187 protein-coding genes, 1 tRNA gene, 3 rRNA genes and 3 pseudogenes (2 of these 194 only partly in view) are annotated in these 230,686 nt (G+C 41.0%); 62 read left to right on the top strand and 132 right to left on the bottom strand.

What is annotated here, in order from left to right; translation table 11 throughout:
- The 5 genes in view from argH to argC are tightly spaced (at most 57 nt apart) and all read right to left on the bottom strand, a layout consistent with a single transcriptional unit that may run on beyond the window.
- A protein-coding gene (gene argH, locus PVK79_RS03830; protein WP_182735353.1) for an argininosuccinate lyase crosses the window boundary here: on the bottom strand, window positions 1–1,310 show its 5' portion. The gene continues 556 nt to the left of window position 1, outside the view; the window shows 1,310 of its 1,866 coding nt (coding positions 1–1,310); the start codon lies at window positions 1,308–1,310; its stop codon lies off the left edge, out of view.
- 57 nt (window positions 1,311–1,367) lie between these two features.
- Window positions 1,368–2,570 carry an argininosuccinate synthase gene (locus PVK79_RS03825; protein WP_182735354.1) on the bottom strand — a complete coding sequence of 401 codons (1,203 nt, stop codon included), beginning with the start codon at window positions 2,568–2,570 and terminating at the stop codon, window positions 1,368–1,370.
- 10 nt (window positions 2,571–2,580) lie between these two features.
- Window positions 2,581–3,501, bottom strand: a complete 921-nt coding sequence (locus PVK79_RS03820) for an ornithine carbamoyltransferase (RefSeq protein ID WP_145235120.1) — start codon at window positions 3,499–3,501, stop codon at window positions 2,581–2,583.
- A gap of 7 nt (window positions 3,502–3,508) precedes the next feature.
- Complete coding sequence (gene argB, locus PVK79_RS03815) at window positions 3,509–4,270, bottom strand: acetylglutamate kinase (protein ID WP_257325334.1); 762 nt, start codon at window positions 4,268–4,270, stop codon at window positions 3,509–3,511.
- 6 nt (window positions 4,271–4,276) lie between these two features.
- A complete protein-coding gene (argC, locus tag PVK79_RS03810) occupies window positions 4,277–5,281 on the bottom strand; it encodes an N-acetyl-gamma-glutamyl-phosphate reductase (protein WP_257325333.1) in 1,005 nt (334 codons plus the stop codon).
- Window positions 5,282–5,495: 214 nt separating this feature from the next.
- Here argC and argE point away from each other — a divergent pair, with 214 nt between their 5' ends.
- Window positions 5,496–6,644, top strand: a complete 1,149-nt coding sequence (gene argE, locus PVK79_RS03805) for an acetylornithine deacetylase (protein WP_257325332.1) — start codon at window positions 5,496–5,498, stop codon at window positions 6,642–6,644.
- Window positions 6,645–6,704: 60 nt separating this feature from the next.
- Here the strand turns inward: argE and panP are convergent, their stop codons facing one another.
- Window positions 6,705–8,333 (bottom strand): pyridoxal-dependent aspartate 1-decarboxylase PanP, encoded by a 1,629-nt coding sequence (panP, locus tag PVK79_RS03800; RefSeq protein ID WP_257325331.1) that lies wholly within the window; start codon window positions 8,331–8,333, stop codon window positions 6,705–6,707.
- Between the two features lie 273 nt (window positions 8,334–8,606).
- On the opposite strand from panP, the gene PVK79_RS03795 reads away from it, so the two are divergent.
- Window positions 8,607–10,490, top strand: coding sequence for a bifunctional diguanylate cyclase/phosphodiesterase (locus PVK79_RS03795; RefSeq protein WP_145235110.1), 1,884 nt, complete (start codon window positions 8,607–8,609; stop codon window positions 10,488–10,490).
- A gap of 55 nt (window positions 10,491–10,545) precedes the next feature.
- Here PVK79_RS03795 and trmB read toward each other — a convergent pair whose 3' ends face one another.
- From trmB to mpl, 5 genes are read right to left on the bottom strand one after another with little or no spacing between them, the layout of a single operon-like run.
- Complete coding sequence (gene trmB, locus PVK79_RS03790) at window positions 10,546–11,226, bottom strand: tRNA (guanine(46)-N(7))-methyltransferase TrmB (protein WP_145235108.1); 681 nt, start codon at window positions 11,224–11,226, stop codon at window positions 10,546–10,548.
- Window positions 11,226–11,993: an ABC transporter permease gene (locus tag PVK79_RS03785; protein ID WP_145235106.1), complete on the bottom strand. Its 768-nt coding sequence runs from the start codon at window positions 11,991–11,993 to the stop codon at window positions 11,226–11,228. Before PVK79_RS03785 ends, trmB begins: the two co-directional genes overlap by 1 nt.
- The gene (locus PVK79_RS03780) at window positions 11,994–12,926 is read right to left on the bottom strand and encodes an ABC transporter ATP-binding protein (RefSeq protein WP_145235104.1); all 933 of its coding nucleotides are present in this window, start codon (window positions 12,924–12,926) and stop codon (window positions 11,994–11,996) included.
- Window positions 12,923–13,546 carry a flavin prenyltransferase UbiX gene (locus PVK79_RS03775; protein WP_145235103.1) on the bottom strand — a complete coding sequence of 208 codons (624 nt, stop codon included), beginning with the start codon at window positions 13,544–13,546 and terminating at the stop codon, window positions 12,923–12,925. The genes PVK79_RS03780 and PVK79_RS03775 overlap by 4 nt, the downstream gene beginning before the upstream one ends.
- 12 nt (window positions 13,547–13,558) lie before the next feature.
- Entirely contained in the window at window positions 13,559–14,914 is a 1,356-nt protein-coding gene (mpl, locus tag PVK79_RS03770; protein WP_145235101.1) for a UDP-N-acetylmuramate:L-alanyl-gamma-D-glutamyl-meso-diaminopimelate ligase, read from the bottom strand.
- 590 nt (window positions 14,915–15,504) lie between these two features.
- Between mpl and PVK79_RS03765 the strand changes: the two genes are divergently transcribed.
- On the top strand, window positions 15,505–18,417 hold the full coding sequence (locus tag PVK79_RS03765; RefSeq protein ID WP_257325330.1) for a TonB-dependent receptor domain-containing protein: 2,913 nt from the start codon (window positions 15,505–15,507) through the stop codon (window positions 18,415–18,417).
- 80 nt (window positions 18,418–18,497) lie between these two features.
- Here PVK79_RS03765 and PVK79_RS03760 read toward each other — a convergent pair whose 3' ends face one another.
- From PVK79_RS03760 to folB, 3 genes are read right to left on the bottom strand one after another with little or no spacing between them, the layout of a single operon-like run.
- Complete coding sequence (locus tag PVK79_RS03760; RefSeq protein WP_257325329.1) at window positions 18,498–19,298, bottom strand: undecaprenyl-diphosphate phosphatase; 801 nt, start codon at window positions 19,296–19,298, stop codon at window positions 18,498–18,500.
- Entirely contained in the window at window positions 19,295–19,783 is a 489-nt protein-coding gene (gene folK, locus PVK79_RS03755) for a 2-amino-4-hydroxy-6-hydroxymethyldihydropteridine diphosphokinase (RefSeq protein ID WP_145235095.1), read from the bottom strand. The genes PVK79_RS03760 and folK overlap by 4 nt, the downstream gene beginning before the upstream one ends.
- A gap of 1 nt (window position 19,784) precedes the next feature.
- Window positions 19,785–20,141 (bottom strand): dihydroneopterin aldolase, encoded by a 357-nt coding sequence (gene folB, locus PVK79_RS03750; RefSeq protein WP_257325328.1) that lies wholly within the window; start codon window positions 20,139–20,141, stop codon window positions 19,785–19,787.
- Window positions 20,142–20,410: 269 nt separating this feature from the next.
- Between folB and plsY the strand changes: the two genes are divergently transcribed.
- The gene (gene plsY / locus PVK79_RS03745; RefSeq protein ID WP_145235091.1) at window positions 20,411–21,025 is read left to right on the top strand and encodes a glycerol-3-phosphate 1-O-acyltransferase PlsY; all 615 of its coding nucleotides are present in this window, start codon (window positions 20,411–20,413) and stop codon (window positions 21,023–21,025) included.
- A 2-nt stretch (window positions 21,026–21,027) separates the two neighbouring features.
- On the opposite strand, the gene tsaD is transcribed toward plsY, so the two are convergent.
- The 3 genes from tsaD to PVK79_RS03730 all read right to left on the bottom strand — a co-directional run bounded on the left by tsaD (window position 21,028) and on the right by PVK79_RS03730 (window position 23,053).
- Window positions 21,028–22,041, bottom strand: coding sequence for a tRNA (adenosine(37)-N6)-threonylcarbamoyltransferase complex transferase subunit TsaD (tsaD, locus tag PVK79_RS03740; protein WP_145235089.1), 1,014 nt, complete (start codon window positions 22,039–22,041; stop codon window positions 21,028–21,030).
- A gap of 72 nt (window positions 22,042–22,113) precedes the next feature.
- Window positions 22,114–22,704 carry a YjaG family protein gene (locus PVK79_RS03735; RefSeq protein ID WP_145235087.1) on the bottom strand — a complete coding sequence of 197 codons (591 nt, stop codon included), beginning with the start codon at window positions 22,702–22,704 and terminating at the stop codon, window positions 22,114–22,116.
- Window positions 22,697–23,053, bottom strand: a complete 357-nt coding sequence (locus PVK79_RS03730; protein ID WP_145235085.1) for a putative signal transducing protein — start codon at window positions 23,051–23,053, stop codon at window positions 22,697–22,699. Before PVK79_RS03730 ends, PVK79_RS03735 begins: the two co-directional genes overlap by 8 nt.
- Before the next feature lie 76 nt (window positions 23,054–23,129).
- Between PVK79_RS03730 and PVK79_RS03725 the strand changes: the two genes are divergently transcribed.
- From PVK79_RS03725 to PVK79_RS03710, 4 genes are all read left to right on the top strand, one after another.
- Window positions 23,130–23,537: a DUF2721 domain-containing protein gene (locus PVK79_RS03725; RefSeq protein WP_257325327.1), complete on the top strand. Its 408-nt coding sequence runs from the start codon at window positions 23,130–23,132 to the stop codon at window positions 23,535–23,537.
- A 50-nt stretch (window positions 23,538–23,587) separates the two neighbouring features.
- A complete protein-coding gene (locus PVK79_RS03720; RefSeq protein ID WP_257325326.1) occupies window positions 23,588–25,111 on the top strand; it encodes a response regulator in 1,524 nt (507 codons plus the stop codon).
- A gap of 120 nt (window positions 25,112–25,231) precedes the next feature.
- Window positions 25,232–26,119, top strand: coding sequence for a LysR family transcriptional regulator (locus PVK79_RS03715; protein ID WP_257325325.1), 888 nt, complete (start codon window positions 25,232–25,234; stop codon window positions 26,117–26,119).
- Between the two features lie 118 nt (window positions 26,120–26,237).
- On the top strand, window positions 26,238–26,858 hold the full coding sequence (locus PVK79_RS03710) for a 2OG-Fe(II) oxygenase (RefSeq protein WP_257325324.1): 621 nt from the start codon (window positions 26,238–26,240) through the stop codon (window positions 26,856–26,858).
- A 2-nt stretch (window positions 26,859–26,860) separates the two neighbouring features.
- On the opposite strand, the gene ubiA is transcribed toward PVK79_RS03710, so the two are convergent.
- Both ubiA and PVK79_RS03700 read right to left on the bottom strand, forming a co-directional pair.
- On the bottom strand, window positions 26,861–27,739 hold the full coding sequence (ubiA, locus tag PVK79_RS03705) for a 4-hydroxybenzoate octaprenyltransferase (RefSeq protein ID WP_145235074.1): 879 nt from the start codon (window positions 27,737–27,739) through the stop codon (window positions 26,861–26,863).
- Entirely contained in the window at window positions 27,736–28,281 is a 546-nt protein-coding gene (locus PVK79_RS03700) for a chorismate--pyruvate lyase family protein (RefSeq protein ID WP_182731748.1), read from the bottom strand. The genes ubiA and PVK79_RS03700 overlap by 4 nt, the downstream gene beginning before the upstream one ends.
- Before the next feature lie 154 nt (window positions 28,282–28,435).
- On the opposite strand from PVK79_RS03700, the gene PVK79_RS03695 reads away from it, so the two are divergent.
- Complete coding sequence (locus PVK79_RS03695) at window positions 28,436–28,843, top strand: flagellar basal body-associated protein FliL (RefSeq protein WP_145235070.1); 408 nt, start codon at window positions 28,436–28,438, stop codon at window positions 28,841–28,843.
- Window positions 28,844–28,864: 21 nt separating this feature from the next.
- On the opposite strand, the gene glpG is transcribed toward PVK79_RS03695, so the two are convergent.
- From glpG to PVK79_RS03665, 6 genes are all read right to left on the bottom strand, one after another.
- Entirely contained in the window at window positions 28,865–29,686 is an 822-nt protein-coding gene (gene glpG, locus PVK79_RS03690; RefSeq protein WP_182731773.1) for a rhomboid family intramembrane serine protease GlpG, read from the bottom strand.
- Window positions 29,683–30,000 (bottom strand): thiosulfate sulfurtransferase GlpE, encoded by a 318-nt coding sequence (glpE, locus tag PVK79_RS03685; protein ID WP_145235068.1) that lies wholly within the window; start codon window positions 29,998–30,000, stop codon window positions 29,683–29,685. The genes glpG and glpE overlap by 4 nt, the downstream gene beginning before the upstream one ends.
- Window positions 30,001–30,066: 66 nt before the next feature.
- The gene (gene tdh / locus PVK79_RS03680; protein ID WP_182718390.1) at window positions 30,067–31,092 is read right to left on the bottom strand and encodes an L-threonine 3-dehydrogenase; all 1,026 of its coding nucleotides are present in this window, start codon (window positions 31,090–31,092) and stop codon (window positions 30,067–30,069) included.
- Between the two features lie 54 nt (window positions 31,093–31,146).
- Window positions 31,147–32,343, bottom strand: a complete 1,197-nt coding sequence (locus PVK79_RS03675) for a glycine C-acetyltransferase (protein ID WP_145235063.1) — start codon at window positions 32,341–32,343, stop codon at window positions 31,147–31,149.
- A gap of 154 nt (window positions 32,344–32,497) precedes the next feature.
- Window positions 32,498–33,052 carry a D-glycero-beta-D-manno-heptose 1,7-bisphosphate 7-phosphatase gene (gene gmhB / locus PVK79_RS03670; protein ID WP_257325323.1) on the bottom strand — a complete coding sequence of 185 codons (555 nt, stop codon included), beginning with the start codon at window positions 33,050–33,052 and terminating at the stop codon, window positions 32,498–32,500.
- Complete coding sequence (locus PVK79_RS03665; RefSeq protein WP_182778808.1) at window positions 33,049–34,107, bottom strand: glycosyltransferase family 9 protein; 1,059 nt, start codon at window positions 34,105–34,107, stop codon at window positions 33,049–33,051. The genes gmhB and PVK79_RS03665 overlap by 4 nt, the downstream gene beginning before the upstream one ends.
- A gap of 128 nt (window positions 34,108–34,235) precedes the next feature.
- On the opposite strand from PVK79_RS03665, the gene PVK79_RS03660 reads away from it, so the two are divergent.
- Entirely contained in the window at window positions 34,236–34,958 is a 723-nt protein-coding gene (locus PVK79_RS03660) for a 3-deoxy-D-manno-octulosonic acid kinase (protein ID WP_257325322.1), read from the top strand.
- A gap of 3 nt (window positions 34,959–34,961) precedes the next feature.
- Here the strand turns inward: PVK79_RS03660 and hldE are convergent, their stop codons facing one another.
- The 3 genes from hldE to PVK79_RS03645 are packed head-to-tail and all read right to left on the bottom strand — an operon-like array spanning window position 34,962 to window position 38,515.
- Window positions 34,962–36,401: a bifunctional D-glycero-beta-D-manno-heptose-7-phosphate kinase/D-glycero-beta-D-manno-heptose 1-phosphate adenylyltransferase HldE gene (hldE, locus tag PVK79_RS03655; protein WP_145235054.1), complete on the bottom strand. Its 1,440-nt coding sequence runs from the start codon at window positions 36,399–36,401 to the stop codon at window positions 34,962–34,964.
- The gene (locus PVK79_RS03650) at window positions 36,401–36,991 is read right to left on the bottom strand and encodes a D-sedoheptulose-7-phosphate isomerase (RefSeq protein ID WP_257325321.1); all 591 of its coding nucleotides are present in this window, start codon (window positions 36,989–36,991) and stop codon (window positions 36,401–36,403) included. The genes hldE and PVK79_RS03650 overlap by 1 nt, the downstream gene beginning before the upstream one ends.
- 33 nt (window positions 36,992–37,024) lie before the next feature.
- Entirely contained in the window at window positions 37,025–38,515 is a 1,491-nt protein-coding gene (locus PVK79_RS03645; RefSeq protein WP_257325320.1) for a capsule assembly Wzi family protein, read from the bottom strand.
- Window positions 38,516–38,668: 153 nt separating this feature from the next.
- Between PVK79_RS03645 and waaA the strand changes: the two genes are divergently transcribed.
- Both waaA and PVK79_RS03635 read left to right on the top strand, forming a co-directional pair.
- The gene (gene waaA, locus PVK79_RS03640; protein WP_257325319.1) at window positions 38,669–39,967 is read left to right on the top strand and encodes a lipid IV(A) 3-deoxy-D-manno-octulosonic acid transferase; all 1,299 of its coding nucleotides are present in this window, start codon (window positions 38,669–38,671) and stop codon (window positions 39,965–39,967) included.
- Complete coding sequence (locus PVK79_RS03635) at window positions 39,960–40,523, top strand: DUF1415 domain-containing protein (RefSeq protein ID WP_149981406.1); 564 nt, start codon at window positions 39,960–39,962, stop codon at window positions 40,521–40,523. The genes waaA and PVK79_RS03635 overlap by 8 nt, the downstream gene beginning before the upstream one ends.
- A gap of 27 nt (window positions 40,524–40,550) precedes the next feature.
- Here PVK79_RS03635 and PVK79_RS03630 read toward each other — a convergent pair whose 3' ends face one another.
- From PVK79_RS03630 to purL, 4 genes are all read right to left on the bottom strand, one after another.
- A complete protein-coding gene (locus tag PVK79_RS03630; RefSeq protein WP_149981407.1) occupies window positions 40,551–40,886 on the bottom strand; it encodes a YdbL family probable chaperone protein in 336 nt (111 codons plus the stop codon).
- 9 nt (window positions 40,887–40,895) lie between these two features.
- The gene (locus tag PVK79_RS03625) at window positions 40,896–41,078 is read right to left on the bottom strand and encodes a YnbE family lipoprotein (RefSeq protein WP_149981408.1); all 183 of its coding nucleotides are present in this window, start codon (window positions 41,076–41,078) and stop codon (window positions 40,896–40,898) included.
- Window positions 41,071–43,524 (bottom strand): intermembrane phospholipid transport YdbH family protein, encoded by a 2,454-nt coding sequence (locus PVK79_RS03620; protein ID WP_257325318.1) that lies wholly within the window; start codon window positions 43,522–43,524, stop codon window positions 41,071–41,073. The genes PVK79_RS03625 and PVK79_RS03620 overlap by 8 nt, the downstream gene beginning before the upstream one ends.
- Window positions 43,525–43,717: 193 nt before the next feature.
- Window positions 43,718–47,602 (bottom strand): phosphoribosylformylglycinamidine synthase, encoded by a 3,885-nt coding sequence (gene purL, locus PVK79_RS03615; protein WP_182735855.1) that lies wholly within the window; start codon window positions 47,600–47,602, stop codon window positions 43,718–43,720.
- Window positions 47,603–47,855: 253 nt separating this feature from the next.
- On the opposite strand from purL, the gene mltF reads away from it, so the two are divergent.
- Together mltF and PVK79_RS03605 are read left to right on the top strand one after the other, a co-directional pair.
- Window positions 47,856–49,325, top strand: a complete 1,470-nt coding sequence (mltF, locus tag PVK79_RS03610) for a membrane-bound lytic murein transglycosylase MltF (protein ID WP_257325317.1) — start codon at window positions 47,856–47,858, stop codon at window positions 49,323–49,325.
- A gap of 183 nt (window positions 49,326–49,508) precedes the next feature.
- Window positions 49,509–49,676 carry a hypothetical protein gene (locus PVK79_RS03605; RefSeq protein ID WP_182779422.1) on the top strand — a complete coding sequence of 56 codons (168 nt, stop codon included), beginning with the start codon at window positions 49,509–49,511 and terminating at the stop codon, window positions 49,674–49,676.
- Here the strand turns inward: PVK79_RS03605 and tadA are convergent.
- Window positions 49,673–50,176, bottom strand: coding sequence for a tRNA adenosine(34) deaminase TadA (tadA, locus tag PVK79_RS03600; RefSeq protein WP_145235034.1), 504 nt, complete (start codon window positions 50,174–50,176; stop codon window positions 49,673–49,675). The genes PVK79_RS03605 and tadA overlap by 4 nt on opposite strands.
- A 179-nt stretch (window positions 50,177–50,355) precedes the next feature.
- Between tadA and PVK79_RS03595 the strand changes: the two genes are divergently transcribed.
- Complete coding sequence (locus PVK79_RS03595) at window positions 50,356–51,660, top strand: inosine/guanosine kinase (protein ID WP_145235032.1); 1,305 nt, start codon at window positions 50,356–50,358, stop codon at window positions 51,658–51,660.
- Window positions 51,661–51,680: 20 nt separating this feature from the next.
- Here the strand turns inward: PVK79_RS03595 and glsB are convergent, their stop codons facing one another.
- From glsB to PVK79_RS03575, 4 genes are all read right to left on the bottom strand, one after another.
- On the bottom strand, window positions 51,681–52,604 hold the full coding sequence (glsB, locus tag PVK79_RS03590; protein ID WP_257325316.1) for a glutaminase B: 924 nt from the start codon (window positions 52,602–52,604) through the stop codon (window positions 51,681–51,683).
- 915 nt (window positions 52,605–53,519) lie between these two features.
- Window positions 53,520–53,634, bottom strand: a 5S ribosomal RNA gene (gene rrf / locus PVK79_RS03585).
- A 134-nt stretch (window positions 53,635–53,768) separates the two neighbouring features.
- Window positions 53,769–56,655, bottom strand: a 23S ribosomal RNA gene (locus tag PVK79_RS03580).
- Between the two features lie 297 nt (window positions 56,656–56,952).
- Window positions 56,953–58,494 (bottom strand): 16S ribosomal RNA (locus PVK79_RS03575).
- The 16S, 23S and 5S rRNA genes sit together here, the layout of an rRNA operon.
- A gap of 725 nt (window positions 58,495–59,219) precedes the next feature.
- On the opposite strand from PVK79_RS03575, the gene PVK79_RS03570 reads away from it, so the two are divergent.
- From PVK79_RS03570 to arsJ, 3 genes are all read left to right on the top strand, one after another.
- Window positions 59,220–59,993: a metalloregulator ArsR/SmtB family transcription factor gene (locus PVK79_RS03570; protein ID WP_274804051.1), complete on the top strand. Its 774-nt coding sequence runs from the start codon at window positions 59,220–59,222 to the stop codon at window positions 59,991–59,993.
- Window positions 59,994–60,092: 99 nt separating this feature from the next.
- On the top strand, window positions 60,093–61,103 hold the full coding sequence (locus PVK79_RS03565; RefSeq protein WP_257325314.1) for an ArsJ-associated glyceraldehyde-3-phosphate dehydrogenase: 1,011 nt from the start codon (window positions 60,093–60,095) through the stop codon (window positions 61,101–61,103).
- Window positions 61,104–61,109: 6 nt separating this feature from the next.
- On the top strand, window positions 61,110–62,339 hold the full coding sequence (gene arsJ, locus PVK79_RS03560) for an organoarsenical effux MFS transporter ArsJ (RefSeq protein WP_257325313.1): 1,230 nt from the start codon (window positions 61,110–61,112) through the stop codon (window positions 62,337–62,339).
- Here the strand turns inward: arsJ and PVK79_RS03555 are convergent.
- Entirely contained in the window at window positions 62,333–63,100 is a 768-nt protein-coding gene (locus tag PVK79_RS03555) for an EAL domain-containing protein (RefSeq protein ID WP_182732028.1), read from the bottom strand. The two genes, arsJ and PVK79_RS03555, sit on opposite strands and share 7 nt — an antisense overlap.
- A 307-nt stretch (window positions 63,101–63,407) precedes the next feature.
- Entirely contained in the window at window positions 63,408–63,851 is a 444-nt protein-coding gene (gene tnpA / locus PVK79_RS03550) for an IS200/IS605 family transposase (RefSeq protein ID WP_182700879.1), read from the bottom strand.
- Between the two features lie 151 nt (window positions 63,852–64,002).
- Between tnpA (PVK79_RS03550) and PVK79_RS03545 the strand changes: the two genes are divergently transcribed.
- Window positions 64,003–64,440, top strand: a complete 438-nt coding sequence (locus PVK79_RS03545; RefSeq protein WP_182735831.1) for a hypothetical protein — start codon at window positions 64,003–64,005, stop codon at window positions 64,438–64,440.
- 71 nt (window positions 64,441–64,511) lie between these two features.
- Here the strand turns inward: PVK79_RS03545 and PVK79_RS03540 are convergent.
- The 6 genes from PVK79_RS03540 to PVK79_RS03515 all read right to left on the bottom strand — a co-directional run bounded on the left by PVK79_RS03540 (window position 64,512) and on the right by PVK79_RS03515 (window position 69,883).
- Window positions 64,512–64,588: transfer RNA gene (locus PVK79_RS03540), tRNA-Ile, on the bottom strand.
- A gap of 282 nt (window positions 64,589–64,870) precedes the next feature.
- Window positions 64,871–65,221: a low molecular weight protein tyrosine phosphatase family protein gene (locus PVK79_RS03535; protein WP_182779363.1), complete on the bottom strand. Its 351-nt coding sequence runs from the start codon at window positions 65,219–65,221 to the stop codon at window positions 64,871–64,873.
- Complete coding sequence (gene prfH / locus PVK79_RS03530) at window positions 65,221–65,877, bottom strand: peptide chain release factor H (RefSeq protein ID WP_182797544.1); 657 nt, start codon at window positions 65,875–65,877, stop codon at window positions 65,221–65,223. The genes PVK79_RS03535 and prfH overlap by 1 nt, the downstream gene beginning before the upstream one ends.
- Before the next feature lie 2 nt (window positions 65,878–65,879).
- Window positions 65,880–67,064, bottom strand: a complete 1,185-nt coding sequence (locus PVK79_RS03525) for an RNA ligase RtcB family protein (RefSeq protein ID WP_182797543.1) — start codon at window positions 67,062–67,064, stop codon at window positions 65,880–65,882.
- A gap of 612 nt (window positions 67,065–67,676) precedes the next feature.
- The gene (locus tag PVK79_RS03520; protein WP_257325312.1) at window positions 67,677–68,327 is read right to left on the bottom strand and encodes a hypothetical protein; all 651 of its coding nucleotides are present in this window, start codon (window positions 68,325–68,327) and stop codon (window positions 67,677–67,679) included.
- A gap of 371 nt (window positions 68,328–68,698) precedes the next feature.
- On the bottom strand, window positions 68,699–69,883 hold the full coding sequence (locus PVK79_RS03515) for a BaiN/RdsA family NAD(P)/FAD-dependent oxidoreductase (RefSeq protein WP_182732052.1): 1,185 nt from the start codon (window positions 69,881–69,883) through the stop codon (window positions 68,699–68,701).
- Window positions 69,884–70,207: 324 nt separating this feature from the next.
- Here PVK79_RS03515 and PVK79_RS03510 point away from each other — a divergent pair, with 324 nt between their 5' ends.
- Complete coding sequence (locus PVK79_RS03510; protein ID WP_257325311.1) at window positions 70,208–72,334, top strand: S8 family peptidase; 2,127 nt, start codon at window positions 70,208–70,210, stop codon at window positions 72,332–72,334.
- A 108-nt stretch (window positions 72,335–72,442) separates the two neighbouring features.
- Here PVK79_RS03510 and PVK79_RS03505 read toward each other — a convergent pair whose 3' ends face one another.
- The 5 genes from PVK79_RS03505 to prlC form a co-directional block, all read right to left on the bottom strand.
- On the bottom strand, window positions 72,443–72,916 hold the full coding sequence (locus PVK79_RS03505; RefSeq protein WP_145238704.1) for a peroxiredoxin: 474 nt from the start codon (window positions 72,914–72,916) through the stop codon (window positions 72,443–72,445).
- 105 nt (window positions 72,917–73,021) lie between these two features.
- On the bottom strand, window positions 73,022–74,947 hold the full coding sequence (locus tag PVK79_RS03500) for a methyl-accepting chemotaxis protein (protein ID WP_257325310.1): 1,926 nt from the start codon (window positions 74,945–74,947) through the stop codon (window positions 73,022–73,024).
- Window positions 74,948–75,068: 121 nt separating this feature from the next.
- On the bottom strand, window positions 75,069–75,824 hold the full coding sequence (locus PVK79_RS03495) for a class I SAM-dependent methyltransferase (RefSeq protein ID WP_145238699.1): 756 nt from the start codon (window positions 75,822–75,824) through the stop codon (window positions 75,069–75,071).
- 57 nt (window positions 75,825–75,881) lie between these two features.
- On the bottom strand, window positions 75,882–77,063 hold the full coding sequence (locus PVK79_RS03490) for a response regulator (RefSeq protein WP_182759952.1): 1,182 nt from the start codon (window positions 77,061–77,063) through the stop codon (window positions 75,882–75,884).
- A gap of 126 nt (window positions 77,064–77,189) precedes the next feature.
- Window positions 77,190–79,241, bottom strand: coding sequence for an oligopeptidase A (gene prlC / locus PVK79_RS03485; protein WP_145238693.1), 2,052 nt, complete (start codon window positions 79,239–79,241; stop codon window positions 77,190–77,192).
- Between the two features lie 131 nt (window positions 79,242–79,372).
- Here prlC and gorA point away from each other — a divergent pair, with 131 nt between their 5' ends.
- Window positions 79,373–80,734, top strand: a complete 1,362-nt coding sequence (gorA, locus tag PVK79_RS03480; protein ID WP_149982657.1) for a glutathione-disulfide reductase — start codon at window positions 79,373–79,375, stop codon at window positions 80,732–80,734.
- Between the two features lie 278 nt (window positions 80,735–81,012).
- Window positions 81,013–81,840 (top strand): mechanosensitive ion channel family protein, encoded by an 828-nt coding sequence (locus PVK79_RS03475; protein ID WP_149982654.1) that lies wholly within the window; start codon window positions 81,013–81,015, stop codon window positions 81,838–81,840.
- 93 nt (window positions 81,841–81,933) lie between these two features.
- Here the strand turns inward: PVK79_RS03475 and tldD are convergent, their stop codons facing one another.
- The 9 genes from tldD to PVK79_RS03430 all read right to left on the bottom strand — a co-directional run bounded on the left by tldD (window position 81,934) and on the right by PVK79_RS03430 (window position 94,602).
- Window positions 81,934–83,373 (bottom strand): metalloprotease TldD, encoded by a 1,440-nt coding sequence (gene tldD / locus PVK79_RS03470; RefSeq protein ID WP_149982653.1) that lies wholly within the window; start codon window positions 83,371–83,373, stop codon window positions 81,934–81,936.
- Complete coding sequence (locus PVK79_RS03465; protein ID WP_182759987.1) at window positions 83,370–84,179, bottom strand: carbon-nitrogen hydrolase family protein; 810 nt, start codon at window positions 84,177–84,179, stop codon at window positions 83,370–83,372. The genes tldD and PVK79_RS03465 overlap by 4 nt, the downstream gene beginning before the upstream one ends.
- 20 nt (window positions 84,180–84,199) lie before the next feature.
- Entirely contained in the window at window positions 84,200–88,045 is a 3,846-nt protein-coding gene (locus tag PVK79_RS03460; protein ID WP_257325309.1) for a YhdP family protein, read from the bottom strand.
- Window positions 88,045–89,517 (bottom strand): ribonuclease G, encoded by a 1,473-nt coding sequence (gene rng / locus PVK79_RS03455; protein ID WP_149982651.1) that lies wholly within the window; start codon window positions 89,515–89,517, stop codon window positions 88,045–88,047. Before rng ends, PVK79_RS03460 begins: the two co-directional genes overlap by 1 nt.
- Before the next feature lies 1 nt (window position 89,518).
- The gene (locus PVK79_RS03450; RefSeq protein WP_149982650.1) at window positions 89,519–90,088 is read right to left on the bottom strand and encodes a Maf family protein; all 570 of its coding nucleotides are present in this window, start codon (window positions 90,086–90,088) and stop codon (window positions 89,519–89,521) included.
- Window positions 90,088–90,567 carry a rod shape-determining protein MreD gene (gene mreD / locus PVK79_RS03445; RefSeq protein ID WP_145238590.1) on the bottom strand — a complete coding sequence of 160 codons (480 nt, stop codon included), beginning with the start codon at window positions 90,565–90,567 and terminating at the stop codon, window positions 90,088–90,090. The genes PVK79_RS03450 and mreD overlap by 1 nt, the downstream gene beginning before the upstream one ends.
- Window positions 90,560–91,402: a rod shape-determining protein MreC gene (mreC, locus tag PVK79_RS03440; protein WP_182717725.1), complete on the bottom strand. Its 843-nt coding sequence runs from the start codon at window positions 91,400–91,402 to the stop codon at window positions 90,560–90,562. The genes mreD and mreC overlap by 8 nt, the downstream gene beginning before the upstream one ends.
- Window positions 91,402–92,445: a rod shape-determining protein gene (locus PVK79_RS03435; protein ID WP_145238587.1), complete on the bottom strand. Its 1,044-nt coding sequence runs from the start codon at window positions 92,443–92,445 to the stop codon at window positions 91,402–91,404. Before PVK79_RS03435 ends, mreC begins: the two co-directional genes overlap by 1 nt.
- A 138-nt stretch (window positions 92,446–92,583) precedes the next feature.
- Complete coding sequence (locus PVK79_RS03430) at window positions 92,584–94,602, bottom strand: SUMF1/EgtB/PvdO family nonheme iron enzyme (RefSeq protein ID WP_145238584.1); 2,019 nt, start codon at window positions 94,600–94,602, stop codon at window positions 92,584–92,586.
- A 280-nt stretch (window positions 94,603–94,882) separates the two neighbouring features.
- Here PVK79_RS03430 and PVK79_RS03425 point away from each other — a divergent pair, with 280 nt between their 5' ends.
- Window positions 94,883–95,737, top strand: coding sequence for a 1-aminocyclopropane-1-carboxylate deaminase/D-cysteine desulfhydrase (locus PVK79_RS03425; protein WP_182779148.1), 855 nt, complete (start codon window positions 94,883–94,885; stop codon window positions 95,735–95,737).
- On the opposite strand, the gene PVK79_RS03420 is transcribed toward PVK79_RS03425, so the two are convergent.
- Together PVK79_RS03420 and tnpA (PVK79_RS03415) are read right to left on the bottom strand one after the other, a co-directional pair.
- Complete coding sequence (locus tag PVK79_RS03420) at window positions 95,734–97,533, bottom strand: EAL domain-containing protein (RefSeq protein ID WP_257325308.1); 1,800 nt, start codon at window positions 97,531–97,533, stop codon at window positions 95,734–95,736. The genes PVK79_RS03425 and PVK79_RS03420 overlap by 4 nt on opposite strands.
- 314 nt (window positions 97,534–97,847) lie before the next feature.
- Window positions 97,848–98,282, bottom strand: coding sequence for an IS200/IS605 family transposase (tnpA, locus tag PVK79_RS03415; protein ID WP_257325307.1), 435 nt, complete (start codon window positions 98,280–98,282; stop codon window positions 97,848–97,850).
- Between the two features lie 532 nt (window positions 98,283–98,814).
- Here tnpA (PVK79_RS03415) and PVK79_RS03405 point away from each other — a divergent pair.
- Window positions 98,815–99,974, top strand: a pseudogene (locus PVK79_RS03405) (IS3 family transposase).
- 59 nt (window positions 99,975–100,033) lie between these two features.
- Here PVK79_RS03405 and PVK79_RS03400 read toward each other — a convergent pair.
- The 3 genes and pseudogenes from PVK79_RS03400 to PVK79_RS03390 form a co-directional block, all read right to left on the bottom strand.
- Window positions 100,034–100,432 (bottom strand): annotated as a pseudogene (locus PVK79_RS03400) (IS30 family transposase); the annotation flags it as partial.
- Window positions 100,417–100,707 carry a helix-turn-helix domain-containing protein gene (locus PVK79_RS03395; RefSeq protein WP_257325306.1) on the bottom strand — a complete coding sequence of 97 codons (291 nt, stop codon included), beginning with the start codon at window positions 100,705–100,707 and terminating at the stop codon, window positions 100,417–100,419. The gene PVK79_RS03395 and the pseudogene PVK79_RS03400, both read right to left, overlap by 16 nt.
- A gap of 214 nt (window positions 100,708–100,921) precedes the next feature.
- Window positions 100,922–101,485 carry a BON domain-containing protein gene (locus PVK79_RS03390; protein ID WP_145236725.1) on the bottom strand — a complete coding sequence of 188 codons (564 nt, stop codon included), beginning with the start codon at window positions 101,483–101,485 and terminating at the stop codon, window positions 100,922–100,924.
- A 343-nt stretch (window positions 101,486–101,828) separates the two neighbouring features.
- Between PVK79_RS03390 and PVK79_RS03385 the strand changes: the two genes are divergently transcribed.
- Window positions 101,829–102,485: a LiaF domain-containing protein gene (locus PVK79_RS03385; RefSeq protein ID WP_145236722.1), complete on the top strand. Its 657-nt coding sequence runs from the start codon at window positions 101,829–101,831 to the stop codon at window positions 102,483–102,485.
- Window positions 102,486–102,659: 174 nt separating this feature from the next.
- Here PVK79_RS03385 and PVK79_RS03380 read toward each other — a convergent pair whose 3' ends face one another.
- Both PVK79_RS03380 and pmbA read right to left on the bottom strand, forming a co-directional pair.
- Complete coding sequence (locus PVK79_RS03380) at window positions 102,660–103,076, bottom strand: VOC family protein (protein ID WP_149980586.1); 417 nt, start codon at window positions 103,074–103,076, stop codon at window positions 102,660–102,662.
- 214 nt (window positions 103,077–103,290) lie between these two features.
- A complete protein-coding gene (gene pmbA / locus PVK79_RS03375; protein ID WP_257325305.1) occupies window positions 103,291–104,640 on the bottom strand; it encodes a metalloprotease PmbA in 1,350 nt (449 codons plus the stop codon).
- A 408-nt stretch (window positions 104,641–105,048) separates the two neighbouring features.
- Here pmbA and yjgA point away from each other — a divergent pair, with 408 nt between their 5' ends.
- Window positions 105,049–105,576 (top strand): ribosome biogenesis factor YjgA, encoded by a 528-nt coding sequence (yjgA, locus tag PVK79_RS03370; RefSeq protein ID WP_182732384.1) that lies wholly within the window; start codon window positions 105,049–105,051, stop codon window positions 105,574–105,576.
- A 794-nt stretch (window positions 105,577–106,370) separates the two neighbouring features.
- Here yjgA and PVK79_RS03365 read toward each other — a convergent pair.
- The 13 genes and pseudogenes from PVK79_RS03365 to PVK79_RS03305 all read right to left on the bottom strand — a co-directional run bounded on the left by PVK79_RS03365 (window position 106,371) and on the right by PVK79_RS03305 (window position 125,351).
- Window positions 106,371–107,741 (bottom strand): Gfo/Idh/MocA family protein, encoded by a 1,371-nt coding sequence (locus PVK79_RS03365; RefSeq protein ID WP_257325304.1) that lies wholly within the window; start codon window positions 107,739–107,741, stop codon window positions 106,371–106,373.
- Window positions 107,742–108,162: 421 nt separating this feature from the next.
- The gene (locus PVK79_RS03360; RefSeq protein ID WP_149980682.1) at window positions 108,163–109,236 is read right to left on the bottom strand and encodes a phosphotransferase enzyme family protein; all 1,074 of its coding nucleotides are present in this window, start codon (window positions 109,234–109,236) and stop codon (window positions 108,163–108,165) included.
- A 49-nt stretch (window positions 109,237–109,285) separates the two neighbouring features.
- Window positions 109,286–110,161, bottom strand: a complete 876-nt coding sequence (locus tag PVK79_RS03355) for an NTP transferase domain-containing protein (RefSeq protein ID WP_257325303.1) — start codon at window positions 110,159–110,161, stop codon at window positions 109,286–109,288.
- A gap of 1,172 nt (window positions 110,162–111,333) precedes the next feature.
- Window positions 111,334–113,403 carry a M13 family metallopeptidase gene (locus tag PVK79_RS03350; RefSeq protein ID WP_257325302.1) on the bottom strand — a complete coding sequence of 690 codons (2,070 nt, stop codon included), beginning with the start codon at window positions 113,401–113,403 and terminating at the stop codon, window positions 111,334–111,336.
- Between the two features lie 237 nt (window positions 113,404–113,640).
- Window positions 113,641–115,188, bottom strand: coding sequence for a methyl-accepting chemotaxis protein (locus PVK79_RS03345; protein ID WP_257325301.1), 1,548 nt, complete (start codon window positions 115,186–115,188; stop codon window positions 113,641–113,643).
- A 343-nt stretch (window positions 115,189–115,531) separates the two neighbouring features.
- Complete coding sequence (locus PVK79_RS03340; RefSeq protein ID WP_257325300.1) at window positions 115,532–115,987, bottom strand: REP-associated tyrosine transposase; 456 nt, start codon at window positions 115,985–115,987, stop codon at window positions 115,532–115,534.
- 128 nt (window positions 115,988–116,115) lie between these two features.
- Entirely contained in the window at window positions 116,116–116,511 is a 396-nt protein-coding gene (gene mutT / locus PVK79_RS03335) for an 8-oxo-dGTP diphosphatase MutT (RefSeq protein ID WP_149980579.1), read from the bottom strand.
- 328 nt (window positions 116,512–116,839) lie between these two features.
- Window positions 116,840–119,548: a preprotein translocase subunit SecA gene (gene secA, locus PVK79_RS03330; RefSeq protein ID WP_182732376.1), complete on the bottom strand. Its 2,709-nt coding sequence runs from the start codon at window positions 119,546–119,548 to the stop codon at window positions 116,840–116,842.
- A gap of 512 nt (window positions 119,549–120,060) precedes the next feature.
- On the bottom strand, window positions 120,061–120,540 hold the full coding sequence (locus PVK79_RS03325; protein WP_257325299.1) for a DUF721 domain-containing protein: 480 nt from the start codon (window positions 120,538–120,540) through the stop codon (window positions 120,061–120,063).
- Between the two features lie 126 nt (window positions 120,541–120,666).
- Window positions 120,667–121,733 (bottom strand): IS3 family transposase gene (locus tag PVK79_RS03320; protein ID WP_257325298.1). Its coding sequence is split into 2 segments (ribosomal slippage): window positions 120,667–121,481 and window positions 121,481–121,733, totalling 1,068 coding nucleotides; the frame shifts between segments, so codons are not numbered across the junction.
- Between the two features lie 109 nt (window positions 121,734–121,842).
- A pseudogene (locus PVK79_RS03315) lies at window positions 121,843–122,939 on the bottom strand (ISAs1 family transposase).
- A gap of 298 nt (window positions 122,940–123,237) precedes the next feature.
- Entirely contained in the window at window positions 123,238–123,963 is a 726-nt protein-coding gene (gene ssb / locus PVK79_RS03310) for a single-stranded DNA-binding protein (protein WP_257325297.1), read from the bottom strand.
- 20 nt (window positions 123,964–123,983) lie between these two features.
- Complete coding sequence (locus tag PVK79_RS03305) at window positions 123,984–125,351, bottom strand: MFS transporter (protein ID WP_145238569.1); 1,368 nt, start codon at window positions 125,349–125,351, stop codon at window positions 123,984–123,986.
- Window positions 125,352–125,515: 164 nt separating this feature from the next.
- On the opposite strand from PVK79_RS03305, the gene uvrA reads away from it, so the two are divergent.
- Together uvrA and PVK79_RS03295 are read left to right on the top strand one after the other, a co-directional pair.
- Complete coding sequence (uvrA, locus tag PVK79_RS03300) at window positions 125,516–128,341, top strand: excinuclease ABC subunit UvrA (protein WP_182735081.1); 2,826 nt, start codon at window positions 125,516–125,518, stop codon at window positions 128,339–128,341.
- A 30-nt stretch (window positions 128,342–128,371) separates the two neighbouring features.
- Window positions 128,372–129,430 carry a hypothetical protein gene (locus tag PVK79_RS03295; protein ID WP_257325296.1) on the top strand — a complete coding sequence of 353 codons (1,059 nt, stop codon included), beginning with the start codon at window positions 128,372–128,374 and terminating at the stop codon, window positions 129,428–129,430.
- Window positions 129,431–129,589: 159 nt separating this feature from the next.
- Here PVK79_RS03295 and PVK79_RS03290 read toward each other — a convergent pair whose 3' ends face one another.
- The 5 genes from PVK79_RS03290 to rpe all read right to left on the bottom strand — a co-directional run bounded on the left by PVK79_RS03290 (window position 129,590) and on the right by rpe (window position 133,564).
- Window positions 129,590–130,036, bottom strand: a complete 447-nt coding sequence (locus tag PVK79_RS03290; RefSeq protein ID WP_257325295.1) for a DUF6326 family protein — start codon at window positions 130,034–130,036, stop codon at window positions 129,590–129,592.
- A gap of 374 nt (window positions 130,037–130,410) precedes the next feature.
- Window positions 130,411–130,776: a hypothetical protein gene (locus PVK79_RS03285; RefSeq protein ID WP_257325294.1), complete on the bottom strand. Its 366-nt coding sequence runs from the start codon at window positions 130,774–130,776 to the stop codon at window positions 130,411–130,413.
- Window positions 130,777–131,160: 384 nt separating this feature from the next.
- Window positions 131,161–132,165, bottom strand: a complete 1,005-nt coding sequence (trpS, locus tag PVK79_RS03280) for a tryptophan--tRNA ligase (RefSeq protein ID WP_145238557.1) — start codon at window positions 132,163–132,165, stop codon at window positions 131,161–131,163.
- A 50-nt stretch (window positions 132,166–132,215) separates the two neighbouring features.
- The gene (locus PVK79_RS03275; protein ID WP_182735077.1) at window positions 132,216–132,881 is read right to left on the bottom strand and encodes an HAD-IA family hydrolase; all 666 of its coding nucleotides are present in this window, start codon (window positions 132,879–132,881) and stop codon (window positions 132,216–132,218) included.
- Window positions 132,881–133,564: a ribulose-phosphate 3-epimerase gene (gene rpe / locus PVK79_RS03270; RefSeq protein WP_182717700.1), complete on the bottom strand. Its 684-nt coding sequence runs from the start codon at window positions 133,562–133,564 to the stop codon at window positions 132,881–132,883. Before rpe ends, PVK79_RS03275 begins: the two co-directional genes overlap by 1 nt.
- 284 nt (window positions 133,565–133,848) lie before the next feature.
- Here rpe and PVK79_RS03265 point away from each other — a divergent pair, with 284 nt between their 5' ends.
- Together PVK79_RS03265 and PVK79_RS03260 are read left to right on the top strand one after the other, a co-directional pair.
- Window positions 133,849–134,142 (top strand): hypothetical protein, encoded by a 294-nt coding sequence (locus PVK79_RS03265; protein ID WP_145238548.1) that lies wholly within the window; start codon window positions 133,849–133,851, stop codon window positions 134,140–134,142.
- Between the two features lie 4 nt (window positions 134,143–134,146).
- Window positions 134,147–134,332, top strand: a complete 186-nt coding sequence (locus PVK79_RS03260) for a DUF2970 domain-containing protein (RefSeq protein ID WP_145238545.1) — start codon at window positions 134,147–134,149, stop codon at window positions 134,330–134,332.
- On the opposite strand, the gene PVK79_RS03255 is transcribed toward PVK79_RS03260, so the two are convergent.
- From PVK79_RS03255 to PVK79_RS03215, 9 genes are all read right to left on the bottom strand, one after another.
- Window positions 134,295–135,146, bottom strand: coding sequence for a Dam family site-specific DNA-(adenine-N6)-methyltransferase (locus PVK79_RS03255; RefSeq protein WP_257325293.1), 852 nt, complete (start codon window positions 135,144–135,146; stop codon window positions 134,295–134,297). The two genes, PVK79_RS03260 and PVK79_RS03255, sit on opposite strands and share 38 nt — an antisense overlap.
- Window positions 135,147–135,199: 53 nt before the next feature.
- A complete protein-coding gene (locus PVK79_RS03250; protein WP_182757925.1) occupies window positions 135,200–136,540 on the bottom strand; it encodes an AAA family ATPase in 1,341 nt (446 codons plus the stop codon).
- On the bottom strand, window positions 136,540–137,610 hold the full coding sequence (gene aroB, locus PVK79_RS03245) for a 3-dehydroquinate synthase (protein ID WP_257325292.1): 1,071 nt from the start codon (window positions 137,608–137,610) through the stop codon (window positions 136,540–136,542). Before aroB ends, PVK79_RS03250 begins: the two co-directional genes overlap by 1 nt.
- Before the next feature lie 25 nt (window positions 137,611–137,635).
- The gene (aroK, locus tag PVK79_RS03240; RefSeq protein ID WP_008466255.1) at window positions 137,636–138,154 is read right to left on the bottom strand and encodes a shikimate kinase AroK; all 519 of its coding nucleotides are present in this window, start codon (window positions 138,152–138,154) and stop codon (window positions 137,636–137,638) included.
- Between the two features lie 184 nt (window positions 138,155–138,338).
- Window positions 138,339–140,423: a type IV pilus secretin PilQ gene (locus PVK79_RS03235; RefSeq protein ID WP_257325291.1), complete on the bottom strand. Its 2,085-nt coding sequence runs from the start codon at window positions 140,421–140,423 to the stop codon at window positions 138,339–138,341.
- Complete coding sequence (locus PVK79_RS03230) at window positions 140,410–140,946, bottom strand: pilus assembly protein PilP (protein WP_149982632.1); 537 nt, start codon at window positions 140,944–140,946, stop codon at window positions 140,410–140,412. Before PVK79_RS03230 ends, PVK79_RS03235 begins: the two co-directional genes overlap by 14 nt.
- Entirely contained in the window at window positions 140,943–141,563 is a 621-nt protein-coding gene (locus PVK79_RS03225) for a type IV pilus inner membrane component PilO (RefSeq protein WP_257325290.1), read from the bottom strand. The genes PVK79_RS03230 and PVK79_RS03225 overlap by 4 nt, the downstream gene beginning before the upstream one ends.
- Window positions 141,563–142,126 carry a PilN domain-containing protein gene (locus PVK79_RS03220; protein ID WP_257325289.1) on the bottom strand — a complete coding sequence of 188 codons (564 nt, stop codon included), beginning with the start codon at window positions 142,124–142,126 and terminating at the stop codon, window positions 141,563–141,565. Before PVK79_RS03220 ends, PVK79_RS03225 begins: the two co-directional genes overlap by 1 nt.
- On the bottom strand, window positions 142,114–143,193 hold the full coding sequence (locus PVK79_RS03215) for a pilus assembly protein PilM (protein ID WP_145238520.1): 1,080 nt from the start codon (window positions 143,191–143,193) through the stop codon (window positions 142,114–142,116). The genes PVK79_RS03220 and PVK79_RS03215 overlap by 13 nt, the downstream gene beginning before the upstream one ends.
- 132 nt (window positions 143,194–143,325) lie before the next feature.
- On the opposite strand from PVK79_RS03215, the gene PVK79_RS03210 reads away from it, so the two are divergent.
- Window positions 143,326–145,821 (top strand): penicillin-binding protein 1A, encoded by a 2,496-nt coding sequence (locus PVK79_RS03210; RefSeq protein WP_182757924.1) that lies wholly within the window; start codon window positions 143,326–143,328, stop codon window positions 145,819–145,821.
- 81 nt (window positions 145,822–145,902) lie between these two features.
- On the opposite strand, the gene metL is transcribed toward PVK79_RS03210, so the two are convergent.
- Both metL and metB read right to left on the bottom strand, forming a co-directional pair.
- Window positions 145,903–148,248, bottom strand: a complete 2,346-nt coding sequence (metL, locus tag PVK79_RS03205; protein ID WP_257325288.1) for a bifunctional aspartate kinase/homoserine dehydrogenase II — start codon at window positions 148,246–148,248, stop codon at window positions 145,903–145,905.
- Between the two features lie 6 nt (window positions 148,249–148,254).
- A complete protein-coding gene (gene metB, locus PVK79_RS03200; protein ID WP_145238511.1) occupies window positions 148,255–149,517 on the bottom strand; it encodes a cystathionine gamma-synthase in 1,263 nt (420 codons plus the stop codon).
- A 235-nt stretch (window positions 149,518–149,752) separates the two neighbouring features.
- On the opposite strand from metB, the gene metJ reads away from it, so the two are divergent.
- On the top strand, window positions 149,753–150,073 hold the full coding sequence (gene metJ / locus PVK79_RS03195) for a met regulon transcriptional regulator MetJ (RefSeq protein ID WP_016709540.1): 321 nt from the start codon (window positions 149,753–149,755) through the stop codon (window positions 150,071–150,073).
- Between the two features lie 109 nt (window positions 150,074–150,182).
- On the opposite strand, the gene PVK79_RS03190 is transcribed toward metJ, so the two are convergent.
- Window positions 150,183–151,424 (bottom strand): malic enzyme-like NAD(P)-binding protein, encoded by a 1,242-nt coding sequence (locus PVK79_RS03190; protein ID WP_145238508.1) that lies wholly within the window; start codon window positions 151,422–151,424, stop codon window positions 150,183–150,185.
- Window positions 151,425–152,002: 578 nt separating this feature from the next.
- The gene (rpmE, locus tag PVK79_RS03185) at window positions 152,003–152,215 is read right to left on the bottom strand and encodes a 50S ribosomal protein L31 (protein WP_145238505.1); all 213 of its coding nucleotides are present in this window, start codon (window positions 152,213–152,215) and stop codon (window positions 152,003–152,005) included.
- Window positions 152,216–152,448: 233 nt separating this feature from the next.
- On the opposite strand from rpmE, the gene priA reads away from it, so the two are divergent.
- The 5 genes from priA (at window position 152,449) to PVK79_RS03160 (ending at window position 157,576) form a co-directional block, all read left to right on the top strand.
- Entirely contained in the window at window positions 152,449–154,635 is a 2,187-nt protein-coding gene (priA, locus tag PVK79_RS03180) for a primosomal protein N' (RefSeq protein WP_149982625.1), read from the top strand.
- A gap of 21 nt (window positions 154,636–154,656) precedes the next feature.
- Window positions 154,657–155,187 (top strand): SPOR domain-containing protein, encoded by a 531-nt coding sequence (locus tag PVK79_RS03175; RefSeq protein WP_149982624.1) that lies wholly within the window; start codon window positions 154,657–154,659, stop codon window positions 155,185–155,187.
- Between the two features lie 80 nt (window positions 155,188–155,267).
- A complete protein-coding gene (hslV, locus tag PVK79_RS03170) occupies window positions 155,268–155,786 on the top strand; it encodes an ATP-dependent protease subunit HslV (RefSeq protein WP_145238496.1) in 519 nt (172 codons plus the stop codon).
- An 11-nt stretch (window positions 155,787–155,797) separates the two neighbouring features.
- Complete coding sequence (gene hslU / locus PVK79_RS03165; protein ID WP_182717691.1) at window positions 155,798–157,126, top strand: ATP-dependent protease ATPase subunit HslU; 1,329 nt, start codon at window positions 155,798–155,800, stop codon at window positions 157,124–157,126.
- 75 nt (window positions 157,127–157,201) lie between these two features.
- Window positions 157,202–157,576 carry a gamma-butyrobetaine hydroxylase family protein gene (locus PVK79_RS03160; protein ID WP_257325287.1) on the top strand — a complete coding sequence of 125 codons (375 nt, stop codon included), beginning with the start codon at window positions 157,202–157,204 and terminating at the stop codon, window positions 157,574–157,576.
- A gap of 378 nt (window positions 157,577–157,954) precedes the next feature.
- On the opposite strand, the gene PVK79_RS03155 is transcribed toward PVK79_RS03160, so the two are convergent.
- From PVK79_RS03155 to PVK79_RS03125, 7 genes are all read right to left on the bottom strand, one after another.
- The gene (locus PVK79_RS03155; protein ID WP_257325286.1) at window positions 157,955–158,524 is read right to left on the bottom strand and encodes a hypothetical protein; all 570 of its coding nucleotides are present in this window, start codon (window positions 158,522–158,524) and stop codon (window positions 157,955–157,957) included.
- A 431-nt stretch (window positions 158,525–158,955) separates the two neighbouring features.
- Entirely contained in the window at window positions 158,956–159,648 is a 693-nt protein-coding gene (locus PVK79_RS03150) for a hypothetical protein (RefSeq protein WP_257325285.1), read from the bottom strand.
- A gap of 144 nt (window positions 159,649–159,792) precedes the next feature.
- A complete protein-coding gene (locus PVK79_RS03145; RefSeq protein WP_257325284.1) occupies window positions 159,793–160,182 on the bottom strand; it encodes a hypothetical protein in 390 nt (129 codons plus the stop codon).
- 267 nt (window positions 160,183–160,449) lie between these two features.
- A complete protein-coding gene (locus PVK79_RS03140; RefSeq protein WP_257325283.1) occupies window positions 160,450–161,031 on the bottom strand; it encodes a hypothetical protein in 582 nt (193 codons plus the stop codon).
- A 302-nt stretch (window positions 161,032–161,333) separates the two neighbouring features.
- A complete protein-coding gene (locus tag PVK79_RS03135; protein WP_257325282.1) occupies window positions 161,334–163,214 on the bottom strand; it encodes a methyl-accepting chemotaxis protein in 1,881 nt (626 codons plus the stop codon).
- Between the two features lie 116 nt (window positions 163,215–163,330).
- On the bottom strand, window positions 163,331–164,359 hold the full coding sequence (locus PVK79_RS03130) for an MJ1255/VC2487 family glycosyltransferase (RefSeq protein ID WP_257325281.1): 1,029 nt from the start codon (window positions 164,357–164,359) through the stop codon (window positions 163,331–163,333).
- Window positions 164,356–164,895 carry a phosphatase PAP2 family protein gene (locus PVK79_RS03125; RefSeq protein WP_257325280.1) on the bottom strand — a complete coding sequence of 180 codons (540 nt, stop codon included), beginning with the start codon at window positions 164,893–164,895 and terminating at the stop codon, window positions 164,356–164,358. The genes PVK79_RS03130 and PVK79_RS03125 overlap by 4 nt, the downstream gene beginning before the upstream one ends.
- A gap of 218 nt (window positions 164,896–165,113) precedes the next feature.
- On the opposite strand from PVK79_RS03125, the gene rraA reads away from it, so the two are divergent.
- Both rraA and PVK79_RS03115 read left to right on the top strand, forming a co-directional pair.
- Window positions 165,114–165,611 carry a ribonuclease E activity regulator RraA gene (rraA, locus tag PVK79_RS03120; RefSeq protein ID WP_145238473.1) on the top strand — a complete coding sequence of 166 codons (498 nt, stop codon included), beginning with the start codon at window positions 165,114–165,116 and terminating at the stop codon, window positions 165,609–165,611.
- Between the two features lie 3 nt (window positions 165,612–165,614).
- A complete protein-coding gene (locus tag PVK79_RS03115) occupies window positions 165,615–166,661 on the top strand; it encodes a formimidoylglutamase (protein ID WP_257325279.1) in 1,047 nt (348 codons plus the stop codon).
- A gap of 7 nt (window positions 166,662–166,668) precedes the next feature.
- On the opposite strand, the gene PVK79_RS03110 is transcribed toward PVK79_RS03115, so the two are convergent.
- Both PVK79_RS03110 and hutI read right to left on the bottom strand, forming a co-directional pair.
- On the bottom strand, window positions 166,669–168,324 hold the full coding sequence (locus tag PVK79_RS03110; protein WP_182731700.1) for a GGDEF domain-containing phosphodiesterase: 1,656 nt from the start codon (window positions 168,322–168,324) through the stop codon (window positions 166,669–166,671).
- A gap of 130 nt (window positions 168,325–168,454) precedes the next feature.
- Window positions 168,455–169,702, bottom strand: a complete 1,248-nt coding sequence (gene hutI / locus PVK79_RS03105) for an imidazolonepropionase (RefSeq protein WP_182731683.1) — start codon at window positions 169,700–169,702, stop codon at window positions 168,455–168,457.
- A gap of 109 nt (window positions 169,703–169,811) precedes the next feature.
- On the opposite strand from hutI, the gene hutC reads away from it, so the two are divergent.
- From hutC to hutH, 3 genes are all read left to right on the top strand, one after another.
- Window positions 169,812–170,519: a histidine utilization transcriptional repressor HutC gene (hutC, locus tag PVK79_RS03100; protein WP_145238461.1), complete on the top strand. Its 708-nt coding sequence runs from the start codon at window positions 169,812–169,814 to the stop codon at window positions 170,517–170,519.
- Window positions 170,520–170,621: 102 nt separating this feature from the next.
- On the top strand, window positions 170,622–172,295 hold the full coding sequence (gene hutU, locus PVK79_RS03095; RefSeq protein WP_145238458.1) for a urocanate hydratase: 1,674 nt from the start codon (window positions 170,622–170,624) through the stop codon (window positions 172,293–172,295).
- A gap of 2 nt (window positions 172,296–172,297) precedes the next feature.
- The gene (hutH, locus tag PVK79_RS03090; protein ID WP_145238455.1) at window positions 172,298–173,830 is read left to right on the top strand and encodes a histidine ammonia-lyase; all 1,533 of its coding nucleotides are present in this window, start codon (window positions 172,298–172,300) and stop codon (window positions 173,828–173,830) included.
- Here hutH and PVK79_RS03085 read toward each other — a convergent pair.
- Window positions 173,827–174,600 (bottom strand): Rossmann-fold NAD(P)-binding domain-containing protein, encoded by a 774-nt coding sequence (locus tag PVK79_RS03085; protein ID WP_257325278.1) that lies wholly within the window; start codon window positions 174,598–174,600, stop codon window positions 173,827–173,829. The two genes, hutH and PVK79_RS03085, sit on opposite strands and share 4 nt — an antisense overlap.
- Before the next feature lie 126 nt (window positions 174,601–174,726).
- Between PVK79_RS03085 and PVK79_RS03080 the strand changes: the two genes are divergently transcribed.
- Together PVK79_RS03080 and hemN are read left to right on the top strand one after the other, a co-directional pair.
- Window positions 174,727–176,757, top strand: coding sequence for a methyl-accepting chemotaxis protein (locus PVK79_RS03080; RefSeq protein ID WP_145238449.1), 2,031 nt, complete (start codon window positions 174,727–174,729; stop codon window positions 176,755–176,757).
- A 110-nt stretch (window positions 176,758–176,867) separates the two neighbouring features.
- Window positions 176,868–178,241, top strand: a complete 1,374-nt coding sequence (gene hemN / locus PVK79_RS03075) for an oxygen-independent coproporphyrinogen III oxidase (RefSeq protein ID WP_257325277.1) — start codon at window positions 176,868–176,870, stop codon at window positions 178,239–178,241.
- A 61-nt stretch (window positions 178,242–178,302) separates the two neighbouring features.
- Here hemN and PVK79_RS03070 read toward each other — a convergent pair whose 3' ends face one another.
- The 3 genes from PVK79_RS03070 to PVK79_RS03060 all read right to left on the bottom strand — a co-directional run bounded on the left by PVK79_RS03070 (window position 178,303) and on the right by PVK79_RS03060 (window position 180,788).
- On the bottom strand, window positions 178,303–178,815 hold the full coding sequence (locus PVK79_RS03070) for a DUF2489 domain-containing protein (RefSeq protein ID WP_220493612.1): 513 nt from the start codon (window positions 178,813–178,815) through the stop codon (window positions 178,303–178,305).
- Window positions 178,815–179,399 carry a Der GTPase-activating protein YihI gene (gene yihI, locus PVK79_RS03065; RefSeq protein ID WP_145238440.1) on the bottom strand — a complete coding sequence of 195 codons (585 nt, stop codon included), beginning with the start codon at window positions 179,397–179,399 and terminating at the stop codon, window positions 178,815–178,817. Before yihI ends, PVK79_RS03070 begins: the two co-directional genes overlap by 1 nt.
- A 756-nt stretch (window positions 179,400–180,155) precedes the next feature.
- Window positions 180,156–180,788 (bottom strand): c-type cytochrome, encoded by a 633-nt coding sequence (locus tag PVK79_RS03060; protein WP_182735060.1) that lies wholly within the window; start codon window positions 180,786–180,788, stop codon window positions 180,156–180,158.
- Window positions 180,789–181,083: 295 nt separating this feature from the next.
- Here PVK79_RS03060 and yihA point away from each other — a divergent pair, with 295 nt between their 5' ends.
- Entirely contained in the window at window positions 181,084–181,746 is a 663-nt protein-coding gene (yihA, locus tag PVK79_RS03055) for a ribosome biogenesis GTP-binding protein YihA/YsxC (protein ID WP_145238434.1), read from the top strand.
- On the opposite strand, the gene PVK79_RS03050 is transcribed toward yihA, so the two are convergent.
- Window positions 181,747–182,268 carry a DUF1285 domain-containing protein gene (locus PVK79_RS03050; protein ID WP_145238431.1) on the bottom strand — a complete coding sequence of 174 codons (522 nt, stop codon included), beginning with the start codon at window positions 182,266–182,268 and terminating at the stop codon, window positions 181,747–181,749. It lies immediately after the preceding gene.
- A complete protein-coding gene (locus PVK79_RS03045; RefSeq protein ID WP_145238428.1) occupies window positions 182,268–182,855 on the bottom strand; it encodes a YceI family protein in 588 nt (195 codons plus the stop codon). Before PVK79_RS03045 ends, PVK79_RS03050 begins: the two co-directional genes overlap by 1 nt.
- Before the next feature lie 438 nt (window positions 182,856–183,293).
- Between PVK79_RS03045 and PVK79_RS03040 the strand changes: the two genes are divergently transcribed.
- Both PVK79_RS03040 and PVK79_RS03035 read left to right on the top strand, forming a co-directional pair.
- The gene (locus PVK79_RS03040) at window positions 183,294–184,214 is read left to right on the top strand and encodes a lipase family alpha/beta hydrolase (RefSeq protein WP_257325276.1); all 921 of its coding nucleotides are present in this window, start codon (window positions 183,294–183,296) and stop codon (window positions 184,212–184,214) included.
- A 3-nt stretch (window positions 184,215–184,217) separates the two neighbouring features.
- Window positions 184,218–185,027 (top strand): lipase chaperone, encoded by an 810-nt coding sequence (locus PVK79_RS03035; protein WP_257325275.1) that lies wholly within the window; start codon window positions 184,218–184,220, stop codon window positions 185,025–185,027.
- A gap of 136 nt (window positions 185,028–185,163) precedes the next feature.
- On the opposite strand, the gene polA is transcribed toward PVK79_RS03035, so the two are convergent.
- Entirely contained in the window at window positions 185,164–187,899 is a 2,736-nt protein-coding gene (polA, locus tag PVK79_RS03030; protein WP_182759970.1) for a DNA polymerase I, read from the bottom strand.
- A gap of 567 nt (window positions 187,900–188,466) precedes the next feature.
- On the opposite strand from polA, the gene elbB reads away from it, so the two are divergent.
- The 3 genes from elbB to PVK79_RS03015 all read left to right on the top strand — a co-directional run bounded on the left by elbB (window position 188,467) and on the right by PVK79_RS03015 (window position 192,468).
- Complete coding sequence (gene elbB / locus PVK79_RS03025) at window positions 188,467–189,117, top strand: isoprenoid biosynthesis glyoxalase ElbB (RefSeq protein ID WP_257325274.1); 651 nt, start codon at window positions 188,467–188,469, stop codon at window positions 189,115–189,117.
- 191 nt (window positions 189,118–189,308) lie between these two features.
- Complete coding sequence (locus PVK79_RS03020) at window positions 189,309–189,701, top strand: c-type cytochrome (protein ID WP_145238413.1); 393 nt, start codon at window positions 189,309–189,311, stop codon at window positions 189,699–189,701.
- Window positions 189,702–189,894: 193 nt separating this feature from the next.
- On the top strand, window positions 189,895–192,468 hold the full coding sequence (locus PVK79_RS03015) for a diguanylate cyclase domain-containing protein (protein ID WP_392352781.1): 2,574 nt from the start codon (window positions 189,895–189,897) through the stop codon (window positions 192,466–192,468).
- Window positions 192,469–192,515: 47 nt separating this feature from the next.
- Here PVK79_RS03015 and rep read toward each other — a convergent pair whose 3' ends face one another.
- The gene (gene rep / locus PVK79_RS03010; RefSeq protein ID WP_145238754.1) at window positions 192,516–194,534 is read right to left on the bottom strand and encodes a DNA helicase Rep; all 2,019 of its coding nucleotides are present in this window, start codon (window positions 194,532–194,534) and stop codon (window positions 192,516–192,518) included.
- Window positions 194,535–194,647: 113 nt separating this feature from the next.
- Here rep and ubiK point away from each other — a divergent pair, with 113 nt between their 5' ends.
- From ubiK to PVK79_RS02990, 4 genes are all read left to right on the top strand, one after another.
- On the top strand, window positions 194,648–194,920 hold the full coding sequence (gene ubiK / locus PVK79_RS03005; protein ID WP_145238407.1) for a ubiquinone biosynthesis accessory factor UbiK: 273 nt from the start codon (window positions 194,648–194,650) through the stop codon (window positions 194,918–194,920).
- Between the two features lie 112 nt (window positions 194,921–195,032).
- On the top strand, window positions 195,033–195,239 hold the full coding sequence (locus PVK79_RS03000) for a ParD-like family protein (protein WP_149982600.1): 207 nt from the start codon (window positions 195,033–195,035) through the stop codon (window positions 195,237–195,239).
- On the top strand, window positions 195,232–196,017 hold the full coding sequence (gene map, locus PVK79_RS02995; protein ID WP_182758652.1) for a type I methionyl aminopeptidase: 786 nt from the start codon (window positions 195,232–195,234) through the stop codon (window positions 196,015–196,017). Before PVK79_RS03000 ends, map begins: the two co-directional genes overlap by 8 nt.
- Window positions 196,018–196,031: 14 nt before the next feature.
- The gene (locus PVK79_RS02990) at window positions 196,032–196,829 is read left to right on the top strand and encodes a helix-turn-helix domain-containing protein (RefSeq protein ID WP_182758653.1); all 798 of its coding nucleotides are present in this window, start codon (window positions 196,032–196,034) and stop codon (window positions 196,827–196,829) included.
- Window positions 196,830–196,938: 109 nt separating this feature from the next.
- Here the strand turns inward: PVK79_RS02990 and can are convergent, their stop codons facing one another.
- The 7 genes from can to ilvG all read right to left on the bottom strand — a co-directional run bounded on the left by can (window position 196,939) and on the right by ilvG (window position 205,461).
- On the bottom strand, window positions 196,939–197,598 hold the full coding sequence (gene can, locus PVK79_RS02985) for a carbonate dehydratase (protein WP_145238393.1): 660 nt from the start codon (window positions 197,596–197,598) through the stop codon (window positions 196,939–196,941).
- Window positions 197,598–198,791 (bottom strand): methyltransferase, encoded by a 1,194-nt coding sequence (locus tag PVK79_RS02980; protein ID WP_182819916.1) that lies wholly within the window; start codon window positions 198,789–198,791, stop codon window positions 197,598–197,600. The genes can and PVK79_RS02980 overlap by 1 nt, the downstream gene beginning before the upstream one ends.
- A gap of 32 nt (window positions 198,792–198,823) precedes the next feature.
- Entirely contained in the window at window positions 198,824–199,858 is a 1,035-nt protein-coding gene (locus PVK79_RS02975; RefSeq protein WP_425607889.1) for an ABC transporter substrate-binding protein, read from the bottom strand.
- Window positions 199,859–200,047: 189 nt separating this feature from the next.
- Window positions 200,048–201,598: a threonine ammonia-lyase, biosynthetic gene (ilvA, locus tag PVK79_RS02970; protein WP_182717671.1), complete on the bottom strand. Its 1,551-nt coding sequence runs from the start codon at window positions 201,596–201,598 to the stop codon at window positions 200,048–200,050.
- A gap of 2 nt (window positions 201,599–201,600) precedes the next feature.
- Entirely contained in the window at window positions 201,601–203,457 is a 1,857-nt protein-coding gene (ilvD, locus tag PVK79_RS02965) for a dihydroxy-acid dehydratase (protein ID WP_145238380.1), read from the bottom strand.
- Between the two features lie 115 nt (window positions 203,458–203,572).
- A complete protein-coding gene (gene ilvM / locus PVK79_RS02960) occupies window positions 203,573–203,815 on the bottom strand; it encodes an acetolactate synthase 2 small subunit (RefSeq protein WP_145238377.1) in 243 nt (80 codons plus the stop codon).
- The gene (ilvG, locus tag PVK79_RS02955; RefSeq protein ID WP_182819917.1) at window positions 203,812–205,461 is read right to left on the bottom strand and encodes an acetolactate synthase 2 catalytic subunit; all 1,650 of its coding nucleotides are present in this window, start codon (window positions 205,459–205,461) and stop codon (window positions 203,812–203,814) included. The genes ilvM and ilvG overlap by 4 nt, the downstream gene beginning before the upstream one ends.
- A 567-nt stretch (window positions 205,462–206,028) precedes the next feature.
- On the opposite strand from ilvG, the gene PVK79_RS02950 reads away from it, so the two are divergent.
- The 7 genes from PVK79_RS02950 (at window position 206,029) to PVK79_RS02920 (ending at window position 215,357) form a co-directional block, all read left to right on the top strand.
- The gene (locus PVK79_RS02950) at window positions 206,029–207,696 is read left to right on the top strand and encodes a phosphoethanolamine transferase (RefSeq protein ID WP_257325273.1); all 1,668 of its coding nucleotides are present in this window, start codon (window positions 206,029–206,031) and stop codon (window positions 207,694–207,696) included.
- The gene (locus tag PVK79_RS02945) at window positions 207,689–208,063 is read left to right on the top strand and encodes a diacylglycerol kinase (RefSeq protein WP_145238368.1); all 375 of its coding nucleotides are present in this window, start codon (window positions 207,689–207,691) and stop codon (window positions 208,061–208,063) included. Before PVK79_RS02950 ends, PVK79_RS02945 begins: the two co-directional genes overlap by 8 nt.
- Window positions 208,054–210,018, top strand: a complete 1,965-nt coding sequence (locus PVK79_RS02940; RefSeq protein WP_257325272.1) for an LTA synthase family protein — start codon at window positions 208,054–208,056, stop codon at window positions 210,016–210,018. Before PVK79_RS02945 ends, PVK79_RS02940 begins: the two co-directional genes overlap by 10 nt.
- 56 nt (window positions 210,019–210,074) lie before the next feature.
- The gene (locus tag PVK79_RS02935; RefSeq protein WP_182717666.1) at window positions 210,075–210,749 is read left to right on the top strand and encodes a response regulator transcription factor; all 675 of its coding nucleotides are present in this window, start codon (window positions 210,075–210,077) and stop codon (window positions 210,747–210,749) included.
- Window positions 210,730–212,178 (top strand): sensor histidine kinase, encoded by a 1,449-nt coding sequence (locus tag PVK79_RS02930; protein ID WP_257325271.1) that lies wholly within the window; start codon window positions 210,730–210,732, stop codon window positions 212,176–212,178. Before PVK79_RS02935 ends, PVK79_RS02930 begins: the two co-directional genes overlap by 20 nt.
- Before the next feature lie 46 nt (window positions 212,179–212,224).
- Complete coding sequence (locus PVK79_RS02925; protein WP_145238356.1) at window positions 212,225–213,103, top strand: TraB/GumN family protein; 879 nt, start codon at window positions 212,225–212,227, stop codon at window positions 213,101–213,103.
- Window positions 213,104–213,449: 346 nt separating this feature from the next.
- Entirely contained in the window at window positions 213,450–215,357 is a 1,908-nt protein-coding gene (locus tag PVK79_RS02920) for a transcriptional regulator (RefSeq protein ID WP_257325270.1), read from the top strand.
- 117 nt (window positions 215,358–215,474) lie between these two features.
- On the opposite strand, the gene PVK79_RS02915 is transcribed toward PVK79_RS02920, so the two are convergent.
- The 4 genes from PVK79_RS02915 to modF all read right to left on the bottom strand — a co-directional run bounded on the left by PVK79_RS02915 (window position 215,475) and on the right by modF (window position 220,194).
- Window positions 215,475–217,157, bottom strand: coding sequence for an SUMF1/EgtB/PvdO family nonheme iron enzyme (locus PVK79_RS02915; protein WP_257325269.1), 1,683 nt, complete (start codon window positions 217,155–217,157; stop codon window positions 215,475–215,477).
- Between the two features lie 616 nt (window positions 217,158–217,773).
- A complete protein-coding gene (locus PVK79_RS02910) occupies window positions 217,774–217,950 on the bottom strand; it encodes a hypothetical protein (protein WP_257325268.1) in 177 nt (58 codons plus the stop codon).
- A gap of 131 nt (window positions 217,951–218,081) precedes the next feature.
- Window positions 218,082–218,456 (bottom strand): hypothetical protein, encoded by a 375-nt coding sequence (locus PVK79_RS02905; protein ID WP_257325267.1) that lies wholly within the window; start codon window positions 218,454–218,456, stop codon window positions 218,082–218,084.
- A 295-nt stretch (window positions 218,457–218,751) separates the two neighbouring features.
- Entirely contained in the window at window positions 218,752–220,194 is a 1,443-nt protein-coding gene (gene modF / locus PVK79_RS02900) for a molybdate ABC transporter ATP-binding protein ModF (RefSeq protein ID WP_257325266.1), read from the bottom strand.
- Window positions 220,195–220,339: 145 nt separating this feature from the next.
- Here modF and PVK79_RS02895 point away from each other — a divergent pair, with 145 nt between their 5' ends.
- Entirely contained in the window at window positions 220,340–220,957 is a 618-nt protein-coding gene (locus PVK79_RS02895; RefSeq protein ID WP_182731671.1) for a hypothetical protein, read from the top strand.
- Window positions 220,958–220,962: 5 nt separating this feature from the next.
- Here the strand turns inward: PVK79_RS02895 and PVK79_RS02890 are convergent, their stop codons facing one another.
- From PVK79_RS02890 to PVK79_RS02860, 7 genes are all read right to left on the bottom strand, one after another.
- On the bottom strand, window positions 220,963–222,690 hold the full coding sequence (locus PVK79_RS02890) for a response regulator (RefSeq protein ID WP_257325265.1): 1,728 nt from the start codon (window positions 222,688–222,690) through the stop codon (window positions 220,963–220,965).
- 123 nt (window positions 222,691–222,813) lie between these two features.
- Window positions 222,814–225,147 (bottom strand): fatty acid cis/trans isomerase, encoded by a 2,334-nt coding sequence (locus PVK79_RS02885; protein WP_257325264.1) that lies wholly within the window; start codon window positions 225,145–225,147, stop codon window positions 222,814–222,816.
- A gap of 4 nt (window positions 225,148–225,151) precedes the next feature.
- Window positions 225,152–225,514, bottom strand: coding sequence for a hypothetical protein (locus PVK79_RS02880; RefSeq protein ID WP_182731668.1), 363 nt, complete (start codon window positions 225,512–225,514; stop codon window positions 225,152–225,154).
- A gap of 127 nt (window positions 225,515–225,641) precedes the next feature.
- Complete coding sequence (locus tag PVK79_RS02875) at window positions 225,642–226,307, bottom strand: SDR family oxidoreductase (protein ID WP_257325263.1); 666 nt, start codon at window positions 226,305–226,307, stop codon at window positions 225,642–225,644.
- A gap of 273 nt (window positions 226,308–226,580) precedes the next feature.
- Window positions 226,581–227,291, bottom strand: coding sequence for a hypothetical protein (locus PVK79_RS02870; RefSeq protein ID WP_182778778.1), 711 nt, complete (start codon window positions 227,289–227,291; stop codon window positions 226,581–226,583).
- Between the two features lie 120 nt (window positions 227,292–227,411).
- Window positions 227,412–229,202 (bottom strand): alkaline phosphatase, encoded by a 1,791-nt coding sequence (locus PVK79_RS02865; RefSeq protein ID WP_182778779.1) that lies wholly within the window; start codon window positions 229,200–229,202, stop codon window positions 227,412–227,414.
- An 11-nt stretch (window positions 229,203–229,213) separates the two neighbouring features.
- Window positions 229,214–230,686, bottom strand: partial view of an alkaline phosphatase gene (locus tag PVK79_RS02860; protein WP_182778780.1) — the 3' portion only. It continues 117 nt past the right edge of the window; only the last 1,473 of its 1,590 coding nucleotides appear in the window; the start codon falls outside the window, past its right edge; it ends in the stop codon at window positions 229,214–229,216.

The following is a 230,686-nucleotide window of genomic DNA, read 5'->3' as shown; positions in this document are numbered from 1 at the left end:
AGTGCTTGGCGCGCTTTTATACATGCGTCTATCTCTAGTACAGCATATACGTCCTGTGCAAAAATACTATGCACCGATTGGAATTGCTCTAAACTTAAATCTTCTAAGTTATTCCCTTGTGCGATAGCCATTTGTACCAACACACCAACAATATGATGACCTTCCCTAAAAGGGATCCCTTTGGCGACTAAATAGTCAGCAAGCTCTGTCGCATTTGAATGCCCGCCCTTAGCAGCGGCTAAAGTACGATCGCCATTTACTTTTATACCTTTGATACACGCTTGCGCCATATGAATACAAGCTAGCCACGTTGGCATGGCATCAAATAAGCCTTCTTTATCTTCTTGCATATCTTTATTATAGGCAAGTGGCAGTGCTTTTAACGTCATCATCATGGCACTAAAGGCACCAAATACACGCCCTGTTTTACCGCGAATAAGCTCTAGCGCATCGGGGTTCTTCTTTTGTGGCATCAATGATGAGCCTGAAGTAACATTATCTGCTAACTCAATGAAACCCGCTTCACCCGAATTATAAAAGATCAAATCTTCTGACATACGCGATAAATGGATCATAGAGATTGATGCACAGCTTAATAGCTCAACCACAAAGTCACGATCTGATACGGCATCTAAACTATTTTTAGTCGCAGCGGTAAAACCTAACCCCACGGCAAGTGCTTGCCGATCAATTGGGTACGCAGTACCGGCAAGTGCCCCACTGCCCAAAGGGCAAAAATTCATTCGCGCTTTAGCATCTGCTAAACGGCTTTCATCACGTTCGATCATTTCCACGTAAGCCATACACCAATGACTAAACAACAATGGCTGAGCACGTTGTAAATGGGTATAACCAGGTAAGATAGTGCCCAGCTCACGTTCAGCTAAAGCGATAAACTCACCTTTTAACTGACCAAGCGCCGTAAGTATGTGAGCGGCGGTATCACGACACCATAAACGAAAGTCAGTAGCGACCTGATCGTTACGACTACGTCCGGTATGTAATTTTTTAGCTAAGTCACCCACTTTTTCGATCAATGCAGCTTCAACATGTGAGTGAATATCTTCAGCTCCTGACGTTGCCACAGCTTGTGGATCAGCTTTTACTTCGTCGAGTAATTCATATAACGCAGCAACTAACTTTTTGTGTTCATCACTACTTAATACGTCAACCTGCTTAAGGGCACCTGCCCACGCTACAGAGCCAACTATATCCTGCTCTGCGAGTTGATAATCGAAGGGAAGTGAGTCGTTAAATTGTTTAAACGCCTCATCTGGACCCGTAGAAAAACGTCCGCCCCATAATGCCATGAAATCTCTCCAAACCCTGAAATTGCCCCGCCTTATTGTTACGGGGCTGTAGTAAAATTACTTCTTCGCTAGTGCTGAAATTCTGCTTGAAAGCGAGAATAAACGAATAAAGCCTTCAGCATGCGATTGGTCGTAAACATCATCTGCACCAAACGTAGCAAAATCTTCGCTGTATAAGCTATTAGGTGATTTTTTCTGAACCGCTGTTACTTGGCCTTTATAAAGCTTAAGAATAACTTCACCAGTAGCCACAGTTGATAACGCTTCTGCGCCCGCTAAGATTGAATCTTTAAGTGGTGTAAACCAACGACCGTCATATACTAAATGTGAAAACTCGCCGCCCAGTACTTCTTTCCATTTGCGGCTTGCTTTATCAAGTACTAACTCATCAATCGCTTGTAATGCCGCCATGATCACTGTGCCACCAGGGGTTTCATAACAACCACGGGATTTCATGCCCACTAAACGGTTTTCAACGATATCAACCCGACCAACACCATGTGGGGATGCAATATCATTAAGTTTAACTAGACAATCATACGGTTTAAGCTGCTCGCCATTGACAGCAACAACTTCACCTTCAACCACGTTTAAGGTAACAAATTCAGGCTCATTGGGTGCTTGCTCTGGTGAGTTAGTCCAAGTCCACACTTGCTCACTTGGTTGGCACCACGGATCTTCAAGCTCGCCACCTTCATGAGAAATATGCCATGCGTTTGCATCACGGCTGTAGATTTTAGTTGCCGATGCAGAACATGGAATATTACGCTCTGCCAAGTAATCAAGTAATGACTCACGGCTTGATAAGTCCCACTCACGCCATGGCGCAATAACTTGAAGATCAGGCGCAAGGGCCGCAAAACAAGATTCAAAGCGCACTTGGTCATTACCTTTACCAGTACAACCATGAGAAAGTGCATCAGCACCTACTTTACGAGCAATCTCAACTTGCGCTTTAGCGATAATAGGACGTGCCATTGACGTACCTAATAAATAAGTACCTTCGTAAATTGAACCGGTTTTTAACGTTGGGTAAATATAATCACTTACCATTTCGTCTTTTAAGTCAACTACATAACATTCAGACGCACCAGATGCGATCGCTTTTGCTTCAACGCCTTCAAGTTCTTCAGCACCTTGACCTACATCGGCAACAAACGCGATAACTTCACAACCGTAGTTTTCTTTTAACCATGGCACGATGGCTGACGTATCTAAACCACCAGAATAGGCTAATACAACTTTTTTAATAGAACTCATTGGTGATACCTTACACAAAATTTGGATTTAATAATGAAACAAGCAATGCGTTTTGCGCATGCATACGGTTTTCTGCTTGTTGTATAATTTTTGACGCCGGACCATCCATTACCTCAGAAGTAATTTCAAATTCACGGTGTGCTGGCTGGCAATGCAGTACAGTGTCAGCCCCAGTCTGTTTAAGCAACGCCGCATTTAATTGATACGGCATGTACTTTTCTTTTACTTGTTCAAGTGGCGTATCATCGCCCATTGATACCCATGTATCGGCATACACTGCGTTAGCGCCTACAGCCGCTTCAACACGATCACTCACCATCACTGATGCACCATTCATTGCGGCAATTTGCTCAGCCTGCTTTAAAATTTGCGAGTCTGGTGAACTACCTTTAGGGCATACGGCAACAAAATCTGTGCCTAAAGTAGCCGCAAGTAACATCAGTGAATGCGTTACGTTGTTGCCTTCACCTAAATAAGCTAATTTTAGCTGGCTTACATCGCCATATACTTCTTGCAGTGTTAGAAAGTCAGCAAGTGCTTGGCATGGATGATATAAATCGCACAGACTGTTGACCACAGGTACGCTTGAAAATTCAGCAAGTGTGGTTAATGTTTTATGCTGATATACCCGCGCCACAATACCGTCAGCCCAACTGGCAATGTTCAATGCAAAGTCTTTTACTGATTCACGTGCGCCCATGGCGCCATTTTGTGAATCAAGATACACCGCATGTCCACCTAACTTATTAATACCTATATCAAATGATAAACGCGTACGTAAGCTTGGTTTTTCAAATAAAGTAACCACCGATTTGCCAGCCAGTGCTTGACTAAAATCAGCGGGGTTTGCTTTAATTTTTTGCGCTAAGTTAAGTAATTTAAGTGCGCCTTGTTGGTCTAACTCTAGACCCGATAAAAAATGATTAAACATATAAAACCTATGGTGTAATTTTTGTTCCGACGTGCTCCCCCGCGAGTAGAGCAATTAAGTTTTCTGGCTTTTGCCAGCTCGAAATGTAAACGCCACGTCGTAAGTGCTGGGCAGCAAGAAGGCTGGTCTTTACTTTGACCTCCATCCCACCCAAAATTACTCCTTCTGCAATTAAAGTATTGATCTGGTTTGTGTCAAGTTGATGTAACGGCTGTTTATTTGCATCAAGTACAGCTTCTACATCAGTCATAAAAATAATTTCCGCATTAAGCTCTTTAGCTATTGCCGCCGCCGCTTCATCAGCGTTTACGTTATACCAAAGGCCATCTTCACCAAAGCCGATAGAGCTGACCAGAGGTAAACGACCAAGTTTTAATAACTCCGGTATCACACTTTGCACACCGCCGTCACAATTACCAACTTGACCAAGCGCTTTGAGTTTTTGTGACGAAATAACGCCCGCTTCGTATAAACTAAGCCCGACGGGTTTATGACCTGCGATAATTGCTTGGCTCATTAATTGTTTATTAGCACACCCAGCAAGCGCGCCAACAATATAAGGCATTTGCTCTTTTGGACTGATGCGTAAACCTTGATGTTTCGCACTAGCAAAACCAGCCTCAATCAACCAATTATCAACTAGTGAACCGCCACCATGAACGATGACAAATTGTGCTTGAGTTTGCGATGCAAGCGCCTCAAATAACGCTTTAGCCGCGTCTTCTGTATTGAGTACTGCACCACCGAGTTTAATGACCCATGTTTGCATTACTAACTACCCTTTTAAACCTGTACTATGGACAATACCCATGGCTAAATTAATGCACTGCAATGCTTGCCCTGCAGCACCTTTTAATAAGTTATCAATAGCTGCCATCACAATTAGCTGCGTACCTTGCTGCTGCCATGCAATATCAACGTAAGGCTGCTTTGCAACTCCTTTAATTGATGGCATTTTATTACCAAGCAATCTGATCAGTGGCTCATCAGCAAGCACTTGATAAGCTTGTGTAACTTGCTCTGGTGTAACTCCAGGTTTCAATTGCACATAAATAGTTTCTAAAATACCGCGTGGAAAATTACCTAAATGCGGCGTAAATAGCACCTTGTGACCTAAATGCTGCTCAATCTCAGGACTGTGTCTATGATTAAACAATCCATAAGGTGCTAACGACACTTCACAAAAATGCGTGGCTACACTAGCTTTACGCCCCGCACCGGTTACACCCGATACAGCATTAATAATAATGGTTTGCTCGGCTAATAAGCCGGCTTGTTGCAAAGGTTTTAACGCATTCAGCGCTGCTGTTGGATAGCAACCAGCCACAGCGACTAAATGCGCTTTAGCGATTGCTTCACTATTCCATTCAGCCAATCCGTAAGCCGCTTCACTTAGTAATTCCGTATGTTGATGCTCAAAACCATAATAAGTTTGATAATCTTCATTACTGCTTAAACGGTAGCCACCCGATAAATCAAATACTTTTTTGCCCATGCTTAAAAAACGTGGCGCTAAGTCAACACTCACTTTATGATCAGTACACAAACATACAAAATCGGCCGACTTTTCAATATCGTTATAGGCGCTCTCACTAAGAGGCAATAAAGGAGAATCAAGCAAACCTAAATGCTCAGGATACAAGTCACTTAATAATTTACCCTTATCTAAGCTTTGCTCAGATACATAGCAACCAGCTAAGTTTAATTGCGGGTGTTTTACTACCAAACTTGCTAATTCTGCGCCGCTATAGCCACTTGCGCCAATAATCACTACTTTCATTCGTTACTCTTTTTGGTTTTTTGTTACTACATTTATATTCAAATCGGGTTTAACAGTGCATAAAACACTATTTTATGAATGAAATCTGGTTATCGTCGTTTTATATTCATTGCGTCGCTTTAATATATTTATGCTTAAAAAGTGAATTGATATTCATCATAAATACTTTTATATTGTTATGCAATTAGATTGAATACTTATTTTGGATTTTTTTATGTCATTACCGTCTTTTTTATCTATGTATCAGCAATTGATTGCTGCACCTTCAATTAGTGCCATGGATGAGTCATTGTCTATGAGCAATAAAGGGGTGATTGATTTATTAGCTACTTGGTGTACAAGTCTTGGATTTGAATGTGAAATTACTGAGTTGTCGGGCCCTAAAGGTCGTTTTAACTTACTCGCAAAACGTGGCCAGGGAGATGGTGGTTTAATGCTTGCCGGTCATACCGATACAGTCCCATTTGATGATAGTCGTTGGAACTATAATCCGTTTAAATTAAGTGAAGATAACAATAAATTATATGGTTTAGGTAGTATTGATATGAAAGGGTTTTTCGCTTTTGTATTGCAAGCAATCAGTGAACTAGATGAGAATATTCAAACACAGCCAATTTTGATTCTAGCTACTGCCGACGAAGAAACCACCATGGCCGGTGCACAGCAAGTTTGTCAGCATAAAAACTTAAAGCCAGCTCGGTGTATTATTGGTGAACCTACTGATATGACACCTGTTTTCACACATAAAGGACATATGAGCAGCGCGATTCGCGTAGTCGGTCGTTCCGGACATAGCTCTGATCCTGAACGTGGTTTAAATGCCATTGAAGTGATGCATAAAGTTATTGCAAAACTGTTAACTTTAAAAGAGCAATTAAAGAATAAATATGCAGTTGAGCATTTTATTATTCCTTACCCTACTTTAAATCTAGGACACATTCATGGTGGCGATAATGCAAATCGCATATGTGGCTGCTGTGAAATGCATATTGATATGCGCCCTTTACCGGGTCTAAGTGTGCAAGAACTGCAAATGATGCTGTTAAAAATAGCTACAGAGATCAATAACCAATATCCAGATTCAGTCAGTGTGATGGATATGCACGAGCCAATCCCCGCTTTTACCGGCAGTACTGATTCGGCATTAGTTAAACTGGCAGAAAAAATATCAGGAGAGCAAGCAGTTGCAGTGAACTACTGTACTGAAGCGCCATTTATTCAACAATTGGGTTGTGAAACGATTGTGATGGGACCGGGTTCAATTAATCAGGCTCACCAACCCGATGAATTTTTGGCGATGGAAAAAATTAAACCATCTCAACATATTATCACTGAAATGATCAGAACATCGTGTTTTAGCTAACAAAGAAAGTGCTGCTTGCGTTATCCCCACGCAACCTGGGAATAACGCAACTGTTACTGCTCAGTCCATGTATTTCTTAAGATATTTCTTAAATACAGGATCTGTTTTAGCCAGCTCTTTTTGCTCAGCAAGTATATCTTTTAAAATACTCTCTGATGTCAGCGGATTTGCAAGTACGACTCGAAATACCACTGTAGGTTGATGATCATACTGCGCGGGAGTTAAACGGGTACGGGACACAAATGAACGACCGGCTTCACGTTGGCGTTTTTGCATACTGGCAGTAAAACGATTTAACGAGGCAAAGATATCCAAACGCGTTTGTTCATCTGCTTGAGCTATTTTTTGTTTTATCTGTTTTGGCACATAACGGTATGTCAGTAAACATAACTCAGGTTCTGAGATCAGCTCAAAGTCGTCATCTGCTTTCACTAAATCAGCAAAGTAACGGGCTTTTTCAATTCCTTTATCTATTAAGATTTCGTAGCCTTTACGGCCAATAACGCGTAAGCAAGCATGCACTAACATCGCCATACCAGGACGACTACCTTCAAGCGTATGACTACCTAAATCTTTTGATCCTTTACGTAAAATATATTCTGCATGATGTTCTATAGCATCCGTAGCTGTAGGATCTTTAAATAGCACTAACCCAGCGCCCATTGGCACATACATTTGTTTATGAGCATCGATGGTAATTGAATCTGCTCGCTCAATGCCTTTTAGTAACGAGCGGTATGTACTAGAAAGCAGCGTAGCTCCTCCCCATGCTGCATCTACATGAAAATGGCAGTTGAGTTCAGCGCTTAAATCAGCCATAGCATCAAGAGGATCAATATTACCGGTTTCAGTCGTGCCGGCTACCCCAACAATCGCCATCACTTTTATACCTTGCGCTGCTAGCTCATGGGCTTTGGCGCGCATTGCATCAACATCAACCTTATTGTTATCTGCAGTTTTAATGGCAATAAAGTTATCACGGCCAATGCCAAGTAAATCAGCTGATTTTCCTAGCGAGTAATGGCCACGTTCGGAAATAAGTACTGCAAGGCCTTTATATCCATAATGCAACATTGCACGGATCAAACCTTGTGAACCAATCCCTTTAAATTCGCCGTCCGCTTTCAGTAAGCGATTACGAGCAATCCACAATGCGGTAATATTCGCGATTGTGCCACCCGAACAAAAAGCACCTAGCGACGTTTTCGCACTGTGCATCCATTTGCTATAAAAACTGTCATCTTGCCCGTATGCCAAATGATGCATCATACCAAGCACTTGGCGCTCAAGCGGAGTAAATGCTTTGGAAGTTTCTATTTTTACTAAGTTTTGATTAAGGCCAACCATCAACTTAGAAAGTGGCAATACAAAATGCGGTAATGCTGACGTCATGTGCCCAATAAAGCTTGGCGCAGCGGTATGCACTGAATGAGCGACAAGTTGCTCCATAATATCTTGCGCATAAGCAGATACAAAAGTCGGATCTTCTGGGATCGCTGCCGATTGAAAATCTTTTTCAATCTCATGCAATGGCTTTTCAATTGCCGCTATGTTCTCATTCAAAAAACCTGCTAAATTGCTCGAGATCTCAAGTTCGATTTTACTCAAAGTTGAGTCTGGTGCTTCAGGCACAGTAAATATACGCATCAGAGTTTCTTTAGAGGCGACGGCACAACGCTTTTGATCCATCTTTATACCCAGTGAATGTAGCTTTGTTTAGCTGAAGATCCATATCAATGAACTCCATCGCTAATAACGCCAAAACTACAATGATTCTATGAAATGCGTTAACTTTACTGTAATAGAGTAGAAATGTCTCGTATAAAGCCACAAAAGTAGCCAATTGCATGACAAATTAATGATAAGTTGATTAATATTTATCATTAATTTGGCTAACTATATTTTTATAGGCGATACAGCCTTTTTTTGTATAATAGAAGGGCTAATAAATCAAGGAAGAGCATGATAAATACAAATTTACGGACAAATTGGATAATCGCGGGTTTCATACTGTTTTTTATCAGTTTATTAAGCTACATCTATTACACCTACAACAGCACCCGTAACGATATTATGCACAGCGTCGATACTCGATTACTCAATGCGGCATTAAGTGTCAAGCATATACTTGGTGATGACTATCATCAAAAAATCAATGCAGGCCAATATATATCATCAACCGAATACCAACAAAAAAGTCGGCAACTTTCAGAGTTTGCTAATGCGTTAAATATCGCTTATGTGTACGCCATGATATTAAAAGACGGTAATGTACATTTTAGTGCATCGAGTTACACTCAAAACGATCAAAATACCGGTAGAATCACCCAATTACTCGATCTTTACCCTGAAGCAACTGCCGCTAATATTGGCGCATTTTATTCAACAGAGCCGGTGTTTGAAATATCAAAAGATCAATGGGGACATTTTAAAACAATTTTTGTCCCTTTCGTTGATGCCAATGGAGTCACCTACTTAACAGGGGCCGATATCACCATATACGATCTCAATCAGCGATTAGCGCAAAGTGTATCTAAAGCTGCGGGCATGGCCATTTTTTTCTTTTTTATTGCTCTGTTGGTAGCCGGTATTTATGTGTATTTATTGAAACGTGCAATTTCAACCGATACCAGTAGTGGCTTTGCCAATCATATTGCACTTGAATATTATATTAAAAACTCCCCTAATCATCATCTGCAACTTGCTGTTATTTGGGTAAATGAAGTTGAAGATATAAGCAGTTTTTATGGTACTGAAGTAGGCGACCGCGTTATGAAAAACTTGTTGCAACACTTCAAAAAGCGCCGCCCTGCGGGTAGTCAGATGTTTCGTCTAACGACCAACAAAATAGTCCTCATCGCTCCTTTGGGTAAAGATAATGCAGGTTTTCTCGAGGTGATCCAAGCCTATAATTGCAGTACCCCATTACTTACCGACCCTTTTATATACATCACCTTGTGCGCAGGCATCGCCAGTGGCAATAAATCAATGTTACTTGAAAATGCCCATATTGCCGCATTACAAGCCAAGCAGGGACGCCACACTGTGGTCAATTACTCCAGCGCACTACATGATGTAAAAAACCAATATCAGTATAATGTAGCAATGGCAAAAGAAGTACGTGAAGCATTTGAGAACAACAGAATTGTGCCTTATTTTCAGGCAATTTATGATAATGAAACGAATGCCATTATTCAGTATGAATGTTTGGCTAGAATGATCACCTGCCATGGTGAAATTCTTAAACCAGAATCGTTCTTAGATGTCGTTAATCGCTCTCGCATGGATGGCATGCTCACCCGCACTATGCTCACACAATGCTTTGCACGATTTAGAAAAACCAGTACGTGCTGGAGCATCAATATTACAGCCCAAGATATGCTTGATCCAAGCCTTGCTGAATTTTTGGAAAACGAATTTAAACGCTATCCACTACCGAGTAATATTACCTTAGAACTATTGGAAACCGAAGCTATCGCAAATTTTTCTGAAGTAAAAGCATTTATAACCATGGTTAAAAATCGTGGTATACGGGTAATAATTGATGATTTTGGTACAGGTTATTCGAATATCTCTAATGTACTAAAATTAGAAGTAGATGGTATTAAGCTTGATGGTAGTTTGATCAGACAGATCATTCACGATAAAGACATTTATCTATATGTTGAGCATATTGCCAACTTTGCAAAGCAACTCAACTTACAGCTAATTGCTGAGCATGTAGAGAGTAAACCTATCGCCAACGCGCTTAAAAAAGCAAATGTGACGCTAATGCAAGGCAATTACTTTGCCGAGCCTGTGCCACATATTACTGCAAATAAAAATCAACCGTATCCAATCTCTTAACCTGAACTCAGGTTAAGAGATAAACGAAAACATTAACTTATAAAACACTTAATTTTTATTTCGAGCCAGCATTTAAATTAATCACTAAACGGTGACTTTGTTGACCACTTGCCCAATATTTACGTTCAAATGGCGTAACTGCCAGGTCATTTTGATAAAGTTCGACTGTGCAGTCGTGTCCGGTGAGCTTCAGTGCTTGAGCAAACTCTTTAACATAAATATCCCAATTGCTGCGAACTTCTAACAGCCCACCTAATTTAACGATAAATGGAAAAATAGCAGCGCCATGCCAGCGACGTTGAATATGCTTCGCTTTTGGCCACGGATTTGGATACAGCAAATAATGATGTGTGGGTTGCCAATTAGCCGCCACTGCGAGTCGCCAAAAGTCATTTAAATCGGCTTGCACTAAAATGTACTGACCTGAATCGGTTTGTTTATATTCAATATCATGCTTATCCAAACGATGCGATGACTTATCAATTCCTATAACTAACGCATCAGGGTGGCGTTTAGCTAAATTAGCCGTGCTTTCACCTACCCCACAACACGAATCTAAAATAATGGGCCCATTAAAAGCCTGCACTTTTTCATTTACTTGATCAAACGCCGTTTGCGTATGAGCTGCAATGGGTTTTTTAAACTGGGCAGTTAAATGCTTGTTAACTATATCATCCAGCTTTTCATGTAAGCCTTGTTGATTCGATACAATACTTCGTGAATTTGCATCACTCATTAGTGTCTTAACCCCACACCTTTTTTAATTAACGTTAAAGCTAATATAAATAAGGCTGTAATAAATAATAACAACACGCCAAATGCGACAGTTAAATCAACATCCGACACGCCTAAGAAACCATACCTAAAGGCATTAACCATATAAATAATTGGATTAACCTGCGATACGCCTTGCCAAAACTCTGGCAATAAAGTGATTGAGTAAAACACACCACCTAGATAGGTCAATGGCGTTAAAATAAAGGTCGGAATTATACTGATATCGTCAAAGCTATTAGCATAAATAGCATTGATCAAACCGCCTAAAGCAAATACCGCAGAAGTTAAAATTACTGTCGCGATGATCACAAAAATATTATGGATTTGAATATCAACAAATAATAACGACACACACGTAACAATTAATCCTACCAGCATGCCACGGGTCATGCCGCCACCCATATAGCCAAGCACAATAATATAATTAGGCACTGGTGCAACTAACAGCTCTTCAATGCTTTTTTGAAACTTGGTTGAATAAAAGCTTGATGCCACATTAGAATACGAATTAGTGATCACCGACATCATGATAAGACCCGGTACAATAAACTCCATATAACTAAAGCCCCCCATATCACCAATACGAGAGCCTATAAGATTACCGAAAATCACAAAGTACAAACTCATAGTGATTGCCGGTGGCACGAGTGTTTGTACCCAGATACGCAAAAATCGAATGCACTCTTTAAACCATAAACTCTTTAAGGCTACGCCATATTTAAACATCTACTTGCCCCGCCCTTGCTCTAGTAAACCTACAAACAACTCTTCTAATCGATTAGCTTTATTACGCATGCTAAGCACGGTATTGCCCTGCTCGGTTAATGCTGTAAATACTGCATTCAAGCCCTGTGACTTGGCTACTTCAACCTCAATAGTATGATCATCAGCCATAGTAAACTTATAACCATCAAGCGTAACGGTAACTGGCTGGACAGGCTGTTTTAAATCAAGAATAAAGGTTTCTTTATCTAGTTTGGCAAGCAGTGCTTTAATGGTGGTGTTTTCAACGATAATGCCGGAATCAATAATCGCGATATTTTTACACAGCAGTTCGGCTTCTTCTAAGTAATGGGTGGTGAGAATAATCGTCACCCCCTGCTCATTAATTTGTCTTAAAAAATCCCACATCGAACGGCGTAATTCAATATCAACACCGGCGGTTGGCTCATCTAAAATTAGCAGTTTTGGTTCATGCATTAACGCGCGAGCAATCATTAAACGACGTTTCATACCGCCTGATAGTGTTCGTGCTTGTTTGTCTTTCTTTTCAAGTAAGCCTAATTGCGCTAAATATTTATCCGCTCGTTGATGCGCCACCTTACGGGGAACTCCGTAATAACCCGCTTGATTTACCAGTATTTGCGTCAACGTTTCAAACTGGCTAAAGTTAAACTCTTGTGGCACTAAGCCTAGTTGTGATTTAGCGGCTTCTAAATCTGAATCTATGTTGTGACCAAACACCTCTACTAAGCCTTTGGTTTTATTGACCAATGATGAGATTACCCCAATGGTAGTTGACTTACCCGCGCCATTTGGGCCTAACAAGGCAAAAAAATCACCTTCATATACTTTTAGATCAACGCCTTTAACGGCTTCAACACCATTTTTATATACCTTGGTCAGGCCTTCAATATTCAAAGCCAATGCTTTACTCATGATTTACCCTCCCCATAACCCCAACGTTTAGTTAGTGTGTGTGCAATATTTAAATGATCTAAAATACGTGCAACCATAAAATCAACTAAGTCATTAATAGTTTGCGGTTGATGATAAAACCCTGGTGCAGCTGGCATAATTGTTACCCCGAGCTTTGCGAGCTTTAGCATGTTTTCTAAATGGATTTCACTAAATGGCGTTTCTCGTGGCACTAAAATTAACTGACCACGCTCTTTAATCACGACATCAGCGGCGCGCTCTAATAAATTATCAGAGGCCCCCATCGCTATTGCAGAGACAGAGCCTGCACTACACGGGCACACGACCATTTTTTTCGGCGCTGCAGAGCCAGATGCCACAGGGCTAAACCAGTTATCTTTACCAAATACTTGTAACTGTCCTGGCTGTGCTTTAAATAAGCTACTTAATTGTTCGGTGGCTTTATCTTCATTGGCTGATAATTTAATGTTTGATTCAGTATCTAGCACTACACGCGCCGCGCTTGAGATCAATACATACACGCGAAACTGCTGCGCGAGCAATACTTCAAGTAATCGTAAGCCATATGGCGCGCCTGACGCACCACTAAAGGCCAGCGTTATGGTTTCTTTATATTGCACTGTCGCTCCGGTTTATTGCTGGATAAATTTATGCTGCAAAGCTGTTATCAATGTGTCGTGGAGGCCATTAAAGCCACCATTACTCATGATTAAAATATGTTGCTGCGGTTGCGCTTGGGAGACTACTTGTTCAACGATCTCATCTGTATTACTCAAGCATAACATACCAGCCTGTTTGGCCTGCTCACTTAATGACCAGGTTAAATTATCTGGCTCGAATAAATACACATCATCAGCATCAGCTAATGACGCCAATAACGTATGTTGATGTACACCCATTTTCATAGTGTTTGAGCGCGGCTCTAATATCGCAATAATTTTTTCATTGCCTACTTTTGCACGCAACCCAGCAAGCGTTGTAGTGATAGCTGTTGGGTGATGAGCAAAGTCGTCATACACTTTAATATTGGCAATATCGGCTTTTAGCTCCATCCTACGTTTAGGACTAATAAATTCCCCTAACCCTGCAATGCTATGTTCAATTGCAATCCCGACATGGCGCGCGGCAGCAATAGCCATAATAGCGTTTTTAACATTGTGCTCACCAAACGCTTGCCATTTTACTGAGCCTTGGTATTCATCATTGAGTAACACTGCAAATTCACTGCCATCGGCATTAATCAGCTCATATCCCCAATCAGCGCCCAGTGTTTCACTTTCGCTCCAACAACCTTGGTTAATCACATCTTGCACAGCATCGTCTTGTTGTGGCCAAATAACTTTGCCGCTACTTGGTAGTGTACGCATCAAATGATGAAATTGTTTTTTAATAGCGTTTAAATCTTCAAAAATATCAGCATGATCAAACTCAAGATTGTTTAAAATCAGTGTGCGCGGTAAGTAATGAACAAACTTACTGCGTTTATCAAAAAATGCAGTGTCGTATTCATCAGCTTCAATAACAAAAAATGGCGTTTCGCCAACCCGTGCCGACAAACCAAAATTTTGCACGATACCACCGATCAAGAATCCTGGCTTTAAACCCGCAAATTCTAAAATCCATGCCAGCATACTTGCAGTGGTGGTTTTACCATGAGTTCCAGCAACCGCCAGTACCCAGGAGTTTTGTAATAAATTATGCTTTAACCATTCAGGGCCGGAAGTATACGCTAAGCCCTTGTCCAATACATATTCAACACATGGGTTACCACGACTCATTGCATTGCCAATAATCACCATATCTGGTGCAGGTTCTAACTGAGAGACATCGTAGCCTTGGGTTAATTTAATACCAAGCTCTTCAAGTTGCGTGCTCATTGGCGGATATACGTTTAGATCAGAGCCCGTGACTGTATGACCTAGCGACTTAGCTATCGCTGCAATGCCACCCATAAAGGTGCCGCAAATGCCTAAAATATGAATATGCATATTATTCCTTTGCCGCTAAACATAGCTTACGCAGCGCTAAAAAATAGATAATAGATGAGGTGCCATAATGCCAAAAATAGCGTTCAGTTACCATTGCCATCTAACACAACACTTGTGCTAAATGACAACGAATAAGTATATAAGTTAAATAGTTCCCTTACTTATGCCTAACCGCTCAAGTATTGCGCGACACTTTTTAAACAAAATTAACTTCAAAGATCATTTTACAAACAAAATAATTAATAGTTAATTGCAAAATGGTTAATGATCAAGATAACTCAATGTTATGAAAATACTAAAAACAAAAAAACGTAAAGCTATGAATACAAACAATATAATTTGAAATCAAGACGATACCAATAAATACCCATAATAAAAACAAAAAACACTTTTTAGCAACAAAAGACATATTTACCCCACAAAAGACTCTATTTGGGTACTGTGATAAAACATCGCACTAAATTACATTTGGTTACATTGAAAGGCATATATTTAACCTCAAAGTTAATATGGCTAACAATGTAAGTCCTTTGTGAATTCCATCAAGTTAAATTACCCACAGGGTAAACCTTGTCGAAATTAAAGGTGTTATGTTGAAAAAATTAAATCTTATTACAGCTGCAATTAATGCAGTATTAATTACTGGTACTGTTGGTGCTGCCAATGCATTTGCACAAGAAGCAACTGACGTAAAACCTGTCGAGCGCATTCAAGTAACAGGTTCGAAAATAAAGCGATTTAACCTTACTTCACCGACACCAGTTACGGTGATCAGTGGCGTTGAGATGGAAAATGCCGGCATTACTAACGTTAATGATTTATTAGCTGAGCTACCGCAAGCAACGGTTGGCCTATCTCCGGAAACCACTACTAGCTTTATTTATGCATCAGGATTAAACACCACCGATTTACGTGGTTTAGGGTCTGAGCGCACACTGGTATTAGTAAATGGTCGCCGCTTTGTCGCAGGTTCAGTAGGCAGCACTGCGGTAGATTTAAATAATATTCCAACAACTCTGATCGAACGAGTAGAAATCGCCACAGGCGGTGCAGCAGCAGTATATGGTGCCGACGCTGTAGCAGGTGTCGTAAACATCATCACAAAAAAATCATTTGATGGCATTGAAATTGATGCATCTACGATTCGTCCAGAACAAAGCGGTGGCGAGCAAAACTTTTTCTCTATCACCGGTGGTATGGAAGGTGACAAGCTATCGTTTGTAACGTCTCTTAACTACTCAAAAACAGATAGCTATAACAAGTTAAGTCGTGATTTTTACCGTAATCCTGTAACTTCATACGCAAACCCAGCCAATAAATCTGGTACCGATGGTATTCCTGAGCGCGTTATATTAGGTAAGCAAAGTACCCTTGGCTATTACTCTGAAGGCGGTGACTTTTTCAGTAAAACAGGTTCGTTAACTGACGATCATTACAACAACCATCACTGGGCATTTGATAATAGCGGTAACGTACAAGCATTTGATTATGGTCTAGGTCGCGTAGAAAACTCTGGCGTGCCTAACGCATCAGCTAATAACCGTTATTACGCAGATGCTAATAACCCAGGTAATGGTGTTTTTAGTCATGGTTACAAAAGCTACTTTCAAACTCCATTAGAGCGCGCTATTTTATCAACGTATGGTACATACGAAATTAATGACGACCATGCTGCAACATTTGATTTTACTTGGTCTGACTCAAAAGCAACGGCTGAAAGCTCGCCAGCTTTCTTTGCTCACACGATTCGTCGTGATAATGCCTTTATCCGCGATGATATGGCTAAGATTATGGATGCTAACGGGTTAGATAAAGTTACTTTGCGCCAAGCTAACGAAAATCTATGGGGTGATCGCGCCTATCAACAAGATCGTTCGGTGATCCGTGCATCTCTTGGTTTTGAAGGCATTTTAAACGATGACTGGGGCTACAGCACCTATGTGCAGTATGGCCGTATCGAACAAGATACCTTATGGCGCGGTGAAGTATTAGAGCAAAATTTAGTCAATGCGATAGATGCTGTAGAACTTAATGGCCAAATCGTGTGTGCAGTTCGTGATGCCGATGGTAATGTCACAGGTGAACGTGAAGGGTGTGTTGCTTTTAACCCTATGGGCGCACAAAGTGCTTCTCAAGCACAGCTTAATTATATAGCAACAAATGCTACGCGTAATGCCAAACAAGACCAGCTAGTTGTTGCTGCAACATTTGATGGTTTATTATTTGAATTACCAGCAGGTGCTGTCGCTGCCGCATTTACCGTTGAACATCGCCGAGAAAGCGCCGAGACTCATCCTGATCACGCAATGCAAAATGGCCTTATTTTTGGGAACTCAAGCTTGCCAATGAAAGGTGATATCGATGTAAATGAATTCTCAACAGAGATCTCAGTGCCATTGCTTGTAGATCATTTTTTAGCAACTGACTTAACCTTTGAAACTGCGTACCGCTATATGGATTACTCGGTTACTGGTGGTGATGATGCGTGGAAATTATCATTAAACTGGGGCGTTACAGACGAAGTACGTGTGCGTTTAAATCGTTCAAAATCAGTACGTGCACCAAGCCTAAGTGACTTATTTACGCCAAGCTCACAAACGTTTAATTCAGGCCGTAAAGACCCATGTCGTGCTGATGAAATTACCAGCTCAGGTAGCGAATATAAAGCAAATGTAATCGCTAACTGTCAAGCGGACGGTTTAGCTGAAGGTTGGATGCCAACTGCCGATTGGCAAGCCGCTGGTAGCCTGCCAGGTTTTGTACAAGGTAACCAAGCACTAAAAAACGAAACATCAAACGATTACACTATTGGCTTGATCTACACTCCTGAATTTATTGAAGGCTTAGATTTAACTCTTGATTACTGGTCATTTGAAATTGAAGGTGCGATTCAATACTTTGGACGTGATAGCGTAGAACTATGTTATGAGTCATCATCGCTAGACAACCCATTTTGCTCAAACTTCGTACGAAATAAAGAAACGGGCGACATCATTAACTATTATGAGCGTCCAATTAATGCTTCTATCATCGCCAAAAAAGGCCTAGATATTGAAACTGCTTACCGCACAGAATTAGGGTATGGTGATTTAGCAATTAAACTTACTGCAACTTACCTAGAAGAAGACAGTGAAAACCCAACCGGTCGTACGGCAGATTTCCGCTCAAATGTAGGTGAAATGGCAGATCCTCGCTGGAAAGGTCGCTTTAACGCAATCTACTCACATGATGATTCAAGTTACATTTTAACGGCTAATTACCGCCATAGTAGTGTAGAAAGTAATGAATGGAACATTGAAGATAATAACTACAATGATATCCCGTCTTACACAACGTTCGATTTTATGTACAAAACTTATCTATTAGATGAATTACAAGTACGTATTGGTGTAAACAATATCCTAGACCGTGCACCACCTCGTAATCCATTCACTTATGATAATGGTGAGTTCTTTGACGTTAAAGGTCGTCGCTTATCGATGGGTGCAAAATACACTTTCTAATTGAAGGGTATATTGGCTTATAAAAAACGCCTTAGCTCATTGAGCTAAGGCGTTTTTATTTATCTTTAATAAACGCAGTGCTACATCATCAAAAATACAATTAAACCTACGCCCAATAATAATCGATAGATAACAAATGGCATCATCCCCATACGTTCAATTATTTTTAAGAACAGGAAAATACACGCATACGCAGAGATAAACGATAAACCTGCACCTAAAATTAACGTTGTCCAATCAACTACATGATCCCCTAATGCCAGCTCAATGGTGTAATACAAGCCCATCATTGAGATCACTGGAATTGCGAGTAAAAATGAAAAACGCGCAGCGCTTTGTTTATTCATCCCCAGCATTAAACCGGCGGTCATAGTAATACCCGAGCGTGATGTACCTGGGATCATCGCCATCGCTTGCGCCATGCCGATCATCAGTGCTGATTTCCAAGTTAATTGATAAATTGTTTTAGTTTGCTTACCTTTTACGTCGGCATACCAAAGTAATAAACCAAACAAAATGGTAGTGATTGCAATTACCCACGCACTGCGTAAATAGAGCTCGATTAAGTCTTTAAAAATTAAACCCAGTACAGCGGCTGGTATTGTGCCTAAAATAATCCACCAGCCAAGTTTACTGTCATCTGTTGCACCTTGTGCACCAAATGATTTAAACCATGCAGCAAGTATTTCGACAACTTCTTTTCTGAAGTAAATTATTACGGCAATCAGCGTGCCTACATGCACAGCAACATCGAAGGCAAGGCCTTGATCTTGCCAGCCAAGAATTTGTGAAGGGAGAATGAGATGAGCTGAGCTTGAAATAGGTAAAAACTCAGTTAATCCCTGGATCAGGGCTAAAACAATAATTTCGATAATACTCATGGGTTAGTAAACTCCACCTTCCATAGTTTTTGCTTAGGGTTGTTGTAAGTATTCCACAACTGGGCAATTGTTTGCTTTGCTGTAGGATGATAAAAATCGGGGGCTATTTCTGCCAATGGCTGCAGGACAAAGGCATTTTTGGTGATTTCATCACGGGGTAACTGTGCAGGAGAATCACACACTACATCATCGTAAAACAGTAAATCTAGATCGAGTGTACGCGGGCTAAATTTTTTATCGTTATTTGTACGACCATTCTCTCGTTCAATCTGTTTGAGTAACTGACATAACTGGGGAAGCGGTATCTGTGTTTGTGCACCAATGACTGAGTTGTAAAAGTTATTACCTGCAAAGCCAACTGCTTCGCTTTCAAAGACACTGGAATGCTCGAATTCTACAAGGTGTGCTTTTAGGGCGATTAACGCTTGGCGGATATAATGTTCTTTATCAACATTAGAGCCAAGGCTAATATAAATTTGCGCCATCTTAACGTGCCTTGAGTCGGGTAATTTCAACACCTACAGTGCGTGCTTGCGCGACGGCTGCGGGTTTACTAACTCGAATGGTAACTTGTATTGTAGCAAACTCGGTTAAAATGATAGCCGCTAGTTGCTCTACTAAGGTCTCCAATAACTCAACAGGCTTTGCTGTCGTGTGCGCGATTACTCTCTCACTTACCTTTGCGTAATCAAGTGCTAAGGCAATGTCATCGGTTTTTGCTGCGGGTTTAATATCACACAGCATCTCGATATCAAAATACAAACTCTGTTTAGTTTCTTTTTCAAAATCGTACACGCCTATGATAGTGTCAACATGTAGTTGCGATATAAAAACCTTATCCATAACTGCTCCAACTGGCAAAAACTTAAAACTCATTGACTTGAGTCTACATCGGCTATAATTTGCATTTATAGCCTTTATACACTTTAACTGTGTTTTATTATGTAAAAATTACCCATACAATAGCCTATAGGTACATCATGTAAAAATTACCCATATGATATAAGCGTATAGATACATTATGTATCTGCTATTTGAACCACGAAAAGTAAGAATGCAATTTTTGCGGCCAATGATAGCCGAAAAACTGCGATTAAAAAATAAGGAAGCGCGTGATAGCCGTTTTAATGTTAGTTTTAGCCTATTTACTCGGGTCGATTTCATCAGCCATTCTAGTGTCTCGGCTATTTAAACTACCCGATCCTCGCAGCAATGGCTCAAACAACCCTGGCGCAACTAATGTTTATCGTCTTGGTGGGGCTGTTCCAGCCTGCTTAGTCTTAGTGTTTGATATTCTCAAAGGGACTATTCCTGTCTGGGGCGCTTATTTTTTACAACTTGAACCACTAATGCTGGGATTGATAGGGGTTGCTGCGTGTTTAGGACATATGTTTCCGGTATTCTTTCACTTTAAAGGCGGTAAAGCAGTTGCAACTGCATTTGGAACATTGCTACCCATTGGCTTGTTGTTAGGCGGGTTATTAATTTCAACCTGGGTGGCTGTTGTTGCTATTACACGCTATTCGTCACTTGGGGCATTAGTTGCCGTTTCTTTAGCGCCATTATACACTTGGTGGATCAAACCGCTTTATACCTTACCAGTAACATTTTTAACTATTTTGATTATCTTTCGCCACCACGCCAATATTAAACGTTTATTTAGTGGCAAAGAACCTAAAATTGGTGACAAAAAAACGCCACCAACTAAAGATGATAACAATACTTAAATTTAAATAGCCTCTAAACTATCTATCGGCCAACGTGGTTTCGTTTTCATATCAAGGCTGGCAAACTGCCCAGCCTTTAAGCGCTGCATACCCGCATAGGCGATCATGGCACCATTGTCAGTACAAAACTCTGTGCGCGGATAATAAACCTGTCCTTTCATGCCTTGCATTACACGCTCTAGTTGCGCACGTAGCTGTATATTGGCGCTTACACCACCGGCAATTACTAAGCGATTTATACCCGTTTGCTTTAAAGCACGCTTACATTTAATAACTAATGTATCAATAACTGCGGTTTGAAACGCATGAGCGATATCGGCTTTGGTTTGCTGATCATCGTCATTATTACGAATAGTAATTGCAGCCGCCGTTTTCAAGCCGCTAAAACTAAAGTCAAGGCCCGGTTTATCTGTCATTGGTCGTGGGAAAATAAAGCGCTTAGGAACACCTTGCTCAGCAAGTTTAGCTAACCGTGGCCCACCAGGGTAATCTAAACCAAGTAACTTAGCTGTTTTATCAAATGCTTCGCCTGCAGCATCATCTACCGATTCACCCAATACTTCATACTGACCAATCCCAGCGACTTTAACCATCATGGTGTGTCCACCTGATACGAGTAAAGCAATAAACGGAAATTCAGGCACGTTTTCTTCAAGCATTGGCGCCAGTAGATGGCCCTCCATATGATGAACAGCCACTGCTGGAATATTCCACCCATAGGCAAGTGAGCGTCCAATTGAAGTACCCACTAATAATGCTCCCACCAGTCCTGGGCCTGCAGTGTAAGCAATACCATCGATATCTTCAGGTCCGCAACCGGCCTGTGCAAAAGCAGCATCGATTAATGGCAAGGTTTTACGAACATGATCTCGAGATGCAAGTTCAGGCACTACACCGCCATAATCTGCATGCACTTTTACTTGGCTATAGAGTTGATGAGCAAGTAGACCTTGTTCATCATCATAGATTGCAATTCCCGTTTCATCACACGACGATTCAATGCCTAAAATTCGCACTGCAGTTTTCTCCCATGCCCTTTGGCACTTTTAAATTCTTAAAATAAATCTCTTAATCAGAGTTTTGGTTACTTAAAGTGTAATACCAATGTTTGTTTGTCCATCAGCGATAGCATGTTGCTTTAACGCTTTCACATTTTCAGCTGTTACTCTGCCCATCTGCTCAACAAAATCAATTAACTCGCCTAACACTTCAATTTCGTATTGCATTAACGGATGTTCACGTACCGCTGTATTATCAGCCAGCTCACCTTCAACCGTTAATTGATATTCAATAAAACGCGCAACAGTCGCCTGAGAGATTTTACTAATGCTGATAAATTCTTGCTCATCTTTGGCAATTAAACCATGCATTAAACCTAATAAGGCAGTGGCGGCATCTATAGCAGGATAAGTACCGAACATATCAAAATCAGCGAGTTCTGGAACATTAGGCTCTATTTTCTCAATTTGCTTTTCAAGGCTTATTTTACTTTTCGGCAGTAAGATTTTTTCCCAACACAAATTAAGTGCACTGCGTAAAATAGCTTCGTCACCAAATCCTGTTGCTTCACTAAATAAACCATAATTAGGTAGCATGCGTTCAATTAATGCTGCTGCCAGTACCGCTTGCTGCAAATAGTTAAGCTCTCTTATACGCTGAAAATTATTCGCTTTAGTCATTATTTGGTGTCCTACAAGACCAACAAATTTCAAATGTTGGCCCATTATGCTCATTACAGTTGGGGCATACCCAATCAGGAGCGGATTGTTGTACTTGAGTGTAGTTTACCAATATTTGCCGCGCCTGGCGCTCTTTAATCACAAAAACCTGCACTCTCACTTGAGTTTGATCTAAAGGTATTTCGCCAGCAGCTCCTTGCAAGGACTCACCAAGTAACTGGCACTCAATATTGCTGTTAAGTAATAACCCTTTGACAATGTTTGCCTCTACCGCATTTGCAGCGCAATAGATTGTTAACCATTGAAATGGTGTTTGCTCTGTATTGTTGTTATTTATTCTATTTTGCAATGACAACCTCTTTTACTTTGCGATTAAATTCCCCTAAGCTACTCTAAGCGAAGTAATTGTTATATAGGAAATAATCATGACCCTCACAACACCTGGACTGCTGTTCCCTGCAATCTCTTTGTTGTTATTAGCATATACCAACCGGTTTTTAGTGCTAGCACAATTAATTCGTGAACTTAACGCCCGCGAAGGAGAGACTATTCGACCATTAGTCGTTGCGCAAATAACTAACTTGAGAAAACGCATTAAACTCATTAGAACCATGCAAGTCTATGGCGTTGCATCTTTTTTAATGTGTACACTTTCAATGTTTGCATTATTTATCGAGTTTAAAACCACTGGCGTAATTTTATTTGGTATTAGCTTAGCCAGCCTTGCGCTATCGTTGTTAACCTCTTTATATGAAATACATATTTCATGTGACGCAATTGAAATTGAACTTAAAAACATTGAAAAAAAACCACTGAGCAACAAGGCAGACTAAAAAACAAGCACTATACTATTTAGGAGAATGATAAAACTAAAGGTGTAAATGTGAACGACTTTTTATTTTCAGAAAATGCCATTGAAGAGTCAGAAACTCAGTCACCACAGGCGTTTTGGAATATTCTCGTGGTCGATGATGAAGATGATATTCACCAAGTCACTAAGCTTGTGTTATCAGGATTTACTTTTGAAGATAAAGCCTTATGTTTGCACCATGCTTACTCAGCGCAAGCCGCAAAAGAATTATTACAACAAGATCTCGATTTTTCGGTTGGCCTAATTGATGTAGTCATGGAAACTAGCCATGCGGGTTTAGACCTAATAAAATTTATCCGTGATGATATCAATAACCACGACATCCGCCTTATTCTTCGAACAGGTCAACCTGGCGAAGCCCCTGAAGAAGCTGTGATACGTGAATACGACATTAACGATTACAAAAATAAAACTGAGCTGACGGCAATAAAAATGAAAACATTATTGTATTCAGCTCTGCGTTCACATCGTGATATTCAAATTATTGAGCGTCATAGAAAAGGTCTTGAAAAAATAATCAACGCTTCTAGCTCATTTTTAAAATGCGATAGTGTCCATGAATTTGCATCAACAATTTTATCCCATGTAACCAATGTTATGGGCTTAGATGATACTGAAATGTATTGTGCAGCAGCTGTTAACCAACAAACATCCCCAGCCACTGATTTTAAGCTACTGGCAGCCTCTGGTGTTGAGCCTGAACCTAATGCCAATATGATCCCTGAAGATGTAAAGCAATTATTTGTTGAGGCACACAATCGCAAATCATCCCAAAAAACCATGCATGACTACATTGGCTATTTTCCAACTCAGGCAGGCCTCGAAACAATGCTGTATGTACGTAAAGGTTCGTTATTAGGAACCACCGATTATCAACTTTTGGAGTTTTTTGCCAACAATATTGCTCTGGCTTACGATAACCTGAAATTACGCGAAATGATGAAGGATTCGCAAAAAGAGCTATCGTATATTCTCGGTGAAGCCGTTGAAAAACGTTCAAAAGAAACCGGTTCACATGTTAAAAGAGTTGCGCACTATAGTGAACTGTTAGGTAAGTTATATGGCTTAAATAACTTTGAGTGTGAAGTGATAAAACTCGCCTCACCCTTACACGATATTGGAAAAATAAGTATTCCAGATCATATTCTCAATAAACCCGGTAAGCTGAATGATCAAGAGTGGGCCATTATGCAAACTCACGCCGAAGTTGGTTATGATATTCTGAAGAGTTCGAATAATGAAATCTTAAAGTGTGGTTCAATCATTGCGTATACACATCATGAAAAATGGGACGGCTCTGGCTACCCAAATCAACTTGCAGGTAAAGATATTCATATTGTTGGCCGTATTACAGCTCTAGCGGATGTTTTTGATGCCCTTGGCAGTGATCGTTGCTACAAAAAAGCTTGGCCACTTGAAGAGGTGCTCGATTTGCTCAAGAAGCAGAGTGGCAAACAGTTTGAACCGAAACTTGTGGACATATTTCTTAACAATTTAGCACTTTTTTTGGAGATAAAAGAGCGTTACCCTAACTGATAATTGTAAAAATTATGTAAAATACACTTTTCAAATTGGGTACAATGGATTACTATCCATTAAATTAATATCAATTATGTTCGCCAGTAGTGCGGCTTACTTATACAAAGGACTATAAAAGTGAGATTTGAACAATTAGAGCAATTTGTGGCTTTAGGTCAGCTACGACATTTTCGCCAAGCGGCCGAAACAACCAAAATTAGCACCTCAGCATTAACTCGCAGCATTCAAACCTTAGAGGACGAAGTTGGCTATGAATTAGTCAAACGTTCGACTCGCTCAGTGAAACTAACAACTGAAGGTGAGCTGTTTTTAGAGTACGCACAAGACACTTTACGCAAGCTAGAAGAAACTAAAAAGCGTTTATTCCAATCAATTAATGGCTGTGCCAATGAGAAATTGGTAATTGGCTATACCAATCATGCAAGTGCAATAGTGCCTATTTCATGTGGCCAATTTCTAGCACAATACCCTCATGTAAAAATTGAAATGCAACTACAAGAACAAAGTGAGTTGGTGCGTAAGCTACAGTTAGGTGAAATTGATATTAGCGTTTGTTCGCAAGCAGTTAATAGTATTGGCAATGACATACACTTACCTGATCAACTTATTTTATTCGTTGCAAAAAGTCATCCTCTTGCGAATAAGAACAATCTTTGCAAACAAGATTTAAATGATTACCCTATGTATAGTTGTTTTTCACAATCAAAACAAATTCAAACTATGTTGAATGAGGCTGTCGATAGCTTAAACAAGACCAGCAGTATAAAAGTTGGCAGTATTGAGCAAGTAATGGACGGGTTGTGTAAATCAAACCATGTTGCAATTAGCAGTATTGAACATGCAAGTTCGGTCGCAGAGAATAATAATCTGCTCCAGTTAAAAACCAATAAGAACTTAGCTCATGAGCAATTGATTGTACAAACCAGCCAGCAAGTTACTGCTGACGACCCAATAAACCAGCTCCTGTCATTAATAGAAAAGACAGCGTTATCAATTAATTCTTAAGTAACAGCATGAAAACCAAGCCTAAAGCAGAACTCAGGCTTGGTTTCTAAATCTTCAGTAGTACCTTTGCATCATTTTAAGCTAAACTACGCGCCTTCCCTGCTATATAGTACAATTAATGAGCCTTAACCTGATCCCTGGACGTTATTTAACTGACATAGAAACTCATGGCTACGCCGTGATCGAAAATATGTTTGCTGAAACACTGACTAACGCGTTGATAGAAGATTGTTATCGTATCAACCCCAATTTCAAATCAGCAGGTATTGGCCGTCAGCAGGATTTACAAATAGACAAGAGCATACGCACCGACAAGACCTTTTGGTTTGATGGTAGTAGCCAAGCTCAAATTGATTATCAAAATACGCTAGAAGATATTAGAGTAAACTTGAATCGTTATTTCTTTTTGGGTTTATTTGATTATGAGTGTCACTATGCGAAATACCAGCATGGCGACTTTTATAAAAAGCATTACGACGCATTTAAAGGGCGTTCGAACCGTGTATTTACTACTGTATTTTACTTAAATACAGTGCAATCTGGTGGTGAGTTAGTGATTTACAAACCTAAAAGTAAAGACGTTGAAATCACTATTCAGCCCAAAGCTGGCACGTTCGTGATGTTTGAAAGCGAACGCTTTATGCATGAAGTACTGCCGACAATTGATAATCGCTATTCAGTTGCGGGTTGGTTTAGGAAAAACACTTCAATCAGTGGCGTTATTGATCCACCTCGCTAACACTATAGATTAAATGGCAAGGACGCCACTAAGCCAATAAAAACGACCATACCGACATAATGATTATTTAAAAAAGCTTTAAAACAATGCTCTCTATTACGACTATGAATTAGAAATTGTTGGTAAACCAAAAAGCCACATGCCACACATAGACCAAGCCAATACGGCATTGCTAATTGACTCGTATAACCAATTAAAGCCAACAAACCTATAAATACACCATTTAGCGCAAAAATAATGATTCGATCGGCACTACCAAACAATATCGCTGTAGACTTTACGCCAATTTTCAAATCATCATCTCTGTCTACCATGGCATACATAGTATCGTAGGCCGTAGTCCACGCAATATTAGCGATAAATAACAACCAGCCAAGCAGTGGGATAGTACCTGTTGCAGCCATAAAAGCCATCGGAATAGCCCAACCAAAAGCTGCACCTAGCACTATTTGCGGTAGATTAGTGTAACGTTTCATAAATGGGTAGCTAAATGCCAATAGCAATGCCCCGACTGACAATAATATGGTTTGCCAACTGAGTAACAACACCAGTATGAAAGCAATTATGATAAGCAACAAAAATAAGCTTAATGCTTCGCCACTACTCACCAAGCCAGAAGCTAAGGGTCTTTGTGCTGTGCGTTTTACCGCGCCGTCAATTTTACGATCTGCGTAATCATTAATAACACAACCTGCGCTGCGCATAACAAATACACCAAAGCTAAATACCACAAAATTAAGTAGGCTTGGCATACCATCACTTGCAAGCCACAATGCCCAATATGTAGGCCACAATAGCAATAAAGTACCGATAGGCTTATCGGTGCGCATTAACTGCTTATAATACGGTATATGAGCAATGTGCAAGGCGGCAAATTTCATAGATATAGATAAGCCTCTGGTAAAAATATTTCAGCTACTAAAAAACGGCTTTGCGCCAACGAAAAAATACTGCGACGCCCCCACAAGGGTTTTACAACTACAGAGTATTGGCTAACAAGTTGCTGTACTGGGTGCTGACAATCAAAACGCGCTATTTCAATTTCGGTACGTTTTAAGTCCGGATGTTGAAAAATAACATCACCTAAAGGCCGATTACCCAGTGCCAATAATTGCTGTTGTTGCATATCATCGGTGGCAGGCAGCCAGCTTTGTGCGTATACCATAGGGATGCCATCACAAAGCAACAAAACCTCACGATTAATACCAATACGTTGTGAACAATCTAATAATTGTTGTTGTGAAATACTCAATTCAAACTCTTTCTCACTAAGCACTTTTACAGAGAATTCACCACACTGTGTTTTTAATTTAGCCGTCAGTGAGTTGGGCTCAAGTAGCCAGTCTTGCTCGTTACAAGACAAAGAATTGATTGATGTACCTAACTGCCAATCCGCAGTTACAGAAACAGGAAATGTGATCACGATAACTCTATTTAATAATAACCCTTTAAATGATACCACTGCCCGCGTCGGGGAAAAAGTGATGATTAATGAATATAATAGCTGCATCAGCCTGTATCTTAGCCATTATTACGTATAGACTAATAACAATTAATTACAGGGCTCTCTACTGAATATGAAAAAAACGCTTTACGCTGGCATATTAATTAGCACTTTCTTTATTAGCTTGTTTAGCAGCTTTGCAAGCAAAGCTGAATCAACTGTGGGCTACTTTGGTTTCGAACCCGATATCATTACCAACTATATTGGTCAGAGTAATAAAAAGTTAGGTTATGTGCGTATTACTGTAGATTTAATGCTCAGTGATATGTCAAACATTGCTATTGTTGAGCATCACACCCCGTTACTTAGAGATGCATTGGTAGAAATTTTATCAAAAGAGCCTGAAGAAAAAATTAAATCACTCACCGGCCGTGAAGAGATCAGAAAGCGTTGTGCCGAAAAACTCAAAACCCTGTTAAAACAAGAAACAGGGCAAGAGATCATTCGCGAAGTATTATTTACTAAATATTTATATCACTAAGTACTTATATAACTGAGTATCTTAAGCTGTTTTTTTAGTAAACAATTGAGCGGTAAACGCGTAAGCCATACCGCTTAATAGCCCACCTAAGTGCGCCCAGTTAGCCATACTTACAAACAACATGTCAGCAAAGCCTAGTACCAGCCAAATCAGCATAAAACCAATAATACCATTAGTTACTAAAGCCGGTTGTTGCGGGTTCAATGCCCGATGGATCCAACAAAACCCAAGTAAACCATAAACAACGCCACTTAAGCCGCCAAAGTTAGGGCCAACCATAATAAACTCAGCCCAATTACTAAATAGCGCGGTCACTAAAAAAAGACCTACTAAAGTACTTTTACCACTGAGCTTTTCAATACCATCGCCTAGCATGATCCACCACATAATATTAAACACTAAGTGCACAGCAGTAAAATGCACAATTGCAGGTGTAAGCCAAGTTAATGGTTGATCGGGTTTAAACTGTAATACGCTATAAATTGACTCAAAGCCACCGAGTAAGAAGGCAATGTAAATACCTACACATAATAAAGTGACCGTTTGGTTTAACCAGCTCAATGATTTAAAGCGTGCTTTTAAATTTAATTCTTGGCCTTGATAGCTCAACGGTGACTGCGTACTTCCTACTTGCCAAGATGCCTCTTGATAACGGGCATGATTGGGGTTTTCTACAAACGCTTGCCATAATGGCTGAGCTTGATGGAAATGCTCTGGGGCAACACAAATAATTACCGTTTTTCCATCTTGCGATCGAAGCTCGCCCTGTAAGCCTTGGCTTTTTATATAATCAATAAAGCCTTGTGCTGCACGTGGATTATTTATACTACCCAGTTCGATCATCGTTCCACTTGCTCCGGCAATTGGGTTTCCCACTGGGTAAAACCACCATCCATACTGTATACATCTTCAAAGCCTTGCTCAGCTAAGTAGCTGGCTGCGCCTTGTGAGCTCATACCATGATAACAAACAATAATAATTGGCTGATCAAACTCTTTGTTCATCATAAATTCGCCAATATTGGCATTTGATAAATGCTCTGAACCCGGAATATGCCCTGCTTGATACGAATTAGGATCGCGAATATCAGCAATCACGACATCATCTTTATTAAGTAGTGCTTGAGTTTCGGTAATTGAAATATGCTTAAATGCCATAGTACTCTCTTATAATTACAAAAAAGGCGACAAATGCCGCCTTTAATTCTCTTAACAAGTGGATAATTAATCCCAGTTAAGAATTACTTTCCCCGATTGGCCTGAAATCATCATATCAAAGCCAGCTTGGAAGTCATCTATTGAATATTGATGAGTGATGATTGGGTTTAGATCGAGCCCTGACTGAATAAGACTGGCCATTTTGTACCAGGTCTCAAACATTTCACGGCCATAAATCCCTTTGATCACTAAGCCTTTAAAAATCACTTGGTTCCAATCAACCGCCATATCAGATGGTGGAATACCTAGCATGGCAATTTTACCACCGTGATTCATGTTATTTAACATGCTATTAAATGCAACCGGTACGCCTGACATTTCTAGACCAATATCAAAGCCTTCTGTCATACCAAGCTCTTTAATAATATCTTCAAGCTTTTCATTAGCCACATTAACTGCACGCGTTGCGCCCATTTTACGCGCAAGGTCTAATCGGTATTCATTGACATCGGTGATCACTACATGACGTGCGCCAACATGTTTTGCAACTGCAGCAGCCATAATACCAATTGGGCCTGCACCTGTGATCAAGACATCTTCACCCACTAAATCGAATGACAGTGCTGTGTGTACTGCATTACCGAATGGGTCAAAAATAGAAGCTAACTCATCACTGATATTGTCTGGAATTTTAAATGCATTAAACGCTGGGATCACTAAATACTCGGCAAAAGCCCCCTCGCGGTTAACACCTACACCAGTGGTGTTACGGCATAAATGAACACGCCCAGCGCGACAGTTACGACAATGGCCACAGGTAATATGCCCTTCGCCCGATACTCGGTCACCAACACTAAAACCGCGAACTTCTTGACCCATATCAACCACTTCACCGACATATTCATGACCTACTACCATAGGCGTAGGAATGGTGTTTTGCGCCCACTCATCCCACTTATAAATATGTACGTCAGTACCACAAATAGCGGTTTTACGAATTTTGATTAATAAATCGTTATGCCCAACTTCAGGTTTTGGCGCATCCGTCATCCAAATACCTGGTTCTGCTTTTAATTTAGATAATGCTTTCATGAATCACACTCAATAAAAAAACCGCTGCGAAGGCAACGGTTTAAAATAAATTAATTAGATAATGCCCATTTCTTTACCAATACGGGTAAAGGCGTCAATTGCGGTATCTAATTGCTCAATGCTGTGCGCAGCAGAAATTTGTGTTCGAATACGCGCTTGGCCTTTTGGCACCACTGGAAATGAAAAACCAGTGACGTAAATGCCTTCAGCTAATAACTTATCAGCCATTGCAGACGCAACTTTAGCATCACCTAACATTACTGGAATAATCGCGTGATCTTTACCCGCACAGGTAAATCCAGCCGCTTCCATTTGCTCACGGAAGTATTTAGCGTTTGACCATAACTTAGCACGCAATTCACTGCCGTTTTCGAGCATTTCTAATACTTTGATTGATGCTGTAACGATTGAAGGCGCTAATGAGTTTGAGAATAAATATGGGCGAGAGCGCTGGCGTAACCATTCAACTATTTCTTTTTTACCTGATGTATAACCACCCGATGCACCGCCAAGCGCCTTACCTAAAGTGCCGGTAATAATATCAACACGGTCTAGCACGTTGCAGTACTCAGGTGTGCCTTTGCCGTTTTCACCGACAAAGCCAACGGCATGAGAGTCATCAACCATAACAAGTGCATTGTATTTATCAGCAAGGTCACAGACCGCTTCAAGATTACAAATAACCCCATCCATTGAGAACACACCATCGGTGGCGATTAATTTTGTTTTTGCACCCGCTTCATCGGCAGCAATCAATTGCTTTTCAAGATCTGCCATATCATTATTTGCATAACGGAAGCGCTTTGCTTTACATAAACGAACGCCATCAATGATAGAAGCATGATTTAACGAATCAGAGATAATCGCATCATCAGCGCCTAAAATTGTTTCAAATAAACCGGTATTGGCATCAAAACATGATGAATATAAAATCGTGTCTTCAGTTTCTAAAAATTCACTGATCTTCTTCTCTAATGTTTTATGAATGTCTTGTGTACCACAAATAAAGCGTACTGACGCAACACCAAAGCCATGGTCATTTAAGCCGTTTTGTGCAGCCTGGATCAGCTCAGGGCTATTCGCTAAACCTAAGTAATTATTTGCACAGAAGTTAATAACTTTATCACCAGAAGCAACTTGAATTTGTGCTTGCTGCTGCGAAGTAATAATACGCTCATTTTTATATAAGCCTTCGGCTTTTACATCTTCAATTTGCTGCTGAAGCTGAGTAAAAAACGCAGATGCTCTCATCTGTAATCTCCAAATTATTGAACGGGGTGAGCGTACTTAAGTTAACACGGCTCATCTTTGTGGCTATTGTAAAAGTTTAGTCAAACAAATGCACTGTTTGTAGTTCATCGCAGAAATAAGGAACTGACAACTTATGCTGCCAGTTTACATTGAGCTATAGCAGTATTGAGGGTAAGTCTGCTAACGAATCACAAACATGATCTGCCGAGTCGATGGCTACCGCATCAAACTCCTGCCCGGATCGTACAAGCACCCGAGTGCCAATAACCGCTTTACTTGCCGCTTGCATGTCGCTTAGTTTGTCTCCAACCATAATGCTGCCAGCTGGATTGATATGATGATCAGCGATGCCTTGCAGTAACATGCCCGGAGCTGGTTTACGACAATCACACTCTTCGAGGTATTCGGGTAATGCTTTTTTCGGGTGGTGTGGGCAAAAGTAAACATCTGTCACCTTTACTTGATGCGCAGCAAATTGGGCTATCATCCACTGTGTTAGAGCGTGAAAATCCGCCTCTGAATAGTAACCACGGCCAATACCAGATTGATTAGTCACTATGATCAGTTTATAGCCTGCATCAGCAAACGCCTTACATGCAGTAAATACGCCTGGCACAAATTCAAATTTATCCGACTCATAAACATAACCATGATCGATATTAACCACGCCATCACGGTCTAAAAATAAGGCTTTATTGATATTGCTCATAATTGCTCTTTCTCAACCACAAGGTCAAACATCAAAGCTACTTCATCAACACTTATTTGGCTCATTAGATCACTGCCTTTAACCCGTGTACCCCAAGGTAATTGCTCAGCGGTTTTACCAGTTTGCTTGAGTAAGTTTTGGTGATACACCTCAACCACGTAATTTTGATATAAATAGGGTCCAGTGCGTTTCGGGTTTGAGTGGGCATATAAACCAATAACGGGAGTGCCTACGGTGACGGCCATATGAGCAGGGCCTGTATCAGGTGCTAATACCAATGCAGCTCGTTTAAGTACGCAAAGCAACTCTTTGAGTTTGGTTTTACCCACTAAATTAAGGATTGGCGTTGTAGTGGCTGCAATAATGTCATCACTGAGCGTCACTTCAAGCTCTGTCGGGCCACCCGTGATCACCACATGAAACCCTTGCTTGTAGGCATGTTCTGCAAGCTTAGCATAGCGTTCAGCCAGCCAATTGCGTTCTTTTTTACTGGCAGCTGGAGAAATCACAAAAATTCGCCCCTCTAATCGCTCCGTACCAAGTAATTCATCAGCATTACTTTGATCATGTTCGCTGACTGGCATTTGCCAGTTTGGTTGATAATCAGGTACGCCTATCGCCTGCGCAAAGCCTTTAAAGCCTTCTAACACATGAGCCTGCTGCTGTGGTGCAATGCGCTGGTTAATAAACAAGCTATGCAATTCTTTTGAGCGCGCCCAATCAAAACCAATTTTAACTTTTGCAGGAATACAACGCGCCACTAAGTTAGCTCGAAGTGCCACTTGCATATGCAGCAACACATCAAACTTACGCCCTTTAAATTGTTGTTTTAATTGCTGATAGGCTGCTTTGCCTTGTTTTTTATCAAACACCACCAGCTCAACACCGGGTAAATCAGCTAGTAACATGGCTTCAATTTTGCCGACCACCCAGGTAACTTTTGCATTGGGGTGCGCTTTTTGAATTGCCTGCACTGCAGATACGCCATGGCAAACATCACCAATTGCTGAGAGTCTTAAAATACAAATATCTGAATAGGTGGTTAAGTCAGTCACAGGTGTCCTTTGCTTTATGCTGGATAATTATCATGATCTTAAATTAACCACCCACTATTGCAAGCACTTATGCTCGGCTTTAAAACAGGTTAAGATAGCACTATCACCTGCAATAAAATAAGTACGCCATGTTTAACCAGCAAACCATCAATGAACACATTATTTTAAGCGATCCTGAGCATAGTGCCGAAATTAGCTTAAATTGGTTTGATAATGAATATTGGCAGCAGCAAGGAAAAATTGTCGGCGCCAAAAAAGGTCGCGCAACTGCATGGTTTTTCTGCCATAACGGGCTAACAGCAGTGCTCAGGCATTATTGGCGTGGCGGTTTAGTGGGTAAAGTGCTAAGTGATCAATATGTGTTTTTTGGACTGGAAAAAACCCGTGTTTACCAAGAGTTTTCATTAATGATGAAACTGTGCGAATTAGGTCTAAATGTACCAAAGCCGATTGCAGCTAAAATATCGCAAGCTGGCTTAATTTACCGTGGCGATATAATTACTCAAGCTGTTGCAGGCGCACAAAGTGTGCTTGATATATTAAAACAACGTCCCTTTAGCGCACAAGAGTTAATTAAAGTAGCACACACGATTGCGGATTTTCATAATCATGGGGTGTATCACGCTGATTTGAATATTAACAACATTCTATTTGATGAAACGGGCGAGATATACATTATTGACTTTGACCGCGGTGAACTAAAACTCCCCGCCAGTAATTGGCAACAAGCTAATATGACCCGCCTTGCTCGTTCGTTTCATAAAGAGCAAGGCCGAAATAAAGTAATGCATTGGCAAACTACAGACTGGCAGCAGTTACACACAGCATACCAGTCCACTCTTAAAATATAGCCGTTAAGCCTTTATTTTACTGATCACTTTTGACGTAGAGCAGCCATTTAAAAACTCAAGTACTTCAACTTTTCCGCCATGGCGAAGTACATGATCAGCGCCTGCAATTTGTTCAACAGTGTAATCTCCACCCTTTACTAAGATATCAGGACTGATCAGCTCAATTAATTTAGCGGGTGTATCGTTTTCTTCAACTGCACCAAATGGAATTACCCAATCAACTGATGCCAAAGCGCTCAGCACCATAGCACGCTCATCAAGCGGGTTAATAGGGCGCTCAGGACCTTTTAAACGCGTTATTGATTCATCATTATTTAAACCGACGACTAGACGATCTCCACGTGCTTTGGCTTGTGCTAAGTAACGCACATGCCCCGCATGTAAAATGTCAAAACAACCATTGGTGAATACGATAGTTTCACCATTTTGCTTTGCAAACTCAATATGCTGAAGCACATCATCAAATGGGGTTTGATAATGCTCGCCGGTTTTTTGTAAGTATTGACCTAACTTACGACTTAACTCTTCAGGCGATACCGTAGCTGCCCCTAATTTACTCACTGCAATTCCAGCCGCAAGGTTAGCAATTTCCACAGCATCTTTAGGCTGCATTCCTGCACCTAACATCACCGCCAGAGTTGCAATAACAGTATCACCAGCGCCAGTAACATCACTGACTTCAAGCTGTTGCGCTGCAAAATCGTGTTTTTCATCGGCACTAATAAGTGACATACCTTGCTCTGAGCGAGTCAATAGCATGGCCGCGATCCCTGCATTGCTGATCAGTGCTCGAGCACTGTCTGCTAAATGCTGTTCCGAATCTGTTTTACCACCGGCAAGCTTGAATTCATTCAAGTTAGGAGTAATAAAATCAGCACCGCGATATAAGTTTAAGTCTGAGGATTTAGGATCAATTAGAACTGTTTTTCCAGCACCTTTAGCAAGTTTTATCATTTGCTGGATCAAGCTTAATGAGCCTTTGTTATAATCTGAGAACAAGACAAAGTCGTACTCATCTAATACTAATTCCAGACGGTTTAAAAGTAGTTGACTGTGTTGCTCAGTAAACATCTCTTCTAAGTCAAGTCTAACGACTTGTTGATGACGGCTAATCACACGCATTTTTGAAATAGTTGGCAAATCACAAACACTGACTAATTGTGAATCTATACGTTCATCAGCAAGAATTCGCTCTAATATTTGGCCGCTTTCATCTTCACCAATTAAACCCAACAAGCCAACTTTACCATCTAAACGGGCAATATTTTTTGCCACGTTTGCGGCGCCACCGGCTTTATCTTCAAATTTACTTACTTTCACTATAGGCACAGGTGCTTCTGGCGATATGCGCCCTGAATCACCATGCCAATAACGGTCAAGCATCACATCCCCAACCACTAATATTTTAGCGTTAGACAGTTTTTTTAATAACGCTAAATCCATTAACTCTGCCCCGCTACAACCATATCAATGGCTTCACATAACCAATGACCAATAAACATATGTGCTTCTTGAATACGTGCGGTTTCGTCATCTTTAATAATAATGGATAATTTAGCGATATCTTTTACTTTACCGCCATCGCGGCCTGTAAATGCAACTGTATAAGCACCTATTTCATTTGCAGCAGCTAGCGCTAAATTAATATTAGTGCTAGTACCAGAGGTAGTTAAACCAATCACTAAATCCTCAGGCTTACATAACGCAAGAACCTGACGCTCAAAAACTGTGTCAAAGTGATAGTCATTACTATGCGCAGTTAAGATGGAAGTGTCGGTTGTTAGCGCCATAGATGCTAATGGGCCACGTTCTAATTTGTAGCGTACGACGAACTCTGCTGCTAAATGCTGAGCATCTGCTGCGCTGCCACCATTACCAAACCAAACTACTTTTCCACCAGCTTGCAAAGTACTGTGGCAAACTTCAAGCAATTGCATTACTTGAGGGTGATATGTTTCCATCGTTTCAAACAATACTTGGTGACGGGTTAAACTTTCAAGGTAGCTGCTCGCTACAGAATCAATATTAGACATGGGTAATCCTCTCAAAATTAGTCTGACTAGCTACTACCAAAAAAGTGCCACTGACAACCACGTATAGTTATCACCAAATACATCTTCGCCGTAAGTTAAAGTTGTTTCAATATTATATTCATGCCACTTTCGGTTATTACTGATTTGTAATTCAATGGCTTTTTCGTAATCTGCCGTAGTTTGACCAAACTCATTTAAATAGTTACTTTTATTTTCAATGCTGGTTACTTTTGCACGCCACATAGAACTAAAATTTTCATTATAAACAATCTCAACGGAATGAACCTGAGTCGGTGGCGCATCAGCATATACTTTTAAAGGCCCTTCGGCATGCTCGTTTAAATACCGCTGGTCTGCTGCAAAGTGACCGGTACTGAACCCGTCTTTAGTATTACCATACGTTGGGTAAACTTGATTTACGTACCATAAACTATGCATATTGGTATATTCATATCTCAACGACAATTCTTGTGTTAATTGCGGTAAGAATAAGCCTACATTTGCAACCGTGTTGCCAAACTGGTAATTTTTATGATTTTTAGTATCTTCGCCACCGTATTCAAAATAAAACTCGGTGGGCATACCCCAATCAAAATTAATACTACTGGTAATCGTGACATATTGATCACCCAGCTCATTATCACGCCCACCTTCAACCATACCTGCATTATCATTGCCGGCAGGATCAAAAAATGCTTTAACTACATCGCTAAAGCCAACATCGCGAGGCCCACCACCAAATTGCATCATACGATTAATGCCGATTTTCCAACCCTCTACAGGCTCTAAACTAATATGTGTGCCAGCTAAACGAGGTGTGCCATCATGTAATTCATTTTGATATAATATGCCTTTTTCAACATGCTCAAGCTCAGAATAGTAAAGCTCAAAATCAAAGTTCCACCAATTATGAGCTGGTGCCACCATCCCTAATGAAATAGATGGCGAGGTACGGGCATTAGTAGAAACAATCTGAGCTGATTGTTTGAACGGCGAAAACCAATGCTCTTTGTAACCAATATTTAACTGCAAGTCATCGCCAGCAAAGCTGACAAAACTATTATAATTAATAAATTTATTTTGCTTCGCGCGATAATCGACACCTACTTGCATCAAGGTATAGTCATTAGGACGCCAAATACCCTCAAAGAATACTTGCCCCCACTCATCAGAGCTCAAACCACGTTGATTGGCAAGTTTGGTTGCATTGCTGCCATCAGCACGCACCTTAACACCTACTCGAGTAATATTATCGCTGCCTTGATAAGGCTTAATTTTAGCACGTATTGCCGCGACTAAACTTGGCTGTGCATTTTGCAATTTAGTAAGTGCCGCTTCAACTTCCTTTAGGCGATAAGGCTTTGTCATCGGTGTGCCTGACGTCAATGCAAATAACGTATCGAGTTGATGATCAAGCTGTGCATCCATGCCAATTGGTAAGTAAGCAGTTGGTGTTGCAAGTGAAGGCAATGCGCAACTCATAAAACTGGTTAATACCACGACTTTTATCAATTTGAATTTCATAACGACTATATTTTTCATTAAGGGACGCAAATATTACCAAATTAGCCGTAACTAAACACCCAAAACTCTCTATTCTAACGCTTTTTAACAATTTCGCATTTTGCTTAAAGTGTATCCGCGTTATCATTAGTGTTTATAATTCGAGGCTGAAAAATGGCACGCTTTTTTTATTCACTGATTCTTTATTTGCTAAGTCCTCTCATAACCTTTTATTTATATATACTTAGAGGTAAAAAGAACGCTGGTTATCGCGCGCACTTTGCGGAACGATTTGGCTTCATTACGATAAAAAATACCTCGCAAGAAAGTACAGTATTAAAAGATAATCTAATAGTGATCCACTGCGCTTCAGTTGGTGAAGTACTTGCTGCAACGCCTTTGCTTAAAGAGCTACAATACCAACAGCCAAGTTATTCATTTATGATAACCTGTAACACCCCTACAGGCCGTGAACAAATACATAATAATTTTAAAGACTCGGTACAGTGCGCCTATTTACCTATTGATTACCCTTGTGCTATAGCGCGCTTTTTAAAGCATGTTAAACCCACTTTAATGTGTATTTTAGAAACCGAACTTTGGCCTAATCTTATGGCGCAGTGCAAACAACAGAATATTCCTGTACTAGTACTCAATGCGCGGCTTTCAGCAAAATCACAACAGGGTTATCAAAAAGTAGCGCCATTAACTAAGGTTATAATGCAATCAATTACCGCTTTAGCTAGTCATAATCATGAAGACGCTAAACGCTTTATTGAGCTTGGCCTCAATGAGCAAAAAGTGCATATTACTGGCTCAATTAAATTTGATATAAAGCCAACTAGCGATCAGTTAGACAAAGTCGACACCCTAAAAAGCCAATACAATAATCAGCGCTTTATCTGGGTTGCCGGCTCCACGCACCCTATTGAGCATGAGCTGATATTAGCTGCTCATCAGCAGCTGCTAAAACAGATTCCAGATGCACTGCTAGTTATTGCGCCGCGCCACCCAGAACAATTTGATAAGGTCGCAACATTGCTTGAAGACTCACCATTGAGCTTTAGCCGCCGCAGTAAAAATAACTATCAAAGCGAACAAGTACTCCTTGCTGATACTTTAGGTGAATTGCAATGTTTATATGGTATGGCCAACATCAGTTATATTGGCGGCAGTTTAATTGCACGTGGCGGGCATAACCCTCTCGAGTCAGCGGCATTTTCTGTCGGTGTTTTAACAGGCCCGCATACCTATAATTTCAACCATGTTTACCCTGAACTGATTGCATCAGGTGGGTGTATACAAGTAAGCGATACAAAGATGTTAGCGGAGCAACTATACGAGCTTCATCAGCAACCAGCGTTTTGCCAGCAGCTAGGTCTACAGGCAGCACACTGTGTTGCTAATAACCAAGGTGCCATCGCGAAAACGATCACCATCATTAACAAATTTTTAGAGCCACACAATGACTGAACAAACAAAACTAACCTTACCAGAACAACAAACCCGCTTATGGGTAGCTAATGTCATTGTTAAATATAACTTTTGCCCCTTTGCCCGTAAAGAAGTTGAAAATAATTGCATACATTATCAAACTAGCCAAGCAACCAGCATTGATGATGCTGTGATGGAGATGATCGAACAATGTATTGAACTTGATCAACAACCGGCTCGAGAGACTACATTATTGATGTTTGAACAAGGCTTTACTGACTTTGAGGAATTTTTAGATTTAGTGGATTTAGCCAATGCGCTATTAGTTGCCCAAGGCTTTGAAGGTAAATATCAAATAGCCAACTTTCATCCTGACTATGTGTTTGCCGATAGTGATGACAATGATGCAGCAAACTACACTAACCGCGCGCCTTTTCCTACCTTACATTTAATTCGTGAGGCTAGTATGAGTGCAGCACTTGATGATTATAATGAACCTGAATCAATTCCAGATCACAACATCAATTTAGCTCGCCGAAAAGGCATCGACTTTTGGCAACAATTACTTGCTGGATGTAAAAAGCCGAGTGCTTAATCACTCAGCTTTTAGTAAAAAGGAATGTTACTTTTTAACCCATTCTCCGTTCACTTCAACAAAGTGACCCGATTGGGTTTTTTCAATCGTTTTAGCAGCTGCCAGCGCTTCTACTTGAGAAAGCGACAAGTTGTTCTTTTTAGCGAGCTTTAAATATTGTGCTTTACGTTTAGCATTAATTTCATCGACAACCACTTTTGCCTCTGCATTTTGCACCACAAGGCCTAAATAACCAGAGCTGTCCTCACCCACTAGCCCTTGATTTTTTGCATCATCTAACGAAATGGCCCAAGCCGAAAACGACAAACACACCGCACTTAATAAAGTGACAATGCTTAGTTTTTTATTTTTTACTATATTCATACTTGCTCCTTAAAATAATTCGCTGTCATCACTAAATAAACTGTCGAGTTCTCTATCAACTTTTACGCGGATTTCATGATCGACCTTAACATTTAAGTTAATTGTAATAGGTTCCTTAGCGGCTACCTCAACACGATGCGTACATGCACTGAGTAATCCCAATGCGGTTAATATTACTAACCATTTAGTCATTATTACTTCCTTTTGTTGAATACTCTTGTTCAACTTTTTGCGTAATTTCATCACTTAAGCGCAGTGCTCGTAATAGTGTGAACACGTTCTCTTCATGATTATAGTTAAAATTAACTTGCTGTGCTTGCTGTTGATTATACCCTTGCAAATTAACGCCTAAGGTCATCCAGCCGTCAGGTTTTAAGTTAACACTACTTTTAATACTCTGAATATCTAAATTTTCAAGCAAGCCAAGTATAGGTCCTAACTCTTGTTGTTGAGCCTTTACCGAATTAAAAGCTGCATTATCAGTGATAAGTAATTTAGCAGCACCTTGATTAACAAGCTGCCCACCTTTAACCTCAATACCCGCTTTTGTAAAATAAACAGGCAAGTGTCCAGCTACATTTCCCGTTAAGCTAATACCCGATTTAGCATCAAGGGTAATGACCTTGCTAGCATCTATATTGTCAAATGTAACTAATGCTTGTTGCGGCTCTTCTGTAAGGCGATATTTATCCAGCAAAAAATGCCCTCCCATAACCTTCCCTGTAAGCTCCGTAACAGCAAGTTCATTTGCCCGTACTTGCCAAAACCCTGTTAGCTGCTTCACCACAGCACCAGCTCGTAATTCATTTAGTTCAAATGTAGAAGGCACAACATTAAGCTGCCCTGAATCATAACGACCTATAAATTGAGTATTAAAATGCTTAGCAAGGTAATCTGTGTATAAACCACTTACACCGACTACCTGTAAAGAGAGATCGGCCTGTTGCAGATTAATATCACCAGCAATACGGCCACTGACTTTACCATCTGTTAAGGTTGCAAGCGGCACAAATTGATGAAGCAGTGGGTTAAGCTTAGTAACTAACTGCTCTGAAATTATCACCTCAAATGGATGAGCTGTGCTTGTTATATTATGCATTGCTACAAGCTCTATCCCTTCTACATATATATGATGAGATGCTTGCAAGGCACGACTTTGTAAACCTGTTGAGCTTATGCGAATGTCGTTAAGTCGTAACTCTTCGGTTTGTAGCTTGGCTAACTTTGTTTCACTGGTTAAATCAAAAAACAATTCCCCTGCTGACAAACTTCCTGCAGCAGTTAGCTGATTCGTCAGCTGAGATAGTTTAATACTCCCCATATTAATAGTATCAATCTGGCTCGATAAGCTAGCGGTTAAGTATTGATTACTTTGTAGCTTCGCCTTAAAAGTTGCTTGGTAATTATCAATGCCAATATCATGCACTTTTAATTGCCCCAGCGCTAATTGTGCTGACAATTCGAGAGCAGGCTGTGCAGCCAATATGCTATTTATTGAAAAATGCCCTTGTGCACTAATATGCTGCGCATCAACATCGATAAAATCAGGCAGCGTAGCTACTTTTAACTGATAGTTACCATCAATATCACTGCTAACAACACTCGCGGCTATATCTAATAATGCAATATCATCACTCGAAAACGACAACGCGAATTGTGCCAATAGGGTTTCTAAAGGATTCTTTATATCAACCGCTAACTGTTTAACATTCATGAGCAGTTGTGATCCTGCCTGCAATGTTAGCTGATCTAATGTCAATTGAGTGTCTTGCACAATGATCTTACTAGGTAAAACTAATCGCCAATTTAACGGTATTTGCCGAGTAACAAATTGCTGCTGCGCATCATCATCGATAACACCACCCAAACTTTGTAAACACTCATTTTTGCCATTGAGTGTTGTTGCTAATTGCTGAGCATCTAGGGTTAATGTTTTTGAATTTAAGTTATAGTGACTACTGACTTTGCCACTACTTTTAATTGTCATCGAGCAGGTATTAATGGCGTAAGTGAAATCAGCACCTAGCTGAGTGTCTATATCGAGTGCAATACCATCAAAAACGAACCTATGTTGGCTAGTTAAATTAAGTCCTGCAATCGAGTTTACAGTCGCGGCCTTAAATGTAGAAAGTAGTCGCTCATCAAGCTCAATATTTCCTGCCAGCTTGGTATTTTTAACGTCAACCTCAGCTTTTACATCACCAGTAACAACAAACTCATTTAACATCGGCTCATTTATGCTGATAATAAGTGGCTTTTTTAATTGAGACTGAGTGATCACTAAACGTTTTAGGTGTAACAACGGGCGAGCTTGCGGTAGCGCCAAAGCAAGCTTTTTAGGCTCAGTCGAAGAATCATGGTTTACCAGTATTAAATTTGCACGGTTAACCGTGATGTTTTGAGTATTGGCCGTAATATCAGCTAATTCAAGCAACTGCCCTTGATAGCCAATACATGCTCGCTGTACATGGAGATCCAGATTGGTTGTTAACGACCAATCCAAACAATGCAGTTCAACTCCAGCTTGATGCAGTGGAGGAGCAACAAAATGCAAAGTGATCGGCATGCGAAAAATATAGCCAAGTGAAAGTACACTTAGCACTAGAATTAATAACCCCCAACCTACACGCTTAAACATATTATCCTTAAAATACCTTTGACCTTTGACCTTTGACCTTTGACCTTTGACCTTTGACCTTTGACCTTTGACCTTTGACCTTTGACCTTTGACCTTTGACCTTTGACCTTTGACCAGCATAAACAAAAAAGGCTGCACAGTGCAGCCTTTTATTCTAGTACTAGATAATGAATCTAGTGTGTATAAATATAGTTTAACCTACATTTTTACGTGCATTGCGGAACATACGCATCCATGGGCTATCTTCGCGCCACTCATCTGGGTGCCACGAGTTAGCAACCGCACGGAATACACGTTCAGGGTGAGGCATCATTACAGTAGCACGGCCATCAGCTGAAGTAATACCTGTGATACCTTCTGGCGAGCCGTTCGGGTTAGCAGGATATTGTGTCGTAGGGTTACCGTAGTTATCAACAAACTTAACCGCTACAGTACCTGACTCAAGCGCTGCTTTCACTGCTGCATCATTAGCAAACTCAGCATGACCTTCACCGTGAGACACAGCGATAGGCATACGAGAGCCCGCCATACCGTTGAAGAATACCGAAGGATTCTCTTGCACTTCAACTAAGCTAAAACGTGCTTCAAAACGCTCAGATTTATTCGTCACAAAGCGTGGCCAATGTTCAGTGCCAGGGATCAACTCTTTTAATGTTGATAACATCTGACAACCGTTACACACACCTAAACTAAATGAGTCTTGGCGCTCAAAGAAGCTTTGGAACTGCTCACGTGCCATATCATTAAATAAGATTGATTTAGCCCAACCTTCACCAGCACCTAACACGTCACCGTAAGAGAAGCCGCCACATGCCACTAAGCCTTTAAACTCTTCCAGACTTAAACGCCCTTCAAGAATATCGCTCATGTGTACATCAACTGCCGCAAAACCAGCACGGTTAAATGCAGCTGCCATTTCTAAATGCGAGTTAACACCTTGCTCTCGTAAGATAGCCATTTTAGGCTTAGCGCCTGTCGCAATATACGGTGCTGCCACATCTTCATTTAAATCGAAGTTTAGTTTAACGTTAAGACCAGGATCTTTAACATCAAACTTGGCATCAAATTCTTGCTTAGCACAATCAGGATTATCACGACGTGCTTGCATTTGGTAGGTGGTTTCTGCCCAAATAGTACGTAATTCAGTACGCGTGTTACTAAGTACAGGGTTACCAGCGCGGTTAAATACCACACTGTCGTCACTGTTAAGTGTGCCAATTTCATGGCTGATTGCAGCAATGCCATGTTCAGCAAATACTGCGTTCACGACCTCTAAATCACTGTTAGCAACTTGGATTACCGCTCCGAGCTCTTCATTATAAAGTGCTTCAATGTCAGAACCTGTTAAACCATCTAAATCAACAGTCACACCAGTATGACCCGCAAATGCCATTTCAGCCACTGTGGTAAATAAACCACCGTCTGAACGGTCATGATAAGCAAGTAACTTATTATCAGCGACTAACGCTTGCATTGCATTGTAGAAGCCTTTTAGTAATTCAGGGCTATCTACATCTGGCGTTACATCACCTAATTGCTTATAAACTTGCGCTAAACTTGATGCACCTAGTCGGTTTTTACCAGCACCTAAGTCAACCAAGATAAGTGAGGTTTCACCTTTATCTGTACGTAGCTGCGGAGTAACCGTTTTACGTACATCGTCAACACGACCAAACGCGGTGATAATAAGTGATAATGGTGCTGTTACTGACTTCTGCTCGCCATTCTCATCCCACTGGGTTTTCATCGACATAGAGTCTTTACCCACAGGAATGGTTAAACCAAGCGCAGGACAAAGCTCTTCACCCACCGCTTTAACTGCTTCGTAAAGACCCGCATCTTCGCCAGGGTGACCAGCTGCTGCCATCCAGTTAGCAGACAACTTAATGTTTTCAAGCGGTCCAATGTTAGCACAAGCAATATTGGTTAATGATTCAGCTACGGCCAAACGTGCTGATGCACCGTAATTAAGCAATGCTGCAGGTGTACGCTCACCAAGAGACATTGCCTCACCATGGTAAGTGTCATACGTTGCTGCAGTTACGGCACAGTTAGCAACTGGCACCTGCCAAGGACCAACCATTTGGTCACGAGCAACTAGCCCTGTTACTGAGCGGTCACCAATGGTGATCAAGAACGTCTTTTCAGCAATCGCAGGTAAACGTAATAAACGTGTTGCCGCTTCACTTACGTCAATATTTGCAGTATCCAGCGCTTTACCAATAACTTGTTGAGATTGCGCTTCACGGTGCATTTTAGGTGCTTTGCCTAATAACACATCCAGTGGTAAATCAACGGGGTTGTTACCAAAATGGCTATCTGCAACGGTTAAATGACGCTCTTCAGTCGCTTCACCTATTACAGCATATTGCGCACGTTCACGCTTACAAATGGCTTCAAAACGGTCAAAATCTTCAACCGCGACAGCAAGTACATAACGCTCTTGAGACTCGTTACACCAGATCTCATGCGGTGCCATGCCCGGCTCATCATTCGGAATATCGCGCAGTTGGAATTTGCCCCCACGACCACCGTCATTAACAAGCTCAGGGAATGCATTTGATAAACCGCCCGCGCCCACATCGTGAATAAACGCGATTGGGTTAGCATCACCTAACTGCCAGCATTTATCGATGACTTCTTGACAACGACGTTCCATTTCTGGGTTTTCACGTTGTACTGACGCAAAATCTAAATCTTCATTTGATTGGCCTGACGCCATTGATGAAGCAGCGCCGCCACCTAAACCAATGTTCATCGCTGGGCCACCTAACGCAATCAACTTAGCGCCAACAGGAATTTCACCTTTTTGTACATGGTCAGTACGAATATTACCTAAACCACCTGCAAGCATAATTGGCTTGTGGTAACCACGCACCTCAAGGCCATTATGACTGGTTACTTGCTCTTCATAAGTGCGGAAGTAACCGACTAAGTTTGGACGACCAAACTCATTATTAAACGCAGCGCCACCCAATGGGCCCTCAGTCATAATATCTAATGCTGTAACGATACGAGCAGGCTTACCAAAATCAGTTTCCCACGGTTGCTCGTAACCAGGAATACGTAAGTTTGATACAGTAAAGCCAACTAAACCTGCTTTTGGCTTAGAGCCACGGCCTGTTGCACCTTCATCACGAATTTCACCACCAGAACCGGTAGCAGCACCAGAAAAAGGTGCAATCGCAGTTGGGTGGTTATGGGTTTCAACTTTCATCAAGATTTCAATGTTCTCTTGATGATATGCATATTCACCTTCAGCATTTGGGAAGAAACGACCCGCTTTCGAACCTTTCATTACTGCGGCGTTATCTTTATAAGCAGATAATACGTTTTCAGGGTTTAGCTCGTAGGTATTTTTAATCATTTTGAATAGCGATTTAGGCTGAACTACACCATCGATGGTCCAATCTGCATTAAAAATTTTATGACGACAATGCTCTGAGTTTGCTTGTGCAAACATAAATAATTCAATGTCGTTCGGGTTACGCCCTAACTTTTGGAAGTTTTCTACCAAGTAATCAATTTCGTCATCAGCAAGGGCAAAACCTTGCTCAACGTTTGCAGTTGCTAGCGCTTCACGGCCGCCGGCTAAAATGTCAACTGATGACATTTGACTCGGTGCATCAGTACGGAATAACGTCGCAGCGTCGTCCATTGCGCTGTGCGTTGCTTCGGTCATGCGGTCATGTAATAAGGCTGCAACTTGATTTAATTGCTCAGCGTTTAAGTCACCTTCAACATAATAAGCGATGCCGCGCTCAACACGGTGTACTTGAGTTAAGCCACAATTATGTGCAATATCCGTCGCTTTTGAAGCCCATGGCGAGATTGTGCCAGGACGAGGCGTTACTAACACCAAAGTGCCTGCAGGTGTATGTTCGGCAATCGTTGGACCATAGGTAAGTAACTTCTCAAGCTTAGTTTGCTCATCACTTGACAGCTGTGCGGTTAGATCTGCAAAGTGTGCATACTCAGCGTATACATTAGTGACTGGAAGTTGCGCCTGTTGGCAACGGGCTAAAATTTTCTGAACTCTAAAATCGGAAAGTGCTGGTGCACCACGAAGGATCAACATAGGTATTTTCATCCGGGGTTAGGGATTGAACGATATTTTAGGCGGGTATTATATACTCAAGTAACTCGGAAATACAGGTTAAGCAGGGAATTAAAATTGCGGCAAGAGCGCTATAAGTTAGCATCGTTTATTACTAATAATGCCTAGTGGCAGATGAAATATCAAACACAGTAAAGTCAACTATGACAAATCGCCAAGTGACGTCATCGCAAAGTTTTGATATAAGGGTGTAATAGCATTCAAGGGGCACAGTATGTTTAAACAAAAGCTAATAACAATCATTACGTTAGTAATGCTTTTGTGTGCCTGCGATATGCAACAGCAGCAATCTCAACTTAGCCAAATAAAAACTCAAAACAAAATCAGAGTGGGTACGTTAGCTGGAGCAAGTAATTATTATCAAGCAGTGCAAGGTGAACAAGGATTTGAATATGAGTTAGCCCAAGAGTTTGCAGATCACCTTGGGGTTGAACTGGAGATGGTGCCATTTTTTAACTTATCCGACATGTTTTCACGCTTAGATAGCGGCGATTTAGACTTAATAGCCTCTGGTTTAACGTACAATAAAGTACGCGCCCAAGATTACCGTTTTGGCCCAACCTATCGCACAATTAGCCAAAAACTGGTTTATAAACAAGGTAGAGTAAGACCTCGTGATTTTGATGATCTAACCGATAACCTGACAGTACTTGCCAAAAGTAGCCATTCATTGGCACTGCAACAAATTAAACAAACTCACCCCAATTTAAATTGGCGCGAAACAGAAGATCTCGACGAAGAAGAGCTATTACAAGCAGTGATCGATGGTGAAATTGATTACACTCTTGCCGACTCACATACCCTATCGTTGTTTCGTCGCTATCACCCTAATCTTAGTATTGGTTTTTCTGTTACTCGTAACGATCCCATTGCTTGGCTGCTGCGCAAAGACGGCGACGATTCGTTATATGCGTTAATGGTGCCGTTTTTTGGTGAAGTAAAACAAAGTAATCAGCTTTATGTACTTGAAGAAAAATATTTTGGCCATGTCCGCCAATTTAACTACGTTAATACCCTTGCCTATATTGAAGCAATTAAAGAAACACTGCCAAAATATCAACCTTGGTTTGAGCAATATGCAGGCAGCCTAGATTGGCGATTACTTGCAGCTTTAAGTTATCAAGAATCAATGTGGAATCCGCGAGCAAAATCCCCCACAGGAGTTCGTGGTATTATGATGCTCACTCGTGATACTGCAAAGCAGGTCGGCGTAACTAATCGTCTTGCTCCTGAGCAAAATATCAAAGGCGGCGCAGAATATTTGACGAAGCTAGAAAAACGAATTCCCGACCGCGTTCCTCAGCCAGATCGTACTTGGCTAGCTTTAGCATCCTATAATATTGGTTGGGGTCACGTGAACGATGCTCGTATTATTACCGAGCAGCAAGGTGCTAGCCCTGATAAATGGGCTGATGTGAAAAAACGCTTACCGCTATTAATCAAAAAACGTTACTACCGTAAAACCAAGTATGGCTATTCGCGCGGTGACGTTGCAGTCAAGTATGTGGATAATATTCGTCGTTACTACGATGCACTAGTTTGGTTAGATGAAAATGACGCGATCAGCACACCGACTACTGAACCCGATGATGCTGAACAAATAGATCAACCTACTACCCAAGCTGCTGAGATTAAAAATCCAAAGCCTGCCACTACAAACCACGGTCTCCCCAACAAAAGATGACAGTATCGATGAGCAAGCACCGCAAAAAAAAGATAACGGCGAACAATAAAAATAACTTTAAATGCGATAGGTACGCGCAAACTAAAATATCTATTTACTTGTCATCAAATGATCACTAATGTGTAGTATCAAGTATATAATTAACTTATATCTTTTCTCACTCTCACATTTTCAGGAGAAACCATGCTGAAACGTCGGCGTACACATTCGTTCAAACGAAATGTTATTTATTCATCATCTACCCGTCGCAGAATAATGCTGCGTAATTTACATAGAAAAGTAATTTGGCGTCGCAGAATGTTTGCAATGCAACAAATGGCAGAGTTAAACATTGCAGCACCTGCAGGTTAAGCCTTCAGGTCACGCAAAGCTTTCTTTGCAGCTTTTATTTCTTGACGGCGGCGTTTAAAAAAATCAGAAATAGTTTGCCCACATAACTCACCTAGTATTCCGGCCTCAACTTCAACCTGATGATTTAATCTAGGATCTTGTAATAGATTCATAATAGAGCCTGCTGATCCTGTTTTTTCATCCGCAGCACCAAACACTAAACGTTTGATACGACTGTGTACTAGCAACCCGGCGCACATAGAGCATGGCTCCAACGTGACGTATAAAGTACAATCAATCAAGCGGTAATTATTAACGACCTTGCCACCTTCGCGTATCGCAATCATCTCTGCATGAGCAGAAGGATCGTTATCGGTAATCGAACGATTGTAGCCAGCTGCAATCAACTGATTATCTTTGACCAGTACAGCACCGACAGGAATTTCATTCAACTGCTCCGCTTTTTTTGCATACTCTAGAGCTTGCGCCATCCAATATTGATCGTTCAATTGTTCACTCATTGACTTAATCTTTAACTAATTATTGTTTAATTATACTCACTTAGGCCATTAAAACGCTAAATATACTGATTAGTGATAAAAATAAAACAAATTAAAACAGCTTTAACATGGCTCACCCCGTGCGATTTACGATATAATCTCTCGCTTTTTTTATTTAGCTCACAACACACGGGTAGCAAATGAAATTTCCTGGACGCCGCAGGCATAAACATTATTTTCCAGTGGAAGCCAAAGATCCACTTACTAATCAACTCAACGCCAGTGATAAGTTGCAACGCAGCTACATCACAGGGATAGATCAAATCGTAGTTGATATAGAAGCTAAAGTCGATCAAGCTTTCCTTGACGAATTTCAACTGCGCCGAGGTATGTCGCAAGTTATTGATAGTGATATAACCAATGCATTATATGACCGCTTAAAACTCAACGATATGATCGATTATGAGTTTGCAGGCGGTACTATCGGCAACACTATGCACAACTACTCAGTATTAGCGGATGACCGCTCTGTACTACTGGGTGTGATGAGTGAAAACATTAAAATTGGTAGCTACGCTTATCGCTTTTTATGTAACACCTCAAGTCGTGTCGATCTCGACTACTTACAACCGGTAGATGGTCCGATCGGTCGCTGCTTTACACTCATTGACGATACTGGTGAACGTACTTTTGCCATCAGCGCAGGGCTGATGAACCACCTACGACCTGAATCAATCGATCAGGAGTTAATAGAGAACTCATCGGCATTAGTGATCAGTGCTTACTTAATGCGTACGCAAGGTTCTGAGACGATGACAGAAGCAACAATGCAAGCTGTCAAATATGCCAATGATGCTGGCATCCCTGTCGTACTCACTCTTGGTACTAAGTTTTTAATCGAGCAAGACCCTACTTGGTGGGCTAGTTTTGTTGAAAAACATGTTGATATTTTAGCAATGAATGAGGAAGAAGGGCTGGCAATAACTGGCTTTGAAGACCCTCTACTTGCAGCTGATAAAGCACTTGATTGGGTAGATTTAGTTATCTGTACCGCAGGTGAAAAAGGCTTGTTTATGGCAGGCTACATCGATGAGCAATTTAAACGAGAAACAGAATACCCATTGCTGCCTGGCGCAATACCAGATTTCAATCGTTATGAGTTTTCGCGCGCTATGCGCAAAGTTGACTGTCAGCAGCCAATTCGTGCATACAGCCATACAGCGCCATTTATGGGTGGTCCAGACTCTATTAAGAACACCAATGGTGCAGGAGATTGTGCATTAGCGGCGGTACTACATGACTTATCGGCAAATGTTTACCATAAGCTCAATGTTGGTAATTCAGCTAAACACCAGCAACCGGCAATGACCTACTCATCATTAGCACAAATTAGTAAGTATGCTAACCGTGCCAGTTTTGAGGTGTTAGTACAGCATTCACCGCGCTTATCTCGTGGTTTACCTGAGCGTGAAGACTGCCTCGAACAGGTTTATTGGGAGCAGTAACAACTCCCAATACATATTAGTTAAAAAATAGAGATATCAAGTTTTTTAGATAGCAGCTCAAGGGCTGCTATTCCTGCCACCGAGTTGCCAAATGAATTTAACCCAGGCGACCATACTGCCACTGTAAACTTATTCGGTAACACCGCTAATATAGTGCCCGATACTCCTGATTTACCCGGCATACCAACCCTATAACCAAAATCGCCCGCCGCATCATAGAGGCCGCTGGTAAATAATAATGAGTTGAGCTGTTTGTTTTGCAGACTTGAAAGTACGCGTCTATTAGACACGTTATCTATCCCTTTATTGGCCAGAAAGTTATATGCTTTAGCCAATTCGACACAATTGAGCTCTATTGCACAAAAATTAAAATATGCCCATAACACATCATCAACTTCGTTTTTAAAGTTACCAAAGGACTTCATTAAATGCCCCATTGCAGCATTACGATGACGAAATTCATACTCAGAATTAGCGACCTTCTTATCAATCACTATGCCCTTATTTCCAGACAATAACCTAAATGTTTCTAACATTGAATGCATAGGTGCAGACAAGCGGCTATATAACGCATCACAGGTAACGATAGCACCGGCATTTATGAAAGGGTTACGCGGTATACCCTTTTCAAACTCAAGCTGAGTCAAAGAGTTAAACGCAGTACCTGACGGCTCTTTGCCGACTCGTTGCCATAATTCATTACCATAGCGCTGCAGCGCTAACGTTAACGTCATTACTTTAGAAACAGATTGAATTGTAAAGCGTTGCGAGCAATCGCCTGCGCAAAATGTCTGGCCATCAGTCGTATATATAGCAATAGAAAATTGGTTAGCATCAACCTCAGCCAATGCTGGAATATAATCCGCCACTTTACCTTGTGATAACAGTGGTTGCACCTCAGCGGTAATTTCATTTAAGACTTTTTGATAATCAGAGGTAGGCAAGGTAACCCTCATTGGCATTGAAAACAGAAATAAAATTCTACCATATTAGAAGAAAAGCAGACTGACTTTATTACTCAAATAATACCTAATAAAACACGCTTACAGTCACTTATTAATAATGCTGATTTGCCTTTTACTTACAAAGAGTGCGAGCTTGCCTATCACTTATAGAGGGCGCTAGTTTTCAAGATTAGAAAATGACAGTACACGCATGTCAAAGGTTAACGCTGACGGCTCGAAGCCAATAGCTTTCCTGCAGACGTAAAAAAGCCCGACTATTGCTAGTCGGGCTTTCTCAATTTAGATCCTGTCAATGTCGTGGTGCCCACAGCGGTAGAGAGTCACATAACAAATGTATAGAGTAGGCTTTAGGCTCTTATTCTTTTTTACCTAAAACCTATTGCCTTTCACCTCGAACCTTCTTTTTACTTTATGCCAGACGTAAAAAAGCCCGACTATTTCTAGTCGGGCTTTCTCAATTTGGAGCTTGGCGATGTCGTAGTGCCCACAACGGTAGAGAGCCACATAGCAAATGCGACACTATCTTTGTGTCGGGGCGGCCTTGTGCGGGGCTCGCCTTCGAGCTGTGTATAGGAATACACATGCCGTAGAGCATAGGATTGCAAGAGCGGTCACTACTGAGTTCGGCATGGGGTCTTGGCTTGGTGTTTTAACTTTGTTCCAGACGTAAAAAAGCCGCTTCATTTCTGAAGCGGCTTTCTCAATTTAGATCCTGGCAATGTCATAGTGCCCACAGCGGTAGAGAGCCACATAGCAAATGTATAGAGTCGGCATTAGGCCCTGATCAACTCTCTTCCTTTATCCTATTCCCTTTTACCTTTCACCTGCATTTTTACTTTCCTACAGACAACAAAAAACCCGTCACATCGCTGTAACGGGTTTCTCTTATTTGGAGCCTGGTAATGTCCTACTTTCACATAGCAAATGCTACACTATCATCGGCGCTGTTTCGTTTCACTACTGAGTTCGGCATGGGGTCAGGTGGGTCCAAAACGCTATTGTCACCAAGCAAATTTGGTGTAAGTTCGATTTAATCGAGCTTACTAAAATTTGGAATTCTGATAATAAAGAGTATCGTAAATCTACTTTAGTCTATTAACTTCTTGCGCTATCAACTATCACATAAAACGCGTTTGGCGTTGTATGGTTAAGCCTCACGGGTAATTAGTACAAGTTAGCTTAACATATCACTATGCTTCCACATCTTGCCTATCAACGTTGTAGTCTTCAACGGCCCTTCAGAGACTTTAAAAGTCTAGTGAGAACTCATCTCGAGGCCTGCTTCGCGCTTAGATGCTTTCAGCGCTTATCAGTTCCGAACGTAGCTACCGGGCAATGCCATTGGCATGACAACCCGAACACCAGCGGTTCGTTCACTCCGGTCCTCTCGTACTAGGAGCAACCCCTCTCAATTCTCAAACGCCCACGGCAGATAGGGACCGAACTGTCTCACGACGTTCTAAACCCAGCTCGCGTACCACTTTAAATGGCGAACAGCCATACCCTTGGGACCGACTTCAGCCCCAGGATGTGATGAGCCGACATCGAGGTGCCAAACACCGCCGTCGATATGAACTCTTGGGCGGTATCAGCCTGTTATCCCCGGAGTACCTTTTATCCGTTGAGCGATGGCCCTTCCATTCAGAACCACCGGATCACTATGACCTACTTTCGTACCTGCTCGACGTGTCTGTCTCGCAGTTAAGCTGGCTTCTACCATTACACTAACCGTACGATGTCCGACCGTACTTAGCCAACCTTCGTGCTCCTCCGTTACTCTTTGGGAGGAGACCGCCCCAGTCAAACTACCCACCAGGCACTGTCCGTAACCCCGATTCAGGGGCCAACGTTAGAACATCAAAACTACAAGGGTGGTATTTCAAGGACGACTCCAACAAAACTAGCGTCTCATCTTCTAAGTCTCCCACCTATCCTACACATGTAGGTTCAATGTTCAGTGCCAAGCTGTAGTAAAGGTTCACGGGGTCTTTCCGTCTAGCCGCGGGTACACAGCATCTTCACTGCGATTTCAATTTCACTGAGTCTCGGGTGGAGACAGCGTGGCCATGGTTACACCATTCGTGCAGGTCGGAACTTACCCGACAAGGAATTTCGCTACCTTAGGACCGTTATAGTTACGGCCGCCGTTTACCGGGGCTTCGATCAAGAGCTTCTCCGAAGATAACCCCATCAATTAACCTTCCGGCACCGGGCAGGTGTCACACCGTATACGTCATCTTGCGATTTTGCACAGTGCTGTGTTTTTAATAAACAGTCCCAGCCACCTGGTCACTGCGGCTCCAATCAGCTTAGAGAGCAAGTCTCATCACCAATCGGAGCGTACCTTCTCCCGAAGTTACGGTACGATTTTGCCTAGTTCCTTCACCCGAGTTCTCTCAAGCGCCTTAGTATTCTCTACCTGACCACCTGTGTCGGTTTGGGGTACGATTCGGTATAATCTGAAGCTTAGAGGCTTTTCCTGGAAGTATGGCATCAGCAACTTCATCACCTTAGTGACTCGTCTCGTGTCTCAGCCTAACAGCAACCCGGATTTACCTAAGTCGCTAGCCTACTCACTTTCACATGGACTACCAACGCCATGCTTGCTTAGCCTGCTCCGTCCCCCCATCGCAATTATACCAAGTACGGAAATATTAATCCGTTTCCCATCGACTACGCCTTTCGGCCTCGCCTTAGGGGTCGACTTACCCTACCCTGATTAACATGGGATAGGAACCCTTGGTCTTCCGGCGTGCGGGTTTTTCACCCGCATTATCGTTACTCATGTCAGCATTCGCACTTCTGATACGTCCAGCATACCTCCCGGTACACCTTCAACCGCTTACAGAACGCTCCCCTACCACTCAGAATGAATTCTGAATCCGCAGCTTCGGTGCATAGTTTAGCCCCGTTACATCTTCCGCGCAGACCGACTCGACCAGTGAGCTATTACGCTTTCTTTAAAGGATGGCTGCTTCTAAGCCAACCTCCTGGCTGTCTGGGCCTTTCCACATCGTTTCCCACTTAACTATGACTTTGGGACCTTAGCTGGCGGTCTGGGTTGTTTCCCTCTTCACGACGGACGTTAGCACCCGCCGTGTGTCTCCCGGATATTACTTTACGGTATTCGGAGTTTGCAAAGGGTTGGTAAGTCGGGATGACCCCCTAGCCTTAACAGTGCTCTACCCCCGTAAGTATTCGTCCGAGGCTCTACCTAAATAGATTTCGGGGAGAACCAGCTATCTCCCGGTTTGATTAGCCTTTCACTCCTAGCCACAGGTCATCCCCTAACTTTTCAACGTTAGTGGGTTCGGTCCTCCAGTTGATGTTACTCAACCTTCAACCTGCCCATGGCTAGATCACCGGGTTTCGGGTCTATACCTTGCAACTAGTCGCCCAGTTAAGACTCGGTTTCCCTACGGCTACCCTATTCGGTTAACCTCGCTACAAAATATAAGTCGCTGACCCATTATACAAAAGGTACGCAGTCACCCAACAAGTGGGCTCCTACTGCTTGTACGTACACGGTTTCAGGTTCTATTTCACTCCCCTCACAGGGGTTCTTTTCGCCTTTCCCTCACGGTACTGGTTCACTATCGGTCAGTTGGGAGTATTTAGCCTTAGATGATGGTCCACCTATATTCAGTCAAAGTTTCACGTGCTCCGACCTACTCGATTTCACTTAAAAGGGATTTTCATGTACGGGACTATCACCCTGTATCGTGGCACTTTCCAGAGCCTTCCATTAACACCAATTAAGCTTAAGGGCTGTTCCGATTTCGCTCGCCGCTACTTTCGGAATCTCGGTTGATTTCTTTTCCTACGGGTACTTAGATGTTTCAGTTCTCCGCGTTCGCCTCGTTAACCTATGTATTCAGTTAACGATACCTGCAAGCAGGTGGGTTTCCCCATTCGGAAATCCTAGTCTCAAGTGCTTTTTACTAGCTTGACTAGGCTTATCGCAAGTTAATACGTCCTTCATCGCCTCCAACTGCCAAGGCATCCACCGTGTACGCTTAGTCACTTAACCATACAACCCAAACGGGTCTTTGTTTCGTGACAGTTTAACTTCGCCAGAAGTTAATATTGAATACTAAAGTAGATACCAATCAACAAACGTAAACGTTCATTAAATGGCACTGAATGATACTGCTATCATTCTTTTTTACTTTTTGAAAACTCTGTACAAATAACAATGTTATTCATACGAATTTTATTATCAGCTTTTCCAAATTTTTAAAGAGCATATTAATTAGTTAACCCAGAGGGTAAAACTAACTAACAATCATCTGTGTGGACACTACGAACAAATAAGTTCTAAATCGTATAAGGAGGTGATCCAGCCCCAGGTTCCCCTAGGGCTACCTTGTTACGACTTCACCCCAGTCATGAATCACTCCGTGGTAAACGTCCTCCCGAGGGTTAGACTATCTACTTCTGGAGCAACCCACTCCCATGGTGTGACGGGCGGTGTGTACAAGGCCCGGGAACGTATTCACCGCGTCATTCTGATACGCGATTACTAGCGATTCCGACTTCATGGAGTCGAGTTGCAGACTCCAATCCGGACTACGACGCACTTTAAGTGATTCGCTTACTCTCGCGAGTTCGCAGCACTCTGTATGCGCCATTGTAGCACGTGTGTAGCCCTACACGTAAGGGCCATGATGACTTGACGTCGTCCCCACCTTCCTCCGGTTTATCACCGGCAGTCTCCTTAGAGTTCTCAGCATTACCTGCTAGCAACTAAGGATAGGGGTTGCGCTCGTTGCGGGACTTAACCCAACATCTCACAACACGAGCTGACGACAGCCATGCAGCACCTGTATCAGAGTTCCCGAAGGCACCAAACTATCTCTAGTAAGTTCTCTGTATGTCAAGTGTAGGTAAGGTTCTTCGCGTTGCATCGAATTAAACCACATGCTCCACCGCTTGTGCGGGCCCCCGTCAATTCATTTGAGTTTTAACCTTGCGGCCGTACTCCCCAGGCGGTCTACTTAATGCGTTAGCTTTGAAAAACAGAACCGAGGCTCCGAGCTTCTAGTAGACATCGTTTACGGCGTGGACTACCAGGGTATCTAATCCTGTTTGCTCCCCACGCTTTCGTACATGAGCGTCAGTGTTGACCCAGGTGGCTGCCTTCGCCATCGGTATTCCTTCAGATCTCTACGCATTTCACCGCTACACCTGAAATTCTACCACCCTCTATCACACTCTAGTTTGCCAGTTCGAAATGCAGTTCCCAGGTTGAGCCCGGGGCTTTCACATCTCGCTTAACAAACCGCCTGCGTACGCTTTACGCCCAGTAATTCCGATTAACGCTCGCACCCTCCGTATTACCGCGGCTGCTGGCACGGAGTTAGCCGGTGCTTCTTCTGTAAGTAACGTCACAGATAGCCTCTATTAAAGACTACCCTTTCCTCCTTACTGAAAGTGCTTTACAACCCGAAGGCCTTCTTCACACACGCGGCATGGCTGCATCAGGCTTGCGCCCATTGTGCAATATTCCCCACTGCTGCCTCCCGTAGGAGTCTGGGCCGTGTCTCAGTCCCAGTGTGGCTGATCATCCTCTCAAACCAGCTAGGGATCGTTGCCTTGGTAAGCCATTACCTTACCAACTAGCTAATCCCACTTGGGCTAATCTTTTGGCGTGAGGCCCGAAGGTCCCCCACTTTGGTCCGTAGACATTATGCGGTATTAGCAGTCGTTTCCAACTGTTGTCCCCCACCAAAAGGCATATTCCCAAGCATTACTCACCCGTCCGCCGCTCGTCAGCAAAGTAGCAAGCTACTCTCTGTTACCGCTCGACTTGCATGTGTTAGGCCTGCCGCCAGCGTTCAATCTGAGCCATGATCAAACTCTTCAATTAAAAGTTTTTTGTCTTTCGACAGCTCAATGAATTCTGAATTTATTTAATATCTTTCGATATTGAATTGACTGTGCCGAAGCAACTTATAAATAAGTTACTTCTGTTGGTCACTCAGTTTCAATTGAGACTCTAAATTTTTTGCCTTGCTTAGCTATCTAAAAGAAAGTTAAGCTTGGCTGTTAGAACTCAATCTGTACGAGTGCCCACACAGATGATTGCTTTATATTGTTAAAGAACGTTGCGGTTAAAGTTAAACTTTATCTCGCTAGGGCTGCGCATATTACGCTTTCCTATTTTTTTGTCAACACTTAATTTTAAACTTTATTAAAAATCTAAACTCAAGTTTTACTCGACTAACTGATTAACTCTTGCCTCGCTAAGCGTTGCTGTCTGCCGTCTCAGTGGGGTCGCATTATAGGGCGCGGCGAATTTTACGCAAGCGTTTTTTAAAGAAAACTATAAAAAACATGCCTTACGCTTGCTTTTTAGCCAAGATGCTTAAAAACACATCTAAAAAATAGATAATCGCTATTGTTCAATCCTTCTAAAATAGGGTTTCACATTCATATACGTTGATATTAATAACACTAGTATTGTATATATGAAATTTCATATATACACTTAATGGATATTGTCAGTCAGAATATTTAATTTACATGTCCCAAAGTAATAGCTCAAAGCAAAGTGTGCTCTTTCTGTGCACTGAGAATTCAGCCCGTTCACAAATGGCAGAAGTATTACTGAGAAATAAAGCGGGAGAGATTTTTGATGTTTATAGTGCTGGGATCGCTCCTAAAGATATTGATCCTAGAACAATTAATTGTTTGCAAAAGTTTAACTTGCCGATAACTGAGCTCAGCGCAAAACATATAGCTGAGTTTACAGATAAGACTTTTGATTATGTTATTACGCTATGTGAAAGAGCAAACAATAAATGCAGAGCTTATAAAGGCGCACTGTTGCAACTTGCGTGGGATATTGCAGATCCAAAAGTAATGGTAGGTTTAGAGCCCTTTGTCGCAACCCTCTATGAACTTGATAAACGACTGGATATGTTTATTGACGTACACGGTAATATTAATAACCTGCAATCACATCAGTGTGTGCCACTATGTAGTAGTACCATCTCAGATCAAGATAACGAGTTATCGATAGATCCAAGCATATTTTATAAATGCTTAACTGATCAGATCCGATTAAAAACTTTAATGTTAACCAACTACTATGGCGAGTTATGTGTTTGCGAATTAATGGTAGCACTGCAAGAGCAAAGCCAACCAAAGGTATCGCGTAACTTAGCCGTATTAAAGAAAGCCGGCATCATTACAGATAGAAAGCACGGACAATGGGTGTTTTACCAAATTAATCCAAGATTGCCACAATGGAGCAAGACGATTATTAGTACAACCACTGAAAGTAATCTCCATCTGATCATCAACAGCCTTAAGCGATTATCGACTATGCATAAACGACCTAATAAAGTGAGCTTTTGCAGTTAACGATAACTTTAATAAACACAGCACAATTTAACATTGGCTAACGTAATGAAGCGCTAGCTTTACCGCACTTACAACCCAACAATTAATCAGGATGTAATTATGACAGTAAAAGTAGGTATAAATGGTTTTGGCCGTATGGGCCGATTATCAATGCGCGCAGCATTTGATTGGCATGATATAGAAATTGTCCATATTAACGATCCAGGCGGTAATGCTGAAACATTCGCTCATTTAATGACGTTTGATTCAGTACACGGTAAATGGCATCACGAAGCAAGTCATACTGAAGATACTATTATGATTAATGGTAAAACAATTGCTTTTACGCAAAACACTAAAACAGAACAGACTGATTGGTCTAACTGTGATGTCGTTATTGAAGCGTCGGGTAAAATTAAAACCAAGGCACTACTGCAAGCTTACCTAGATCAAGGTGTAAAACGCGTTGTTGTTACAGCACCAGTAAAAGAAGAGGGTATTTTAAATGTAGTAATAGGTGTAAACGACCACCTTTATAATAAAGAGATTTACCCAATCATTACCGCTGCATCATGCACAACTAACTGCTTAGCACCAGTAGTAAAAGTTATTCATGAAAAGATTGGTATCAAGCATGGCTCAATCACCACCATTCATGACATAACCAACACCCAAACAATTATTGATGCGCCGCATAAAGACTTACGCCGTGCACGTTCATGCGGCACAAGTTTGATCCCCACTACAACTGGTTCAGCTACTGCAATAACGCATATATTTCCAGAGTTAAAAGGTAAACTAAATGGCCATGCTATTCGCGTTCCGCTAACTAACGCATCAATTACTGACTGTGTATTTGAACTTGAGCGCGGTACCACCGTTGCTGAAGTAAATAAATTACTTAAGGATGCTGCTGAAAATGAACTAAAAGGCATTATGGGCTACGAAGAACGCCCACTGGTATCTATTGACTACAAAACCGATCCTCGTTCCAGCATCATTGATGCGCTATCAACCATGGTGATCAACGACACTCAAGTAAAACTTTATGTGTGGTACGACAATGAATGGGGCTACGCGAACCGAACTGCGGAACTGGTACGTAAAGTTGGTCTAGCTGACAAGGAATAATTAACCGTGGATCGATTCACAGCACTCTCCCCACAAATAAAACAATATTTGATCATTACCGGTAATTACTGGGCATTTACTTTAACTGATGGCGCATTGCGGATGCTCGTGGTGCTGTATTTTTATCAATTAGGTTACAGCCCACTTAGTATTGCTATGTTGTTTTTGTTTTATGAAATTTTTGGTGTGATCACCAATTTAGTGGGCGGATGGCTGGGAGCTCGATTCGGCCTGAATAAAACCATGAACATTGGCTTAGCATTACAAATTGTGTCTTTGGCAATGCTTATGGCACCTGTAGATACACTCACCGTAATTTATGTGATGGCTGCGCAGGCGCTTTCAGGGATCGCAAAAGATCTGAATAAAATGAGCGCCAAAAGCGCTATTAAGTTACTAGTACCAAAAGACGCGCAAGGCCAGCTTTTCAAATGGGTGGCTATTTTAACGGGTTCTAAAAATGCGTTAAAAGGTGTTGGCTTCTTTTTAGGTGGCGTACTGCTGACTTTGCTAGAATTTCATGGCGCAATACTAATCATGATCTGCATGCTCACTATGGTTTGGCTATTTAGTTTATTCGCATTAAAAGAAGATTTAGGCAAAGCTAAAAATAAAGCCAAATTTAGTGAGCTATTCTCTAAGAGCAAAGCAATTAATGTACTTTCTGCGGCACGACTATTTTTGTTTGCCGCCAGAGATGTTTGGTTTGTTGTGGCGCTACCGGTATTTTTGGCGGCTACATTTGCTTGGGATCACTGGTGGGTTGGCGGCTTTATGGCATGCTGGATTATTGGTTATGGCATAGTGCAGTCTTTTGCGCCTTATATTACAAACATAATGAGTACAGGAAAAAAATCAGTTCAGGTGCCCTGTGGCCGTAGCGCTTTTTTATGGGCCAGTTACTTAACAGCTATACCGGCCATTATTGCCTTAGCTCTGCATTTTGACTTTTATATACAAGCATCCGTTATTATCGGTTTACTGATATTTGGTGCGGTGTTTGCGATTAACTCATCATTGCATAGCTATTTAATTGTAAGCCTTGCTGATAGTGATGGCGTGTCACTTGATGTGGGCTTTTACTATATGGCAAATGCCATGGGCAGATTATTAGGCACAGTGCTTTCGGGCTGGGTATATCAACAACACGGGCTAGAAGCTTGCTTGTGGATCTCAAGCTGCTTTATTGCCCTAGCAGCATTGTTATCGCTCGCGTTACCAAAGAGTAATCAATAGTCATTAAAATCAATCGTTGGTAAACTCTCAAAACCTGGTTTTGCAAATAAATAGCCTTGCATTAATTCTATGCCCGCTGCTTTTAGCCAAGTATATTCCTGAAGAGTCTCTATCCCTTCAGCTAGCGGAGTGATATTTAGATCACGAAACATATTTAAGCTATGGGTCACAATTGCTTGGCGTACTTTATCTGAATCTATATTGCGAATAAGCTCCATATCTAACTTAATAATATCAGTCTGAAAATCGGCTAATAAATTAAGTCCTGAATAACCAGATCCAAAATCATCCGTGGCTGTTGTAAAACCTAACGACTGGTAATACTCAACCACTCGCTTTATATGAGCACTATCTTCTATTTTCTCAACTTCAGTAAACTCAAACATAATACGTTGAGTAGGAAAATTATATTTTTTAGCGGCTTCTAATGTAGTACGAATACAGCGTTCTGGCTTATAAATAGCATTAGGTAAGAAATTAATGCTTAACATCGAATCAACGCCTAGTTTTGCGGCTAATGCAATTGCCTTAATGCGACATAGCTGGTCAAAAGTATAACGATTAGCATCATTCACTTTAGAAATAACTGAATACGCAGATTCATTATTTAAACCACGAACAAGTGCCTCATAACCAAAAATAGAGTTAGTTTGGCAATTTATAATTGGTTGAAATGCCATTGTAAAATCAAAACCAAGGCTTTCTTCATCCGTGCAATTGCTACACAACACCCTATCGCATTCCATTGATTTATCATTCACTAATTAAACCTCCCCAATCTTTTATCTTAAGGTTAGTTGTTATTTTACAACACCGCAATCAATCTTACAGAATTACAGCAAGGAGTAATTCTTCGAGAACTTTTAAAACAAACAGCTTGTTTGTCAACAGCTAAACTGATGAGAATATTTTTTACAAAAAAGTATCCAAAATATTGAGGCAAATTATCACACCTTTAAGGAAATAGCATTAAATGCCATTAACATAACCTTTAATTAGTAATAATAAACATCCCCGGGGCAAGCCCTTCTGCTAACGCAGAACTCACTTCGTGAGCGGGGTATTTGGTTAGAACATAGCTAACTGATGATCCGAATGGAGTTGGTCATAATTATTTCCTTGGTTTTTCACATACTTTCTTATCATTGATTCGTCACCATGTTTTCCTACCGTACTTGCAAAATAACCATCTGACCAAAACTCTCCACCCCATAACTGCTTTTTAACATGAGGGCACTTTTTAAAAACCTCTCTTGCCGTTAAACTTTTAATCATCGTTACCAACTTTGTAATGCTGTAGGTTGGTACTGACTGAACTAAAAAATGAATATGATCTTCATCCGTCCCAATTTCTAAAAATTTGATTTCGTAACGTTTTTCTATTTCAACACAAATTTCTGTGATTGCCCTATCAACTCCCACATCAAGAACTGCTCTTCTATATTTTGCAGGGAAAACTAAGTGATAAAGTAAAACTGTCACATTGTGGCTTTTATGTATAAATTCGCTCATTACTCAATACTACGCCGCAAACGGCGGGGAATAAACCCGAAGAGATTTAATCTTAAAAATACAGACCCTATTTTTGGAACGAAAAGTGCATAAAAATATTTATTCAGACCTGAACTAAAATCAGTCAATTTTTTATCACGTAGAGGACTTTATGAAGTTGAATGCTTTTCATCCACAAATACAAATTGAATCACATAATATAAAGCAAAATAATTTAAATACACAATCGACTACAAGCAACGTAGATGTAAAGTCTCAGAATGATAAAACAAGCACTTCTGAAAACAGAAATATTGCGAACACTGACAGTAAAGAAGATGATGAAACCAAACAGCCTGAGGAAACTTCGCAGGAACAAACTCTAAAGAACATAGATCAACTACAGAATAAAATAAAAACGGTAAAAAATGACGAAACATTATCTAAAACACAGCAACAACAGCAATTAACGGAGCTAAATAAGCAATTAGATGATGAATTAAGTTTTATACAGTTAACGGTTAGAAAAAATGTCTCAACCTTAGTCAATAGCTTATTTACATCTGCAGGTAATACAAGTTCAGGATTGTTATTTAATAACAAAGCGTAAATATCGTATTGATAAAACGAACAACTGAGTAATTTTGTTTATTAGGTGTTTACTTAGGAAGCTTGTAAAAATGGTGGCCCCTCCCAGACTCGAACTGGGGACCTAACGATTATGAGTCGTGTGCTCTAACCAACTGAGCTAAGGGGCCATTTTGTATTAGCTTATGTTTTTAAAAAACAAAGCTAAATTTTTGAAGCGTTTAACCACCTAAGCGACTAAAGCGGGTTGCAGTATAAAAAGTTTTTACTGGCTTGTCACTAGCAAAAACCTTTATTTTAACAATCAATAAGCTAACTGCTTAAATAGTAGTCGCAAAAAGCTTTTATTGGTGACTAAAGCCATTCACACGAGTACTTGTATCATGTAGGAACGACTTTAGTCGCGAATGTTTTATCTTGTTCGTACCGATTCACAAACAAGATAAAAAACGCTACGCTAAAGTTAGTGCTAAATAGCTGCCAACGCTTTGTTTTATAATACTTACTAACTCGTTATCCATATATTGGTATTCATCAGCAATATCTAATACTTGAATATCTTTATACGTTAATAAATGTCCAAATTGCGCTTTAAGTCTATTTTTGTGTTTTTGCTCCATAACAAATATGACATCAGCCCATTGCATCATTTTGGCATTCACTGTTCTCTTTGCATTAGGGCTGGTGCCTGCTGAGCTAACAGCGAGCTCTGGGTGATTTCTCCATACTTGCTCAGCCGTTGAGCTTCGCCACTGATTGCGACTACAAATGAAAAGTACATTTGTCTCTTTATGTTCCTTCATTAATTATGTACTCCTTTATTAACTGAGCAGTCACGGTTTAAAACAAACTTTTCACCAGTGAATGTTTTTACAGGGTTACCACGCTCAACTTCCCAGTGCTGCTGCCAACGTGCTGTTTCTTGCTGAGTCATTTTATCCAACGCTACTTGCTCTAGTTTTTGAAACAACAACACACTTGCTAAACGCTTATTGGCATGTTGACTGCGCTCACTCTCAACACGTACCGAAGTCCCCGTTGCTGTGTGAGTTGCTCTTACCGCTGAATCAGTAGTATTAACATGTTGACCGCCAGCGCCAGACGCGCGGCATGTTTGAAAAGTTACGCCTTTATCAAGCTTACTTTCATCAATATCGAACAGTTGCCCGCTAAAAAACCAGTTTTTACGTTTATGCTTAAGCCGATACTGACTTTGACACACCCACAACATAGTACCTTGCCATGACTGAGCCAATTGCTTAGCCGCGCTATCGGCTGTTGAATCAAGTTGCAATAAAACCGACTTTAAACAGCCTCGTTCGGTTGCGCTAATAGCCTCAACAATCTCGAGTTCTATGCCTTGTGCGAGGCATTGCTTTTTAATCATTTTTAACGCTAAACTTACAGCTTTACAGCACTCAATAGGTCCTTGCCCTGCTGATAATTGCAGTAATATCATGATCAACAACCTCCATTTGTTTTGAAGGTTAAAACTGGCCGTAACTTAGCGACCACTTCTATTAACCCTGCATCAACCATATCACTTATAACCGTTTCGCACTTTTTGTATGCTTGTGGGGCTTCGTCGTATAGCAATTCTTTATTACCACAAATAACTCTGCTGCCTAACGCTGTACGGTATAAATCTTCGCGCTTATATTTATGACCTAATCGGCCATGGCATTCACCGCGCTGCCATTTTCGCCCCGCGCCGTGTGCAAGCGAAAATAAACTGGTATTGATACTTTCCTGCACTGTTAGATCATTACCACTTAACTCTGTAAATACAGGTTTTACAAGATAACTGTAATCGCCACGAGAGCCTGGGATCACTACATAGCCTTTATCACTCGGTGTAGCACCTTTTCTGTGTAACCAGCCATCACAACCGTCAATGTTTTTAGCCGATACTAAATTATGGTTAATATCTAAGGTACACTCACCATTTGCTCGTATAGCCTCTAAAAACCGCTTAGCGATCAGCTCACGATTAAGTTCAGCAAAGCGCACCGCTTCATCATGCTTGCTCATGTAATCTTTAAAATCAGCATCACCTTCACATAAGCCATCGTGATTATGACCCGCTATATGTTCAACCAATATTGATTGCCCTAACCCACGCGAGCCTGAATGAACCAATAATTGAAGATGCTTTTTACTTAGCCCTAACTCATCTAAGGCACTTTGATTGTATATCTCATCAATAGCTTGAAACTCAGCAAAATGATTACCTCCACCAATGGTACCCAAGGCACTATCATAACCCTTGGTAGTAATATTTTTTGCCGCTTTGTTACTTTCTATGATTGAGAACCAACTTTCATCAAGTGGCAGCTCAATATGTGTAAATTTTTTGGCAAGTTTATCTAGATTTACTTTTGCTACTTTGGCTGTGGTTTGCCACAGCGCCATACCACAGCCAATATCGTTACCCACTAATGCAGGGTAAATTTTGTTGGTAGTGAAAAATGCAGCCCCGATAGGATACCCTCTACCTGGGTGTAAATCAGGCATGCCCGCAACGCGTTGCATACCATTTAGCTCTGATGTTTTGATCAGTTGCTGTATCGCCAGCCCCTCAATCCACGTATCAGCAGACGCAATAAGGCTAACTTTATCAGTTATTTTTTGGACGGATTTGCCCATAATACCAATTCCTTTTTCTTTGTTAGAAAAATAGGATTAAAACGAAATACGAATTGGCAGGTCTGGATCTATTTTGAAATCAAACGAAAGGAACGCGTTTAAACGCAATGCTTACCTAAATGTACTTAATATATAAAAGCGTGTTTAAGTAACAAGTTTCTTATCGGATAAGACCTGCAAAGGATGTTGATGTAATTGTCATAGTATTTTCTCCTTCACAGTTAGTTGATGAATCCAACACTTAGGGTAAGTGCTGAACAATTGAACGAGCGCATGTTAATCAGTTTTTGAACATAAAGCAAACAAAAATTATGGCGTGTTTTATGTGCTTCTATATTTTATATATATGTTGTTACACGAGTATTTGCCCGAAGTAGGTATTTTAACTTACATACATGTTCTGTAAAACGAAGTGATTGAACAAGAAAACAAGGATAAAAGTAACCATTAACTAGTTAGTAGGAAATTTTGCGATTAACTCAGGTACTATGTTGAGGTAAGGGTATAAGTTCTTCTTTGAGCTGAATTGGTTAACTCCATGTTTGTCAAAATAGCTGTCTTAACAAAATTTGTGCCAGCTCTTTTTTATTTCTAATAACTTCCACACCGTAGTCACTTTTTATCTAACCATTTGTTCATAGCTTGATCGTAGGCGTCGGTTACTTTTGTTTTAGCACAAGTGGTGCCTACTAAGTAACTATCTGGTAGGTCACTTTTTGGCATTACACCAGCTCCTATCGATACCTTTTTAAAGCAGTTATCTCCGAGGCGATAGATAGTTAATTGCATGCTTTGCTTTTCAACTTTTAATGGGTCTATGCTGGTTTGCTGGTGCTCCTTTGGCACTGTAATACGCTGTGGTTGTGCTAAAACTTGTGACGTTGGAGGTGTTGATCGGAATGTATTTTGCTGTTGCTTTAGTATGCTCTTTAAACCTAATTTAAGGTCTATTTTTTTATAGCTGTTAGAGTCTGTTTGCGCCTTGGGCGTTACAGGCTTTATTGTTTTTTTAATTTTTACAATCGTATTTGCAGCAGGAATAATTGGTTTTTCAAGCTTTTTCAACAGCGTGGCTTCGTCGTGCTGGTTGCTCTTCTTTTCTATTGTAGGCAATGACTTAGGCAACGCCATACTAACCATGTATGCTTTAATTGGGGGAGTGTCTGTCACTATTAATTTTGGGGTTTTAACACTCATTAATATTGAAAAAATTATCCCGTGGAGCAGTAATGAAATAATAAAAGGCCAGCGCCACGTTGTCACAATATTTGTTCCCTAAACAATAAGTGTTCCCTATAACACTAATTTAATATGACCACATAGACGCTGCAAAGTTCCAAATATGAACATTTTGTTATTATTTGACTTGGCATTAAAAAATATTCAAACACTTGTTTTAAAATGACTTTCATATTTTTTATGTTTGCTTCAACTCAAGATACGTCTTTAGACGAAGTAGCTAATTGGAAGTAGGTTAGAACTGATGAGGTTCTTTTTTGATTTGCAAAAGAACACAAAATAGGTGTAATAAGAATTGTGTAACTGCTCATTATCTATAACCTTAAATCAGCTAGAGAAATGAGCATGTTGTAGCATATCTCACTACGGGCAAACTTTATTGTCTCTACAAAAAGCTAACAATACTGCCCTGCTGCGAAGCCGCAGCTCCAAGCATATTGGAAGTTATAGCCTCCTAGCCAACCGGTTACGTCGGTTACTTCACCAATAAAGTACAGCCCTTGGGCTTTTTTCGCTTCAAAGGTTTTTGAACTAAGTTCGTCGGTGTCTATACCGCCTAGAGTTACTTCCGCTGTGCGGTAACCTTCGGTGCCGTTGGGTTTAATTTGCCAGTTATGAATGTAATTAGCTAGATCGTCAATTTGGCTATGGGTGAGCTGATTTACATTGCAATCTGGAATAGCTTTACTCTCATGCAGTATTTCAATAAAGCGTTTTGGCAAAATAGTCGCTAGGCTATTTTTTAATGATTTTTGTGCTTGGGTTTCTCGCCATGTTGCTAATTGCTCTGTTAAATCAAGCTCTGGTAACAGGTTTATAGTCACTGCTTGCCCTGCTCGCCAAAATGAGCTGATTTGTAATATAGCGGGGCCTGATAAACCACGGTGAGTAAATAGGATGTTTTCTTTAAAACTTGTGCCGTCTTCACTGCTGACGATACATGGCACGCTAATACCCGATAACCCTTCAAAGCGGTCCTTATCATGTTGGTGCAAGGTAAATGGTACAAGTGCTGCCATGGTCGGTAATACTTTTAAGCCAAATTGCTCAGCAATTTTATACCCTATTGGTGTTGCGCCTAGTTTTGGCATGGTTAAGCCACCAGCGGCAACAACGAGTGACTCACAGCTGTATGACTGTTGTTCTGTGATCACGAGATAGCCAGTAGCGGTTTTTTCAACGCTAAGCACTTCGTTACGCAGCGCAACATTAACACCCGCCCACTCGCACTCAGTTAGCAAAATATCAACGATATCTTGTGCGCTATTGTCGCAAAATAACTGCCCAAGGGTTTTATGGTGATACGCCAAACCGTGTCTGTCCACCAGCTCAATAAAATCATGCTGGGTATAACGGCTTAAACACGATTTTACAAAGTGTGGATTACCACATAAATAGTTTTCAGGGCTGGCGTTTTCATTGGTGAAGTTACAACGTCCGCCGCCGCTGATGAGAATTTTACGACCAGGCTTTTTGCCCATATCAAGCACTGTAACACTGCGGCCACGGTATCCTGCTTGTGCTGCACACATTAAACCTGCGGCTCCGGCACCGATCACTATTACATCTACTTGGGTCATTTGTTCATCTCATGAGGAAATTTTTGCAATTGTAGCAAATTTAAAAGTACAAACTGAGCGGTATTTCACTATTTTATTATTAACAACAAAGTGTGAAAAAATAAATGTTCACCTCACCAGTCTACAAATTAATTAATACTTTATAACCACTACAACGACATAATAAAAGTCATAAAATCGTATTTAGCCATATAAACATCCCGATATAACTAAAATAGAGACATTAATAATAAAACGTTATTTTAACTATTTTAACAGATCATTTACTTTTGTTCCCCTTCACGACAATTCATCGTGAAGCTTAATAACAATCTAGGGATAATTATGACAACAAGAAAAATATTTAAAAAATGCGCTGTAGCGCTTACTGTGAGCGCGATATTTGCAGCGACATCAAGCATGGCAAATCCTAGCGAAGCAATAACACCATCTATTGCTGACATAACAACAAAACTACAAAGCCAAGATCCTCTCGGTACACGCTTTATCATCAAGTATAAAAATAATAGTAATGATATGGCAACATTTTCGATTGCTGATACTAGCCCACAAATGATGAATAAAAAGGCCCAAGGCTTTGTTAAAAACTTTACCAGTAAAAAAGGAAAAGTTAAGGCGCAATATATCCGTGCAATGGCATTGGACAATCATCATGTTATGCGTGCAAATAAAAAACTAAGCGCTGACGAAGCCCAACAATATATGCAAGAAGTAATGGCTTCAGGCAATGTTGAATACATTGAAATCGACCAGATGTTAAAACCATTTGCAACTCCTAACGACCCTCGTTATGACGACCAATGGCATTACTATGAGCAAGCTGGCGGGTTAAACCTTCCAACTGCATGGGATACCGCAACAGGTAGCGGTGTAACAGTGGCAGTATTAGATACTGGTTATCGTCCACACATTGATCTTAATGCCAATATTTTACCTGGCTACGATATGATTTCGGATACATTTGTCGCGAATGACGGCGGCGCACGCGATAGTGATGCACGCGATCCAGGTGATGCAGTTTCTGCCGGTGAGTGTGGTAATAATAACAGTGCACAAGGTTCAAGCTGGCACGGAACCCATGTTGCAGGTACTGTTGCAGCCGTTACGAATAATGGCGAAGGTGTTGCTGGTGTTGCTTATGATGCTAAAGTTGTTCCGGTACGCGTACTTGGTAAATGTGGTGGTTTAACATCTGATATTGCCGACGGTATTATTTGGGCATCTGGCGGTTCGGTATCTGGCGTACCTGCTAATGCTAACCCTGCTGATGTCATCAATATGAGTTTAGGTGGCAGCGGCTCTTGTAGCTCAACAACACAAAACGCGATTAACCAAGCACGTAATAACGGCACTGTAATTGTCATTGCCGCAGGTAATGATAACGACAATGCTAACAACTATAACCCTGGTAACTGTAATGGCGTAGTAAATGTTGCATCGGTTGGTCGTAATGGTGGGCGAGCTTACTACTCAAACTATGGTACATCTATCGATGTTGCAGCACCTGGTGGTGCGCAAAGCTTTGCTAATGATTCAGAAGGTGTTTTATCTACACATAACTCAGGTTCATCAAGCCCTTCTAGTGACAGCTATCATTACTCACAAGGTACATCGATGGCAGCACCTCATGTTGCTGGTGTTGCTGCTCTTATTAAACAAGCAAAGCCAACTGCAACGCCTGATGAAATTGAAAGCATATTAAAATCAAGCACTCGCTCATTCCCTGCCACATGCAATAACTGTGGTACTGGTATTGTTGACGCTGCAGCCGCAGTTGCTGCTGCAAGCGGTGGTACTACACCACCCGTTGGCGGCAATGAGTTACTTGATGGCCAAGCTCAAACGGGCCTAAGTGGCGCTGCGAGTAGTGATACTTTTTATACAATGACTGTACCAAGTGGCGCAACTAATGTAACTTTCACCATGAGTGGCGGAACGGGTGATGCAGATTTATATGTACGCTCAGGTAGTAAACCCACTACATCAACTTATGATTGTCGTCCGTATAAAGGGGGTAACAGCGAAGAGTGCTCTATAGATAGCCCAACTGCTGGTACATATCATGTGATGGTACGTGGTTACTCGGCTTACTCAGGCGTGAGTTTAGTTGGTAATTTAACAACCTCTGGTAACACAGGTAATCCACAAGCAGGTGGTGGAACTGTATCTGATATTTCAGCTAATGCAGGGCAATGGAAACATTATACCCTTGATGTTCCAGCAGGAATGGCAAGCTTTACCGTAACAACGTCTGGTGGCTCAGGTGATGCAGATTTATTTGTTAAGTTTGGCAGCCAACCAACAGGCTCTAGCTATGATTGCCGTCCATATAAAAACGGCAACGCAGAGACATGTACGTTTAACAATCCTCAAGCAGGGATTTGGCACATGAGTGTGAATGCTTATAAAACCTTTGCCGGTTTAACGCTTGACGCACAATACCAGCCTTAATTAGCAATAAGGCATAGGGTTTGTATTAAACCCTATGCCTATAAATGCTATTTGCCAGTTCCCTGGGTAACTTTGGCCGAATGAAAGTTCGGCTTTTTTAGCTCTTTTTTAAAGCTTTTCAAGTACCGCTTCTGCGCGACTTACTGCAAACTCTTTATCTTGTTCAACAAATAAACCTGTGACTTGCTGATCTTCAACAATCATTGCATAACGCGTTGAGCGTACACCACCAAATGCAGCAGTGTCTTTATCTAAACCAAGTGCTTTGGTAAAGCTAGCATCGCCATCGGCAAGCATCTCGATTGCTTGAGCATTATGTTGCTCACCCCATGCTTTCATTACAAACGCATCGTTTACTGATACACAGTAAATAGCGTCAACGCCTTTGGCTTTAATTTTATCTGCTAGAGTAATAAATTCAGGTAAATGTGCATTTGAACACGTAGGTGTAAACGCGCCTGGCACTGCAAATAACACCACTTTTTTACCTGCAAAAAGTGTTTCATTGGTAAGTGTTTGCATACCGTCGTCAGTAAGCTGTGTAAGACTAACGGCTGGTAATGTTTGACCTTGAGAAATCATGATATTTCCTTTTAAAGTGATGGGTTTTGAACAACACCAAAATAGCACAAAAGCGCAACCAACCCTAACATCGAGTTGCGAGTAATTGTGCCTTTGAAAGCAAAGTTACAATCCTAAACTACTGCGAATAGTATGCATTTGCTGCTGTAAACGCTGATGAATATCAGCCACTAATAAACTGGATTCACTCACCTGCCCTTTCATACTTTGCATTGACTGGCTGAAGTTCTCTAACAATGAGTTTTGCTGCTTTGCCAACTCCATGGCATCAAAAGCGACTTTATTAGCATCCTGTGCATTATGAGCTACCCCTTCGGAGTTTCGTTTCAGCTCTTGGGCATTATCGGTTTGCAATTGAGCATCATCAGCTAATGCTGATATTTGCGTTGACACCATAGTTGAGTTTTCACTCAATAGATTGAGCTGGTTATGAATATCACTCAGCGAACCTTGTGTTTGCCGAGCTAACTTGCGCACTTCATCTGCAACCACAGCAAAACCACGGCCATGTTCACCTGCGCGCGCTGATTCGATCGCAGCATTGAGTGCCAGCAAATTAGTTTGATCTGCAATATTGCGGATCACTTCAATAACTTTCCCTACATCTTGTACACCACTGAGTAACTCTTGCAGGCTATGTAAACCTTGCTCCACCCGCTGTTGTGTATTTGAGCTAGCACTGAGCATGTTTTGGGCAAACCCTAAACTTTGCTCCATTGCTGAAAACGTATGCTTGGCGTTATCTGCCACTTTGCCGTTTATATCGTTTACTTGCTCACCAATATGTTGAATATCAGCCAATAATTCTTGATTTTGTTCAACTTGATGATGACTGGCATCTGTTTGCTGACTTATCGTATGTAGATGCTCGCTCATTTCTTGCATAAAATCGTTAATCACCTTGAGCATTTGTGCACGCTCTTCAGCCTCTAACCGTTGACGCTCAATTAACTGGTTAAAGTAACTAGCTATTTCACCAACTTCTGTTTTTGAGTTACTACTTTCAATATTTTTTAATTCGTTACTTTCGATTAAAAATGCAAAGCCATCACGTAATTGACGAAGCGGGGTTAATACTTGATTTCGCTGTACAAAGTAAACACCAACAGCCAATACAACCAACATGCCAATGGCAATACAAAACACTACAAATACTCGCTGCTTTAACGTACCTTGCTGAATTTTAAGTTGCTGCTCAGCATTTATCACCGTGTCAGAAAGTGTACTGATCTGTTTGCGCAGAGCCTGTATGCCTGTTTGACGCTGCTGAGCTTGTGCAATGGTGTTCTCTAAATCACGTGGGTAGCGGTTCGGCCAGCTTCTTAGCTCAGCCTTAATTTCACCTGCTAAATCTTCGGCTTCTTCATCTATAAACAAACTATCTTCATCAACTTCACTCATAACGCCCAAGTTTTCAAGCTCGTCAATCTGCTTTGCTAAACGGTTTAAGTTAGCAATACTTTGTTGTAAGTTGGTTTGTGTGTCTTGATCAAAACTAAGCATTAGCTGATAAGTAAACAACGACAAATTTGTCACTTCGCGGTAGTAATCACTGGCAAGCTGATAATAAGCCTGAGCGTTAGTATTTTGTTGCCCTGCTTTGTTAGCATAACCAATTAAAGAAGAAGCTGAGCCCGCCATTTGCCTAAGTGCATTATCAAGTAATGCTGTTTCATTACCTGACAGTTTACCTAAAGCACGATACTTACCTTTTATATCAGTATCGAGTTGGCTTAATTGCAGATCTAACTGTTGTTTTAAATCAATTGGTAAAATAGCAAGTTGGGTGCCTTTTACTTGGCTAATTAAATCCGACGCTTTCCCTAAATACTGACTATCGCCCTGTGCTAAGTAATCTTCTAGTAAGCCTTTTAAATCAACGAGTATTTTATTTTTTAATTGATTATAAGATTGGTCTTGTTGTTCGAGTTTAACTAAGGTTTGACTTGCCCAGTACAAGGTTCCGCCTAACAGCAGGCTAGCCAATGCCAGCAAAATAGCCAGCAACCGAGTGAATGATGACACGCGCATGAAATTAAATTCCTTTGGGTAACTGCGCGTACACTATTAACTATTTATGACAGTTTAATGAAAATCGATATGAAACTCTTATAACTTTATGGGAACAAAAATAAAAAATACGAATAAAGCCTCACACCATGGCGGCTTTGACATACACATCAAAGCGATTCTTTTTGGTTTTAATCTGCATGCTAGGCGTCTGATTATTTAAAAATGGTGCGTAATCAGGCCGCTTAACAACCACTCGCTTACTAGCCAGTGGGTAGGCAAATGCGAGTAAGTCATCAGCATCATTATCTGCGCCAACCAAGTCTTGAAACACCCGCATTTCTTTTTTAACCAGTGCTGACTTTTCACGGTGTGGAAACATTGGATCCAAATAAACTACATCTGGCATACTTTCGCATTGCGCGAGTAAGGTATGACTTGAGCCAAACACTAGGCTCATGTTTTGCTTCATCCACGGACCAATTTCATTATCGCTATAAGCACGTTGCAAACCATCATAAAGTAATGCTGCAACAACCGGATGGCGCTCATGTAAAATCACTTTACAACCCAGTGATGCTAACACAAAACCATCACGGCCAAGCCCTGCGGTCGCATCGAGCACAACCGGCGTTGCCCCTTTATTTAAACCCACCGCTTTAGCAATTGATTGCCCTTTACCGCCACCGAATTTACGCCGATGAGCAACAGCCCCAGTTACAAAGTCAACGCTAATAGCGCCAAGTTTTGGTTCATCGGTTTTTCGTAAGCTTAAGCCTTGATCATCATAATGAAGTGAAAAGCCTTCGCTTTGTGCCGCCCACTCAGCGAGCCCAAAACGCAGCTCAATTTCATTAAGATAAGGACGTACTTCTTTAAAAGGACACTGTATAACCAAAATAAACTCCGACCATGAATAGCTTGCGAAGTATATCAATTGCTTAACGCTATAGCACTAAAATAGCTCAATATCAGTTTGCGAAGTAACGTCTTGAGAGTGCTCTGACGCGGCTGTGTTGCTCAAGCTTTCTATCAATTCGCTGCGCGATTCAATAATGTGATTGAGCTGATGCTTAATAAAAGCCAAGTCATCATTCAAGATAGTTAACTGTAATTGTGTTTGCTCTAATTGCTCAACCTGCAATGCCAACGCTTGGTTCGCAGCAAAAGCGGGATCTTGCTGCATAAGTGCACGTAATTCAGATAATTGAGTTGTCAATTTAGCTACGGCTTCTTCACGCGCCTCGCTACTGACAAATAATTGCGAAGAAAGCTCATTGAAAGCATTACCAACCGCATGCGCTTGGGCTAGCGCCATTTCCTTTACTTCCATATCTTGAATTTTGGCATTGGTCACCTCCAAAATATGCGGGAATAAATCTTTATAGCGACCATACAGCACAACATCATCTAAAGGCATATTTTTAATTAAAATAGACACTTTAGGATAATTAACAATAGTACGACTACTAAAATCAACAAAGCGATTAGAGTAACGGTGCTTTTCTAATAACTCTTGCTCTAACGGACAAACACCACCGTCATCAGTACACACAACTCCTACATCTTGATACCAAAATGCCACAACCACATCGAGATTCAGCGGTCGGAAGAATTCAAAAAAATAGGCCGATAATGATTGCACATCATGGGCGTGATAGGTTTGCCCAACATAACGCATTATGCGCCCCATATCGCCGGAGTCAGTCATGGCGATTTCAGCAGTGCTCTGCGCGCGCGCAACATCATTTTTTAACTTAATAGAATGCTGACGATATTGATACAACACCCGAATACGCGCCATTAATTCTTCTGCATTAAAGGGCTTTACAATGTAATCGGCAGCACCGGCATTATAACCTTTAACACGTTCTGGTAATTCGCTTTTACCCGACAAAAACATCACTGGGGTATCTTTGGTTTGCTCATTACTTTTCAGCTCACGACACACTTCGTAGCCTGTTTTACCCGGCATTTCAACATCCAATAAAATAATGTCAGGGCTATATTTATAAGCTTGCCTTAAACCTTCTTCGCCATTTTTAGCATGAATTAACTGACAAAACCCCGCTAATGATTCCTCTATTACACGATGAACATATTTATCATCATCAATCGCCAGTACCAGTTTTGTCATGCCCAATTCCTTTTTATTAATTACTTAAAAAAGCATAGTACGGAGCCCTGATTTTGCGACAATTTATTACTCTAAATAGTAAAAAAGCGCCAAACGGCGCTTTTCAAGATTAAATATACGTAGTGCTTAAGCTGCAATACCACTGTGGCGCAATAGTGCATCGACACTTGGCTCACGACCACGGAAGTTTTTAAACAACTCCATTGGCTCTTCACTGCCGCCTTTTTCTAAAATATGCTGCATAAAGGCTTGCCCAGTTTCTGGGTTAAAAATACCTTCTTCTTCAAATTTGGAAAACGCATCAGCTGAGAGCACTTCGGCCCATTTATACGAATAATAACCTGCGCTATAACCACCAGCAAAGATATGGCTAAAACCATGTTGAAAACGGTTAAACTCTGGTGCTTTAACAACTGATGTATGGCTACGTACTTCATCTAAACGCGCTTGAATTTGGCATTCTTCACCCGCTTGATAATCGTTGTGAATTCTAAAATCAAATAACGAGAACTCGATTTGACGCAGCATTTGCATGCCTGAGTTATAGTTTTTAGCTGCTAGTAGTTTATCCAATAACTCTTTAGGCAATGACTCGCCCGTTTCATAGTGACCTGAAATAAAGTTAAGTGCTTCTTCTTCATAACACCAGTTTTCTAAAAACTGACTTGGCAGCTCAACGGCATCCCATGCAACACCATTAATACCCGCAACTGGCGCGGCATCAACTTGGGTTAGCATATGGTGAATACCATGGCCAAACTCATGGAATAAAGTGGTGACTTCATTATGAGTAAACAGTGCAGGCTTATCGCCTACCGCTTTATTAAAGTTACACACTAAATACGCTACAGGCGTTTGTAACTCGCCATTGGCGCGTACTTTGCGACCCATGCAGTCATCCATCCACGCGCCACCGCGTTTGTGATCACGCGCGTATAAATCAAGATAAAAACGGCCACGCAGGGTATTGCTACTGTCGTAAATTTCAAAAAAGCGTACATCTTTATGGTAACTATCAATGTCTTTTAACTCTTTAACACTAATACCAAATAAACGATTTACTGTTTCAAACAAGCCGCTTAGTACTTTATCTGCGGGGAAATACGGGCGCAGTACTTCGTCTGATATTGCGTATTTCTCTTGCTTAAGCTTTTCACCGTAATAACCATAATCCCACGCAGCGAGTTGCTCAATGCCATGTTTTTCTTTGGCGTAAGCTTGCAGCTCAGCGAGCTCTTGCTCAGCTTGTGGTTTAGATTTAGCGGCTAAGTCTTCTAAAAATGAGAATACTTGCTCTGGCGTTTCAGCCATTTTAGTGGCTAATGATTTTTCAGCATAACTGGCAAAACCTAATAGTTGCGCAATTTCATGACGCAGCGCGAGTTCTTCACTCATGATCTCAGAGTTATCAAACTGACCAGCGTGTGGGCCTTGATCAGATGCGCGTGTTGCAAATGCCGTATACGTCTCTTCGCGTAATTCACGGTTATCAGCATAAGTCATGATCGGTAAGTAAGACGGGAAATCAAGGGTAAATACCCAGCCGTCCAATTCTTTGCTTGCTGCTGTATCTGCCGCTAACGCTAACGCCGACTCAGGTAAACCTGCGAGTTCGCTTTCATCAGTAATGTGCTTTTGCCAAGCCAATGTGGCATCCATCACGTTATTGCCAAATTTAGCCGCAAGTTCTGATAAACGTGCGCTGATCTCGCCGTAGCGCTTTTGCTGCTCAGGCGCCAAGGCGATGCCCGATAATTCAAAGCTACGCAATGCATTAGTAATAGTTTTTTGTTCAGCCGTACTTAACGTTTTAAACTCATCGCTGTTGTGCAGTGCGTTGTAGGCTTCATACAACCCTTGGTGTTGACCAACAAAGGTTGAATACTCTGAGATAAGTGGTAAACATTGTTCGTACGCTTCACGTAATTCATCGCTATTAACTACGGAGTTCATATGCGATACCGGAGAAAACATTCGCGATAATTTATCGTCAACTTCTTCAAGAGGTAACACTAAGTCCTGCCAAGTGAATGATTTATTAGCCAGCACTTCGTCTATTTTAGCGCGGCATTCGCTAATACCCGCTTTTAGCGCCGGCACAACATGCTCTGGCTTAATTTTTGAAAACGGTGGTAAGCCTTCAAGGCCTATTAGTGGGTTATTTTGTAAATCGCTCATGTTAGCTCTCAAATCGTTTCGAATATGATTTTTAAGTTGGGGCGTACGTCTCGAAATACAAGGGGCTTTTAACGGGTCTGCCATGTGTTATTATCAGAGAAATACGTTTTATATAAACTTGAGGACTAAAGATGGCTCAGCATTTTGATTACATTGCGATTGGCGGCGGCAGCGGCGGGATAGCGTCAGCTAACCGTGCAGCAATGCGTGGCGCGAAAGTGGCACTAATTGAAGCAAAACATATGGGTGGAACCTGTGTAAATGTAGGTTGTGTACCAAAAAAAGTAATGTGGCATGGCGCTCAAGTTGCTGAAGCAATTAACTTATACGCCCCTGATTACGGCTTTAATGTTGAAGTAAAAGAATTCAACTGGAGTAAACTAGTAGAAAGCCGTGAAGCCTATATTGGCCGCATTCATAAAGGTTACGATAATGGCCTTGCTAAAAACGGCGTAACAGTTATTAAAGGCTTCGCTAAATTTGTTGACAGTAAAACAATCGAAGTAGACGGCGAGCACTACACCGCCGATCATATTTTAGTGGCCGTAGGCGGTCGCCCTAGCATTCCAAATATCCCAGGTGCTGAACACGGCATCGATTCAAATGGCTTTTTTGAGCTGAATGAACAACCAAAACGCGTTGCAGTTGTTGGTGCCGGTTATATCGCGGTAGAGATTGCCGGTGTACTACATAGCCTAGGTACAGAAACCCATTTATTTGTTCGTAAAAATAAACCATTGCGCACCTTTGACCCATACATCATCGACACCCTTGTTGATATTATGGCCAAAGAAGGCCCGACGCTGCATACCGAATGCTCACCAAAAGAAGTAGTTAAAGAAAGCGATGGCAGCTTAACTATCCACTTTGAAAATGGCTACAGTCAAAATGTTGATCAAGTCATTTGGGCCATTGGCCGTACACCGACGACTGATAAGATTAACCTAGTCGCAGCGGGTGTTGAAGTAAACGAAGGCGGTTACGTTAAGGTAGACGAGTACCAAAATACCACGGCTAAAAATGTTTATGCTGTGGGTGATATCATCGAAGGCGGTATAGAGCTTACCCCTGTTGCAGTAAAAGCAGGCCGTACTTTATCAGAGCGTTTGTTCAATAAAGACCTGCCAGATGATTTAAAAATGGATTACAGCTTAGTTCCTACCGTGGTATTTAGCCACCCGCCAATTGGTACCATTGGTTTAACTGAGCAAGAAGCAATTTCGCAGTACGGCAACGAGAACGTAAAAGTGTATAAATCAAGCTTTGCTGCTATGTACACTGCGGTTACTCAGCATCGCCAAGCATGTAACATGATGCTAGTGTGCGCAGGCCCTGACGAGAAAGTTGTAGGCTTACACGGCTTAGGTTTTGCTGTTGATGAAATGATCCAAGGCTTTGCAGTAGCTATGAAAATGGGCGCAACCAAAGCAGATTTTGATGCCGTTGTTGCACTGCACCCAACTGGCTCAGAAGAGTTTGTTACTATGCGCTAGCTAAAGGCTCAAGGCTCAAGGCTCAAGGCTCAAGGCTCAAGGCTCAAGGCTCAAGGCTCAAGGCTCAAGGCTCAAGGCTCAAGGCTCAAGGCTCAAGGCTCAAGGCTCAAAAAGATAAAAACTTGCAGTTAACGCTGCAAGGTTTTTTTTATCGCTGTATCCCTTCTCAATTGATCGCCCTAGCCCCTTTATTACTGTTCTACCGTGGTTAAATCTGCAAAATTTAGTTAGTATGGTCGCGTGTTATTTTTTATTAACGCTCCATCAATTAGGAATTTATGAACAAAGATTTACTGCTCCATCCGGTACTTATTTCACTAGCAATGATCACTATTGCGTTTACTCTTAAGGCGCTGGTTGACAGATTTGCGCGCCATAAAGCAGAAAAAAAAGAAAAAGATATTCGCTATATTTCGCACAATATTAAGCACTCTATTAACCTAGCAACGGTGCTATTACTGCTATTTGTATGGTCTACTGAAATCCAGAATTTTGCGCTGTCGATCGCGGCATTTGCAGTGGCTATTGTATTTGCGACCAGAGAGTTTATTCAATGTATAATTGGCTTTTTCTATTTAGTCACTACCCGTCCGTTTCGGGTTGGCGACTGGGTGCAGGTTGGTGAATATTATGGTGAAATAGCAGAAACTGATTGGATCAAAACCACCATGCATGAAATTGACATGCACACCTATCAGTTTTCTCGCAAAACTATTTATATTCCGAATAATAAACTGATCACTAACCCGATTAAAAACTTAAACTTTGTAAAACGTTTTACCACTCATCACTTTAGTATTGTGCGTAAAGAAAGTTTTAATCCGTATCCAATTTACGAAACTCTAACCACGAAAGCGAAGCAATATTGTGAAGAGTTTCAAGATGTAGCTGGTCGTTATAATTCGATTATCGAAAGAAAATTAGATGCAAAAATTTCTGGCCCTGAGCCTGAAATACACTTTAGTACCACAGAGTTGGGCGAGTTTAAAGCCAGCTTTACGCTATTTTGCCCAACTGACAAGGCGCTAGAAATAGAGCATAAGCTAACCGCTTTTTTTATGGAGCTTTGGTATAACGAAGCTGCAAAAAGTGAGTTAAAAAACTAAGTTTAAGCACTTAGTTATCAATCAATAAAGAAAAAGCTTAGCTCCATCAGGGGCTAAGCTTTTTTCTTTACAGCTCAATAGCAGTTACAAAAATTAAGCGGTGCCACCCACTGTTAAGTTATCTATTTTCAAGCTTGGCTGGCCAACGCCAACAGGGACGCTTTGACCGTCTTTACCGCACACACCCACACCTTTATCCAGCGCAAGATCGTTACCAACCATAGATATTTGCTGCATAACTTCAGGGCCGTTACCAATTAATGTGGCGCCTTTGATTGGCCGAGTAATTTTGCCGTTTTCAATTAAGTAGGCTTCTGAGGCACTAAATACAAACTTGCCTGAAGTGATATCTACTTGGCCGCCACCAAAGTTTGGGGCGAAGATACCTTTTTTAACTGTGCTAATAATATCGGCTTGGCTGTGCTCGCCGCCTAACATATAAGTATTGGTCATACGCGGCATAGGTAAATGCGCGTATGACTCACGGCGCGCATTACCAGTTGGGTTAACGCCCATCAAACGCGCATTCATTTTATCTTGCATGTAGCCTTTTAAAATACCGTTTTCGATAAGTACGTTGTACGCTGCAGGCGTACCTTCGTCATCCACATTAAGTGAACCACGGCGATCGGCAATGGTGCCGTCATCAACTACAGTACACAGCTCTGATGCGACTTTTTGGCCCACTTTACCGCTAAATGCCGAGGCTCCTTTACGGTTAAAGTCGCCTTCTAGGCCATGACCTACGGCTTCATGCAGTAAGACTCCTGGCCAACCTGCGCCAAGTACCACTTCCATCGTGCCCGCTGGAGCGTCAATAGCTTCAAGGTTTACTTTTGCTTGGCGTACGGCTTCTTCTGCGTATTCCATCCAACGGGGTTTACCATCCACCAGTTCTTTAAAGTAACCATAATCTAAACGTGCGCCACCACCTGCGCCACCGCGTTCACGGCGGCCGTCTTTTTCAAGTAATACCGAGCAATTTAAACGGATCAATGGGCGGATATCGGTGGCAAATGTACCATCGCTGGCCGCAATCAATACTTCTTCATACACCGCAGACATAGAACTAATAACTTGCTCTGCGTCAGGAGCAAGCTCACGAATATAATTTTCAAGCTCACGTAATAAATTTACTTTGTCGGTATCACTCATGCTTTGAATCGGCTGCAGTGGTGCAAACTGCTGTTTTGCTGCTACATCACTAAATACCTGAATGGCTTTACTTTCACCTGCTTCGGCAATACTGCGCGCAGCGGTTGCGGCTTTGTTAAGTGCTTCTAAATTAATTGCATCAGAGTACGAAAAACCGGTTTTTTCGCCACTAACTGCGCGTACGCCGACGCCGCGTTCAACGTTGTACGATCCTTCTTTTACTAAGCCATCTTCAAGCACCCATGATTCATGGTGGCTAGATTGAAAGTAAAGATCCGCGTAATCAACTTTATGCTGATGAATAAAACCAAGCGTTTTTTCGAGTTCTTCTCGATTTAGCTGGCTGTCGTGTAATAAATGCTGTTCAACCGTGTTCATAATAAATGCTCTCTAAATCGTTGGTGAGATTGCACTGGCATATCTCGACGAATGGCGTGTAAGCGGTTTAGATCTGGCTGACAACCAATAAACCCAATGCCATTTGCAAGCTCGCTGAGGACGTCGCCCCAAGGAGAAATAATAATACTGTGGCCGTATGTCGCGCGACCATTTTCGTGTTGCCCTACTTGCGCAGCAGCAATCACATAACTTTGCGTCTCTATCGCTCTGGCCGTTAATAACGGTTGCCAATGAGCTGCACCTGTTATGGTAGTAAATGCGCTAGGCACTAAAATAACCTCTGCCCCGGCTCGTTGCAAAGCACTAAATAAGCCACTAAAGCGTAGATCATAACATACTGTAAGACCTATTTTACCAAACGGTGAATCGACCACCACAATGTCACTGCCCGCTTCGGTGAAGTTAGACTCGCGATACGCACCAGTCCCATCAGCAACATCAACGTCAAATAAATGCATTTTATTGTACTGGGCCAGCACTTCACCTTGCTCATTGAACAGCAAAGACGCTGCAAAATATTTGTCATGCTCTGTGGCAATCGGCACAGTACCTGCAGCTAGCCAAATATCATGTTGGCGACATAACTCACTTAATTGTTGTTGATAAACATCACTTTGCTTTGCTACAACAAGTGTTTCATGACCGCTATTAGCAAACACTAAGAAGCTTTCAGGTAAACACACCAGTAACGGCCGAGTTGCAGGAAGCGTGGTTAACTGTTGCCTAAGTTGATTCATGTTGCCATCAGCACACAGCCCGGAGCACATTTGTAGAGCGACTATCATAGCTTGCATCGTTTAAGGCCTTATTGGGTGACTGTAACAGCGGCATCTTTGAGTATTAACTCACTGGAGGCGGCGGCTTGAGGTTGGTTTTGTGCAGCTTGCGGAAGAGTCACTTCACGACTTTTACGATCTACTTCTTTCACTACAGGATCAGTCATGCTGCCAGTCACTTTAAAATTAATCTCAGAAATAACGCGCGCAGAGTGGAGTACTTTATCTATCGCCAATGCTGCAAGCCCAGTTACCGGATTGACCATCCACGCGACAATCACCGGAATACTTGAGGTCACTTGTGGTGCAACCGCTAAATCGTAATCAATTTCCATGGTATTGAGGTTAGTATGGCCTTTAACCGTCAGATCAGCAGGCACTCCATCCATTTTCGTATCTTGCGTGTAAGCGATGCCTTTATCTACCTGCATGGTACCTTGCAGACTGTTATAAAAAAAACCTTTCGAAAATACATCTCTAAAATCGAGTTTTAACTTACGCACTAATGAATCCAGGCTCAGCAACGAAAATACCCGTGCGCCGCCATCGCTTACCTCAGCTAAATGCCCTTCGCCTAAACGCCAATCTAAATTACCGTTGAGGCTGGCAATATCAAATAAATAAGGCGCATCTTGCCACGCAAGCGTAAATTTAATATCTGCGGGTGAATCTTTAACTGTGGTGGTTATATCAAATTCATCAAATAGTTCACCGATGTCATCACTTTGCATATTACCGCTAAATTGACTTATGCCATCTTGCCAATGCCCTTTAGCACGTAACACATGCTCGCCTTTATCAACCACCAGCTCAGATATGGTGAGCTTATGACCATCGCCATAAAGCGATGCGCTGACTTTATCTAATTGATAGCTTGCCACTTTACAATCAGCACACTCAAATTCAATGGCCGGTATGTCACTCAACCAAGTGTAATCTTGAGGTGTTTCAGATGGCGGTAATTCGTCTGTTGTTGGGGTAAAGTTAACACGTAAATAATCACTGGCAATATGAATCGGCCGACTTGATTTATCTAGCGGAATAAGTACTTGCGAGCGTAATTCTTTGGCGTTTAGCCGTAAGCTCATGTCACTTGGGGTCGGCGCTAAACGCATTTCAAAATCATTAAATGCAATATCACCAATGGTTAATTGCTGAATGTTACCCACCACTTCTTTTAATGGCGGTAGTACGCTCTGCTCAGCTGATTCTATTTGACTGATGGTGATGATCTGCTGGATCAAGCCAAGCCAAGGTAATAGATCTGTTTGCTCTAAATCAATTGCAACACTTAAGTCTTGCTGGTTTAAACCCAGATCATGCTCGCCTAAAATAAACTGTGCATTGGTTAGTTTGCCAACGTTATTCGCTAAGATGCCATTAAAATATAAGTTGTTATTAATATTAGCGGTGATCAAATTAGAAATATTATCACCTTGAATAACAGCCGTTAGCGGCCATACTTGATCGGTACTTTTAGTGTACGGTGCGGGCAGCTCACTACTGAGCCCTTCGAGTTGTGAGCTGACATTAGCGCGATAATCAAAGCCGTCCGTTAAAAAGTTTAGAGCAAGATTAATAGCCACTTCACTTTCACCATGCAAGTAACCTTTTAGTAAGTCTTGACCATGAGAAATTAACGTATCAGCATTTAACTGTACTTTTATATCAACGTCAGCACGATAGTTTGGGCCAATATTTTTACCATTAAAGTTAACTTTCAGCGGCATTCCTAACCAACTTGCGTTAGCATTTTCTAAAGTGATCTGATCATCATTAAAATAGAGCTGACCTGTAACACCTTCAAGCTGAAGCCCAGGTTGTGCTAAATACACTGGCAGATCTTTTAAATTAACCATGCCTTTAGCTGTTACATCTAACTCATTTAAATCAACAAGTAGCTCAATATCAGCGCTGGCAGCGCCGTTACCTTGGATCACCTCAAATACATTTGCTAGTGGCTCAGCAATTGGCGTTGCTTTAAAAAACGGCAGTAATGTTTCCATCTCAGCACGTTTATTAATTTTTACGCTCAGTAAATCTGCGTTCATTAGATCTGCAATACTGACATGCACGGCATCATCGATCGCTAAGTTAACAAGCCGCCCATGCTCAGAGTAAATATCCATACGCTGATTTTCAAAATGTAATTTTGCACTCGCTTGAGTTACTGCAGGCCAATCAGGGGCAAATTGATAATTGGCGTTATCTACCTGCGCTAATACTTCAAACTGTCCTGAATTATCGGCAAACGGAAAGCCCGTTAACGGCCCAGAAAACAGCACTTGTGTTTGCGTAAGTTCACCACCTTTAATAGCCCCAGTTAAGTAATCAACTAAATTTTTAGTCATCACAGGGCGTGGGAAATAATGGCTGGCAACACTGGCATCTGGTGCAAATGCTTCTGCATATAAATCAAGCCGAGGCTGTTCGTCTAAGCTAAGCTTCATTTCGGCTGCAACAGTGACCTCATCATTATCAAGCCACATATTATCACTGCTGATCTGCCAACCTTGCTCACTATTGGCTAAATCAATTTGCATATTCAGTTGGTTATATTTGATTGGCTGGCTAAAAGTATCAGCGGTAAGTAACTCGCTATTTTCGCCAAACAGATTAATACGACCACGATCTTGATTTAACAAACCATCGACAAGTAAGCCCTGCACACCGGGCACACCTTGCTCTGCAAGCCAGCCCAATTGCTGGGCTTCAAACCATAATTGCCATTGCTGTGTTGATGTAAATTGCACATAAGCGCGCTTAACTTGACCACTGGGTTGACGACTTAACAGCGGCTCTAATTCAGCAAAATCACTTAACTGGGCTAACCTTGTAACCAAATCAAAATCGAGTTCTTGCAACCAAATTTGTTGTTGCTTGTTATCCAGCTGTGCTTCAAATTGAAAGTCAGGCCAATGCTGTTGATCGTTTGAGAGCCGCACCCCTGAACTTTTTAACCGCCAACCTTGCTGCCAAGGGTAAAGGCTAAAACCCCCTTCACTTAAACTAAATTGATGACTTTTTGTATCTTGCTGCCAATTAATAAAGCTTGGCAACCATTTAACTGTGACATCTTTGATCAGGCCTTTTTCAATACTCAACCATGATTCTAAGTTAATGTCAGAATTGAGCTGCTCTTTACTAGTATTAATATACTGAGCCAGCCATTTCGACACATCAACATTATTTGCTTGCACATAAATATCACCCAGCATGGTTTCTAGCGTCGATCCGGTTAATGCCAAGCGAGCATCAAATGTACCCACTGAAATCCCGGGCAATGCTAAAGTACCACTAGCTAAGTGTTGTTCGTATTGATTTTGCCAAACGATGTCTTCAAGCATCACCCGACGCTCTTTGCCATCTGCCAATATAAAATTAAGACTACTATTTTCAACCGCAAAATGACCGGTTTTACCTAAGAATAAGCCTTCAATCAGCTCTTTTTGTTCAAAGGTTACCTCACTGCTGTTTGACTGCAACATAGTCGGCATATCAACATCAGCATGGAAACCGTTGATCACAAAGTAGTTAGATTTTAACTGTCGTGTTTTGATGGTTTCCCAGACGTTTAATTCAAGGCTAGCTTTAGCGATAGTCAGTGCGATGGGTGAGCTTTTATTATCTTCAAAGGTGATATCTTCCAAGACAATAGAAGGGCCTTGGCCATGCCAGCTGGCAGAAATAGCCCCAATTGATAAATTAACCGCAAACTTATCATATAGGTAACTTTCAAGGTCACCTTTATAGTCATTGGCATACGGCAGGGTATATTTTAAAACCGAAACAACAACGGCAAGCAGTACCAGCGTTATGGCGAACACTTGCCATAACTTACGGATACAAAAAAAACAGACCGTCTTTGCTTTCATTACATCATAACCACATCAAACTGCTCTTGACTGTAGAGGCTTTCGGTTTGAATGCTCACTTGCTTACCAATAAATAACTCTAGTTCTGCAAGATTATGATACTCGTCATTAAGTAATGCCTCACTTACCGCGGGAGCTGCATAAACCATAAATTTATCAGCCGCGTAAGCACGGTTTACTCGAACAATTTCACGCAGTATTTCATAGCATACGGTTTCAACGGTTTTTTGTGAACCGCGCCCAGAGCAGGCCGGACATACATCACATAAAATATGTTCAAGACTTTCTCGAGTACGTTTGCGGGTCATTTCCACTAAGCCTAATGCCGATAAACCATTAATATTTGATTTAACGCGATCTTTACCCAGTGCAGACTCAAGTGAATGCAATACCCTGCGCTTATGCTCTTCGCTAACCATGTCAATAAAGTCAATAATGATAATACCGCCCAAGTTACGCAACCTAAGCTGACGGGCAATCGCAGAAGTAGCTTCTACGTTGGTGTTAAAAATAGTTTCTTCGAGATTTCGATGGCCAACAAAGGCACCGGTATTAACATCGACCGTGGTCATCGCTTCGGTTTGGTCGATAATTAAATAGCCACCTGACTTTAACGTCACTTTACGATGTAAGGCTTTTTGTATTTCACTTTCAACATCAAACAAATCAAAAATTGGTCGCTCGCCTGGGTAATACTCTAAAGCATCGGAAAGGATTGGTACAAACTCTGCGGTAAAGCTTTTTAGCTCTTCATAGGTTAACTTTGAGTCAACCCGAATACGCTCCATATCTTCCCCTACGTAATCTCGTAGAGTTCGAAATGCTAAGGTTAAATCTTCATGCAAAATACTTTCTTTGCTGGTTTTTTTACGTTTAGTGACGATTTTTTTCCATAGTTTTTTTAAAAACTCGGCATCGTGACGCAACTCAGCTTCGCTGGCACCTTCAGCTGCAGTACGAACTATAAAGCTGCCGTCTTCATCGCCATACTCACCTACAATGCTTTTCAATCGCGCGCGTTCTTCTTCGGTTTCTATACGCTGACTCACACCAACATGGGTGGCATCTGGCATAAACACTAAATAACGAGAAGGGATGGTGATGTCAGTTGTTAAACGTGCGCCTTTAGTACCCAGTGGATCTTTTACCACTTGCACCATAATGTATTGACCTTGGCGCACTAACTCGCGAATATCTTGTACTTTTTTGATTGGTTGCTCGTCAACACCTTCAACAATAGAGGCGCTATTTACAATATCAGACGCGTGTAAAAAAGCTGCTTTATCTAAACCAATATCAACAAACGCAGCTTGCATACCCGGTAACACTCGGCTTATTTTACCTAAATAAATATTACCGACGATACCTAAATTGCCAATACGTTCTAGTTGAATTTCTTGTAATACACCGTTTTCAATCAGGGCAACACGGCTTTCACTCGGGGTGACGTTGATCAGTAATTCTATACTCATGTTACCTACTTAGGAATTCGCTTAATAATTTTTCGCATTCATATAAAGGTAAGCCTACTACCGCAAAATAGCTACCGGAAATATTAGTAACAAAGCGCCCACCGAGTCCTTGTATGCCATAGCCACCGGCTTTGTCTTGTGGTTCACCAGTTTGCCAATATGCTGCTAATTCTTGTTCTGAGAGTGTTTTAAAACTCACTTGCGTGGTTACTACACAACTCATGACCTTGTGTTCAGTGGCAAATGCAATTGCCGTTAACACTTGATGACTGCGCCCAGATAAACGTTTTAGGGTTGCCATAAAGTCAGCTTTATCGCGGGGTTTACCAAGTGACTGATTATCTATGACCACCACGGTATCACTGCCGAGTACTGGGCGATCTGTGTATCCCATAGCAACACCAGTTTGGGCTTTTAGACGCGCTAAACGCTCAACAAGTTCAAGGGGTGTTTCGTCTGCTAGCTGGCTTTCATCAGCATCGACACTAAATTGTGAAAATTCGATACCAAGTTGAGTGAGCAATTCTTTGCGCCGGGGAGAAGCTGACGCTAGATAAATGGCGGTTTGCATTATCTGATCCTGAAATGACGGCGATATTTACGTAGCAATAAGAAAATCCAAGGCCAACTTAACATGCCAGTCACGACTGGCCATAAATACTGCGGGTTGAAATAAACGTCCATTAAAAAGTGATTAAGCCAAAATTGCATTAAGTGATATAGGGTTAAAAATAAGCCCACGAGTATCGCTTGCTGCCAAATTGAAAAATTACGAATTTTTTGAAAGTTACTTGCGGTTACAAAAATACAAATTGAGTAAGTGAGTGAATTAATTCCCAGCGGTGACCCTGTGGCTAAATCAATCAGCAAGCCAACTACCCAAGCCGTACCAATATTTAATCGATGTGGAACAGCTAAAGACCAGTACATTAATACTAATAACACCCAGTCAGGGCGAAAGGGTTCAAACGAAAAAGGCAATGGCATCAAAGCCATGATCAACGCAAAGAAAATACTCACGGTGATCAATAAGAAGTAACGACTATTCATTGCTGATAGTTTCCTGCTGATTACGCCATAAGATCACTAATAAGCGAATACGATCTAACTGAGCTATCGGCTCGGCGTATACTTGAGCAAACGGGCGGCCCTCATCGCGATTAATTTCAGTTACCACAGCAACCGGGTAGCCCTCAGGAAAAGTGCCTCCAAGTCCTGATGTCACTAGCACATCGCCAATTCGTACATCTAAACTATGGGGTACATGAGAGAGTTTAACTAAATTAATTTTACCAATCCCTTCAACCACGGTACGCACATCATTACGTAAAATACGTACTGGTGTGGCATGGGTTGTGTCGGTCATCAGTAACACCCGAGAAGTCGTTGAGCCTACTTTGGTAAGTTGTCCGACGACCCCCATTTCATCAATCACCGCTTGGCCTTCACTGATGCCATCTATCGTGCCACGATTGATCACCACTTGATGGCTATAAGGATTTGAATGAACAGAGAGAACTTGAGCAATAATTTTACGATTTGACTGCTTAGCAGAAGAACCAAGTAACGCGCGTAGCTTTTGATTTTCTTTGTTTAAGAATTGATATTGCTGAAGCTGTTCGCTTTGCAGTAATTGTTTTTTCTTGAGGGCTTCGTTTTCAGTTAATAATTGATCGCGCGTGTGTAAGCTTTTAGCCCCGAGGCTAAATACTTCATAAGGTAAATTGGCTAAATACAATAACGGACTAACTAAGGTGTTTAAACTAGTGCGTACTGTGGTGCCACCTTGCGTATAACGATCGCCTACGATCAACACGATACTCAAAAGCACTGCGACAAAAAGTCGCAGCTGCAAAGAAATGGCACGCCCGAACATTAACTTCATTAGTCGTAACTAAATACATCACCACCATGCATATCAATCATCTCAAGTGCCTTACCGCCGCCACGCGCAACGCACGTTAATGGATCATCAGCAACCACAACAGGAATGCCGGTCTCTTCCATTAATAAACGGTCTAAATCTTTAAGTAATGCACCACCACCTGTTAATACCATGCCTTTGGCTGATATATCTGACGCCAGCTCTGGTGGCGATTGCTCAAGGGCAACCATTACCGCACTAACAATCCCCATTAATGGCTCTTGCAAGGCTTCTAATATTTCATGTGAATTAAGCGTAAATGAACGCGGAACACCTTCGGCAAGGTTACGGCCACGTACTTCAATCTCAATTGGCTCATCTGTTTTAAACGCAGAACCAATTTGATGTTTAATGTTTTCAGCCGTTGCTTCACCAATTAAACTACCAAAATTACGACGTACATAGTTGATAATTGCTTCATCAAACTTATCCCCACCAATACGAACAGATGATGAGTACACCACGCCGTTTAGTGAAATAATTGCAACCTCAGTGGTACCACCGCCGATATCTACAACCATTGAACCTGTTGCTTCTGATACCGGTAAACCTGCACCGATTGCCGCAGCCATTGGCTCTTCAATTAAATAAACTTCACGCGCACCTGCGCCCATAGCCGATTCACGAATTGCGCGTTTTTCTACTTGCGTAGCACCGCACGGTACGCAAATAAGCACACGCGGACTTGGACGTAAAAAGTTATTGTTATGCACTTGTTTAATAAAGTGTTGTAACATTTTTTCAGTTACATAAAAATCAGCAATTACACCGTCTTTCATTGGCCGAATGGCTTTGATATTACCAGGCGTTCGACCAAGCATTTGCTTTGCTTCAGTCCCTACTGAGGCTACACTTTTAGGTCCACCAGCGCGTTCTTGACGGATCGCAACTACTGATGGTTCATTAAGGACAATGCCTTCGTCTTTAACATAAATAAGGGTGTTGGCTGTACCCAAGTCGATCGATAGATCGTTTGAAAAAATACCACGGAGCTTTTTAAACATGAGGCTGGATGACCTTTGAAAAATATTCTTATATTAGCTTATGCAACTTTACCATGCTGAATCAGTTCGGCAATAAAAGTGCAGCTACCTTTGTTAATTGGGTAAAAAAGGAAGCTATGCTTCCTTTTTAAATTAATTTTATCGTTCGCGTACTAGACGAAAACCAATATAGTTTGCACGAAAATCTGGCGCTAAAATCAAACGAGTTGAAGCACGAGCTAAGCTAGGCGCGAAATTCCACGCACCACCACGGACAGTAACATCCGCTTGTTCAGCTGACTTATGAGTCCATTCCCATACATTTCCTACTGTGTCGTAGAGACCAAACGCATTAGGTGCAAACGAGCCTGTTGGCGATGCACTTTTATTTGACCACTCACTACCACACCAACCACAATTGGCTAAATTTTTACCTATCTCATTCCCCCACGGGTATTCAGTTTTAGTACCAGCGCGTGCTGCATACTCCCACTCAACCTCATTAGGTAAACGATATTGTTGACCTGTTTGACCAGACAACCAATCAGCGTATGCTTTCGCATCGTTGTAGGTTAAGCACACTGCTGGAAAATCACTGCCTTGCTCAAAACCTGGATTACGCCAATTTAAATTTGCTTCCCAGACCGGTTCGCCATTTAAATAATAAGCACAGCCACGATTACGCTCAGCTTCAGTTTTATAGTTAGTGTTGCTGACGAACTTTTGATAAGCACCGACTGTCACTTCTTTATTTTGCATCGCAAATGAGTTTGCAATGGTTTTTTCAACAACTGGACGCTCATTTGCAAGTCCATTGCCATTGATATCACCCATTTCAAACTTACCTGCGGGAATAACTACCACGTCAGCGGCAGCATTGCCTATAGCTGCACTAGTTACTGATGTCGTATTACGTTGCTCGCTGGTGTATGTCGGTGCAGCAATCGACTCAGGCTTTTTTACCAACTTAGCATGAATCGTCTGCGGCTTTCGTAAATCAACACGCACGCGATAAGGTTTATAACCCTGCTTGCGAACTTCAACATCATGAATACCACTTGGTAAAGTCGTTGCTAAACGTGTTGAACCAAAACTTACGCCATCAATAAACACTTCGTCGTCGTATACGTTTGAACGCAGTGTAAATTCAATCATTTTATTACTATCAACGACTTGTGTATTAACCGTTGGCATTGGTTTGACTGAATAATCACGTATTGGTTGTTCACTCAAGCGTGACACCGAAACGTTGGCATTATCCTGACCATCACTGAATGTTAACTGACTATCAGTAAAAGTAGTGTCATACCGAGTTTGATAGGTTGCCGTTAGCGGCGTGCCGTACTCTGAACAATAGCGATTATCAACACTCAATAAATTACATAAGCGGCTGCTATTCACATCACCGCGCATAGTGACGCTTAAGTTAACGTTATAATTGCCTTGACCGCTAAAAGCACTATTAACTACATGACTACTTAAAACCTGTACTTGTGCACCAGCCATATTACGTTTGGGTTCAACTAGGCGCTCTTCAGTTAAGTTAGCAAAAATTTGGTCTACAAAACGCTTGGTTGCTTTTTGTAAGCCCATTTGCTGGCCTCGTTGCTCACAGGCTGCCAATGTTTCTGTTCGTTTACAGTTGATAGTGTGATTAACTTCTAGCGTCCCTTCGCGGGTAAACTCATTGCGTAAGCGCTCAACTCGGGCTGTTGTTAATTGTTCTTTTAAGCTTTCGAGTGTATTTAACTGAGTATGTTTTGCTACGCGAATTTGTTCAATGTCTTTGCGGTGGGATGCAATTGCCGCCAACTGCATCGCGATATCGTCTTTATTTTGCTTATGATCAACCACAGCTTGCTGATATCGCGCCTGTGCAGCACTTATATCAATAGTGGGATCATCAATTAAACGACGATACATTTCATTCATGGCATCAAGTGCTTGATTTTTTTCTTTGTCCAGCTCAGTCGAACGAGTGCGTAATAAATCAAGTTGACTTTGTAACTGACTTTCTTCTTTTAAATGTTTTTCAAGTATCTGTGTAGCGTTATCGTATTCAGCTTGTTTAATACTGATCTCAGATTCAATTCCAGTAACTGTGGCTGTATCTTGTGCAAATGCACTCGATGCAAACAAACTAGCTGAAATTAACAGAGATAAAGGAGCAATTCGCATATATTCCATTCCCAAAAAGCGGCAATTATTTGGTCATTATTTATTTTTTATAATTAAACTCTTATGCTATGTACTTGCAAGGCAAAACACAAGCTTTGTTCAAAAATTATCTGAGTTTACAACTATTACCGTACTTCATGCCAGTAAATTACCATCACATAGTATGAAAATAGCCCCTTTTCTTGTTCATGGCTAATTTGTTAAACTTATGGCCCATTTATTTTAAGTTGCAACTGTGAATTTAATCCCTGAGTCTCCACTGCAAAAAATCACTTGTTCGATGCTGAGTGAACAAAGAATATCTTTATCGATAAAACGTGACGATCTTCTGCATCCGTTAATAAGCGGCAATAAATGGCGAAAATTAAAATATAACTTAACTGCAATGAAAACAGAGGGTAAAACAGAATTAGTTACTTTTGGCGGTGCTTTTTCAAATCATATTCATGCCTGTGCTGCTGCAGGAAAGCAATTCAACTTAAAAACCCACGGCATTATTCGCGGCCCTGAACTTGATCGACACAACCCCACCTTACAGTTTGCTAAGCAATGCGGTATGCAGCTTCACCCTGTAACACGTATAGAATACCGAGAGCGAAATACTCCAGATTACCTAGCTCAGTTACAAGCATATTTCCCCAATGGATATATATTACCGGAAGGTGGCACTAATAAAGCCGCCTTGCTAGGTTGTAGAGAACTCGCTCAATCATTACCTCACACTGATTATGTTTTATGCCCAACCGGTAGTGGCGGCACATTAGCAGGACTGATTGAAGGCTGCGATAAGACCACTCAGGTTTTAGGGGTTGCGGTATTAAAGCAAGCAGATTATCTAGTGGATGAAATCAAATCTCTTAGTGCAATTGCTACGCAGCAGCAAAACTGGCAATTACTCACCGCGTTTCATGATGGCGGCTATGGTAAATTTAGCCCTAAACTTTGGCAGTTTTGCCAAATGATGCAAACCCAACATAAATTACCACTTGAGCCTATTTATTCAGGAAAAATGATGTATGCATTATGGCAATTAATCGCACAAGGCTACTTTCCAGCAGGTAGCAGGATAGTTGCGATTCATACCGGCGGTCTGCAAGGCTTAGATGGACTGCGTTACCGCCAGTTAATAGATTAATTAACCATTACATTAGTAAACTCTTGCAAAGGCTCCGTAAAATAAAATCCTTGCGCGCCAATGACGCCCTGTTTTTTAAGCATATTGAGCTCTTGCTGCGTCTCAACACCAACACCGTATACGGGTAAGTTCACTCGCTCTGCACTGGCTACAATTTGGCGCACCACTTTTTGCTGCGTTACATTTTTATCAATGTCGTGGATTAAATCATAGCTAAGCTTGAGTCCTTTGATCCCTTTATAAGGCGCTAATAAAGCGATTTTATCGTGCGATGAAACATTATCAATTGATACTGAGCTCCCCACTGATTTAATTGTACTAAAAGCAAAATTCAATCGCTGTTGATGTTGATAAAAATCCACCTCCGATATCTCAAACTGTAGTTTATCAGCGCCTTTTACATTTTTCATCCTCTGCCCAAACCAGCGCCAATAGTCATCAGAAAACCAATTAAATGCGTGTAAGTTAATACTCACAGTTAACGCACTTGTTTCACTTTCTAATAACTTAACAACTTGATCCAATACTGTTTTATCCAATAAAACAATCGCTGAATCATTTTTTAGTTGAGGAATAAATTGCTTAGCAGAAAGCATCCCTAAAGACTTATGACGAACCCGGATCAAAGCTTCATGCTGTAAAATATCACCACTGGCGAACTCAAATAGCGGCTGAAAAAACAACATAAATTTCTTTTTGCTAATGTAATCAGCTAAGTTCTCATCGCTATTTGCCAGCACCGTTGAACGCGTATGGTTAAACGGTACCCGATGAGTATGCTGCCATGGACTTTGTTTTGCTAATGCGAGTGCTGATTTAGTTAACTGATAAACCACAGTTTGATCGGCACCATCGCGGTAATTACATACGCCTATTTTAATTTCTTTACGAGACAAATCACCGCGATAAAGCAAAGAAGCCTGATAAATAATTTGATGCAAGCGCTTAGTGTAAGCATCGATATCAGGTTGAGGTATATTCTCCAAGGTAATTGCCAGACCTCCTGAAGATAACAACTTAACTGATACCCGAGATAACTCTTTAAAACCTTTGATTACAATAAGTTTAAAGTGGCTTTCTAAATCAACGTTATCTGGAAATGGCCGTGTCCAATAAAGTAAAGCAAAAAGGTGGTTATGATTATTTTGGATACCGTACATTGCGGTAATTGCAACATCGTCTGCGGAACTTAATTTACGCTTTGCTGTAAGTACTTTTGTACTATTAATTGCAATATCATTTAGTGCTAATTTAACCACATCTTTAGGCGCTTGTTGGCTGCTTGATACTTTACTACCAGTTAATAATGCAATTGAATCTACGCCATCGCGCTGTTTAAATAGCAGACGCCACCAGCGATAACTCCAAATAGCAGCGCCAATCATCACTAGATTTAATAAAATAAATAGCGGACTTTCTACAACCCAAAAAGGCAAATGATAAAGCTTTAAACTAACTGTTTTATATTTAAAGATATCACTATCTTGGGTCATAAAAGCAGAAAAGTGAAACGACTCATGGGCTGACTCAAGCATAAAACCATGACTTTGAGCAAGTGCGGCAATGATCTCTTTATCTGCAATTGGTTTTAGTTTGAGGCTATAGACTTGCTTAGCTAATTGACTCCCAGTGATGTGTACTTTTTGATGCAATATCTCACCTAACAAGAGATTAAATACTGTTAGTAAAAGCATAAAAGCAATCACATAAATACTTAGCATCCGTACTTGTGCATTTTTAAATTGAGTCACCATGGCTGTTACGCTATTTGTATGAATAGCTAAAGTGTTGTTCAAGATCCTTATAAACACAAGGCTACAGCATGATTAAAGATGGTTTTAAATGCTATAAATATAGTAACAAAGCCAAAACTGACGCTTTTTTAGAGACCTAGGACAGTACACGTTCTAAATAAAAATAACTCTCACTCCATAGCATTTGATAGCTGTTAACTAAAAAACTCCAACATAAAAGAAAAATAGCGGTCAGCTCCCTCTATTCACCTGCTCTTACTATTTTGTAATATTCAGACTACAGCACACTATAAAAGTAAAAGATCCACCTTCTAAAGATGGTGGCTTTGAATTAGCCCCCTAAAAGGGGGCGTTGTTTACTCCAGAGTTAACTGAGCTTGCTCTTGTCTCTCCTCCTTCTGCTGATGCCTGACATATCTTCGTATTATTTCTTCGTTTATGCCTAGCGTATCAACAAAGTATCCTCGCTGCCAAAAATGATTACCCCATAGCTTGTTCTTTCTTAAGTACGGATATTTACTAAACATTTTTAACGCTATTTTACCTTTCAATACGCCCATTAACTTTGAAATTGACAGCTTTGGCGGCACTTTTACTACTAAGTGTACGTGATCTATTTGTACATTCAGCTCAACAACTTTGCACCCAAGCTGTTCACAATAAACCTGAATGCACCTGTAGACATCCCTACCTATTTTATTTTTAAGGATCCTAAATCTATATTTAGGTGTCCAAACTATATGATATTGACATCGCCAATACACATGCGATGCTTTCTCGTATCTACTCATGTTTTTTCCTTTTGTGACTTCGCTAAAAATCAACTAAGGAATTAACATGAGTACTTTTTACAGGCAAAGCCTATTTGATGATAACCACCTACTGAAGTAGGTGGTTTAGGGGCTGAAAACAAAAAAGCCGCTATTTAGCGGCTTTCAGGTTACTTTCTCAACATTTTATTTTTTTCACATCTAAAGGGTAATTACTTTTGAATTCAAGTATTAAATGCAATCATTATGCAGCAACCAGCACTTCTGATTACCCCGTAAATAATTCATGAGGGGTTTTATACCTTCTTGTTTTTCTTGGCCGATGGTTGAGCTTATCTACTGCCGCCTGCATTTCTGCTTCACTTAGCGCCATAAAATCAGTTCCCTTGGGTAAGAAGCGTCTAAGTAAACCGTTGGTATTCTCATTTATGCCCGCTCCCATGATGAATATGGGTGAGCGAAATACACATCAGCTTCTAATTTTTGTGTTGTGATTCAATGAAACCGGACACCAATTTAGGTGGTATTATTACCACTCAAACTGAGGTGTTCTATGACAAAACAACGTCGCTCTTTTTCTCAAGAATTTAAACTTGATTCAGCAAAATTAGTCCTTGATGAAGGATACTCATTCCCTGAAGCTGCTCGCTCACTAGAAGTCGGTGAAACAGCGCTTCGTCGCTGGGTTAAACAATTACAAGATGAGCGTGGTGGCACAACACCAAACTCTAAAGCTCTTACTCCTGAACAGCTTAAAATTCAGGAGCTTGAAGCTAAAATTAATCGACTTGAAAGAGAAAAAGCAATTTTAAAAAAATTGCCGCTCTCTTAATGTCAGACGAGATGAACAATATTCGTTGATAGGCCATTTAAGTGAGCATGAGTCTTTAGAAATGGTCTGTAGCGTGTTTGATGTTCCGCGTTCTAGTTATTATGATTTTAAGCAGCGTGTGGCATCAATTAAGCTTGAAGAGGTGCAGCTTAGGTCAACGATTAGTGAGTTATTCTCACTCAGTCGTGGAGCTGCTGGTAGCCGCACATTAGTGGCGATGCTAAACGACGCTGGCTTACCTATTGGTATCTTTAAGGTACGCCGCATCATGCGTGACTTGGGATTGGTATGCAAACAACCAGGGCCTCATTCATATAAATTAGCGACGGTGGAGCGGCTAGATATTCCAAACATACTTAACCGTGAGTTTGACGTTGATGGCCCAAACCAAGTTTGGTGTGGGGATATTACGTATATTTGGACAGGTAATAAATGGTCTTATCTGGCTGTTATTATCGACTTATTTGCTCGTCGTGTGGTTGGCTGGGCAATGTCAGATAAGCCTGATACTGACTTAGTTATTAAAGCATTAGATAGAGCATACGAGCAACGAGGCAAGCCACCTGAGCTGATATTTCATTCAGACCAAGGCAGTCAGTACAGCGCAAAAAGGTTTCAACAAAGGCTGTGGCGTTACCGTATAGAACAAAGTATGAGCCACCGAGGAAATTGCTGGGATAATGCCCCGATGGAGCGCCTATTTAGAAGCTTAAAAACGGAATGGGTTCCTTCGTTAGGTTATAGTAATTACCAAGAAGCTGAAAAAGATATTAGCTATTATTTAATGAATTATTATAACTGGCCAGGCCACATAGCCACAACCAAATGGTTGCCCCTGCTAAGCAGAAGAAAAACTTAATTTACTGTCCGGAATTAGTTGACCACAACATTGTGCAATATGCTCATGGTGAGCAAACTCTTTTCCATTATCTAAAGTCACGGTAATAACCCTACCTTTATATGGTGTCATACACTTGATCAGCGCATCGGCTGTTATTTTCGCATGCTTGCTTTCAATTCTGTGAACGACTGTATATAACGTTTTACGTTCAACCATTGTGACAAAGGCATTTTTACGCCCTTTGCCAATCACTGTGTCACCCTCCCAATCACCAATCCTAGACTTTGAATCCACAATACGTGGGCGTTCATCAATACTGACTCGATTAACTATGTGTCCGCGTTTATCATAGCTTCCATAGCGTTTTTTATACTTTTTACATGCACGAGTGAGTGTCTTATGTAGCTCCCCACCACGGGCCTTGTCTCTGTAAATATATTGATAAATCGTTTCATGATGTAAAACGACCTTTTTCTCTAAAGCTAAGCGGCCTGCCACCTGCTCTGGCGAAAGTCCGTCATGCAACAATTTATTAATCTAGTCAGTAACGTCTCTGTTAACTTACTTGCTTTGAAAGATGACTTGCCTCTTTGTTCAGCAAAATTATTGGCTTGGTTAGGCCGATAGCCTTTAAGTCCTTTATTGCGTTTTAACTCTCTAGAGATAGATGACGGTGAACGAGTTAGTTCATCAGCTATCTGTTTTTGGTTATTTCCTGCTTTTATTAACGCGTAAATCTGGTATCTTTCTTGTGTCAGCTGTTTATATTTCATTAAAGCAATTTCCTTTGGCGAGAAAGCAGTCAAATTATAACCACTGGACATCTAATCTGAGAAATTGCACTTATTACCCGAATTTAGGACTTGTAAAAATACACCAAGTGGTGGAATAAGCACTGAAAATATAATTCGTATTAAATCCATGACTCTCACTCCCTGAAATTTGTATAAGAAAGCCCAGCATAACTGGGCATTCGTGGCTTATAGATTATTCAGCTACAATAGTTAAGTTATCAACTACATCGCGAACATCTTCAGCATTCTTAGCAATTTTCACCGCTAGCTGTTTTTCAGCATCCGAACCAACAGTACCATTTAGCGTTACCACACCTTTATCGGTATCTACGTCAATATCCGTACCGCCTACTTCAGAGTTAAACAAATAGCGTGTTGTAATAACGGTAGTAATTTTAGCATCCGTTAAATCACTTTCTGTGCTATCTGATTTCATCTTCTTGCTTTTTGTATCCGTGTTTTTAACGACCGTTAGCTCGTTATCAACATCAGTTACACCATCTAGACTTAAGATAAGCTCTTCCGCTAGCTCTTTATCAAGCTCACTTTCAACTTTACCAGTTAGTACAACCTTGCCATTTTTTACATCAGTGTTAATGTCAAAGTTGTTTAAGTTAGTGTTCATTAACAGAACCGTTTCTGCCTTACCATCAATCCAAGCATCTTTACTTTCATTTTCCCAGCTATTTGCTTGAGCACCCATAGCGGTTGTACCAAGAACTAACGCTGCAATAATAGATTTGTTAAATGTTTTCATAATCTTTCTCCTTTTGATTAAAGACAATATGATTAATGCGAACATCAAGCCAACTTTTAAAGCATTTAAAATCAATCGCTTAAACTTAATTTCATATAGCACTAGCTTTAGTATTGGTAATTATTTACAGACTGCTCGGTAATTTATTCTGGTCGTTGCAAAATTAACCATTTAATAGCATTATTCGTTAATCTGTCGTTAATATAACAAACGCACCTAACGAAAATAAATTTAAATTATTGATTACTAAGCTAATTAATAAATGGCCTAAGCTTTGCTTTAACTATTGCAGTACCGAGCAATCGTAAAATACACCAACAGCATCACTTATAAGGAATACATCATGACTGTAAAATTAGAAGATCGCCCAATTGAGCAAGTGCGTGAACAAGTTATTGATCAATTAATATATAACTACAGTCATGCTGTTATTTCAGCTGATGCTTTTGAGCGTCGATTAGATCAGGCAATGGCTGCGAAAGATAACCAAAGCTTAATTGATTTGGTAAGTGACCTAGAATTAACAACCGATAGTAATTACCAGTGGGAAAAACGTGCGCAGTTTAGCCCAAACTATAGTAATAAAAGCAGCGATGAAACATTGCACTTGCGAAGTATCTTAGGATCAAACGAGCGCAGTGGGCAATGGGTAGTACCAAAAGAAATCCACCTGACGAACTTACTTGGATCTATTGAACTTGATTTCACTGACGCCATATTTCAGCATCAAAATATCACCATCCATGTCAATTGCTTACTAGGCAATGATGAAATTTATGTGCCAGAACACGTCAATGTTGTATCAAAACTGTTCAGTATTATTGGTAGTGTTGAAAACAAATCAGTGTCACTGAATAAACACCAAGGGCCAACCATTACTATCGAAGGAAAAGTTATTCTGGGCTCTGTGGAAATTAAAATTAAGCGCACCATTAAAGAAAAGTTTGTCTCATTCGCCAACAGCCTTAAAACCAGTTGGCAAGATATCAATAAACATTAATGGATAAAACACAGTTAAAGCTTAACACCCGTAGGCGTTAAGCTTGCTGACGCGAAAACACCGAAACAATATTGAATATCGCGGTGGCAAGCCACTCGCCTACAAGTGAGTAATTAAACACTGAGATTACCGTTAACACCTGTAGGCGTTGAGCTTGCTGACGCGAAACTAATGTTATAAATCATTATTACGCTCACTAGGAATGTCACTTAAATATTCAACAAACTCTATTTCAAACCCTGCGGGGTCAATAAAATACACATTTTTACGAAATGGATTTACCGCACCTGGCTTATCAATACTGTAACCAGCGCTTTCTAAACGCGAAATTACTGCAGCAATATTATTCGTAACATAAGCAAAGTGCGCTAAGCCAACTTGATGTCCGGTTAAGTCACGGTTGTGTTGTTCACCATGATCACTCAATGCTAAATACTGAAAATCATCGCCAAAGTGTAACCATTTTCGTGGTTTACCGTGCCACTCCCCTTCCCCTTGGCTTCTGATAGACCAGTACGGAAAAGCCGCCTTATAAAAGTGCAGCATAGCTTCAACATCATCGACTACCAAATTTACGTGCTCTAAATACATAATTAAGTTCCTTTATTTAAGTAATTAAAGCCACAATAAAACCTCAAGCAACGTTGAGGTAAAGTGTTTTTTATAAAAAATTTAATAAGTGAAAGGTACTAGGTTAAAGGCTAAAGGCAGAGACTAGCTCCATCTAACGTCTAAATAAAACAGCGCGGTATAATGCCGCGCCTACGCAAATTAAAACTTATAGCTTAAGACTTAAAGCTTTAACCTAACTTCCCGCAATCTGCATTTGTTCAATCAATACCGAACCGGTTTGAATTCCACCACGGCGCTCTATGTCACCACCTATGCCGCTAATGCCTTTAAACATATCTTGCAGTTTACCAGCGATGGTAATTTCGCTTACAGGATATTGTATTTCGCCATTCTCAACCCAAAAACCGGCAGCGCCACGCGAGTAATCACCGGTTACGGTATTAACGCCTTGGCCCATTAATTCAGTGACCAATAAACCAGTGCCCATCGTTTTTAACAACGCAGCTAAGTCAGCATGAGTTTGTTCTACTAACCAGTTATGAATACCACCAGCATGACCGGTAGGTGTCATATTCATTTTTCGGGCTGCGTAACTCGCTAATAAGTAAGTTTGCAGATCACCGCCTTGAATGATTTCACGGTCGATGGTTTTTACCCCTTCACTATCAAATGGTGAAGACGCTAAACCTTTTAAAATATGCGGGCGCTCTGAAATATTAACGCATTTATTAAATACTTGCGTGCCAAGGCTATCCAGCAAAAAGCTCGATTTACGATACAGCGCACCCCCCCCTATTGCAGACACCAAGTGACCAAACAATGAATTAGCGATATCTGCACGAAAAACAACTGGGACTTTCATGGTACCTAATTTTTTGCTATTGAGCTTAGCAAGAGTTTCACTCGCAGCCTCTAAACCTACTGCCGCAGCATCTTTCAAACCAGCTTGGTCTCGCGCTACGGTATAAGCTGAATCCCGCTGCATTTGCTCACCATCTTTACCAATCACCATCGTACTAATGCTGTGGCGAGTACGCGGGTAACCTGTGATAAGGCCATGGCTATTACCATACACGCGTAAACCTTGATGCGATGAAAAACTGGCGCCATCTGAATTAACAATACGTGCATCGGCATTTAGCGCCGCTTGCTCTGCAGCATGACACAATTCAATGCCCTGCTCAGGGCTGACATCCCACGGGTGGTATAAATTCAAATCAAGCGGGGCAAATTCAAGTAGGTCTTTATCGGCTACGCCATTATGTGGATCATCTGAAGTAAACTTGGCGATATCAATGGCTTTCTCTACCACTGTACGCAGTGTTTTTGGGTTTAAATCAGCAGTTGACGCAGAGCCTTTGTGATTACCAACGTACACACTGATCCCCAGCCCACCATCTTGGTTAAATTCAATGGTCTCGACTTCACCCATGCGGGTACTAACTGATAAACCTGAGGTGCTCGACATCGCCGCTTCAGCGCCAGTAGCACCGAGTTTTTTCGCGTGCTCTAAAACCTCTGCAACGGCATCTTTTATTTGAGAAATTTGAGTATAAATAGGATCTTGCTGTTGGCTTTTCATATTTTTAGTCCTGAGCTTGGAGCGTTTTGCATGCGCAATCATAATACTTAAATGCTAACACACTCACTGCATTGCATCAGCTAATATTAATCATTAAAAGAATCACGTATATACCCAAGCCACCTCAAGATACAGAATTCAGCGTTTCACAGGGGCTTAATATCAAGGCGTTACTTTGCAAGAATGGCAGTCCCTTTTAAGAAGTAACAACGATGAGAGTAAGTGCCTGTGAAACGCCCAACGGGTTGGTTTAAAAGCGATTTATACTGCGTTATTGATTTTAACAATAGAACCACTATTACTTGCAATCAATGCCTTGCCTAAATCGCTTTTAACTCCAACTGAAACTCGCATCTTGAGGTGGTTTGGGTATAATGACTGCAGTTAACGTTATCATATGAGTACCCCATGGCGAAGAAAAAAGGCAAGCCTGCTGAAATTGAAGAAGAAATTATCTATATATCAAAAAGTGAGCTAAAGCGCGAAGCGCAAGAGTTTCATCAGTTAGGTGCTGAAATTGCCAAAATGGGGAAAAAACAGCGCGAGCGCTTACCCTTAAATGACGATTTAAAAGCGGCAATGGTTGTTGCAGACAAAATCAGTAACAAAAGTGATGCATATCGTCGTCACTTAAATTACATCGCAAAAACTTTGCGTACCGTTGAGAATATCGAAGAGATCAACGCTATTATCGACATTATGCTGAATAAAAATAATCAAGCCGAAGTGATGATTAAAAAGATTGAGCAATTACGCGATGATTTAATTGCCCAAGGTGATGATTTAGTCAATCAAACCATTGAGCAATACCCGAGTATTGATCGTCAAAAGTTACGTCAATTGGTGCGTAATGCGGCAAAAGAAGTAAAAATTGAAAAGCCAGCTAAAGGCTATAAAGAGCTATTTCAGTACCTTAAAGAAAGCATAATGCGATAAGCTACATTTAGTGTAGTAATAAATTGCCTATATTCAGTCTGGGTATAAACACCCGCTATTTATAGGCAGTTACCGTTTAGTAAGCAGTAGAGCCTCCCTCGCAGCAAATTAAAACACCGTAGGCGTTAAGCTTGCTGACGCACCAACACCACATCACATTTTAAAACGCGGTGGCAAACCACTCGCCTACAAGTAATAAATTACACATCAAAGTAAACTTTAACACCGTAGGCTTTAAGCTTGCTGACGCACAAATACCACACCACATTTTGAAACGCGGTGGCAAGCCACTCGCCTACAGGTAATTAAACATCAAAGTAAATTTAACACCGAGGCAAACCTTAACACCGTAGGCGTTAAGCTTGCTGACGCACCAACACCACATCACATTTTAAAACGCGGTGGCAAACCGCTCGCCTACAAGTAAATAATAAACATCAAAGTAAATTTAACACCGAGATAAACTTTAGCACCGTATGCGTTGAGCTTGCTGACGCACAAATACCACACCACATTTTGAAACGCGGTGGCAAGCCACTCGCCTACAGGTAATTAATTAAACATCAAAGTAAATTTAACACCGAGATAAAATTTAACACCCGTAGGCGTTAAGCTTGCTGACGCACCAACACCATGCCACATTTTAAAACGCGGTGGCAAACCGCTCGCCTACAGGTAATTAATTAAACATCAAAGTAAATTTAACACCGAGATAAACGTGAACACCCGTAGGCGTTAAGCTTGCTGACGCAAAACACAATATGCGCGAGTTTGCCTCGCGCAACTCTTAGCATTTAACCAACTATTCCTAGCGGTTTGGCACTTTGCCATGCCCCGCGGGTAAAATCTGGAATATCAATTGACGCACTACGATTACTAACTGACTGTGCCGATAGCGGCGATATAACAGACCAAGCCGCGCCGTCGTAAACATCTTGATCAAGCGCCTCACCATTACGTAAACAATAAATCATCCGCCAGAACATTAAGAAGTCCATGCCGCCATGGCCGCCGTTACGCTCTGCCTCTTCGCCCATTTTGGTCCACAGTGGGTGGTCGTATTTTTTATACCAATCAGCCATTTCGTAATCCCACTCATGAAAACTTTTCGAACCACCATCTTCCAGCGCAATACGATTTGGAAAACCAGCAAACACACCGTTAGTGCCTTGAATTAAATTATGGCGCGAGTACGGCCGTGGCGTAGTGGTATCATGTTGAACCATAATACTGCGCCCTTTTACTGTTTTGATAAGCGTGGTATTCATATCGCCAGCAATATAATTAAGCTGATTACGTTGATGATCGGCTGGAAATTCTTTCTTTGCATAGGCGCTACGGCCCAGTGCCGGTGAACTCATTGAGGTTAAAAAATCAAATCGATCGCCGCGATTAATATTCATATATTGTGACACAGGGCCTAAACCGTGCGTTGGATACAAATTACCGTTTCGTTTTGCATGCCAAGCGGTACGCCAAGAACCAGTTTTATGCTCCACTTCTTTCATTTGCCAACGTAATTCATGAATATACGCCGCCTCACCATGTAGCAGCTCACCAAACACGCCTTGGCGAACCATATTCAATACCATTAACTCATCACGACCATAGTTGACATTTTCCATCATCATACAGTTCTTTTGCGTGCGCTCAGCGGTATCAACTAGTTGCCACATTTCTTCAACCGTCAATGCTAATGGCACTTCAACAAAAGCATGCTTGCCACTATTCATGGTATCGATTGCCATCGGTGCATGCCACGACCATGGCGTAGAAATAATCACAATATCAATATCATCGCGATTAAGCATTGCTTGATAGGCATTATCGGCGCCAGTATAAAGTGCAGGCTTAGCCAACCCTTTGTCAGTGAGATAGTTAGCTGAACGCTGTAATACTTCGTCATGGATATCACATATTGCTTTAATTTCTGTACCAGCAATATGACTCATACGCTTTACGTGGCCAAAACCACGCTGCCCTAAGCCTATAAACCCAACCCGTACTACATCCATTTTTGGCGCGACAAGGCCAATTACAGAGCGCCCTTGCGCTGGGGGAGTAATAACGCCACTTTGAGTACCCGTGGCACATCCTGAAATCACACTAGCCGCTGCCGTAGCACTCGCGGCTTTTAAAAAATCTCGACGATTAAACTGCTTCATTATTATTATCCTAGAACTAATCTAGTTTTAACTTACCTAAAACAGCTTGGGAGGTAAAGCAGATGGGGATGGATAGCATAGGAAAAGAAGGGGTTAGAATTAACCTTAACCCTTGGTATTTAACCAATCTCAATCGACGATGTAGGAAATGGCTTTAGCCATGAATTTTATAAGCCGCGCGGCGTAAAACCGCGCCTACGACAACCCAGCACCAATGCCAGCCCGTAGGCAGGAGTTTACCTCGCGCAATTTTAAACGCGCCTCTTAACCTATTTGTGAATGAATCTTTTAAATCTTTCGTTCGCGGCTAAAGCCGGCTCCTACGAAAACCATTTTTGCACAAAGAGAAGTGAATGAGTGTTAGTGAGAAGATATTTCACTTCCCCCTAAAACCTACAACCTAGCCCTTTAACTGAAAAAATCACACATCTCTTAAAATGGCTTTAAGCGTGGTTTTTTTTGCGAGAATATCACGATATAAAGCAAACTGATTTTGCGCACGTTCTAAGTTATGGTTAGCATGCTTGATTGAAAAATAATGATCACCGTCAATGTAATCAGTTAAAAAACGTAGGCCAATCATAAAGGTCATTACTTTAGTGCCTAACCAAAAGCTTTGTTTTTCTTGTTCGGTAATCAAGTCTTTCAAAGGCTCTACATAACCTTTGACTACCGCTGCAAAAATCTCTTCACGCACACATACATTAGCTAAATCCGTTGAATCTTCTTGTTCAGGAGAGCAAAAAGTACGCACCATATCACCAAAATCATACAACCAATAACCAGGCATACAGGTGTCTAAATCAATCACTGCTTTGGCATCATTTGATGTATTACAAAACAGCATATTATTAATTTTAGTATCATTATGACATGGTCGAACCGGTACAATGCCCGTCAATGCTTTAAGCTCATCAATTAAGCCAAATTGCGCGAAACAAAAATCAACGTCAGCTTGGCAGCTGGCTAAGCGCTGCTGTGGATCTTTTGCAACCACAGCTTTGAGCTTTTCAGCGCGCATCGCTAAATTATGAAAATCAGGAATAACATGATGTAGTTGCTTGGCATCAAAATCTTCTAAAGCAACAGCAAATTGACCAAATGCATTGGCTGCAGTTTGCGCTTGTGAAGTATTTAAAACTACATCTTCACTATAACTGCCGCCAATAAATTCGAGTGCGCGCCAAACACCGTTATCACAATCAACTAAATAGTTATTTTCAACTGTAGGAACATGGCGGATGATTGCTAAATCATACTCGCCTAATTGACGTTTTTTAGTTAAATGACGTTCAATTAAACGAGCATTTTTAACTAACATGTCTGGTTCAGGAAAAACCTCGGTATTTAGTTTTTGAACAACTAATGATTTTTTTGGTGCAGTTAATAACATAGTGCTATTTATGTGACCACTACCAATTGGCTTCATGCTGATTTTTTCACTACCAAGACCAAAACTCTCAGACAAGTAAACCGCAATGGAATTTGACTTCATACTTACTTCGCTATTGTTGTGCCCTGGAAAAGGCAAGATCGGGGCTAGTTCATCCGTGACGTAATTCATATAATTTACCTGTAACATCCTGTAATTCTGATTTATAAGTCACTCCATACCACGACTCTTTTGCGGTATATATGGTAACTATTTGTTGATTAGATGTGATCGCTTGTTGAACTTGATCGGGTAAATAATACTCCATTCTGACACCGTTGTCATACTTTTGCAGAAACTCGTCAAAGCCTGCTTCTAGGCGGTCAAAAAATGTTGGCGTAATTGCCCAAAAACTCATTGATGCCAACGCATCCACGGCAATTTTCTCACGGAGCCCCTGCGGATTGTCACCCATTATTTGACCGTTCTCGTGCTGAATATTTAAATACTCAACAACATCAATTAATTGGTTATTTTTAACTTGGCATACGCCTCTATTCACCCCTCCTTGATCTGACAAAGTATCAATAATTGGGTAACCCACCATAGCCCAACTAGTCAGGTTTTTAAAATGTTCAGCGAGTAATAAAAATGACGACGCGCCATAATAATCATCGGCTGTGATGACGATCGCGGGGTTATGAACATGATCTTTAGCGCATAATAAAGCATGCCCGGTGCCCCAAGGCTTACTTCGCTGTTGTGCAAGTAATTGGAATTGTTCTGGCACTAAATCAATGCGTTGTTCAACCAACACAACATCAATCCCCGTTGGTAAGCGCGGTAAAATCACTTGCTCAATCTCGCTGCGCACAGTCTGATTGATCACTAATACAACCTGAGTTACTCCTGCGGCAACAGCATCAGCAATACTCAACTCCATAATGGTACAACCCAACCCAGCAATCTCAGCGATTTGTTTATTGCCACCAAAACGAGAGCCCAAGCCACCCGCGAGGACGACTAAACTTAGATGATGTTTTTTCATTTTTAATCAGCTTTAACGTTTAATAAAGCTGAGTTTACCAGTTTCAACCGCCAGATCTAGCTATAGGAGCTAGGTTTTAGGGGATAGGTTCTAGCCTAGCACCTAGTCACTTCCCTAGCATCCAGTACCTTTTTTAACCTTTCGCGGTGGCAAGCCACTCGCCTACAAGTAATAAATTACACATCAAAGTAAAATTTAACACCCGTAGGCGTTAAGCTTGCTGACGCATAAACACCGAAACAATATTGAATATCGCGGTGGCAAGCCACTCGCCTACAAGTAATTAATTAAACACCAAAGTACAATTTAACACCCGTAGGCGTTAAGCTTGCTGACGCACAAACACCACGCCACATTTTGAAATGCGGTGGCAAGCCACTCGCCTACAAGTAATAAATTACACATCAAAGTAAATTTAACACCGAGATAAAATTTAACACCCGTAGGCGTTAAGCTTGCTGACGCACAAACACCACGCCACATTTTGAAACGCGGTGGCAAGCCACTCGCCTACAAGTGATTAATTAGACACCAAAGTAAACTTTAACACCGTAGGCGTTAAGCTTGCTGACGCACAAACACCACGCCACATTTTGAAACGCGGTGGCAATCCACTCGCCTACAAGTGATTAATTACACATCAAAGTAAACTTTAACACCCGTAGGCGTTGAGCTTGCTGACGCACAAACACCACGCCACATTTTGAAACGCGGTGGCAAGCCACTCGCCTACAAGCAATTAATTAAACACCAGAGTAAAATGCAACACCCGTAGGCGTTAAGCTTGCTGACGCACAAACACCGTTCTACATTTAAAATGCGGTGGCAAGCCACTCGCCTACAAGTTATTAATTAAACATCAAAGTACAACTTAACTCCCGTAGGCGTTAAGCTTGCTGACGCACAAACACGAAGCCACATTTAAAATGCGGTGGCAAGCCACTCGCCTACAAGTAATAAACTACACATCAAAGTAAACTTTAACACCATAGGCGTTAAGCTTGCTGACGCACAAAGAGAAGACAATGAGGGTAAATGCCATGGGCTTCGAGCAACGCGCTCCTAGTCACTTCCCTAGCACCTAGCCCCTTTCTCTTTAACCTTTTACTCCCCCTTCAAAACAAAAACGGCGGCCTAAGCCACCGTTTAATCATCAAACTAATAAAAACTAATTACCAAATTTTTACGCGATCAGCTGGTTTGATATACATTTTGTCGTCTTCTTTAACGTCAAATGCTTGATAAAACTCAGGCATATTCGACAAGATACCGATCACGCGGTAATGGCTTGGTGAATGCGGATCTGTCATTAGGCGGTTACGTAGCTCTTCGTCACGGTATTTACGACGCCAAATTTGCGACCAGCCCATAAAGAAGCGCTGATCACCGGTATAACCATCAATCACTGGCGCTTTATCGCCACCTAGCGATAACTGATAAGCAGTGAAAGCAACCGTTAGGCCACCTAAATCGCCAATATTCTCACCTAAGGTCAATTGACCATTAACGCTGGCATCTGCAAATGGTTGATACTCGTTATACTGTGCAACTAACTGACCAGTGCGCTCTTCAAACTGTTTAAGGTCTGACTCGCTCCACCAATCACGTAAATTACCATCACCATCATACTTAGCACCTTGGTCATCAAAACCATGCCCTAACTCGTGACCAATTACCGCACCAATTGCACCGTAGTTAACCGCATCATCAGCTTCAAGGTTAAAAAATGGTGGTTGTAAAATTGCCGCAGGAAATACAATTTCGTTATTCACCGGGTTATAGTAAGCATTTACTGTTTGTGGTGTCATGTGCCATTCAGAACGATCCACTGGCTTGCCTAGCTTGTCAATCATATCAGCATAAGCCCATTCACTATGGCGAATATAGTTACCAACTAAATCATCCGCATTAATGCTTAACTGTGAATAGTCTTTCCAGTTATCAGGGTAGCCAATTTTTGGGGTAAATTTGTCGAGCTTTTCTTTCGCAGCAAGCTTGGTTTCAGGGCTCATCCACTCAAGATTTTCAATCGCAACGCCATAGCCTTTGATCACGTTATCAACTAACTCTTCCATGCGCGCTTTTGCTTCTGGCGGGAAATTGTCTTTAACGTACACTTTTCCTAAAATTTCACCTAACACTTCATTTGATGCATCCACGGCTTGTTTCCAAAGCGGTGTTTGCTCTTTTACGCCGCGTAATGTGGTGCTGTAAAAGTTAAAGTTTAAATCAACCAGATCTTTATCTAATATACCAGCGTAGTTACTTACTAAATGAAATTTAAGGTATTGTTGCCACGTTTCAAGATCTGTTGTTTTATAAATATCGGCAAATTTTTCAAAGTAGCTAGGCTGACTGACGATAATATCTTGTACATTTACACCAGACGCTTTGAAGTATTCAGCAAGGTCAAACTCACCTGTTAGCTTACTTGCATCACTCACGCTCATTTTGTTATAAGACTTTGTAGCATCACGACTTTCAACACGCGTCCACTGTGCATCAGCAATACTGGTTTCAAGTGCAATAATTGCTTTAGCAGCTTCATCGGCTTTTTCTACACCAGCGCGTTTTAGAACGTCAGCAATGTAAACTTGGTACGCGGCACGAATTTTAGTGAATTTTTCGTCATCTTTTAAATAATAATCACGATCCGGTAAGCCAAGGCCTGATTGATACGCATATAATGCATTTTCACTCGAGTTCTTGGCATCATTATTTACATACCAACCAAATGGTACCGCGCCACCTTGAATACGTATTTGCGCCATAAGTGCGACTAAATCAGACTTATTTTTAACACCATCAATAGCAGTTAACGGGCCATTTAGCGGTGTTATACCTAATTCATCACGCTTAGCTTCATTCATGTAACTCTTAAAGAACGCACCTAGCTTGTATTCATCAGTTCCGGCTTTAGCAGCTGTATTAGCAGCCGCTTGTTCAAGCACTGTTTTCATTGCGGCTTGCGAGTCGTCATACAATTGTGAGAATGAACCGTAATTTGATTTATCGCCAGGGATCTCAGTCGTCGCCAACCATTGACCATTAACGTGATAATAAAAATCATCCTGTGCACGGACCGACTTATCTATATTTGCTAATTCAATACCTGAATTAAGAGCTGTTTTCACTTCACTAACAGCATTGCTTTCTGGCGCTTTAACATCTTGTTGTTCACCACAGCCAACTAGGCCCAGCGCAAGTGCAATACTTGCTGCAGTGAGCGATATTTTTTTCATGGGAATCCCGTAAATCATTATTGTTGATAATACAAACCGTTTAAGCAGCTTAATAATAAGCTGCTCGCTGATCCCATCATAAACCTCATCGGAGCAACAATAAAATCGAATATGTAACAATTCGTATCAAAACTCTAATACGGTTATCTATCACACTGCTTTAGCAGTCATTGATTATCTAAGATTGGATTAAAAAACTTACAAACGTATTAATTTATTATCCGAAGCTCAGGCTGATTATTTAAACCTTACCACTAGCTCGTGCAGCGCCTCCGATACTGTTTTTAATAATGAAATAGCCTCAGCGGTATCTTTTGCATCAGTAAAGCTGTAATTAGCTAACTCTGAAATGCGAAGAATTTGCTGATTCACGTCCTCAGCAACATGTGACTGTTGTTCAACAGCAGTCGCCATTTGGGTCGACATACTCGCAATTTCACCTACAGCTTCAGATACACCTTGAAGCATTTCGCTACTTTGCAGCACTTGATTAAGACCATGCTGGGCATTTTTACCACCTTTTTCTGCAACATCGACAGCTCTTGTAGCCCGTGTTGTTAATTCATTCACTATGTCATAAATATCTTTAGTGGAATCTTGAGTACGTTTAGCTAAATTACGAACTTCATCGGCTACCACTGCGAAGCCACGCCCTTGCTCACCAGCACGCGCAGCTTCAATGGCGGCGTTGAGTGCTAATAAATTGGTTTGTTCAGCAATTTGTTCGATTATTTGCGCAGCTTCGGCAATATTTTTGGTTTGCTCAGAAACTCGCTGTACGGATTCGCTGATTTCAAGCACAGTATCGCGGAGCTGTTCAATAGCTTGCTGTGTGGCATTCGCAATTTGACCGCCTTTAATAGTCAATTCGTTTGCAATATCAGCATGTGATGCGGTATCAGTAACATGCTTTGCCACATCAGCAATCGTGGTGGCCATTTGATTCATTGCCGCCGCAGCTTGCATGGTTTCATTTTGCTGTTGCTCAATTTTATCAAGCACGGTCTTGGTTAAGCGTTCACCAATATCTGACTGCTGCGACACTCTTTTTGACTCATTCTCAATCCGTGTGATCACAGCTCCTAAGTGTGCTTGTTGACTTTTAATTGCCACTTTTAAATGACCCAACTCCCCCGTGTCATCAGTGTAACTGCTAACCGCCAGTGAATGAGAAAATGCCCCTGATAACATTTCATAAAGTGCATTAACCATACGTTTTTTGGCTACTAGTCCCCATATTGCATAACCTAAAATAGCAGCAATAAAAAGCAATAATGCCAGACTTTGCCAACCCATAGTAAATAACAACACTGATGTAATAGCGACAATAATCAAAGCGATATTTTCCACCGCAATCGGCAAACTTAGCTGTTTGCTATTCTTTACTATGTTTTTATATAGCGCCTCCGCCCGCTTAACATCAGTTCTGCTAGGACAAGAACGCACCGACTCATAACCCGTGACCTTACCACCCTCAGTCACAGGAGTTATATATGCATCAACCCAATAAAAATCACCATTTTTACAACGATTTTTAACTAAGCCCATCCAAGACTTCCCAGCTTTTAAATGCTCCCACATAACTTTATAAGCAAGAGAGGGCATATCTGGATGACGAATAATATTGTGGGGCTGACCTATTAATTGCTCTTTAGTAAAACCACTAATGGCTACAAACTCATCATTACAATCAACAATTTGACCTTTTAAGTCTGTTACAGAAATGAGCTTAGAATCATCTGGAAATGTTCTTTCAGTCTTCGTGACAGGAAGGTTCTCGCGCATGCTTATTCCTAAAATTATCCTTGCTTAAAATATAGTCTAAGAAGCACAGCACACCAAATTTTGAATATCGCGATGGCAAGCCACTCACCTACAAGTAATTAATTAGACATCAAAGTAAACTTAACACCGAGACAAACTTTAACACCCGTAGGCGTTGAGCTTGCTGACGCACAAACACCACGCCACATTTTGAAACGCGGTGGCAAGCCACTCGCCTACAAGTAATTAAACACCAGAATACAATTTAACACCGTAGGCGTTGAGCTTGCTGACGCAAAAATACCGAAATAATATTGAATATCGCGGTGGCATATTACGAAAGAGTAGATTAGATGTACTGGGATTAGTTTAAATATACACAATTCCAAAATGGATAATCACCCACACTTTTAACCAAGCCAGCCCTGAGCGGGTTTGCAACTATATATCTAGCTTGGTTAAGTAAATCTTCATCAGATCTAAGCTTGTGATCATAAAAGTTAGCTTGCCAAATTTTTCCGCTAGAAAGTAAATAACGGTTCAATTTAATCGTAGTAATACTTTTAAATTGACCAATAACTTTGGATAAATCATCAGTATTTCTAAGCTGAAATAGCCAATGCAAGTGATCTGGCATTAATGAAAAACAAATTGTCTTAAGGTTTCCCGAATGCGAAAAAAAATGTAACTCCCTCATAATTAAACAGCTACTATCAAAATCACAAAAAAGCTGCATTCTATTTTCAGTACAAATTGTAACTGAGTAATAATGATTAATTATCGAGCATCGCCCTTTAGTCCGCTTACTTGTATCAACCATTACTTTCCCCCAATTAACTACAAGTAAATATAGCAATTAATCGAGATCCCTCCAGTAGAGATTGAGCTTTCTTAATAAACAAACACGGAATTTTAAAACGCGGTGGCAAGCCACTCGCCTAGGTAAATTTAAACATCCACTTTTATTTTTTCGATAATTTCTACGTTGGCGGCAGGAAAATTGTAATCGTCTAACTTATCAATCGCGACCCATGCACTTTGCTGGCCTTCTGCGCCATGGGCTTGGCCGCTAAAATCAGTAACTAAATGCACGTCGAGTTTTACACATTTATCGCCATAATCATGCTCAATAACCATCAGCTCGCTTGAACTATTAATTGTTAAACCTACCTCTTCTTGAAGCTCACGCTTTAGTGCTTCGAATACGGTTTCGCCAGCTTCTACTTTGCCGCCCGGAAACTCCCACAAACCACCTTGGTGTTTATCGTCAGGGCGCTTACAGATAAATAGTGTGTTATCTGCTTTGATAACCCCCACCGCTACATGCACAATTTTTTTATTCATCGTAATACCTTAATTAAAACCGCGCGGCATAAAGCCGCGCTTACAAGCAATTAATTAAACACCAGAGTAAAATGCAACACCCGTAGGCGTTAAGCTTGCTGACGCACAAACACCGAAACAATATTGAATATCGCGGTGGCAAGCCACTCGCCTACAAGTGATTAAACACCAGAATACAATTTAACACCGTAGGCGTTAAGCTTGCTGACGCACAAACTCCGATACAATATTGAATATCACGGTGGCAAGCCACTCGCCCGATATTTAACCTTACAAACAAAAAAAGCGACGCAGGCGTCGCTTTTTAATTGTTAATTATAACATTTGGTTATTTTAACTTACCACAACACTGTTTGAACTTTTGACCCGAGCCACACGGGCAAGGTTCGTTGCGGCCAACTTTTGGCTCTGCGCGTGATGTTACGACCGCACCTTTTGGTGCTTCGCCGCCTACGTGCTCAACTTCTTCATGTTGATATTCACGAGGAGCATTTTCACTTTGGCGGTGTTGCTCTTCAATTTTTTCAACATCTTCTTCAGCACGTACTTGTACTTTACTTAAAATACTAACTACATCAATTTTCAGGTTCTCAAGCATCTCTGAGAACAACTCAAACGACTCACGCTTGTACTCTTGCTTAGGATTCTTTTGCGCGTAGCCACGTAAATGAATACCTTGGCGAAGGTGATCCATCGCAGCAAGGTGATCTTTCCAATGTTGATCCAAGCTTTGTAGCATGATTGCTTTTTCAAACTGACGAAGTACAGAATCGCCAACTTGTTGCTCTTTCTGTTTGTAAGCTTGCTCTACTGACTCTTCAATACGCTCACGTAACTTTTCTTCGTAAAGTTTGTTATCGTCAGCTAACCATTGTGTAATCGGTAACTCAATTAAGAAGTCTTGTTTTAAGCGCTCTTCAAGGCCTGGAATATCCCACATTTCAGCTAAACTTTGTGGTGCAATGTATTGGTCAATAGTGTTGCCCAATACGTCGCCACGAATAACCGTGATCGTCTCTGAAATATCGCCTTCTTCAAGCAACTCATTACGTTGTGAGTAAACAACACGACGTTGGTCGTTTGCTACATCATCGTATTCAAGCAACTGTTTACGCACATCAAAGTTACGTGCTTCAACTTTACGTTGCGCGTTTTCAATGGCACGGTTAACCCATGGATGCTCAATCGCTTCGCCACGTTGCATACCTAGTTTACGCATCATATTAGTCATACGTTCACCAGCGAAGATACGCATTAATGCGTCATCCATCGATAGGTAAAAACGGCTTGAACCGGCGTCACCTTGACGGCCAGAACGACCACGTAGCTGGTTATCGATACGGCGTGATTCGTGACGCTCAGTACCAATGATATGTAAACCACCGGCAGCAATTACTGCATCATGGCGAATTTGCCACGCTTCTTTAATCGCTTTGATTTGCTCATCAGTTGGGTTTTCAAGTTTTTCAACTTCGCTATTCCAGTTACCGCCTAACACGATATCAGTACCACGACCGGCCATGTTAGTTGCGATTGTTACTGTGCCTGGTAAACCAGCATCGGCAACGATGTCTGCTTCTTGGGCATGGAATTTAGCATTAAGTACGTTGTGCTTGATTTTTTCTTTACGTAAAAATTGCGATAAATATTCAGAGCTTTCGATTGAAATCGTACCTACCAATACTGGCTGGCCGCGCTCTTGGCAATCTTTAATATCGATTAGAATGGCTTCGTATTTTTCTTCTTGCGTTAAGTAAACTAAATCAGCGCGATCTTCACGGATCATCGGCTTATTAGTTGGCATAACAACAGTATCTAGACCGTAGATTGACTGAAACTCAAATGCTTCAGTGTCGGCAGTACCAGTCATACCTGCAAGGGTATCGTAAATACGGAAGTAGTTTTGGAATGTAATTGACGCTAACGTTTGGTTTTCGTTTTGAATTTTTACATTTTCTTTTGCTTCAACAGCTTGATGTAAACCTTCAGACCAACGACGCCCTTCCATTGTACGGCCAGTGTGCTCATCAACTATGATTACTTCGTTTTCTTTTACAACGTAATCAATGTCTTTTTGATACAGCTTATGAGCACGTAATGCCGCATAAATATGGCTAAGCAGGGTAATACTCGCAGCAGAATAAAGCGAGTCGCCCTCAGCTATCAAACCACGTTCAATCAGTAATTCTTCAACTTTAATTTGACCACGTTCAGTTAAATGAACTTGCTTGGCTTTTTCATCAATAGTGAAATCACCATCGCCTTCAATACCTTCTTCGTCTTCTTTCTCTTGTAACTCAAGAAGCGGAACTATGGTATTGATTTCAGCATACAGCTGCGAACTGTCTTCAGCGGGGCCGGAAATAATCAGTGGAGTACGGGCTTCATCAATTAAGATCGAGTCAACTTCATCGACTACCGCATAGTAAAGTGGACGTTGTACGCGTTCGTTAATGCTAAACGCCATATTGTCACGCAGGTAATCAAAACCAAATTCGTTATTAGTACCGTAGGTAATATCAGCGGCATAGGCTTCTTTTTTCTGTTGCGGCATCATACCCGGTACGTTACAGCCAACAGTTAAACCTAAAAATTCAAATAATGGGCGGTTAGTTTCAGCATCGCGCTTAGCAAGGTAGTCATTCACAGTAATTACGTGAACACCTTTACCCGTGATACCACGTAAGTATGCTGGTAAACTTGCGGTAAGAGTTTTACCCTCACCAGTACGCATTTCTGCGATGCGGCCTTGGTGTAAAACCATACCACCTAGCAACTGTACGTCAAAGTGACGCATACCATTTACACGTTTTGATGCTTCACGTACCACAGCAAATGCTTCTGGTAGAATGTCATCAAGACTTTGTCCGTTATCGTAACGCTCTCTAAACTCTGCTGTTTTGGCTTTTAAATCTTCGTCTGAAAGCGCTTCAAGTTGCGTTTCAAGCGCGTTGATCAGCGCGACCGTCTTTCTTAAATTTTTAATAGTGCGGTCATTGCGACTACCAAAAATCTTGGTAAATAAATTAGATATCATGATAAAACCGTTACAATGTGTTCTTTGCTAGCCGAGTATCAGCTAACCCATTTTTATAATTACTAATTAATAGATTACTCACACGAGCACATATTAATTAGCAATTTCGAGAAACGTTGTGAAATACAGCGTTCAATACGTGCGCTACTATACCAGACTCTGCGAAACATCAAACCATCGCGTAGTTAAGATATCAGTTTTCTGCAAGAAAATTTAAAATAAGCCGTAAACATAACTTTAATTAAGACTATAAAATTATATTAACTATGAAGATATGGAGGTGGATAAAAGAAAATCAAGGGAAGAAGGCAAAGTGGTAAGCTGATTTAAAAATATGGAATCCATTGTAAAATTTATATCCATTAGTAAGTCGTATTTTTAAAATATATTACAACTAAATAAATTTCACTTCACAGAAAGGTCTTATAAATTTTTGAGAATCTTAAAATTTATAAATATTCAACAATAATAAGCACTGAATTTTACGGCTTAAAACTTATGGCTTACGGCTTTCACTTCCTACCATGCCTCGCTAGTCGCTCTAGCTTTTCTTTTAGTGACGGTGGTGCACTTTGTGCAATCGCATTAAGGTAATCAGCGGTTTGTTCACTCATCGCTAATTTATTCGCAGGAGTGGCGTTAGCTGTTTTTAACGCATTATTTGGACTTAATCGTTGGCTGGCTTGTGGATTAGCGGTAATTTTAATTTGCCCAAGTTCTGCCATACCGGCACTACGAAAGTGAGACAGCATATCCATTTTTAAGTAGTTTAAACGCAGTGCTATAGGTGCAGATACCGCCTCAATCATCAGCGTACCATCGCGATAATTACTAACGCGACATTTTTCACCTAAATTAGCGCCCAAAAACTCACTCAATAAAGTTTGTTGTTTATCTAATGCTTGGCTTTTACCTGCATACGACGACAATCGACCACTCAGGCCAGCCATAATATCGTTTAAGGGTTTTGGCGCGAACCTATCTTTAGCCATGCAAAACACCAAAAGTTACATTTAAGAGACTGAGTTTAATTGAATGCAAAGGTTAAAGCTACGGTAATCCCCCCATTTTTAATGGAGGCGAGCTGTAGAATTTCCGTTGTTTAACTTTTCCAGCTTTTATATTGGTGTTATACCACCTAAGCCCATGTTAGGCCGTTCATTATTATAAGTCCATAGCCAATCAGTCGCTTTGTCTTGTAACTCACTAATATCGCTATAAATATAATGACTCAGCCAGTCGTAACGAACCGTTCGATTGAAGCCCTCTATATATGCATTTTGCTGCGGGTTACCCGGTTGAATAAACCGAGATTCGATATCATTATTCAACGCCCATTGCGCTAGCTGCTTACTAATATATTCTGGGCCATTATCACACCTGATAGCTTTTGGTTTTCCGCGCCATTCTATAATTTGATTTAACGAGCGGATCACACGTTCAGCAGGCAATGATAAATCAGCCTCAATAGTCAGTCCTTCACGATTAAAGTCATCAATGACATTAAACAGACGACACGCTCTGCCATCTGCTAATTGGTCATGCATAAAATCCATTGACCAACATTCATTGATGGTTTCTGGTACTGCCAATGGCTCAGGCATATCTCTATTTAAGCGTTTCCTAGGCTTGATACGCAAATTTAACTCAAGCTCACGGTAAATGCGGTAAACTCGTTTGTGATTCCATTTATATCGTTTTACATTGCGAAAATATAAAAAGCATAGCCCAAAGCCCCAATTGCGCTTTGATTCAGTCAAATTGATTAACAGCTCTGCTATTTTTAAGTTTTCATTTTTTAATGTCGACGTATAGCGATAACACGTTTCACTGATCATGAAAGTGCGACAGGCTAAGCCAATACTCATTTTATTTGTACTAACGACTTCATGTGCCAATATCTTGCGCTCAGAAGCCTTCACCACTTTTTTGCCATAGCCTCTTGAATGACCTCGGATTTAAGTCGCTCCTCAGCATACATTTTCTTCAAACGACGGTTTTCATCTTCAAGTTCTTTCATTCTCGTCATTAAAGAGGCATCCATACCGCCGTATTTTGCGCGCCATTTATAGAAGGTTGAGTTGCCCATACCATGTTCACGGCATAGCTCAGGGATCGGGACACCGCTTTCGGCTTGCTTCAAAATATCGAGGATCTGACTGTCTGTAAAATGTGCTTTTTTCATAATTTTCTCCTGTGTTTACAATAAGAGAAAATTCTACGTTTAACACCCATTATTTTTTGGGGGGATTACCCTAGGACAGTCAGGGCGCGAGCACACCTTGTTAAAAATGTTAACCAAAAAGAAGTTCTTCTCTAAAAGCATCATCATAACAAGCTCTTACACACTTACTTCTTATTGACCCCTTGCTTTTCGTATGCTGCTTTATCATGTTCCTAACGACGCGTCTAAATAGTGCCATATGTTGTGCACTTAATGGCTCATGTATTTGACAGGCATCTTCTTTAAATACGACATCGAGTATCCAGTGCTGCTGCTTTTCTGTCAGCCAATGTTGTCTTATTGCTTTACTTATCAATATATTGTCTGTCAACCATGTTAGGTAGTAATGTGTGTCAATACTCGTTCTATTACCCTTCGTTCGCTCTCGCTGCACCGCAACGATTGTCCTAACTGATGGCCAGCTCTCTTTAATTTCACTCGGTAATAAACGCGCATCAAGACAATCTATCGTGCGTACTTCTTTTCGCCCATGCCCTTCATCTTGTGTAACATGACTAAGTATCTCTGAGTTTTCAGATTCATACTGGTGTGTAAATGCATCTTGAATCGCGCTATAAAGCTTCTTTTGATTACCCTTGGTTTGCACTAGATAATCTGCATGTCTGCTAATTAGCTGTTTTAGTGTTTCTTTTTGGCAGTGCAAAGCATCAAGTGTAATGACGGTGTTATTGATATCGAGTATTTTCAATAAACCCCGAACTGCCGGTATTTCATTCGTCTTACTGCCAACTGTTTGGTGGAATAATGTGAGACCTGCCTCACAATCAAATGCTGAGACGAGGTGTAATTTATCAGCAATGTGTTTACTTGCTCCGCGAATAGTTTTGCCATCGAAGGCAATGACAGGATGCGCTGATTTAACGCGGTTTTGATTGACCCAGCTATACATCGCGAGTAGTAATGAGTCAGTATCACGGTTCTAAAAATCCGAGCAATACTATGTCGAGTGGGTATGCCATTTTTGAAAGAACGAAATCCTCTTTACCAATTAAGCTTACTTTCGCCATAGACTTCAATGCCTTGCCAGTTTTCACACCCTGATGTAACGGCAGTAATAATAAGAAAAAGCACATCAACTAAGTTATGGTGCTGATTTATATGTGAACGATTATCTTTGACGAGTTCTAAATGTGAGAAGAGTGACATAATAAGTTTAAGGTGATGAAATTTATGGTATTAGATCATAAAATTTGTTTATTTACAAAGTGTGATCCCGCCCTGCTAGGACAGTACACGTTTTAAATAAAAATAACTCTCCCTCCATAGCATTTGATAGCTGTTAACTTAAAAACTCCAACATAAAAGAAAAATAGCGGTCAGCTCCCTCTATTCACCAGCTCTTACTATTTTGTAATATTCAGACTACAGTACACTATAAAAACAAAAAAGCCGCTATTTAGCGGCTTTCAAGTTAATTTCTCAACATTTTTAAATTTGTCTTGAATTAGAACGGTATATCGTCATCAAAATCGATAGGTGGTTCCATTGGATTTGATGCGCCGCCTTGCGGAGCACTTTGTGGCTTAGGTGCAAAACCACCTTGCGCTTGTCCACCACCTTGTGGAGCATAGCCGCCACTTTGGTATTGATTACTTTGCTGTGGTGCTGCAGCTGGTTGCTGACGAGCTGCTGGCGCTTGTTGTGGCGCTGGTGCATACCCACCGCTTTGCTGTGCTGCACTTTGCTGCTGAGCATACCCACCACCTTGTTGTGGTGCGCTTTGCTGCGGTGCGCTCTGTTGTTGGCCGTAACCACCTTGAGATTGACCACCGTGGCTTTGCTGTTGGCCACCTTGGTAACCGCCACTTTGTTGGTCGCCACCACGGGCACCTAACATTTGCATTTGACCAGTGAAACCATCCACTACGATTTCAGTGGTGAATTTCTCTTGGCCTTGTTGGTCAGTCCATTTACGGGTTTGAAGTTTGCCTTCAACGTAAATTTGTGAACCTTTACGGCAATATTCACCAACAATTTCAGCTAACTTGCCAAAAAAAACAACACGGTGCCATTCTGTTTTATCAACCATTTGACCGGTGTTTTTGTCTTTATAGCTATCTGACGTAGCTAGAGTAATATTCGCTACACCATTGCCGTTAGGCATATAACGTACTTCTGGATCTTGACCTAAATTACCAACCAAGATTACTTTGTTCACACCGCGTGCCATGGACCTTTCTCCTATAAACGTTATATTAAACCAGCCACTTTACGGGCTTGGTCTAGGTCAAATTCTTTATCATCAATCTTTAAATAACTGCGATTTTCATCACAGACTACTGTTGCTTCAATTACGCCTGGTAAAGCAACTAAACGAGAAGCAAGGGTTTGCGCTTGCTGCTCGTTACTTAATTCTGTCATTAAGCTTATCATTTTACTGCGTGGCGGGACTTGCATATTCCACGCAAGGATAAGCCATATTACCCCAACAACTGCGGCTGCGGCAAACACTGCTTGCGGCGTTGTTGATTGCGCAACGTAACCGCCTAAAATACCACCTAAAAATGCACCAAAAAATTGTCCTGACGAAAACACTCCCATCGCCGAGCCTTTTTGGCTAGCAGGTGCTAAGCGCGATACTAATGCCGGCATCGTCGCTTCTAAAAAGTTAAAGGCAACAAAATATGCCAGCATACACATCGCCATGCCGATGATTGAGTCAACACCAATTGCCATTGCCAACATACTTAGAGCGAGCACTGCGATAGAGCCAACAAATGCCTGTTTCTCTTTTTCTTTGCGGATCGCAATGATCATCACTGGCGCCATTAATAAAAATGCCAGTAATAAAACGGGAATATATACTTGCCAATGCGCTTGTGCTGCTAAACCTTTGGCAATTAACTGCCCTGGTAAGGCGACAAAAATCGTCGTCAAGGTCAAATGTAATAGCATCACCCCTAAATCTAAACGCGCTAATTGCGGGTGCTTAATGAGTTTTTTAATATCGCTAACGCTTGCTAAGGTATCGCCTTTGGGGGCTTTACTAACCGCTTTGGGGACCAAAAACAACACAATAAAAATACCCGCAACTGCCAAAATAGCAGTTAACCAGAACACTCCAGCAAGACCCCACGCTGCGGCAACCATTGGACCAAGTAACATAGCAATAGCAAAGCTCATGCCTATGCTCATACCAATCACGGCCATCACTTTTGGTCGTTGCTCATCGCGGCTCAAATCAGAAGCAAAAGCTAATAACGAGCTGGCAATTGCGCCCATCCCTTGTAATGCTCGCCCTAACGTGACCATTTGCATTGAATCAGCCGTGGCAGCAATCACCGAACCGATGGCAAAAACAGTTAAACCGCCAACAATGACTTTTTTACGGCCAATTTTATCCGATAACCACCCCATGGGAATTTGTAACACAGCTTGTGTTAAACCATAGGCGCCAATCGCAAAACCAATCCATATCGGTGAAAATCCTGATAATTCTTGCCCATAAATCGCCAATACTGGCATCAACATAAATAGGCCAAGCATACGAAATGCAAACACACTCGCTAAGGAAACTGCGGCGCGTTTTTCTCGTGAATTGAGTGAAGAAGCTGTCATGATTCGCGTGTTCTTGCTGTCTATTAAAATTTGAGCAGGGATTCTACCACAAGCTTACAGAGAAATAATCGCCCCAATGCGATGATTTTTCATTGATCAAGGATTAATCTTCGCACGTATTATGAGATACTCAGTAAATCAATTTGGTAATGAAACGAGATAGCATGGAAAACATTGAAGTCCGAGGCGCCCGCACGCACAATTTAAAAGACATCAGCCTAACCATTCCCCGTGATAAATTAATTGTTATCACCGGCCTATCTGGTTCGGGTAAATCGTCTTTAGCATTTGATACCTTATATGCAGAAGGGCAGCGTCGGTATGTAGAATCTTTATCGGCCTATGCCAGACAATTTTTATCTTTAATGGAAAAACCTGATGTTGATCATATTGAAGGGTTGTCGCCGGCAATTTCAATTGAACAAAAATCAACGTCACATAATCCCCGCTCCACCGTTGGCACCATTACCGAAATATATGATTACCTGCGCTTAATGTTTGCCCGTGTCGGTGAACCGCGTTGCCCTACTCACGATTTGCCACTCGCTGCACAAACTGTTAGCCAAATGGTCGACACTGTGCTGGCGTTCCCAGAGGGCAGCAAGCTGATGTTGCTAGCCCCTGTTGTGAAAGAGCGCAAAGGTGAGCACGTTAAGTTGTTAGAGCAACTAGCCAGCCAAGGTTATATTCGCGCCCGTATTGACGGGGAAGTATGCGACCTTTCTGATCCACCGACTTTAGAACTACATAAAAAACACACTATTGAAGTCGTGGTCGATCGTTTTAAAGTGAAAGATGGCTTACAACAGCGTTTAGCCGAATCGTTTGAAACCGCGTTAGAGCTGTCAGCAGGTGTAGCAACTATTGCATCGATGGATGACGCAAACGCCGAAGAGCTGCTGCTCTCCGCCAACTTCGCTTGCCCAACATGTGGCTACGCCATGACCGAACTTGAACCTCGGTTATTCTCATTTAATAATCCGGCAGGCGCATGCCAAAGTTGTGATGGTTTAGGGGTTCGTCAGTATTTCGACCCAAATCGAGTGATTCAAAACCCAGAGCTTAGTTTATCTGGCGGCGCCATAAAAGGCTGGGATAAACGCAGTTTTTACTATTTCCAGATGCTACAAGCCGTTGCTGAGCACTATAAATTTGATTTAGAAATGCCATTTCAGGAACTATCTAAAGATGCTAAAAAAATCATTTTAGACGGTTCTGGCGATACAAAAATTGCTTTTAACTACCGCAACGACCGTGGCGATCTGATCACTCGTAACCATGAGTTTGAAGGCGTGTTAAATAACATGAACCGCCGCTATCGTGAAACAGAATCAAATTCCGTGCGCGAAGAGCTGGCTAAATATCAAACCAGCCAAGCTTGCCCAAGTTGTAAAGGGTCGCGCCTTCGCCAAGAAGCGCGCAGTGTATTTATCGGTCAGACTAACTTACCCGCTATTACCAGTATGAGTATTGGTGAAGCGATGAGCTTTTTTGAGCAACTAAGCTTAACGGGCCAAAAAGGCCAGATAGCTGAGAAAATCTTAAAAGAAATTCGCGACCGTTTATCGTTTTTGATCAACGTAGGGCTAAATTATCTCTCTTTAGAGCGCAGTGCTGATACTTTATCTGGCGGTGAGGCTCAACGTATTCGCTTAGCCAGCCAAATTGGCGCAGGCTTAGTAGGCGTAATGTATGTACTTGATGAACCATCGATTGGTTTGCATCAACGCGATAATGACCGTTTACTGCAAACGCTAATCCATCTACGCGACTTAGGTAATACCGTGATTGTGGTAGAGCATGACGAAGATGCCATACGTGCCGCCGATCATATTATTGATATAGGTCCTGGAGCTGGCGTGCATGGCGGTTATATCATTGCCCAAGGTACTCGCGATGACATTTTAGCTAGCGAAGAGTCAGTAACAGGGCAATTTTTATCTGGCCGACGCAAAATTGAAGTTCCCAAAGAGCGTCATAAAATCAACGATAAGTGGTTAGAGCTGTTTGGCGCTAGCGGTAATAACTTAAAAAATGTCGATTTAAAAATACCTTTTGGTTTAATGACCTGTATTACTGGCGTATCAGGCTCTGGTAAGTCAACACTTATCAACGACACCTTATTTAAACTTGCTCATACCGAACTAAACGGAGCAACCACCGCCGAAGCCGCACCGTACAAATCAATTAGTGGCCTTGAGCATTTTGATAAAGTTATCGACATTGACCAAAGCCCGATTGGCCGTACCCCACGCTCAAACCCAGCCACATATACCGGTATTTTTACTGGCATTCGTGAACTGTTTGTGGGCACGCAAGAATCTCGCTCTCGTGGTTACAAAGTCGGTCGCTTTAGCTTTAATGTAAAAGGTGGCCGCTGTGAAGCTTGCCAAGGCGATGGCGTGATCAAAGTCGAAATGCACTTTTTACCTGATGTATATGTGCCATGTGATGTCTGTAAAGGGCAACGTTATAACCGTGAAACGTTAGAAGTGCAGTATAAAGGCAAAAACATCCATCAAGTATTAGAAATGACGGTGGAAGATGCACACGACTATTTTGATAAAATACCTGCCATTGCACGTAAACTAAAAACCTTAATGGATGTGGGCTTGTCTTATATTCGCTTAGGCCAAGCAGCTACAACGCTCTCTGGTGGTGAAGCTCAACGGGTTAAACTCGCCCGCGAGTTATCTAAACGTGACACAGGTAAAACCTTATACATTTTAGATGAACCAACCACAGGCTTGCACTTTGCTGATATTGAACAATTATTAGTAGTACTGCATCGCCTGCGTGACCACGGTAATACGATTGTGGTTATTGAGCATAATCTTGATGTAATAAAAACAGCCGATTGGATCATTGATCTAGGTCCCGAAGGTGGTGCTGGCGGCGGTGAGATCCTCATTGCAGGCACGCCGGATGAAGTAGCCGAATGTGAGCGTTCACATACTGGCCACTATTTGAAACCCCTATTATCAAAATAGGGTTTTCGCTTTATGTACTAAGGTTGGCCGGTGTTAAGATACATAAAAATTGCCAGATGGCGTGCAAACAAACAGCTGAGGCAACAACAGCAAAATTTGCAACCTCATAAACTGCGCTTTTATGAGCAAGGAAAAGCTATTTGGTTTAATCTTAACACCGCGCAAAAGCTCTACTTATTGGCGTTAATCTGCCTAATCATCTTTCAAAGTGGTTGGCTATGCGCCAGTATCACTATCGTAGCGCTTACTATTGAGTTTTGGCCAAAGTTCAATAAGCTCTGGCATTCACTGGCTGGCAAAGCACTTATACTTATTTTCTATGCCAGTATCGCCAACTTTGTACTGGCCAATGCCAGTGGCATTGTAAATAATGTAACTCATGTTTCAGCAACACATTTTAATTACACTCACAATTTTGCCACGCTACTTTATTTACCACCCTGGGCGTTGGGCATCTCTCTATCGACATTACTATTATTACAATTGATATTGCCGTTCTATATTTTTATGCTCTTAATCCTCAAACCGTTTGGTTCACAGCGGGTAAAGTTTATTAGCCAAAGCTATTCACCTTTACTTACAGCTTCTATACGGTTTTTTTTATCAACGATTGTAATAATCAATCTAATGTCTTTTGTTGATGACAAAGATACCGGTGCCGTTATTGATGACATAGTAAGCAACTTCGTCAGCAGCAAGCAGCTCTCAAGTCGAGCACTAACAGAGCAACAAGAAGTTGAAGTTGTTGAAGAGCTCAGCCAAAAAATACATGGGCAACTACCAAGTGAAAATATTACGCAAACACCTCCCACACTGCCAGTAACTACGACAGAAGAAGGTGAAACCACTCAATCCGTACGATTATTCTTTAACACAAAAGGTTACTTTGAACGCAGCAAACGCTTAATTGCTATGTTTGCTTACACCTACGAAGCAGACCAATACTCCCGTTGCAAAAAATCTGACGACAGTAAAGCGATTGAGATTAACGACTACGAAATTGTTGAAATTGCACCAGATAACAGCAAACCTTACGGTTACAGCTTTACGGTAAAAGCATGCCAATCGCCGGGCATTAAAGCGCCATAGCGGGTTGCGTACGGGCTGCAGAAAATACTAAAGCCAGCGAATTAAAGTAAAACGGTAATCCCCATCGCGGGAGGTAAACCGCCCATTGCACTCCCCGTTAATAAAAAAGCGCTTGATGGGTGGTATGGAGCTGGAGATTAGAGATCTCCGGCTATCCGTTTATGCATTACCTACTGCACACTGTTCGGTTTTAGGCCAGTTCCACGCATACCAAACAGTAGAAATTGAAAGTAATATTTCAATAGCCGTTAGATATAAATAGAAACCCCATGTAGTTTCTAAGTTTACCGCAATAAGAAGGACGACGTATAAAGTAGGCATGATTATATTTAACCAGCGATTTATACTCGGTTTTAACACTAGAGTAAGAAATATCATTACACTTGGAACAGACATAAGTAGAGCTACGGCAAAGAACTCTAATTGAATCCCTTCTTTCGCTGATGTTACTTCCATCGCATTAGCTAAAACTCCAGGAACATAAATTTCAATATAATCACCATATACATAGCAAAACATAACAGCCACCCAAAGCGAGGATATTATTAGTTTTACGTTTATTGGGAAATCTTGAAAAACACTATTTGAATTATTAGTCGAACTCATTTGAACTCCATTTTCTGAGTAATATATAACGATCCTGTTAATTTACTCATTTTAAATTTATTTTTATTGATGTATCAACCATAGTCGAGTTCCTATTTTGATTCAATTTTTAGTGATTTTCTAATTTGGTCGTCATTAATATTATTTGGGGTTTTAGATGACGATACAGGTTGTTTTTTGTACCTTTTTTGAGGTTAGAAGGAATTAACGCTGTACTAGGTAATGACTATTTAACTTCACGAGGTTTAACGTTACTGAAAGATATTTGGATAAATATTTATTACGGAAGATGAACCGCCTATATCACTTCTTTATAATAAAAGTGCTTGATGGATGATGTAGACTCTGGAGTTTAGTGACCTTTGGCTATGTGATTAGGCTTTTTTGTAAACGAAAAAACGAAATATTAAAGCTTGAAATAATGCTGCGAGACCAAACAACAACGAACCTTTATAAAACAAGCACGGTATAACAAATACACTTGGCAAAGCAGCGTAGTATAAATAAGAACCATTAGTATATTTGCTGATTACAAAATGGAGAGGGAATCCAATTACTAACCATCCAACAATAGAAATAAGCAAATACACACCGATGTATAGCAATAACGTAACAACAAAGCCTAAAGTATCGTTCTCTGATGATGATGTAAAACTATTAAATAAAGCGTAAATAGCAATACCTAGTCCCACATATAAGAGGCTTTTTAGTATTGCATCATCCCACCCGCCAAGACCCAATTTTTTTATCCTTAAATATAACATTTTAGTTTTTATGCAACACGCAGTTTATATTTTAGTGTCGCTCGTAGACTGAGGCGCTACCTGCTCGATCTGTCAGAGTTGCTGTCGTTTATGCTAAGGGTTTTAAATTTATGGAAAGTCTTTTTAGTATAAACTAAATCAAACAAATGTAATTGTGTGCTTGTTGTATCTAAGCAGCCCCTGCACTGCTCAATATCTATTACTTTTCTATTGAACAGAATTTAGAGCATTAAAACAACAAAAAATTGATTGCCTACGCTCTTCATTGAGCTGTAATCGGTATATAGCAGTTACAAAAAAGCCAGATATTCCGTTGTAGTTGGAACCATCTGGCTTTATATGATTAGTTATTAGCAAGCGTTACGGGCGGGGAATAAATCCTAACGCGTTGTAAACAGACTTTAAGGTTATCTCTGCACGTGCGCTGGCTTTTTCAGCACCGGTTTTCATGATGTTGTTGAGCAATGCTTGATCTTCACGTATCTCTTTAAAGCGCGCTTGGATTGGCTCGATCATGCTTACTACTGCGTCAGCGGTGTCTTTTTTCAGATGGCCATACATTTTGTCTTCGTATTCAGGCACTAACTCTTCAATTGAGCGCTTGGTTGCAACAGACATAAGTGTTAGTAAGTTTGATACGCCTGGTTTTTCAGTGCGATCAAAATAAATACGCGCTTGCTCGTCTGAATCGGTTACTGCTTTTTTAAGCTTTTTCTCGATCTTTTTTGGTTCGTCTAACATCATGATAAAACCATTTGGGTTTTCATCTGATTTAGACATTTTTTTCAGTGGATCTTGCAGGCTCATTACGCGCGCACCAAACTCTGGAATGTAAGGTTCTGGGATCGTGAAAACTTCACCATATAAGTTATTAAAGCGCGTTGCGATATCGCGTGTTAGTTCAAGGTGCTGCTTTTGATCATCACCTACTGGTACTTGCGCCGCTTGATAAAGTAAAATATCAGCTGCTTGTAATACCGGATAAGCAAACAAACCAACGTTTACGTTGCTGGTGTTCTTTGCTGACTTATCTTTGAACTGGGTCATGCGGTTAAGCTCGCCCATTTGCGCATAACAGTTTAATACCCAACCTAGCTGTGCATGTTCAGGCACTTGCGACTGCACAAATAAAGCAGCTTTATCTGGATCAATACCACATGCAACATACAAAGCTATACCATCTAATACACGGGTTTTTAAAAGCTCTGGATCTTGGCGTAACGTAATCGCGTGCAAATCAGCTAACATAAAGTGGCTATCATACTCTTCCTGTAGCTTTACCCACTGGTTAATAGCGCCAACATAGTTGCCTATTGTCATTCCACCGGTTGGCTGCATGCCACTTAACACTACTGGTTTACTCATGATGTTCCTTTATAGTACAAAAATAAAAAATGCTAAAATTAAAAAATCGCTTAACGCTGGGTAAGAACAGGTATTATATCTAAGAAATTCTCACAGAGGTACTGTGGATTCAAATCAGCAAGATTTTCACCTTGGTTATAACCATAATTAACGGCAAGTACGTCTATATGTGCCGCTTGCGCCGCTAAGATATCACTTTTTGAGTCACCAATCATAATTGCTTGACTCACTGGTACATTTAATTGCTGACAAGCAAATAAAAGAGGCTCTGGTGAAGGCTTTTTGGCCATGTCATCACCACACACTATCACCTCAAAATGACTGCTTAAAGCGAGCTTATCAAGTAGCTTTTCAGTAAAGCAGCGGGCTTTGTTAGTGATCAACGCTTTTGGTATACCACGTAACGCCGCAAGGCCTGTTTCTACGTGTTGATAAAGCACACTGTATTCACCTACTTGTTGCTCATAATGACCATAAAAAAGCGCAATTGCTTTATCTGCTAATGCTGGATCTAGGTGTTCACTGACTTTCATGTCGCCACTGAGGCCTCGCTTAACCAGCATTTCAATGCCGTTACCAACCCAGCTTTGTACCAACCCCTGACTTACAATTGGAAAAGCTAAATCAGATAAAGTCAGATTCATCGCTATATATAAATCATAAACACTATCAACTAAAGTACCATCAAGATCAAATAAAGCGGCTTCATACTTCATTATTTTACACCCTCTAACTGGGCACGCATTTGTTCAATTACTTGTTGGTAATCTGGCTGATTAAAAATAGCAGAGCCGGCAACAAACATGTCAGCTCCGGCTTGAGCCGCCGCCGCAATATTATCGACTTTAATACCACCATCTACTTCTAAACGAATAGCACGACCTGAATCATCAATTATTTTCCGTGCTTGGCGTAGTTTTTCCAAAGTATGAGGAATAAAACTTTGACCGCCAAAACCTGGATTAACCGACATTAATAAAATCACATCAAGCTTATCAATTACATGTTCTAAATAGCTTAAACTCGTCGCAGGGTTAAAGACTAAACCAGCTTGGCAACCATGATCTTTGATCAGCTGCAAAGTGCGATCAATATGTTCACTCGCTTCAGGATGAAAAGTAATGATTGAAGCACCAGCATCAGCAAATTGCGGTATTAAACTATCGACCGGTTTAACCATTAAATGCACATCAATAGGCGCCGTAATACCATAATCACGCAGCGCTTTGCACACCATAGGCCCAATTGTTAAGTTTGGCACATAGTGATTATCCATCACATCAAAATGAACTACATCTGCACCAGAAGCTAAAACACGCTCAACATCTTCGCCCAAACGGGCAAAATCAGCAGATAAAATAGACGGGGCGATAAGGTACTTTTGTAATGTTTCTAACATAAACAATCCTTAGTGATATTAAAAATGCGCAAAATAGCAGGGCCGATAATTGCCATAATGTAACCTAAATCAAGCTATTCCCCAAGAATCCCAGCTAATTAAAGCTTTAACTCTATTTGAAGTTTTGCAACGGTTATATTTTAAACAGCTAAATATAAACATTATTTTTACCTTAACCTTTTAATTTTATTAATTTTTTATATTTGTTAAGGATAAATTAAGTTTGTTATTTGAGCATTTTTTATGTATGCTCTAGTGAGTAACACTATTATGGACTTAGTAAAATGCGTGCTTTTAAAATCGGGATCTTAACTGCGGCTGCTATAACTATCGGTACACTAAGCTATTTTTCAAAAAGTGATAATACACTTATCGCAGCTAACGATTGCGAATGTAGCTCAGGCCATTTAAAAATTAATAATGCAGTGCAATGTATGAAGGTCGAACAAGAATCAAGTTGGATGTCATGGATCACTGGTGATAGTCGCAGTGCACAATTTCATTATTTAGATTTACTTGAATTATTAACCAGCTCAGACGAACCACAAAAAGCACGTTCACTTAGTCCTAGGTTCTAGTAAAGTGCGGCAACTGATCAGCGCTATACAAAGTGTTGTTGCGGCATTTTTTGGTGTGCAATCTGAGCACAAGCGTCACGCTGACTTTAAACAACACTCGCCTACCAGTATTATTATCATCGCTATTATTTTATTTATATTTTTTGTAACCGCTATCTATGGCGTGGTGACTTGGGTGCTAAGTACATAGCCATCAACTCATTGACTTTATTGCGCGAACCACCTTTTGGACTAATCGTCCGCTTAACTTGAATTTCAGCTAACGTTGCTTGGCTATATATTTTACGTGTCCATACAGTGTCATGATTCGAGATCAATACCGGTGTTTTGTTTTCAAATGCCGCTTGCTCAGCTAAATTAGCTAGATTCGCCTGATCATCTAAATTAAAGCCACCCTTAGCATAAGAGGTAAACGACGCCGTTTTACTCAAAGGAACATAAGGTGGATCGCAATAGATCACTGCGTTATCGGGTACTAATTTAAATACATCGTCATAACCTAAACAAGTAAACGTGGCTTGTTGCGCTTTTTCGGCAAAAAAGTACATTTCTTTTTCAGGAAAATACGGACGTTTATACTTACCGAACGGAACATTAAAAATTCCTTTCAGGTTATAGCGGCATAAACCGTTGTAGCCGTGGCGATTCATATATAAAAATAAGATCGCTCGCTCGTAAATGTCATTACTTTGATTAAACTGTACGCGATACTCATAATATGCGTCAGGCTGATTGTTTAAATCAACAAACAGCTTTTTAGCATCGCTGATGAATTCATCTGGAGAGTTTTTTAATTCGTTATACAAGTTAATGAGATCAGCATTAATATCATTAAGAATATAATCTTTAAAATCTGTGTTTAAAAATACCGAGCCAGCACCAACAAACGGTTCAACTAAGGTATCAGCGTGTTTGCTCGCTTCATTTAAGCGCGCGCTAATATCTTCAACTAAGCTGTATTTTCCGCCAGCCCATTTAAGGAAGGCTCTGGTCTTTTTCTGCATCGGCTCTTTACTTCAAACTGGTGTGCCGCGATTTTACACTAAACAGTGTAAATTTACTGATCTAGTAACGCGATTTCTTGTTTTATTTTACTGATTTTTTTATAAAACGGCTGATTTTTACGCACCGCTTCAGGTAGGCTTGCTAGCACTTCGCGAGCAGCATTTAAGTTATCAAAGCTGCCATAGGTTACCACCCACCAAATTTTATCGTTGCGGCGTGTTTGATAGACTTTACCAAGTACTTGCAGCGACTGTTTAGCAACAAACTGCTCGGCGATTGTTTGCTGAGTTACCGCTAGTAACTGGATCACGACCTTACTATCCGGCTGTTGTAGATACCAAGCATTATCTGCTGGCATAATTTGCTGCGCTTGAGGAACAGGCTCTACCACAGTGGGTTCTTCAGCCAAGCTAGTCGTGATATCAACAGGCTCTGCAACTGGCGCTAAACTATCGAGTATTGCCGCAACATTATTTTCCTGAGTAGGATTATCAATAAGCGGCTTGTCTTGCTCTGGTTGAGCTTGTTGATCAGCTGATTGAGCATCTGCAGCTTCTACTTGTGAGGAATCTATTGTCACCGCTGGTTCTGTTACAGCTTGCTTTAAAGTATCGACTGCGATTGCCGTCGCCACTGGAGTTTCAGGTTGTGGCTGATAAAAATCATGCCACCAACGGGTCATATCAGATTTATATAAAAAGCCAATGATGAGTAACATAATAATCACTAGCAGCGTTATTAAATGTACTCGCCAAGATACTTTATCAGTAACTACAACCTTAGCTGTATGCTGTGTTGGTTGCCACGCTAACAATAAACTCGGATTACCGTGTGCTTCGCGCAAAAAGGTTTGAAATACCGGGTCTTCATCATAAGGTAAATCATTAAAATAGCACTTCATCAACTGTTTACTTTCTGCTATTGAAAGTGCTTCAAGATGAATTTCAACAGCGCTTTTAAATTGCCCCACTGATTGCGATGCCAGTAAGACATATAAAGTAGTAGGACTATGCTTGGTAAGCGCTGTTAACTCTTCGACCATTTCTTCAGATAAATGCCGTCCACCATCTAACACCCATAAACATGGACCACAGTTTTGCTGTTTAGCTAGTTGGTAGAAATTTTCTGACAGGCTTAGGTTTTGATCAATTAACGGCGAGCGGAAGCTTTGTTCCAGTAACTCACTCATCAATTGCATATCACTCATACGCGCACTTAGCTGCACAAATGACTTATTAAAATCACTGTATTTATCAGTAATGAAGGTTTCGAGAAGATAACTTTTACCAAGTCCAGAAGGACCCAGTAAGACAATTAAATTTTGCCCATATTCAAACTGTAGGGCAATCCGATCAACCAAAGCCGCACGGCTAGGTAAGATTTGCGATTGCATTAGCGCCCTATTAAATCTCGGACCTGTTGATCTGAGACATCATCAACCAACGCGCATTGACCAAACGCAGTAGGAAGAATAAAACGGATCGTGCCTTTTTTATTCTTTTTATCTTTACGCATATGATGAAGGAAATGTTCAGCAGTCATCACATCAGGGATCTCACTAGGCAAATTATATTGCGCTATTAAGGTAACGATCCTTGCAACTTCTTGTGCACTTAAATCACCACGAGTATGAGCTAGCTGTGCTGCTAATACCATGCCAGTGGCAACAGCTTCACCATGTAGCCATTGGCCGTATCCCATTTGCGCTTCGATAGCATGTGCAAAGGTATGGCCTAAATTAAGTAACGCTCGTAGTCCTGCTTCTTTTTCATCCTGAGCGACAATCAGTGCTTTAATTTCACAACAACGAAAAATCACATGCTGAATGGTTTCTTCATCCAAAGCCTGTAATTGCGCGGTGTTGTTTTCTAGAAAAGTAAATAATTCTGTATCGTAAATTAAGCCATATTTAATAACTTCAGCCATACCGGCTGCAAATTCACGAGCAGGAAGTGTATGCAATGATTGAGTATCAATAAACACGGCTTGCGGCTGATAAAAAGCCCCAATCATGTTTTTACCCAAAGGATGGTTAACCGCCGTTTTACCGCCAACTGATGAATCAACTTGCGATAATAAGGTAGTGGGTACTTGAATAAACGATACTCCGCGTTGATAGCAGGCCGCAACAAAACCAGTCAGATCACCGACCACACCACCACCAAGGGCGATTAAGCAAGTATCTCTGCCGCAATTGTTTTCAAGCAAAAAAGCCGAAATTTTCTCAAACCATTCCAGTGATTTATATTGCTCACCATCAGGAATAATAAAACTTAGCGGATTTAAATCAGCTAATAACGCCATTGCATCGCTTAAGTACAAAGGTGCAATGGTGTCATTAGTGATAATGATAGGTCGACAATCACCAATATGATGATGCAGCCTGTCAGTCTGTTGAAGAGCAGATTGACCAATATAAATAGGATAACTTCGCTCGTCTAAATTAACTGTTAATTCAAGCATCGCTAGTATCCTTTCTTATTGGTATTTAAAAATCTAATTTCTCGATGATTTGATTAGCGACAACTTTAGCGCTTTGCTCATCAGTGCGTACAACAAAATCAGCTACTTCTTTATACAACGGTTCGCGTTCTTCAGCTAAGCGCTCTAATACATCACGAGGTGCTTCTTCTGTTTGCAGTAATGGGCGACGCTTGTCGCGCTGCGTGCGTGCAACTTGCTTTTCGATAGGTGTCTCTAGGTATACAACAATACCACGAGCCGAAAGCTTGTTTCGTACTTCTTTACTCATCACAGAACCACCACCAGTTGCAAGTACAATACCTTGCATTTCTGTTAGATCGCCAATGACAGATTCTTCACGAAGTCGAAAGCCTTCTTCACCTTCAAGATCGAACACCCAGGCAATATCTGCACCGGTACGGCGTTCGATTTCTTGATCAGAATCGACAAATTCAAGGTGCAATTGATCTGCAATGTGACGACCAATTGTGCTTTTGCCAGCCCCCATAGGGCCAACTAGAAATATATTACGTTTTTCAGCCATATCTTTTAGTACAAACGAACTCTAAAATTTGAAATAAAACCCCGCCTAACGACCTGGCCCCAAAATTAAGGAGGGGATTATCTCAGTAATTGATTGGGTATTTCAAGTCAATTAGAACAAAAAGCCAATTAACGAGCAATTAAAGTCAATAATTGCCCATTGTGTAAGAATAAATCAGTGTAAATTACTCTATTTGGATTTTCGGAGTAACGAAAATCAGCAATTCTTTCTTTTCATTGAACTCACTAGTGCTTCTAAACAGCACTCCTAGGTAAGGAATATCACCTAATAATGGTACTTTTTTAACTGAGTTAATGATTTGCTGCTGGAATATACCACCAAGTACCACGGTTTGACCATTCTCAACCAGTACTTGGGTTTGAATTTCTTGGGTATCAATTGCAACTGCAGGACCAGTTCCAGTTTGTACCGTATCACCTCGGGTATCTTGGGTAATGATTAAATCCAAGATAACTTTATTATCTGGGGTGATGTGTGGTGTTACCTCAAGACTCAATACTGCCTTTTTAAAGCTAACAGTTGTAGCACCACTTGAAGCAGATTCAACATACGGTATTTCGGTACCTTGTTCAATACGTGCTTTTTTCTGGTTGGCAGTCGTAATGCGCGGACTTGCGATAATTTCACCACGGTTTTCTTCTTCAAGCGCGGTTAGCTCTAAATCAAGTAACGTGCCATTTGCTAATTTAGCAACGTGCATACCAATACTGCCAGCGGCACCTGTGATAGGCAAGTTTACATTAAGGCGATCAGAAATACTTGGAATGGTGCCGTTAGAAATCGTATTAGCACCTTCTAAGGTACCTGAAATACCATCAGTGCCTTGTTGATCACTAAACCCCCAACGTACTCCTAAGTCTTCTTTTACGTTATCACGTACAGTAACCATACGTGCCTCAATAATAACTTGTCTAACCGCTATATCCAAAGTTTCGACCATACGGCGAACACTTGCAATGCTTTTAACGGTGTCTTTAATTAACAAGGTATTGGTACGTTTATCAACGGATACACTGCCGCGAGCACTAATAATGCTGTTAGTGTCGGTTTTCAGTAAATCAGCAAACTCTTCCGCTTTAGCATAATTCAAACGAATATATTCACTATAAAGCGGCTCTAAATCTTCAACTTGTTGTTTGGCTTTTAGATCTTTCGCTTCGCGGGCGGCAAGCTCTTCAGATGGTGCAACCATTAATATAGAGCCATCCATACGCTTATCTAAACCTTTAACGCGTAATACCACGTCAAGAGCTTGATCCCAAGGCACACCATCTAAACGCAGAGTTATGTTGCCACTGACTGAGTCACTGGTTACTAGGTTGAAATCATTATAGCCGGCAATAATTTGTAATACGGCACGCACTGAGATGTCTTGAAAGTTTAGGGTCATTGGCCGACCTTGGTATTCTTTACCACCTTCTAAATATGAACGTTGAGAATCATCTTTTTCAACTGTAAGAGTAAGGATATTTTCAATTTGCTGATAAGTAAATTTAAACGCTGCATTAGGAGTTATTACCACCCTGCTCATATTATTTTCTTTAAATGTCTCAATTGAGCTGACCACAGTGCCAAAATCTAGCACATCTAGCTCATATAATAAGTCATCTAAAATATCAGTATGATGAAATTCAGCAATAATTTTACCGCCACTTTCATGCACATCAATCGCAGCTTGAGTGTCTTGCAAGAATACTAATACTCGTGCTTCACCTTTTTTACCACGACGAAAATCAATAGACTGGATTGAGTTAATGTAATTGCCAGTCACTTCTTTGGCGGTATTAGCATCTTCTTGTGACGTGATAGGATTATCGGAAACGTGTAATGAAACAAGATTATTATTAACCGTTGTTTGGTAAATTTTTAAACGCTCTAAATGAACAGTGACAATCAAGTTACCATCAGCAGCTACACTATTAACTTTTTCAATACCGCCTTGGTTGATTTGTACTTCACTTATACCTTGTTCAACATCAGTGGCATTAAAGCGCATTTCAATACGGGCTGGGTTATTAAATACCTGAACTTTTGGTTCTTCACTCAGCTCCTCATCAAATACCAGCTGTAACTGTGTTTCTCCAGCTATTAATGGGCTATAACGAATGTCATACAATAACGGAGTTGCCATTGCTGATTGCGTGATAAAAAGGGCAATAACAACAAACAAAGCCTGATGAATGCGATTACTCCAAGATACTCCCTTATGCATTTTAATTTTACCTTTTTTATTTTTAACTAGTGCCATTGGAGCCCGCCTCTAACATTTCAAGCTTCGTAAGACGTTCTTTCCAACAACCAGACCCGTCGGGTATTAATTCTAACAATTCTATATAATCACTTTTAACATCTTGTACAACACCATGATACAAACCAATATGATTACCGATAGTAACTCGGTGTAAAGTATCATCTGCAGCTTTAATTAATGCCCATGTTTGGCCACCAGAACCCAGCGTGCCTTTCATTGCTAGGTTATCCAACGGATATTTCTCTAAAACTTCACGCGTACGATCAGGATCAGGGTGTAAGCAGTTTTTAACTTGGATCATGTTATTTTGAATAATTTCCGGTTGCGGCGCAACAAAAGGACTACGTAGTTGCTGTGCATTGTATTCAAAGTGCTCAAATTGGGTCAGTTTTGGAATGGCCTCTACCTTAGGTGTAGTGCTGGCTTTTACCTGATCAATAAATTCTTTTTGCTCAGAAGTATCATCGTTACATGCGCTCACCAAAATACCGCTGAGTAAAACCAAGGCTAGTTTTTTCATTTTTTAGCCCCTACTTTCTTCACGCCGCCTTCGTAGCGGTAAGTTTTGGCGACCACGCTAAATGTCAGTTTGTCTGAGTCTGAACTATTAATTGAAAAGTCATGCAAACTTACGATACGAGGAAGTTGCGCCACTTTGCCAACAAAATCACCAAACTCATGGTAGCTACCAATTACTTCAATTTTAATCGGTAACTCAGTATAAAATTCTTTTTCCACCTCTGGTAACCAACCAATTTTAAGAAAGGTTAAGCCACTGGTCGTGCCCACATAAGATAAATCATCAAGTAAGCCTGGTGTTTCATTTGAAGTCGGTAAGCGCTTTAGTAGTAAAGAAAACTTTTCTTCCATTTCAACCATTTGTTGACGGTAAATTTCTAGATTACTCGCTAGTGAGTATTTCACTCGGTAGTTACTGCGCAACTCAACTTCTTTACTAACCGCATTATGGTAGCTATCTATTTCATCTGAAACCAATAAGCTGTAACTGAAAAACAATACGAGGGCAGCCACAAAAGTGCAGCAAATAATTTTGACAACTATTGGCCAGTCGCCGATATTTTCAAGCTCAATTTCGTTCCATTCGATTTCTGTTAACGCTTTGATATCAAGGTTCATTATTTAACCTCTCCAATCTTATCAAAGGGTTTTACATAAAATTCCATATTAAAATCACTCAATAAACGAGACGATTTCTCCCCTGCGATAATGCCTTGCATTGTCGGCTTTTCGAGCAGATAGGAGTTTTGTACTTGGCGCAACATGTTTGACAAATAATTATTTGATTCGCTACGGCCAACCACATGAATTGCACTACCACGGCGCTCTAACTTAGTTAGATAAACACCTGTTGGTACAATTTTGGCAACTTCATCCATAATTTGCGTACCCAAGTTTCGACTACTTTGCAGCTCTTCAATTAAGCGCATACGTTGCTGCAAGTTTTCTTTCTTTTTGTCTAATTCACGTATTTCACTAATACGTTTATCTAATTGGCCAATTTCAGTTGAAAGGTAATTATTTTTAATATTTTGACCGTCTCGTAAACCACCGTAATAGCTACTCAATAAATACATACTGATAAAACTGCCAAGCACCACGAAAAATAAAATAGTGACAAATTTATTCTGCGATTGTTTTCGCTGCTGTTCGCGCCACGGCAGTAGATTTATATGTGGCATGATGAAAAACTCCTTAATGCCAAACCTGTCGCTATTGCAAATTGAGTACGATGACGCTGTAACACATTGCGATCGACATGGTGGGAAATATCCATATTTTCAAAAGGCTCAGCCACTATGGTATGGATGCCTAGTTCTTCGATTAGCAGTCGATCGAGGCCATCAATCATCGCTGTGCCACCAGTGAGCACAATGTAATCGATTTGATCTTTGCCACTGGTAGTTAAAAACATCTGCACTGCGCGGCGTACTTGCTGTAATAATGAGGTTTGAAATGGTGCCAATACTTCAAACGTGTAGTTAGGCGGAAGATCGCCTGTAGTTTTACCTATTTCAGCTTCATCAAAACTTTTATTATAATAAGCTACTATGCTGTTAGTGTATTGATCGCCACCAAATACTTGGTCTCGGGTGTAAATCGTTTCACCGCCAAGTACCACACTTACCAACATAAGTACCGCGCCAATATCGACCACTGCTACACACTTATTAAATGCATCGCTTGGTAATTGCTGATAATACACATCCATTGCGCGACTCAGGGCATAGCTTTCTACATCAACTACTTTTGCTATTAAGCCAGCTGATTCTAATGCACCAACACGAGCTTCAACACTTTCGGTACGCGCAGCTGAAAGCAACACATTCATTTTGGAAGGATCGGCTTCGTTGGTACTGAGCTTTTCAAAGTCTAGGCTAACTTCATCTAAAGGATAGGGAATAAGGCTGTCAGCTTCGATTTCTATTTGCGACTCAAGCTCTGCATCTGAAAGCGTAACATCCATAAAAATTACTTTCGTAATGACGGTTTGTCCCGATACTGCTACTGCTGCCGAACGAATTGACTTTGGTAACTTACGCTTTAATTTAGTAATGATATTACCAATCGCCTCAATATCTTGAATATTGCGCTCAGCCATTGTACCTTTTGGCATTGGCTCAATTGCTAACGCTTCGAGCCTATAGCCACTGTCCGTTTCATTCAGTAACACTGCTTTTATAGCATGTGAACCGATATCTATCCCTACCATCATCGATGAAGACTTACTCAATAGTTGACTTAGCATGTTCGCAACTTGGCCTTTGTTTTAAGAATAAACAAGTTATAATTTTTATATGAAAAAATACTATTCATTTTTTAATCAATATATACTAGCAGTCTCCGATTCTAATTGGGAGTCCATTTAGGGAAAATATAAGTGATTTTATTAAAACGAACTTTACAATTTTTTATCATCTGCGCGTTTTTAGGGCTCATTACCTTAGTAAGCCTTTATTATTACGTTAAATCTGATATCCCCAGTGTGCAAGTTTTAAAAGACGTGCAATTACAAACTCCTATGCAAGTCTTTTCGAAAGATGGTTTGTTAATCAACCAGTTCGGTGAAAAACGCCGCATTCCAGTGACTATAGAAGAGATCCCACAACCACTCATAAATGCTATTTTAGCCACTGAAGATAACCGTTTTTATGACCATATAGGTATAGATCCTATAGGTATTTTACGTTCAGCGCTCGTATTAATTTCAACTGGTGAGAAAAAACAAGGCGCAAGTACTATAACAATGCAGTTAGCTCGTAACTTCTTCTTAACACGTGAAAAGGCCTATATTCGTAAAGTAAAAGAGATCTTCATTGCGTTACACATTGAGAACTTACTTACCAAGGATGAAATACTCGCTTTATACCTAAATAAAATAGAGTTAGGTAATCGTGCTTTTGGTATCGGAGCCGCTGCACAAGTCTATTATGGTAAGCAACTAAACGAGTTAACTTTAGCGCAAATGGCAATGATTGCTGGCTTACCAAAAGCGCCTTCAGCTTTAAATCCGATCAGAAACCCAGTTCGCGCCAAGGCACGCCGTAATGTGGTACTCAGACGTATGCTTGATGAAGGTTATATCTCTCAAGCAGACTACAACCAGAGCTCTCAAGAACCAATCACGGCAAAATTTCATGGTGCCGAAATAGACTTATATGCGCCTTATATATCTGAAATGGTGCGTGCAGAAATGGTCGCTCGTTATGGCTACGAAAAAGCATATAATACCGGCTTTAAAGTTTACACCAGTGTTGAATCTGACGTACAAGCCGCAGCGCAAAAAGCACTCGTTGATAATCTCCATGCATACGATATGCGCCATGGCTATCGTGGCCCAGAGCAGCAACTGTGGGATTTTGAAACGCAACCTGCCCTAAGCTCTAGTGAAATTTTAGCAAAGCTTGAGCCGGTAAAAGAAATTGCCCCGCTATTAACGGCAGCAGTTTTGTCTGTAGGAGAGCAAACGGCAACAGTGTTATTAAAAAGTGGTGAGCAAGTCACTCTAGACTGGGATAATCTCAAATGGGCGCGCAAATACATTACGCGTTACCGTCAAGGTTTCCCACCAAAAACAGCTGCTGACATACTCAATCCAGGTGAGCAAATTTGGCTACGTAAAAATGACGATGGCAGTTATCTACTCAGCCAATTACCTGAAGCCTCAAGTGCATTAGTATCGCTGGATCCGAATGATGGTCGCATTAAAGCAATTGTTGGCGGTTATAGCTTTGAACAAAGCCAATATAACCGAGCCGTGCAAGCAAAACGTCAGGTCGGCTCTAACATTAAGCCGTTTATTTATTCTGCGGCGCTGAATAATGGTTATACCTTAGCGTCTATTTTAAATGATGCGCCAATCAATCAATGGGACAAGAGCCTAGGGGTTGCATGGCGACCAAAAAACAGCCCTGCGGTATATAACGGCCCAATCCGTATTCGTCGTGCTTTAGCACAATCGAAAAACGTTATTTCGGTGCGCTTACTGCGCGGTGTAGGCTTGCAGCGCACAGCTGATCACCTATTAAAATTTGGCTTTCAAAATAATGATATCAATCGCAGTGAATCGCTAGCTTTAGGTAGTGCGTCAATCACTCCTTTAGAGCTTGCCCGTGGCATGAGCACATTTGCCAATGGCGGTCATTTGATCACCCCTTATTTTATTAATGAGATTCAAGACTCTGCAGGTAATGTGTTATTTAAAACAAAACCATTATTAGCGTGTGATCCTGTTACGCCTCAGCTAACAATGACTCAATTTGAGTCCACTACAGGGTTAAATACCAGCCAAACAGCAAATCATTGTGCGCCGCGCATCATATCTAAACAAAACGCGTTTTTGATAGCTGATGCGATGAATAGCGCAATTTGGGGGGGCGGTAGTTGGGCCCATAAAACGGGTTGGAGTGGAACCGGTTGGCGTGCTCAGGTATTAGATCGTCGCGATCTTTCCGGTAAAACGGGTACTACTAATGACTCTGTCGATACTTGGTTTAGCGGCTTTAACCGTAATGTTATGACCTCAGTCTGGGTTGGATTTGATAATCCAGGTAACCCGCTTGGTCGCTCGACGTATAATAACAACATGGATAATACCCAGATCTCTGGTGCAGAATCTGGTGCTAAAACAGCTCAACCAGCATGGATTGACTTTATGCGAGTAGCACTCAAAGATAAACCAGAAGCACCAATCGAGCCACCTGAAGGATTAGTGTCGGTACGAATCGATTTAGCAACGGGACTCTTGAGTCAAAAGAACGATTACACTAGTCGCTTTGAATACTTTGAAAAAGGCACCTCGCCCACTAAGTATGTGATGCAGCATGTAGAAAACGTTTTTGAAGAAGAAACTAAAACAGAAGAAGAGCTGTTTTAATATTAATATGTCGCGATATAAAATCGCTGCTACATAAAAAAAGCGCCAATCGGCGCTTTTTTTATTTTACAAACTCAGAGCTCATTTTAAGTTTTGTATTAACCAATATAAATCAGAATGCACGCCTGCTGCGGTAACTTCTTTGCCTGCACCAGGACCTTGGATCACCAACGCATTATCGTTATACCACTGACTGTTGATAACAAAAATATTATCACCTGGAGTTAAGTTAGCTAAGGCATCACCCTGTGTTGCATAAGCTAAACCGACTTTAGCGGTTACTTTGCCATCAGCAATTGTTAACGCACCGGTATAACGCAGTACTTTATTATCTTTAGCGGCATCAGCGGCTTTTTCAGCAATAAAGTCATCAAGCAACTGCTTGTTATCAAGAAAAGATTGCCAATCACCTTGCGCTAATTGCTCAGGCATTAACGGTGTTAAACCAATCTCGTCCAGCTCTAACGTTAATCCTAATTCACGGGCTAAAATAAGCAGTTTACGCTGCATATCACGCCCTGATAAATCTTCACGGGGATCAGGCTCGGTGTAGCCCATTTTTTGCGCTTGTAATACGAGCTCTGAAAACGCCACACTGCCGTCATAACTACTGCACAACCAAGATAAAGTACCCGAGAACACCCCTTCAATGTGGGTAATGCTGTCGCCACTGTTCTGTAAATCAGCAAGCGCAAAATTAATTGGCAAACCCGCACCAACACTGGTGTTATAACGCCACAGTAAGTTACGCTCGGCTAAATTGCGGCGCAAGCTTTGATACCAATCATTATTGGCTGTACCCGCGTATTTGTTAGCGCTGATCAAATGGCAATCTAAGTTCACAAACGCCGGGTATAGCTTACTAAACGCTTCACTAGCAGTAATATCAATCAGCACTTTATGTTCGTAATCGAGTTCGCTGATACGTGTCAGTAAATCAGCTTCTTGGTAATCTATTGCTTCGTTTTGCCACTGTGACAGCCATTGCTCAAGCACGATACCACTTGGGCTGAACAACATAGAGCGCGAGCGTAATAAACCAACCAGCTTAACGCTGAAGTGTTGCTGCAAACGATTAAGCTGCTGACTTAGTTGCTCAATAAATACTTCACCAACATTACCAAGGCCAGCAACAATAATGGCAAGCTCTTGGCCTTTGTTAATCAACTTATCATGCAATAAGGTCAATACATCACTATCAATAGATTGATCCGTTAGTAGTAATATGTAGTCTGCGTCTTGATGGCTAAAGCGCGGCACTAAACTTTGCTCACTAAGCACTTGCGTTGCTTGTTCAAATAATTGCGCCACATCATTACTTGGCGCGACAACAGCGCAGCCATGTAAGTTAGACTCAATAATATTGGCACGCCCTTGTAAGTGACTGACCACTTGATGAGTTGCATCAGCAGGCACTAATAAGTAAGTATCACCATTTTGCACAAAGTGATGCAAACTATGCTGAATTAGCTGGCTTAATTCACCAATTTCACCGCCGCGTAACTGATCAATACGCAATAAATCAATATTTTCTAAGGTAGTAATAAAACGCTTCGCCTTGCTGTAGCCTTCTTTGACAATTTCTGTCGCACTGGCTTCTGTATCATAGCTGCTACGAACCACTAATTTGATATCAGTATTTTTTAATGGTGATAAGGTTTTAGCGTGTAATACAGGATTGCCTAAACGAGCAAGCAAATTAGCTTGACCGCGGCATACTTTTGAATACTTTATGGCTTTTTTAACTTTACGCGGATCAGTGCTAAATACCCCTTGGGTATCAGTCCAAATAGACACTTGGTTAGCGTGGCAATAACTGCTTAACAAAGTAGCACTGTAGTCACTGCCATTACGCCCTAGCGTTACCGTATTCGCTTGGCAATCGGCGGCAATAAAGCCAGTAACCACATTAATACAATGTGCCGAGATTAACTCAGCACACGCTTGTTGATTTTTTTGATGTAATAACTGCCCATCATTTAAAGTAAATAACTGGCGCGCATCAACATCTTTCGCAGCAAGGCCTAGCTGCTGCAAATAAGTTGCTAACAATCGTGCCGACCATACTTCACCATGAGCAAGTAATGCAGCTTCCTGTAAGCTGTGCTGCTGTGTTTGTTGCGCTATTAAGGCCAACTCTTGCTCAAGTATGTTTAATGCTGCATGTCGCGCCGTAGGGCTTAACAATTGCTCAATCAACGTACGTTGATGGTTATCAAGCTGCAGTAAAATATCACTTACTGCTTGTTGATCACTTTGTTGGTAGCTTTGCCATAACTTTACTAACGTATTGGTGGTTTTACCGGCAGCAGAAACCACCACACAGTCACCCGCTTCAGTATGCGCTAAAATAATATTAGCAACAGCCTGATATCGCTCGGCTGAGCTTAAGCTAGAACCACCAAATTTATGAACTATATTTACCATTTTTTATTACCACAAAGCCGTATGTGCAGGAGTCAGTTTAAATGAGCTTGATTGCTCATCATCTTGTTGTTGAACAGAGGAAGCGATTACTTTTGCGCCGTGCTGAGCTTGACCTGGTTTCACTTTATTGAATACACGATCTAAGTCAGCGATTAAATCTTTTACATCTTCAATGCCCACCGAAATACGGATCAGGGTATCACCTACTCCCGCAGCAAGACGAGCAGTTGCCTCCATACCTGCGTGGGTCATAGTTGCAGGGTGACAAATCAAACTCTCAACCCCACCTAATGACTCAGCTAAGCTAAATTCTTCTAAGCTGGTCAAAAATTCTGCAGCATCATTAATATCACCTTTGATATCAAAGCTTACCATGCCACCAAAACCACGTTGCTGCTGTTTAGCGAGTTCATGCTGTGGATGAGATACTAATCCAGGGTAATATACTTGGCTTACATAAGGGGAGTTTTCTAGATATTGGGCAATAATAAAGGCATTTTCTTGATGCTGACGTAAACGAACATTCAAAGTACGTAAACCACGTAACGTTAAGTAGCTATCAAACGGGGCACCGGTAATGCCAATGTTATTAGCCCACCAAGCAAGCTCATCACCCAACTCTTGGGTAGCGGCGATCACCGCACCACCAACAACATCTGAGTGACCGTTAATATATTTAGTGGTCGAATGCACCACAATATCAACACCAAACTCAATTGGGTTTTGCAAAGCAGGTGATAAAAATGTGTTATCGGCACCAACCAACGCACCGCACTGCTTAGCAATCGTGGTGATCGCTTTAATATCGGTTAACCGTAAGATAGGATTACTCGGTGTTTCAATCCAAATTAGCTTTGGTTTTATCTCAAGAATTTTTTGATGATTTTCAGATTTAGTTAAATCTAAAACCACTAACTTTAATAAGCCACGCTTTTCAAGTGAGGTGAATAAGCGGTAACTACCGCCATAGCAATCATGTGGGATCACTAAGGTATCGTCACTGTTTAGCAGCTGAGTAGCTAAATGCACCGCAGCCATGCCCGTTGCAGTGATAATCCCCTTAGCGCCACCTTCAAGCTTAGCGAGCGTTTCAGCGAGTAAATCACGGTTTGGGTTGCCGCTACGGCCATAATCATATTGGCGCTTTTTATCAAAATCAGCAAATGAGTAGGTGGTCGATAAATGAATGGGAGGCACAACCGCGCCGTGATGTTTATCTGCATCAATACCATTGCGTACTGCAATGGTTGCTTTATTCTTTTGACTCATACCGTCACCTACAATTAAATGGATGTTTAGACGTCTAAAAGGTTAGAGGATCAAATTTAATAAGTCAAAGCATTTATGCGGTTTTAGCCGCAAGATTAGAAGTAAAAACATTTAAGCCGCTAGATGGCTAAAAAACAAGTATTTGACTATCTTTTTTAACACGATAGAATTTCGCCATCTTTGCGCTGCAAAAGGTCGCGCAAACAATTAACAACCTGAGGCAACGATACATCCTATGGCTAAATGGAATGGTGAATATATTCACCCATACGCAGAACACGGGAAAAAATCAGAACAAGTTAAAAAGATCACCGTTTCGATCCCGCTAAATGTATTAAAAGTTTTGACTGATGAGCGTACTCGTCGTCAAATTAATAATCTTCGCCATGCAACAAATAGCGAATTACTTTGTGAAGCATTTTTACACGCATTTACTGGCCAACCACTGCCAAACGATGAAGATTTACGTAAAGATAATCCAGAGAAAGTGCCTGAAGAAGTGAAAAAAATCATGCTTGAAATGGGTCTCGAAGTACCTGTACTCAACGAAGATTAAGTTATCATTTGTATATATTCCTGCTTCAGGAATTGGCTACAAAAAAACCTCAGTAACGTAAGTTACTGAGGTTTTTATTATTGTGCCATTACCAATTGCAGCTAAGCAGCTACTCCATGTAGTTTTCCGGCATATCAATTTGTGCAACACCAGAATCAATTGCCGCTTGCGCTACTGCTTTGGCAATGCGCGGTAATAAACGCGGATCCATCGGTTTTGGAATAATATACTGCGCACCAAATTCAAGTGTCTCAACACCCGCCGCTTTTAATACTTCCGCTGGTACTGGTTCTTTAGCAATGCTACGAATAGCGTCAACCGCAGCAATTTTCATTTCATCATTAATTTTGCTTGCACGCACATCTAGCGCACCACGGAAAATAAATGGGAAACACAGCACGTTGTTAACTTGGTTTGGATAATCTGAACGACCCGTTGCCATGATTAAATCATCGCGAGCACCATGAGCAAGCACTGGTGAGATTTCTGGATCTGGGTTTGAACAGGCAAACACTACAGGTCGATCAGCCATTAGCTTAAGATCGTCAGGAGAAAGTAAATTCGGGCCAGATACACCAACAAATACATCGGCATCAGCAATAACATCTTGCAGTGTGCGCTTATCTGTATTGTTAGCGAATAACTGTTTGTACTCGTTTAAATCATCACGACGAGTATGAATAACGCCTTTACGATCTAACATGTAAATATGTTCACGCAATGCGCCACACTTGATCAGTAGCTCCATACAAGCAACCGCTGCGGCACCGGCTCCTAAACAAACGATAATCGCATCTTCAATTTCTTTGCCTTGTACTTCAAGTGCGTTGATCATACCAGCAGCCGTTACAATCGCGGTACCGTGTTGATCGTCGTGGAACACTGGAATGCTACAACGCTCGATCAATGCTTTTTCTATTTCAAAACACTCTGGCGCTTTAATGTCTTCTAAGTTAATACCGCCAAACGTATCAGCTATGTTAGCAACTGTATTGATGAAATCTTCGGTGGTATTGTGTTTCACCTCAATATCTATCGAATCTAGACCCGCAAAGCGTTTAAATAATAACGCTTTACCTTCCATAACCGGTTTTGAAGCCAATGGACCTAAGTTACCTAAACCTAAAATAGCGGTGCCGTTAGTAATAACCGCAACCATATTGCCTTTACCGGTGTATTTGTAGGCATTAGCGGGATCAGCAGCTATTTCACGTACCGGTTCTGCAACACCGGGGCTGTATGCGAGTGCAAGATCCTGTACGGTTTCAGCTGGCTTTGTAAGCTCAACGCTAATTTTTCCTGGAACGGGGTGCGAATGGTAATGTAAAGCTTGTTCACGAAAGTCTGACATAACGCGATTTTATCCTGCAAGTAAGTTAAGTTGAAAGTGAGAGTAAGCAGTTCTTATATCTTATATCTTATATCTTATAGGGAACGATACCTATATTATAATTAAATTCAAGCAATATCAGGTCTATCCTGTTATATGCTATATCCGTTAATTTTATGCGTTTTGTCAGCATTTTTTGCAAAAAAGCTTCAATTTTCGGCTATAAAAACGCCACAAAGCATCAAAAAACCCATCTTAAAATGCTCATTATGCAACGCTTTAAAGCAAAAATAATGGCCTATGACTAAAAACCATCAAAGTAAGACGTTAACAACATTTAACCGCAAAAGACCTAACTTTACCGACAAAAACGTTTAATTTATCGCTTTAACGAGAATGACAATATAGTCAACAAATCACTATTTGTCTGTTATTTACTCGCTATACTGGATATAAAAGTGGGAAATAGTCACAACATAATGAATGCGTAAAGCTGGAGCACTAGAGCAAGAAATAAAGACTAAAAGGCGGTGTTTTTAATAAATAGCAGGCATAAAAAAAAGCACCCTAAGGTGCTTTTTCCGACAAAACAACAAGAATTACTTGCTGCTAAGTGAACCGAAACGCTTGTTAAAGCGATCAACACGGCCACCTGTGTCTAAAACTTTTTGCTTACCAGTGTAAAACGGGTGACACGCAGAACATACGTCTAAGTGAATGTCTTTACACAGAGTAGAACGAGTTTCGAATTTATTTCCACATGAACATGATGCTGAAATTACTTCGTACTTAGGGTGAATACCTTCTTTCATAGAAACCTCTAGTTAAGGCCGCATCGCTCTCCAAACCCGGAGTCTGGCACCATACGTCGTTAAAACAAATTATTTAGGACGCGTATTCTAAGCAACAACCCCACTTGCTACAAGCTTTAAATGTCGTTTTTGCTAATAAAATGAACAAAAGTTTTAAAGAAGATATTTGCAGGTAGGTTTTCAGCCATAATTTTAGTACATTAACTCCCTTATTCGTTCTTGTTTGGGTTGTTATGAGTTTTGTTGAAGTTGCTATAAAAGTACCGTTGCATCGCACCTTTGATTATCGCATTCCAGAGCAACTCGATGGTTTATCGGTGATGCCTAAAGTCGGTGCGCGGGTATGGGTGCCATTTGGTAATCAGCGCAAAGTTGCGGTAGTACTGGCGCTAAAAACCAACACCGATGTGCCGGTTAATAAACTTAAAGCAGTGCTTGAAGTGATTGATGATGAAGCCGTTTTATCAGAGCGACATATCGAATTATTGCGTTTTACTGCGCGCTATTATTGCTACCCACTAGGTGAAACAATTCATATCGCCCTGCCTGGCGCGCTGCGTCAAGGACTGTGCCCAGATAAAAGCAGTATTAGTATGGTGGCACTAACTGAAAAAGGCGCTAAATTACCGTCTTTAAAAGCAAAGAGCCAACTAAGCTTACTCAAACAACTGGCAGATTCGGGTAAATCATCACTTACAGAATTAAAAGCGCTGGGGTTTAGTAAAAAAACTATCGACAGCTTACTTAACAAAGAGCTGATCAGCCAAACGATTGAACACGACAACCAATGGCAACAACAACTTCCCACCGTAGGCACTAAGCCGACTCTAAATAAAGAGCAAGCAGTAGCCTGTACCACCATTAATCAAGCGGTCGGTTTCAATAGCTTTTTACTAGAAGGTGTCACTGGCAGTGGTAAAACCGAGGTTTACTTACAATGCCTTGAAGAGGTTTTAAAACGCGGTGAACAAGCACTCGTACTAGTGCCTGAAATTGGCCTTACGCCACAAACGGTTAATCGATTTCGTCGTCGCTTTCCTGATACGCCGATTATGCTGTGGCATTCAGCACTGACCGATAACGAACGCTTACAAACTTGGCGCTTTTGTGAAAAAGCCAGTTGCGCAATTGTGATTGGTACACGTTCGAGTATCTTTTTACCATTTTTAAAGCTTGGTATGATCATTGTTGATGAAGAACATGACGGTTCATTTAAACAACAAGATACCTTACGTTACCATGCCCGTGATTTAGCCGCATACCGCGCTTTTCAACATAAAATACCGCTGATCTTAGGCTCAGCAACCCCGGCGCTCGAAACCTTGCATAAGGCAATTCATAATAAATACCAACTGCTGAGCCTAACACAACGTGCGCAAACCAGTACCGACAATAAATTTCAGCTGATTGATATGAAAGGCCAGCCGGATCAAGCTGGTATAGCTCATGCCAGTCTTGCCACTATGCGTCAGCATTTAAAACGAGGCAAACAAGTGATGGTATTTTTAAACCGTCGCGGTTTTTCGCCTACCCTGATTTGCCATGAATGTGGTTGGTTAAGTGAGTGCACACGTTGCAGCACTAGTGCGACTTTTCACAAAGCCATCGGCCAGATGATTTGCCATCACTGCGGTGAACAAGAACGCGTGCCGCATCAGTGTCCAGACTGTGGTAGTACACAAATATTTCCTAACGGCAAAGGCACCGAACAAATAGAAGAGTTTTTAACAACCGAGTTTCCTGATACCCCGATTAGCCGGATTGACCGCGACTCAACGCGTCGTAAAGGCAGTTTAGAAAAAGCCCTAGACGATATAAACCAAGGCGGTGCACGGATTTTAGTTGGCACCCAAATGCTTGCCAAAGGTCATCACTTTGCTGATGTGAGCTTAGTATTGATCCTTGATGTCGACGGCGGCTTGTACTCGTGCGACTTTCGCGCCACAGAGCATTTAGCACAATTGGTTACTCAGGTGGCTGGCCGTGCTGGGCGCAGTGGCGAACCTGGTCATGTATTATTGCAAACTCACTTTCCCGAGCATCCTTTATTACAAGATTTAGTCAATAATGGTTATCAAGATTTCGCCCGTTTTGCACTGCAAGAGCGCGATGACGCACAGCTACCACCAATAACTAATATGGCGATTGTCCGCGCCGAAGGTCACAACATAAAGCAAGTGGTCGATTTTTTAACAGATTTAGTTCCAGTCCAAGGTCTAACTGGTATACAATTGCTAGGTCCGATCCCTGCACCGCTCGAGCGAATTGCAGGGAAATATCGCTTTCAATTGCATATTCAAGCGCTCGAACGCCCTCTATTACACCAATATCTCGCGCAAATGGTAGACTACTTAAGTACCAGTAAATTAGCGCAAAAGGTGCGATGGAGCTTAGATGTAGATCCAATAGATATGATTTAAGGTTAGAAGCCCAATACCACCATGGCACAACACGATTTTATTAATAAAAAACCGGGCAACCGTAACAGCAAAAAAACAGCGCCACCGAAAAAACCATTCCCCGTATTATTAGTACTGGTTACCGTGCTACTTGTTGGCGGTTTTAGTTTTGGTTTATGGTATGTCAAAACCAATGCAGATCCAAAGCTGGTTGAACAACAAGCAAACCCAACACCTGCAAAAGTGCAACAAGAGTTGCCTAAACCACGCCCTCCTGAATTCATAAAAGAAATCAAAGAGCATGAAATTCAAGTTGAAGTAAGAGAGCTTGAACAAAAAGGCCCTTATGTAATGCAATGCGGCTCATTCAGAACCCATGGCCAAGCAGAAACCTTAAAAGCTAAAATTGCATTTGCCGGATTAATCGCCGAAATTCGTGAAACAACCGGCACTAACGGTGTCTGGTATAAAGTGCGTTTAGGTCCTTATAAAACCAAACGTTTAGCCGAAAGTGATAAAAACAAACTAAAGCGTAGCAAAATAACTGGTTGCGGAATTTGGAATTGGACTTGATTTTAGCCCATTAACCCATATTAACTCATCATCAATCGCTTTTAACGAGTCGCCCCTGCGACTCGATGATGAGGAATAACATGACCACTATTGTAAGTGTACGTCGCGGCGATAAAGTCGTCATTGGTGGCGATGGCCAAGTTTCACTTGGTAACACCGTAATGAAGGGCAACGCCCGCAAAGTTCGACGCCTTTATAATGGCAAAGTGATCGCCGGTTTTGCTGGCGGCACTGCTGATGCCTTCACCCTGTTCGAACGTTTTGAAAGCAAGCTTGAAATGCACCAAGGCAATCTAACCAAAGCCGCTGTTGAAATGGCTAAAGATTGGCGTAGCGATCGCGCCTTGCGCAAACTCGAAGCATTACTTGCTGTTGCCGACTCCACAGCCTCACTGATAATTACTGGTAACGGTGATGTTGTGCAGCCTGAAAATGATTTAATTGCCATTGGTAGTGGTGGTAACTTTGCCCAATCAGCTGCAACAGCCCTACTTGAAAACACCGATTTAAGCGCCCGCGAAATTGTTGAAAAAAGCCTGACAATTGCCGGCAACATTTGTGTATTCACAAATAACTTTCAAACCATCGAAGAATTGTAATAGGAACTGCTATGTCTGATATGACTCCCAGAGAAATCGTTCATGAACTTGACCTGCATATAATTGGTCAAGCAAAAGCAAAAAAAGCAGTGGCTATTGCCCTTCGTAATCGCTGGCGCCGCATGCAATTAGATGAAGATCTTCGCGCTGAAGTAACGCCGAAGAATATCCTGATGATCGGTCCAACCGGTGTTGGTAAAACTGAAATTGCCCGTCGTTTAGCAAAACTTGCCAACGCGCCTTTCATTAAAGTCGAAGCGACTAAGTTCACTGAAGTGGGCTATGTTGGTAAAGAAGTTGAAACCATCATTCGCGACTTGGTTGATGTATCAATCAAAATGACCCGTGAGCAACAAACTAAAAAATTCAAACATCGCGCAGAAGAAGCTGCCGAAGAACGTATTTTAGATGCACTACTAACTCCAGCTAAAGATTCGTCTGGTGAAAGCCAACGCGATGAAGGCTCTTCAACGCGTCAGATTTTCCGTAAAAAATTACGCGAAGGTCAATTAGACGATAAAGAAATTGATATTGATTTAGCTCAAGCACAACCAAATGTTGAGATCATGGCACCACCTGGTATGGAAGAAATGACCAACCAGCTGCAAGGCATGTTCCAAAATATGGCGGGTGACAAGCGCACTAAACGCAAACTTAAAATTAAAGAAGCGTTTAAATTATTGGTTGAAGAAGAAGCCTCTAAATTAGTAAACCCTGAAGAGCTAAAAGAGCAAGCAATCTTCGCAGCCGAACAAAACGGTATTGTGTTTATCGACGAGATAGACAAAATCTGTAAACGCGGTGAATCATCAGGTCCAGACGTAAGCCGTGAAGGCGTACAGCGTGACTTACTGCCACTGATTGAAGGCTCAACCGTGAGCACTAAGCATGGCATGGTGAAAACTGACCATATGTTGTTTATTGCCTCTGGCGCATTCCAAATGGCAAAACCATCTGACATGATCCCAGAACTACAAGGTCGCTTACCTATTCGTGTAGAGCTTGAAGCATTAACCGCTGACGACTTTAAACGTATTTTAACCGAACCACATGCCTCACTGACCGAGCAACAACATGCACTACTTAAAACAGAGCAAGTAAGTGTAGAGTTTAGCGATGACGCCATCGAGCGCATTGCCAAAGCGGCATGGCAAGTTAATGAAAAAACCGAAAACATTGGTGCACGTCGCCTACATACGGTAATGGAAAAACTGATGGAAGAAATTTCCTATGATGCATCAGAGCAAGCTGGCACCAGTTTAGTCATTGATGCCGCCTATGTTGAGAAGCATTTAGGTGCACTGGTTGAAGATGAAGACCTAAGTCGCTTTATTCTTTAATTTTAAAACTAGGATCTAGAGCCTAGGTTCTAGGTTCTAGGTTCTAGGTTCTAGGTTAATCACAAAGGTATAACAATGAAGCAAGTGATCAAGGTACATCATCACACCATTAGTAAAACCCTTGATGTTTATTTTGACGATGACAGCCATTGCACCTTTAGCTGTGAGTTTTTACGTGTTCACTCCCCCTCTGCCGAAGTGCAAGGCCACGGCAACGAACCGATGAAACTCGTACTTAATAAGCAATCAGTGAATATTAAACAGATAAAACCCGTCGGCCACTACGCACTGCGTTTAGACTTTGATGATGGCCACAACAGCGGCTTATTCAGCTGGGCATACTTCAGCCACCTACAAGCCCAACATGATGATTTGTGGCAAACCTACCAACAACGCCTCGCAGAGCATAATGCTAATAAAGACAGCGTACCGATCAAGTTTGTGCCTTAGCGAGTTTGCGAGTTTGCGAGTTTGCGAGTTTGCGAGTTTGCGAGTTTGCGAGTTTGCGAGTTTGCGAGTTTGCGAGTTTGCGAGAGTATAGTTAGCGAGTTAAAAGGTTCAAGGTGAAAGTTAGCGCAGCTCGGCGTTAAAGTTAACTATGTGGTTCTGGTTGAGTGCGGCGAAGCATAACGAGAAGGCGCTAGGTAGCTAGGTTCTAGGTTTTAATAAGCCCTAAATGGTATGAACAGATGAGATTCAATCAAATCTGACAGTAGCGTGTGTGCCATGACTTTCATTGATAGAGATAGGCCCCCCCTCCCATTGTAGACCAGCATGATGGGTGGTGAGGGCTGGAGATTAGAATCCTCCAGCTACAAAATTATAAATTTAAATCAAAGGCCTATATATTCCTTCCGATATTGCGGCGACTATTGCAACTAAGATAGGTGGAGTGATCATCCTAACGGCAATAAAGCTAAATTGGGTCGTTCTAGGTGGTAATAGACAAACTATTAACATAACAATATATAAACATATTGCAGTATAAGTGGCCGTTGATTGACCAACAGTAAATGGAAAAACGATATAAAAAGAAACTATGCCTACTATTCTAAGCCGATCTGAAGTAGGTAATATTTTCCATCGCTCAAATACATATGGGTAAAAGGCAATACCAAATACTATCCAAAAATCTAATTGCCAAGATTCAATGGAAATATGAATAAAGCTCAATAAGCCAATAACGTAGGCTCTAATTACTATCCAAAAATTAAGAGCTTCAACAATAAACCCCTTCAACTTGAAAATATGGTCTGCTAATGAAGTTATTGATAAAAATGATGTCACTAGACAAATAACTAGCAATACTTTGGTTAAGAATGAAAGCGACGACCACTTAGATCTTAAACTTTCGACATCCTCTAAAAGTCCCAAGGCAACTCCTATTAACAATGACATATAACGAGCTTGTAGAAAAACTCGTTTTTAATTTATTTTTTATTGATGCATTAACCATAGCCGAGTTGCTATTTTGATTCAATCGCTTAGTAATAATCATGTTAGATTATCAGTTATTTAAGCACGCCAATACTAAGCGCTACGTTTCCCTCATTTACTGCTCATTCCCTGCTCTTTGTGCAAAAAATTTAGTGAATTATTTACAAAGCGGTTAAGAGGCGCTGCGCTTAAAAGGAAAATAAGCAAATGCTGCGCTAATAACGTGAAGGCTATTACGTTGCGCTTATATGTGTCTGCCTTAAGCTACTGGCTTAACAGCCACATCGTCAGACGAAGTAAACAAATTTATTTATTGATTTAGAATTGACGGTCAAAAAGAACACTAGTGCCTATTGACAGAGTTAAGGCTCATATGTGTTATATTTCTTTTGTTATTGACTTTGAAATCTACTCGCTAACTTTGAATATATACTCACAAATTTTTGCTGTAGAGTTTTAGATGGTACTTCATCATGGCTTTCTGGAAGAGCTTTAAAATGATTTCCTTCACCTAGCCACTCTCTATTTAAACCTGTTTTTTCATTAAATTCTTTTTGTTCTGATTTGTTAGCATAATCAATGACCCATTGTTGCCCGCCATTATCGTAATAGGTAAACTGTCGCGAAAAACCTAATTCTTTATTTAAAGATGAAAAACGTTCTACAAAATGATCTGGTATTATGCCCGTTTTCTCCAATTTCCATCGCTTAGGTATACCGTTAACTTTAAAATCAATCCATTCCCAATCATCTGAATCTGTATCTATTGTTATATCTGAAAAAATCATATCACCATGGGTAATAACTCCCATTCTTTCCATAAACCATTTATATTCAGAGCTAGAATCAAAGAACTCTAAATCGAACCAAATACAATCATCTGTATAATTGCGTCCTTTTACAGCAGAATCTCTCCATCCATAGAAATAATATAGAATTGAAAAAGGGTTCTCTTCAATATGTTTTTCCGTTTCTTCTTCCCATGTCATTTCATATACATCACGAAGAATTAGCTCTTTAGTTACACCTTCTGCGAAGTCGTAGCCTAAATCTTTAAATACTTTGATTTGTTTTTCAAAATCCATATATAACCCCTTTGATAGCATAGATGAAAGCCAAATTCTCATGAAATATAACGCCACAAGCAGCGGAAAACACACGAACGTTTTAGCGCAGCCAGTGAGTGATTTTCCGATGACTTAGTTTGTTAGAAGCATATTTCCAAAATGTCATTCTACGGCCTCAATCAATCGTCCAGTCATTGAGATACCAACAAGACTAATTGGTGAGTCAGCAGCGAAAACGTAAAACCAAACTATTTGCATTTCCTGGTCTATTGAACAAACTTGGCTCTTTAGGTGAACAAATGCAAAAATCACTTCTTTAACACTGTATTTATCACGAAGAAATGACATAACTTTTTCTGTTGCACTACCAATTGATATTGGTGGTTCGCCATCACCTAAGCCCCAATTAGGACGGTTTAACAAATCATCTGGTGTAATAAATAGCTTTTTACCATTCCTCTCAAAAGTAGAGGACTCAAAGCAGCTGGGAAAGTAAGCATCAGCACTTACATTGATAGAAACTAAAAATAAAAGTAAATAAAGTGCTCTCATATCCATCCGTGCTTATAACACACCAAAACGGTTTATATTATATACTCTGATAATTCCACCAATAATTACCTTTGTAAACAAGTAATTAAAATAGCTAAAATACAAAGCTTGTTATTTTGCATCAAAACGGCGGTTAATAATGTTATCGGACAAAATTAGGATCCCACTCATCAAAACAGGACTAAGTTTAACTTTTACCAGCGACCGATTGTCGCTCTTGCCGGCAAACAGGAGAGTGCCACAAGTGAACGTACATATTTTTATAAATCAAGAATTTTTCAATGAATCAATATAATACTCTAACCCCATTTCTCCATTTAAAGTGTATCCATCATTAATATAATCTTCTATTTTAATATTTGCCAAAGGATCTTTTCTATCTGGTTGCCATTGTTTAAAATTAAAAATTACAAGTGCAGAACGGGGCTCGATATTGGCTTTAGTCAAACTTTGATTTTTTAATTGAAAATATGATTGGTTCTGGAAAATACTGTCTTTCAAACAAAGATAAAATTGATGACTCCAATACTCTTCATGTTGTGAACACACAAGCTTATATAAGTCAGTATTCAATTCTGACTTAAGCTTTTTAAAGGTTTCAATAAGCCTAGCGGATGTTAGCCAATTTAACCTTGAAGCTTCTGGTACAATTGGATTTTCACTACCATTAGTTAAGGCCTTGAACGATCTTTCTAATGCAATTATTGCTTGCGCACAGATTTCTTTATCTTTACTTAAATCCGATTCAGCCCTAGATTTTTTTCTTGCAAGCCAATAATTTAAAGCTGCAAATGTTATTGATACAACGGTACCAGCGCTAAAAATTGTTCTCCACTCTTCTAAAGTCACTCAAACCTCCTTTTGATTCATAACACTTTAATGATACGCGTGCATCGCGGATATTTCTGGCGAACCCGCGCTTACTTTTATACTTTACAGAGTTTTAAAAAATTACCTAAGATATTGCTATCCGAAGTTTGCTAATATCTTCAAGTAGATCCAAATGGAAAAAAATACGCGCGGCGCTTATTTAATTATCCCAAGCAAAAGCCATAACTTTCAAACAACTCAGGGCTGCTTAAAACTTATGGCTTAGCGCTTAAAGCTCAGCTAATTCCTAGAACCTAAATCCTAGAACCTAGCTTCTGTTTTTAAACCTTAAACTTATCTATCGCGGCGTAAAGCACTCTTGCTTGCTCTGATACCTCTTCGCTAGTTTGTGCATTTTTTGATGAATGAGCTGAGGCATCTTCGGCGATATCACGAATACGCACGACGTTTTTATTCACCTCAGAAGCAACTTGGCTTTGCTCGTCAATTGCGGTGGCAATATGCGTGCTCATTTCCATAATAGTTTGCACATCTTCGGTAATAGAGTTCAGTAGTTCACCCGCTTTTGTTGCTTGTGCTGCGCTTTCGCCGCCTTGTGTTCGGCATCGTTGCATTATGCTTACGACTTCTTGAGTACGCCCTTGTAAAATCGAGATAATGCTCTCAATCTCTTTGGTTGACTCTTGAGTACGCTGTGCAAGTGAACGCACTTCATCAGCAACAACAGCAAAGCCTCGGCCTTGCTCTCCGGCGCGCGCAGCTTCGATTGCGGCATTGAGTGCTAGTAAATTAGTTTGTTCAGCGATACCACGAATAACATCCAATACTGAGCCAATAGTTTCACCGTCTTTTTCAAGCTGTGATACTACGGTAGAGGCATTACCCAGTGAATCGGATAATTGATTGATCTGCTTAACCGTTGCTTCAACTTCTTTGCGCCCCTGTTGAGCACTTTGATTGGTTGATTCTGCTTTTTTGGCTGCAGCCTCGGTATTATGAGAAATGTCTTGAATGGTGGCTTGCATTTCCGTCGCGGCGGTTGCAACCATATCAGCTTCATGCAACTGCTCTTGCATACCCGAGCTCGTTGCTGCGGTGCTCTCAGATAAGTGATCGGTAGCGATATTTAAAGTTGTTAAAGCTGTATTCACTTCATAGATCAGTTCTTTAAAATCATTTATGAGACTATTAAAATCGATCGTCATGGTAGTGACTTCGTCTTTACCACTATGATCTATTGTAAGTCGTAAATCATTGTTGCGACGAATTTCATTGATGGTGTGATACACCCGTTCAATTGGAACGATAATCGAACGACTTGTAAAGTACACCAAAATCATCACCAGTAAGCTGGCAACAATAAAAATTGCGATAGCAATCATTTGTGCTTGTGCAGCAGTAGACTCAACTTGTTGTTTCGTTGCCGTCGTAATTAAAGTGACTAAATCATCACTTTGTTTAACGCTGTCTCTCATTTTACCAAGTGCACCTGAACCTAAATCCAGACCTAATGCAACTTGCGCATCAACTAACGACTTAAACTTACTTTTATAAATTGCAAGTAAACGTAACAGCTCTGACTGGTCACTTGAAGCCAAGTTTTCGTTGCGAATTTGACGTTCTAGCTGCGATATGCCGTCTTCAAAACGAGTTAAATATTTTAGGTCAAAACGCAGCATAAAATCTTTTTCAGAGCGTCTAAGCTGTAACATCAAAGTGAGTAAATGATAGTTATCTTGCTTATTTAACAGCGTTTCCATTTGATGCACAGCATCTCGTAGTTCGCCATAAAGCGCATCTTTAGGGTGTAAACCAATTTTCTTTTGTAATTTTACAACTTTTTGAAAGTCGTCATTATATTGCTTAGCAAGTGCTACAAATTGCTCGACTTGCGCAGTGGCAATATCAAGCTCCGCTGATAACTGAGCCAACATTTTTATTTTAACCTGAAGCTGCTCATATTCTTGATCGAATAACTCTAAGCTGCTTTCTTGCTTATAAAACAAAAAGTCTTTTTCGTACTTACGCATTGACAGTTCGTGTATATCGAGCTCTTCAGCATACTGAATCGTTTCATTTAGTTTCAGCATAATGCGTGCCTCATAGATAATGACGCACAACATAACGACCATAGCGAGACCAACAACTAATGCATTGACTTGTAAACGACGTTTAATAGTCAAATTTTGGAGTAAACTCATTAACAACAGCCTATAAAATAAATCACTGCAAGATAGTATAGTTAAATAACTAACAATTGGCTTACATTATTATTCTTTTTTACTACAGTGCTTTAAAAAATCCGTTGATTTTGAATTTAACCTACCGAAGCCCACAAATTTTGATGTAACTCCTGTGTGTTATGCCACTGTTTAGCTGCTAACCACTCAACTAATGGCTGTGGATCACTTGGAAAATTAATCTGTTTTTGTGAGGTACTATTGAGCCAATCATCCAACGCATTGGGGTTTAAGTAATTCATTACATGCGCGGCTTTCATTGCTAATAATGTTTGTGCATTGGCGTCTTGTTCAAATTGCCCTAATAATGGTTTTAATAACAGTTTCTTACCTAATTTTAATGCTTCACTAGAGAGCTCAAAACCAGCATTGGCGATCACGCCACTGGCATTGGCTAAATCATTTAAAAAGCCGCCACGCGAAGGTGCTCGTAAATGAATATTCGCGGTTGAGCTATCCTGTGCCAGCGGGTGGTAACAATAAAACTCTTTTTCAGGAAACTCTTGCAAGTAATCAATCACACTTTGCAGTTCTTCAAAAGGTAAATATACCAATACTTTATTGTCAACATTGACCGGATTATCATGTCGATGATGAGCAATAAAAGGAGGGATAATATTTTGCGCAAATGGCTGCCAATGCACGCCCAAGTGGACATCTGCAGGAGCATAATATTTTATGAATGAGCGACGCAGCAAACTATGCCCAAACATTGGTACTTTGGGTGATAAAAATGCGGCTTGATGACTCATGCCTATGACTGGCACTCCTTGGCGTTTTGCTGCCCATGCAGTGATCGGTTCAAAGTCATTAAATACAAAATCATAACCCGATACATCTAACTGTTTAATATCTTTTAGTAATCTACATATACGGCTATTCTTCACTGTTTGATAACTATTTACTTGGCCATTTTGAGTAGTAAAAGATAACCCCCGAAAGCTGCGATAATTAGTAAACTCGTCCATATCAAAGTAATTCTGCTGGGCTCGACCTGAAAGCACATAATCCACTGCAACACCCATTTTTTTGAACGTACTCGCCATTATTCGCGCGCGGGTGATATGACCATTACCAGTTCCTTGAATGCCATAAAGTATTTTCATAAGGTTGCCACTATCAAGATTGCCAAAAAACCACAACTTCCCCCCATCAATGCACCAAGCACTACATCAACAGGAAAATGTACCCCAAGTAACACCCGCGATGCTGCGACCCCTGTTGCCCACAAAAAACCTAGCTCAGCGAATTGCGGGAAATACTGCGCTAAGATAACGGCCACTAAAAATGCGCCAGCACTGTGCCCTGACGGTAAACTAAATTTATCACTGGGCGCAATGTAAGCGCCTTTTACTAAACAATCACATGGCCGAATTCTGGCAAAACTATTTTTAGCCACGTAATAAATGGGTCGCTCAATTAAAAAGCCCAGCAATAGAGTCATCGCCATAAGCCGTAATTCAGCTTCACTGCTAAGCCAGCCAAAACCAACAGCGATTAATACATAAAGCCCTCCATTGCCTGTTTTTGAGAAACCTAAAGCTGAATTTTTTAACCATTTTGGGGCATTGCCATTAAATAGCATCAAAAACAAACTTTGGTCCAGTTGGACAACTTTTTTTAGCATGTTGTTCTCACTCATTACTTGCTCCTTTAATTGTGCAAACTCTGTACACAATTTCAGCTTAGGCGGTGAAAATAACAATTGAGTGACGCTTTTAAGACACTAATATTGCTTTTCCTGTTTTAGCGCAATAATTGTTTAAAAAGAGCGCAATTTACTGTTATTAAGTCGTTGTTATTGCATTTAAGAAAGGTATACTGAACATCAGCTCACGTATCTTTAGAAAGGATAGAAAAATGGATTACAGCACTTCAGATTTATGCGATCACTTTGCCGATGTGGTCGATGTGCTCGAACCTATGTTTATTAACTTTGGTGGTCGCCACAATTTTAGTGGCCGTATTAAAACCGTCAAATGTTTTGAAAATAATGAACTGATCCGCGACATACTCTCTCAAGACGGCGAAGAATGTGTATTATTAATTGATGGGGGTGGTTCAACTCGTCGCGCATTAATCGATATCGAGCTTGCTGAACTAGCTGTAGAAAATAACTGGCAAGGCATTGTGGTATACGGTGCAGTACGTCATGTTGATGAACTTGAAGAGCTTGATTTAGGTATTCAAGCAATTGCTTCAATCCCTGTTGCAGCAGACAGCACCGGTGCTGGTGAAGACGGCATTGGCGTTAACTTCGCTGGTGTATCATTCTTTGATGACGACTTTATCTATGCAGATAGCACCGGTATTGTATTATCTGGTGAAGAACTTGAACTGGAAATCGTAGAAGAATAACGAGTGTCAAACCACCTACATATCTATGATGAAGCGACTGTAAAACCTTGGTGTAGCAGTCGCGCTAATGAAAGAAAAGCATGGCAGTCAATAGCCCTACTTGACACTGGTGTTGATCCTTTACAAGCCATGCACGATGCCGCGCAATTTGGTATTAAGTATGTATTACTAGGTATTTGCGAAGATATCGGGCCACGCGCTAACTTAGGCAATGGTGGTGCCGAAGATGGCTGGCAAGCATTTCTTAAACGCTTTTTAAATCAACCTGATAACCAATTTTTAGCGAACGAAAAAGTTTTGTTATTAGGCGAAGTCGCGATCAGCGATTTGACTCTCGCGGCGCGCGATTTATCAAACCAAAATCCTCAGCAACTAACACAATTACGCCAGTTATGCGCCCAGCTTGATCAACGTGTTGAGCAAGTGCTGAGCTTAATTTTTGCTGCAGGGTTAGAGCCAATCGTTATTGGCGGTGGCCATAATAACTGCCTTGGTATTATTCGCGCATTAAGCAAGCATAAACAGCGCCCAATAAACGCGATCAACTTTGACCCTCATGCCGATTTCCGTGACTGTGAAGGCCGCCATAGTGGTAATGGTTTTCGCTATGCATATAACGAGCAACACTTAAATAATTATCATGTTATTGGCATGCACGAGCTGAAAAACAATCAAGCAATTATTGATGCTTTAGCTGCTGCCCAATATAGTTATGATAGCTACCAAGCGCTGCAAGTTAGGCGCGAAAAAACCTTAACTGAAGCATGCCAGCAGGCACTATATAATCTAATTGATGCACCACTTGGGGTTGAAGTGGATCTTGATAGCATTTCATTAATGCCCGTCAGTGCGTATACCAATTGTGGTTTTAGTGTTAGCGATGCCGAACACTTTGTGCATTTAGCTGCCAGTCAAGTAAACAGCCAATACTTGCATTTATGTGAAGCAGCCCCCAACCAACATCCTAGTGGTATACAGGCCGGAATGAGCGATGCAGGGCAAATAATCACAGCTCTCGTGAATGCTTATTTACAAGCCAAAGCAAACTAAAAAACGATTACGGATGCTCTATTTGCCATTGTTTTAACCAAGAGATCATGCCAACACTGCTAAGTGGATGACTATAGTAATAGCCCTGCGCGGCATAGGCGTTTAAACTTTTTACAAAATTAAGCTGCTCCAGTGTTTCTACCCCTTCGCAAATTACCTTCGCATTTTGTTGGTTATGCATATCAACCATACCACTTATCAAACTACGAACATGGCTTTGATGACTGAAATCAGCTGTTAATGAAGGCGCTATTTTTACATATGCAACGGCTAAATTTGGTAACTTAGCAAGCCAAATAGGGCTATCACCAAGGCCATCCACACAGACTTTAATACCAATGCTATTGATGCGTGCGACCATTGCTTTACCTTGCTCATCTAAACTCATAAACAGATTAAGTGGACACTCGACAATTAAATCGCCAGCTTGTAGTTGATGTTCGATAAAAATGTGATCAAGGAATTCGATAAATTCTTCATTTAGCATTTCAGAGCCAAATAAATTTATACTCAAAGGCATCGTTATGCCTTCCATGCGCAGTGCCATTGCAAGCTCTGCGGCGCGTTCAATAACAAATGTGGCTAATGGATAAGCAAGCCCTGCAACACGTATATCATCAATAAATCGATTAGCCGATAAAATCCCTTGTCTGGGATGTTGCCAACGCAGTAACAACTCTAAAAATTCAATTTTTTCATCGTGATTGCAAATGATGGGTTGGAAATACAATTCAAGTTCGCTAGAAAAATCGATATTTGCTAATTCTTTCAAACGCGCTTGCTGTTCTAATTGCTCTATTCTCATTTGTTGATGGTACACCACCACTTGTTGTTTTGGGTGGCTATCTAAAGCGAGGTAAGCAAACGAAATTAAATTATCAAAGCTATTTTCTTGTTCATCGCAATCAACGAAACTGGCCCGTGCATTGACTTTAATAGTGCAATTAGCCACATTAAACGGCTTCAAGGTGGCCCCTAGTATTTGATTGATTAATTGCTCATGTAGATGTTTTTGCTGCGCTAAATTACATATAAACGCAAAATTTAGGCCACCAAGGTGAGCTAATTTTTGTTCCCCAGCTAAATTAATCACTTCTTCAATAAGCAGTAGCTGCTTAATACGGTTTGCAGACTGCGCTAATAGTAAATCCCCAAAGTCTCGGCCAATATGCTGATTAACCTGAGCAAACCCCTCCAACCGGATAACCACCAACGCAGCTCGTTGTTGATTGTTTTTACGCCAGTCGTAATAGCCTTGGCGTAACTGCTTAATATCGGGAAGATTTAATAACGGCGCAGGCTCCATAAAGTGATTTATATGCGCTGCGTCATCAGCCTCAGCAACAAGTTCTTCATCATCAAAATAGCCAGACATCGCCAGTACAATGCTCGCCAGTACAATTAAATAAAGAGGTAACTCAAGTAGTAAATGAGCCGCTAAGCACACCGTAAATACGAGTGCTGAGCAACAGCTCAAAGTGAGCATAGTCCACTTATTTTGCGAAAATGCCAGCCATAAATGCAAACCAATACTCAGTGCAAATAGTAACTCCAAAAAGTTAAAGCCGCCACTTAATACTGCCAACCCAAGTACCCCATTGCTGAGATAGCTAAAGCGCAGTAATGGCTTTTTAACCACGCACAAGGCACAGATCATCGCCATAAAAATAGCGCCGGCTAAAAAAGTAGGCGTCAATATATTGTTTAAAAAAGCGCTCCCTGCAGAATATTCAAGTCCCGTATTTGTTAATAGCGCAATTAAAATCATTTTTTGAGTACAACATTACAACAGACTAATTTAGTCTACCCAAAATCCACAGATTTAACAGTTTATTCACGCCAAATTGATAACTTAATTGTGCTGGGTGGGATATTTGCCAATGAGCTATATCGGCACGCATGCCGACTTTTAACACTCCGCGATCAGTTAAACCCAATGCTTTTGCGGCATTACGCGTAACTCCGGCGAGAGTTTCTTCAGGAGTTAAGCGAAATAAAGTACACCCCATATTCATCATTAATTGCAAAGAACACAAGGGTGATGTACCTGGATTAAAGTCTGTCGAAATCGCTATTGGTACTTGATACTGCTTTAATAGCTCAATTGGCGGCTGTTTGGTTTCGCGTAAAAAATAAAATGCCCCGGGTAATAATACCGCTACAGTGCCTGCTGCAGCCATGGCCTTTACTCCAGCTTCATCTAAATGTTCAATATGATCAGCAGATAACCCATTAAATTCAGCGACTAATTGTGCTCCTTGCTGATTTGAAAGCTGTTCAGCATGACATTTCACTGGCAAATTATGTTTTTTTGCGGCATTAAAAACTCGGCGAGTTTGCTCATTACTAAAACCAACATTTTCGCAAAACACATCGACAGCATCGGCTAAATTTGCAGTGACCACTTGCTCAAGCATCTCATTACAAACCAGATCGATATACTCATCACTGCGACCTTTATATTCCAAAGGTAGGGCATGCGCCCCCAAAAATGTCGTTTTTACATCAATCGGGTGATTTTCACCTAACAAACGTGCCACTTCGAGGATTTTAACTTCATTTTCGCAATCAAGTCCGTAACCAGATTTGATCTCAACGGTACTCACTCCCTCGGCATAGAGGGCATTGAGACGATCCTTCGCGAGCACAAATAAAGCCTCATGATCCGCAGCTCGTGTTGCTGCTACCGTACTAGCGATCCCCCCACCTTGCGCTGCTATTTGCTCGTAACTAACACCTTGTAAACGCTGTTCAAACTCTTCAGCTCTTGAGCCGGCAAACACTAAGTGGGTATGACAATCAATTAAACCAGGTGTTAGCCACTGCCCTTTTGCTGAAAGCATCGGCGTTGCTAATACGTCGAATTTAGGTAAATCGGCTTGTTTACCCAACCACACAATGACACCTTTGCGGATAGCCAATGCTGCATTTTCGATGGCGCCATAAGGGGCTGCAATACTGCAATCCATAGTTGCGATATTGGCATCTGTGATCAATAAATCCCAGTCATTAGCCGGATCATTTGCAGTGATTGTTGTCATATTAACTCCGAAAATTATTTTTTATCAGTCTAACAAGTCATCTTGTATATACAAGGTAAATATGCCATCTTATAGTTAATAACAAATTTAAAAGACCATAATAATTCAAATGACGACACCTAAGTTCGCACAAATAAAGCAATTTATTGTTGATAATATCCGCAGCGGCGCATGGCTTGAAAACCAACGTGTGGCTTCTGAAAATGAATTAGCAGAACAATTTAGTGTTAGTCGAATGACTGCGCGCCGAGCATTAAGCGAGCTCACCGAAGCGGGTATACTGACTCGTAGTCAAGGTTTAGGCACGTTCGTTGCCAGTTTTAAATCGCAATCATCATTGCTTGAAATCAAAAATATAGCAGATGAAGTCAAGGCCCGTAACGGCAATTATAGCTGTACAGTATTAGTGCTTGAATCTATCAGCGCCGTTGCGCCAATTGCGATTGCACTGGGTGTTGAAGTAGATAGCGTGGTGTATCGCAGTGTATTAGTGCATAACGAAAACGAACAGCCACTGCAAGTTGAGGAGCGCTTTGTTAACCCTGCACTAGCAACAAGCTACCTTCAACAAGATTTTACTGCGTTAACTCCGCACGAATATTTATCGAGCGTCGCACCATTAACGGAAGCGCGCCATACGGTAGAAGCAATAATGCCTAACAGCGAAATGTGCCAATGGCTTAATTTATACCATGAAGAGCCATGCTTACAGGTGATTAGGCGTACTTGGTCATCATCTGGGATTGTTAGTTTTGCCCGTTTAGTATCACCGGGTAGTAAGTATCGCTTAGGCGGACATTTAACTTTTAAAAAGTAATATGTAAAAAATAACATTAGAAAGAATATAAAAATCAAAATGATGCGCTTCACAGCGTATTTTTTGAAACCAATAAGCTTGTATATACAACAGGAGTAATCTATGAACAACAGACTTGATGAATCTCGCGTTATCCGCGCCCCACACGGCGATAAAATCAGCGCTAAGAGCTGGCTCACCGAAGCAGCTAAGCGCATGTTAATGAATAATTTAGATCCTGAAGTAGCCGAACATCCACATGCTTTAGTTGTGTACGGTGGGATTGGTCGTGCAGCGCGTGATTGGCCTTGCTTTGATAAAATCATCGAAACTCTCGACAGACTCGAAGACGACGAAACGCTACTCGTACAATCAGGCAAACCTGTTGGGGTATTTAAAACTCACAGTAATGCACCGCGAGTATTAATTGCCAACTCAAACTTAGTACCTCACTGGGCTAATTGGGAGCATTTTAACGAGCTCGATAAACTTGGTTTGATGATGTATGGCCAAATGACTGCGGGATCATGGATCTACATTGGATCACAAGGCATAGTACAAGGTACCTACGAAACCTTTGTAGCGATGGCAAAACAACATTTTAATGGTGACGCTGCTGGAAAGTGGGTGCTAACCGGTGGCTTAGGCGGTATGGGCGGCGCGCAGCCACTTGCGGCAACCATGGCGGGATTTAGCGCACTCGTAGTTGAATGCGATGAAACGCGTATCGATTTTCGGATCAAAACCCGCTATGTGGATGTTAAAGCAACCGATTTAGATCATGCACTGGAGCTTATCAACGAGGCGTGTGGCAAAGGCGAAGCGCTGTCAGTCGGCTTACTTGGTAATGCCGCTGATGTATTTAGTGAGCTTGTTAACCGAGCTATTACTCCCGATGTAGTGACCGATCAAACCTCTGCTCACGACCCGTTGAATGGCTATTTACCGCAAGGTTGGAGCATGCAACACGCGGCTAAAATGCGTGAACAAGATCCACAAGCGGTTGTCAAAGCAGCTAAGCAATCGATGGCTGTGCAAGTCAACGCAATGTTAGCACTACAACAAGCTGGTGCTGCAACAACTGACTACGGCAATAACATTCGTCAAATGGCATTTGACGAAGGCGTAACAAATGCCTTTGATTTCCCAGGTTTTGTGCCAGCTTATATTCGTCCATTATTTTGCGAAGGAATTGGTCCATTCCGTTGGGTGGCATTATCAGGCGATCCTGAAGATATTTATAAAACCGACGCAAAAGTGAAAGAGCTTATTCCTGACGACAAACACTTACATAACTGGCTTGATATGGCTCGTGAACGTATTCAATTCCAGGGCTTACCTGCTCGTATTTGCTGGGTTGGCTTAAAAGACCGCGCTCGTTTAGCGCTGGCGTTTAATGAGATGGTCAAAAATGGTGAGCTTAAAGCACCGATTGTGATCGGCCGTGACCATTTAGACTCAGGCTCAGTTGCGAGTCCAAACCGTGAAACCGAAGCAATGAAAGACGGCTCAGATGCAGTATCAGATTGGCCATTACTTAATGCATTACTGAATACCGCAGGAGGTGCAACATGGGTGTCACTTCATCATGGTGGTGGTGTAGGTATGGGCTTTAGCCAACATTCTGGCGTAGTCATTGTTGCTGATGGCACCGACGAAGCAGCTGCGCGGGTTGGCCGCGTATTATGGAATGATCCTGCAACGGGCGTTATGCGCCACGCGGATGCAGGTTACGATATTGCAATTAATTGTGCGACCGAGCAAGGCCTCGACCTGCCAATGTTAAATAAGGAATAATCATGTTTAAACTCACCCTAACACCTGGAAAGCTCGATTTAGCAACACTGCGCCAAATTAATTTATCACCAGTGACGTTAACGCTCGCCAAAGATAGCGAGATAAAAATAGCAGCCAGTGCACAAACCGTGCAAGACGTGATTGATCAACACAGAACGGTTTATGGCATTAATACCGGTTTTGGCTTACTCGCCAATACTAAAATTGCTGAACATGAATTAGAGTTACTCCAGCGATCCATTGTACTTTCCCATGCTGCGGGCATCGGTGCTTATATGGATGACAGCACAGTACGATTGATGATGGTATTGAAAATTAATTCATTATCACGTGGCTTTTCTGGCATTCGCCTAAAAGTGATCGAATTCTTTATGCAGTTACTTGCTGCACAAGTCTATCCATGCGTGCCAAAAAAAGGCTCGGTAGGTGCATCTGGCGATTTAGCGCCACTTTCACATATGTGTTTACCACTGCTCGGCGAAGGCGAAATGCGCTATCAAGGTAAACTCATTAGCGCTGCTGACGGTCTTAAAATAGCCGGTCTTGAGCCATTAACACTGGCTGCTAAAGAAGGCTTGGCTTTGTTAAATGGCACTCAAGCCTCTACCGCATTTGCGCTTCAAGGGCTATTTCGGGCTGAGGATTTATATGCACAAAGCTGCGCGATTGGCTCAATTAGTATTGAAGCAGCAATGGGAAGTCGCTCGCCATTTGATGCACGTATTCATGAAATTCGTGGCCAACTTGGTCAAATCGATACCGCGGCAATGTTTCGCGATATGCTCGGTGAACATTCACAGATCAGCGAAGCTCATGTGGATTGTGAAAAAGTACAAGACCCGTATTGCCTACGCTGTCAGCCACAAGTACTTGGTGCGTGTTTAACGCAAATTCGCCAAGCAGCCGAAGTGTTGTTGTGTGAATCTAATGGTGTAACCGACAACCCATTAGTATTTGCTGATGTAGGCGATATTATTTCGGGAGGTAACTTCCACGCCGAGCCTGTGGCTATGGCAGCCGACAATTTAGCATTAGCGATTGCCGAAATTGGTGCACTAGCTGAGCGTCGTATTGCGTTACTCATTGATTCAAACTTATCAAAGTTGCCACCTTTCTTAGTTGAAAACGGCGGCGTTAATTCAGGCTTTATGATTGCACAAGTAACCGCAGCAGCATTAGCGTCTGAAAATAAATCATTGGCGCATCCTGCTTCTGTGGATAGCTTACCAACTTCAGCTAACCAAGAAGATCATGTTTCTATGGCAACTTTTGCAGCACGTCGTCTGCAAGAAATGGCTGATAACACGCAAGGCGTACTGGCAATTGAATGGTTGGCATCTGCGCAAGGGTTAGAATTTAGAAAGCCATTGCAAGCATCAGCCAAAGTTGAACAAGCTAAAGCAACACTGCGCACAAAAGTGAGCTACTACGATAAAGACCGTTATTTTGGCCCAGATATCGAAGCAGCTAATTTATTATTACAGCAAGGTGAGTTGTGTAATTTATTACCTAAAGGCGTATTACCGTCGTTTTAAATAGCAAACTGATAGTTAAAACCAAGTGATTCAATAGCCGAACCATCAATGATGCGTTCGGCGCTTTCGTCACTCGTAAATGTAGGGGGGGGTGTTCCGTATTGCTGGCATTTTTGCTGATAGTAATCTGCTTTGGTTGGATGAGCTGGGTTGACTACATTGTAAATTGACGCTGCAACTTGCCAATTCTCCAACACAGTAACAATCGCATTAATAACATCTTGTTGCTGCACCATATTAACGGTTTGGTTGCTCGAACTTTGTAGTTCTTTGCCTGCCACAAAACGCCCAGGCTCTCGCTCTGGCCCAATTAAACCACCGAGTCTAAGTACTTTTCCACCCGCATTTAATACCAGTTGCTCAGCATCAATTAATGGCTGTTGGCGTGCAGTGCTTACTTTAATCTCACTTTGCTCTGTATAGGTTAGATTATCTTGAGCATACACAGCCGTTGATGAACACAACAAAAAGCCTTTTGCATTCATGGTGCCTGCCAGTTCAATGGCTAATTTTAACGTGGCTAAATAATGGCTATCAGCGTGGCGACTACGTGGTGGTATAGCACACACCCACCACGCATTATGTAAATCTAGTTGATGAGCTAATTGCTGATCTGCAAATACTAACTGGCGCTGAAAAGCATATTGATGCTCTGCGCTGCGATGGGTGCCTTGAACATCCCAACCTTTTGCGAGCTGTTGTAAGCACAATGGCTGACCCAACCAACCTGCGCCCAATACTATTAATTGGTCTTTATTTTTACCCGCCACGTAACATCACCCTTACAATTAAATAGAAATTTGTTCACTTCTCTCATCGCACACAATAGCGATTAAGATAAAGATATGATTAGATAAGAGTGCTTACTCTACTAAATAATAAGAATGTGTGCACTTATGTTACGAAATCTATCATTACGAAAAAAAATCCTGTTATTAATTGGTGGCACTATCAGTGTGCTGTTACTTATTGCCTCGGCTTACTTTGTGAACCATATCGCCGCCTTGTCTCGTCAAAGTATTGAACGTGAAGCATACAGCTACTTACAAAGCGAACAGCTGTCAATGCAGAGCTATTTTGCTCAATATGGCAAAGTTGTAGAAACTTTTGTGAATAATCCTCATCTCGTTAACTGGTTTGACGCATGGGATAAACGCGACCAAACACTCCAAGGCGCGCCAGGCTACGAAGAAGTAAATCAAGACTTTATACGCATTAGTGGCAATGATGAAAATATTCTCTCGGCATTTTTTGCCTCCGCCAAAACCGGTGAATATTTTAAAGAGCATGAACGTACTACCCACTATAATGGCCAGCCGTATTACGCTTATAAACGTGGTTGGTGGCAAGATGCATTAAAAATTAACCGTTTATATGTCGGGCCCATTTCAGTTGATTTAACCACAGGTAATGCCTCTGCGGTTGTGCAACAGCCTGTTTATAATAAGCAACGCGAACTAATTGGTTTTGGTGGCGTCGATTTACAACTGAATAAAATCAATAAAATGGTCGAAGATATTCGTTTTAACGGTCAAGGTTTTGGCTTTTTACTCGATGGCGACCAAAAAGTGGTGCATTTATCAAAACGTACCAACCATAAACTTTCAATCACCGATGAAGGTCCTAACGGTAAAGAGGGGTTAGAAGTACTTGAAAAACAATTTAGCGACACGCAAGGCTTCAGTTCGCTCAACCAGCAAATGAAAAATAACGTCGCTGGTGATGCCAAGGTAACCTTACAAGGACAAGAGTACTTTGTGGTTTATAACCGCTTACAATTAGAGCATCCTTATCTAAACTGGTACGTGGGTATTTTAGTGCCACGCACTATGATTGATGAGCCAGTAAATGACGCGGTCATGACCACCACCAGCTCGGTCATTATTATTTTATTAATCATCATGGCAATGATTTTGTGGGCTACAAAAATGATCTCACAGCCGATCATCACCTTGACCCATATCATGCGCGATATTGCTTCTGGGGATGGCGATTTAACCCAAAAAATTACTATTGATAGCAAAGATGAAGTTGGCCAGTTAGCTCATCATATGAATACCTTTATTGATAAGTTGCACGTTATGATGCTTAATACCGCAGCACAGGCTGAACAACTTACCGATGCGGCGGCACAATTAAAATCGGTTTCGCAACAAACTAATGACGAAATTCAACAAGAAAAACAGCAGGTTGATAGTGTTAGCGCGGCAGTAACCGAAATGGCGACCACGGTTATGGAGATCTCGCGTAATGCACAACACACCAACAATGCAGCTGAGGAAGTCCAACAGATCACCGCAGATGGCGCCACTCGCTCGCAAAATGCACAAAGCGTGATGACCGCCTTAGCTGACCATATTGGCGAAGCTGCTAAAGTGGTCGCAGGCCTAGAGCAAGAAAGTGGTAACATCGGCGCCGTAGTTGATGTGATCAATTCCATTGCAGAGCAAACCAATTTGCTGGCGCTGAACGCTGCAATTGAAGCCGCCCGTGCTGGTGAGCAAGGCCGTGGCTTTGCGGTCGTAGCCGATGAAGTTCGCTCGTTGGCCAGTCGCACACAAGAGTCAACTGATGATATTCGCAACATGATCTCACGCTTACAGCAAATTGCACAGCAAGCTTCAACTATGATGCAACAAGGACAAGAGCGCGCGCAAAGCTCGGTTACGCAAACTCAAGAAGTACTAGATGCATTGCAAAACATTGCTGACTCAGTGACTAAAGTACAAGATCAAAGTCATCACATTGCCACCTCAACCGAGCAACAAACGGTGGTTGCCGAAGATATAAATAATAGTTTAGCGGCAATTAATCACTTAGTGAACAGCACTGCAGATCATGCCCTTGAGCTTGCTGATGAAGCCAGGGACCTTAACGAGCTTGCCAGCTTACTAAATAAAACCGTTAATCAGTTTAAGCTTAAGTAAGCCAATATTGATAAGCAAAAGAGTGCTCCGGCACTCTTTTTTGTTGTAGATCAATATTCCCTCGACGCATCCTTTTTATACTAACGAAAATGATATAAAAGGTGCGCGTGATGATTAATTTACCCAAATGGGATCAAAGCTTAATAAATAAGTACAATGTGTCTGGACCAAGATACACCTCCTACCCCACAGCATTGTCGTTTAATGATGGCTATCAACAACAAGACTTGATCAGTGCAGTTAACTCATCAAACAGTCGCAGCTTATCTTTATATATCCACATTCCGTTTTGCAGTCAGCTTTGCTATTACTGTGGCTGTAATAAAGTAATAACCCGCCATCAATCAAAAGCTGACTTATACCTAGATTATCTTGAAAAAGAAATCATCGCTCAAGCGCTGCTATTTGATAGCTATCAAGTACAGCAACTGCATTTAGGCGGTGGCACGCCCACTTTTTTAACAACCAGCCAAATGAGCCGTTTAATCGCGCTACTTGAGCTGCACTTTAAGTTTGCTCCCGATGCGGAGCGTGGCATTGAAATAGACCCTCGCTCACTGGCAACTGACATGCTCAGCCACTTGCGTAGCCTTGGCTTTAACCGTGTATCATTTGGCATTCAAGACTTTAATGATGATGTACAGCTTGCCGTTAACCGTCCACAAAGTGCTGATGCAGTAAAAAGTTTGATTGGTGAAGCGCGTGAACTCGGCTTCAAATCAATCAATGCAGATATGATTTATGGCTTACCACTGCAAACCCCTGAGAGCTTTAAAGAGACTATTGAGCAATTAATTGCCCTTAGTCCTGATCGTGTATCGGTATTTAATTACGCGCACTTACCGGATCGCTTTGCCGCTCAGCGAAAAATTAAGGATGCAGATTTACCTAGCGCTCACGATAAGCTCACCATGTTTAAGAATACCTTAGAACAAATGAGTAACGCAGGTTATCAGTTTATTGGTATGGATCACTTTGCAAAAACCAGTAATGAGTTAGCTATTGCACAAAATAGTCAGCAATTACATCGTAATTTTCAAGGCTACACCACTCATGGTGACTGTGATTTACTGGGTTTAGGGGTGTCATCAATTTCACAAATTGGCACTGCTATTTTGCAAAATCAAAAAGAGTTAAAGCATTACTATCACGCGATTGATAATCAGCTTGGCAGTGCAATCAGCAAAGGTATGAAACTTGATAATGATGACGTTATTCGCGCTGATGTGATAAAACAGCTTATTTGCCACTTTGAACTGAATATGCAAAGTATTGCTAATAGCTATCAACTCGACTTTAAAGATTACTTTGCCAGCTCACTGCAAGCTCTTGAGCCGCTAATAGCAGATGGCATGGTAACTATCAATGCAGACTTAATAACCGTCACAGCACGCGGCAATTTGTTTATTCGTATCATTTGTATGTGTTTTGATGCTCATTTACAAAAACAGATTAACGCGACTCTGTTCTCTCGGGTAATTTAATCTGAGTGCACAAGCATAAAAAAAGCAGACCGAGGTCTGCTTTTTTATTGACACTATAAAATTAGTTAAACACCACGTTTTCGCTACCAGGGGCTGCTTTAAACTCTTCAATGATTTTCTCACAGTCAGCTTTAATTTGCTCTGCATGAGTTTCTTCAGCACGCCAGCGAGCGCTATCTTGTTTAAATATTTCTTTTTTCGAATATTTTTTACGAGCGTCATGAGTTGGCATTTCTTTTACCACTTCATACATCGCAAATATGCCTGGATAACGCCCTGGAAGGTCTTCGTCATCCGTAAAGCTGTATTGCGACATTAGCACCCAAATACGCAAACTCCCTTCTGAGAACTCACATTGCTCTTGGTGCATAGCACGGGCGATTAAATGAATGCTGTCTGCGAGCTTGGCATTTCGCTCTAAGCGTGACTTAGCTAACTTAGCTTGCTGCTTTACCTGCTCTTTCGCGATCAGTTTTTTTTGCGCACTGAGTTTATACAGTAATTGGCCAGCATAAAATGCCAGCCCCGCAATGATCACAGCGCCAACACTCAGAGCCAAGATCATTATGTTCATTATTTATCGTCCTCGTCATCTAACCATTCATTGGCTAAATCATTCGACAAGTAATGATCAAAGTCACTATTAGCTTCTTCGCTAAACTCTTCATCATCAAAATCGTCAGCTTCGTCTTCAATACCAAGCAATTCACATAACACTTGATGACGTGCAATACGGCTGTTGAAGTATTTAGCATCTTTACCTGTTAATAACTGGCCACTTTCATGTAACTCAACCAGCTTCAATAAGCGCTCATCATTTTCTAGCGCTTCTAATTCTTGCTCTGGTGAAAGTTCAGGCTGAACTACTTTTTTCAGTTCAACTTGTGGCTTCAAGTTACGTTTAAGCTCAATAACTGGTTCAGCTGCAACGGCAATTAAAGGGATTGGTTTTTTACTACCAACACGTTTATCTTTATGTTGCTGATTACTATTACTCTCAGGCTGTAAAGCGTCTATCGAGTTACGTGAACCTGGCTTTGCACCTTTGGTCTTTTTAACGCGTTGTTCTTTCAATGCACGCATTTCTTTAAGCTTATCTTTGCTTAAACGAACAGGACCGTTAGACGGGATTTTACGTGACTTTTTAGTTCTACTCATATCTTGATCATCTCACTTAAGAGGTTTTGAGCAACGCGCATTTTAGCGTTGCGATGCTGGCCTTGCCAGAAGAATTCGGTTTGTGCGGATTGAGGTTGGGTAACTCGACTACTTGCGCACTTTCTATACATTTAAGTATAAACAATGGCTATTGTAACAGGACAAATAAAAAGGCGGTAGAGAAAACATCTCTACCGCCTGCTAATCTGAGCGCCATTTAACTGGACACTTCTCCCTTCGACTTTTTAGTCTTTATTATTGTTATTATTTTTGTTGTTCCATGTTGTTATTATTTTTACCTTCCGTGTAACATTCCATTTTGTTTTTATTTTAAACTTCCGTGAGATTTTATTATTCTCGGTCTTCATTGACTCTTTTTTAATATTCCTTCGGTGACATCAACCGATGTCTTATCCCCGATAATCACGTCACACTACTTTCCGTGTAGTTTAGTCCATTTTGTTCTTATTGTTTCAGCGACAGGGGTTAATTTACGCATTAATAATTTTGTTACAACTAATTTATATAATTTTTCTTACGCAATACAAATTGCAACATAACCAAAACATTAAATTACAATGAGTTATAATAAAAATAAAAATAAAAATAGGATTTGGCTTACAGCAGGATATGGTCAATGTCTTACAAGGAAAGAGGTAATATCGACAAAACAAAAAATACAAAAAAAGCAGCCTGAGCTGCTTTTTGTAACCACTATAGATTTTAGGATTAATAATAAAATTAATCTATACTACTTTAGTGTAGTCCACCTAAGTACTTAGAAAGCACTTCGATATCTTTGTCAGTTAGCTTTTTGGCAATATCTTGCATCATGCCATTTAAATCATTATGACGCACACCATCACGGAATTTCTCAAGCTGTGACTTGATGTATTCTGGATGTTGAAAAGAAATTTTTGGAAATTTAGCTAATGATGAGCCATTACCACGTGGACCATGACATGCTGCGCATGCTGGAATACCACGTTCTGCGTCACCTGCTTTATAAAGCATGGCGCCAACGTCAACGATATCTTTAGGTGTCTCACCTTCAGACATGTTAAGTGACGAAAAATAAGCAGCCAAATCTTTCATGTCTTGATCGCTTAATGGCATTGCCATCGCGCTCATGACTGGATCCATACGACCCTCTTTACCACCTGAAGTCATACCTAACTTCAATTCAGTAAGTTGCTTATAAATATAATCCGCGTGTTGGCCTGCAAGTTTTGGGTAGATATTAACCGGCGCATTACCGTCTGGGCCGTGACAAGCCGCACACGTTGCTGATTTTTCTTTACCTGCGTTTACATCGCCATCAAATGCTGTTGCGTTGCTTGCTGACAACGCACCAAGCAATATAGTTAAAGATAGTGCTATTTTTTTCATGGTGAATTCTCTGTTTCCGACCCTGTATCATCTACAATATGGATGTTGTGATTTATATATTCTACACGATAATAAATTCTCTGGCACGTTTTCTACTCATATTAAACTTATAAATTATAGGGTTTTGACCTAGATTAAGCTTTGACCATATCATTTTAGTTGATTTTAGGCTGTTATCTTAGTCCAAATGCGCTTTTTAATAGTGTAGTAATAGTATAAAATGCGCCCCTTAAGTGAACTTTAATTAAGTAAAGTTTACTCGCTGTAATACTTAATTAAGTTTCTAGGAGAGCCTGTGCTCAAATCTCGTATCAAATATAACACTGCATCGTTCGTTACCAGCGCTCCAGATATCACTAAATTGCCTGCTGATACGGGAATTGAAGTTGCCTTTGCTGGCCGCTCCAACGCCGGTAAGTCTAGCGCCCTAAATGCATTAACTGACCAAAAGCTGGCACGTACTAGTAAAACCCCTGGCCGTACGCAACTGATCAACACATTTGAATTAGCCGATGTTGATGATATGCGTCTAATCGATTTACCTGGCTATGGTTTTGCTAAGGTACCGATCGAAATGAAAAAGAAATGGCAAAAGTCATTAGGTGAATACCTGCAAAAACGTCAAAGTTTAAAAGGTATCGTGATCTTAATGGATATTCGTCATCCTCTTAAAGATTTAGACCGCGATTTAATTAATTGGGCAATTGGTAGTGAAATTCCAGTATTGGCACTATTAACTAAAGCCGACAAACTAAAGCAAGGTGCACGTAAAGCACAGGTGCTGCAAGTTCGTCGCGAGTTAAGCAGCTTAGAGGGTGATATTACCGTTCACGCGTTTTCATCTTTAAAAGGCACAGGATTACCTGAAGTTGCTAAGAAATTAGATGAATGGTTCCTAGGGCCAATTGTTGCAATACCACCTACTGATGTTGAACAAACGCCTGAATCAGATGCTTAATCACACGTTTAAGTAAAAACGCTGACCCGCAGATTGAATGAAATAGCCTTGCTTATCAGCTTGTGCTATTTCTGCCCACTGATAAAACACACTTCTTGATACCCGAGCACTACAGCCATACGGTAACTGTAAATACGGCACATCATTGCCCTGATAATCTTGTACTACTAAAGGTTGTTCGCAGGTTACTAGCCAAGTTCGCTGTAAATTATCCACACAACATAACACTTGCCCTTGCTCTGTCATTTCAAAGCGCCAATTTACGATTATAAAGGGAGCATCATGGACAGTAATAGCTATTTTTTCGATTGGTGTTTTTAAGTAAAAAGTATCCTGCTCTTTGCAAAGAACTGAGGCAAACAGCTTAACCATAGCGATACGAGTAATTTTACTGCCACCGTATAACCACTCACCTTGCTGATTGATGATAATTGGCAGCTCGCCACAATGCTGCGGCTGCCATTGAGAAAATGGCTTGCTTGGCTGCTCAAGTGCAGTGGCAAGCTCATTCAAAGAGTGCATTATTTAAGCTTGTTCATCGTTAATGAAAAACTAACAGGTACTGCCGTTGCTATCGATGGTAAACCTGCTAACTTTTGCAATTGCATAATGCCATCAATGACAGCAAAGTCTGCGCCATTTATGATAATTGGGCTCATTGATGAAACGCTGATATCCCCTTGCGATGACAAGTTGGCTATAACATCCAGTGTAATCTCTTTCTTAGCACCATGAAAATCAAGTTCAGCACTAATACCTTTAAATACATGTTGGCCAGGCTTAAGCGCTTTTAATTGCGTGCTTAAATTAGCTGTTATGGTTGCGGTTGGAAACTTCGCTGTTTCAAATAACAACTTGGTCATGCGTTCATTACGGATAGGGATCATCGTTTCAACTGAGCTCAGATCAATATCAACTGAGAAAGAGCCATCTTCAGCTAAACTACCTGACACATTTTTGAAGTGATGCACTTCAGCAATACTATTTGACTTAATAGACACAAAACTTACTTTGCTTTGATCATTGTTAACCTGCCAATCAGCACAGGCAACACCAGAGACTAATAGGCTTGATAACGAAAGACCTAATATCGCAATTGATTTAACCATCACGCATTCCTTTCAAAATGAAAATGAGATTCAATGGTATCACTTGTTCTATGAAGTGCAATCAATAGCATAATAAATAACAGAGACAAAAAAAACGACCCAACAAATTAATGCTGGGTCGGTATAGCAAACTGGGGAGAAGCTATCAATACAAGCACTCTTTCGAGTGCATCATCAACAGGATGTCCTACAGGATGAGGACGACGCGGACTTTACCAAACTAACCATGATAAATAAACTAAATACAGGTACTAACTAGTCGAATTGATAAACATATAACTAATACTACAAATTGCATGTTAATTTAACTTAATATTAACATTGAATTTCAGCTCAAAATTTGCTCTATTAACTAATTAGAATAAAAACTCCACACACTTTGTCTGTAAACAGCAGTTCAAAGCGTGATCAAACACACACAATAAAAGAGCACTGATCATGAAAAAAATAACCACTCTATACTTATGCTGCCTGCTATTTATCTTCAGTAATAGCGCTAATGCAGGCTATACCCAAACTAAATACCCAATTGTATTAGCACATGGCTTGATGGGTTTTGACGATGTATTAGGTGTCGATTATTTTTATCGGGTACCAGCAAGCCTCAGTCGTGATGGCGCACAGGTTTTCGTCACGGCCGTATCCTCGCTGAATAATTCTGAACAACGAGGCGAGCAGTTACTACAGCAAGTTGAACAGATTATTGCACTAACTGGTACAACAAAAGTAAATCTCATTGGTCATAGTCAAGGTGCGCAAAGTATTCGCTATGTTGCCTCACTACGCCCCGACTTAGTTGCCTCAGCGACCAGTGTTGGCGGTGTTAATTTTGGTAGCCCTGTTGCTGATGTGGTGCGCCAAGGACTGACTCCTGGCTCTAAGCTAGAAGGTATAGCTAAAACAGCCTTTGATGCATTTGGCGGGTTAATCGCATTACTCTCTGGCAATAGTCAGTTACCACAAGATGCGCTTGGTGCACTGGAGAGCTTAACCACTGAGGGCGCGCTGACCTTTAATCAAAAATATCCAGAAGGCCTACCTGCTGAGCAATGCCAGCAAGGACCTATGTATGCCACTAATGGCGTATATTACTTTTCTTGGAGTGGTACTCGAACTTTAACAAATATATTTGACCCATCAGATGCAGCACTGGCGATCACTGCAATACTGATCCCAGGCGATGACGATGGCTTAGTCTCTCGTTGTAGTAGCCATTTAGGTTATGTATTAAAAGATAATTACCGCATGAATCACCTTGATGAAGTGAATCAACTGATTGGCTTTCATCATTTATTTGCAACCGATCCACTGACAGTCTACCGTCAACATGCTAATCGCTTAAAAAAATTAGGCTTATAAACAATGAAGCGGTTGCTCATTTTAGTGCTAGTGATATCTATCACTAGCACCGCTATGATTTTTTTACTCAGCGACGATAAGCTTACAAGTGCAACGCCACCACATGTCGATCAACCGATGGCAATCGATAGCATTTTTGAACACGTTATTTTAGCTAGCCAAGAGTCCGGTGAGTTTAATGCTTCGCAGGCTCTAGAACAGTGCGAAAAGTTAGCTGCATGCGAAATCAATAGTGAGCTATTTAATCGCTACCTCAGCTTTAAAATAGCGCTGGCAGAGCTGCAGCAACAACTCGCTCATTTGCCGCTAAGCGAACAATTAATTGCAATGATCGCTTTTCAACAACGCTACTTCAATGCAGCTGAAATCACTCTTTTATTTAACGATGATAATGACTGGCAGCACTATACAATTGCCAAGCTTGAAATTAATCTGAACAACCATATTAGTGATGAATTAAAGCAACAATTGTTATCTAATTTAGAGGGCGAGCAACCTGAGCGTATTACCCAGGCACTTAAACCTAGTAACGATCTAAAAGCTTTAAACACTGAGCTAAAAGATGCCCTGCAACAACAAGACTACAATCAACTGGCAGCGGAATTTGGCGATGCTGCGGCAACAAGGTTAATCGCTCTAGAGCAGCAGCGCCAGCAATGGCAAACATTGAGTGAGCAACTCAAACAACAAATTAAACAGTTAAAACAACACTATGAGCCACAACAAGCAGAGCAAAAAATTACCCAGCTACTTGATGAGCATTTAACCACAAATCAAAAGCGACGGTTTTTAGTGTTATATCCATTGCATTAAATGAGTGACCTACTATAGCGTTAAGAAAGTAGCCGAATGGCCACCTTTTAAAAAACTGACTACCCTATTCACAGACATAAAAAAGCGCGGCTTCACTCAATACAGCCGCGCTTATATGATTTAAAAAGCTCAGTGATTAATGGGCTTGTTGCCAATTATCTCCGCTATCAGCTTCAACCACTAATGGCACATCTAATTTCGCAGCATCAGACATTAACTGGCAAATTTCTGCGGTGTATTGCTCAACACACTCAGTTTTGATTTCAAATACCAATTCATCGTGTACTTGCATCAGTAATTTAACCGTATTCGGTGCTTGTTCATACACCCATTTGTTGACTGTTAGCATGGCTTTTTTGATGATATCAGCAGCGGTGCCTTGCATTGGTGCATTAATCGCAGCACGTTCGGCTCCTTTACGGCGCGCGCCATTACGGGCGTTGATCTCTGGTAAATGTAAGCGACGACCAAAAATAGTTTCAACATAGCCATTTTCGGCAGCTTTCTCACGGGTTGATTCCATGTACTCAAGCACACCAGGGAAACGTTCAAAATACTTATCAATGTAATGTTGCGCTTCATGGCGCGGTACATCAAGTTGACGTGCTAAACCAAATGCTGACATCCCATAAATTAAACCAAAGTTAACCGCTTTAGCTTTACGGCGCATATCCGTGGTTACATCTTCTAACTCAACACCAAACACTTCCGCAGCAGTTGCACTGTGTACATCAAGACCATTGGCAAACGCATTTAACAAGCCTTTATCTTGCGATAAGTGCGCCATGATACGTAGTTCGATTTGGCTGTAATCGGCAGCCACTATTTTATAGCCATCTGCAGCAATAAAAGCCTCACGAATACGGCGTCCTTCTTCTGAACGAATAGGAATATTTTGCAGATTAGGATCGCTTGAACTTAATCGGCCAGTTGCCGTTACCGCTTGATGATAAGAAGTATGCACACGCTTCGTTTGCTCATTAACTATCAGTGGTAATTTATCAGTGTAGGTTGATTTAAGCTTAGATAAACCCCGGTGCTCAATAATAACTTTAGGCAGCGGGTAATCGTGAGCCAACTCTTGTAGTACTTCTTCAGCTGTAGAAGGTGCGCCTTTTGGCGTTTTTTTAATAACTGGCAGTTCAAGCTTTTCAAACAACAATACTTGCAATTGCTTTGGTGAGCTTAAGTTAAATGGTTCACCAGCAATCTCATGCGCTTCTTTTTCCAGCTCAATTAAACGCTCACCCAAACGCTGGCTGTGTGCGGCAAGCATTTTGCTATCAATCGCAACACCGGTACGCTCAATATCTGAAATAACGCTGACAAGCGGCATCTCTATATCTTCAAATACCGATTTAAGCTTTTCATCGGCTGCAAGTTTCGGCCATAATACTTGGTGTAAACGAAGCGTAATATCCGCATCTTCTGCGGCATAAGGTGCCGCTTTATCAAGTTCGATTTGATTAAATGTCAGCTGCTTTTTACCTTTACCAGCAATGTCTTCAAAACTGATATTTTTATGGCCTAAATATTTTAGCGCCAACGAGTCCATATCATGGCGAGTACCAACACTATTAAATACGTAAGATTCAAGCATAGTATCGAATTTAATACCCTTTAGCTCAAAACCGGCATTAGCCAATACACTCTTATCATATTTTAAATTTTGACCAACTTTAGCTTTGTTTTCATCAGCTAAAATTGGCCCGATCTTCGCCATCACCGTCTCTAAGCTTAACTGTTCAGGCGCGCCAGGATAATCATGGGCAACCGGTAAATACACGGCTTCGCCAGCTTTAACAGCAAAGCTCATCCCGACAAGTTTAGCTTGCATGTAATCAAGGCTGGTTGTTTCAGTATCAAAGGCAAATAGGTCAGCGGCATTTAATTGCTCGACTAAAGTATCTAATTGCTCTGTTGTCAGGATTGTTTCATAATGAGCATCAGCCACTTGCGGTAATTCATTCGCTTCACTAGGGACAGCCAAGTGAGTGTCTGCATCTTTTGGATTATCTAATAACTCAGCTAACCAGCGACGGAACTCACACTCGCCATACAAGGCAATCAGTTCATCACGATTTGGCTCTTGCAATTTAAAGGTATCTAAGTCTGATTCAACTTCAACATCGCATTTAATGGTAGCCAGTTCATAACTTAGCGGTAAATGATCGACTGCGGCGGCAAGCTTTTCGCCGATCTTACCTTTGATCTCACCGGCATGATCAAGCACACCTTGTAATGATCCGTATTTTTGTAACCACTTAACCGCCGTTTTAGGGCCGCATCCATCGACACCTGGGATATTATCTACTTTATCGCCCATCAAAGCTAAGTAATCGATGATCAGTTCAGGACCAACGCCAAATTTTTCAACCACAGTGTCTGGATCAGAAATACTGTCGGTCATGGTATTGATCAAAGTGACATGCTCATTCACTAACTGAGCCATGTCTTTATCACCGGTTGAGATCAATACATGGCGCTGCTGCTCTGAAGCAATACGGGCGAATGTACCAATCACGTCATCAGCTTCAACACCCTCAATACTAATAAGCGGAAAACCCATCGCCCTAATAATATCGTGCAGTGGCGCTATTTGCGTACGCAAATCATCGGGCATTGGCGGGCGGTTGGCTTTGTACTCACTGTACATATCATTACGGAAAGTTTTACCTTTAGCATCAAAAACCACCACCATATGGCTTGGATCATACTGTTTGATCAGGCTTTTCATCATGTTAACAACGCCGTAAATAGCGCCTGTTGCTTCACCTTTTGAGTTAGTTAAATGCGGTGGTGAATGATATGCACGGAATAAGTAGGAAGAGCCATCGACTAAAATAAGTGGATTTTCAGGGATCTGAGCCATGATGTAATTGGATCCTAAATGAGAGAAAACGAAATATCTGTAAGCATGCCATAAGGGCACGCATAAAACGACTGTGAATTAAGCTTTGTTTAAACCGTTAAATAAGAGTAAGTTGTGGATAACTATGTAGATAACACCCACAAGCTATTCCTCCAAAGTAATTTAAAACTACTTAGAAACAAGTTAAGTGTATGTTTTGTTTTAAAAAGATAATACGAGGTTCTTTTTTTATTATTTTTATCACAATGTGGAAAAACATTTTATTGCTTTGCTTGATTGTGGCTTTTTACAACTAAAAAACGGTTAATTCATTCCTTATAAATAACCGGACGAGCATTCTACCACAATGGATCAAAGATCATAGCGATCCTTTATAATTTTTTCCTATTAGCCAACTTTAAAAAAAGCATATAGCGCGTTTTTGCTCTGCCTCGAGTGGATTGATCGAATAAAAATAATCTTTAACTCATCATTATTGATGATCACAAAATGATCTTAATAAGGCCATAACAGTCAGCAAAAGTCATGCTAAACTGACTTTATGAATAATAAATAAGGGCATAGTATATGAAAAAAATAGCTGTAATTTTAGCAGGTTGTGGAGTTTATGACGGTGCAGAAATCAACGAAGCCGTATTAACGTTATTACATATTGCCAAAGCCGGAGCAAGCTACCAGTGTTTTGCCCCTGATATTGAGCAATTGCACACGATCAATCACCTGAATGGGGAACAAATGACCCCTAACCGGAACGTATTAGTCGAAGCGGCACGCATTGCCCGTGGCGATATCAAAGCGTTAACACTGTTAGATGCTAATGACTTTGATGCTTTGATTGTGCCTGGTGGATTTGGCGCAGCTAAAAACCTGTGTGATTTTGCGATCAATGGTGCGCAAGCACAATTAAACCCTGAAATGCTCCGTGCTGCTAAAGCATTTGCGAATGCCAAAAAACCAGCAGGCTATATGTGCATTGCTCCAGCAATGATCCCATTGTTCTACAGTGCTGGCGTAAAAACCACTATTGGTAATGATGTTGATACTGCTAACGCACTACAAAGTTTAGGCGCTCAACACATTGATTGTGCCGTAGATGATATCGTAATTGATGAGCAACATAAACTCGTAAGCACTCCAGCTTATATGTTAGCGCAGTCAATTTTAGATGCTGATGCAGGTATTGAAAAACTAGTCGCTGCGCTTTTGAAAATGAGCTAATTAGGTGCTACAAAAACCGCAAATCAGTCATTCTAAAGTAGGTGCTTTGTTGCGCTGACGCAAAAAATAGTGTTTTTTCATAAGAAAAATACATCGTAGCGTTTTATAAATTGCGGCTTAGCGTTATAATCGTTCTAAATTCCGTCATCTATCGTGATTGATCACGTTCAAATCGAAGTGAGCAAGGCAAAATGAAAAAACTATCAGCAGCATTATTATTGCTAGCAACCACCGCATACGCACAGCCATATGATAACTCTATGACTGAAGATGCGATCAAAAAACGTATCGCGCCTATAGGTGCCGTTTACTTTGAAGGCGATAAAGCAGCAGTTGCTGAAGTGCCAACAGGTCCTCGTACCGGTGAACAAGTTTACCAAGCGGCGTGCTTTGCATGTCATGGTACTGGCGCACTTGGTGCACCAAAATCAGCAGATGACTGGGCTCCACGCTTAGCTAAAGGCGCAGACACTCTATTAAACCATGCAATTAATGGCTTTAACGCAATGCCACCACGCGGTACATGCATGGACTGCTCAGATGATGAAATAAGCGCAGCTATTGATTTCATGAGCAAAAAATAATACTTAATTCTGTACTTTTTTTTATAAAGGGCTGATTTTTTCAGCCCTTTTTATTATACAAATAAATATTAACCTACCTTTATCACTATTTATTATTATCATTTTCTAATACTATTGTCCGCTTGACGATTCAGCAAAAAAGTGAAAATATAAGACCAATAAATATACAATAATAAAAATCGGTTTAATGTCACTGGAAGATATAACAGCTTTACTACATAAGCTGGAGCATAAAAATAATCGTTTAAAAGCTCTAGTCCAAAAGTATAAGCAATCCCACCACTTACAAAATGCCCTGATCCAATTATCAGAGCAAGCTAGTTCTGTTGCCGAATTAACGCTACTTTACCCTGCGATTCATGATATTTTGCAAGATTATATGCCAAGTAAAAGTTTTTACGTGGTGCTGTTAAATCAATTTAGTAACACCCTTGAACTATCTTACTTTGCTGATGAAAAAGATGGTATATCTGTGCCACTTAATCAAGATAATAATTTTATCCAAGGTGTCACTGGGTATGTGTTTAAGCAAGGTAAAACCACCTACTTCCAAGGTGATGAAATGCAGGCTGCTGCCAACAAGGGGTTATTTAAGTTACTTGGCACACCAGCAGAACATTGGGTAGGCGTCCCGGTATACCGAGAGCAAAGTATTATTGGAGTGCTAGTCGCACAAAGTTACGATAAACAACAAAGCTACTCTGAACAACAAATCGAGCTATTAGAAGTAATGTCGCTCTATTTATCAACAGCTATCGAACGAGTAAAAAAACGCGAACTATTAGAGTCTGAAGTAAAAATAAGAACTCGTGCATTAACACAGAGCAATGAAGCGCTTAACCTCGAAGTAGAACAACATAAAAAAACCCTCGAACGCCAGCATATTTTGTTTAAAATTTCAGAGTTAGCAACGCAAACAAAGCATATCAATGAAGTATATCAACAAGTACATGAAATAATAAAATCAATAACTTACGCTGAAAACTTATACATTGCATTGTATGATCGCGAAACAGGTTGGTTAAACTTTCCGTACTGTGTGGATGAATATAGAGATAATACCCAACCGCGTCCTTTCGCCAAAGGTTATAGCGAATTAGTATTACGTACCGAACAAACTCAGCTTATTGATTGTACTAGAGCACAAAAACTACTCAAGTCAGGCGAAGTCGAGCGACTTGGACAAGTCTCTGACTCAAACTCAGCAACCAGCTGGTTAGGTGCACCATTAAAAACTGCGCAAGGTGTAATTGGCTTAATAACTTGCCAAGCCTACAACCATAAGCATATTTTCAATCAAGACGACTTTGAATTAATTACCTTTGTATCACATCAGATAGCGACTGTATTACAAGCACATTTGGCTGCTCAAGCCTTAAAACAAAGTCATCAACAATTAGAGTTTCGGGTTGCTGAAAAAACCAAAGAGATCCGCCAAACCAATATGCATTTACAAATGCAAATTGAAGAGCGTAAAAAAATAGAGCAACAGCTGTATCATGATGCCCACCACGATCCACTTACTGGCTTGCCTAATCGCAGTTTATTTTTAACCCAATTAGAAAAAACTCTACAGCATTATCAACGTTACCCTGAACAACAGTTTGCTGTGCTGTTTATTGATTTAGACAAGTTTAAGGATATTAACGATCAACTTGGTCACCAAGCTGGTGATCAGTTTTTAATTAGCGTCAGTGAGTCTTTCTCACAATGTATTAGGGAGCACGATTTACTTGCGCGTTTAGGCGGCGATGAGTTTGTTATTTTATTAACTCATTTAACTGATCGTCAACAAGCCGAAGATGTTGCTAAGCGATTAATTGAACTAATGAAAAAACCATTTTGCATGAAAGGTATATGTGTACAAAGTGGTGCCAGTGTCGGTATTACCTATTCGAAAACAAACTACAAGCATACGGATGAAATTATTCGTGATGCTGATGCTGCCATGTATTATGCAAAAAATGCCGGTCGCAGCCGGTTCGAGTTTTACCATCCACTGCTTAGTGCCGGCACCAGCCCGTATGAGTTAGAAACCAGTCATCACTTAGACTCTTTACCAATGCATTTTCGCTGCTCTGAAATTATTACACTTGATGAACAGCATCAGTCAGAGTCGCTACTTGAAGCATTTGGTGAACACCCAGTACTTGGTAGCACTAGTTTTGAAATATTAAAGAAGTTTGCCGCTGATAAAGCACAACAGCTGGAAGTGGAATTACAGTTATTAACTAAAGCGTGTCAACAAATCCAAACGGCACAACTGCAGATGGTGTTATTCCCTTGCTCGGGCTTATTACTGGAAAAAATTGAATTCCAGGCGTTATGCCAAACAATGCAAAACCACAACATAACGAAACAAATTTGTTTATTGTTTAATGAACAAGAGATCCGTTACGCCTCAGCGGTACAAATTAGTAATTTAAAAGTATTGAGTAAACAAGGCTATTCGATTGGCTTAAATGATTTTGCTAAAGATCGCTGCGAACTTAATTTACTATGCGATATTAATTTCGATTATTTATTACTTAGCTCTACCTTTAGTAAACGAGTGTTACAACAACAAAGCTTTGATTTACAACTACAAGGTGTACTAGCAATAACTAAGATAAAACAAATAAAAGTAATCGCGAAAGGCCCTTCAATATTAAATTATAGAGCCTTACTAGACACTCATGGTTTATCACTATTTATTGGTAGGCAGCATGCAATTAGTTCTACAGCAACACTCCCAGCTGACTCTTCGAACGAGCAAATTTTAAATTAACGATATGCGTCGCGGATAACCAGTTTATTATCCGCAGCTCAGATGAACTACTCAGGCTTTTTCAGCATAGCACGTAAATTAGCAACTCTGGCTTGGCCCTTTTCCATTCGTTCGGCTTGCGTATTTGGCGCTTTTTTATTTTCAAATGCTAAATCATCTTGCGGTAGCTCTTGTATAAAGCGGCTCAACTCTGTTTGTGATGTTTCGCCAAATTGACGACGAATTTTCGCATAGGTCATGGTCAGCTCTTGCTGAGCACGAGTGATCCCCACATAAGCTAAGCGACGTTCCTCATCAACGTTTTCTTCATCAATACTTACTTGATGCGGTAATAACCCCTCTTCCATGCCTACCATAAATACGTAAGGATACTCCAAGCCCTTAGAGGCATGCAGCGTTAGTAATTGCACTGCATCGGCTTCATCTTCTTCTTCGTTACGTTCTAACATGTCACGCAACGTTAACTTACTCACCACTTCAGCAAGCGTCAACGGCGGATTATCCGCATCACCTGTGAGCATATCGGTGATCCAACGGTACAACTCAGAAACATTCTTCATGCGCATTTCTGCAGCTTTCGCACTCGGTGATGACTCGTATAAATAAGCTTCGTAATTTATTTGTCTGACTAAATCTTTTACCGCTTCAAGGGTATCACCACGTACCGCATTATCTGACAGCTCAACCACCCAACGTGCAAATCCCGCTAACGAGTTTAAACCGCGACCTTTTAAGCGATAACCTAAGTCATTATCAAAACAGGTGGCAAATAAACTGGCATGTTTTTCATTGGCTAGGGTACCCAACTTTTCCAGCGTAACTGTGCCTATTTCACGGCGCGGAGTATTCACAATACGTAGAAACGCATTGTCGTCATCTTGATTCACCAATAAGCGCAAGTACGCCATTATATCTTTGATCTCAGAGCGTGAGAAAAACGACATTCCGCCACTGATCTTGTAAGGTATTCGGTTACTCATTAACGACTTTTCAAAGCCACGCGCTTGGTGATTACCACGGTATAAAATAGCATAATCTTTATAACTGGTGCGTTTCATAAATTTATGCGAGATGATCTCAGCGACGACCCGCTCTGATTCATGCTCTTCATCACGACAGCCAATCACTTTGATCGGCTCGCCATTTTCTAACTCACTAAACAGTTTTTTATCAAATTCATGAGGGTTATTGGCAATCAAGATATTAGCAGCTTTTAAAATACGCTTCACACTGCGATAGTTTTGCTCAAGCTTAATGAGCCGTAAACCTGGAAAGTCTTTGCTTAATAACACTAAGTTTTGTGGTCGAGCACCGCGCCATGAATAGATTGATTGGTCGTCATCACCTACCACGGTAAAACGCGCACGCTCACCCACAAGCAACTTAACTAATTGATATTGACTGGTATTGGTATCTTGATATTCATCCACCAGCAGGTAACGGAAACGTTGTTGCCAACGCTCACGCGAGGTTGCATTATTGATCAGTAATAAGGTGGGGATCATGATCAAGTCATCAAAATCCAAAGCATTATAGGCGCGTAACTGGGTTTGATAACGCGCATACAATTGCGCAAATAGCGCTTTTTGTGGCTCTCGCGCTTCGCGAATCGCTTGCTCTGGTAAAATAAGCTCGTTCTTCCAGCTGCCTATTTGCATTTTTAATAGATTGAGTAAATCTTTGTCTTTTTTTAGCTCTTCTTCAGTTAAGTCAGCAATTAATTGCCCGGTATCTTGATCATCAAATAATGAAAAGCCTGGTTTAAAACCCAGCGTTGTTAGTTCTTTTTTAATGATCTCAAGGCCTAAGGTATGAAAGGTAGATACCCACAAGCCTTTTGACTCTTTTTTACCTAACGTTTGAAAAACTCGCTCGCGCATCTCTTTCGCCGCTTTATTAGTAAAGGTCACCGCGGCAATATTACGTGCTTGATACTCACATTTTTGTACTAAGTAAGCGATTTTATTAGTAATTACACGAGTTTTTCCTGATCCCGCCCCCGCCAGCACTAGGCATGGACCACTAATATATTTTACCGCTTCATCTTGTTTAGGATTGAGTTTCATATCGACCAAAGAGATTGCATTAAAGACGGGCAATTTTAACGTAATCACTACAATACGCCTAGCCAATAAGGTAACATTAGCCATTATCATTTACGCGACAGTAAGGGACAGACATGATCAACCCAGCAAAACTTGAAGAAATTGCCAAACAGATTTCCAGTAACATGCCGCAAGGCGTTAAAAACCTTGCCGATACGTTTGAAGCGAAAACCAAACAAGCTATTCAAAATAAGCTTGCTGAGATGGACTTTGTCAGCCGTGAAGAATTTGATGTACAAAGCCAAGTACTAATTCGCACCCGCGAGAAGCTCGTTGCATTAGAAGCGAAAGTTGCACTACTTGAGCAACAACTCAGTAGTAATAAGCAAAGCGAGCAACCCGAATAATACCGTTTTAGTTATTACTTCAGGCAGCTTCGGCTGCCTGATTTGTTTTACGCCTTGCATACACGCGAACACCTATATACGATACGTATACGTTTTATATATAGGCACTGTTATGGGTATCGTAAAAATCAGCGATCAACTGCACGAAGAGATCCGCAAAGCCAGTACCACTATGGTACGATCTATAAACTCTCAATCTGAATACTGGATAAAGATAGGCATGCTAGCTGAGCTTAATCCAACCATGACCTACGCCGAAATAATCAAACAGCAACTTGCACAAGCCGATGTAACAGCTGGAGAATCTTTGCATGAGTGAAATAATTATTAAAACTCCCGCACAAATAGAGCTAATGCGTGAGTCTGGTCGCCTACTGGCAAAGGTGTTTGCCTATTTAGATCAACAGGTCAAAATCGGCATCACCACAATGGAGATCAATGATTTAGTAGAGCGCTATATTGTTGATGAACTTGCTGCACGTCCTGCCAGCAAAGGCCAATACGATTATCCTTATGTGTTAAACAGCTCAGTAAATGAAGTAGTCTGCCATGGTTTTCCAGACTCTAAACGCGCATTAAAATCAGGCGATATCGTCAATTTAGATATTACCCTTGAGAAGAATGGCTTTATTGCCGATTCAAGTAAAATGTATATGCTTGGTGAAGTGTCTCCGTTGGCCAAGCGCTTAGTCGAAAAAACTTATCAAGCAATGTGGCAAGGCATCAAGCTCGTAAAACCGGGAGTGAGGTTAGGCGATATAGGCAACGCTATCGCTAATTTTGCCCATACTAATGGCTATAGCGTTGTACGTGAATACTGCGGACATGGTATTGGCGAGCAAATGCACGAAGAGCCGCAAGTTTTACATTATGGTAAACGCAATACCGGCGTTGAACTTAAAGAAGGTATGACCTTTACCATTGAGCCGATGATCAACCAAGGGGCGGCAAAAGTAAAAACTAAGCCGGATGGCTGGACTGTGGTTACTCGTGATAAAAAGCTTTCTGCGCAGTGGGAGCACACCATTGTCGTCACCGCTGACGGCTATGAGGTACTGACTTTACGCGAAGAAGAAATCGCTATTGCGACGATATAAGTCAGGTTAACACCATGGCCATTTTATTAGTAAATGATCCATTGCCCCATTTGAGCTTTCAAAAATTCGCACCCGATCAACGCTTAACTGATTGGGTGCAGTGTTATTGGAAAATAGGTTCAACAACCACACAAGCAGCACAGTTATTTAAAGAAAAGCTCTACCCTGATGCAGGCGCAAGCCTAACAATTAATTTTAGCAATGCGACACCCGTTATTACCTTCGCATTTAATCGTCAAACGCAGGCAACAACTTTCAGCAATCAGGATTATTTAGTCAGTATTCGTTTTGCGCCTACTGGTGCTTATCACTTATTAGGTATAACGCTACACGAGTTAGCTGAAGAAAATTATCTACTCGGTGAAGATTTTACCCCAAGCTGGTATCACAGTTTAATAGCATGTGTTGAACAAATGCAAAGCAGTCCACTAACCAGCCAACTGTATTTACTCGAGCAGTGGTTACTCAGCCAAGCAATTAGCAATCAACTCGTAAAAAGCAATACCATTAAAGTGATCAAGCAGCTTATTCAACTCAATAATTCCACCAGCTATGTAGGCAAACAACTTGGCCTGACACGTCGTACTCTTGAGCGCCGCTTAAAAAAAGAAGCCGGGGTTAGTCCAGCTCAATTACAGCAATTTTACCGACTAAAAGCCGCACGCACGCTTCTAGCTGACAGCCAAACACCGATAACAGATATAGCCTTGCAATGTGGCTATTATGATCATGCTCACTTTTGTCATGCCTTTCATAATTTTACTTTTGAAACACCACTGCAATATCGCAAGCGAAAAACACCGAAAGTATAGAGGGTGTTTTCACCACACAAAAAACACATCGACTTAGCCTTTAAAACTAAGATTACAATTACTGAAGGTAGCCCGTGCCCAGATAGGACGCAGTGCTTAGGTTACGTACTTATTCTACTACGTAACGTTCAAACACTTTAAGCCCAGCACTTTTATAGTTAACATCAACTTCATCGGCACAAGTAACGACTGACTCTAAGTCGTGTAAGTGACCGTTTGCTAGACCATAAACCCAACCATGAATAGTCAACTCTTGGCCACGCTGCCATGCTTCTTGGACGATATTAGTACGGCATACATTGCGTACTTGCTCAATTACATTCAATTCAATCAAGCTATTGAGACGATCTTTTTCTGCGAGTGCATTGATCTTTGAGGTGTATTTTTCTTTTACATCACCGACGTGACGAAGCCAGTTATCAATTAAACCAAACTTAGCATCTTTGAGTACTGCCTGAACACCACCACAGCCATAGTGACCAACAACCATAATATGTTTAACTTTTAACACTTCAACGGCGTACTGCATCACTGATAAGCAGTTATGATCGGTATGCACCACCACATTCGCCACATTACGATGAACAAATAGCTCACCCGGCATTAGATCAACGATTTCATTAGCCGGTACGCGAGAGTCCGAACAACCAATCCACAAGTATTCTGGGTTTTGCTGCATGGATAGAATTTTAAAAAATTCTGGATCATCTTTACACGTTCGTTCAGCCCAGCGTTTATTATTTTCAAATAAGTTTTTTAATTTTCTCATTACATCTCTTTTCTGTCTTTGACGGTAGCTTGGATCAAGATATTACGTGGCGTTAATTGTTTTTCGCAAAACGTCTGCACACTGACTTGATAACCTTGTTGTTGCAAATATAAAGCACGATCGAGCACAAGCCAAACCTCAATTGCTCTTCTAAACACATGACGGACCAGTTCGATACGTTCAGTGACTTTTTTGCGCATTTCGCCTTTTTTTAAAAATGACTCATAATCAATACCTTGTGGTATATCTAGCGCCTTTTTCTCCGCGGCCCATGCACAAAAAGCTTTAAATGAATCTGAAAAAATAGCTTTGTTAACTGAGGGCACACTGACGTAGTTTTGTTCGCTGGTGAGACTTTTGCGTAAAGCATCAAAACCCAATCGCCATTGCACTTCAGTTTTACGAACTTTATCTACCCGAGAAGGCGCTGTCACCGTCTCTTGTAGTGCTAATTTTAAATCACGATGCGTTAACTGCAGTTGACTACGCTTACCGGCATCGCTCATAGCTTGATAATCATTCGGGGTGAATAAGTGATAGCAACACGGCGATAGACTGATTTTTTGCGTTTGCGCGCTAGCCGCGTTACTCATAAACGTCTGATGTAACGCTCCGCAAGCATGCAGCGCTACGGCATGTTGTGCTTGTTGAAAATACTCAGTTACATCATCTTTAAGTACATCTGCTTGGCTAAAGTGCATGGCTAACCCTTGTTGCAGAGCACTTTGCTGACCTTGTTCACATAAATGTTGTTGCAGTTCGATGCTGTGCACACTCGGCGCACGGTTAAATGCCAGCATACGTCCTAAATGGCCTTTACCCGCACACCATTCTAATACAGGTAATTGTGATTCTTGGCCAAGCGCACAAACAAAATCTTGCAGCTGCGCAAACTTGCGCCCTTTAATACCATTGCTGATCCAAAACGGATATTCGCTACGCGTAGTAGAGGCTTGAGGTAAGTAACACAATGTAGCTAAGTTATTGACTACGGGAATATACGGGCTAAAAAATTGATACAAGGCATCTTGATTGCTATCGAGATCGGCAACTTGTTGATCGCTCAACAGCGTTAATGGTTGTTCTAATTCAGGCCATGGCAGCTGATCAAAATCGAATGCAGTGCATTGCCAATAATGGCGAGTACTATGTAATAAGTTATCTAGGGCTGTAAACTGCTCAGCAAGGATCATGTGATTTTAGCGATGGTCATTTCATTTATGCATTATACGCTTTTTCTGAACATCAAGCGTAAATAAAGTGGTATAGATAACAAACTAATTATAATTGCCGCAATAAGCATCCACGACATTTTAATTTGTTCAGGTTCAACATACTGGTAAATAAAGCCATCTTGCGCCTGATTAAATTCGTCTTGCTCAATCCCGTATAGGTCAGCAATCAACCGCCATTTCGCTATCGACATAGATCCTAAATTAGTGCCAGGTGGTAAAATATAATCACTCAATACTTCAGCTTCATAGGCAAGCTGAGAAAAACTTTTATTGGGTGCGTATTGGTGTTGAGTTAATGTAATTGTTTCATCCATATGCATCATTGCATAGCGCCAGCCCTTTAAGCTGGCCTGATAAAATGCTTCAACTGTTTGCGGATGTTGTTCGAGCATATTCTCTGTGGTGTAAAGAATATCGCTATACACATTAATTCCATACTTCTGCGGGCAAATAAGTCTATAGTCAATGCCTTGCTCACGCATAATATACGGCTCATTAGTCACGTACACTTGCATCGCATCAATACTCCCAGCTAACCAATCCGCACTGCTGTTACCACTTTCATAAGAAGGTAAATTATTCGTTTGGATACCACTGCGTTCGAGCATTACCAATAATTCGGCATTTTCTTTGCGGCTGATACTGCTAAGACGCTTGTTGACAAAATCCCGAGGATGAAAAATATCGGAGCTTTTTTTTACCATCCAACAATAAGGAGAAAATTGTAAAATAGCAGCCATTGCCACCAAGGGTTTACCTGCGATCCGTTGCTGTAAAATACCTGAGTGCCCGACCCCGAAGTGAGCTTGGCCCGCCAACACTTTAGTGAAGGTATCTGGGTTATCAGGATCTGCCGGTAAAATAGTGACGTTTAGCCCTGCCGCTTTGTAAAAGCCTTGTTGCTGAGCCATATAGTAACCAGAAAATTGAAATTGATGCGTCCACTTTAGTTGTAAAGTCACATCCGCTGACGCAAAACTTTGCCCGCTGAGTATAAGCAAAGTGGCATAAAGCTTAAGTTTCAGTCCTTTAAATGACAAATCGTGATCTAATAAGTTAGCTAATATTGCTATAACTATAGATAAGATATTCAATTAACCCAAGACTTTAAGTTTGCAAATAGACAAAAAAACACCTCAATTGAGGTGCTTGCTTATACTAAAACCACTTCAAGCTACAGAATTCGTATCTTGAAGTGGTTTGGGTATATATCTTTAATTATTAACCGCTTTCACCCTATCGATGGGACGTTGAGTAGTTAAAAATTGGGTAAAACACGGATTCAGTGTTTCATCTTGCACACTGTAACCTAAGCGATTTAAATGCTCGTTGAATACCTCATACTGACTAGGCTCAATCGCAAACCCTGCTAATACATTGCCCATCGAACCACCATGATTCCGATAATGAAACAAAGTAATATTCCAATTGCTGCCTAAAGTATCTAAAAAGCGCGCCAGTGCGCCTGGATATTCAGGAAATTCAAAGCGTAATAACCGCTCATGCATCTGCTCAGGTGCTTTACCACCAACCATATAACGAACATGTAATTTAGCCAGTTCGTTATCTGATAAATCACAAAATTGATAGCCATTGGTGGTTAAATCAGCTGTGAGCTCATCTAACTCTTGCTGACCTTGGCGCAGTGCAACACCAACAAATATTTGCGCTTCACCAGGGCCTGCGTAACGGTAGTTAAATTCAGTAATTGCGCGACCACCTAATGAGGCGCAAAACTGTTTAAAGCTGCCTTTTTCTTCATTGATGGTTACTGCTAACAACGCTTCGTTTTTCTCTCCCAGCGCAGTACGCTCAGCCACATAACGTAAGCGGTCAAAGTTTAAGTTTGCGCCAGATAACACAGCTGCTAAATGCAGCCCTTTTTGGCCTGTTTGCTGACACCATTTTTTCAGCCCAGCCGTTGCCAGCGCACCTGATGGCTCAGCAATCGCACGGGTTGAAACAAAAATATCTTGCATCGCCGCACATATTTCATCACCGGTTACAGTGACTACTTCATCACAAAACTTTTGCGCCAAACGAAAGGTTTCGGTACCAATAATTTTTACCGCAACACCATCGGCAAAACTGCCAACCCGTTCAAGCTCGACGGGTTTGCCTGCTGCAAGTGCCGCTTGTAAACAGGCACTTTCATCAGCTTCTACACCGATTACTTTTATATCTGGGCGCAATGACTTTATATACACGGCCATACCAGCAAGTAAGCCACCACCACCAACTGGAATAAATACCGCATCAAGTTGATTAAGCTGCTGCATTAATTCACGTGCAACCGTGCCTTGCCCTACAATTACATCAGGATCATCAAATGGAGGAACAAATATGCCGTCGCGCTGCTCAGTAAGTTCTAGTGCATAAGCTTTGGCAGCATCAAAATGATGGCCATGTAAAACCACTTCGCCACCAAGCGCACGTACCGCATTGACTTTGATTTCAGGGGTCGTCACTGGCATTACAATCGTTGCTTGATGCCCTAAGTGTGACGCACTGAGCGCCACCCCTTGAGCATGATTTCCAGCTGAGGCAGTGATCACCACTGAACCGGCTGGCAGTTTAGCCAGTTTGTTGTATGCACCACGCAGTTTAAACGAATAAACTGGCTGCTGATCTTCGCGCTTTAGCCATACTTGATTACCAAGACGAGCACTGAGTTCAGCCATTTCGCTAACCTCAGTAACTTTTGCCAGTGGTTCCATATTGGCTTGGATAATAGCGCGAAAATAATCGAGCTCTTGAGAAACCATAATTAACTAAGCTCCTCCAGTTTGGCTAAATCACGCACCGCGCCTTTATCAGCACTGGTTGCAAGTAGCGCATACGCTTTTAGCGCAGATGATACATAACGTTCACGATCGAGTGGTTTGTACGCTTGTTTACCACGAGCAAGTTGCTTTTGCTTACGCGCTTCAAGTTCTTCATCTGTTAACGCTAACGTGATTTCGCGGGTAGCGATATCGATAATAATTTTATCGCCGTTTTCAACGTAAGCAATGGCACCGCCACTGGCCGCTTCTGGTGAAACGTGGCCAATTGATAAACCTGACGTACCGCCCGAGAAGCGACCATCGGTTATAAGTGCGCACTGCTCAGCCAAACCTTTTGATTTTAAGTAACTGGTTGGATAAAGCATTTCCTGCATGCCAGGTCCGCCTTTCGGTCCTTCGTAGCGAATAACGACTACGTCACCGGCTTTTACTTCGTCATTTAAAATGCCTTCAACTGAATCGTCTTGTGATTCATACACCACGGCGGTGCCTTCAAAGTGTAGCATTTCATCAACCACACCCGCGCTTTTCACAATACAACCATCAACAGCTAAATTACCCGATAGTACGGCTAAGCCACCATCTTGACGAAACGCATGTTCAACGCTACGGATACAACCATGTTCACGGTCATTATCGCCTTCATCCCAACGACATTCTTGGCTCATTGCTTTGGTGGTGCGAATACCTGCAGGTCCCGCTCGATAAAACTTTTGTGCGGCTTCGTTGTTTGGATCAGTGGCATCCCATTTTTTAACTAGCTCTGCCATAGTCATACCAGCAACATGGTTTACCGACAGATCCACTAAGCCCGCTTTGCCAAGCTCGCGAATTATTGCCATCATGCCACCTGCACGATGCACATCTTCAATATGGTATTGCGCGGTTGCAGGCGCGACTTTACATAAGAAAGGTGTTTTACGAGATAACGCATCAATGTGCGACATATCAAAATCAACACCGGCTTCTTGCGCGGCGGCAAGTAAATGCAATACGGTATTTGACGAGCCACCCATAGCAATATCAACCACCATGGCATTCATAAACGCGGTTTTATTAGCGATAGCACGCGGCAAGACTTCTTTATTATCTTTTTGGTAATACTCACGGCATAAATCAACAATTCGTGCACCGGCTTCAACATACAGTTGTTTACGATCTTTATGAGTCGCAAGTGTAGTGCCGTTACCAGGTAGTGCGAGGCCAATTGCTTCTAATAAACAGTTCATTGAGTTGGCGGTAAACATGCCCGAACACGAGCCACAGGTAGGACATGCTGAGCGCTCTACTTGCTCTGAGTCAGCATCACTTACTGATTCATCAGCACCTTTTACCATGGCATCAACTAAATCTAGTTTGATATCAATATTGGCAAGCTTAGTTTTACCGGCTTCCATTGGGCCACCAGACACAAAGATTACTGGAATATCTAAACGAAGTGCCGCCAGCATCATTCCTGGGGTGATTTTGTCGCAGTTAGAAATACAGATCATTGCATCGGCGCAGTGACCATTTACCATGTATTCAACTGAGTCAGCAATTAAGTCGCGCGATGGTAATGAATACAACATACCGCCGTGGCCCATGGCAATACCATCATCAATGGCGATAGTATTAAATTCTTTTGGCACACCACCCGCTTGAGTAATGGTTTCTGCCATAAGCTCACTGAGTTGGTTAAGGTGCACATGACCCGGTACAAATTGCGTGAATGAGTTTACAACCGCAATAATCGGTTTGCCAAAATCGCTATCTGTCATTCCTGTTGCACGCCATAATGCACGAGCACCTGCGCGCTTTCGACCTTCAGTTGTTGTTGCACTTCTTAATTTAGCCATAGTTACCTCAGTGTTTGCAGTTACTTATAATATGTAACTGACATCCTCATTCTTAAATTTTTATTGCTAAGGGGAAAAGACCCAATAGCCCTGTTGATTTAGTTTTTACAGCAAACTACATTGCTTGCTGTTGTAAATTTTCTAGTGTTACTTGCTTAACGTCCACCAGCTTATTGAGCTGCGTGGTTAATAAGTGAATTGGCTTATCACTGTCGACCGTCATAGCCACATGGTAATGACCATCATCCATATTCAATTGAAAATGGGTTAAATCAAAACCACGATGACGAACTACACGCAAAAAGCGCTCAACGGCGATACTTTGATTTTTTAAAGCGACTGTTAAACTGTGTTTCATTTTCCACTCTCCGTCATCATTTCGTCATTCGCGGCACCTGGCGGTACTAGCGGCCAAACATTTTCTTTATCGTCGATACAGGCATGTACTATATAAGGACCTTTACTATTCACTAATGCTGTAATTGCATCATCAACTTGGTTAGCGTGGGTGATCGTTTGCCCAGCGATACCAAATACGGCAGCCAATTGCACAAAATCAGGGTTATCTGATAAATCAGTTTCAGAATAACGCCCTTCAAAAAATAACTCTTGCCATTGACGAACCATACCTAAACGTTGGTTATCTAAAATTAATATTTTTACCGGTAAATTGTTACGACGAATAGTGGCTAACTCTTGAATGTTCATCATGATTGAACCATCACCAGAAACAGTGATCACAAAATCATTTGGTCGAGCTACTTGCGCACCAATGGCCGCAGGTAAACCAAAGCCCATAGTGCCTGCACCACCACTACTTAAGTGGTTGCTTGGATGACTAAACTTCATATGTTGTGCCACCCACATTTGGTGCTGGCCTACATCACAACACACAACGCCTGTACTTGGCATCCGCTGGCTTAGTTGGCTTAATAAATACGGGGCATATACTTTTTCGCCCGGATAGTCATAGCGCCATGCATGTTCAATCATCATCTCTTTGGCATGATCACGCCATGCTTGTTCAGTTACAAAGCACTCTAATTGCGGCAATGAGGTTTTTAAATCAGCAACTAACGATGCTTTAGCTGGTTTACGCTTACCAATTTCAGCAGCATCTATATCTAAATGGATCACTTTTGCTTTAGCCGCAAACTTGCCTAAATTACCTGTTACACGATCATCAAAGCGCGCACCGATACATACGAGGACATCACACTCTTGTACCGCTAAATTTGCAGCTTGGCCGCCATGCATGCCCAACATACCTAAGTTATATTCGTAATCAGGTAATACACTGCCCAATGCTTTTAGCGTTGAAACCGCAGGCATTTGGGTTTTTTCTAAAAATTGCATTAGCTGTACTTGCGCATCAGCCGCCTGTACACCGCCGCCTACATAGGCAACAGGCCGTTTGGCTTCGCTTAATAGTTGGTTAGCAATAGCCACTTGCTTTAAATCTAACACCGGTAAGTAATCATCAGCCGCAAGCCAAGGATGAAAAGGCACTTGCGCCATTTGAATATCTTTTGGTATATCTACTAACACAGGGCCTGGACGACCTGATTGCGCTAAATGCATGGCTTCTTGCAGTATTTCGGCTAAATCTTCAGGACGTTCAACCATATAACTGTGCTTAGTGCAGGATAATGACATACCTAATACATCAATCTCTTGAAACGCATCAGAGCCAATGGCAGCAGTTGGTACTTGGCCTGTGATCGCAAGTAATGGCACTGAATCCATCATCGCATCAGCAAGCGCGGTGATTAAGTTAGTAGCCCCAGGGCCTGAAGTCGCAAAACACACCCCAAGTTTACCCGTGCTACGAGCAAAACCAACAGCAGCAAAACCTGCACCTTGCTCATGACGAGTGAGATAATGTTTAACCGGCGCACCATACAGCGCATCGTAAATTGGCATGATTGCCCCACCAGGGTAACCAAATACTTCTTTTACGCCGTGTTTGGCTAATAAATCAATTGTTAACTCTGCGCCTGTCATTAAATAATCCTCATTCCTCAGTGACATATCTATACTTAACTATTGCTAAACCCTGAAACTAAAAAGCCCCCCGACTGGTTAAGTGCGGGGGGCTTTTATAATGCTTTACGTATTTTTAAAGCACTAAGTAGCCCCCGCGGTAATAATAATCACCACGACGTTAATAAGGACTAGGTTTAGTGCGTTTGTAAGCATGTAATAAATACCAAAATTTGTTAATTTACGAAGGAATTGCAACTCCCCCGCTGTCTTTTTATATTAGTACCGCGATGGGAGTGCTAAGTCAACCTTAAAATCAATCTAAAAAAACACTCACCAATCAATTTTAAAGGCATAAAAATCCAATATGTAAGCCTAAATAGATTAATTTTCCTAATATATGAAGCTATTGATATTTCATACCTCGTTATAACCAATTACTGGTTTGATTAATTTTTGACGAAATCACAATAAATCATTCTTTTTTAAATCACCTCATTCAGGAAATGACTAGCTATCCTTAAGTGTTTCTTAAGTCTTGGACTCTACTATGCAGGTATTAAATTATTATTATTGAGTTCTCAATTTATGTTGGTAGGCCAATTTTTCAGTTCAGGTTTTAAAAAGCGCTTCTACATTACCTGTAGCGCCAATACTTTTATTATTGCATTGGCATGTTATTACTGCTTAATAATCAATATTCCTTTTATGCATGGTGCATTCAACGCAATCACCACACTGCCCTCTTTTTCATGGTTATTTTTACTCTCAGTACCGTTACTGTTACTTTGCTTACTAATTATTTTCTTTTCATTATTATCTAGCCGCTGGCTACTCAAACCAATTAATTACATATTATTGTTAAGCTCATGTGCCGCTCTTTACGGCACTTTAAATTATGGAGTGGTATTTGACTATTCGATGATTCAAAACACCTTTGAAACTGACGGTCATGAAGCGGCAAGCTATCTGAACTTGCAATTTATCATGTTCTTTTGTTTATTTGCCTTAGTGCCGCTATTGGTTTTAATTAAAACCAATATTCGTTTTAGTCCGCTAACCAAAGAGCTGGTAAGTCGCAGTAAACTCGTACTTAGCTGCTTTGCTCTAATCGCCGTAATTGTGTTGAGCTTTTATGCTGACTACGCCGCCACCGGACGTAATAATCAATTATTAAAAAAAGAGTTAATTCCATTTCAATACTTAAGCAGTGGCTATAAATATATTCGCGATCAATGGCTGGTCTCTGACGAACCATTTCAAATTTTAGACCCAGCGCCAGTACTAAGTGCATCACAACACACGCAAGTAACCGTTATCGTGGTAGGTGAAACAGCACGTGCTGAAAACTTTGCTTACCAAGGCTATACACGCGATACCAACCGTTTCACTCGACCTTTCAAAGTAACGTACCTGAACAATGTAGCGTCCTGTGGAACCGCAACAGCGGTATCGGTCCCTTGTATGTTCTCACAACAAAACCAAGCTGAGTTCTCACGTAACGAAGCTGATAACCAGCAAAACATTCTCGACATTGCCCAAAGCGCTGGCGCTGATGTGTTGTGGATTGATAATAACAGTGGCTGTAAAAATGTCTGTAATCGCGTCACCAACATTACCATCAAGGTAGATAACTCTGCACTTTGTGAACAACAGCATTGCTATGACGAAGCGTTACTAGCACCACTTAAACGTAAACTAGCTAATCTAAGCCAAGCCAATACGGTCATTGTATTGCATATGATGGGCTCTCATGGACCCACTTACTTTCAACGCTACCCAGATCAATTTAAGCAATTTACACCAACCTGCGACCGCAGTGATATACAAAACTGTAGCACTGAGCAGTTAGTTAATACTTATGACAACACCATAGCGTATAGCGACTACGTAAACTCATTAATGTTAACCGAACTGAATAACTTACCTGACAATATTGATAAAACCTTTGTATATATTTCAGATCACGGTGAGTCGCTCGGCGAAAACGGCGCCTACTTACATGGCTTTCCCTATAGTTTTGCTCCTAGTGGCCAAACACATGTCCCAATGTATATATGGGCTGCCAAAGGTAATCAACGCATTACAGAAAGTTGCTTGAAGAGTGTTGATCAACAACAAGCAGCTTCTCACGACAATATTTTTCATACATTAATAAGTCTAATAGGCATCAAAAGTAAAACTTATGAACTACCTTTAGATTTAGTAAGTAACTGTAAAACAATCAATAACAAAGTGAAGAACAATAATGAATAATTCGAAAACGGTACTCAAACGTCAAGGACTACTACGCCTTTTATTTACCTTACGCCATACTTTTAATGGCTTAAAATGGATGACGCGATTTGAAGCTGCATTTCAGCAAGAACTAGCGCTATTTTTATTACTTGGAGTGTTTGCATGGCTGGCGAATATTCCCACCAGCGATAAACTTATTTTAATTGCCAGCTTGCTGTTTGTACTGTTCGCTGAATTAGTCAATACTGCGATTGAAGTAGTAGTTGATCGTATTGGTACAGAACATCATGAACTCTCTGGGCTGGCTAAAGATATTGCCTCTGCCAGTGTATTTATAGCGATGCTAATAAGCACACTTATTTGGTGGGCTATTTTATGGGCATAACTGATAGATTTAGTGTTGCGCAACTAAAAAATAAACTCGGTCCATACTGGGTATTGTTAACATTTTTTAGCTTATCGCTAACTATGTTAACCCTGGCTCGTTTTAGCTTAAGTGTATGGCAAGGTGAGCGAGTATTTAGCTCTCATGCTTGGCTAAATATTTTTATTGGCGGCTTGCGCGTTGATACGGCTACCTTAAGCTATATTTTAATGCCAGCATTGTTGTTGATTATTATCAGCACATTAATCTCTAAACAGCACCTTATCCGTGGCATTATTAAATACTATTTACTGCTAATGGCTGCTCTGTTGATCTTCTTTGAAGTAATCACTCCGACCTTTATTAATGAATATGACTTACGTCCAAACCGCTTATTTATTGAATACTTAATATACCCAAAAGAAGTCTCTCGAATGATTTTTGCAGGGTATAAAATAGAAGTATTCGCCACTTTACTATTCTTGATCGTCGGAGTAAAACTGGCTACAAAAGTTTTTACCAGCCAATGGCGTAGCCACTGTCAGTTGCCAATCATAAAACACTCCTTATTGGTGATTAGCCTACTGTGCTTAACCGTTCTAGGTGCACGTAACTCACTAGGTCATCGACCGTTAAACCCTGCAATGGTGGCATTTTCAACCGATCATTTACTTAATGATCTTAGCCTTAACTCATTGTATAGCGTAGCCTTTGCAATTAAACAACTCGGTAACGAAAAATCAAGCCAAGACTTTTATGGTGCAATACCAGAAGAGGAATTATTAGCCTTAGTGCGCGCGAGTATGCAAAATGAACAAGCTGTTTTTAACGATGCCAGCGCTCCAACCAAAACCTTTCATCAAGCGGCGTATCAAGGGAAACCCAAAAATCTAGTCATCATTTTACAAGAAAGTTTAGGTGCTCGCTATGTAGGTACTTTAGGCGGTTTACCTTTAACTCCTAATATAGACAAGCTCTATCAGCAAGGTTGGGGGTTTGATAATTTATACGCCACAGGCACACGCTCAGTACGTGGTATAGAAGCTGTTATCACTGGCTTTACCCCGACGCCTTCTCGCGCAGTAGTAAAGCTTGATAAATCGCAACGTGATTTTTTTACCATTGCTGACTTTTTAAGTAAACAAAATTACCACACCCAATTTATTTACGGTGGTGAAAGTCACTTTGATAATATGCAAAGCTTCTTTTTGGGTAATGGCTTTCAACACATTGTAGATAGTAATGACTTTGCCAATATTGATTTTAATGGCTCATGGGGCGCCTCTGATGAAGATCTCTTTAACCAAGCGGATATTGAACTGACTAAGTTACAACAACAAGGTAAACCTTTTTTTAGCTTGGTATTTTCCAGCTCTAATCACAGCCCTTATGAGTTTCCAGATAATAAAATCACCTTATACGATAAGCAAAAACAAACTCGCAATAATGCGGCAAAATATGCCGATTATGCATTAGGCACCTTTATCGAAAAAGCAAAGCAATCAAGTTACTGGGACGATACCGTCTTTATAGTGATTGCCGATCATGATTCGCGCGTATCGGGCGCAAGTTTAGTGCCGATTGAGCACTTTCGTATTCCTGCGGTTATTTTTGGCAAGGGTATCAATGCCAAGCGTGACCATCAGCTTGCCAGCCAACTTGATATTCCGACAACATTATTATCCTTAATTGGAGCCAGTGGTGAACATCCGATGATAGGTCGCGATCTTGCGCAGCCAATCGCTGATAACAAACAACGCGCAATGATGCAATACGATAAAAACTTTGCCTACATAACCGGTAATAGTGGCCAAGGTAATAAGGTCGTAATTTTACAACCACAAAAACCAGCAACCACTTATATATACACACAAGATAAATTAGTGCCCACCAGCAACGACCCACAATTGGTGAAAAAAGCACTGGCACATGCCAATTTAGGTAATTTAGCCTATCAAAAGAGTTGGTATCATTAATCTATAAGCCTTGCTAAAGTAGCAAAGCGAACATGTTATTTAATTGAGTTAAGATCATGAAGATACTCGTAATCGAAGATTCTGAACCGCTTAGACGCAGCCTAGATGTAGGCCTTAATAATCTCGGTTTTACCGTGGACGGTACCGGTGATGGTTCACACGGTTTAAGCATGGCACTGTGTGGCGACTATGATTTAATCATTCTCGACTTAATGCTACCAAGTGTTGATGGCATGAGTATTCTCAAGGCACTGCGTAGCAGCTCGAGTCAAACTCGGGTATTAATTTTATCTGCTCGCTCTGAAGCACAAGACAAAATAAACGGCTTAATGAAAGGTGCTGATGATTATCTAACGAAACCGTTTTCGTTTGAAGAACTACATGCCAGAGTACTGGCGCTGTCTCGGCGAGGCCAATTACAAAACCAGCAAAACACACTCTGTGTAGGAGAATGCGTGTTAGATTTGAGCTTAAAAACACTGCATTATCAGCAGCAGCCTATAAACCTTACTCGCAACGAATATAAAATCATTGAGTGCTTATTTAGTGCCAAAGAACGGGTATTAGGCCTTGAGATGATCAGCGAAGCCGTGGTCGGCCAATTTGATATGCTGTCAAAAAATGCCCTAGAAGCGCATATTTCAGCGATCCGCAAAAAAGTACGGCTGCTCGGCGGCGAACTACCAATTAAAAATAAACGTGGATTTGGTTATGTCGCCTCTCAAAACTGAGCTGCCAAAAACTAAACATCACTCTATCAAGCGTAAACTCGTCAATAATATTAGTGCCGTACTGTCGATTATTCTGGTTACTATTTTTTTAACTGTCGATTTGAGCGTTGATTCTTGGGTTGAAAACCAATTTCATCAATCGTTAACTAATAAATCTAATTATTTAAAAACCTTAGTGAAAGATCATAATGGCAAACTAGAGTTTGATTTTGCTGGCGAATTTATGTCTGAATATGAGCAGGCTAATGCCAGCGAATTTTATCAGCTATGGCACGAACAACAGACGTTTGAAAAATCAGATTCATTGCAACTATATCAAAATATTGATTTACCCAATTTCGCTATCCCCATTAACGAATTTAAAATTATTGATTACACTTTGCCTAACGGTGAAGAGGGTCGCGCCATGATCAGCCACTTCATTGCCCAACAAGAAGACGAAGCAGCACGCGGCAGCGGTCATTTTAAGACCATGGTTTTAACTATCGCAGCCCCTATTTCATCATTAAATAAAGTATTGCTGATCATTGATGTGGTTTTTATTCTGACCTGCATTATCGCAGTTTTTGGAGTACGTTATTTAGTCACTCGAATCGTTAATCGTGGCCTCTTTCCACTGAACAACTTAAATGAACAAATAAAATTACTCGATATCACTGGCGCCTCACAAACTATCAAAAGTGACTTTCAGGTAGAGGAAATTGAACCTATTCGTAATGAGCTGAATAAATTTATTACCACCAATCAACAGCTCTATCAAAATGAAAAACGCCTAACCAGCGACATCGCCCATGAATTGAAAACGCCAATTTCTGAGCTGATCAGCTTGTCAGAAGTGGCACTGCGCTACCCTGATGATGAGCGTATTAGCGCCACATATACCAGCGATATATTGGCTATATCTCAGCGTATGAAAACCATCGTCAATAACTTGCTGCTATTACAGCGCGCTGGTAGTAGCGCTGTAGAGCTCAATTTAGAAAGCGTTAATTTAAGTGACTTTATTACGCAATTAAGCAATGAACTGCAGTTTAAACATGCCGATATTAAGCAGCGCTTACTGCTAAATGTTGCAACTGAGCTGATGATCACCGCTGATCGATTTTGCCTGCATACCATTTTATCTAACTTGCTCGATAACGCATTGTTTTATGGGCTTAGCACCCAACCTATCAACTTACAGGTCGAACAAACTGAATATCACACCAAAATCACGCTATGTAACGCTTTAGCTAAGCCTTTAAGTGAACAACAACTAGAGGCTATTTTTGCCCCCCTTTACCAGCTTGATAGCTCACGAACGAATAACCAACGCCACGGCTTGGGACTAGCGATAGTGAACAGTTTATGTAATCTCAATAACTTTACCATCAGCGCAAAAAACAAGCCAAACTCTCGCTTAGCATTAATTTTAACGTTACCCAATTAAGCGTATTGGTTTAATATGGATATATACCCAACCAATAAGGACAATTATGAACCTCACTCAGCGTATTAGCAGTTACTTTATTTTATCCCTTTTACTGTGTATTAGTTTTGCTAGCCACAGTGAACCTGGGTTGTGGCAATTAGAAAAAAATGGTGTTAAATCATATTTGTTTGGCACTGTGCATGTCGGTGATGCCACCATGAAAGGACTACCTAAAAAAGTAACCGACGCGCTTGATGCCAGTGATAAAGTAATTGTTGAAGTCAATGTTAGTGCAATTAGCCCGATGGAAATGCAGCGCCGCTCAATGCCTTTTATGATGCTAAAAAATGGCAAAACACTGCAAACTGAGCTTTCGGAACAAAACTATAAGAAGCTTGACCAATACTTCAGCAACAAATCAATTGATATTGCGATGTTTAACAATATGGCGCCATGGGCCGTAATGGTTACTATGTTGCAAATCGAATTTCAAAATATTGGTTTTTCCGATCAATATGGCATTGATAAGCAAGTACTTGCCTATACAAAAACCAACAATATACCAGTTGGCGAATTAGAAACTCTCGAATATCAAATGGAGATGTTTAATAATCTATCGTTGTTAAGTAACGAAATGATTGAAGAAACGTTTGAACAGCTTGCCGACGTTGAAACCTACTTTATTAGCTTAGTTAATGCATGGAAAAATGGTGATATGGCGACCTTAACTAAGTATTACAATGAAAGCTTTGACGACAGCAACTACGGTGAGATCAGCGAACAAGTAATGCTGATTGAACGTAACAATAATTGGGTAAGAGAGCTCACGCCTCGCATCGGTAAAGAAAAACTATTTATCGCCGTAGGCGCCCTGCATTTGCCAGAACAACACGGTTTGTTAAAGCAATTTCAAGATCAGGGATTTAGCGTAACTCGCTTATAAATAGAGAGATACTCAATTTATTTTTGCTGCTTGTTAAGTATTAGTAAATATAACTTCCTTAGCAGATAGACAGGTCTTTCTGCTAAGGTTGTGTAGCTGATATCTGACCTTACTATTTGGTTGATAAATGTAGGAACATTTTTTTCATTTCTGAATTCAACATGTCGCAATCATGCACTTATTCAAAATGGGTAAGGCTTTTATTTGAATACATAGATAAGTTGAGGCTGATGATGATGTAACTGTTAATCTTGTCATCACGCTATTGATAAATACTCCCCTTTAAACATTAGGTCGGTTAAGATGATGTTGGATTATAGTAGCAGCAAACTAAATACTTTAAATAATGCGATATACTTTTTTAGATTTTGAATTCGACAGTAACAACTTAATACTCAGCAAAAATGGCGACGATATTGATATTCGTCCTAATGAAGCTAAGCTATTGGCGTTACTGCTTTCTGATTCCACACAAGTTTTTAGTAAAGATGCTATTTTAACTAAGGTTTGGCACGATAAAGTGGTGTCTGAACAGGCTGTATTTCAAAATATTAGCCATCTAAGAGCTGTTTTTGGTAATAGCGCGATTAAAACTTTCCCTAAGCGAGGTTATCAATGGCAATTGAATACAAGCCAAATACAAACAGCAGTAATAACTGAGCCTCGATCTGTAAACATTACGACTACTACAATTAAAGCTAAGCCAATAGCAACTATGCCATTGACACAAAAAATCGGTGCTAACGCAACGTCTGACATAAACTCAAGCGATATATTTAAAGTTGGCCCTACAGAAAAAAAGCCTATGGGATTTTATGCTTTGCTCACAAGTTTACTGGTTGTTTTCGCCACAGCAATCTTAATCCTATTCCCACATAGTTCTGATAAAGTCGCCGCACCTGCTGCAATTGGCATTGCTTATATACCTTTTACTCAAAGCCTTAGTAACAACACTATAAAGCTCGCTGATGATGAATTTTTTGATTTTACAGAACTACCCCAACTAAGCCCTTTGCACTTTGAAACATCGATTGAGAGTGAATATCCAAAGCTTGCTGATAAGCATCCACTGATACTAACCGCCAACGTACGTACCTATAATTCACTCACCTATCTAGATTTTATCTTGAAAGGTCCTATTACGGACTGGCGCGGACAATTAACAGGTTCTTCCAATCAAGCAGTGATAAGCAAGCTAAAACAGCACTTATCACAAGATTACATTTATGACTTATTAATGTCACCACAGTCACTTGAAATCAGACTGGCTAAGTTATCTATCGCCCATAAAAGCAAACCTAACGACTTTATTAACTTAGGCAAGTTGGCGATGCTTTATATTCAAATGGAAGAGTTTGAAAAAGCCATGGTAATGGCTGATAAACTTGCTAATTTTGCTATTGAAGCACAAAACACACAACAATTAGGTAACGCCCTATTACTACAAAGTGAAATTTTAACAAGAAAAGAATTGTTTGAGCTCAGTTCAGAAAAACTCGCCAGCGCAATTTCTCAATTCAAAAAGATTAATGATGCTAAGCGCCTAGCAGATGCCTGGTTTGCTCAATCTTGGTTAGATCACCAAAATAAAAACTACAATGCGGTGCTCAAATCCGCGCAATTATCACTGCAGGTTAACGATATACTGCGTGAATTAGATGCTCTCACTTACCTTTCAGTTTTAGCTTATAAAAATAAGCAAGCAACAGACCAATACCTTTATTTACAACAAGCTGAACGTAAAATGAAAGCGTATAACTTGCCACCATATCACTTTGCTAAAATCCCCTTTCATTATGCTATTTTTGCCCAAACACCAGCAGACAAAGAACCTCATTTTAAACAAGTACTCGACTTTACCAAATTAACGCCTGACCACTGGGTTGCGCAAAGTAGCCGCAAGAGTTTGCTACAATATTACCTTGATGAAAATCGCTTGGCGGAAGCCAAGGCATTGATTGATAATTTATCTGTAACGACTACATCTATTGATAGTCCACAAAACTCTTATCTAAAAACTTTATTTGCCCAAGCCAGTAAACAAACAAAGGACTTTAATCGCTTAGCAAAACACACCTTTGAACAAGCGCAACTTTCTGGTGACAGAAACCTGAGTTTGGATGTTGCGTTGTTATTATGTAGTGATAACAATGACTCTGAAAATTACGACTTCTATTCTCAATATATTACTGAGCATGCGGGTGAGAATTGGCGACGTTATAATAAAGATAAATTACTTACGCTTAATCTTTAAAAACGCTATTTAAAAATTTTTTTGCTCTTTTTTATCGAGCTAGTAAGGGTAGCAAGCATATTTCAAGAGCCACGCTAAAAAGCTACCCAAGTAGTTTTTGCTTTTTCTAACTAGGTATTAACTCGCTTTCAAGGATAACCAATTCAGTTTCCAATTATTGTCGCGAGATTTTAGGGTTAGTGTATTCTTACCTTGTTTCAACTTAACCAGAGAGCCTTGCTGAATTTGCCATTTATCGTAACCGCCGGTTTTAAGTACTGGGTTTTCAGCCAATTTTTTTTCATTACTATAGACGTCAAATCCTTTGGTATCTCGTTCGGCTGCAACACGATATTCAAGTTGGTAAAACCCTGCTTTGACGACATTAAGCTGATAAGTAATAACAGCGTTTTTACCTATAGCATCTGGCCCCGTTAAGACGCTACCAAAGCGCTCACCATCAGAGCTAAAAGAAATTACACTATCACTAAATTCGACTGCCCATTCAGCTTCTACTTTACCGGGAACACTTATCCAACCTGGTTCAATGGTTATCGGCTTACTGTAGTGACTTTGCAGATGCTGTTTAACAGCCACCACGGTATAGTCATATTTATGTTGCCCAATATTTTTATCTGTAAACGTTGTTTGAGTCAGGTTGCTTGCAAGTAACTTAAACATACCACCAGAAAGTAAATTGCGATAAACACGATAGCTATCGACATCACTGTCCTCACTTTTATCCCACGTTAGCGTTACCGAATCGTCTGTTTGCGTTAATACAACATTAGTCACTTGGGCTGGAATAGCAGGCTGATTATCTCGGCGCTTTTGCTCTTGTTGTTGAGCAAAAATTAACTCACGTTGAAATTTTTGACTGCTTTTAGCTAGTTTGGGGGCGGCTCCATCAAGTGCGAGTCTAAAGCCATCAACGCCGCCAGCAAAATCTTCTGGAATAGCGCCTCGACTAAATAGCGGACTATGACTCCAATGCCAACTACCACCTCGAGCAGCACGCAGCTCACACTCGTCACTTACGTAAGCTGAACCATCATTAGCGATATGCTTGTAGCCTCGCACATAACAATCAGCTAAGAATTCTTGTACATTACTTAATACATCAAACAAACCAAAAGCATTAGGCTCATACATACCAACAATGCTGGCGTAAGCTGAGTGATCATTACAATGGGCTATATCGCCACTCCAGTTGTAATAGCTAGTATTACTGTCGCGCTGCAAGATACTTTCACCGTATAAATCGCCAACATTGGCATAGTTACACACTTGTGTATTATCAGGATCGTCACCAAAATAATAATCGGTTTTAGTGCCAGCTCTAGCGGCATATTCCCACTCAGCCTCGGTTGGTAATCGATAAGGCTTACCGGACTCCTTCGCTAACCATTTTGTATAAGCCTGTGCCGCTTGCCAATTGATACAAACAACGGGCTGAAATTCGCTGGTATTTAAGGCATTAGTTTCCCAGTTGCCTTTTGAATACGGTAAGAACCACCCGTTCATTTCATGTCGGCATTCTTTTGGTGCAGCATAATTTGTTGCCGCAATAAAACGACGAAATTCACTTACGGTGACTTCATATTTACCCAGACTAAATTCTTTAACATTGACGTTAGTAACAGGCTGGGTACTTTCTTTTTTAGTAGATCCCATAGCAAAACTGCCAGCAGGAATAGTGGCCATAATCGGCTCTATCGGTTTCGTTGTTGCATGGCCACCAGCGTTAGCAAATTCGTCAGCATGAAGATGAGCGCTGCCAATAGCACAGCAAAATGTAAGTAAGTAGTTATTGAGTTTCATTGGTACATCCTTTGTTATTCGAATTGGTATAACTAAGCCATAACAATGAAATAGTGAATGGTATTAATCTTAGAAAAAACCTACCTTTAGAGTTAAATAGAAAAATCCTAGATTAATTTTATCGAGAATAAAGTGATACCCATCTTAATATTCTCATTTAGGACAACAACCAGAAAGCTGACTAATTTGCTCTATTTACTTTTCAACAATATCTATTCTACTTACAGAAAAAACTGTCAATGGGCTGTAAAACCTAAATTTAATACATGTGAATGACTGCAAATTAGCAGCTTGCGAATTACTGACTGGGGGTTTATACGAAGTTAAATACTAGGCTAAGGGTTTTTAGCAATTACTCACGTTTGCTCGTCGCTTTCTATGTAAATACTCACAATACCCTTCCTGCGATGCTGGCCTCCCGACTGCACCATGAAAAAAGATCTTTAATTGAATGATTCACAAAGAGGATAAGAGACGCTGGGCTTTAGAGTAAGTAAACGAATTGGTTTATTGATTTAGAATTGACCATCACTATATAAAAACGGTCAAAAAGAACACTAGTACCTATTGCCAGAGTTAAGGCTCATATATTTTTGTTTTTACTGCACAGATCTAACTAGCTAAATAAACTTGCTAACCAATCAAATGTTAAAACTGTTGTAAAAACCTTTAAACCAACAAGAGCTATAAATAAGAATATTAATGCCACTTTAATTTTTTTACTTTGAATGTTATTCCAAAATAATAATTTGGCTTTAAATTCAGTTTTTATTTCATCTATAGCTTCTTTCATGAAAACCCTTTTTATTCATTAACAGATAAATATTATCGCAAAATCTGAATAAAAACATAACGCTGAAATCACGCGCATGTTTTTAGCGCAGCGAAAAAATACGTCGTCATGTCTGCGCTTATTAAAAGGTATTACCACTCGTATACCTCGTCTTCATCGCCGACGACTTTAGCTGATAGTTGTCTAGCCAGTTTAAAAATGACCACTCTCACAGGATTCTCTGTAAATTCAAAATCTTTAGTGGGTTTAAAAGAAGCACGCCCCTCGAAAAAGGTGATGCACATTTCCCATGAAGACTTTTTACCAATACCAAGAAAACCATTCGTTTGAAATAAAACCTCAACATCCCCTTCAGTTCCTGAAATGTGGATTTCTTCTCCAGTATTGGGATTAATGGCAGAGACACCTTCATTATTAATTCGACACCCTTCAGTTGAGTTGACAGACTCAATCCACTCTTCAAGCTTAATTTCTGGTTCTCTTTCCATATGAATCGCGTATGCCATGCTTTGCCTTTTAACAACTTAATCAAAGTGCACGTTCCTCTTTTATACAAAAGGCGCGTTCTCTTATTTACATTACTCATTAATAACAAATTATGTAACTGTTTGCTATCCATATACCCAAACCACCTTTAGATGCAAAATTCAGCGTTTCACAGGGGGTTTAATATCACGGAGTTACTTTGCAAGAATGGCTGTTGGGTTTCGTTGCACTCAACCCAACCTACGGCGATAAATTTAACGCCGAGCTGCTCTGGTTTTTCCTAGCACCTAGTACCTAAAAACTAGAACCTTTTCCTTACCTAAAATCAGCCATATCTAAATAGTGCTCTATCCCGGTAATTTTATCTTTCGCATGGTGGTTTACATAAATCACTGTGCTACTGCCTGCGGTGCATATTTTTTCGATTAACAGTAAAACACGCTGCCGATTGGCTTCATCAAGCCCCAAACATGGCTCGTCTAAAATCAGTAATGTGGGGTGTTTTACCATAGCGCGGGCAATCAATAGCATGCGTTGGTCACCAAAAGACAGTTGTGTAAATGGGGTGTTTTTTAACTCACTCAAACCTAATAATGCTAACCATTGTATGGCGATATCAAGCTGAATTTGAGTTGGCTTTTGATACAAGCCAATGCTGTCGTAAAAGCCTGACACTATGGTATTGAGCGCCGAAATACTAACCCGATATTCCATATGCAAAGCATTCGAAATATAGCCAATATGCTGCTTAATTTGCCAAATACTTTCACCACTGCCGCGTTGATAGCCAAACACTTTAATATCATTGTTATAACACTGCGGGTTATCGCCAGTGATTAAGTTAAGCAGGCAGGTTTTGCCGGAGCCGTTTTGACCACTGAGCTGCCAATGCTGTCGTGCTTTGATTGTCCAATTTAAGTGGTTAAAAATAACCTTACCGCTATAACTGACGCTGGCATTTTGCAACCGTACTAACTCAGGCTCATTAAACTCTGGGGCACTGTGTGCCACGTCTTTGCTAGGAATCGTTAAATCAGTTTGTTGTAGGTGTAATAATTTAAATAAATCATCGCGCTGCTTAAGGTCAGGTGTTGCTAGTTGCTGTTGTAATTCGCCATTTTTCACATAACCATAATGCGTAATAAATACGGGGATTTCATCTAACCGATTAACCACAAAGACCATGGTCATGCTGGCACTTAGTTCGATTAATACGCTACGTAATAGCTCAACGCTTTGCACATCCAAACCGTCAAACGGTTCATCAAGCACAATCAGTTCGGGGCGATTACTCAGTGCTTTAATTAACATTAGTTTACGTGTTTCCCCGGTTGAGAGTGCGCGCAAACGTTGCTTAAGCAATGCCTCAAAAGCAAACCCTGTAATTAACTGCTGACATAGCTGTTGATCAAAATATGGGCCTGATTGCTGATAAATCAGCTCTGACACCAATTTAGGGCTGGTTTTACCATCGGTGATGTCGTCTTGATCAGCTAATAACTCAGCAGTAATCAATTGCTTTTGCAGATCTGAAGAGACTATTTCTGTACGCTTAAAATCACAACTTCGTGTACCACTGACAATATTAGCTTGATCGAGTAATACTGCTGTTATGGCTGATTTTCCTGCTCCGTTACCGCCAAGCAGCACCCAATGCTGAGCGCTCTCAACCTGCCAAGTTAGATTACTTACGAGAAAACTTTCGCGATCATTGGTACCAAGGTTAGCCGTCACATTATTGAGTTTAATTGACTGCACAGCGATCCTTTTTAGCTCTTAAATTAATTAGTTTGAAAATACATGACTTTTATTAGCATGGCTATAGAATAAAATTCACACGGTTTAAACCTTTTTAAATCTGCTAACGTCTAATCTATAAAGCCATTAACAACGAGTAAAAATAATGAATACACTTAGTATCTCTAGTTTAGCCGTAATTCTATTAACCAGTAGTTTAGCTGCTCATGCTGAGCAAAAAATTGAACAGACCTTTGATGTCACTGCGAAGCAGGCATTGGCGATCAACGTGCCCGTTGGCAGCCTAGAACTTAGCACCCATCAAGGTCACCAAGTAACCGTGTCGATTGAGCTAAAAGCGAAAAATGATAATTGGTTTAGTGATGATGTTGCACTTGAAGATATCACTTTAAAACATCAACAAAGTAGCGATAAGCTGAGCCTCTCGATTGATAATGACGATGTACAACAAAGCTGGCTGGTAAGTATACCAACAACCATGGCGATAGATTTAGAGCTAGGTGTGGGCGATATTGAAGTAAATAATTTTGCTAATACTGCCAGCATCGATGTCGGTGTGGGCGCAGTACGGATCAGCAGCGCGTTAGCTGACTATCAAACGATCACCCTAGATAGTGGTGTTGGCGACACCAAAATAGCAGGCATGAAAAATGATGCTAAACATAGCCGTAAGCTGGTCACCTCAACTAGTAAATATAACGGTGACGGCCAATACCGCATTAACGTTAAAGTCGGTGTAGGTGATATTAAAATCAGCCACTAAAATTATCAGCCCTCGTTAAATACATTCATGAGGGCTTTTTTAATATCCGCAACCGAAAATGGTTTATAAACATGTACATTAGAGCCAAGTTCATAAGTTCGCTCTAAATCACTTGGCGCAGTGTTGGCGGTGATCACAATGATCGGAACCGTTGAATTTAGTTCTTGGCGGATAATATCAATCGCTTGAAAGCCATCCATCACCGGCATGTTCAAATCCATAAAAATCACATTAAACTCACTTTCAGCAATTTTTTGTGTTGCTATTAAACCGTTTTCAGCAACTTCAACCGTGTAATTAAGCTCGGTTAAAATTCGCGATAAAATTGTCGCGTTTAATAAATTGTCTTCTACGATTAAGCAATGCAGTTGTGCAGGTAAGTTGCCTTGCTTCGTTAGTAGTGCAGCTTTAGATAATGGCAAACGGATCTTAATCTGTGCACCATGCGGTATGACATCTTTAAACTCAACGCCGCCTTGCATAGCACTGACAATATGTTGCACACGCGCTAAACCGGTTTGTAAGCCCTGAAAATCATTGCCCTGTTCGATGCTATGATGATTTAAATATGGATAGCATTGAGCAAAACCAACGCCGCTATCAGCGACCACTATTTTAATATGACCATCTTGGTAACTAACGGATATTGAAACCTGTCCAGTGCTAGTAAATTTAATGGCATTACTAAGTAGTTCGGTAATGATTTGCTGCAATCGTAAATGATCAAACTCTGTATAGCGATCTAACTCAGGACTGAGTTTTACTTCAAACTTTAACTGTTTGTTATCACAGGCAAACTGAAAAGGTGTAATAGCCGACTCAAGCGTGGTTATTAAATTACGCTTGATAAATTTTAGCTGCCATTGCCCAGTATTAAACTGCTGTAGTTCATATAACTCATCCAGCATACTTACAATTCTGCTGGCACAATATTTTGCTTGTTTTTGCAATGCTTGCTGAGATTCTGATAGCTGAAGTTGCTCAATCGAGTCTACCAGCCCTTGTAGCGGTGTTCTAAATTCATGACTTGCCCGTGCGATAAAGCGCTCTTTATAAGTGCTTATCTGCTCTGCTCGCAACTTTTGTTGTTGGTATTTATTAATCGCAGCGGTAATTTGCAGCTCCATAGGCTGAAATATAAATTTCAGCTCAATGAATAGCAACACTAAAGTTAATAGCCAAAAAGCCAGCTCTAAGTTGGACAGCACTCGGGTTTTGAACTTTGCTTGTTGTTCAAATAGCGTGACTGCACCATCAAGCTCCTTGAGCAAGCGTTCAACCTCAGCAACTGTAAATCGCTTTTCTGCTGTATTTGCACTAGGAGCATTTAACAGTAGCTGCACTTTAGCCAAATACGCTAGCGACGTTTGCGCAAGGTTAATTGGTGATGAAAAATAATAAGCAACTAACTGGTCGTCTAAATATAAATAATCGCCATTAGAATGCTGTTGCACTAAAAATTCATGCCCTGATCTAAACTCTGCGCTCGCTTTAGCTAATACATCACGGTGTAATTTAATATTGCTACCAATCTCAGTAACCAAGGCATTACTATGCCAAGCGATTTTTTGTGACAACATCCGCTGCTTACCCGCAACATTGATAATATGAGCATCATCTTTTTGCACAAAAAACATAAACTGAATAAGCAGAGCACTCGCGCTCGAGAGAATCGCTATCGCTAATAACGCCCAACGATAACGCGACCGAATATTAGCAATAATTTGAATCATAATAGGCCCTATTTTTTTTAATAAGTGTAGACCAAAGGGGATAAAGCGACACTTTAAGCAATGATATTAATGAAAAAAATAAACCCCGCTTAAATGCGGGGTTTATTAATTTTGCTTTTATAATTAACGATTTTCTAAACGATTATAATCAAACAAACCGTACTCCACACCACGGTATTGCTTGGCAACTTTGTGCAAAATATCACTGTATTGCCAAAATTGCGGATGTGTTCGGCGAATTGCAAACTGGCTCTTTAATGCTCTGTAATCGGCTTCTATTTGCATCAATGGTAGTTGCTCGGCAAATGATGCAAGTTGTTGTGGATTATTCAAATACCAAATTGTTTCAGGGTAATCACCAATAAAACCAGGCACAACGGTGACTGTATCTTCTGCATAAGCGCGCTGCCCTTCTTCGTTCAATAAACTAGAAATATTATAATGAGCATTGTGATGGATCACGGTATACGCTTGATGCTCTGCAGCACCGTCTTTCACTAATATAAACGAGATTTGCGGCAGTAAATTAATTGCTTTTGCAGGCATATTATTTAATTGCTGTAACGGCTCTGGTACTTGTGTGTAATCGAAGCGCGGACTTAACACCGGTTTTAGCGTTTGTTTAATTAAGCCATATAACTCGTGTTGTTGATCCTGTGTTTTGTAGTCAATTCCTGTTGGCTGACTAAACTTATCACCACTTTCAAAGAAATTAGTTAAACTCGGTGGTGCTTTACGATACCAGTTTGCTTTTAACTCTTTACGCTGTGGCTTAGGTAACAATGCTAAAAAGTTTTGCTCGCCTTCTAGACGCAAAAAATCCATGTATAAACGAGTGATCAACTGATGGCCAACATTACCGTAGACATCAAACCCGGCAACTAATAAATAATGTATCCGCTCAAAAAGTGCGTAATCTAATACCCACATGGTTTTTGGCTCTTGGCCAATAAAACCTTTAACCACAGTCGCACTATCAAAATGGCGGAAAATAGTCAGAGCAGCATTATCATTTACCTCGTCACCACGCCATAATAGGTCGGTGGTTAGGTTTTCACCATTTTTGAACATACTATTTGCCAACGTAACCTTGCCTTTAAGGTAAGTATTCTGACGTTTGGCGTATTTGACCCAGCTAGATATAGCTAAAGTATTGCTTTCTTCAGCCGCTGGCAATGCCAAGGCATCTTCATGTTGTAGCAGCATTTCACCCACTTCTGGCGTTGCAACTTTAGCAGGATCAGCAAATGCCACCCAAAAATGATCATTAATAACATTTAACGCTATTTGACCACGACAAACAGGCCCTTTAATAAAGCCCATAATAATTAATTCAGCTTCATCTAGCATGAATTGATATTTAGATTTAACCGGCATGTCGGCAAACACTTTAAATGGGTTGGATGCTATTTCTGGCAAGTAACTTGGCATGCTTTCAACGTGATAATCAGGCGCAATAAACTGGCTGTACAAGCGCGCTAACTTACTGTCATTCAGTGCCAGTGGTAAATGCGTTTTTGCCAAAATAGTCGAACGGTCATGCATTAAGCGATAATACACACGTTCCACTTTAGGATCATCGTAAGGGCGGCGGGTATTTATTAACTCAATGTCCTGCCCTGGTGGCGTACTCGAACGCACCAATTTAAAAAAGCTTTTTTCATCATCTTGAGCAAAATAAATATGCGCTAAATACCAATGTTCAAACACATAACGTGCTGTTAATTGATACTTTAAATCGTCTTGGTTTAAAAAGCTCTCCCAGCGTTGTGCTTGAGCTAAAGCAGCTTTGCTTGGCGGTTTAATATGCGCCATTTTACCGCCCTCTTTAAGCCACTTTTCAAGGTGCTTAAATTCAGTACGCGAAATACCAGGTAACCCATATGGCATCCCGGAATGAGGTTGACTGTTGGCAAGGCTGTCAAATTCTCCTATAGTGGCGCAGCTTTGCGAGCGATCCAGAGAAAAATCAAACTCATCACCTAGAATCTCATCATTTGGTAGCGGTGAGCTCATTTTTAACACTAAACTGTTGTACAACACGCTACCGGCAAGATTTGCTTGCTCTGTTTGCGCTCGTTCATTCAATACAGGGGTAAAGTCTTTATCACGCCACTGGCTAGTATTCGTTGCATCAAAAAGTAAGCGGCTGGGAGTCGATGCTAATAAACGAGTACCATTGTAAACACGTTCCTTACTTAGGCCGCGGTCAATTCCTTCTGGAGATGAAAGTTTCAGTTGGCATGGTGCATCATAGCAGCCATGACAAACCACACAGCGACTCTCGATCACCGGTTGTACATGTTGTAAAAACTCAGCACCGCTACCTGAGTTATGTTCAACCATACGCTGCTGTGTTTGCTCTGGCCCGAATAGCTCATTGTAATGAGCGGCACCTAAATAAGCGCAGCCACTGAGCACAATAATTAGTGCACTCAGCAAAAAAGACTTTCTCATCGAATTACTCGTCCTCATCGCCCAAGTCAAACGTCGGCATCATATCCATTTGTGGGGACACAAATGTTTGCTCTGATTGGGTCTCGAGTACTGCGCTCAATAATGGTCCACGCGTTAAAGTTAGCTGTGCTTGATGTGCATCGCTTGCTAAGTCTGCAAACGCCGGGTTATGGGCTTCTACAATATAATCTGAAATAGTAATAGCAATGCTGCTATCCGGTGCTGGATTTTGACAAAGCTGGGTCAGTAAATCGTCATCTAAAAGTACGCTTATTGAAAGATCTGGAGTCGATAAATCTCGCTCATTTAAGGTCTCATCAAAAAGAAATAACGGAAGGGTTAAACTACTATCTTGCTCTAATTCCATGTGCTGCTCTCAAATACTTAAATCGTTAATATGACAGCATTATAGCAAAAATTAATTAAATTTAGCTAAACTGACTGCTGATTTACAGCCTGTTTAGCTATTAAAGATAACCTACATTAAATATTATTTACCAAGGCAGGGTTTCACCATTTGAATGCCAAAAACCACCGCTATTACTGAGATTTAGTTCATCAATACGCTGTGTTAAGCGCTGTGCAGATTCCTCTGCTGAGATATCGCCTGCAAAATTAACCATTTGCGTTTGCACAAAACCCGGATGAAATAAACCAACAGCAATTTTTTTACTTTTTAATTCATGAGCTAAGCTCACTGATGCGGCATTAAGTGCAGCCTTTGACATACGATAACCAATATAACCACCAGAACCATTATCGGCAATAGAACCCATACGGCTGGTGATCATAGCGACTTTAGCATCAACACCTAAACTGTGGGTCAAAGCATGAGTCACTCGGATCGGTGCTACCGCATTGACCGCAATTTGTTGATTGATGGTATCAAAATCCATCTCTGCCATACTTTCATTATGGAAAATACCGGCATTGTTGATCAACACATCAATCTTATGACCGTGCAATTGGCTCTCAAGCGTTTCGATATCTGCTGCATTGGCAACATCAATATTACTGATCACATTCACATCTAACGCTTTAAGTTCGGCACTAGGGCTTCGTACCACTGCTGTTACCTGATATCCCTTTGCTAAATACTGCTGACATAAATTAAGACCGATGCCACGATTTGCACCTGTAATTACCACGTGCTTTGCCATACTTTTACTCCAATAAATAATCAGTAATTGTGACCTTGGGGCAAACAAAAATAAAAAAAGCACCTAAGTGCTTTTTTAGTCAATTAAATTAAGCATAACTAGCTGCATTTCAGATCATTTATGAAGGAGAACATAATTGAAAACACCGCCCTTGTTGAGCGGTGATCACACTAAAGCTGCCCAATTCGGGAATATCGGTTGGTGGTACACAAACCTTTCCATCTGGCTATTAATCTTGAAACTGGAACTTGGCCGTTTAACACTCGGCTCTTTTTAGTGGCTGTGCCCACCACCAAGCGCTTTACCATTAGCATCATAAAAGCCCGACGCACCATGCTCGATAAATCCTAAGTTAATCATTTTTGCTAAAAATGGGTCGCCTTCGTTATCACCGATATCCGCATAGTCAGTCGTTTGATAAGCATCCCATAGGGCAAATTGCTGCTGTATCGGAGCTTTTTTAAAGTCCACAGTGCCCAACGTTAATGTTTGAGTAAGTTGCGGTTTACTAATACTCATTGCGCTTACCAGCTTTTGATTTACCAACCATGCAAGCTCAATCGTAGTATCACCTTGCACTAATTGATAATGCTGTATTTTCTTGCAGCCATCACCTTGCTCATCAGTTAAAGTCATCTTGGCAATAAAATCATCACTAACTAATTGGTATTTAGTACTCCAATCTTGCTGACCTTGCACCTCTGAAGGTTGATATTCAATACCACGCTGCGGTGTTTGAAAGTAACGAATTGGCCGAATTTGCTGATTACTCAACTGTTGCCACACTTCAACTAATTCAAGGCCTTGCTCTGCAACCTGATGGGGTGTTCGCCATAATGTAAACTGTTGAGATTCAGCCACAGCTTTGCCCGCAACTTGCTTACTAACCTGATAGCTTGCTTGCACATATTGACTGTCCAACGCGCACTGCGTGGCACTGGCCAATGGACTTATTAACGCTAAAGATAGGATAATTTTTTTCACTGGATTCTCTTTTCGATTTAATACCGTGGGTCACTGTAATGTGTTTATTTTGCAGATTAATGACAAAGAGCAACTCAGTTTTGAGTTGCTCTTTAGTAAAGCGTATTACATGACAATTACTTAATTTGTAACTTTAGCATCCGCTTGTTTTACTAAGTCAGCTGCATAATCCATCACGTGAAAAATAAAGCTCTGCTCGTTAGTACCTGTTACCAAATGCGCACCAGGGCCAATTGCATAAACACCAACATCTTCACCAGCATGAGTTTCAGATGACAGCGGCACAAGTGCTTCTTGGTGGAAACCTGGACTTTGTGTATCCACATCGGTTAAATCAACACGACCGGTTACTGGGGCAAAGTCGTAACCTACATCAGCATCCGTTTCCTGACCTAAATCTCTAAAGCCGCCACCATTAGCATAACCTACAGTGGTGTATGGCATGTTATCGGCAGCAAGTGTTGGCTCGGTTTCACCAACGGCAACCACTTTACCTAAAATTGGATTACCGCGTTTTGGGTAGCCTGCGATAGTAAATACATGGCTGTGATCGGCAGTAACAATAATCAGCGTATCTTCAATGCTGGTTTTATCAAGCGCCACTTGCACCGCTTTTGATAACTCAATGGTATCGCTTAAAGCGTTATAGGCATTGCCCGCATGGTGAGCATGGTCAATTCGTCCAGCTTCAACCGTTAAGAAAAAGCCTTTCTCGTTGTTATCCAATACATCCAGTGCTTTTGCTGTCATCTCTGATAACGATGGTTCACCCGCAATATCATTGCCACGGTCAGCTTCGTATTGCATGTGAGATTCATTAAACAAGCCAAAAATTTGTTTAGTGTTAGTCACATCAATCGCATTAAAACCTGCTTGATCCATTACGTATTGACCATTTGGATACTGAGCTTGCCATTCAGCAGTTAAATCACGGCCATCAGTACGATCGCCTTCTACCGAGCTTACTGCATCAGCTGAATTATATGCTGCGTCTTTTGGTAAGAAATGACGACGACCGCCACCCATTACCACTTCAAGACCATCAACATCGATCCCAGCAAAACGCGCTTCTAAGTTCTTTTCAAAGTTAACCAGTTGCGATGCAATATCTTCACAATTAGCCGCTTCCGACTCAGGCATATCTGAAACATCTTCCCAATTGCGGTTTGCCGCTTTTGCATACGTTGCAGCTGGTGTGGCATGGGTAATACGTGCAGTTGAAATAAGTCCCGTTGATTTACCTGCAATTTCCGCAAGCTCTAATGACGTTACTAATTCATGGCCTTTACCTGACAAACAATTACCATTAACCACTGCTTCATCAATACCAATAACACCGACATCAGTTTTTACGCCTGATGCCATTGCTGTCATCGTACCTGCAGAATCAGGTGTTTGTGCATCAACATTATAAGTTTTAGCAAACCCTGAAAACGGTAGTGTTTCAAAGCTTAACTGATGTTCTTCACCCATTTTGCCCTGTAACTGACCCGCTAAAATACGCGCAGCTGTTACTGTTGAAATCCCCATACCGTCGCCAACAAACAAAATGACGTTTTTCGCTTTGCCAGACTCTTTAACAATATTAGCAATATTATCTTGGCTACTAGCTAATTTAGTGTGTGCTTCTTTATACCAAGTATTGGTAGTAAGCGGCGCTAACTGTTGTGGATTCAATGAAGTTTCAGGATCGTTACACACTACAGTGGTTGTAGTTACTTCATCTGCATCAAGCTCACCATTTTGATTGCTGTCGTCACCTGTTAGGGTTTCAATGCCACCATTGATACATTGCTCAGAGCCAACTGCAAGCGTATTTTTAACCGTCAGTGACTCAATTTTATCGTCATCATCAGAGCAACCCGCTAACGCAACAACCACAGCAAGAGATATTAAGTTAAGTTTTTTCATTGTAATCACCATTATTCTTCTATTAGTTCGAGCGCTTGACTGATAATGTGGAAAATAACATTTTGCTCCACAACGCCTTGTGCCAACTGTGCCCCTGGGCCTTTAGCATGCAATGAAATATCTTCACCAGCATGAGTTTCTGAGTCAAGCGGGACTGCTGCTTCTTGATGAAAGCCCGGTGTTAAGGTATCAACACCACTTAATTCAACACGCCCAGCAACTGCTGCGGCTAAATATGAAGCGTCTGCATCTGTTTCATCACCTAAATCTCTAAAGCCCAAGCCATTTGCGTAACCGACTGTGGTATAAGGCATACCGTCAGCTGCAAGGGTTGGAGTATCGCGACCTACTGCTACAACTTGACCCAAAATTGGGTTACCGCGTTTTGGATAGCCAGCAATGGTAAATACATGGCTGTGATCCGCAGTGACTAAAATAAGTGTTTCATTTGGATCGGTATTTTCTACTGCTGCTTTTACCGCATTGGCAAATTCAATTGTGTCATTTAATGCGTTGTAAGCATTACCGGCATGGTGGGCGTGATCGATACGACCCGATTCAACCGTTAGGAAAAACCCTTTTTCATTATTCTTTAAGATATCAATCGCTTTAGTCGTCATTTGCGTTAATGAAGGCTCACCTGCAATATCATTACTGCGATCCGCTTCATATTGCATATGCGATTCATTAAATAATCCAAATACGCGTTTGGTATCGCCATTTATTGCGTCAAAGCCGGCCTGATCAGTAATGTATTTACCATCGCTATACATTTGCTGCCATTGCGCTGTTAAATCACGTTCATCAGTACGATCACCTTCGACTGCACTCATAGCATCATTAGAGTTAAATGCAGCATCTTTTGGTAAGAAATGACGACGACCGCCACCCATCACCACTTCTAGACCATCAACATCAACACCCGCAAAGCGCGCTTCAAGATTTTTTTCGAAATTAACTAATTGCGACGCAATATCTTCACAACCTGCAGTGACTGCATCTGCAGGCATGTCGGAAATGTCTTCCCAATTACGATCAGCTGATTTTGCATACGTTGCAGCTGGCGTTGCGTGGGTGATCCGTGCAGTAGAAATAATACCTGTGGCTAGGCCTTTAATTTCTGCAAGCTCTGTAGCTGTAATTAATTCATTACCTGCTACAGTTGCACATTTGCCACGTTCAATGTCTTCGTTAACACCAATAACACCAACATCCGTTTTAACACCTGAGATAATAGCCGTCATGGTGCCTGCTGAATCCGGTGTTTGCGCATCGACGTTATACGTTTTTATTTGTGCCGAATACGGAAACTCTTCAAAGCTCAAAAAGCCCTCTTCTCCTAAAGCGCCTTGTTTTTGGCCTGCAAGGATACGTGCTGCGGTGAGGGTTGATATACCCATGCCATCACCAACAAATAGAATTACGTTCTTTGCTTTAGTGGCTGGTGTTGCATTAGCCATCGTTTCTTTAGAGGTTAATTTAGC

The sequence above is a fragment of the Pseudoalteromonas rhizosphaerae genome (assembly GCF_028885455.1).
GTDB classification, from domain to species: Bacteria; Pseudomonadota; Gammaproteobacteria; order Enterobacterales; family Alteromonadaceae; genus Pseudoalteromonas; species Pseudoalteromonas rhizosphaerae.
Note: the sequence above shows the minus strand (reverse complement) of the source record. Positions and strands in the feature narration are given on the sequence as shown.

Bases quoted from the DNA above. Each gene is read 5' to 3' on its own strand.
- PVK79_RS03825 (WP_182735354.1), bottom strand. From the start codon at position 2,570: ATGAGTTCTATTAAAAAAGTTGTATTAGCCTATTCTGGTGGTTTAGAT.
- PVK79_RS03820 (WP_145235120.1), bottom strand. From the start codon at position 3,501: ATGTTTAATCATTTTTTATCGGGTCTAGAGTTAGACCAACAAGGCGCA.
- argB (WP_257325334.1), bottom strand. From the start codon at position 4,270: ATGCAAACATGGGTCATTAAACTCGGTGGTGCAGTACTCAATACAGAA.
- argC (WP_257325333.1), bottom strand. From the start codon at position 5,281: ATGAAAGTAGTGATTATTGGCGCAAGTGGCTATAGCGGCGCAGAATTA.
- argE (WP_257325332.1), top strand. From the start codon at position 5,496: ATGTCATTACCGTCTTTTTTATCTATGTATCAGCAATTGATTGCTGCA.
- panP (WP_257325331.1), bottom strand. From the start codon at position 8,333: ATGGATCAAAAGCGTTGTGCCGTCGCCTCTAAAGAAACTCTGATGCGT.
- PVK79_RS03795 (WP_145235110.1), top strand. From the start codon at position 8,607: ATGATAAATACAAATTTACGGACAAATTGGATAATCGCGGGTTTCATA.
- trmB (WP_145235108.1), bottom strand. From the start codon at position 11,226: ATGAGTGATGCAAATTCACGAAGTATTGTATCGAATCAACAAGGCTTA.
- PVK79_RS03785 (WP_145235106.1), bottom strand. From the start codon at position 11,993: ATGTTTAAATATGGCGTAGCCTTAAAGAGTTTATGGTTTAAAGAGTGC.
- PVK79_RS03780 (WP_145235104.1), bottom strand. From the start codon at position 12,926: ATGAGTAAAGCATTGGCTTTGAATATTGAAGGCCTGACCAAGGTATAT.
- mpl (WP_145235101.1), bottom strand. From the start codon at position 14,914: ATGCATATTCATATTTTAGGCATTTGCGGCACCTTTATGGGTGGCATT.
- PVK79_RS03765 (WP_257325330.1), top strand. From the start codon at position 15,505: ATGTTGAAAAAATTAAATCTTATTACAGCTGCAATTAATGCAGTATTA.
- PVK79_RS03760 (WP_257325329.1), bottom strand. From the start codon at position 19,298: ATGAGTATTATCGAAATTATTGTTTTAGCCCTGATCCAGGGATTAACT.
- folK (WP_145235095.1), bottom strand. From the start codon at position 19,783: ATGGCGCAAATTTATATTAGCCTTGGCTCTAATGTTGATAAAGAACAT.
- folB (WP_257325328.1), bottom strand. From the start codon at position 20,141: ATGGATAAGGTTTTTATATCGCAACTACATGTTGACACTATCATAGGC.
- PVK79_RS03735 (WP_145235087.1), bottom strand. From the start codon at position 22,704: ATGACTAAAGCGAATAATTTTCAGCGTATAAGAGAGCTTAACTATTTG.
- PVK79_RS03725 (WP_257325327.1), top strand. From the start codon at position 23,130: ATGACCCTCACAACACCTGGACTGCTGTTCCCTGCAATCTCTTTGTTG.
- PVK79_RS03710 (WP_257325324.1), top strand. From the start codon at position 26,238: ATGAGCCTTAACCTGATCCCTGGACGTTATTTAACTGACATAGAAACT.
- ubiA (WP_145235074.1), bottom strand. From the start codon at position 27,739: ATGAAATTTGCCGCCTTGCACATTGCTCATATACCGTATTATAAGCAG.
- PVK79_RS03695 (WP_145235070.1), top strand. From the start codon at position 28,436: ATGAAAAAAACGCTTTACGCTGGCATATTAATTAGCACTTTCTTTATT.
- glpG (WP_182731773.1), bottom strand. From the start codon at position 29,686: ATGATCGAACTGGGTAGTATAAATAATCCACGTGCAGCACAAGGCTTT.
- glpE (WP_145235068.1), bottom strand. From the start codon at position 30,000: ATGGCATTTAAGCATATTTCAATTACCGAAACTCAAGCACTACTTAAT.
- tdh (WP_182718390.1), bottom strand. From the start codon at position 31,092: ATGAAAGCATTATCTAAATTAAAAGCAGAACCAGGTATTTGGATGACG.
- PVK79_RS03675 (WP_145235063.1), bottom strand. From the start codon at position 32,343: ATGAGAGCATCTGCGTTTTTTACTCAGCTTCAGCAGCAAATTGAAGAT.
- gmhB (WP_257325323.1), bottom strand. From the start codon at position 33,052: ATGAGCAATATCAATAAAGCCTTATTTTTAGACCGTGATGGCGTGGTT.
- PVK79_RS03660 (WP_257325322.1), top strand. From the start codon at position 34,236: ATGTTTAACCAGCAAACCATCAATGAACACATTATTTTAAGCGATCCT.
- hldE (WP_145235054.1), bottom strand. From the start codon at position 36,401: ATGGATTTAGCGTTATTAAAAAAACTGTCTAACGCTAAAATATTAGTG.
- PVK79_RS03650 (WP_257325321.1), bottom strand. From the start codon at position 36,991: ATGTCTAATATTGATTCTGTAGCGAGCAGCTACCTTGAAAGTTTAACC.
- PVK79_RS03645 (WP_257325320.1), bottom strand. From the start codon at position 38,515: ATGAAATTCAAATTGATAAAAGTCGTGGTATTAACCAGTTTTATGAGT.
- waaA (WP_257325319.1), top strand. From the start codon at position 38,669: ATGGCACGCTTTTTTTATTCACTGATTCTTTATTTGCTAAGTCCTCTC.
- PVK79_RS03635 (WP_149981406.1), top strand. From the start codon at position 39,960: ATGACTGAACAAACAAAACTAACCTTACCAGAACAACAAACCCGCTTA.
- PVK79_RS03630 (WP_149981407.1), bottom strand. From the start codon at position 40,886: ATGAATATAGTAAAAAATAAAAAACTAAGCATTGTCACTTTATTAAGT.
- PVK79_RS03625 (WP_149981408.1), bottom strand. From the start codon at position 41,078: ATGACTAAATGGTTAGTAATATTAACCGCATTGGGATTACTCAGTGCA.
- PVK79_RS03620 (WP_257325318.1), bottom strand. From the start codon at position 43,524: ATGTTTAAGCGTGTAGGTTGGGGGTTATTAATTCTAGTGCTAAGTGTA.
- purL (WP_182735855.1), bottom strand. From the start codon at position 47,602: ATGTTGATCCTTCGTGGTGCACCAGCACTTTCCGATTTTAGAGTTCAG.
- mltF (WP_257325317.1), top strand. From the start codon at position 47,856: ATGTTTAAACAAAAGCTAATAACAATCATTACGTTAGTAATGCTTTTG.
- PVK79_RS03605 (WP_182779422.1), top strand. From the start codon at position 49,509: ATGCTGAAACGTCGGCGTACACATTCGTTCAAACGAAATGTTATTTAT.
- tadA (WP_145235034.1), bottom strand. From the start codon at position 50,176: ATGAGTGAACAATTGAACGATCAATATTGGATGGCGCAAGCTCTAGAG.
- PVK79_RS03595 (WP_145235032.1), top strand. From the start codon at position 50,356: ATGAAATTTCCTGGACGCCGCAGGCATAAACATTATTTTCCAGTGGAA.
- PVK79_RS03570 (WP_274804051.1), top strand. From the start codon at position 59,220: ATGGCAGAAGTATTACTGAGAAATAAAGCGGGAGAGATTTTTGATGTT.
- PVK79_RS03565 (WP_257325314.1), top strand. From the start codon at position 60,093: ATGACAGTAAAAGTAGGTATAAATGGTTTTGGCCGTATGGGCCGATTA.
- tnpA (WP_182700879.1), bottom strand. From the start codon at position 63,851: ATGAGCGAATTTATACATAAAAGCCACAATGTGACAGTTTTACTTTAT.
- PVK79_RS03545 (WP_182735831.1), top strand. From the start codon at position 64,003: ATGAAGTTGAATGCTTTTCATCCACAAATACAAATTGAATCACATAAT.
- PVK79_RS03535 (WP_182779363.1), bottom strand. From the start codon at position 65,221: ATGAAGGAACATAAAGAGACAAATGTACTTTTCATTTGTAGTCGCAAT.
- prfH (WP_182797544.1), bottom strand. From the start codon at position 65,877: ATGATATTACTGCAATTATCAGCAGGGCAAGGACCTATTGAGTGCTGT.
- PVK79_RS03525 (WP_182797543.1), bottom strand. From the start codon at position 67,064: ATGGGCAAATCCGTCCAAAAAATAACTGATAAAGTTAGCCTTATTGCG.
- PVK79_RS03515 (WP_182732052.1), bottom strand. From the start codon at position 69,883: ATGACCCAAGTAGATGTAATAGTGATCGGTGCCGGAGCCGCAGGTTTA.
- PVK79_RS03510 (WP_257325311.1), top strand. From the start codon at position 70,208: ATGACAACAAGAAAAATATTTAAAAAATGCGCTGTAGCGCTTACTGTG.
- PVK79_RS03505 (WP_145238704.1), bottom strand. From the start codon at position 72,916: ATGATTTCTCAAGGTCAAACATTACCAGCCGTTAGTCTTACACAGCTT.
- PVK79_RS03500 (WP_257325310.1), bottom strand. From the start codon at position 74,947: ATGCGCGTGTCATCATTCACTCGGTTGCTGGCTATTTTGCTGGCATTG.
- PVK79_RS03490 (WP_182759952.1), bottom strand. From the start codon at position 77,063: ATGACAAAACTGGTACTGGCGATTGATGATGATAAATATGTTCATCGT.
- prlC (WP_145238693.1), bottom strand. From the start codon at position 79,241: ATGAGCGATTTACAAAATAACCCACTAATAGGCCTTGAAGGCTTACCA.
- gorA (WP_149982657.1), top strand. From the start codon at position 79,373: ATGGCTCAGCATTTTGATTACATTGCGATTGGCGGCGGCAGCGGCGGG.
- PVK79_RS03475 (WP_149982654.1), top strand. From the start codon at position 81,013: ATGAACAAAGATTTACTGCTCCATCCGGTACTTATTTCACTAGCAATG.
- tldD (WP_149982653.1), bottom strand. From the start codon at position 83,373: ATGAACACGGTTGAACAGCATTTATTACACGACAGCCAGCTAAATCGA.
- PVK79_RS03465 (WP_182759987.1), bottom strand. From the start codon at position 84,179: ATGATAGTCGCTCTACAAATGTGCTCCGGGCTGTGTGCTGATGGCAAC.
- PVK79_RS03460 (WP_257325309.1), bottom strand. From the start codon at position 88,045: ATGAAAGCAAAGACGGTCTGTTTTTTTTGTATCCGTAAGTTATGGCAA.
- rng (WP_149982651.1), bottom strand. From the start codon at position 89,517: ATGAGTATAGAATTACTGATCAACGTCACCCCGAGTGAAAGCCGTGTT.
- PVK79_RS03450 (WP_149982650.1), bottom strand. From the start codon at position 90,088: ATGCAAACCGCCATTTATCTAGCGTCAGCTTCTCCCCGGCGCAAAGAA.
- mreD (WP_145238590.1), bottom strand. From the start codon at position 90,567: ATGAATAGTCGTTACTTCTTATTGATCACCGTGAGTATTTTCTTTGCG.
- mreC (WP_182717725.1), bottom strand. From the start codon at position 91,402: ATGAAGTTAATGTTCGGGCGTGCCATTTCTTTGCAGCTGCGACTTTTT.
- PVK79_RS03435 (WP_145238587.1), bottom strand. From the start codon at position 92,445: ATGTTTAAAAAGCTCCGTGGTATTTTTTCAAACGATCTATCGATCGAC.
- PVK79_RS03430 (WP_145238584.1), bottom strand. From the start codon at position 94,602: ATGCGAATTGCTCCTTTATCTCTGTTAATTTCAGCTAGTTTGTTTGCA.
- PVK79_RS03425 (WP_182779148.1), top strand. From the start codon at position 94,883: ATGCTGAGTGAACAAAGAATATCTTTATCGATAAAACGTGACGATCTT.
- tnpA (WP_257325307.1), bottom strand. From the start codon at position 98,282: ATGAGTAGATACGAGAAAGCATCGCATGTGTATTGGCGATGTCAATAT.
- PVK79_RS03395 (WP_257325306.1), bottom strand. From the start codon at position 100,707: ATGAAATATAAACAGCTGACACAAGAAAGATACCAGATTTACGCGTTA.
- PVK79_RS03390 (WP_145236725.1), bottom strand. From the start codon at position 101,485: ATGAAAACATTTAACAAATCTATTATTGCAGCGTTAGTTCTTGGTACA.
- PVK79_RS03385 (WP_145236722.1), top strand. From the start codon at position 101,829: ATGACTGTAAAATTAGAAGATCGCCCAATTGAGCAAGTGCGTGAACAA.
- PVK79_RS03380 (WP_149980586.1), bottom strand. From the start codon at position 103,076: ATGTATTTAGAGCACGTAAATTTGGTAGTCGATGATGTTGAAGCTATG.
- pmbA (WP_257325305.1), bottom strand. From the start codon at position 104,640: ATGAAAAGCCAACAGCAAGATCCTATTTATACTCAAATTTCTCAAATA.
- yjgA (WP_182732384.1), top strand. From the start codon at position 105,049: ATGGCGAAGAAAAAAGGCAAGCCTGCTGAAATTGAAGAAGAAATTATC.
- PVK79_RS03365 (WP_257325304.1), bottom strand. From the start codon at position 107,741: ATGAAGCAGTTTAATCGTCGAGATTTTTTAAAAGCCGCGAGTGCTACG.
- PVK79_RS03360 (WP_149980682.1), bottom strand. From the start codon at position 109,236: ATGAAGTCAAATTCCATTGCGGTTTACTTGTCTGAGAGTTTTGGTCTT.
- PVK79_RS03355 (WP_257325303.1), bottom strand. From the start codon at position 110,161: ATGAAAAAACATCATCTAAGTTTAGTCGTCCTCGCGGGTGGCTTGGGC.
- PVK79_RS03350 (WP_257325302.1), bottom strand. From the start codon at position 113,403: ATGAAAAAAATATCGCTCACTGCAGCAAGTATTGCACTTGCGCTGGGC.
- PVK79_RS03345 (WP_257325301.1), bottom strand. From the start codon at position 115,188: ATGCGCGAGAACCTTCCTGTCACGAAGACTGAAAGAACATTTCCAGAT.
- PVK79_RS03340 (WP_257325300.1), bottom strand. From the start codon at position 115,987: ATGGTTGATACAAGTAAGCGGACTAAAGGGCGATGCTCGATAATTAAT.
- mutT (WP_149980579.1), bottom strand. From the start codon at position 116,511: ATGAATAAAAAAATTGTGCATGTAGCGGTGGGGGTTATCAAAGCAGAT.
- secA (WP_182732376.1), bottom strand. From the start codon at position 119,548: ATGATATCTAATTTATTTACCAAGATTTTTGGTAGTCGCAATGACCGC.
- PVK79_RS03325 (WP_257325299.1), bottom strand. From the start codon at position 120,540: ATGGCTAAAGATAGGTTCGCGCCAAAACCCTTAAACGATATTATGGCT.
- ssb (WP_257325297.1), bottom strand. From the start codon at position 123,963: ATGGCACGCGGTGTGAACAAAGTAATCTTGGTTGGTAATTTAGGTCAA.
- PVK79_RS03305 (WP_145238569.1), bottom strand. From the start codon at position 125,351: ATGACAGCTTCTTCACTCAATTCACGAGAAAAACGCGCCGCAGTTTCC.
- uvrA (WP_182735081.1), top strand. From the start codon at position 125,516: ATGGAAAACATTGAAGTCCGAGGCGCCCGCACGCACAATTTAAAAGAC.
- PVK79_RS03290 (WP_257325295.1), bottom strand. From the start codon at position 130,036: ATGAGTTCGACTAATAATTCAAATAGTGTTTTTCAAGATTTCCCAATA.
- trpS (WP_145238557.1), bottom strand. From the start codon at position 132,165: ATGAGTAAACCAGTAGTGTTAAGTGGCATGCAGCCAACCGGTGGAATG.
- PVK79_RS03275 (WP_182735077.1), bottom strand. From the start codon at position 132,881: ATGAAGTATGAAGCCGCTTTATTTGATCTTGATGGTACTTTAGTTGAT.
- rpe (WP_182717700.1), bottom strand. From the start codon at position 133,564: ATGTTAGAAACATTACAAAAGTACCTTATCGCCCCGTCTATTTTATCT.
- PVK79_RS03265 (WP_145238548.1), top strand. From the start codon at position 133,849: ATGCGTGCTTTTAAAATCGGGATCTTAACTGCGGCTGCTATAACTATC.
- PVK79_RS03255 (WP_257325293.1), bottom strand. From the start codon at position 135,146: ATGCAGAAAAAGACCAGAGCCTTCCTTAAATGGGCTGGCGGAAAATAC.
- PVK79_RS03250 (WP_182757925.1), bottom strand. From the start codon at position 136,540: ATGCAATCGCAAATCTTACCTAGCCGTGCGGCTTTGGTTGATCGGATT.
- aroB (WP_257325292.1), bottom strand. From the start codon at position 137,610: ATGCTTGAATTAACAGTTAATTTAGACGAGCGAAGTTATCCTATTTAT.
- aroK (WP_008466255.1), bottom strand. From the start codon at position 138,154: ATGGCTGAAAAACGTAATATATTTCTAGTTGGCCCTATGGGGGCTGGC.
- PVK79_RS03235 (WP_257325291.1), bottom strand. From the start codon at position 140,423: ATGGCACTAGTTAAAAATAAAAAAGGTAAAATTAAAATGCATAAGGGA.
- PVK79_RS03230 (WP_149982632.1), bottom strand. From the start codon at position 140,946: ATGAAAAAACTAGCCTTGGTTTTACTCAGCGGTATTTTGGTGAGCGCA.
- PVK79_RS03225 (WP_257325290.1), bottom strand. From the start codon at position 141,563: ATGAACCTTGATATCAAAGCGTTAACAGAAATCGAATGGAACGAAATT.
- PVK79_RS03220 (WP_257325289.1), bottom strand. From the start codon at position 142,126: ATGCCACATATAAATCTACTGCCGTGGCGCGAACAGCAGCGAAAACAA.
- PVK79_RS03215 (WP_145238520.1), bottom strand. From the start codon at position 143,193: ATGCTAAGTCAACTATTGAGTAAGTCTTCATCGATGATGGTAGGGATA.
- metL (WP_257325288.1), bottom strand. From the start codon at position 148,248: ATGGTAAATATAGTTCATAAATTTGGTGGTTCTAGCTTAAGCTCAGCC.
- metB (WP_145238511.1), bottom strand. From the start codon at position 149,517: ATGAGTCAAAAGAATAAAGCAACCATTGCAGTACGCAATGGTATTGAT.
- metJ (WP_016709540.1), top strand. From the start codon at position 149,753: ATGGCTAAATGGAATGGTGAATATATTCACCCATACGCAGAACACGGG.
- PVK79_RS03190 (WP_145238508.1), bottom strand. From the start codon at position 151,424: ATGTCAGACTTTCGTGAACAAGCTTTACATTACCATTCGCACCCCGTT.
- rpmE (WP_145238505.1), bottom strand. From the start codon at position 152,215: ATGAAAGAAGGTATTCACCCTAAGTACGAAGTAATTTCAGCATCATGT.
- priA (WP_149982625.1), top strand. From the start codon at position 152,449: ATGAGTTTTGTTGAAGTTGCTATAAAAGTACCGTTGCATCGCACCTTT.
- PVK79_RS03175 (WP_149982624.1), top strand. From the start codon at position 154,657: ATGGCACAACACGATTTTATTAATAAAAAACCGGGCAACCGTAACAGC.
- hslV (WP_145238496.1), top strand. From the start codon at position 155,268: ATGACCACTATTGTAAGTGTACGTCGCGGCGATAAAGTCGTCATTGGT.
- hslU (WP_182717691.1), top strand. From the start codon at position 155,798: ATGTCTGATATGACTCCCAGAGAAATCGTTCATGAACTTGACCTGCAT.
- PVK79_RS03160 (WP_257325287.1), top strand. From the start codon at position 157,202: ATGAAGCAAGTGATCAAGGTACATCATCACACCATTAGTAAAACCCTT.
- PVK79_RS03155 (WP_257325286.1), bottom strand. From the start codon at position 158,524: ATGTCATTGTTAATAGGAGTTGCCTTGGGACTTTTAGAGGATGTCGAA.
- PVK79_RS03150 (WP_257325285.1), bottom strand. From the start codon at position 159,648: ATGGATTTTGAAAAACAAATCAAAGTATTTAAAGATTTAGGCTACGAC.
- PVK79_RS03145 (WP_257325284.1), bottom strand. From the start codon at position 160,182: ATGAGAGCACTTTATTTACTTTTATTTTTAGTTTCTATCAATGTAAGT.
- PVK79_RS03135 (WP_257325282.1), bottom strand. From the start codon at position 163,214: ATGAGTTTACTCCAAAATTTGACTATTAAACGTCGTTTACAAGTCAAT.
- PVK79_RS03130 (WP_257325281.1), bottom strand. From the start codon at position 164,359: ATGAAAATACTTTATGGCATTCAAGGAACTGGTAATGGTCATATCACC.
- PVK79_RS03125 (WP_257325280.1), bottom strand. From the start codon at position 164,895: ATGAGTGAGAACAACATGCTAAAAAAAGTTGTCCAACTGGACCAAAGT.
- rraA (WP_145238473.1), top strand. From the start codon at position 165,114: ATGGATTACAGCACTTCAGATTTATGCGATCACTTTGCCGATGTGGTC.
- PVK79_RS03110 (WP_182731700.1), bottom strand. From the start codon at position 168,324: ATGGCGATGATCTGTGCCTTGTGCGTGGTTAAAAAGCCATTACTGCGC.
- hutI (WP_182731683.1), bottom strand. From the start codon at position 169,702: ATGACAACAATCACTGCAAATGATCCGGCTAATGACTGGGATTTATTG.
- hutC (WP_145238461.1), top strand. From the start codon at position 169,812: ATGACGACACCTAAGTTCGCACAAATAAAGCAATTTATTGTTGATAAT.
- hutU (WP_145238458.1), top strand. From the start codon at position 170,622: ATGAACAACAGACTTGATGAATCTCGCGTTATCCGCGCCCCACACGGC.
- hutH (WP_145238455.1), top strand. From the start codon at position 172,298: ATGTTTAAACTCACCCTAACACCTGGAAAGCTCGATTTAGCAACACTG.
- PVK79_RS03080 (WP_145238449.1), top strand. From the start codon at position 174,727: ATGTTACGAAATCTATCATTACGAAAAAAAATCCTGTTATTAATTGGT.
- hemN (WP_257325277.1), top strand. From the start codon at position 176,868: ATGATTAATTTACCCAAATGGGATCAAAGCTTAATAAATAAGTACAAT.
- PVK79_RS03070 (WP_220493612.1), bottom strand. From the start codon at position 178,815: ATGAACATAATGATCTTGGCTCTGAGTGTTGGCGCTGTGATCATTGCG.
- yihI (WP_145238440.1), bottom strand. From the start codon at position 179,399: ATGAGTAGAACTAAAAAGTCACGTAAAATCCCGTCTAACGGTCCTGTT.
- PVK79_RS03060 (WP_182735060.1), bottom strand. From the start codon at position 180,788: ATGAAAAAAATAGCACTATCTTTAACTATATTGCTTGGTGCGTTGTCA.
- PVK79_RS03050 (WP_145238431.1), bottom strand. From the start codon at position 182,268: ATGCACTCTTTGAATGAGCTTGCCACTGCACTTGAGCAGCCAAGCAAG.
- PVK79_RS03045 (WP_145238428.1), bottom strand. From the start codon at position 182,855: ATGGTTAAATCAATTGCGATATTAGGTCTTTCGTTATCAAGCCTATTA.
- PVK79_RS03040 (WP_257325276.1), top strand. From the start codon at position 183,294: ATGAAAAAAATAACCACTCTATACTTATGCTGCCTGCTATTTATCTTC.
- PVK79_RS03035 (WP_257325275.1), top strand. From the start codon at position 184,218: ATGAAGCGGTTGCTCATTTTAGTGCTAGTGATATCTATCACTAGCACC.
- polA (WP_182759970.1), bottom strand. From the start codon at position 187,899: ATGGCTCAGATCCCTGAAAATCCACTTATTTTAGTCGATGGCTCTTCC.
- elbB (WP_257325274.1), top strand. From the start codon at position 188,467: ATGAAAAAAATAGCTGTAATTTTAGCAGGTTGTGGAGTTTATGACGGT.
- PVK79_RS03020 (WP_145238413.1), top strand. From the start codon at position 189,309: ATGAAAAAACTATCAGCAGCATTATTATTGCTAGCAACCACCGCATAC.
- rep (WP_145238754.1), bottom strand. From the start codon at position 194,534: ATGAAACTCAATCCTAAACAAGATGAAGCGGTAAAATATATTAGTGGT.
- ubiK (WP_145238407.1), top strand. From the start codon at position 194,648: ATGATCAACCCAGCAAAACTTGAAGAAATTGCCAAACAGATTTCCAGT.
- PVK79_RS03000 (WP_149982600.1), top strand. From the start codon at position 195,033: ATGGGTATCGTAAAAATCAGCGATCAACTGCACGAAGAGATCCGCAAA.
- map (WP_182758652.1), top strand. From the start codon at position 195,232: ATGAGTGAAATAATTATTAAAACTCCCGCACAAATAGAGCTAATGCGT.
- PVK79_RS02990 (WP_182758653.1), top strand. From the start codon at position 196,032: ATGGCCATTTTATTAGTAAATGATCCATTGCCCCATTTGAGCTTTCAA.
- can (WP_145238393.1), bottom strand. From the start codon at position 197,598: ATGAGAAAATTAAAAAACTTATTTGAAAATAATAAACGCTGGGCTGAA.
- PVK79_RS02980 (WP_182819916.1), bottom strand. From the start codon at position 198,791: ATGATCCTTGCTGAGCAGTTTACAGCCCTAGATAACTTATTACATAGT.
- ilvA (WP_182717671.1), bottom strand. From the start codon at position 201,598: ATGGTTTCTCAAGAGCTCGATTATTTTCGCGCTATTATCCAAGCCAAT.
- ilvD (WP_145238380.1), bottom strand. From the start codon at position 203,457: ATGGCTAAATTAAGAAGTGCAACAACAACTGAAGGTCGAAAGCGCGCA.
- ilvM (WP_145238377.1), bottom strand. From the start codon at position 203,815: ATGAAACACAGTTTAACAGTCGCTTTAAAAAATCAAAGTATCGCCGTT.
- ilvG (WP_182819917.1), bottom strand. From the start codon at position 205,461: ATGACAGGCGCAGAGTTAACAATTGATTTATTAGCCAAACACGGCGTA.
- PVK79_RS02950 (WP_257325273.1), top strand. From the start codon at position 206,029: ATGTTGGTAGGCCAATTTTTCAGTTCAGGTTTTAAAAAGCGCTTCTAC.
- PVK79_RS02945 (WP_145238368.1), top strand. From the start codon at position 207,689: ATGAATAATTCGAAAACGGTACTCAAACGTCAAGGACTACTACGCCTT.
- PVK79_RS02940 (WP_257325272.1), top strand. From the start codon at position 208,054: ATGGGCATAACTGATAGATTTAGTGTTGCGCAACTAAAAAATAAACTC.
- PVK79_RS02935 (WP_182717666.1), top strand. From the start codon at position 210,075: ATGAAGATACTCGTAATCGAAGATTCTGAACCGCTTAGACGCAGCCTA.
- PVK79_RS02930 (WP_257325271.1), top strand. From the start codon at position 210,730: ATGTCGCCTCTCAAAACTGAGCTGCCAAAAACTAAACATCACTCTATC.
- PVK79_RS02925 (WP_145238356.1), top strand. From the start codon at position 212,225: ATGAACCTCACTCAGCGTATTAGCAGTTACTTTATTTTATCCCTTTTA.
- PVK79_RS02920 (WP_257325270.1), top strand. From the start codon at position 213,450: ATGCGATATACTTTTTTAGATTTTGAATTCGACAGTAACAACTTAATA.
- PVK79_RS02915 (WP_257325269.1), bottom strand. From the start codon at position 217,157: ATGAAACTCAATAACTACTTACTTACATTTTGCTGTGCTATTGGCAGC.
- PVK79_RS02910 (WP_257325268.1), bottom strand. From the start codon at position 217,950: ATGAAAGAAGCTATAGATGAAATAAAAACTGAATTTAAAGCCAAATTA.
- PVK79_RS02905 (WP_257325267.1), bottom strand. From the start codon at position 218,456: ATGGCATACGCGATTCATATGGAAAGAGAACCAGAAATTAAGCTTGAA.
- PVK79_RS02895 (WP_182731671.1), top strand. From the start codon at position 220,340: ATGAATACACTTAGTATCTCTAGTTTAGCCGTAATTCTATTAACCAGT.
- PVK79_RS02890 (WP_257325265.1), bottom strand. From the start codon at position 222,690: ATGATTCAAATTATTGCTAATATTCGGTCGCGTTATCGTTGGGCGTTA.
- PVK79_RS02885 (WP_257325264.1), bottom strand. From the start codon at position 225,147: ATGAGAAAGTCTTTTTTGCTGAGTGCACTAATTATTGTGCTCAGTGGC.
- PVK79_RS02880 (WP_182731668.1), bottom strand. From the start codon at position 225,514: ATGGAATTAGAGCAAGATAGTAGTTTAACCCTTCCGTTATTTCTTTTT.
- PVK79_RS02875 (WP_257325263.1), bottom strand. From the start codon at position 226,307: ATGGCAAAGCACGTGGTAATTACAGGTGCAAATCGTGGCATCGGTCTT.
- PVK79_RS02865 (WP_182778779.1), bottom strand. From the start codon at position 229,202: ATGAAAAAACTTAACTTAATATCTCTTGCTGTGGTTGTTGCGTTAGCG.